The 165,468-nt window shown below is 52.5% G+C and carries 136 protein-coding genes, 2 rRNA genes and 3 pseudogenes; 59 read left to right on the top strand and 82 right to left on the bottom strand.

Going from position 1 to position 165,468, the window contains the following annotated elements:
* The 5 genes from ACL7TT_RS08070 to ACL7TT_RS08050 form a co-directional block, all read left to right on the top strand.
* Positions 1 to 82: ribosomal RNA gene (locus ACL7TT_RS08070) — 23S ribosomal RNA — on the top strand; the annotation flags it as partial.
* 207 nt (positions 83 to 289) lie between these two features.
* Positions 290 to 405, top strand: a 5S ribosomal RNA gene (gene rrf, locus ACL7TT_RS08065).
* 181 nt (positions 406 to 586) lie between these two features.
* Positions 587 to 1,750, top strand: a complete 1,164-nt coding sequence (locus ACL7TT_RS08060; protein WP_413394546.1) for a phosphoglycerate kinase — start codon at positions 587 to 589, stop codon at positions 1,748 to 1,750.
* 97 nt (positions 1,751 to 1,847) lie between these two features.
* A complete protein-coding gene (gene fba / locus ACL7TT_RS08055; RefSeq protein ID WP_299946957.1) occupies positions 1,848 to 2,912 on the top strand; it encodes a class II fructose-bisphosphate aldolase in 1,065 nt (354 codons plus the stop codon).
* A gap of 121 nt (positions 2,913 to 3,033) precedes the next feature.
* On the top strand, positions 3,034 to 4,014 hold the full coding sequence (locus tag ACL7TT_RS08050) for an alpha/beta hydrolase (RefSeq protein WP_413394534.1): 981 nt from the start codon (positions 3,034 to 3,036) through the stop codon (positions 4,012 to 4,014).
* Positions 4,015 to 4,440: 426 nt separating this feature from the next.
* Here the strand turns inward: ACL7TT_RS08050 and ACL7TT_RS08045 are convergent, their stop codons facing one another.
* The gene (locus tag ACL7TT_RS08045; protein WP_413394533.1) at positions 4,441 to 4,959 is read right to left on the bottom strand and encodes a macro domain-containing protein; all 519 of its coding nucleotides are present in this window, start codon (positions 4,957 to 4,959) and stop codon (positions 4,441 to 4,443) included.
* 235 nt (positions 4,960 to 5,194) lie between these two features.
* On the opposite strand from ACL7TT_RS08045, the gene ACL7TT_RS08040 reads away from it, so the two are divergent.
* A complete protein-coding gene (locus tag ACL7TT_RS08040) occupies positions 5,195 to 6,223 on the top strand; it encodes a GGDEF domain-containing protein (protein ID WP_299946963.1) in 1,029 nt (342 codons plus the stop codon).
* A gap of 12 nt (positions 6,224 to 6,235) precedes the next feature.
* On the opposite strand, the gene ACL7TT_RS08035 is transcribed toward ACL7TT_RS08040, so the two are convergent.
* The 12 genes from ACL7TT_RS08035 to ACL7TT_RS07980 all read right to left on the bottom strand — a co-directional run bounded on the left by ACL7TT_RS08035 (position 6,236) and on the right by ACL7TT_RS07980 (position 19,158).
* Positions 6,236 to 7,006 (bottom strand): VIT1/CCC1 transporter family protein, encoded by a 771-nt coding sequence (locus ACL7TT_RS08035; protein WP_413394532.1) that lies wholly within the window; start codon positions 7,004 to 7,006, stop codon positions 6,236 to 6,238.
* A 337-nt stretch (positions 7,007 to 7,343) separates the two neighbouring features.
* The gene (locus ACL7TT_RS08030) at positions 7,344 to 8,111 is read right to left on the bottom strand and encodes a hypothetical protein (protein ID WP_413394530.1); all 768 of its coding nucleotides are present in this window, start codon (positions 8,109 to 8,111) and stop codon (positions 7,344 to 7,346) included.
* 5 nt (positions 8,112 to 8,116) lie between these two features.
* The gene (locus ACL7TT_RS08025) at positions 8,117 to 8,707 is read right to left on the bottom strand and encodes a hypothetical protein (protein ID WP_413394528.1); all 591 of its coding nucleotides are present in this window, start codon (positions 8,705 to 8,707) and stop codon (positions 8,117 to 8,119) included.
* A 137-nt stretch (positions 8,708 to 8,844) separates the two neighbouring features.
* Complete coding sequence (locus tag ACL7TT_RS08020; RefSeq protein WP_413394527.1) at positions 8,845 to 10,737, bottom strand: DUF885 domain-containing protein; 1,893 nt, start codon at positions 10,735 to 10,737, stop codon at positions 8,845 to 8,847.
* 612 nt (positions 10,738 to 11,349) lie between these two features.
* Complete coding sequence (locus ACL7TT_RS08015) at positions 11,350 to 12,759, bottom strand: M20/M25/M40 family metallo-hydrolase (protein ID WP_413394525.1); 1,410 nt, start codon at positions 12,757 to 12,759, stop codon at positions 11,350 to 11,352.
* Positions 12,760 to 12,789: 30 nt separating this feature from the next.
* Entirely contained in the window at positions 12,790 to 13,140 is a 351-nt protein-coding gene (locus ACL7TT_RS08010) for a hypothetical protein (RefSeq protein ID WP_299946978.1), read from the bottom strand.
* Between the two features lie 3 nt (positions 13,141 to 13,143).
* Entirely contained in the window at positions 13,144 to 13,911 is a 768-nt protein-coding gene (locus ACL7TT_RS08005; protein ID WP_413394523.1) for a TSUP family transporter, read from the bottom strand.
* Positions 13,895 to 14,527: a 1-acyl-sn-glycerol-3-phosphate acyltransferase gene (locus ACL7TT_RS08000; protein ID WP_413394521.1), complete on the bottom strand. Its 633-nt coding sequence runs from the start codon at positions 14,525 to 14,527 to the stop codon at positions 13,895 to 13,897. The genes ACL7TT_RS08005 and ACL7TT_RS08000 overlap by 17 nt, the downstream gene beginning before the upstream one ends.
* A 66-nt stretch (positions 14,528 to 14,593) precedes the next feature.
* Positions 14,594 to 16,174 (bottom strand): peptide chain release factor 3, encoded by a 1,581-nt coding sequence (locus ACL7TT_RS07995; RefSeq protein ID WP_413394519.1) that lies wholly within the window; start codon positions 16,172 to 16,174, stop codon positions 14,594 to 14,596.
* An 885-nt stretch (positions 16,175 to 17,059) separates the two neighbouring features.
* Positions 17,060 to 18,223, bottom strand: a complete 1,164-nt coding sequence (locus ACL7TT_RS07990) for a metallophosphoesterase (RefSeq protein ID WP_413394517.1) — start codon at positions 18,221 to 18,223, stop codon at positions 17,060 to 17,062.
* A gap of 24 nt (positions 18,224 to 18,247) precedes the next feature.
* Entirely contained in the window at positions 18,248 to 18,796 is a 549-nt protein-coding gene (locus ACL7TT_RS07985; protein ID WP_413394515.1) for an HAAS signaling domain-containing protein, read from the bottom strand.
* A gap of 11 nt (positions 18,797 to 18,807) precedes the next feature.
* Positions 18,808 to 19,158 (bottom strand): PadR family transcriptional regulator, encoded by a 351-nt coding sequence (locus tag ACL7TT_RS07980; RefSeq protein ID WP_413394513.1) that lies wholly within the window; start codon positions 19,156 to 19,158, stop codon positions 18,808 to 18,810.
* Positions 19,159 to 20,212: 1,054 nt separating this feature from the next.
* Between ACL7TT_RS07980 and ACL7TT_RS07975 the strand changes: the two genes are divergently transcribed.
* On the top strand, positions 20,213 to 20,563 hold the full coding sequence (locus ACL7TT_RS07975; protein WP_413394511.1) for a hypothetical protein: 351 nt from the start codon (positions 20,213 to 20,215) through the stop codon (positions 20,561 to 20,563).
* A 691-nt stretch (positions 20,564 to 21,254) separates the two neighbouring features.
* Here ACL7TT_RS07975 and ACL7TT_RS07970 read toward each other — a convergent pair.
* The 4 genes from ACL7TT_RS07970 to ACL7TT_RS07955 all read right to left on the bottom strand — a co-directional run bounded on the left by ACL7TT_RS07970 (position 21,255) and on the right by ACL7TT_RS07955 (position 24,524).
* Positions 21,255 to 22,667, bottom strand: coding sequence for an energy transducer TonB (locus ACL7TT_RS07970; protein ID WP_413394509.1), 1,413 nt, complete (start codon positions 22,665 to 22,667; stop codon positions 21,255 to 21,257).
* A gap of 470 nt (positions 22,668 to 23,137) precedes the next feature.
* Positions 23,138 to 23,437 carry a hypothetical protein gene (locus ACL7TT_RS07965; protein WP_413394507.1) on the bottom strand — a complete coding sequence of 100 codons (300 nt, stop codon included), beginning with the start codon at positions 23,435 to 23,437 and terminating at the stop codon, positions 23,138 to 23,140.
* 221 nt (positions 23,438 to 23,658) lie between these two features.
* Positions 23,659 to 23,895, bottom strand: coding sequence for a DUF3014 domain-containing protein (locus ACL7TT_RS07960; protein WP_413394505.1), 237 nt, complete (start codon positions 23,893 to 23,895; stop codon positions 23,659 to 23,661).
* Between the two features lie 128 nt (positions 23,896 to 24,023).
* A complete protein-coding gene (locus ACL7TT_RS07955) occupies positions 24,024 to 24,524 on the bottom strand; it encodes a hypothetical protein (RefSeq protein WP_413394503.1) in 501 nt (166 codons plus the stop codon).
* A 480-nt stretch (positions 24,525 to 25,004) separates the two neighbouring features.
* Here ACL7TT_RS07955 and ACL7TT_RS07950 point away from each other — a divergent pair, with 480 nt between their 5' ends.
* A complete protein-coding gene (locus ACL7TT_RS07950) occupies positions 25,005 to 26,066 on the top strand; it encodes a DUF3500 domain-containing protein (RefSeq protein ID WP_413394501.1) in 1,062 nt (353 codons plus the stop codon).
* Between the two features lie 166 nt (positions 26,067 to 26,232).
* Here the strand turns inward: ACL7TT_RS07950 and ACL7TT_RS07945 are convergent, their stop codons facing one another.
* A complete protein-coding gene (locus tag ACL7TT_RS07945; protein WP_413394499.1) occupies positions 26,233 to 27,084 on the bottom strand; it encodes a universal stress protein in 852 nt (283 codons plus the stop codon).
* Between the two features lie 310 nt (positions 27,085 to 27,394).
* On the opposite strand from ACL7TT_RS07945, the pseudogene ACL7TT_RS07940 reads away from it, so the two are divergent.
* From ACL7TT_RS07940 to ACL7TT_RS07920, 5 genes and pseudogenes are all read left to right on the top strand, one after another.
* Positions 27,395 to 27,660: pseudogene (locus tag ACL7TT_RS07940) on the top strand (IS3 family transposase); the annotation flags it as partial.
* Positions 27,661 to 27,739: 79 nt separating this feature from the next.
* The gene (locus ACL7TT_RS07935) at positions 27,740 to 28,063 is read left to right on the top strand and encodes a hypothetical protein (RefSeq protein WP_413394497.1); all 324 of its coding nucleotides are present in this window, start codon (positions 27,740 to 27,742) and stop codon (positions 28,061 to 28,063) included.
* 409 nt (positions 28,064 to 28,472) lie between these two features.
* Positions 28,473 to 28,766: a hypothetical protein gene (locus ACL7TT_RS07930; protein WP_413394495.1), complete on the top strand. Its 294-nt coding sequence runs from the start codon at positions 28,473 to 28,475 to the stop codon at positions 28,764 to 28,766.
* Positions 28,767 to 28,913: 147 nt separating this feature from the next.
* Positions 28,914 to 29,303 carry an alpha/beta hydrolase-fold protein gene (locus ACL7TT_RS07925; protein ID WP_413394493.1) on the top strand — a complete coding sequence of 130 codons (390 nt, stop codon included), beginning with the start codon at positions 28,914 to 28,916 and terminating at the stop codon, positions 29,301 to 29,303.
* A complete protein-coding gene (locus tag ACL7TT_RS07920) occupies positions 29,282 to 29,758 on the top strand; it encodes an alpha/beta hydrolase (RefSeq protein WP_413394543.1) in 477 nt (158 codons plus the stop codon). Before ACL7TT_RS07925 ends, ACL7TT_RS07920 begins: the two co-directional genes overlap by 22 nt.
* Before the next feature lie 363 nt (positions 29,759 to 30,121).
* Here ACL7TT_RS07920 and ACL7TT_RS07915 read toward each other — a convergent pair whose 3' ends face one another.
* On the bottom strand, positions 30,122 to 31,009 hold the full coding sequence (locus ACL7TT_RS07915; protein WP_413394492.1) for an alpha/beta fold hydrolase: 888 nt from the start codon (positions 31,007 to 31,009) through the stop codon (positions 30,122 to 30,124).
* Between the two features lie 495 nt (positions 31,010 to 31,504).
* Between ACL7TT_RS07915 and ACL7TT_RS07910 the strand changes: the two genes are divergently transcribed.
* Genes ACL7TT_RS07910 through ACL7TT_RS07900 form a run of 3 tightly spaced genes read left to right on the top strand, consistent with a single transcriptional unit; the run spans position 31,505 to position 33,556 of the window.
* Positions 31,505 to 31,714, top strand: a complete 210-nt coding sequence (locus tag ACL7TT_RS07910) for a hypothetical protein (protein WP_413394491.1) — start codon at positions 31,505 to 31,507, stop codon at positions 31,712 to 31,714.
* Positions 31,715 to 31,731: 17 nt separating this feature from the next.
* Positions 31,732 to 32,937, top strand: a complete 1,206-nt coding sequence (locus ACL7TT_RS07905) for an IS256 family transposase (protein WP_413394489.1) — start codon at positions 31,732 to 31,734, stop codon at positions 32,935 to 32,937.
* Positions 32,909 to 33,556 carry a DUF1295 domain-containing protein gene (locus tag ACL7TT_RS07900; protein WP_413394541.1) on the top strand — a complete coding sequence of 216 codons (648 nt, stop codon included), beginning with the start codon at positions 32,909 to 32,911 and terminating at the stop codon, positions 33,554 to 33,556. Before ACL7TT_RS07905 ends, ACL7TT_RS07900 begins: the two co-directional genes overlap by 29 nt.
* 343 nt (positions 33,557 to 33,899) lie before the next feature.
* On the opposite strand, the gene ACL7TT_RS07895 is transcribed toward ACL7TT_RS07900, so the two are convergent.
* From ACL7TT_RS07895 to ACL7TT_RS07850, 10 genes are all read right to left on the bottom strand, one after another.
* Positions 33,900 to 34,619: an aspartate/glutamate racemase family protein gene (locus ACL7TT_RS07895; protein ID WP_413394488.1), complete on the bottom strand. Its 720-nt coding sequence runs from the start codon at positions 34,617 to 34,619 to the stop codon at positions 33,900 to 33,902.
* Between the two features lie 171 nt (positions 34,620 to 34,790).
* Positions 34,791 to 35,162, bottom strand: a complete 372-nt coding sequence (locus tag ACL7TT_RS07890; RefSeq protein ID WP_413394486.1) for a hypothetical protein — start codon at positions 35,160 to 35,162, stop codon at positions 34,791 to 34,793.
* A 578-nt stretch (positions 35,163 to 35,740) separates the two neighbouring features.
* The gene (locus tag ACL7TT_RS07885) at positions 35,741 to 36,163 is read right to left on the bottom strand and encodes a PaaI family thioesterase (protein WP_413394484.1); all 423 of its coding nucleotides are present in this window, start codon (positions 36,161 to 36,163) and stop codon (positions 35,741 to 35,743) included.
* Positions 36,164 to 36,423: 260 nt separating this feature from the next.
* A complete protein-coding gene (gene lepB, locus ACL7TT_RS07880) occupies positions 36,424 to 37,092 on the bottom strand; it encodes a signal peptidase I (protein ID WP_413394482.1) in 669 nt (222 codons plus the stop codon).
* Positions 37,093 to 38,077: 985 nt separating this feature from the next.
* Positions 38,078 to 38,941 carry an alpha/beta hydrolase gene (locus ACL7TT_RS07875; RefSeq protein ID WP_413394480.1) on the bottom strand — a complete coding sequence of 288 codons (864 nt, stop codon included), beginning with the start codon at positions 38,939 to 38,941 and terminating at the stop codon, positions 38,078 to 38,080.
* Between the two features lie 160 nt (positions 38,942 to 39,101).
* Positions 39,102 to 39,500: an ACT domain-containing protein gene (locus ACL7TT_RS07870; protein ID WP_413394478.1), complete on the bottom strand. Its 399-nt coding sequence runs from the start codon at positions 39,498 to 39,500 to the stop codon at positions 39,102 to 39,104.
* Positions 39,501 to 40,406: 906 nt separating this feature from the next.
* Positions 40,407 to 40,733: a hypothetical protein gene (locus tag ACL7TT_RS07865; protein WP_413394476.1), complete on the bottom strand. Its 327-nt coding sequence runs from the start codon at positions 40,731 to 40,733 to the stop codon at positions 40,407 to 40,409.
* A 51-nt stretch (positions 40,734 to 40,784) separates the two neighbouring features.
* The gene (locus tag ACL7TT_RS07860; RefSeq protein ID WP_413394474.1) at positions 40,785 to 41,087 is read right to left on the bottom strand and encodes a glycine-rich domain-containing protein; all 303 of its coding nucleotides are present in this window, start codon (positions 41,085 to 41,087) and stop codon (positions 40,785 to 40,787) included.
* Between the two features lie 149 nt (positions 41,088 to 41,236).
* A complete protein-coding gene (locus ACL7TT_RS07855) occupies positions 41,237 to 41,623 on the bottom strand; it encodes a RidA family protein (protein ID WP_413394472.1) in 387 nt (128 codons plus the stop codon).
* Between the two features lie 173 nt (positions 41,624 to 41,796).
* Positions 41,797 to 42,459, bottom strand: coding sequence for a class I SAM-dependent methyltransferase (locus ACL7TT_RS07850; RefSeq protein ID WP_413394470.1), 663 nt, complete (start codon positions 42,457 to 42,459; stop codon positions 41,797 to 41,799).
* Between the two features lie 188 nt (positions 42,460 to 42,647).
* Between ACL7TT_RS07850 and ACL7TT_RS07845 the strand changes: the two genes are divergently transcribed.
* Complete coding sequence (locus ACL7TT_RS07845) at positions 42,648 to 44,339, top strand: alpha amylase C-terminal domain-containing protein (protein WP_413394468.1); 1,692 nt, start codon at positions 42,648 to 42,650, stop codon at positions 44,337 to 44,339.
* Positions 44,340 to 44,427: 88 nt separating this feature from the next.
* On the opposite strand, the gene ACL7TT_RS07840 is transcribed toward ACL7TT_RS07845, so the two are convergent.
* Together ACL7TT_RS07840 and ACL7TT_RS07835 are read right to left on the bottom strand one after the other, a co-directional pair.
* Complete coding sequence (locus ACL7TT_RS07840; RefSeq protein WP_413394466.1) at positions 44,428 to 46,344, bottom strand: alpha-amylase family glycosyl hydrolase; 1,917 nt, start codon at positions 46,342 to 46,344, stop codon at positions 44,428 to 44,430.
* Positions 46,345 to 46,408: 64 nt separating this feature from the next.
* Positions 46,409 to 48,850, bottom strand: coding sequence for a glycoside hydrolase family 31 protein (locus ACL7TT_RS07835; RefSeq protein WP_413394464.1), 2,442 nt, complete (start codon positions 48,848 to 48,850; stop codon positions 46,409 to 46,411).
* A gap of 189 nt (positions 48,851 to 49,039) precedes the next feature.
* Here ACL7TT_RS07835 and ACL7TT_RS07830 point away from each other — a divergent pair, with 189 nt between their 5' ends.
* Positions 49,040 to 50,557 carry an MFS transporter gene (locus ACL7TT_RS07830; RefSeq protein WP_413394462.1) on the top strand — a complete coding sequence of 506 codons (1,518 nt, stop codon included), beginning with the start codon at positions 49,040 to 49,042 and terminating at the stop codon, positions 50,555 to 50,557.
* 236 nt (positions 50,558 to 50,793) lie between these two features.
* Entirely contained in the window at positions 50,794 to 52,206 is a 1,413-nt protein-coding gene (locus ACL7TT_RS07825; RefSeq protein ID WP_299947828.1) for an alanine/glycine:cation symporter family protein, read from the top strand.
* Between the two features lie 134 nt (positions 52,207 to 52,340).
* Here ACL7TT_RS07825 and ACL7TT_RS07820 read toward each other — a convergent pair whose 3' ends face one another.
* Entirely contained in the window at positions 52,341 to 53,009 is a 669-nt protein-coding gene (locus tag ACL7TT_RS07820; RefSeq protein ID WP_413394460.1) for a L,D-transpeptidase family protein, read from the bottom strand.
* 343 nt (positions 53,010 to 53,352) lie between these two features.
* On the opposite strand from ACL7TT_RS07820, the pseudogene ACL7TT_RS07815 reads away from it, so the two are divergent.
* A pseudogene (locus ACL7TT_RS07815) lies at positions 53,353 to 53,518 on the top strand (IS5/IS1182 family transposase); the annotation flags it as partial.
* Between the two features lie 763 nt (positions 53,519 to 54,281).
* Here the strand turns inward: ACL7TT_RS07815 and ACL7TT_RS07810 are convergent.
* The 3 genes from ACL7TT_RS07810 to ACL7TT_RS07800 all read right to left on the bottom strand — a co-directional run bounded on the left by ACL7TT_RS07810 (position 54,282) and on the right by ACL7TT_RS07800 (position 57,906).
* Positions 54,282 to 55,370: an IS630 family transposase gene (locus ACL7TT_RS07810; RefSeq protein WP_413394458.1), complete on the bottom strand. Its 1,089-nt coding sequence runs from the start codon at positions 55,368 to 55,370 to the stop codon at positions 54,282 to 54,284.
* A gap of 68 nt (positions 55,371 to 55,438) precedes the next feature.
* On the bottom strand, positions 55,439 to 56,788 hold the full coding sequence (locus tag ACL7TT_RS07805; RefSeq protein ID WP_413394456.1) for a serine hydrolase domain-containing protein: 1,350 nt from the start codon (positions 56,786 to 56,788) through the stop codon (positions 55,439 to 55,441).
* 665 nt (positions 56,789 to 57,453) lie between these two features.
* A complete protein-coding gene (locus ACL7TT_RS07800) occupies positions 57,454 to 57,906 on the bottom strand; it encodes a helix-turn-helix domain-containing protein (protein WP_413394454.1) in 453 nt (150 codons plus the stop codon).
* Positions 57,907 to 57,982: 76 nt separating this feature from the next.
* Here ACL7TT_RS07800 and ACL7TT_RS07795 point away from each other — a divergent pair, with 76 nt between their 5' ends.
* The 3 genes from ACL7TT_RS07795 to ACL7TT_RS07785 all read left to right on the top strand — a co-directional run bounded on the left by ACL7TT_RS07795 (position 57,983) and on the right by ACL7TT_RS07785 (position 61,190).
* Positions 57,983 to 59,437 carry an MFS transporter gene (locus ACL7TT_RS07795; protein WP_413394452.1) on the top strand — a complete coding sequence of 485 codons (1,455 nt, stop codon included), beginning with the start codon at positions 57,983 to 57,985 and terminating at the stop codon, positions 59,435 to 59,437.
* 293 nt (positions 59,438 to 59,730) lie between these two features.
* On the top strand, positions 59,731 to 60,261 hold the full coding sequence (locus ACL7TT_RS07790) for a hypothetical protein (protein WP_299942037.1): 531 nt from the start codon (positions 59,731 to 59,733) through the stop codon (positions 60,259 to 60,261).
* Between the two features lie 107 nt (positions 60,262 to 60,368).
* Positions 60,369 to 61,190, top strand: coding sequence for an alpha/beta hydrolase (locus tag ACL7TT_RS07785; protein WP_413394450.1), 822 nt, complete (start codon positions 60,369 to 60,371; stop codon positions 61,188 to 61,190).
* Positions 61,191 to 61,268: 78 nt separating this feature from the next.
* On the opposite strand, the gene ACL7TT_RS07780 is transcribed toward ACL7TT_RS07785, so the two are convergent.
* The 4 genes from ACL7TT_RS07780 to malT all read right to left on the bottom strand — a co-directional run bounded on the left by ACL7TT_RS07780 (position 61,269) and on the right by malT (position 69,618).
* On the bottom strand, positions 61,269 to 62,141 hold the full coding sequence (locus ACL7TT_RS07780; protein ID WP_413394448.1) for a polyphosphate kinase 2 family protein: 873 nt from the start codon (positions 62,139 to 62,141) through the stop codon (positions 61,269 to 61,271).
* A gap of 50 nt (positions 62,142 to 62,191) precedes the next feature.
* Entirely contained in the window at positions 62,192 to 64,729 is a 2,538-nt protein-coding gene (locus ACL7TT_RS07775; RefSeq protein WP_413394446.1) for a plasma-membrane proton-efflux P-type ATPase, read from the bottom strand.
* A 359-nt stretch (positions 64,730 to 65,088) separates the two neighbouring features.
* The gene (locus tag ACL7TT_RS07770; protein ID WP_413394444.1) at positions 65,089 to 66,744 is read right to left on the bottom strand and encodes an alpha-amylase family glycosyl hydrolase; all 1,656 of its coding nucleotides are present in this window, start codon (positions 66,742 to 66,744) and stop codon (positions 65,089 to 65,091) included.
* Positions 66,745 to 66,903: 159 nt separating this feature from the next.
* Positions 66,904 to 69,618: an HTH-type transcriptional regulator MalT gene (malT, locus tag ACL7TT_RS07765; RefSeq protein ID WP_413394442.1), complete on the bottom strand. Its 2,715-nt coding sequence runs from the start codon at positions 69,616 to 69,618 to the stop codon at positions 66,904 to 66,906.
* Positions 69,619 to 70,007: 389 nt separating this feature from the next.
* On the opposite strand from malT, the gene ACL7TT_RS07760 reads away from it, so the two are divergent.
* The 8 genes from ACL7TT_RS07760 (at position 70,008) to ACL7TT_RS07725 (ending at position 75,376) form a co-directional block, all read left to right on the top strand.
* Positions 70,008 to 70,901: a hypothetical protein gene (locus ACL7TT_RS07760; protein WP_413394440.1), complete on the top strand. Its 894-nt coding sequence runs from the start codon at positions 70,008 to 70,010 to the stop codon at positions 70,899 to 70,901.
* 44 nt (positions 70,902 to 70,945) lie between these two features.
* On the top strand, positions 70,946 to 71,596 hold the full coding sequence (locus ACL7TT_RS07755; protein ID WP_299942052.1) for an MBL fold metallo-hydrolase: 651 nt from the start codon (positions 70,946 to 70,948) through the stop codon (positions 71,594 to 71,596).
* Between the two features lie 45 nt (positions 71,597 to 71,641).
* Positions 71,642 to 72,253 carry a DUF2799 domain-containing protein gene (locus ACL7TT_RS07750; RefSeq protein ID WP_413394438.1) on the top strand — a complete coding sequence of 204 codons (612 nt, stop codon included), beginning with the start codon at positions 71,642 to 71,644 and terminating at the stop codon, positions 72,251 to 72,253.
* 86 nt (positions 72,254 to 72,339) lie between these two features.
* A complete protein-coding gene (locus ACL7TT_RS07745; RefSeq protein WP_299942056.1) occupies positions 72,340 to 72,771 on the top strand; it encodes a hotdog fold thioesterase in 432 nt (143 codons plus the stop codon).
* Positions 72,772 to 72,801: 30 nt separating this feature from the next.
* Positions 72,802 to 73,509 (top strand): M48 family metallopeptidase, encoded by a 708-nt coding sequence (locus tag ACL7TT_RS07740; protein ID WP_413394436.1) that lies wholly within the window; start codon positions 72,802 to 72,804, stop codon positions 73,507 to 73,509.
* Positions 73,510 to 73,619: 110 nt separating this feature from the next.
* The gene (locus tag ACL7TT_RS07735; protein WP_299942060.1) at positions 73,620 to 73,988 is read left to right on the top strand and encodes a DUF2750 domain-containing protein; all 369 of its coding nucleotides are present in this window, start codon (positions 73,620 to 73,622) and stop codon (positions 73,986 to 73,988) included.
* 61 nt (positions 73,989 to 74,049) lie between these two features.
* Positions 74,050 to 74,433 (top strand): VOC family protein, encoded by a 384-nt coding sequence (locus ACL7TT_RS07730; protein WP_413394434.1) that lies wholly within the window; start codon positions 74,050 to 74,052, stop codon positions 74,431 to 74,433.
* 13 nt (positions 74,434 to 74,446) lie between these two features.
* Positions 74,447 to 75,376, top strand: a complete 930-nt coding sequence (locus ACL7TT_RS07725) for an SDR family oxidoreductase (protein ID WP_299942064.1) — start codon at positions 74,447 to 74,449, stop codon at positions 75,374 to 75,376.
* A gap of 62 nt (positions 75,377 to 75,438) precedes the next feature.
* Here ACL7TT_RS07725 and mnmH read toward each other — a convergent pair whose 3' ends face one another.
* Positions 75,439 to 76,536 (bottom strand): tRNA 2-selenouridine(34) synthase MnmH, encoded by a 1,098-nt coding sequence (mnmH, locus tag ACL7TT_RS07720; protein WP_413394431.1) that lies wholly within the window; start codon positions 76,534 to 76,536, stop codon positions 75,439 to 75,441.
* Between the two features lie 551 nt (positions 76,537 to 77,087).
* Between mnmH and ACL7TT_RS07715 the strand changes: the two genes are divergently transcribed.
* Positions 77,088 to 78,929, top strand: coding sequence for an SLC13 family permease (locus tag ACL7TT_RS07715; RefSeq protein WP_413394430.1), 1,842 nt, complete (start codon positions 77,088 to 77,090; stop codon positions 78,927 to 78,929).
* Between the two features lie 49 nt (positions 78,930 to 78,978).
* Here the strand turns inward: ACL7TT_RS07715 and ACL7TT_RS07710 are convergent, their stop codons facing one another.
* Positions 78,979 to 79,434: a CBS domain-containing protein gene (locus ACL7TT_RS07710; RefSeq protein WP_413394428.1), complete on the bottom strand. Its 456-nt coding sequence runs from the start codon at positions 79,432 to 79,434 to the stop codon at positions 78,979 to 78,981.
* A 638-nt stretch (positions 79,435 to 80,072) separates the two neighbouring features.
* Here ACL7TT_RS07710 and ACL7TT_RS07705 point away from each other — a divergent pair.
* The gene (locus ACL7TT_RS07705) at positions 80,073 to 80,549 is read left to right on the top strand and encodes a hypothetical protein (protein WP_413394426.1); all 477 of its coding nucleotides are present in this window, start codon (positions 80,073 to 80,075) and stop codon (positions 80,547 to 80,549) included.
* Between the two features lie 540 nt (positions 80,550 to 81,089).
* On the opposite strand, the gene ACL7TT_RS07700 is transcribed toward ACL7TT_RS07705, so the two are convergent.
* Positions 81,090 to 81,437 carry a transposase gene (locus ACL7TT_RS07700; RefSeq protein ID WP_413394424.1) on the bottom strand — a complete coding sequence of 116 codons (348 nt, stop codon included), beginning with the start codon at positions 81,435 to 81,437 and terminating at the stop codon, positions 81,090 to 81,092.
* Here ACL7TT_RS07700 and ACL7TT_RS07695 point away from each other — a divergent pair.
* Positions 81,411 to 81,677, top strand: coding sequence for a hypothetical protein (locus ACL7TT_RS07695; RefSeq protein WP_413394547.1), 267 nt, complete (start codon positions 81,411 to 81,413; stop codon positions 81,675 to 81,677). The two genes, ACL7TT_RS07700 and ACL7TT_RS07695, sit on opposite strands and share 27 nt — an antisense overlap.
* 230 nt (positions 81,678 to 81,907) lie before the next feature.
* A complete protein-coding gene (locus ACL7TT_RS07690) occupies positions 81,908 to 84,115 on the top strand; it encodes a S9 family peptidase (RefSeq protein ID WP_413394422.1) in 2,208 nt (735 codons plus the stop codon).
* A 263-nt stretch (positions 84,116 to 84,378) separates the two neighbouring features.
* On the opposite strand, the gene katG is transcribed toward ACL7TT_RS07690, so the two are convergent.
* From katG to ACL7TT_RS07655, 7 genes are all read right to left on the bottom strand, one after another.
* Positions 84,379 to 86,661, bottom strand: a complete 2,283-nt coding sequence (gene katG / locus ACL7TT_RS07685) for a catalase/peroxidase HPI (RefSeq protein WP_413394539.1) — start codon at positions 86,659 to 86,661, stop codon at positions 84,379 to 84,381.
* A gap of 329 nt (positions 86,662 to 86,990) precedes the next feature.
* Positions 86,991 to 87,593, bottom strand: coding sequence for a glutathione S-transferase N-terminal domain-containing protein (locus ACL7TT_RS07680; protein ID WP_299947716.1), 603 nt, complete (start codon positions 87,591 to 87,593; stop codon positions 86,991 to 86,993).
* An 84-nt stretch (positions 87,594 to 87,677) separates the two neighbouring features.
* On the bottom strand, positions 87,678 to 87,929 hold the full coding sequence (locus tag ACL7TT_RS07675; protein ID WP_299947714.1) for a YdcH family protein: 252 nt from the start codon (positions 87,927 to 87,929) through the stop codon (positions 87,678 to 87,680).
* Between the two features lie 476 nt (positions 87,930 to 88,405).
* Positions 88,406 to 89,098: a TetR/AcrR family transcriptional regulator gene (locus tag ACL7TT_RS07670; RefSeq protein WP_299942598.1), complete on the bottom strand. Its 693-nt coding sequence runs from the start codon at positions 89,096 to 89,098 to the stop codon at positions 88,406 to 88,408.
* 207 nt (positions 89,099 to 89,305) lie between these two features.
* Positions 89,306 to 90,325 carry a cytochrome d ubiquinol oxidase subunit II gene (gene cydB, locus ACL7TT_RS07665; protein WP_299942596.1) on the bottom strand — a complete coding sequence of 340 codons (1,020 nt, stop codon included), beginning with the start codon at positions 90,323 to 90,325 and terminating at the stop codon, positions 89,306 to 89,308.
* The gene (locus tag ACL7TT_RS07660) at positions 90,322 to 91,713 is read right to left on the bottom strand and encodes a cytochrome ubiquinol oxidase subunit I (RefSeq protein ID WP_413394419.1); all 1,392 of its coding nucleotides are present in this window, start codon (positions 91,711 to 91,713) and stop codon (positions 90,322 to 90,324) included. The genes cydB and ACL7TT_RS07660 overlap by 4 nt, the downstream gene beginning before the upstream one ends.
* A gap of 230 nt (positions 91,714 to 91,943) precedes the next feature.
* Entirely contained in the window at positions 91,944 to 92,516 is a 573-nt protein-coding gene (locus ACL7TT_RS07655) for a GbsR/MarR family transcriptional regulator (protein WP_299942592.1), read from the bottom strand.
* A 434-nt stretch (positions 92,517 to 92,950) separates the two neighbouring features.
* Between ACL7TT_RS07655 and ACL7TT_RS07650 the strand changes: the two genes are divergently transcribed.
* Both ACL7TT_RS07650 and ACL7TT_RS07645 read left to right on the top strand, forming a co-directional pair.
* On the top strand, positions 92,951 to 94,261 hold the full coding sequence (locus ACL7TT_RS07650) for a parallel beta-helix domain-containing protein (protein ID WP_299942590.1): 1,311 nt from the start codon (positions 92,951 to 92,953) through the stop codon (positions 94,259 to 94,261).
* Positions 94,254 to 95,408 (top strand): SO2930 family diheme c-type cytochrome, encoded by a 1,155-nt coding sequence (locus ACL7TT_RS07645; RefSeq protein ID WP_413394417.1) that lies wholly within the window; start codon positions 94,254 to 94,256, stop codon positions 95,406 to 95,408. The genes ACL7TT_RS07650 and ACL7TT_RS07645 overlap by 8 nt, the downstream gene beginning before the upstream one ends.
* Positions 95,409 to 95,509: 101 nt before the next feature.
* On the opposite strand, the gene ACL7TT_RS07640 is transcribed toward ACL7TT_RS07645, so the two are convergent.
* The 7 genes from ACL7TT_RS07640 to rsxA all read right to left on the bottom strand — a co-directional run bounded on the left by ACL7TT_RS07640 (position 95,510) and on the right by rsxA (position 102,415).
* Entirely contained in the window at positions 95,510 to 96,217 is a 708-nt protein-coding gene (locus ACL7TT_RS07640) for a TetR/AcrR family transcriptional regulator (protein WP_413394415.1), read from the bottom strand.
* 385 nt (positions 96,218 to 96,602) lie between these two features.
* Positions 96,603 to 97,316, bottom strand: coding sequence for an electron transport complex subunit E (locus ACL7TT_RS07635; RefSeq protein WP_299942584.1), 714 nt, complete (start codon positions 97,314 to 97,316; stop codon positions 96,603 to 96,605).
* Entirely contained in the window at positions 97,316 to 98,020 is a 705-nt protein-coding gene (gene rsxG / locus ACL7TT_RS07630) for an electron transport complex subunit RsxG (RefSeq protein WP_299942582.1), read from the bottom strand. The genes ACL7TT_RS07635 and rsxG overlap by 1 nt, the downstream gene beginning before the upstream one ends.
* The gene (locus ACL7TT_RS07625) at positions 98,020 to 99,072 is read right to left on the bottom strand and encodes an RnfABCDGE type electron transport complex subunit D (RefSeq protein WP_413394413.1); all 1,053 of its coding nucleotides are present in this window, start codon (positions 99,070 to 99,072) and stop codon (positions 98,020 to 98,022) included. The genes rsxG and ACL7TT_RS07625 overlap by 1 nt, the downstream gene beginning before the upstream one ends.
* Positions 99,072 to 101,099: an electron transport complex subunit RsxC gene (gene rsxC / locus ACL7TT_RS07620; RefSeq protein WP_413394538.1), complete on the bottom strand. Its 2,028-nt coding sequence runs from the start codon at positions 101,097 to 101,099 to the stop codon at positions 99,072 to 99,074. The genes ACL7TT_RS07625 and rsxC overlap by 1 nt, the downstream gene beginning before the upstream one ends.
* Before the next feature lie 116 nt (positions 101,100 to 101,215).
* Complete coding sequence (rsxB, locus tag ACL7TT_RS07615; protein ID WP_299942576.1) at positions 101,216 to 101,830, bottom strand: electron transport complex subunit RsxB; 615 nt, start codon at positions 101,828 to 101,830, stop codon at positions 101,216 to 101,218.
* A gap of 9 nt (positions 101,831 to 101,839) precedes the next feature.
* Positions 101,840 to 102,415 (bottom strand): electron transport complex subunit RsxA, encoded by a 576-nt coding sequence (gene rsxA / locus ACL7TT_RS07610; RefSeq protein ID WP_299942574.1) that lies wholly within the window; start codon positions 102,413 to 102,415, stop codon positions 101,840 to 101,842.
* A gap of 120 nt (positions 102,416 to 102,535) precedes the next feature.
* Between rsxA and ACL7TT_RS07605 the strand changes: the two genes are divergently transcribed.
* The 3 genes from ACL7TT_RS07605 to ACL7TT_RS07595 all read left to right on the top strand — a co-directional run bounded on the left by ACL7TT_RS07605 (position 102,536) and on the right by ACL7TT_RS07595 (position 105,932).
* Positions 102,536 to 102,727 (top strand): hypothetical protein, encoded by a 192-nt coding sequence (locus tag ACL7TT_RS07605; protein WP_299942573.1) that lies wholly within the window; start codon positions 102,536 to 102,538, stop codon positions 102,725 to 102,727.
* Positions 102,728 to 103,525: 798 nt separating this feature from the next.
* A complete protein-coding gene (locus ACL7TT_RS07600) occupies positions 103,526 to 104,203 on the top strand; it encodes a hypothetical protein (protein ID WP_299942571.1) in 678 nt (225 codons plus the stop codon).
* Between the two features lie 748 nt (positions 104,204 to 104,951).
* Complete coding sequence (locus tag ACL7TT_RS07595) at positions 104,952 to 105,932, top strand: quinone oxidoreductase family protein (RefSeq protein WP_299942569.1); 981 nt, start codon at positions 104,952 to 104,954, stop codon at positions 105,930 to 105,932.
* Positions 105,933 to 106,112: 180 nt separating this feature from the next.
* Here ACL7TT_RS07595 and mnhG read toward each other — a convergent pair whose 3' ends face one another.
* Genes mnhG through mbhE form a run of 7 tightly spaced genes read right to left on the bottom strand, consistent with a single transcriptional unit; the run spans position 106,113 to position 111,855 of the window.
* Positions 106,113 to 106,457 carry a monovalent cation/H(+) antiporter subunit G gene (gene mnhG / locus ACL7TT_RS07590; protein WP_413394410.1) on the bottom strand — a complete coding sequence of 115 codons (345 nt, stop codon included), beginning with the start codon at positions 106,455 to 106,457 and terminating at the stop codon, positions 106,113 to 106,115.
* A gap of 22 nt (positions 106,458 to 106,479) precedes the next feature.
* Positions 106,480 to 106,782: a monovalent cation/H+ antiporter complex subunit F gene (locus ACL7TT_RS07585; RefSeq protein WP_413394408.1), complete on the bottom strand. Its 303-nt coding sequence runs from the start codon at positions 106,780 to 106,782 to the stop codon at positions 106,480 to 106,482.
* A complete protein-coding gene (locus tag ACL7TT_RS07580) occupies positions 106,782 to 107,255 on the bottom strand; it encodes a Na+/H+ antiporter subunit E (protein WP_299942563.1) in 474 nt (157 codons plus the stop codon). The genes ACL7TT_RS07585 and ACL7TT_RS07580 overlap by 1 nt, the downstream gene beginning before the upstream one ends.
* 2 nt (positions 107,256 to 107,257) lie before the next feature.
* Positions 107,258 to 108,781 (bottom strand): Na+/H+ antiporter subunit D, encoded by a 1,524-nt coding sequence (locus tag ACL7TT_RS07575; protein ID WP_413394406.1) that lies wholly within the window; start codon positions 108,779 to 108,781, stop codon positions 107,258 to 107,260.
* Complete coding sequence (locus ACL7TT_RS07570) at positions 108,778 to 109,152, bottom strand: Na+/H+ antiporter subunit C (protein ID WP_413394405.1); 375 nt, start codon at positions 109,150 to 109,152, stop codon at positions 108,778 to 108,780. The genes ACL7TT_RS07575 and ACL7TT_RS07570 overlap by 4 nt, the downstream gene beginning before the upstream one ends.
* A 1-nt stretch (position 109,153) precedes the next feature.
* Positions 109,154 to 109,573, bottom strand: a complete 420-nt coding sequence (locus ACL7TT_RS07565) for a Na+/H+ antiporter subunit B (protein ID WP_299942557.1) — start codon at positions 109,571 to 109,573, stop codon at positions 109,154 to 109,156.
* The gene (gene mbhE / locus ACL7TT_RS07560; protein WP_413394402.1) at positions 109,570 to 111,855 is read right to left on the bottom strand and encodes a hydrogen gas-evolving membrane-bound hydrogenase subunit E; all 2,286 of its coding nucleotides are present in this window, start codon (positions 111,853 to 111,855) and stop codon (positions 109,570 to 109,572) included. Before mbhE ends, ACL7TT_RS07565 begins: the two co-directional genes overlap by 4 nt.
* A 1,422-nt stretch (positions 111,856 to 113,277) precedes the next feature.
* Here mbhE and ACL7TT_RS07555 point away from each other — a divergent pair.
* Genes ACL7TT_RS07555 through ACL7TT_RS07535 form a run of 5 tightly spaced genes read left to right on the top strand, consistent with a single transcriptional unit; the run spans position 113,278 to position 123,385 of the window.
* Positions 113,278 to 116,847, top strand: coding sequence for a DUF4132 domain-containing protein (locus ACL7TT_RS07555; RefSeq protein ID WP_413394400.1), 3,570 nt, complete (start codon positions 113,278 to 113,280; stop codon positions 116,845 to 116,847).
* On the top strand, positions 116,844 to 117,959 hold the full coding sequence (locus ACL7TT_RS07550) for an ATP-binding protein (protein WP_413394398.1): 1,116 nt from the start codon (positions 116,844 to 116,846) through the stop codon (positions 117,957 to 117,959). Before ACL7TT_RS07555 ends, ACL7TT_RS07550 begins: the two co-directional genes overlap by 4 nt.
* A gap of 4 nt (positions 117,960 to 117,963) precedes the next feature.
* On the top strand, positions 117,964 to 120,336 hold the full coding sequence (locus tag ACL7TT_RS07545; RefSeq protein WP_413394397.1) for a DUF5682 family protein: 2,373 nt from the start codon (positions 117,964 to 117,966) through the stop codon (positions 120,334 to 120,336).
* Entirely contained in the window at positions 120,336 to 121,460 is a 1,125-nt protein-coding gene (locus ACL7TT_RS07540) for a VWA domain-containing protein (protein ID WP_299942547.1), read from the top strand. The genes ACL7TT_RS07545 and ACL7TT_RS07540 overlap by 1 nt, the downstream gene beginning before the upstream one ends.
* Complete coding sequence (locus tag ACL7TT_RS07535) at positions 121,457 to 123,385, top strand: hypothetical protein (RefSeq protein ID WP_413394395.1); 1,929 nt, start codon at positions 121,457 to 121,459, stop codon at positions 123,383 to 123,385. Before ACL7TT_RS07540 ends, ACL7TT_RS07535 begins: the two co-directional genes overlap by 4 nt.
* A gap of 32 nt (positions 123,386 to 123,417) precedes the next feature.
* On the opposite strand, the gene trmA is transcribed toward ACL7TT_RS07535, so the two are convergent.
* Positions 123,418 to 124,071 (bottom strand): tRNA (uridine(54)-C5)-methyltransferase TrmA, encoded by a 654-nt coding sequence (gene trmA / locus ACL7TT_RS07530; protein WP_459564487.1) that lies wholly within the window; start codon positions 124,069 to 124,071, stop codon positions 123,418 to 123,420.
* Positions 124,072 to 124,375: 304 nt separating this feature from the next.
* Between trmA and ACL7TT_RS07525 the strand changes: the two genes are divergently transcribed.
* From ACL7TT_RS07525 to ACL7TT_RS07515, 3 genes are all read left to right on the top strand, one after another.
* Positions 124,376 to 126,472 carry an ATP-binding protein gene (locus ACL7TT_RS07525; protein ID WP_413394391.1) on the top strand — a complete coding sequence of 699 codons (2,097 nt, stop codon included), beginning with the start codon at positions 124,376 to 124,378 and terminating at the stop codon, positions 126,470 to 126,472.
* Positions 126,453 to 127,163: a response regulator transcription factor gene (locus ACL7TT_RS07520; RefSeq protein ID WP_413394389.1), complete on the top strand. Its 711-nt coding sequence runs from the start codon at positions 126,453 to 126,455 to the stop codon at positions 127,161 to 127,163. The genes ACL7TT_RS07525 and ACL7TT_RS07520 overlap by 20 nt, the downstream gene beginning before the upstream one ends.
* A 406-nt stretch (positions 127,164 to 127,569) precedes the next feature.
* On the top strand, positions 127,570 to 129,987 hold the full coding sequence (locus ACL7TT_RS07515) for a hypothetical protein (protein WP_413394388.1): 2,418 nt from the start codon (positions 127,570 to 127,572) through the stop codon (positions 129,985 to 129,987).
* Between the two features lie 154 nt (positions 129,988 to 130,141).
* Here the strand turns inward: ACL7TT_RS07515 and ACL7TT_RS07510 are convergent.
* From ACL7TT_RS07510 to ACL7TT_RS07450, 13 genes and pseudogenes are all read right to left on the bottom strand, one after another.
* Positions 130,142 to 130,363: pseudogene (locus tag ACL7TT_RS07510) on the bottom strand (integrase core domain-containing protein); the annotation flags it as partial.
* A 392-nt stretch (positions 130,364 to 130,755) separates the two neighbouring features.
* Positions 130,756 to 132,879, bottom strand: a complete 2,124-nt coding sequence (locus ACL7TT_RS07505; protein WP_413394386.1) for a di-heme oxidoredictase family protein — start codon at positions 132,877 to 132,879, stop codon at positions 130,756 to 130,758.
* An 831-nt stretch (positions 132,880 to 133,710) separates the two neighbouring features.
* Positions 133,711 to 133,899 carry a carbon storage regulator CsrA gene (gene csrA / locus ACL7TT_RS07500; RefSeq protein WP_413394384.1) on the bottom strand — a complete coding sequence of 63 codons (189 nt, stop codon included), beginning with the start codon at positions 133,897 to 133,899 and terminating at the stop codon, positions 133,711 to 133,713.
* Between the two features lie 831 nt (positions 133,900 to 134,730).
* The gene (locus tag ACL7TT_RS07495) at positions 134,731 to 135,024 is read right to left on the bottom strand and encodes a hypothetical protein (protein WP_413394382.1); all 294 of its coding nucleotides are present in this window, start codon (positions 135,022 to 135,024) and stop codon (positions 134,731 to 134,733) included.
* Positions 135,021 to 135,509 carry a hypothetical protein gene (locus tag ACL7TT_RS07490; RefSeq protein WP_299942535.1) on the bottom strand — a complete coding sequence of 163 codons (489 nt, stop codon included), beginning with the start codon at positions 135,507 to 135,509 and terminating at the stop codon, positions 135,021 to 135,023. The genes ACL7TT_RS07495 and ACL7TT_RS07490 overlap by 4 nt, the downstream gene beginning before the upstream one ends.
* 86 nt (positions 135,510 to 135,595) lie before the next feature.
* Positions 135,596 to 136,591 carry a restriction endonuclease gene (locus ACL7TT_RS07485; protein ID WP_413394380.1) on the bottom strand — a complete coding sequence of 332 codons (996 nt, stop codon included), beginning with the start codon at positions 136,589 to 136,591 and terminating at the stop codon, positions 135,596 to 135,598.
* Positions 136,592 to 136,639: 48 nt separating this feature from the next.
* Complete coding sequence (locus ACL7TT_RS07480; protein WP_413394378.1) at positions 136,640 to 138,010, bottom strand: restriction endonuclease subunit S; 1,371 nt, start codon at positions 138,008 to 138,010, stop codon at positions 136,640 to 136,642.
* 2 nt (positions 138,011 to 138,012) lie between these two features.
* A complete protein-coding gene (locus ACL7TT_RS07475; RefSeq protein WP_413394376.1) occupies positions 138,013 to 139,545 on the bottom strand; it encodes a class I SAM-dependent DNA methyltransferase in 1,533 nt (510 codons plus the stop codon).
* A 28-nt stretch (positions 139,546 to 139,573) separates the two neighbouring features.
* Positions 139,574 to 140,677: a Fic family protein gene (locus tag ACL7TT_RS07470; protein ID WP_413394374.1), complete on the bottom strand. Its 1,104-nt coding sequence runs from the start codon at positions 140,675 to 140,677 to the stop codon at positions 139,574 to 139,576.
* A gap of 263 nt (positions 140,678 to 140,940) precedes the next feature.
* The gene (gene hsdR, locus ACL7TT_RS07465; RefSeq protein WP_413394372.1) at positions 140,941 to 144,465 is read right to left on the bottom strand and encodes a type I restriction-modification system endonuclease; all 3,525 of its coding nucleotides are present in this window, start codon (positions 144,463 to 144,465) and stop codon (positions 140,941 to 140,943) included.
* 437 nt (positions 144,466 to 144,902) lie between these two features.
* Entirely contained in the window at positions 144,903 to 145,175 is a 273-nt protein-coding gene (locus ACL7TT_RS07460) for a hypothetical protein (protein WP_413394370.1), read from the bottom strand.
* Positions 145,176 to 145,184: 9 nt separating this feature from the next.
* Positions 145,185 to 145,580, bottom strand: a complete 396-nt coding sequence (locus ACL7TT_RS07455; protein ID WP_413394368.1) for a type II toxin-antitoxin system YafO family toxin — start codon at positions 145,578 to 145,580, stop codon at positions 145,185 to 145,187.
* A gap of 5 nt (positions 145,581 to 145,585) precedes the next feature.
* Positions 145,586 to 145,891, bottom strand: coding sequence for a hypothetical protein (locus ACL7TT_RS07450; protein ID WP_413394366.1), 306 nt, complete (start codon positions 145,889 to 145,891; stop codon positions 145,586 to 145,588).
* 1,648 nt (positions 145,892 to 147,539) lie between these two features.
* On the opposite strand from ACL7TT_RS07450, the gene ACL7TT_RS07445 reads away from it, so the two are divergent.
* The 3 genes from ACL7TT_RS07445 (at position 147,540) to ACL7TT_RS07435 (ending at position 150,228) form a co-directional block, all read left to right on the top strand.
* Positions 147,540 to 149,039, top strand: coding sequence for a M4 family metallopeptidase (locus ACL7TT_RS07445; protein ID WP_413394365.1), 1,500 nt, complete (start codon positions 147,540 to 147,542; stop codon positions 149,037 to 149,039).
* Positions 149,040 to 149,196: 157 nt separating this feature from the next.
* The gene (locus tag ACL7TT_RS07440) at positions 149,197 to 149,454 is read left to right on the top strand and encodes a transposase (protein WP_413394536.1); all 258 of its coding nucleotides are present in this window, start codon (positions 149,197 to 149,199) and stop codon (positions 149,452 to 149,454) included.
* A 207-nt stretch (positions 149,455 to 149,661) separates the two neighbouring features.
* On the top strand, positions 149,662 to 150,228 hold the full coding sequence (locus ACL7TT_RS07435; protein WP_413394363.1) for a hypothetical protein: 567 nt from the start codon (positions 149,662 to 149,664) through the stop codon (positions 150,226 to 150,228).
* Positions 150,229 to 150,488: 260 nt separating this feature from the next.
* On the opposite strand, the gene ACL7TT_RS07430 is transcribed toward ACL7TT_RS07435, so the two are convergent.
* Positions 150,489 to 151,103 carry a hypothetical protein gene (locus tag ACL7TT_RS07430; protein WP_413394361.1) on the bottom strand — a complete coding sequence of 205 codons (615 nt, stop codon included), beginning with the start codon at positions 151,101 to 151,103 and terminating at the stop codon, positions 150,489 to 150,491.
* Positions 151,104 to 151,524: 421 nt separating this feature from the next.
* A complete protein-coding gene (locus ACL7TT_RS07425) occupies positions 151,525 to 152,241 on the bottom strand; it encodes a DUF2306 domain-containing protein (RefSeq protein WP_413394359.1) in 717 nt (238 codons plus the stop codon).
* A 189-nt stretch (positions 152,242 to 152,430) separates the two neighbouring features.
* Between ACL7TT_RS07425 and ACL7TT_RS07420 the strand changes: the two genes are divergently transcribed.
* The 3 genes from ACL7TT_RS07420 (at position 152,431) to ACL7TT_RS07410 (ending at position 155,213) form a co-directional block, all read left to right on the top strand.
* Positions 152,431 to 153,651 carry a helix-turn-helix domain-containing protein gene (locus ACL7TT_RS07420; RefSeq protein WP_413394357.1) on the top strand — a complete coding sequence of 407 codons (1,221 nt, stop codon included), beginning with the start codon at positions 152,431 to 152,433 and terminating at the stop codon, positions 153,649 to 153,651.
* Positions 153,652 to 154,078: 427 nt separating this feature from the next.
* Positions 154,079 to 154,210: a hypothetical protein gene (locus ACL7TT_RS07415; RefSeq protein ID WP_299942516.1), complete on the top strand. Its 132-nt coding sequence runs from the start codon at positions 154,079 to 154,081 to the stop codon at positions 154,208 to 154,210.
* A 226-nt stretch (positions 154,211 to 154,436) separates the two neighbouring features.
* Positions 154,437 to 155,213, top strand: a complete 777-nt coding sequence (locus tag ACL7TT_RS07410) for an SIMPL domain-containing protein (RefSeq protein WP_413394355.1) — start codon at positions 154,437 to 154,439, stop codon at positions 155,211 to 155,213.
* Between the two features lie 506 nt (positions 155,214 to 155,719).
* Here the strand turns inward: ACL7TT_RS07410 and ACL7TT_RS07405 are convergent.
* The gene (locus ACL7TT_RS07405) at positions 155,720 to 155,926 is read right to left on the bottom strand and encodes a cold-shock protein (protein WP_299942512.1); all 207 of its coding nucleotides are present in this window, start codon (positions 155,924 to 155,926) and stop codon (positions 155,720 to 155,722) included.
* A gap of 592 nt (positions 155,927 to 156,518) precedes the next feature.
* Here ACL7TT_RS07405 and ACL7TT_RS07400 point away from each other — a divergent pair.
* Together ACL7TT_RS07400 and ACL7TT_RS07395 are read left to right on the top strand one after the other, a co-directional pair.
* Positions 156,519 to 156,929 carry a thioredoxin family protein gene (locus ACL7TT_RS07400; protein ID WP_413394353.1) on the top strand — a complete coding sequence of 137 codons (411 nt, stop codon included), beginning with the start codon at positions 156,519 to 156,521 and terminating at the stop codon, positions 156,927 to 156,929.
* Positions 156,922 to 157,623, top strand: coding sequence for a cytochrome c biogenesis CcdA family protein (locus ACL7TT_RS07395; RefSeq protein ID WP_413394351.1), 702 nt, complete (start codon positions 156,922 to 156,924; stop codon positions 157,621 to 157,623). The genes ACL7TT_RS07400 and ACL7TT_RS07395 overlap by 8 nt, the downstream gene beginning before the upstream one ends.
* Before the next feature lie 90 nt (positions 157,624 to 157,713).
* Here the strand turns inward: ACL7TT_RS07395 and ACL7TT_RS07390 are convergent, their stop codons facing one another.
* Together ACL7TT_RS07390 and ACL7TT_RS07385 are read right to left on the bottom strand one after the other, a co-directional pair.
* Positions 157,714 to 160,929, bottom strand: a complete 3,216-nt coding sequence (locus ACL7TT_RS07390) for a gluzincin family metallopeptidase (protein ID WP_413394349.1) — start codon at positions 160,927 to 160,929, stop codon at positions 157,714 to 157,716.
* Positions 160,929 to 161,798: an ATP-binding cassette domain-containing protein gene (locus ACL7TT_RS07385; protein ID WP_413394347.1), complete on the bottom strand. Its 870-nt coding sequence runs from the start codon at positions 161,796 to 161,798 to the stop codon at positions 160,929 to 160,931. Before ACL7TT_RS07385 ends, ACL7TT_RS07390 begins: the two co-directional genes overlap by 1 nt.
* Positions 161,799 to 162,012: 214 nt before the next feature.
* Between ACL7TT_RS07385 and ACL7TT_RS07380 the strand changes: the two genes are divergently transcribed.
* The 3 genes from ACL7TT_RS07380 to ACL7TT_RS07370 all read left to right on the top strand — a co-directional run bounded on the left by ACL7TT_RS07380 (position 162,013) and on the right by ACL7TT_RS07370 (position 165,317).
* Positions 162,013 to 163,530, top strand: coding sequence for a sensor histidine kinase (locus ACL7TT_RS07380; protein WP_413394345.1), 1,518 nt, complete (start codon positions 162,013 to 162,015; stop codon positions 163,528 to 163,530).
* Positions 163,527 to 164,216: a LytR/AlgR family response regulator transcription factor gene (locus ACL7TT_RS07375; protein WP_413394343.1), complete on the top strand. Its 690-nt coding sequence runs from the start codon at positions 163,527 to 163,529 to the stop codon at positions 164,214 to 164,216. The genes ACL7TT_RS07380 and ACL7TT_RS07375 overlap by 4 nt, the downstream gene beginning before the upstream one ends.
* Positions 164,217 to 164,852: 636 nt before the next feature.
* Positions 164,853 to 165,317, top strand: coding sequence for a DUF3224 domain-containing protein (locus tag ACL7TT_RS07370; protein ID WP_413394341.1), 465 nt, complete (start codon positions 164,853 to 164,855; stop codon positions 165,315 to 165,317).
* Positions 165,318 to 165,468 lie beyond the last annotated feature (151 nt).

The raw sequence follows: 165,468 nt of genomic DNA, 5'->3' as shown, positions 1-165,468 counted from the left end.
ACTACCACGTTGATAGGCTGGGTGTGGAAGCGCTGTGAGGCGTTGAGCTAACCAGTACTAATTGCCCGTGCGGCTTGACCATACAACAGAGATGGTTACTAACGGCTAGTGAAGCTAGTGGATTGTGGAGAGAAAGACACACAATATGCGACTTGCGGTGTATTACTACAGAGTGTTTTACCGAATTATTTGGGGTTATCGCCGGTCAACAAACTGACCGAGGCAAACAGTGATAACGTGGCAGGCAGAGCCCAGGCTCTTAAGACCAACGCCAACCCAAGCCAGTTTGCCTGACGAACATAGAGTTGTGGAACCACCTGATCCCTTGCCGAACTCAGAAGTGAAACGCAGCATCGCCGATGGTAGTGTGGGGTCTCCCCATGTGAGAGTAGGTCATTGTCAGGCTTCTATTACAAAGCCCTGATCCCTCGCGGTCAGGGCTTTTTTTATACAGCCAATCTTATACAACCAGTCAATAAAGGCCGCTGAAACGGCTTTTTCTTTATTCTCCTATCGGCATCGACAGAGGGCAATTGATATACTCCGCGCCCGTATTTTCAGTAAATCAAGTAGAGAGGACTGGCGAATAGTGTTCAAGCTGATGACAGACCTGGATTTGGCAGGTAAGCGGGTACTCATTCGTGAGGACCTGAATGTCCCGCTGAAAGGGGGGCAGGTCACTTCTGATGCGCGTATCCGTGCAGCGATTCCCACGATTCAGGCTGCTATCAATGCTGGCGCCGAGGTAGTGTTGATGTCCCACCTGGGACGTCCGATCGAAGGGGAATACGCCGAGGAGTTCTCTCTGGCCCCGGTTGCCAGGTGTCTGGGCGAGTTGCTGGCTCGCGAAGTGACGCTGGTGAAGGCGTGGCGCAATGGTGTGGAGTTAGCCGCTGGCGAGGTGGCTCTGCTGGAAAATGTGCGCTTCAATGTGGGTGAGAAAAAAGATGATGAGGCCCTGGCTAAGGCCTATGCCCGGCTGTGCGATATCTTTGTCATGGACGCCTTTGGTACTGCCCACCGCGCCCAGGCATCTACCCATGGTGTAGCCAAGTATGCCCCGGTAGCCTGTGCCGGCCCCCTCTTGGCTGCGGAGCTGGAAGCTCTACAAAAAGCGCTGGCGGAGCCGGCGCGCCCGCTGGTGGCGATCGTTGGCGGTGCCAAAGTTTCCACCAAACTGACTGTTTTGGAAAGCCTGGCTGACAAAGTAGACCAGCTGATCGTAGGCGGCGGTATCGCCAACACCTTCCTTGCCGCCAGCGGCAAGCCGGTGGGTAAATCCCTGTGCGAACACGACCTGGTGGATACTGCTAGGGGATTGATGCAGAAGTGCAATATCCCCCTGCCTGTGGATGTGGTGACCGGGAAGGCGCTGAGCGAGGGCGCCACAGCGGTGACCAAGTCAGCCGATACAGTGGCTGAAGACGATATGATCTTTGATATAGGCCCCCAGTCCTCCGAGCAGCTGGCGGGGATTCTAAAAAGTGCCAGGACCATTATTTGGAACGGCCCTGTGGGGGTTTTCGAGTTCGACCAGTTTGGTGTCGGCACAGAGCATTTGTCCCAGGCGATCGCCGCCTGTGATGCGTTCTCCATCGCAGGTGGTGGTGATACCCTGGCAGCTGTGGACAAATACGGCATTGCCGATAAGGTATCCTATATCTCCACTGGCGGTGGGGCCTTCCTTGAGTATGTAGAGGGCCGGAAACTGCCGGCGGTAGCCATGCTGGAGTCTCGTGCGAACGATTGAGACACCACATCGAATAACGCCTCACCTGTCAACGTTTACTGGCAGTTGGTAAAAGCAAAATTACAGATACGACGAAGAGACGAGAAAGGAATTGATTATGGCTCTTATCAGCCTGCGCCAGTTGCTGGACCACGCCGCAGAACACGGCTATGGGGTGCCCGCATTTAATGTGAACAATCTGGAACAGATGCGCGCGATCATGGAAGCGGCCAGGGAGACCGATTCCCCCGTCATCGTGCAGGCTTCTGCCGGAGCGCGTAAATACGCCGGAGCGCCCTTTCTGCGCCACTTGATCCTTGCCGCCATTGAGGAATTTCCGGAAATCCCGGTGGTGATGCATCAGGACCACGGCACCAGTCCAGCAGTGTGTCAGCGCTCGATCCAGCTGGGTTTCAGTTCTGTGATGATGGACGGCTCGCTGCAGGAAGACGGCAAGACGCCAGCTTCCTATACGTACAATGTCGATGTAACCCGCTGCGCAGTGGATATGGCGCACGCCTGCGGTGTTTCCGTTGAAGGGGAGCTGGGCTGTCTGGGCTCTCTGGAAACCGGTATGGCGGGAGAGGAGGATGGTGTCGGCGCCGAGGGTAAGCTGTCCCACGACCAGTTGCTGACAGACCCGGAAGAGGCAGCGGATTTCGTACAGAAAACCAGGGTCGATGCCCTGGCAATCGCTTGCGGTACCAGCCATGGCGCCTATAAGTTCACCCGCCCGCCCACCGGCGATATCCTTGCCATCGGTCGTATCAGGGAGATCCACGCCCGTATACCCGGCACCCACCTGGTGATGCATGGTTCTTCTTCGGTACCTCAGGAGTGGTTGGCAGTGATCAACGAGTTTGGGGGGGAAATTCCCGAAACCTACGGTGTGCCTGTGGAGCAGATCTGCGAGGGCATCAAGCACGGTGTGCGCAAGGTCAACATCGATACCGATCTGCGTTTGGCCTCTACCGGCGCTATTCGCCGTTTCCTGGCACAGAATCCCTCCGAATTCGACCCGCGCAAATTTTACAAAGCCACCCTGCAGGCGATGAGGGAGATCTGTGTGGCCCGCTACGAAGCTTTTGGCAGCGCCGGCCAGGCCAGCCGGATTCGCCCCGTTAGCCTCGACACCATGAGTGAGCGATACGCTGCCGGTGAGCTGGAACCCGCAATTAAGTGAGCGGTTACTTGCGCTAAAATTCACAAGGGCGGTTCCCGCAACCGCCCTAATCCCTCCAAAATGTTTATTATCCTGCCACACCGTCACTTCCCCACTGGCAAAATGCAGTACCATTGATCTAATGGATAGCTTGCACGATATCAGTAGTTTCGAAAGCAGCCCGGTGATCAAGCGCCCGGACTACTCGGCATTGCGCCGGAAGTTACCACAACTCGATTTCAATAGTGATGCAGTCCCGCTAATAACGGAGTTGCAGGACTATCGAAATTTCTATGACTTGCACTTCCCGCTCGCCCACACAACCGGGGTCGGCACCTTCATCGCTGCGGGCTTTGAATTGGTGTCACAATACTGGCTGGTGGAAAATCCCCGTGGCACTCTGTTTATTTGTCACGGATACTTTGATCACACCGGTATCTATGGCCCGGCAATTCGCTTTGGCCTGGAACGCAACCTGAACGTGGTGATTTTCGATTTCCCGGGTCACGGCCTCTCCAGCGGGGAGCGGGTAGCCATTCAGACCTTCCTGCAGTACCGCCAGGTATTTGATCGCCTTCTCTCTATTGCCAGCGACAAGCTGCCAGGGCCCTGGCATGGTATGGGACAGAGTACCGGGGGTGCAGCGTTAATGGCCCACCTGCAATACAGCCGCTGGCAGCCACTGGATAAGATATTCCTGCTTGCACCACTGGTACGCCCGGCAAATTGGCACCTGGTCAAGTGGAAGTACTACCTGGGGCGCCTGTTTATCAGCGAGCCCAGCCGTGAGTTCAATATCAATACCCACGATGCAGAATTCTCCCGGCGCCAGGCGCTGCGCGACCCACTGCAGTCCCAGATAATCTCCATGTGCTGGCTCGGTGCCATGGTGGACTGGATAAAAACCTTCCCCAAAACCGCACGAAATCCCCGCAAGATGCTGGTTGTGCAGGGCACCGGTGATGGTACCGTGGATTGGCGCTACGATATGCGTGCGATCCGCGACCGCTTTCCCCATTGCCACAGGGTATTGATTCGCGGTGCCCGCCACCAGATGATCAATGAAACCCAGCCCTATCGGCACCAGATACTGGCGGCGATGGACGACTGGCTGAATCGCTGAAGCAGTCTACACCAGACAGATAGCGTTTTCTCTCGGCGATGGTGAACCGTGATAAGGAAATTGGGGCGATGGGGTGAGTTGGTTTGGTCCCTGGTGGTCGCACAATAAAGATGCATTGATTATTTTACACCGGCCTGCAATCTACTCGGCAGCGATATTTTTCGAGGCCTCCATGGAGAATCCGGGCGTCTCACGCGTGTAAATGTGGCACGGAGAAACCGGCTTGTCATTGTTGCTGTGCGGTTTGCTGGAAAAAAGTCGGTGGTGGCACCGAACTTCATCCGGGTGAGCTACCTCACTCCGATCATTCTTTTGTTGCCTGGCAATTTGGACGCCTGCAGGGAGAATATAGTGGGCTTCTGCAGCAGGATTGCCATCGGCAGGGATCTTTTCAACAAGCGGTTACATTCTCAGACGAAAAAATTCTCACACTGAAAAAAACTGTTGCTCAACCTGCTGCCATTCTCCCAATGCGGCTGGTGTGTGCAGGCAGATAGTGATTTGCTCAAAACTCCCGGTGCATTCCGTCAGCACCGCCAGCGCCTGATGGGCTGCAATTGTATGGGGAAAACGATTGGTGCCGGCCCCTAAAGCGGGAAAGAGGAGATTTTTTAGGCCTTTTTGTTCTGCAAGCACCAGCACGCTTTCGTAGCAACGTCGCAATTGTTGCAGTGCCTGTGCGCCCCATTGGTCGCCGCTGCTCCACTGGGGTGTCACGGTGTGCAGTAGATAGTCTACCCCCAGCCGGTAGGCTCGGGTGAGACGCGCCTCACCTACGGCACATTCGGGCTGAAGTTGGCACTGTGTTACCAATTCCGCACCACTGCGCGCATAAATCTGTGCGGAAAGACCCCGCCCACAAATCAGGTGTTTGTGCGCTGGGCATACGAGTGCATCCCCATGCAGTGTCAGAATATCACCCCAGGTCAGTACAATTGGTATCACGGTGTCCCATTTCCAAGTTTTCGATTACTGATACTTTAGCTTGCGACTTTGGTTGCTGAAAGAATGCCCCTATACTCAGCACTGCTGCACTCCGGCGGCAGATTTCTTCCCCTGGAGTAATGCGCGGCACTGGGCTGCAGGGTTGGGGAACACTGCGGCCTGTATGACAACAGAGATAATTATGCATTCAGGGTATAATAAACAGAATCCTGCGCTTTGTACGTCGGTGGAGGAGATGCGGCAAATAGACCTGCGCCGCCGCATCCTGGCTTCATCTTATATGTTGCTATTCGCCATGGCGGTAACAGGTGCCATGGCCGTGATTGCCCTATCCGTAACAGAAATACTGCAGGCGATGACACTGTCGGCGGTTGCAGTGATAATCCTGTGTACTTACGTCATCATCAATTTGTCAGGCCCCAGTGAGAAGACGCCGCTTCTGGTTGGGGGCCTGCTTTTGGTTCTTTACTTTTATCTGTTATTAACCGGTGGTGTGAACAACACCGGCCTGATGTGGGCTGTTATGCTGGTTCCCGGTTTTATCAACCTGTACGGCTACAAAAACGGCACCGTTGCCCTTTTGGGCATCGGTATTGCCACCGCGTCTGTGCTTTTCTACCCTGAGTTTCCCGGTTTTACTGCTAACTACGACACTGCCTATCGCGCGCGCTTTATCGCAGTATTCGGTGCCCTCACAGCGCTGACCGCGCTCCTCGATAGCAGTCGTCACCGGACTCAGCAGCTGCTGGAACAATTGACTGGGGAGCTGGAGAAAAACGCTTCCACAGATGCTCTAACCGGGCTTGCCAACCGTCGTGAAGCCTATCGCGCCATCCACGATCTGGAGCGCCGCAGTCGGGATCTGCACAGCAAATATGTGATCCTGATTGGCGACCTCGACAATTTCAAGTTGATCAACGATACCTACGGGCATGCTTTCGGTGATCGTATCCTGCAGGATGTTGCCAAGATTCTCAGGGACAACACCCGTACGGGAGATATTGTCGTTCGCTGGGGCGGTGAGGAATTCCTGCTCTTACTGCCCAACTCGGATGTCCGTGGTGGCAGCCTGCTGGCGGAGAAGTTGCGCCACAGGGTGGAGATTTTAAGCCGCCGTTACGTACAGCCGGTGAGAGTCTCCATCAGTTTTGGGGTCGTGGAAGGCAATAGCCGCGGTAGCCCCCACAATCAGCTGCTTGCGGAAGCAGACAAACGTATGTATCGCGCGAAAAACAGTGGCCGTAACAAGGTGGTGGCGGCCTGACAGTGATGGCCATCAACCGATAAAGCTGCGCAGGCAAAAGCCGATACCGAGGGCGAGTGCGGCCGCAGCCCCGCCAAAAATCAGTGTTTTGATCCCGGAGGCCAGTACTTGGCGGGAAAACACCAAGCCCTTACACAGGCCAATGGCAAAGAAAGTGCAAGCAGCCAAAGCCGTGCTGCTGTAGAACTGCTCAGTCGTGCTCAGTGGCTGAATAAGATAGGGCAGCAGTGGTATGGCGCCCACACCAATAAACGCGGCAAAGGTCGCCAGTGCAGCCCCGAGGGGCCTGCGTGCACAACGGCTGATACCGTATTCCTCCGCCAGCATGGTCTCTATCCAGAGCTTGCGGTTGGCGGTAATGGTAGCGACGATTTGTTCCAGTATTTCTCCGTGAAATCCTTTGCGGTGAAAGATCTGGCGGATTTCCTCCCGCTCCCCCTCAGGTACCAGTGCAATATGCTGGCGTTCGGTGCGGGTTGCCGCTTCCAACTGTTCCCGATCCACGCTGACGGCTTCGTAGTTGCTCACTGCCATGCTAAAGCCATCGGCAATCAGGTTGGCAAAGCCCATCACCAGCACCACCGCTTCGGAAAAGCCGGCACCGAATGCGCCGGCTACAATGGCGAAGGTGGTGACACAGCCGTCGATAGCCCCCAGAACAAAATCGGAAACTTGCTGTGACTTGGGTTCGCGGTGCAAGCGCGCCTCAATACGTTCCGGGCGGTGTTCTTCAAGCAGGGCGTGTCGGGCTGCTTTGTTCGGGTCCCCTTTTTTCCCTTCCATTTCAAGGGATCTCCCTGTGGGGCCTATCCCCGCGTCGCTAGACAGGTGTTTACATATCACAGTCGGGTCACGGTAGGCTGTGGCTAGATTCTAGATCAAAGCCCGGCACCGGGTGCCATTGCGCAGCGATTGTTGTCGCGCGCATCCGGGTGGGGGAAACCGACTGTGCCGGTCTGGGAAGCTGACGCTGAACCGGATACCAACCGTTTTGGCTTGGCCCGGCAATGTAGGCCGGTGGCAATTTCCGGTTGAGCCGCTGGCGGTGCGCATCCTGCAGGCATGTATCCCCATGGACCGGGCAACGCTTTTTATCGCTTTGCAATACACGCCACACGTATTAACGCACGATAAAGCTGCTCCTATCGACACCGGTATTGCCGGTCTTTGGGTCATAGGCGTAGACCAGGATTTCGTAGACACCGGGTACCTCGGTGGAAAAAGGGGCACTGAATATATTCATGGTGTCGCGTAATTTTAACGGCACTGTGGTAAACGTTTTTCCATCTTTCTGTACAAGCGCCACCACTTCAATCTTGCTGCCATCCCAGAGGCCGCCCTTGGTAATCGAGCAGCCGCACATCATTACCACGTTGGCGCGGATCTCATAAGGGCTCTTGTCGAGGCCCGTGTACAGGTGCGTTTGCGGGCTGAGCAGGTCTACCACCATACCCGGTATTTCCACGACCAACCCATCGCCACTGATGGGTTTACCGGGCACCAGCCAGGTTTGGGTTTGCGCTACCACGCGGGCCTGTTTTTTAATGTATGGGGCCAGGATTTCAATAGTCACAAACACCGGTTCGCTGATATCCAGCGCAGCGGTGAAGTGTGCTGCTCCGGTGGCAATCGGCAGATAGCGCTCCCGCGGGGTTTTCATAATCTTGCCGGTATCCCCAGTGCTGCCCTGGGTCAGTCCCTTGGCGAGAATCTCATTAGTATCCGCCGCGCGAATAATGACCATGGCACCCCCAATAGAGGAACCAATAAATTTGGCATCCCTGGCCTTGGCGCGCACGGTGATTTCCGTAGGTATTGTCTCTGCCCACAGGGGCGTGGCAATAAACTGCACGGCGAGGATACAGAATAAAATAGCCAGTTTTTTCATTTTAACTACCCTATTGATGGTTTTGTTAGTGCGGCGTAGGCTCCCAAAAACACCATCCCCCAAATCACTGCCCCGAACAGCAACCACAGAAAATTCAGTAGGGTAAACTTCGCGTTGGATTCACCAAGCCTGTCTCCACAGGCAAGATTGGCTGCTTTTTGTGCGGAAAACAACGGGAGGGCCATTATTGGCATCAGTGCCAAGCTGATAAAGTCAAAAATTGAAACCTCACTGGTGAGAACCGAAAGCCCGTCACTGATATAGCTGGCCAGGGCAACCACGATATAAGTAACGGCCATTAATATCGGATGCCATTGATAGCTGAGTTTGGCCTCCTCAATTCGACTTTGTATGGTGGTGAATAGGGGGTAGGTAAAAAAGATTGAAAATATAGCTCGTAAGACCGGTAGCATTTTTTCACCACTGGTCAGTTTGTACTCTTTCCAATGACGATAAAACCAGTAAATGGAGTATATGCCGCAAGTGCCAAAATAAAGTATCAGAAATTTGGTTTTTGAAACAACATAAAACTCTGCTTCGCCGGTAGAATCCTTGCCCAGGTCGGCCTCAGGCGCATTGTAAATATTGGTATCCACACTATCCCCCTCACTACAAAAAAATCCGGGCAAAATGCACTTTTAAACCCGTAATTACAAGACGTAATTCACATCCGAATACGCAATAAAAAAGCCGGACATTGTCCGGCTTTTGGGTCAGCTGTAAACACCACCAATCAAGCGCCCTTAACAGAATTCACCCAACTGGCCACACGGCTCTCCAGTACCGGTATCGGCACGGCACCACCGCCCAACACGGTATCGTGGAAACCGCGGAAATCGAACTTATCGCCCAGTTGCTCCTCGGCCTGCTTGCGCAGCGCCTGGATTTTCAGCATACCGATCTTGTAGGCGGTGGCCTGTCCCGGCCACACCAGGTAACGACGCACTTCAGAGCGCACGGCGGTTTCCGGGATCGCGGAATTTTCCAGGAAGTATTCCACTGCCTGCTCTTCACGCCAGCCCTTGGCGTGCATACCGGTATCCACCACCAGGCGAATGGCACGCCACATCTCGGCCGTCAGATGGCCGAACAAATTGTAAGGGTCTGCATAGGCCCCCATTTCTTTGGCCAGCTTCTCGGAATACAGTGCCCAGCCCTCTGAGTAGACGGTAAAGTGCGCCTGGGTGCGAAACTGCGGGATACCCTCCAGTTCTTGCGCAATGGAGATTTGCATATGGTGGCCGGGATTGCCCTCGTGGTAGGCCACGGTTTCCATATCGGTGGTGGAGTAAGCGCTCATGTCGGACAGGTGCGCGTAGTAGATACCTGGGCGGGTGCCATCCGGAGTACCTGGATAATAGTGCTGGGCACCGCCGTCCTGCTCGCGAAAGGACTCGACACGCTTCACCACCAGCTCCGCCTTGGGCAGCAATCCGAAGTACTCGGGCAGCTTGGTGCTGATATTGTCGAGGAAAGCCTTCGAGTCATCCAGGTAGCTCTGGCGGCCCTTGTCTGTGTTCGGATAGTAGAACTGTCCGTCCTCGCGGATAAAGGTAAAGAACTCCTGCAGGCTACCTTCGAAGCCCACCTGCTCCTTGATGGTTTCCATTTCTCCCCGAATACGCGCCACTTCTTCAAGGCCGATATTGTGGATCTCATCGGCGGTCAGTTCGGTGGTGGTGGTATTGGCCAGGCGCTGGTTATAGAAAGCCGAGCCGTTCGGCAGGCTGCTGGCGCCCTGGGGTTCTACGGATGCCTTCTGCATATCTTTCTTAAGCCAGGCGATCAGAGTTTTGTAGGCGGGCAGGAATTCGGTTTCCAGGGCCTTGCGGGCGTCTGCGGTGAGCTTGTCAGCCTGTTGTTGGTTGATCTTATCCGCTTCCAGCAACGTGGCAATTTTGCCCTTAGCTCCGGCCCACAGGGGGGCATCGTCGCCACCTTTGAAGGGGGCGCCGTCAATCAGCTTGCTGGATTGCTCGATAGCGCCCTCAAAGGCAAAACGCGGTGGACGGATGCCCGCCCTGGAGGACTGCTCGGCGCGCTCGCGCAGCTGGTTAATGGCGCGGGAGATACCACCGATACGGGCAATATAGGCCTGCATATCCTCGATAGTGTCCACCTTGTGGAAATTCAGCAGAAAGTTGGGTAGCTGTGACTGGGAACCACCCATTTGCTCGAAAATGTAACCATGGCGTCGGAAGGGCTCGGCTGCCTTGGCCTGTTCAAACTGGTAGCGCCAGATATCGTAGGAATTTTTCCCTTCCTGGGTCAGTTTGTTGTAGTTGAAATTCTTCTTCAGCTCGGCAACGGTCTTCTCCATCCAGGCCAGCTGGCGCGCCTCTGCGGCCTCGCTCATATCGTCGATCTGGTCGTACTGCTGCTTGCGCCCGAGGTAGGATAGTTGCATGGGGCTGAACTGTAGCTGCTCTTCATAACGTGCATCCAGCCACTTGGTCAGGCGGTGTGTTTCCGCCTCAGCCTCCAAGGTGACAGGCACCTCTGCAAGGGTGCTCTGGGCCTTGTTGGCCAGGGTGGCTGCTTCTGTGCTCTTATCGGCCTGACAGCCTGTGAGGACGGCGACAGCCAACAGACCCGGAATCAAAGGATTGTTCAGCTTAATCGGCATTTTTCTATCTCGGTCAATCGTTGTATAAATAAACGCCTCTAACTTTGACACGAAATCCCTGGAGTGTCGACTCGCGTGCTCTCAAAGGCCATTTCTGTGCGTTGAGCCGTGGGGTCATCCAATTGGCAGAGCCCTCTTGGCAGGGTGTGGTGTCTGCTGATTACTGCCAATGGGGTAGTGCCCTGCCAGTGGTGTTTTTTACGATTTGTGGTCTCCACGCATATAGGGGGTGGGGGTTCCTGGCGCCCTGTACCGGGCCTTCCACCAGTTTCCTCCGGAAGGAAGGAGGAGGGGGCGGCAAAGGGGTGTTTGTGGTGCAGAGATTCTGCAAAGGGACACTTGGAGTGCTGCTTTTTTACACGCTCGGGCTACAGGCACGGCATATCGGCTACTGGCGAGGGATATACCAGAGTTATACACAGCTCTATCCATGGTTTCTGTTAGTAACAAGTTTGTAATGACAGAGTGCAGGTGAGCGGCCTGTGGACAGCGCATTTGCAGAGGAAAAGTGTCAATCGGTGAAGGAGGCCTTCCCATGGGGGCAGTGGAAAGCCCCAGCAGTGGGGGCTTTCGGTGTGGGCATAGCTTAGCCTTCCTGGCTTGATTCCGGACCTAGTCCGTATTAGTGGGGATGCGGCCCAGGTCGCCTTCCATTTCTGCAGCCAGGAAAGAAATCACGACCCAGGCTGCGACATTCTGGCGAAGGTTTTCAGGGTCAACCTTGTCCAGCGTGTCATTGGGGGTATGGTGGTAGTCGAAGTAGTCTGTACCGTCCTGGTATAGGCCGAAGGCAGGTACACCCTCGGCGACGAATACACTGCTATCCGGACCTCCGGAAGAGGCGTTATTGCCGCGTTCAATGCCGAGGGGCGCGAGCAACTGCATCATTTGGTCGGCGATATCAAATTTGTTCTCCGGCAGGCGGGTGTCAAAACGCCAGATTTTCCCGGCGCCGAAATCGGATTCGGATACGGCGATAATATTGTCCAGCTCATGGCGGTGGGCATCGACATATTGTTTGGCACCCACCAAGCCTATCTCTTCGGCGCCAAACAGAATCACGCGCAGCGTGCGGCGTGGGCGATCTGGCAGTTCCGCGATGAGCCTGGCTGTCTCCAGGACAATAGCAACGCCGGCGCCATCGTCGAGGGCGCCAGTGCCCTCGTCCCAGGAGTCGAGGTGGGCGCCGATGACCATGACTTCTTCGGGCTGCTTGCGGCCGGTGATCTCTCCGATCACGTTAAATGAAGGGCCATCGGCGAGGCGTGTGTTGTCGACATCAAGTTTGACCACTACGGGCTTGCCGCGCCCGAGCATGGCCTCGAGCAAATTGGCATCCGGAGCCGAGAGCGCCAAAGCGGGCACCGGGTTTTCAATATCTTTGATTGCCATCATGCCGGTGTGGGCAAAGCGGTCAGAGTCAGTTCCTACAGAGCGCAAAAGCAGCGCTGCGGCGCCCTTTGTGGCCGCTGCACGCATTCCCCTACTGCGTCCCTGGACTGCGGGGCCATAGCCTTCACCGGTGCGGGCCTTTTCCATGCGCTTGTTGACAAAGGCTATCCTGCCTTTCACTTGCTCCGATGGGGCCTTTAGCAGCGCTTCCACATCGGCAAACTCGACGATCTCAGCACTCAGTCCACCCTCGGGTGTGGCGACACCGTACCCCAGGGAGGTTACCACCAGTGGCTGCGGGTAGGGTGCGATGACTTCGGCATGTGCGTGACCGCGTACCCAGCGCGGCACCTCGACCTGTTCGGTATACACCCGATCGAAACCCAACGCCTTCATTTTTTTCTGGGCCCAGGCAACCGCGCGGCGGTCACCTTCGGTTCCGGCACGGCGTGGGCCGACTTCCACAGTCAGTGACTCCACAATGCTGTAGGCATCGGAGGATTCCAGGGCGCGGTCGCGCAGCACTTCGGCAACCGAGAGGTCCTCACGGGGCAGCGGCTTGGCCTGGGCGGCACTGAAGACCATGGCGGCTATTAAGCTCCCGGTTAGGGGCAACAGTCGTTTAAACATATGTTTATCCTTGGTTAACGTTTACTGGGTTCAGGATTTTGGCTGTCGGCCAACTGTTTCAGTGAGCAGTTGGCGTCGCACCTCGCGCAGCTGCCTGATACCGGCCTGGGTAAATAAATAGGGGGAGCCATCGTCGTATTCTCGCTCTTCAATCTTCAGGCACTCAAGGCGCAATTGTTCCAGCTTGGGATCGTGGCGCATAGGGCAGGCGACCAGAGCGCGCCATTCACTCTCACTGGCCTGCCCGGAAATCACATCTTCAAGCCCCTTGATAAAACTATCCCTATCCATGCGGAATCTTGGCGTGCGCAGGTGCATCAACGTCCAGACGACAATAACAAATGCGCTAAGTGACAGTAATAGCGTTAGAAATACGCTCACTTCTTACGCCTCCAATAATAATTTTACCGCGACAGCAACTGTGGCGAGAATAAGGATAGGTTTGATCAACCGGGTGCCCCGTGAAATCACCAGGCTTGAGCCGATACGCGCACCAAAAAACTGGGCAACAGACATACTGATTGCCAGCCACAGTAAAAGGTGGCCGCCCAGCATAAACATGATCATAGAGGTGGTATTGGTTGCCAAAACCAGGGGCTTGGTGGATGCTGTGGCTTTACGCATGTTGTAGCCGAGGAGTGCGGCGAAGGCCAGGGCATAAATAGAGCCCATACCGGGGCCAAAGAAGCCGCCGTAAAAGCCTACCCCGCCACCCACGGAGAGGTTAAATACACCTGTGCCCATTCTGGGTTTGGAATCGAAATCGGATATCCGTGGGGAGAGTGTAAAGTAGAGTGCGATTGCAATCAGCAGAACCGGCAAAAGGATCTGCAGGTCTTCGCCACCCAGTTGGGTAACGGTCCAGGTGCCAGCCATCGAACCAAAAATTGCAGCAATCAGGCCGGGCCACAGAGGCTTTAATTGCAGTTGCCCTTTTTGCAGGAAATTGACCGTCGATGAAAGTGTGCCGAAGACGCTTTGAAACTTGTTGGTACCGAGGGCATCCAGTGGAGGGATGCCGGCCCACAAGAGTGTGGGCAGGGTAATAATGCCACCACCACCAGCGATGGCACTCACAAAACCCGCGGCAAAGGCTACCGCGGTTAAAATCAGGTAGGTGCTTGTGGGTATATTGCTACTGAGTTCTATCACGGGAGGATTCACTGCCCTTCAGGGCACTGGTCTGCTTATTGCGGTGATGTCCCTGGTATTTACTGAAGCGAAGCTGAATTTCCCTCATATCTTGTTCCAGGTCTCCCGTAGGCCGGTACAGGGAGTCCAGGCAAAGGCGTCTTCGGGGGAAATCCCAGGCAACCAGGAAAATGGGCACATCGGCTGCGTAGGCAATGCGCAAAAACCCGTTCTTCCACTTGGTGACTTTTTCGCGTGTGCCCTCTGGTGTGATACCAACCCACATCTTTTCATTGTCGCGAAACCGGGATGCGACCTGCTGCGCGATACCGCCGGCTGCGGCGCGGTCGGTGGGTACACCGCCGAGCCACACAAAGAATCCCTTTAAGGGAAAGAAAAAGGCTTCCCTCTTCATCAACCAGGAAATCCTTATCCGGTAGGCCATAATAAACGGCATGGCCACGACAAAGTCCCAGTTGGAAGTGTGCGGGGCCAGTGCCACCATCACTTTTTTTTCCGGTGGAAAGGTGCCTTCCAGGCGCCAGCCCATCAGCCGGATCAGCAGCCTGCCAATGGCAGCGGTGAGGCGGTTGCCAAGACGCGGTATCTCTGCCGGTAACTCTTTGTGCTGACTCATTTATGATCTCTCACTCTACTGCCTGGATATCCGCAGCTGAATCTGGGCAGGAATACATACATGAAATTAGTGTTCTCGGGTGGCATAAAAACGGATATCCGGATAGCGTTCCTCAGCCAGTTGCAAGTTTACCCGGGTCGGTGCCAGATAAGTGAGGTGCCCACTCCCATCCATGGCGAGATTGGTGCTCGCTTTGCGCCTGAAATGTTCCATTTCCCTGGGGCTCTCGCTTTCCACCCAGCGGGCCGTGGCTACATTGACGTTTTCATAAATGGCTTCGACCTTGTACTCATCCTTAAGGCGGTAAGCCACCACCTCAAACTGGAGAACACCTACCGCGCCGACGATAATGTCGTTACTCTCCTGCGGGAAAAATACCTGTGTCGAGCCCTCTTCGGAAAGCTGTTGTAAACCCTTTTGCAACTGCTTGAGCTTCAGTGGATCTTTCAGGCGGATTCGGCGAAACAGTTCCGGGGCAAAATTGGGAATACCGGTAAATTTGAGGAGTTCCCCCTCTGTAAAGGTATCGCCAATCTGTATGGTACCGTGGTTGTGCAGGCCGATAATATCCCCGGCAATGGCTTCCTCCACGTGAGAGCGGTCTCCGGCCATAAAAGTAACGGCATCGGCAATTTTGACCTCTTTACCGATACGCACATGTTTTATCTTCATGCCGCGGTTGTAAGTGCCGGAGCACACACGCATAAAGGCGACACGATCGCGGTGTTTTGGGTCCATATTCGCTTGGATTTTAAAGACAAATCCCGAGAATTTTTCCTCGCTAGGCACCACCTGGCGCTCGCGGGTTTCCCGCGGTTGTGGACCGGGTGCCCATTCGACAAAGCCGTCCAGCATTTCACGCACGCCGAAGTTGCCCAGTGCGGTGCCGAAAAATACCGGGGTGAGTTCACCATCCAGATAGGCTTTCAGGTCAAACTGGTGCGTGGCACCGCGCACCAGTTCGATTTCCTCGCGGATATCCTCTGCGTACTCACCCAGCAGGGTAGAGGCCTCTGTGGTATCAAGCCCCTTGATCCGGACATCGTCCGAAATGGTGTGTCCCTGGCCCTGGGTGAATACATGAATTGTGTCGGTGTAGAGGTTGTAGACCCCTTTAAAGTTTTTACCGGAGGCAAGCGGCCAGTTTATCGGCGCGGCCCGAATGTCGAGTACCCTCTCAATCTCGTCCATGACCTCAATAGGGTCGCGGATATCCCGGTCCAGTTTATTGATAAAGGAAAGGATCGGGGTGGTGCGCAGCCGACACACGTTCATCAGCTTAATGGTACGGTCTTCGACACCTTTAGCCCCGTCGATTACCATCAGTGCGGAATCCACCGCGGTGAGTACCCGGTAGGTATCCTCGGAGAAGTCCTCGTGCCCTGGAGTATCCAGCAGGTTTACGGTGCGATTCCTGTAGGGAAACTGCATCACCGAAGAGGTGACAGAGATGCCCCTTTCCCGCTCCATGGACATCCAGTCAGAGCGTGCGTGCGGTCCTTTCTTGCCCTTGACCGAGCCAGCCAGTTGTATCGCATTCCCGAACAATAACAGCTTTTCGGTCACGGTGGTTTTGCCGGCGTCCGGGTGGGATATGATAGCAAAAGTTCTACGTTGTTGAATTTTATGGAAAAAATCAGAATTCATGGTATTAAAACTTCGATTATGTACACAATAGTGTACATATGTGGAGACTTTCTTAGGCGGAACTAGCAAAGCAAAAGCCTAGTATTGTACCAAGCTCGAATGCCACATGCCCAACTCCCTTCTCAAATAGTGCTCCGAAATACTCTACTAGAAAAAAATATATAAAAATCAATGAGTTATAAGAACCCCTGAATGAAAGGAGGCAGAGGAATTGGAGGGTGTAGGAAAGTTGACCGCTCAGGTAACCTCCGCCCAGCCCTCAGGGGCAAACAATTGCGGGAAGCCATACCCGCAGGCATGCGAAGGCCCGGGTGATGACAGTTTCTGCCGCCCTCAGGTAGTGGATGTGGCGGTTTTTTCGTGGGCACGAGTTTCCCGTTCTGATGCGGAAAATAGCGGGCAAGGTCTATAAAGATCAATGAAGTTCAAAAAGTGACAAGCTCTATAGCACCACTTTGGACCATCCGCGTTTTGTCTGGTTGCAAAGCGTTGGCTGGCTGGCATCTCAGCCAGAAGAGGGAGGCGGTATTTATTGGGGTGTCCATTCCACTTGGCTGTCACTGGGAGAATCCGGTACAGCGCGTTTCGTGCTCCCCGCATACTTGAGGGACCGGTTCTTGCTTTATCAATGAGAACCCTACACTGCAGGCGCTCAGAGTGGAGTGACAGACCCGATTTTGAATTGGCGCTAGAAACTGCCCCGGAGATAGTGATAAATATACGCGGCCCTACTCATCCGCCTATCATTTTCAAGAGCTAATCATAGACAACACTTTCCTTGTCCAAATAAATTAAAGTGAGCCCGATTGTATTGATAAATCCATAAACGAACTTAGCCAAAGCCAGGACTTGAAAGCAATACCGGCAATATAAATTGTATTTTCCTTAAATGTCTTTCAATTCACCATTTTCCAGCAATCTGAAGTATTGCCCGTTTTTGATTAGCAGGCCTTCACTTTTCCGAAATGGAAAACTGAATAAATAGTCTTTTGGATGTTTCACATCAATTGCAAGAACCTTGTTGTTATATAAGGCATTGACTTTGCTTTGCAATGTATGCCCGACTACCACAGCTTTGGCCTCTATCGCTTTTAAGCCCTGCTCAACCTCAAGTTGTGATAAATCATCTTTAAAGTATCCTCGATACCATGCGGGTCCGGTTGTGCTGGATCGTAAAAAAGATTCTTTTGTTTCAAGAGTTGGTGTGTAATAGAGTTTTCTATAACCTTCACGGACGATATGATTGATATCGGGCAAAGAAAGGCCGAATTCGGTTATCTTGGGATGAATACCGCCATGGGTGAAGGCAACATTATTAATAACTTCAAGAACATTTTTAGAAGCCAACCAGCGGCCTAAAAATGCATTGTCATCAAATAGTTGATATTGTTGCTTGCCAAGCATACCAGCAATATAAAAATATTTTTTATGCGCTGATTGATAGTTTCCTTGAAGGGTTTTTATCTCATGATTTCCTATGATGAAGTGTACTTTCCCACCGGCTCTCTTAGCAGATTGTTCCAGTTTATAGATCCCCCAAAGAACTTGAGTTGTCGAGGCGCCACGGTCAATAAAATCGCCCACCAGTACAAGGTGACCTTGATCAAAAGTCCAATTAAGTTGTGTGTCTGCTATCCCGTGAATAACTAGAAAATCTCGAAAGGCACTAAAACCACTTTCGATATCAGATAGGGCTATTATGGATGCATCATCATTATAATTTGTATCTGGTGTGGTGATTTCAGGGTCAATAGTGACATTAAACGTGCTGTTATCTAATGGAAATGGAACGGTAATAATTAACTTTTCATCTTCAGAATGGTAACCTGTATCTACATAATATCCATCATCCTTATTACCCTTTAATATATTGGTAACCAGTGTTTTATTTTCATAAAATACATGTACTTCACCATCCAATTTATAGGCAAGCTTATCTTCGGATAAATGGGCATCCGCGCCAATAAACAACCCAAATGCAACTACACCTGTCATCAATATTATAAAGGTAATCCCGAAGTGCTTTAAATTAGTAAAAATTATAGACATTACTTACCCCTTGGAGTTACTATTTTAAATATGCCTTTTCAATATACGGCAAATTTTGTAAGTTAAATATAATATTCCAGTACCAATCATTGCGGAGATAAGAGCTAACCATATAGCTGGTATTTCCTGTGCTGAGTAATCAGACTGGTTAAATGAAACTACTAAACTGTTGCCATGTTCAGCATACCAGACACCAAAGAGTGAAGGGGTGATTATCTTCAGCATTGCGGACACAACCAGGATAAAACCAATTCCAAATCCAATCGTGTAGACTAAATAGTAGAAACTCCTGCTAACCCCTTTCTTAAATTTTAATAAGGGCTTTAAGCCTTTTGGTGGTGCAACGCCTATCGTAATATGTTCAATATATCCTGCTGCCAATTCCCTTGGCGTGCCTAACTTTGCCAAAATTGATTTAATTTCTGTGTTCTCTGAACTTTCTCGTAAGGAGAGAGCTTCATAGATATGACTTTCAATTTCTTGAACCACTTCCAGAGCCTGAACCTCACTGATTCTGGATAAGTAAATCTCCAGTTCGGACAGGTAGTTATGAATTAATTTGCTTCTTGCCATGTTATTACCTTTTATTCTTCAATTTTGCATTGATTAAAAAGTTGATTGATGTCTTTTACGGACTTCTGCCACCTGGCCTTGAGCCCATCAAGTTTATCTTTTCCTACTTCAGATAGCCGATAGTATTTTCTTGGCCTGGATTCACCCTCCTGTAACCAATAACTTTCGACAACACCCTCTCGCTTTAAACGGTCAAGTAGCGGGTACAAAGTTCCTTCCGTAATTTTCATTGTTTCGAATTGATGAAGGTTTTGAAGAAGTCGAAGGCCGAACTGAGCTTTTTGACCAAGCAAAGCCAAGATCACCATTTCGAGCGTACCTTTTCGGAATTGCACATCCCATTTATGTTCAAAAGGCTCCAAATTGCACTCCTTATATGTATAACAGAGTAACTATGTACTACATAGGTCGATTTGTAGTGCACTGTGAATAAAATTGCAAGGAAATTTTGAGTTATTTGGCGTTATGAGCCCGGTATGGACAAAAATGCAGCACTGCCTGCCTTGCCCTAAGAAGAGCGGACAAACGGGGTATCTGCAGGTAGAAAACCGGCAGATACGGCCACAGTGAAATCGAAGAGCACATGGGTATCCACTACGGGGCTGCCTGGCTACAGGTAAAAGTATCAGGAGGACGATACAGATGTGTTGCACGCCAAGCCGCGCAGTCGCCAGAATGGCTCTGGTCGATGGTTGATACCAGCGCAAGGAGCATTGACCCAGAAGCGCCTGAACGACAAGATGCCCGACCCGCGCTATGTTCTGCGACCCACGCGCTCATTCAGAGACTGATCTGACAAGAAACCGGTTTGAAATTGGCGGTGCCGTGTGGCAATACCTTAAACGCTGAGATCAGTGGTGCAAAAACCCAGAAGGCCAGCGAATGCGTCCTGACCGGTAGAGATGCGGCAACAACTGAGTGAGAAAGACCTGCAATTCACGCTAAGCGGAGGCAGAAAATATACCCAACTCGCGAAGCCGCCCTCAGAGACACCTTTGCTGGCATTGAAAATTTTCACACCACCCCACAGCGATCTGGTTCAAAGATCAACTGTCCTCGGTAGAATGCGAAAGCGGTTTCAAAAATTGGCGGGTGAGTCTAATAAATGAAAAGTGATTCGGATGGTACAGCAAGAATTGACCGTTGACTCTTAGGGTATGGCCAAGCGGCCATTTTCCATATGGCACCTTAGTACACAAAGCGGATGACCGCTTGAGCCGAGTTTTACCCGATACTGATGCCAGCTTGCTTCTGAAAAATGAATAAGGATAATAGCGGCCATAGTGGTGACAAGTTAAATCTAATATAGTGGGCATAGAACCTAACCAGCATGCCAGAAGAGCTGTCAAATTTCTTAGTACTTTGCCAACTTCTGGGTGTCTTTATACTGTAGCAAATACGTACGGGATAACCTTCGTGAAAAATAGCTTTATTGTAGGCATATTTAGCCTTTTAGCGGGATGTGCTTCGGTACAAAAAGAAACCCTGGAGTTACCTACTGCAAAACCTCCGCAACTGTGGTCTCACCATAAAGCATTAGATATCCATGTGGGTGCTTGTGCTTTAAAAGGGTTAAGTGCGCTTAAAGCTCTCGGCTTTACTCAAGTCGTCAAAAATGAAAACTACATATATGGTAACTTTCATAACAATAGCGTGGCAGTAAAGTGTGTGTCAAGAGGCGTGGCCTCGTTTGTTTATTTAGCAGTGGCAGGGCCTAATAAAGAAATTGTCGAAAAACTGCGTAATGAAGTTGCCTGGAAAATGTAGATATCTTAGCAGATAATCAAAGGCGTATATTTTTCAGATATTGACTGAATGAACAGAAGGATAGCTCTGCGAAACCAATATTTTTTATATTCATACTCTCCGTATTTTGCGTTTCATGTGCTACAGTAAAAACTGTGGATACGGAGAATAACCAAGTAGATGTTAGTCGCAGGGGTTACAAGAATCTCTGCGAGGAAATTCCCAGGATTTACAGCAGAGCGTGCTACAATTTCTGTTTGATGAATAATGAACCAAGTAGAATGGTAAATACTGGAGCAATGATAAATGACGTTCCATTAATGGCGGTTGATACCGTATTCCCGGTGGCGGCAGGTACCATTGTTTTACCGTATGCAATATTTGCACGAGAAAAAAGGCAATATCACAGTAAATTGACCATATGGAATAAGTTCCAGACACAAGCCGTGTAGCTTACAGTAAACATCTAATCAGCACCGGGGTGCCAGGCTCTGCTGCTAAATACAAACAAACCCTCGCTCCCTGGTCGCCAAGTGCAAATTCGCTGCGCGATACAAGTGCATCACACGCCATTACTATTGTTCACCGCCATGTGCTCAATACCCTCGGCCATGGTGGGGCGCTTTCAAAGTTTCCATCTTGCTGGAGTGACCCATTTCACACAGAAAGCCGGGCGCAACCATAAACGCCTGTTCAAGCTTTTGTACAGAAATCAATAGTATGCCCCTCTATAGGTCTTATTTTGGGTATACAGGCTCAGCCGTTCCGATATAAGCGGAATATCCCAATCAAGTTTATTGGCCATTTTTTGTGCTTTTTTCTGCCATTTTAGTGCATCCTTGAATTTTCCAGATTCCGCGTAGGCTGCAGCCCTGGTTTCCATTATTCTCACTTCATCAAAGTAGTTATCAGCTTTGGAATCAAGTAAATTCAGGGCTTCTTCTCCATTTCTCAGCACATCAAAGTTGGAGGTTGAAAGTTCCCAGGCCAGCAATAACTTGGCAGTATAGTCTTCAGATTGTGTTGAATTTCTTAACCAGCTTATTGAAGCTCGTGATTTCTCAAAAGAAATATCGCTACTTGAAAGTGCGGATCGAGCAAGGGCATTTTGTGCCAGTGAATAGCCGCCAATCGCAGCGGCATTAATCCACTTATAGCCGTTGGCTATGTCAATCTCGCACCCCCTGCCTTCAAGCATATTCCGGCCGATTTCATATTGAGCGTGGGGAAGGCCACTTTTGGCAGATTTTGTAAACCATGAATTGGCGGTTTTATATTGCAAGTCCACTTTCTTCAAGTAGGATCTAAAATGTCGGAATGTATTGAGACGAGAAGCATAAAGGTACTGCGCTACTGCATCTCCAGCATTTGCTGCTTCTTCAAGTTTATTTAACTCTCTGGTAAGTTTTTTGGTGTTCGCAGCATCGTTTCCCCTATCATTTTCTATAGTAAAAATAAATTTAGTTCTATGGCCGTAAATAGGTTTTTCATCTGTTGATGCCGTATATATAGCTCGCTTTAAGGCCTTTACAGTTGCTTTCGTGAAGTTTTTATTTGTGGACTTGGTTGTAATGATATCGCGAGGGTAGCCTTCAGGAGATATGGTAAACTCCGTATGAACAACTCCCATTTGACCAGACCTTATTTCAGAAATCGGATATCTTGTAGTGATTTTTTTAGCGGGTTTGACTTCTGGGGCGCAGTCTTCATCGCTAAGGGGCTTGGGAAAAATGTTGCCGTTAATTGAGGCAATATTATATATAGGGTCCAGTTCTGAAAAAAGCTTATTGGCTTCTTCTTTCTGAGAATCATTTAAATTATTAAATATTGATTTTGAGGTTCGTGTAAAGACCGCATCCTGGAGTCCATTATTGGCGATTTGCATTAATACATAGGCTTTTACGGGATCTTTTACCACAGACTCTTCTCGGTAATACATCACTCCAAGATTAAACAGGGAAGACCTGTCTCCGATAGCGGCAAGTGCTTCAAAGGCGGTTTTTGCCTCGTCAAATTCCCCGGCGCTATAGATTTCCATGGCTTTGTCAAAGTTCGCTTGGCTTGAAGTCGAGAAAACGATAAATTGAGCTAGTATAAATGCAAGAATTTTTGTAATTTTAAACACTTTGTAGAAATTTCCGTAGTTTTTTGTGATTTACATTGAGGGAAAATTAACGCGAATATTATGATTTTTTTTGCAGAAAATGTCCAAAATTTCGATTTTGGGGCAGATTCAAATCGAAAAATTCAATTTTAGTTTGTACATTTGTGCTGGTTTCGGGGATCCTAATACTTACCTTTCAAAATCCGAGAACAATCTGTTAATTGTAAAACCTATATATACCCAGTTCAATCAATAGTGATCACCATTCCAAAGTGCGTCTTCTTCACTGGCAAAACTGAAAAGGAGTCGCAGCGGTTTGTTGGGAGGCGAAAGGGTCTAAATTGAACAGCAGGATGTGGTCAACGCTGATTATACAGCCAATGAGTCTCTGAGGGGCCGGCGGGTAACGGATGGAATTAGACCAATCGCCATCTCTCAACGATACTATTGACATGGAAACTGATGCAATTGTCAGGAATGTAAAGTTTTTATTATTTGTTGATTAGGGGTTTAATCAGATTTTTCATCTCTTTGCTGTTGTTGCGCTGGTCAGAAGCCTTTCCCTTGGCCCAGAACTGATAGTGCAGCGCTTTGTCCAGTTTATCGAATTGTGCCATATATTCCGACATATCACCCTGGTTCACATGATCGGATTTGGATTGAAAGACGAATTCCACCGAGAGACTGTCCTCATGGATTTCAGCTGTACGGGAAAAAGTGAACCAGGGGTTGTCAATCTCGGTGCTGCCCAACGCTTCCTGCCAGAGCAATTCACCACGAATATTGGCCACAGCACGCTATAAGCCAACAACTGGACTGGAGAGGGTGCGATCACGCCGTGTACAGTTGAGTGGTGGATAGCTCCGGCAGGGGCCGCGTTCAATCGCGCTGTGGGGGGGCTGCTCGATGCCTGGTAGTGGTTGCACGGGGAGCAGCTGTCACCAGCCGCCAAACAGGTTTTTCATAATCGGTCTGGTAACTGGGGTGGGAATAACAGGGGCCCTGTCCGGGTTTACGGATTGGATTGTGGCTGTTGAACCGGCACCGCCTCCAGGTTTTCCCTCAGCTCTTTGAGCTTCTCTTTTGCCCGTATGGCATTTTCCGGCCCCATACGGATCATCAGTTTCTGCACACCGGGCAGTTTTTCCAGTTTGGGATCGGCAAACTTGTAATATACCGACGGGCGCACGAGTTGGATGGGGCCCTCAATTTCCGGTGCCGCGAGCACCTTGTCAATGGCTTCCAGCACCACCTGATGGAAAGTTTTATTGCGAAACCCAGTTCACCATAGGCCTGTGCCAGACGCGGGTACCAGTACTGGTAAAGACTCACCGCAGTTTCCGTATTCATCAGGGCGAACAGGCGTACAGGCTGATCCTAGCGGCGGTAGTTGCTTGGTGACAGCTGGTAACCCTCCGCTGAGGAGCCGGTAACCAGAATAGGGCCCCGGATGCTCTTGAGGGGCCGGGGCTTGTCAATCAGCGTACCGCGGGAACCGGCATTGATCGCGGCTACCCACTTGCGAATCACTTCACTCGGAACCAGCCAGCGGGACAGGGCATTGTCTGGGGCCAGGCCCATCAGATCCTGATAGGCAGCCTTGTCACTGTTGTTGAGCGGGGGTGGTGGCTTCCTACCTGGTTCTTCAGCCGGTTTTTCGGCTGGTGCGGGTTCCAGAGGCTTGGGCACAGGGGGCTGTTCTTCCGGTTGCGCCAGGGTTTCTGGCTCGGGCGCTGTCTCGGGCTCCTCAATGATTTTCGTCGCGGGAATTTCTTTTTTCTTTTCGTCGCCGGTCCAGAGCCAATAAGCTGCCGCGGCGACGATGATCACCACTATAATTCCGATGATCCACCCTTGCCTAGATTGCTGTTCCGACATTCCCTGCCCCCTTTTTGTTGCGATCAGAATGTTCAGGTTGGACCACGACAAAGCCTACGGTTGCCGTGCCCACCGAACTTAAGCGCGGGTGTGAGCGTGTCTGTGCTATTGGAATCGGTTAGGCAAATTGTGGACAGCCAATAGGAAGCAGGGCAGTGCAGAAATTCCCCGCTCCTAGTAGCCCCATGGGCGCAACTGTCTGCAAATAAAAGGATCGGTGGTGAGGATTACTGAGGAATCTCTCGGTGCGTTTCAATCTTTGGCTATCCCGCGTTGCGAAAATCAGGGGGAATAACGCGGTAGCGTCACGAACTGGCAGAGAGATGATGGCTGGGAGTTTGGTGGGTGACGGGAGTGTTTGCAATATACTGCTGCTTTGCTGATCGCAGTGCCTTCCTGGTTGAGTGAATCCTTGTGGCAAGGGCTTTTTACGGTAAACTCACGCAGAAAAACGTCTGTTATTCAGCAGGGAGGCTTTACATGAAATGCACTGTAATCCTGGTTCTCGCACTGGTACTGGCCGATTCGGTCGCCGCGCACAAGGCACCGACACACAAACACGCCCAACTGATCCCGATCCCGGCCTATCGCCAACCTTATGGGGAGGCGGGCGCGCAAGCTTCACGGCAAGCCGCCAAAGCTTTCCTGGCGACCTTTGATGAAGCGACCAGGGACCAGTTCATGTTTACGCTGAACGCCGCAGAGCGCGCCGGCTGGTCTAACCTGCCTGCTGGCATTGTTGATCGCACAGGCATTGCTGTTGCCGAACTCTCGGATGTACAACGCGGTCTTTTGTTTGATTTCCTGGCTTCGTCCCTGAGTGAGGAGGGCTATCGGAAAGTTATGGATATCATGGCTGCGGAAGCTTTCCTGAGCAACGACCGCCGCGCTAGGCGCCTGAAGTGGGACCCGCAGAACTATTGGATATCCTTCTACGGGACCCCGTCTACGGATACGCCTTGGGGATGGCAATATGGCGGTCACCATCTGGTGCTGAATATTTCGGTTGAAAACAACAGGGTTGAAACTATGTCGCCCAGCTTCGTAGGCACAGAGCCTGCGGTCTTTTCCCTGAACGGTGTTGACTATGTATCCATGGTCGACATGCATCGTGCCGGATACGCGGTCTATTCGGCCCTCGATGCCGAACAGAGAGCGGTGGCTGATGCAGAGCGTGTTCCGCGGGATGTTCAAACCGGGCCGGGCAAGGATGGTGCTATCCCACCGGTGATCGGCATTAGTGCCTCCAAATTGCGCAATGAACAGAGGGCCCTGATGCTTTCGGCAATTCGAAAATGGGTTGCAATTCAGCCATCGGAGAATGCCGTGCCCCGAATGGCTCAGATTGAAAGTGAACTCGACCAGACACATTTTGCCTGGATTGGCGATAGCACCCTCAATACGCCCGCCTATATGCGTATCCAAGGCCCGACATTGATCATCGAATTACTCTCCACCGGGGGCAATGTTGGTGAAAATGCCAGCGGTAAAGGCCACTACCATTCTATTTACCGCAACCCCGCGATGGAGTATGGCGGTTAGGTGCTGGAATCTGTACGCCAGCGAATAGTACAAGGCCGTCCAACGAGGGTATCCTGGTCTGGGTTGCCTGGCGCATCTGGGCCGAAAGGCCACTCACTGTAGTATGCAGCGGCAGGATTTCTTCCGCTGTAACCGGTCAATGAAAATCCCACTGCGCCAGGGCCAGTCAGTCGGTTTTCATCTCCGTAGTGGTGAACTGGTTGCACACCATCACATCCACATCTAACTGGCCAATCACGCGTTCTGCGGTATTGCCACGCAGCAGTGAGCCCGTACCACCGTACTGGTTCATGGTACCCATTACCACTAGGTCCGCATCGATCTCACGGGCCACGGCCTCCACCACATCACTGGTATATCCCCGCTTCACATGAATGCGATCGGTGGGTACGCCGGTCTTGTCGGCGAGCTTGGCCAGGGCGCCGCGGTCCGGGTAGAGCATGGAGTCCAGATAGGCGTTGACCAAATGTAGTTCCGCTTCGTAGTGGCCGGCGATAAAGGTGGCGCGTTCGCTGATCTGGCGATTCAACTGGCGATGTTCCAGGGTTTTGGCCTGGTAGTTCACTGTGGCCAGTACCACTTTGCGTGCTTCCTTGGCGCCGGGGCGGATCAGAACCACCGGGCAGCGCGCGGTCTTGAGTACCCGCCATTTGGATTCGGCGAAAGTGAAGCGACGGCTGCTCTTGGCATGCACAGGGAGGTAGATCATTTCTGCATTGCAGCGCTTGGCTTCCTGTACGATTGCGGCCTGCCAGTCACTGGACCAACACACCATGAGCTCGCAGGTGAGCCCGGCGGCGGCAATCGGTTCACGAATCTGTTCACGGAACCAGGACTCGTCGCGGAAGAGATGGTCGTTGACTGCACGGGTATCGACGGCTTCACCATCGACCGCGACAAAGACTGCCAGGCGCGGTTGGGGATTGCGCCCCCGCGCGGTGGTCAGCGCCCGCTCCAGCGCCACGTGCTTCTCATCATTGGGGTCCACCACCACGAATAGGGTGCTCTGCTGTTCCATCTTTCCTCCTGGGCATAAAGGGTTAGTGGCCCTCTGCGTGAGACAGTGAGCCTTTGGGCTTGAATGTATCACGGGGTGCAGGTGGCGCGGAAAGTTTGCTAGTAATAATTGTAGTTTTACGCGCCAAATCACCATGTGCAGGCGCATAGTGGGGCATTGAAGCGGCATTGTATAGAGGTGTTGTATAGAGGTGTTGTATAGAGGTGTTGTATAGAGATAGGGCAAGCCCATACACTGGCAGCTAGCAGGCGGTCACCGCGGAGGAAAACGGCACTTGATCTGGCCCGGAGCCTCTCTGAAAAGCGCCTGTCAGTATCTGTCGATTCGATATACTGAGTGGCTTAGTAAGGCGAGCTTCCAGGCGTCAGCGTCGGCGACTCCTACGACAGCGCACTGGTAGAAACCAGCAACGGCTTATTCAAGGCGGAGGTCATCCACAGAACAGGCCCCTGGAAAGGGCTGGATGAGGTTGAACGCGCACCCTTGACCTGGGTCGAGTGGTTTAGCCATCGCCGCATTCTCGAGCCGATTGGTGATATGCCTCCAGCCGGATACGAAAACCTGTATTATCAGTAAGCCGAGTCTGCCCAAGCGGCATGACTCAAATCAAATTGCCCCCGGCAAACCCGGGGGGATTCACACATCGAGTAATTTTATGAATATCGATATTGATCATTTAAATGAAGCTGAGCTTGTGGAGCTCAACCACAGGATTGTGGAGAGGCTTAAATTCCTTGATTCCATGCATACACATAAAGAAATGATGCAGTTTAACCCCGGAGAGCAGGTTAGTTTTGAACCGCCCGGCAGAGGCAAACAGATTGGTACACTCGTTAAGTTCAATAAAAAAACAGTTACTGTTATTACTGAGTCTGGCCAAAAGTGGAACGTGTCGCCTCACTTGCTCAGGAAAATTAAAGACGTGTCGTCAAAAGAAAGCAAGTCAAGCAATGTCGTTAAACTATTAAGTAAAGACTAGTTGCATAGCAAAACGCTACACACGTCTTCGGTGCTGTCGCATCTCTGCGGATGAGCTTGGCGTTGTGCAGTAAAACCAGGTTGATTTTGTGGGCAAATAAGTGTTTTCACAAGTATTTATAATATTTTTGGGGTTGTTTCTAGCAGCTCTCAGTATTCCAGTCAAAGAATATTTGGATATGGCTATCGGATTATCTATAGCGGTTGCATCAGCATATACCTTATACAACCTAATAGCAGGGAAAGCATAATGTATATTTTTACTTTTAACTTAAATAATAATTCTGATATTGCATAACAAGCCAATGTTTTCATTGTGAAAATCCCGGTTCGGGCAACCTAAGCTGTATTCTTCCTGCTCAAAAATCAGCGGTAGTTTTCAAAAAAACGAGCACACCCAACTCAACGACATGATGGAAAAATTAATAATATCCCTGTTAGCTATTTTATCGGTATCCGTTATTAATGCCGCAGCGCTAAGTGCCAGTGAAGAAAAGACCGTAAGGCAAGAGCACCCTACCGAACACCTTTATAAGTTATGGATTGATTATAAAAGAGATGAGCAATTCTTTGCCAGATTTTATGACTCGCTATCGATTAAGCATATTATTGAGAGAGAAAAATTAACCCTAAAAAGTGACTTTCACTTATTTTTCAAAAGGTGGCCAGCACACCAATTATATTTTACAGTCTGGGGAGCCTGATTTTTTTTGGCTGAGATTTAAAAAATTGGCGATAGCCATTACTATTTTTGTGCCCAGAAGATTTCGAGTGATGCCTGGTTTGGTTGCGGTATAAATGAATTTAAGTGAGTAAGTATTACAGGGAGAAACGGTCTCAATAAAACTTTCATGGAACACATTTATGATGGTGCAGTTATTGGCCCTGACACACCAATATCACCATTTATTCAAGCAGCACAAAACGTTCCTAGAAGGCAGTTCCGGGAAGTGACTTTGAACAGCAAATATATGGATGAGGAACGTAAGCTGCTTGTCTATATACCTACTGCATACAATAATACTGAGGCGCACAACCTGATCGTTCAACTCGATGGGCAAAATTATTCACGAAATCCAGATTATGGAAAGGTTTGGCAGGGGTGGACGCCTACGCCAACAATTTTAGACAATGTGATTTACGCAGGAGAGGTTTTCCCAACCGTTGCCGTTATGGTTTTGAATCAGGGGCGTCGATCTGAGGATATGCCCAGTGAAAAATTCACCGACTTTATAGCGTAGAAGTTATTCTCTGGGTAAGAAAGAATTATAATATTGCTGGTTCCGAAAATGTGGTTATCTCAGGTCGCTCTCGCGCAGCATTTGCAGCACTAAGATATTTGAATGTTATTGGTGGGATGCTTTCTCAGTCTGGTTCATTTTATTCTACGTCAGAAGAAAAGGAAAATTGTCCTATATATACTGAATTTGATGGAAGATTACTTACAGAATACAAAAAAACCCCGAAACATCCAATTAACCTATATTTGAATGTGGGTTTATATGAGATTGGGTTGGGGCGTGTGGGCGTTAATCGACAATTCAAGGACACCCTTGAGCTTAAAGGGTATAAGCTGAATTACAAGGAATACAAAGGAGGGCATTCCCATCTGAATTGGCGGCATACATTGTCAAATGAATTAATATATTTTTTTGGGGATACAAAAAATAGCAATGCATTGCAGCGCACAAGCTGATAAATATGAGTGGTAGACACCATGGTCATAAAAGGAAAATAACAGCCAGAACAGTTAATGGTTGAGATATTTAGTGGTATTGTGTATCTGCTATTTTTCCTATTTATATTGATTTGATAATTGTGGGCTCTATAGCGTATCAGCCATGGCTTTCCAATTCGCTATATTGGCTGGTTGCTGGCCTTGGCCATTGTCCATCCCCATAATCATCCATAGGGCTGTTTTTTTCATAGCGAGTAAACAGGTCTGGGGCCATGAAATTGATGTTTAATTATCTTGTACACAGGAAAGTTCATTATCTGCTGTATTTTATTTAGGCAATTGCTTTAAATGTCGATATTGTAGAGCACGGACTATGATATGCTACTTACCATTAATGCTTGAAAGGAACTTATCAAGGGCCATATTGAATTCCTTGGGCCTCTCCCAGAACATCATGTGCTTACCCATATAAACAACAGAGGCAGATGGGGTGTTGGCTTTAATCCACTTATCCGCCACCTCCTTCATTTCATTCCGCACGATATACAATAAAGGTACTTTGCCCTCAAGTGCGATAAGATCCTCGCTGTAGTCGAGATAAAATCCCGTGGCATTTGTAATTGAAGCGACACTACTCGATGTATGGCTGGCGATTCTTGATATCCAGGCAACATTCTCTGGCGTCGGATTTTCAAGCATCCATTTGCTAAATTCTGAGATAACGTTATCGCGATCCTCAATGATGCCTTCGGTAAACCACCTCGAATAGCCGTCGGAATCATCGTTAAGGTACCAGATCCATTCGTCACGCGTAGCACCTGTTATATCCGGACCCGTGTCAATCATGATCATGGCTTTGAGTTTATCAGTGCCGAACTGATTCAAATACGCCAGTTGCTCCGTTACCCCATAGGACCAGCCTGCTAGAATCACATTTTTCAAGTCTAGCTTTTCAATCAGTTGGGCTAGATCACGTGCGTGTTGTTGGTAGGTGTGGCCTTCAACGGGTTTTGATGATTTGCCCTGGCCTCTAGGGTCATACGCCAGTGCGCGGTATTTTTTTGATCCTTTAAAGTGGGCGAGTTGATGTTCGAAAACCTCTGTTGACATCATCCAACCAGGAATAAAAATAATAGTGGTGTCGCCGTTGCCTGCTTGTTCGTAGTGTAAGGTGATATTTTCATCTATCTTGACTTCCTCTGAAGCTACACCACCAGTAAACAGACTTAAGCCTGCAACTATTACCATTGAAAGGTATAGTATTCTCATCGTCACTCCCAGCTTTTCCGAGATAGATGGCATCGTTACCACCAAATACAGAGGATAGTTTACCGAACAAAAGCACACAAGTCATCATGACCGCTATTATTCTGATAGCTGATCCACTGGCAATTCCGTTTCAAACCATTAAATATACATAAAAATCAGTTGTTTGTGCGTATATTCTATAGCTACCCAAAACAAAAAACTTCACTGTCACCATGAATCCAGAATTTGTTATATTTTTTAACCGATGGGTTTCAATGAAAACAGGGCGAGAGCCACTGCCAAATAGGTCGAGGGCGTATATAAACAGGTTCCCTTGTTGAGCTATTGTCAGGACCTGGAGGGTAAACTCGTCAACCTTTAACTGCAGTAGCACGACACAGGTATATGAATAATACCTCGAAGATACAGATCTTTTTTGGTAGATTTCAGCTCCAATACGAAACTGCTGCATGCCTAATGAAACAGCAACAACTCAACTCAATAAGGAAATAGATCATGTCAGTAACCATCTGGCTTTTGATCTCGAATACAGTACTTTTCATATTACTGGGTGTCTTTTCTGCAATTCGCACATCTGACACACGCTGGCCGTTTATTTTTGGTTTTTTCTCGATTTTACCGGCGACGGCAATTTTGGCATGGTATGGCGAGGGCGTTGGCTGGCGAGGTAGTGTTCAGAATTCTGTGTCATTTCTTTATCATTAGCAAAAAAGAGATAACCTATGACCAAACCTACTTTCGATATGGATGCTGCTGTCAAGGCGCTGCGTGAGGGCAAAGACCTCAGCGGCAAAGATGGCATCCTAACGCCTCTGATCAAACAGCTTACCGAAGCAGCCATGAGTGCGGAGCTGGAGGAGCACCTCGCTGGCGAGGACAGGCCCAACCGAAAAAATGGCCATACATCCAAGACCATGAAAAGCCCGACGGGCAGCTTCGAGCTGCAGACACCGCGGGACCGCGCCGGCACCTTCGAGCCACAGATCGTCAAGAAGCATCAAACCCAGCTTACCGACGAGCTGGAGCGCAAGATTATTGCCCTGTTTGCCCTGGGCAACAGCTATCAGGACATCCGCACACACATTGCCGAAATCTACGGTATGGAACTCTCCAACGGTACCATCAACACCGTTACTGACAAGCTGCTGCCTGAACTTCAGGCATGGCGTGAACGCGATCTGGAGGCGGTTTATCCTATCGTCTGGCTTGACGCTATCCACTACAAAATCAAGGAAAATGGCCGTTATACCAGCAAGGCCATTTACACCATTCTTGGCCTGAACATCGAAGGCAAGAAAGAGTTGTTGGGCCTCTACCTGTCTGACCAGGAGGGCGCGCACCACTGGCTGAGCGTTCTGACTGATCTCTACAATCGTGGAATCAAAGACATCCTGATTGCCTGTATAGACGGCCTGCAGGGCTTTCCTGAGGCCATTGAAAGCATCTACCCCAAGACCGAGATTCAGCACTGTATCATCCACCAGATTCGCAACTCGATGAAGTACGTGGCCTCGAAGAACCAGAAGGCCTTTATGGCCGACCTCAAGTGCGTCTACAAGGCGACAACGCTCAATGCTGCCGAGAACGCCTTGGACGAGTTGGAGGCCAAGTGGAGAGACAAATATCCGGTGGTGATCAAGTCCTGGCGAGCCAAGTGGCCCACCCTGTCGACGTACTTCAAGTATCCGGAATACGTGCGTACGCCGATTTACACTACTAACGCCGTTGAGGCTGTACACCGCCAGTTCCGCAAGCTAACTAAAACCAAGGGCGGCTTTGCTAATGAGAACAGCTTACTCAAACTGCTTTACGCCGGTATACTGAAAGCCTCCGAGCGCTGGACGCACCCAATCCAGAACTGGAACTTGACGCTGTCACAGCTGACGATCCACTTCCCGGATCGCCTGGAGAAATATATCAGCCTATGAGGCTACTTGGCTGACACAGAGTTTTGAACACCCTCGCTGGCGACGTATATTGATCACTGGTCTCGTGACGATTTACGTTGCGCGTATGCTCTACACACTTTTCGCCTGGTTTGGCGCCACAGGCGCCAAAAGATTAAAAGATCAGGCATCCAAATCAGCGATCTTGGTGTTGCCTTTTTTCCTCGTGCCCATTTTTAGTTGGATTCACCCGCTTCCTTTTTTCGCAGCCATGGACCGCACTGGGAATTTCGATGTATTTGACGCGACAGCGCTTACTTTATACGCTGTAGGGACCGTGTTTCATTTCGGCGCAGATTTACAAAAATGGCGTTATCGCCTGGATCCCGCAAACAAGGGAAACTTGTTGCAGAGAGGGTTTTGGGGGATGTCACGGCATCCCAATTACTTCGGTGATTTCATCATCTATCTATCGTTTGCACTGATTTCAGTTTGGCCTTGGGAGGTGATATCTCCGGTAACCAATTTTCTTCAATACTTCTTTGATGCAATACCCAAAAATGAGAAAGAGGCACAAACACGATATGGTGAAACCTGGAAAGTTTACGTAGACACGACGCCCACCTTTCTACCCCTTCGGTTTTACAGAAAGAGTTTCTAGAGATTTCACAGGGCTAACGTAATGCAATTGGTTAATGAATACCTAGTGCAGAAGATTATGACTCTTTTCCGGTAGATTCTCTGTAATCTCCCAAGAAGCCATCGAGTGCCGAATATAATAAGTTTGGGGATATGCACAGACCTGCTGTCTGCATACTGAAGTTGCCGCAGTGATAGTAAAACAGAGCTTATGATCCAGTGCTTTTTATGTATACGTAAATACTGCCTTCATAATCAAGTGAGGGTAATAAAAATTCTGCTAATATTTCCGTAATGACTTATAAGTTATCACTATTATTTTGGGTATTGTTTCCTGAGTCAAGTCAAGGGCCGGCACTCCTCCTTTAATCTAACCGATCATATTCTTTTAAATGTTGTATTGCAAGTTCAACCGCTTTTTTCGCATGAATTTGTGTTGTGTCGTATAACGGGACATTTGTATGTCTCTGTTGAATCAGGAGTGCTATCTCGGTACAGCCAAGGATAACAGCTTCTGCTCCCTGATTTCGAAGCTGGTCAATGATTTTGAGGTAGCTTCGGCGTGATGCGTTGCTGATTTTTCCCAGACACAACTCAGAGTAAATTACTTCATGAATTAGATTTCTGGATTCCTTACCGGGAATTATAACCTCAATACCATATTTTTCAGTTATGCGGTTTTTGTAAAATGTATGCTCCATAGTAAAGCGAGTGCCTATGATGCCCACCCGTTTTACCTGTTCATTAACCAACTTTTCTGCGGTTGCATCGGCAATATGAAGCAAAGGTATGTAAACAGATTTCTCTACGGTTTCTGCAACTTTATGCATTGTATTCGTACATAGCAAGAAAAAATCAGCACCAGCCGTTTCTACAGATTTAGCTGCTGCAGCTAAAATATGTGCGGTTTTTTCCCGGTTCTCTTGTTGCTGTAGTTTCTCAATCTCGGCAAAATCAACGCTGTATAAGCATATTTTTGCAGAATGCAAACCCCCAAGAGCGTTTTTGATGCCTTCATTAATTTCTCGATAGTATTTTGAGGTTGATTCCCAACTCATACCGCCGATAAGTCCTATAGTTTTCATACTTAATTGCTCTGGAAAACAAATAATAGATAAAATAGGAAACCTAAAGCCGTATGTCTTCTTGATCCGATTACATTATCAGGGCACCCTGTGCAGATTCAGGAAGTTTGTTGGTGTCTGCATTCTGTGCTAACACCAACTCTATTGAACAGCAGTAATCCTTAGCCATTACTAGCGGGACTCTTGAATAGATCTGTAAGCTGTGCCAACCATTGAAATACAATTTGGACAGCCGGTATTATAGGACTGTCCTACCCCAAAAGATGGGTTTGCACCAAGCTTTTGATGCGCGATAACCACAATTTCTGCGCCAAGTTCAGCGGCTTTATTTTTTAGCTCTATCCGGCACTGTTTAATATTTGTTGTGGAAGACTTGGCATTAAAGCCAAATTTGCAATCAATATCTCCAACAGATTGATAATGCTTTAAGTCAGAAATAGAAATTTGCTGTATAATTTGTACCTTACTGCCCGCTTCTGAAAGTTTAATGTTGGCACATGAAATCAAGAGAAGGCAAGAGGCAAAAATAAAGATTGTTTTCATAAATACCCTATAATTGAACAATTTATTAAATCTGTAAAGCTTAACTAAAAATTCCAGTTATGGCAATGTACAAAAGGAAAAACAAAGTGTGCTTTGCAGGCAGAAAATCAGATTAACATAACACGTCGACCTAAATAGACTAAGTGTTTAGGAATCTTTTGGTGTCAGCATAAATAAATTTATGAAAATAGACATATATACTGATAGTATTCAAGATATTCTCTTTTTAAATTAATGCTACTTGTTGGGTGGGAATTTATTATAGTAAGTACTAACTTTATTTAATTTTACAGATATTCTATTATAGAATTAGCTTTCTCTTACTACCGGGTCGGAAGGAAAGAATACCCCTCCCCCAGGACGCGCTGTGAATACATCCCTGTACGCTTGTAATCGGCCTCCATGCCTCATGCGGTCCTGGGAGAGGGGGTATTCTTTCCTCCTGCTTTGCTACTAAGAGTCAGAGCCACATTAATTTTTCACTGAAGGTTGATGAGTGCTATTTATATAGTACCGTTATTGTTTAGACCGCGGTTTACAGAATGAGGGCGCACATTGAATCTGTCTTTTATAACCGGTTAGCGCGGAATCTGACGTATTACGGCTGTCGCGCTCGCTTTGGCCACCAATTTGCCGTTTTGTTTCAGCTCACTTTCTAAGAAGCATACGTTTTTTCCCTTGGAAACTACCCGGCCATATCCAACCAGTTTACCTATCTTGGCGGATGCAATAAACTGAGTAGTAAGATCAAGTGTAGGTGCGAATTCATCTTCCCTCAGGGTGACGGCGAGTGCGGGGCCCATTGTGTCATCAAGCATTGCCACCAAGAATCCGCCTTGAATATTCCCAACCGGGTTTGTGAATGCAGACTTTCCTTCAAATTCTATTACTATGCTGCCCAACTCTGCAGAAATTTCGATTATCTGAGCGCCCAGTGTCACCGCAGCACTGGGCATGGGATGCTCTCCGTTCTGTATTTTCCTGAATAGATTTTCACGCATGGTCTGTCCTTATAAAGTGAATAGTAACGGTACCGACGCTCCTTGATGAATTCGATAGCTTGTGTTTATTTATGATAAATGGTCTGGCGTATAAACAGACTTCATATTTGGGAAAAATACGAAAGGGGGCGTCAAAGGCCCAAATAAAGCCTTGATTACAACCCAGAACGCAACATGGGTTTTTCTATCCCTGGCTACTGAAAAAAAGATGCCCGTGCAAATTGCAAAGAATATCGATAATACATATAGGGTGTTCATCACTATAGATTTTGTGGTCTGTCGAGGCGCATAAAAAATCTGTTTATGCGGGGAATATAGAAATTATCGTAGTTGAGCGATAGTACAACACTTCTGGATCTGCCGATGATCTCTTGACGTGGAACAAAGCCGATCACCCTGAAGTCTGCACTGTTATCTCTATTGTCACCAAGCACCAGATAGTGATCGGCCGGAACGTCAACTGATTGAAAATCGGATAATGGAGAGCTGCGTTTATCGATGCGAATGAGATGCTCAACACCCAATAAATTTTCCAGTTTGTCGACAGTCAAATTGACAGAAGCGACTATTTTATAATCCAGATGTTTACCATTGATGATTAATTGATTATCTCTTAATCCAATAGTATCGCCAGGGATACCGATGACACGTTTGACCAATCTGTTCCCGGAGGCCTTTGACTCAAAAATGATGATATCACCTCTGGCGGGGTCAGATAGTTTCCAAAGGGAGATGTTGGTAAAAGGCACTCGGACATCGTAAACCAATTTATTGACAAGAATTCTGTCGCCTTCGATGATCGTTGGCTTCATTGAGCCGGTTGGTACTGCATTCCAATCCGCACAAGCGCTCCGAAAAGTAAACATTAAGGCGAGTAAGAGTAGCAGCGCTTTATTTTCGGTCCACGTTTTCAAGATCCAACCGTTCATTTCTTGTATCCTTAATCCACAGATAATTGGCCAGAGAGCTGGAAACACGGACCGGAGTGCAGTTCTCCAGCCCTAAATGGGATTGTACCTTGCCGTTTGTAGGCTCGGAGCAAATCCTCCCAAATCCGTATGTGGCACTAAAGTTCTTTTTATAGACTGTGGCATAAGACTTGTCACTCCTTACAAGTGTGCCCAAATGCTACCCCAGCCCTAGGCTTATAGATCTGCGTTGCATACCAGTATACGGTAGGCTTGGCCAAGATCAATACCCCACCTGCATGTATCGAAAAGTGCAGATGCTCAAGGGCATCTATATAAGTTAAGTTTTCCTTTATTTTATCGCCTTGGAGCCCCCATTATTCGGTGCTTACGGGCACCAAAAAAGTAATTTTTAGAGGTGCCCTCAAATTACAGGTACAATATGCTCCTCACCGGTGGGCAGAGGTGAAAATCGCACGCTAGTTTCCTATTAGTTTGTACGTCGGTTGCTATTGGTTTTTGTCATCTTGTCTGCATTATTAATCTGAGACGTTTTCATGCAATAAGACAAGAAATAAATTGAATTAGAATAAATCCTTAAATTTTATTTTCTAATACTCGTTAGTTTATTGACAGCTTATCTGGTTATTTTTCAGCCTTAGTGTATAGCCAGATTAAAATGGAAACCAATTTTTTGCCGAGTGGTGCCAGTCGTATGGGATCGTTAATATCATCAGAGTACTCCTCTAGTCAAAATTTTGTAATACATTTAATGTAGCTAAAAAGTTGGACTCAAAATCAAATAGTTCGTGATATGGGAAGCAGCAGTCACAGCCCTATTTAGGATAACGCTGTCACAAGTTTGGGTATAAAATTCCATTTGATGCTAAGAATAATCCAATGAGGAGTTGTTAAAAGAATACTGAAGGTGTGCTTGTGAGCTAAAACTTGCAGTCCAGCACATATCTTGGCATAGATAAAAGGGCTGATACTTTGCTTGATACGATCATCCACTTTCGCAACAGGTTAACTTTTCAATAAATTGCTTATAACCTTTGACGGCTTCATCTTTTTTCATTGTTTTCCCATGATTGGTATTTTCTATGAAGATTAGCCTCTTTATTGGGCTGCCAGATACATCGTATAATTGTTGTGAAAATTCCATAGGGGTAATGGAATCATTTTCTCCAACTAAAAATAGCAAAGGATTTTTATAGTTTTTAATTAGATCAATATTGTTAATTTCTTTAAGTTCTTTTGATAGTTTCACAGTATAAAATAATTTGGCCCAGCCTGGCACCAAGTTATTAACCAGTTCAGGTAAAGAGCTTATTGCGCTATCAAGAATTAGGGCATCAAGCTCTCGCTCATAAGCTACGTAGCTTGCGAGCAAAGATCCCATTGATAACCCATGAACGGCTATGGGGATTCCCTGGGGAAGCTCCACATTAGCAAAATCAAAAACACTTAGGGCATCCTTCTGTAAATTTAGTATAGTTAATTTATTCATTCCTTCACTAGCGCCTACCCCACGATAATCAAACCAAACTATATTAGCGGACAATAAAGCAAAATGATTTAAAATATCATGAGATTTGTTGATTTTCATTCCATTACCGCTAAAAAACACGATGTTGATTCGTGCATCTTTGTGTAATAGCTTAATGCCTTTCAGAAGTGCACCATCTTGTGTTGTAAGAGTAACCCCGGATAAGTTAATTGGCGGAGAGTGGCTTTTTAAATTTATGGAAATTTTATTTAAATCGATATGTTTCTCGATTGTTTTATCTTGATAAATAAAAGAACTTGCAGTGATATTTGCAGTGCAGCCAGACAACAAAGCCACTAAAATTATCATATATTCTTTCATGCGTGCGACACTCCGTATTCATAATTCGACAATTGATGAGAGAGAAAAAATTCTACTGTCGTTGTATCTCGATATATACTCAGCTATATGTCCATGATCAGTTTGGAGTGGATGCCAGTATGTTGTTGAATCTAATAACATAGAGGCGTACTTATTTTGATCATTGTACAAATTCACTGAGCGCTCTCATTGCTTTTTTTGCCAATGCACTTTGGATAAAAATATGGTCATGGTAATAGCCGGCAACTACATTGGCACTGATACCGTGCTCAGTCAGCTTCATTGAAAATGCTGCGGTTAACCCAATAACATCAAGACTCGAATGAACATTTAATGTGATTTTCTTAAATAAAGATGCATAGCTAAGGCCCTTTTCATCTGCCTTGTACTTGGGGATAATCAGTGTCAACCCCTCAGATTCTTTAATTGCAGCTACAGGTGCTAAATCCGTATGATCCCCGTATTGCGAACGTTGGAAAGTACAGAACACAAACTCATCTTCCGCGAGTTGTGGGGACATCGATGCCAGGAGTTTTTTTATATCTTTCTCACCCTTCATGGTCCACCTAGGATATATAAATTGATTGCTATTTCAGAGTGCCGGCAAGTGGCAGAAATTCATGATTGCAGGCTTATGTTTCTTTGACTTTACAAGGCGTTTAAAAGCCGCTGTTTCTTTGATATAAAATCCCGCGCTATGAAGAGTTGGGTACTTTCCTGGGTAAATAATAAAAGAGTGGTGCCGACTAAATGAAATAGCATCTTGCTTGATTGGGTGTGGAAGTCAGTTTTACGTAAATTTTTCAATAGCCTATACCTGTCAGAAGTGCTGAAAATAATAAACCGAGAGCACCGAAATAAATCAGCTAACGAAATTCTGGAAAAATGCGACTCCGAAGAAGCCGTCAGAAACTGAAACTGCTGCTATGGATGTATTTGCTTGTGTCAGTCACTTCATGGAATAAGATAACTTGGCAGAATCAATCAAAACTTAGATTACTAAGGGTGGTATTGCCAAAGCGTCGGCATGCGCATGTCCAGCGCGCAAACTGCATTTCATCCAAATCAACGCCCTTGATACTTAAGCCAGTACACCGTGAGGAAGAATGCTCGGCAGGGTTATGCCTCCATACATGATGGTTGGAATACTGGGCAGTATTATACCAGATGCGAATTTAGCCTCCCGGGGTAATTACACGAATCAATCCTCGTTATTTTACTTAAAGCTGGACGTTGATCGCTGTTATATTGATAAAAGCAGTTGGTATTGTACGTGCTAATTTTTAGGATGCAAATTGGTACGTGTACTATATTTAATTGCCGAGAGTCAACAGGTGACTTTATCTTGCACAAGAGTGCCAACTAAAAAATGTGACCAAGCAATGACTCAGTCACAATCATTAAATGACAGTATCTCGGTAGGCTTTAATAGAATCGATCACCCTTGCTCTAGGCAGACAACCTGTTAGTCTCCTCCACAGCCACCGCTGCAGGTTCCGCTATCTCCACCAGTACTGTCGAAGAAGTTACCACCTGATCCCGGCGCGCCGAATGATCCGACGCATCCGCCAGTGCAACCGATATCCCCCGCGCAATAGCCGTTGCCGTCAGCTCGTGATTTAGCGCTGCCACAGTTGATGTCGTAGGTGAAGCCGTCCTTAATCTTTAGCCGTTCGTCGAGTGCGAATAGCAGGGGTAATCGGTTGGGTTTTTTGGGATTGATATTTCCCTTGGCGCAGGCTAGGCGCCAGGCGCGCTTGATACCCTCCTGAGCCAGTATCTGTGTGTGCATCCCTTCAGCAGGGGTATGGTGCAGGAAACGGCCCTGAGCCTTGCGACAGAACTATTTATAGGCGCGGGTAAAGAGGATGAACTCATGCCAGGCAACATCTACTACCTGCGATGGCATCGCCACTATGCGCTTACCGGCTTGATTGCAAATATAAAAATAATTTCGTAGCCCCTTGAGCACCTGATCGAGATCCCTTTTTGTAAGGTGTGGGTAACGCTCTTGTACTTTGCGCCCGATAGCCGGATGGAATTCGAATTGTTCGATAAATTTGAGCTGCCGCGTCTTGTACCCTCGGTATAGCCCATATATTGGCAATGCGATTGCCACCGCATAGCCCAGTAACTCCAACTGCATGGCGTTTTCCTGATTTTAAATTCGGAAGATTCAATATTATTTTATTGGCTTTTCTGCCTGTCCTCATGTGCTCAAGCCCTGGCTGACCAGGCTGCGCTTGCGGTATCTGTTCTCTGGATAAAGTTGAGGTTAGGCCCTCCTTCACCAGATTATACCTCAGCCACAACAGCGTCAATTTCTGTTTCTACCAGCCATTCGGGATTGATAAAGCCTTTGACCTCTACAAAAGTACAGGCCGGTCTTATATCAGAAAACAGCTCACCGTGAGCAGCTGCTGCCTGCTCCCAGGCTTGAATATCTGTGAGCATAATCCTTGTTCTGATGATATCCTGCGCAGAGCCTCCAGCTTCTTCAATTGCTTTTATGGAAAGATTCAGACAGTATCTGGTTTGCTTATAAAGATCACCAATAAATACTGTTTTTCCATTTTCTAATGGCGCTGTACCAGCAACAGCAATTTGATTACCAATTTTACAGGCACGTGAAAAACCAATTGTATTTTCCAAGTGAGACCCTGAGCTCACTAACTTTCTCATAGGCTTTATTCCAATTAAAATATAATATCGCCATTGATATTGCTTTGGTATTTTTTACAAAGTCTATTTCGCCATGTGTCATGGATAAATACAGCAGTGCCCATACTGTGCGGCATTGCGACTTCAATGGCTTGATCCGCGAAGCAGCGCAGGAGGGGGGAGTGTGTAAAATTTCACCGTCTATTTTTGGCACTGAATAGTGCTACACAGCCTCGTATCTCAATGGAGTGTTCATTGAACCTGTTGGCAAGATACGATTCCAGATCTCCCTTGCAATCTTCCGCGTTGGAAAAGATGCCCTTCTTGTTGTAGATCGCCATGAGCTTTTTCGCCATGGCATTTTTGTGAACTCCCTTCGATAGGATCGTAGAGCCGAATACGGCGCCGGAATCTGAAAGTAGGGTACAGACATGGTCCAGAGCAGAGAGTTTTTCTGTCAGCTTTCCGGGCAGGCAGTGGAACAAGTAATTCAGGGAAATGGTATCAAACTTGCCAGTTGCAATGTTGATTTCATCAAGCACGTTACAGTGAAACTGGAGTGGCCTGTACCGTGCAACGCGGGTACTAGCAACCTCCAGGCTGTTCTGGTTTAAATCCATTAACCCCAGCCTGGCCTCATTGGAGGGGAAGCGGCATTTGTTCAGGAAATAACCGGTGCCGACCCCTACATCCAGGTGATTTGAACTAATATGCTTGTTGAAATGCGCCAGAAGAAAGGGCGTAGGGCACTGCCAGATAAAGCGATTGGATAAGCCCAAGACCCAAAGATCATATAGCCTCAGAACCGCTTTGGAATAAACCGCTTGCCCCTGTTCAATTTCTTTGGCAATGGCCATAGTGACCCTCTTGTTTAGACAAGCCATCCAATGCCTGGATTTGGCCCTGCCGGATTGCTGCTGCAGTGGTGCGTAATTGCTGGAAAGCCTGATATGGCGCAGGATATCAAAAGGGGTATGCCAGGCAAACCGGTTCTTTCTCAGCTATAAAGGGTAACAGTGAAAGATAAGAAAATAGAAAAATAAAAATGCAAAATAAGACGCCCCTGAAAAGCTGGCTGGTTGGTGCGGGGCTGGTATTCGGCACCCTGTCCGCTCCCCACACCAGCGCTGGTACCGCCTTTGTACACCTGTTCGAGTGGCCTTGGAACGATATTGCCAGGGAGTGCGAGCACTTCCTCGGGCCCAAGGGTTTTGATGCGGTACAGATCTCGCCACCCAATGAGCATATCAGCCACTCCACCTGGTGGGCGCGCTATCAGCCGGTCACCTACACCAGGCTGGCCAGCCGCAGTGGCACCGCGGAGGCACTGCAGAGCATGATCAGTCGCTGCCACGGGGCGGGGGTGAAAGTGTATGCGGATGTAGTGATCAACCACACTGCGGCCTGGAACGGTGGGGGCATCGGTTGGGGCGGGACCCCTTGGGCCCTGCTGGATCACCCGGAGTTTTCCTTCTGGGACTACCACCCAGATTGCCCCATCGATAACTACAGCGATGCCAATACGGTGTGGCATTGTCGCCTGAGCGGCCTGCCGGACCTGAATACCGGTTCCAGCTATGTGCAGGGCCAACTGGCGGCCTACCTGACGAAGCTGAGAGACCTGGGTGTGGACGGCTTCCGCGTGGATGCGGTCAAGCATATGTCCCCCGGTGATCTAGAGACCATACTGAGCCAGGCTGGCAATCCCTGGATTTTCTCCGAAGTGATCGGTGCGGTGGGGGAGGCCACTGAAATCCAACCGGTCAATTATACCTTCCTCGGTCGTGTAACCGAGTTTCAATACGGTACCGATGTGGCCGGCAACTTCAACGGGCAAATCAAATATCTGGCCAGTATTGGTGAAAGCTGGGGGCTGTTGCCCTCCGGCGATGCGGTGAACTTTATCGATAATCACGACCGGGAGCGCGGCCACGGTGGTGGCGGTAACCTCACCTATCGCGACGGCGCCAGGTACAATCTGGCCAACGTCTTCATGCTGGCGCACCCCTATGGCTATCCGAAGGTGATGTCCGGCTATCACTTTACCGATACCGATGCCGGCCCCCCCGGCAATGGCCCCAACCACTGTAACAATGGCGCGTGGGTGTGCCAGCACCGCTGGGGCAATATTGCCAATATGGTGGGGTTTCGCAATGATGTGCATGGCACCGGCATGAACAACTGGTGGGATAACGGCAATAACCAGATTGCCTTTGGCCGCGGCAACAAGGGCTATGTGGTGATCAATAATGAGGGCGGGGCTCTGCATGAGACTCTCTATACCGGCCTGCCCGCAGGGCACTACTGCAACGTACTTACGGGCGAGAGCGCGTGCAGCGGCGCCGTGATTGCTGTGGATGGCAATGGCTACGGCACTTTCCGTGTTGCGCCCAATACCGCCGCGGCGATTTACGCCGGCCGCATGGCCACGCCCTGTGACGATTGTTACGGACAGAATTTTCCCAGCCTGTACTTTCGCGGCACAGTCAATAACTGGGGCGCCGAGGCCATGGAATTGGTGGCGGATAACCTCTGGGAGATCCAGGTACGCTTTGATGGCCGGCCCCTGCAGCGCTTTAAATTCGATATCAGGGCGGATTGGAGCGAGAATTACGGGGATAATGAGCGTGATGGTATTCTGGATCGAAATGGGGCGGATATCGATACCAATGTGCGCGGCAACTACCGGGTGCGGGTGAATGACCAGAGTATGACTTACCGCCTTGTTGCGCTTTAGGCGCAGTTTGCTCCGGGGCTGATCCAAACATCACTGCGGTTTTCCCGCCCGAGTGAATGGATCAGTGATGCTTGCTCAATCAACCCGGTTATAGCGTCGGGTTGACTGCCTCTACTTTCCCATTCTCCAATTGGAAAATATGGCTCTCATAGGGCGCTAGCTCCAGGGCGATAAGCCCCGTCTTTTCCCCGACAAACAAGTCTACACTCCGGCCGCTAATCTGGCCCAGCAGGCGATAATGGCCCTGACTCAAGTGCCACTGTTGCAGCAGTGCTTCTGGAATCTGCAAACCGAACGTTGCAGCCGTATCGCCGAAGTTGGCCACCACCAGCAGTTTCTCCCCACCGTGCCATCGCGCAAAGGCAAATTGTTTGTCGCCATAGCCGGGGCTGTGTGCGCGGTTGTAGCCGTGCAGGTCCGCATACTGTCCGCGCAGGGCGCTGCTGGCGGTGGAGAAGTTCAGAAGGCGCTGGTAGAAAGTCCGCAGTGCCCTTTCCGCATCTGTGAGCTGCGCTGTATCGAAATTGCCGTTATTGTTCCAGCGGCGCACACTGGGGATCGACCAGTAATCAAAAATGGTGGTGCGGCTGGCCTTGCCGAAGCCTGCATCGCCGCTTGCCGGTTCCCCCAGTTCCTGACCGAAATAGACTAATGTGGGGGCGGGGGAGAGGGTGGTGGAAACCAGCATGGCCGGTTTGCCCGCTTCGGCGCTATCGGCAAATCTCCCGCTGGCGATACGCTGTTCATCATGGTTCTCCATAAAGCGCAGCAGATGGGCGGAGATGTCCTGCAGGTCCGCTTGGATTTCCGCGATCTTGTCGGTGCTGCCCGTTCCCTGCAAGACTGCGCGGATGGCATCGTAGGTGCCGACTTTATCGTAGAGAAAATCCATTTTGCCCAGGTACAGGTAATCGCGGTAGCGCGCCGGGGTATAGATTTCTGCAAGCAACAGGGCGTCGGGTTTGCGCATTTTAATCGAGGTGTTCAGGTAGCTCCAGAATTCTACTGGCACCATGCCGGCCATATCGTAGCGGAATCCGTCCACGCCAAAATCCAGCCAGTAGTGGGCGATATCGCGGAACTTTTTCCAGGTGTCCGGCACTTCCTGGCCCGTCCAGAACTGGGCGTGGGCACGGTAGTCGCGCCCGGCATATTCTGCCGGCAGCTCGGGAAAATGCGTGCTGCCGTCCGGGCGCACGCCAAAATTGATCTTGACCGTCTCGTACCAGTCGTCAAACGCAGGTTGTGCGCTGCGCGCACCGTTGCCGGTCCACTTGGCCGGGCTTTCTGAAAACAGTCCGTCCACAAGGGGATTGGTTTCGCCATTGAGGGGTCGGTAGCCGTTTTCGGCAACCGGCACGCGGAAATCTTTGCCCACCACGTAATAGAAATTGTTATTGCGCGCGTAGGTGACCCGGGTATTGTCGTCGGCACCGAAGTCGCGTATTCCCTGGGGCTTGTGCAAAGACTGGTAGGCGCGGGCGACGTGGTTGGGCACTATATCGATCATCACCTTGAGGCCAGCCGCGTGGCTGCGCTCCACCAGCGCGCGGAATTCCTGCAAACGCGTTGCGGGATTGTCAGCGAGATCCGGGTTTACGCTGTAGTAATCCTTAATGGCATAGGGGGAGCCGGCACGACCTTTGACCACGTCCGGGTCGTCATTATTGATGCCGAATGTCGTGTAGTCGCCCACCAGGGCGTGGTGCAGGACTCCGGTATACCAGATATGGGTGGCGCCGAGCGCGTGAATTTCCTCCAGTGCTTTGGGGGTAAAGTCGGAAAACTTGCCCACGCCGTTTTCTGCAATGGTGCCCCAGGGTTTATTGGTGTTATTGGTGTTGCCAAAAAGACGCGGCAGCACTTGGTAGATGATCGCTTTTTCCTGAGCGTCCTCCAGAGTGGGGGGTGTCTGTTCCGGAGCGCTTTTGTGTCCGCAGCCCGCGGCACCCAGCAGGGCAGCGGCGAGCAGCTTGGCAATCAATGGGGAATAGGATGTTTTCATCTTGCCCTGATTTCTGTTGGGTAAATGGTTTTTTCGGTTGCTGGTCAATTCACCTTTGCCCGGGTTATGGATTTTTTACCGTCAACGTCAGCGGCGCCCTGTGCCAATCAAATTTTACCAGCAGTTGCTGTGCGCGCTTGTGGTACCAGGCTCCGCGCTCCGCTTGGTTAAAGGCTTTTTCACTCAGAAGGCGTGGCAGAGCTTCTCCGCCAACTTCCAGTGTCGCCGGAACCGCTTGCCAGTTATGGATTTTCAGGGTGATTGTGCGGGATTCCGGCATCCCCGCGTAGCCGCCACCCTCGCGTTTAAAGGAAAAACTGAGGCCCCGGGTATTTCTGTGTGCGGAAAAATGCAGTTTTTCATATTTGCCCAGAGCAAAAGCGTTAGCGGTCTTGCCGTCATCTTCATAGATATAGCTGCTGGAAGCTGGAGCGGATTTGTGGGCGTAGTAATCCAGGGTCAGGGTTTTACTGGTGTAGTCACGGCTGGTGTTGATATCCCCGATAGTGGGAATAAAAGCCCCCGCCCGCACCAGCACCGGAATGGTTTCCAGGTCCACTGGCACCAGGGCCTGATCGCCGGTATAGCGGGTGTCATTCCAATAATCAAACCAGGTGCCGCCGGGGAGTTTCACCGCAACTGTATCCACACCGGCTTCGACAACCGGGGCCACCAGGAAATCATTGCCCCACAGGTAGGTATGCTTAACGTCGAGCAGGGACAAGTCGCTTTCGTTTTCAAAAAACAGCGGGCGCATCAGCGGCAGGCCTGTCTGGCTGTTTTCGAAGGCAAGGGTGTAATTGTAAGGCAGCAGGCGATAGCGCAGTTTGACGTATTCACGCAGGATATTGCGGGTGCGGCGGTCGTGGAACACCGGCTCCGAGGCGATATGTTCCTGGGCGTGGGGGCGGTATACCGGCTGGAATACGCCATATTGCAGCCAGCGGATATAGAGTTCGCGGTCAAATTTGTCACCGCCGGCAAAACCACCCAGATCCGAATGGGTGTAGCCGAATCCAAGCAGGCCCATGCCCAGAGCCAATTCCACCTGCGGTTGCAGGCCGCCCCACTCCCGCGCCACATCGCCGGTCCAGGGGATCATGCCGTAGCGCTGGGAGCCGGCAAAGCCGGCGCGCATCATGATAAAGGGACGGCGCTCGGGGTATTTTGCCGTTTGTCGCTCGTACAGCAGTTGTGCCCAGGTGTGACCAAAGGCGTTGTGGATTTCATCCGCCATGCCGATAGCGTGTACGGTGTCGGCGGGGTGTACTTCCGGCTCGCCCAGATCGCCCCACCAGCCGGAAACCCCCTGGTCCAGCAGGCCGTCATAGATATTCCAGAACCAGTCGCGGCCATCTTTGGAGAAGACATCGATGAGGCCGGTATTGCCAAAATAGAAATCAAAACGCTTGGGGCCGCCGGCCAGGTTTTTCGCCAGGGCATTGCCGGCCACCGCTTCCTGCCAGCGCGCAGAGGTGGACAGGACAAAGGGCTCGGTGACCAGGATGGTGTTGATACCCCGCTCATTCAGCTCGGCCATCATTTTTTCCGGCGCGGGGAAGGCTTTTTTGTCCCAGGCCAGGTTGCCCATATGGCCCTTGATGTCGGCGCCGAACCAGTAGAGGTCGAGCACCACCGCATCCAGGGGGAAGTCCTCTTCGGTGAATTTGTCCACAGTCGCGCGCACTTCTTCCTCACTGTGGTAGCCAAAACGCGAGGCGAAGTTGCCCAGGGCCCAGCGCGGCGGCAAGGGTTGTCTGCCGGTGACATTCACGTAGTTTTCCACAAGCTGTGGATAAGTCTCGCCAGCTACCACGATATAGGCGGTGCGCCCGGCGACAGCTTCAAATTGCAGAATGTCCTGTTCACTGGCACCCAGGTCGAGGGTGCCAGTGGCGGTGTTGTCGAACAGCAGCAGATACTTGTTGCTGGATACCACGGCCGGCAGGGAGAAATACATCTGGGGGGATTCCGTGGTGTAGCCGTAGTGGGCGCGGTTATACAGCGGCAGGCGCTGGCCACGGCGGTCCATGCCCAGTACCCGCTCCCCGCCACCGAGCAGTTTCTCGCCGGGTGCCAGCGCAAAACGAAATCCGCGCAGGGTGTCGCTGGCGAAAAAGCCGCTCTCCTCACTTAAGAGCCGCTCTTGCCCGCGCAGGTACTCAATATGAAATGGCGACTTGTGAATGACCGCGTTCAGGCTACCGACGCGATAGCTGAATTTGCCCTCGTCTTCGCTCAGGATTGCCTCTGGCCCACTCTTTTTGCCGGAAGCGATGGCGAAAGAGGGCAGTTGCTTCAGGCCATCGCGGCGGTAGTGGATTTCCAGGGCGGAGGGCCCCACCGGGGTAAGAGTGACCTCGCCATCGGTGATCTGGATGGTCAGCGCATTGTCGCTCTCAAAGTGACCTTGATAGCTTCTTAGTTCCTGGGCATGGGCCTGGATAAACAGACAGAGCGTGGCGGCGAGGGCGAGAAAGCGCTGGTGTGAGAATATTGCGGTCATCGAGCGGAACTTCAGTTAATGGTTTAGCGGTCATTTTTGGTGCCAGTCTCCTGTGGGGGTACACTGAGCCCAAGCCTATGCTAGTGCGCTGTTTGGAGCCCGCATCCTCCCCGGTGGGGGGGGAGGGAATCTCCCCGGGGCTCGTGCCAGAATGGCAAAATAAGCATAACGAGAGTTGCGGTGATTCCTATGACCCCATCAGCGAGCAGCGCCTGCGCGCCGCAAGTTCAGCAACCGCGCCTGCCGTTCTGGCAGGTGTGGAATCTCAGCCTTGGTTTCCTCGGGGTGCAGTTCGGTTTTTCCCTGCAAAACGCCAATGCCAGCCGCATACTCTCGGATCTGGGCGCGGACCTGCACGCCCTGTCCCTGTTCTGGATAGTGGCGCCGCTGATGGGGTTGATAGTACAGCCGCTTGTTGGCTCCGCCTCGGATCATACCTGGAACCGCTTTGGCCGCCGCAATCCCTATATTTTGTTTGGCGCTGTTGCCGCGGCGCTGGGGATGGTGTTTATGCCCAATGCCGGCATTGTGGTTGCCCTGGTGGCGCCGATCCTGTTCGGCGCTGTGATGCTGGCGCTGATGGATGCCGCCTTCAATGTCACCATGCAGCCGTTTAGGGCCCTGGTGGCGGATATGGTGCCTTCCCAGCAGCGCACCCTGGGCTATTCGATCCAGTCGCTGTTGATCAATATCGGTGCGATCCTGGGCTCTATGCTGCCCTTTATTCTGACCAATGTGATCGGCCTGGAAAACACTTCGCGTGGCGGTGCAGTGGCGCCCTCGGTTATCTGGGCCTTCTATATCGGCGCTACGGTACTGCTCGGCAGTGTGCTCTGGACAGTAGTGCGTACCAGAGAGTACCCGCCGAGCCAGTATAACGCCTACAAGGGTATTGATGCCGGGCAACTGCAACAGGAAGGGGAGCAGCGGCGGTCCTTGGGGCAGCGCCTGGGGGGCTTTTGCCAGCTCCTGATCAGGATGCCGCGTACCATGCGGCAATTGGCCCTGGTGCAGTTCTTCTCCTGGTTTGCCCTGTTTATCATGTGGGTCTACACCATGCCAGCCATTACCCAGCATGTGTGGGGTGTCGAGGCTAAGTGGTTCGATCCCGGTTATCTGAAAACGGTTGGTGAGATCCCCGCACATATCGCTGCGGCGAAAGGGGCAGCCGGTGACTGGGTAGGGATTATCTTCGCCGCTTATTCACTGTTTGCCGCCCTCTTTTCCCTGATTTTGACCCGGGTGGCGCAGACCCTGGGGCGCAAGCTGACTTATTCTTTGTCCCTGGCATTGGGGGGCCTGGGCTATATCGGCTTCCTGTTATGCCAGGGTGGCGCACCCACGCAGGTGGACCTGCTTATCACTCAGGTCACGGTGCCCAGCGGAGCCCTCGGCCTGCTATTGCCAATGGCGGGGGTGGGTATTGCCTGGGCAGCAATCCTGGCTATGCCCTATGCGATCCTCTCCGACTCCCTGCCGGCCAGTAAAACCGGTGTTTATATGGGTATCTTTAATTTCACCATCGCCGCACCACAAATTGTCTCTGCGCTGGTTGCCGGCCTGGTCCTGAAAACAGTGTTTCAGAACCAGGCGATTTATATCATCGTGTTGGCCGGTGTGAGCATGCTGCTCGCGGCTCTGTCTGTATTTTTTGTACGGGAGCCACAGCCAGTGACGAAGGTGCTGGAGATAAGTACTGCGAACTGAAAAGACTGGTCAAGTAGGCATTCAAGTGGGTTTTTCGTGACTTGTGTCATTTTCCCCTTGGAAAATACGGGCGCAACGGCTGCGGATTGCCCCTGTTTCAGGAGTCCACTAAACAGCAGCGAGCTCCTTGGCCGCGCTGTTTTTGTTCGCCGGCGTTTTTACATAACCGGGGTTTTTTGACAGGGAGACACAGATCTACATAGACTGCCTTGAACCAAGATACCCAACTACACCCTATGTCTTTTTTCAATGCGCTCGATTCTGCCTTGCAGGCCTTTGCCAGTTTTGTCTGGGGCCCGCCACTATTGGGACTCCTGCTCGGCGGTGGCCTGGCCCTGCTGGTGTATTCCCGTGGCCGCCCTTACCGGCACCTGGGCCACAGTATTGGGTTGCTGAGTGGCCGCTACGACGATCCCGGTGATCCCGGCCAGGTTTCCCATAGCCAGGCCCTGTCCACTGCGCTCTCCGGCACTCTTGGGCTTGGCAATATTGCCGGTGTGGCGATTGCCATTACCATGGGCGGACCTGGCGCTATTTTCTGGATGTGGGCCACCGCCCTGGTGGGGGTGGCGACCAAATTCTATACCGCCACCCTGGCAGTGATGTTCCGCGGCCGTGATGCGCATGGTGAATTGCAGGGGGGGCCCATGTATGTCATCCGCGAAGGACTGGGCCGGCGCTGGATGCCCTTGGGCGTGCTATTCGCGCTGGCGGGGTTGTGCGGTATGTTGCCGGTATTCCAGTCCAACCAGACTACCCAGCTGTTGCGCGAGTCATTTGCCGAGCCCCTGGGCTGGATCGCGCCGGGCGGATCGTTGGTATTCGATTTTGCCATCGGCCTTTTGCTGGCTATCGCCTCTGCCTTTGTAATTGCCGGGCGTATACAGCGCATCGGTAAATTCTCAGTGCATATAGTGCCCGGCATGGTGTTGTTTTACCTGGCGTTGACCCTGATTGTGATCGCCAGCTTCTGGGAGCAGGTGCCAACGGCTTTTGCCCTGATTTTCAGCGATGCCTTTAGTGGCCAGGCAGTTGCGGGCGGTGCCCTGGGCACAGTGATTACCATCGGCGTGAGCCGGGGTGCCTTCTCCAATGAAGCGGGGATCGGCACCGAGTCACTGGCCCACGGCGCGGCCAAAACCCGGGAACCGGTTCGCGAGGGGGTTGTCGCCATGCTGGGGCCCATCGTGGACACCCTGGTGGTGTGTACCTGCACGGCTCTGGTGATTTTGCTCACCGGGGTCTGGCAGCAGGGCGAAGGGGTGGCTGGTGTAACCCTGACCGCCCAGGCATTTGCACAGGTTTTCGGCCAGTCCGGCCCCATCCTGCTGCTGCTGATGGTGCTGCCCCTGGCCTTCAGTACTATTGTCACTTGCTGGTATTACGGTATGAAGTGCTATGTATTTTTGTTTCGCGGGCGCTGGCAGAACCTGTACACAGCGCTGTATTTGATGCTGATTGTGCTCGGTGCGGTGGCCTCCCTGAGTGCGGTAAACAGTATCATTATCGGCATGTATGCCGTAATGGCCATTCCCACAATGCTATCTACACTGTTGCTGGCAAAGCATGTCAACCGTGCGGCCCACGATTACTTTACCCGCCCGGGCGCCGTGCAACGGGCACGCAGCGAAGATCTCGCTCCCCAATAACATCCACCATAAAAAAGGCGGACCATATGGTCCGCGCCTTTTAGCAGTATTGACAGTGATTGGCCGGTCCGGCTTACGCGCCGGATTACCTATCTGTCAGCCACACAGTTTGCCGGGCTGATAACCACCTAAGCCTAACGGACAACGGAAACCCGAGTACCGACTCTGGCATGGCGATAGAAAACCTTCGCCATATGCCAGGGCAGGCGAATACAGCCGTGGGAGTCCGGATAGCCCGGTACCCGACCGGCATGCATGGTGACGGGGCCGTTAATGCGCATCATATAGTCCATGGAGGCGCCGCGAAAAACAGAACCCCGGGGTCTGCGGTGGCGGCGCACATCGACGTTGCTGCGCATCACGTAGCCACGGCGGCTTATATAGTGCCCGTACAGGTTGGAGCGGTGGCTGTATTTTTTCTCGGAAATACGGAAGTTGCCTGTGGGTGTCCTGAAACCGGCTTTGCCGGTGGAGACTGGAGACATGCCTGCCAGGCGCCTGCCCTTGTAAAAATAAGCCATCTGATCACTGAGGTCGATCACAATCCGGGACGCGCCCGATACATGGGGCCGAAACCACATATGGCCTCCATAGGTCGAGTGGGCCTGCCTGGCGCCGTGGCGCAGATAGGGATTGGAATAGTCGATAGCGGATACCAGCGGGCTCAGAACCATCGATCCGATCAGCAGCAGGGCTGCGACCAGGGATGAGTTTTTCAGCCGGGAAGACCGACATTTCTGTCGGAGCGATCGATAGCCTTGCAGTAAAGACCGGTTTTTTTGCAGCGAAGGTTGGCTATGCATTACACACCTCTCTATTGCCAGTGGGCTGTGTAAACAACAGCGGATTGCAAACAGTACCGTTGTCAGGCCGGGCGCAGGACGACACTCCCGCTTATGCCGGAATCTGCCAACAGTCAGTGATTCCCCAATGCAGATTGCCGTTATACCCGGCATCACCCGCGGGATGGGTTAGCAGCGGTTTTGCCACTGCAGGTCCAGTCGATATTAGGGTGGTGCTTTTAGGGCGGTCACATCAAAAAGAAATAAGTGCGAAATTGGTTAGAGACTAATTGATAGACGCAAGCGGAGAACGCAATAAGAGAAATGGTGCGGGACGATTATCGTGACAACTTCGTTGACAAACACCATCAGTGTAATTCCGCATGTGGCTCAAAATACCAAGCGCCGCGGTGGCTCCGCCATTGACGGACGCACGAATCGGCACAGCGGGTATCAAGCGAGCATGAAGGTACCCAAGCGAATTGAGGAGGGTTTCGGTCGGTTGGGGAAAACCATTGGGCTGATTCGCCAAGTAAAAGTCCGCGGTTTAGCGTGGGTCAAGAAGTTATTTCCCCTCACCTTTGTCGGCAGGAATCTAACCCAAATAAACTATTTACAAGGGGGGTAGATCAATGGACGGAGAAACAGAAAAAATAGCGTTAAGGGGGCGTCTATTCAGCCAAAAGCCGATTAAAAATCCATTAAAATAGAAAAGCGGACTTCTCTCAATTATTTTGGCTTGCTAGAAAATGTTACGAAATAATATTTCCGGATTTCAATCGTCTGTTAGAGGTGCCATTTTTATTGAAAGCTAACTCCCCCGAAGCTCTCGTTTCGCTTGGGCCGAAAATTTTTCAATAGTGAGTCATTTAGAATGAAGTTACTACCGGGTCGGAAGCAAAGAATACCCTCCTCTCGGGGGCGCGCTAGGAATACCTCCCTGTACGCCCGTAACGACGTCCATGCCTCATACAGTCCCGAGATAAGGGTATTCTTCCCTTCCCCCTTGTTAATAGGAGTTGCTCTATACTGTGCCATTTGCACACCCGAATACATAAAACTCCCTGACACAAATGCTTTGTAATCGAGCGATTGCAGAGTATCAAAAACTATTGATTTTTATCTTTTGAATGTATCTTAATTTTGTTGGGTTTTAAAAAAATGAAAATATCAAACTTAATTTTCTGCCTGGAGGGAAATAAGACTGAAGAATTTTAACGATCAAAAAAGTTTAAGGGTAACAGGCCATGTTGCCATTATCCTAAAATAAACTAGTGTGGTGTATTAAACTATTTACTGAAATGCAAGGGCCTGCCTAGCCCTTCCTACCTTCGCCAAAATTTCATCGACTGATTTTGTCCATACAAATGGCTTTGGAGCCTTGTTATGTGCATCGATAAACCCTGTGATAGCCTCCTCCAATTCTTTTACTGAAGTGAACACGCCGCGGCGTAATTGCTTTTCCGTAAGAAGCCCAAAGAATCGCTCTACCAAATTGAGCCATGATGAGCTTGTTGGAATAAAGTGCAAATGGACACGCTTATTGCGTTTGAGCCAGTTTTTCACTTTCTCGTGCTTATGGGTTGCATAATTGTCCACAATTAAATGAAGCTCTAAGTCTTTGGATGTTTGCTTTTCAACAGTCTTTAGAAAAGCTAAGAATTCCTGATGCCGATGTCGTTTTTTGCACTGACCAATAACTTCCCCGGTTAAGGTGTTGAGCGCCGCAAAGAGAGTACTGGTTCCATTACGCTTGTAGTCGTGGGTCATGGTCCCACAACGTCCTGGTTTTATCGGCAATCCCGGTTGAGTACGATCCAAAGCTTGAATGGAGCTTTTTTCATCTACGCAAAAAATAACGGCATTTTCCGGTGGCGACAAATACAAACCAACAACATCCTGAAGCTTCTCTTCGAAGTTTGAATCATTACTCACCTTGAAGTATTTGGTTAGATGGGGCTTTAATCCTACCTCTCGCCAAACTCTATTAACGAAGGAATGATTAATTCCCAGTACCTTGGCGAGCCCTCTGGTTGTCCAATGGGTACTACCCTTTGGTCTATCTTGGGTAGTCATATTGATAATTTTGGAGCGCAGCTTAGCTTGCTCTACAGAATCCTTTCCTCCATGGTTACTTCCTCGCGGGAGATCTTTTTCTATACCTAGAAGGCCCTTATCTGCAAAGCGATTGCGCCATCGCCCAACTTTGTTAACATCAATATTCAGCTCTTTGGCAATTTTGTAGTTAGGGGTATTCTGGCTGGCCAGCAATAAAATCTTTGAACGCTCAACAAGCCTCACCGATGTCTTGCGGTTTTTTACGTATTTTTCCAGCTGCTTTCTATCTTTATCTGACAGTGTAATTTTGACCTGAGCGGGCATCTGACTAACTCCAGTTTGTAGGGAGAGCGCTCAAGAGTATATATCAGCAGTCAATTTAATACACTGCACTAGCGCTTAACAGCAACCTCTGGAGTGTCTGATAAATCACGATAAAGTTTCATTACTTGCTTACCCTCTGCATTTTTATCAATGCTAAAATAACTTAAACTGCCATCATAAAAAAAGCTATTTCCCGACATGGAATAAACTAGCCGCTTATGATCATCGCCTCGTTGAGAATAAACCTTGCCATTTTCAACAAATATCTTTCTCACATCACCATTGGCTAACGTGTATTCCCCCATCATTGGAGCCAATTGTTGCTCATTTAATGTAACCGCTTCAAATTTAGGTAAGGGAATATCAAGGGCTTTTGCAGCCAATAAGTTAGCAATAAAATGAGGGTTACCTGCATCAGTATTAAATAAAACAGAAATATAAAGGTCTTCTTGAGGCAGATAAAAGGCATTGGTGGCAAAACCATGAATACCACCACCATGACCAATAGCATCATACTTATTTAGCTTAAATAGCCCTAAGCCAAAACCATATTGGGCAAAACTACCATCGTTTAACTGTGTTGGCGCAATCATTTTTTGATAGCTCTCTTTAGAAACCAACTTGCCAGAGCGTAAGGCTTTATACCAAATATTCAGATCACCCACCGTTGACAACAAAGAGCCCGCAGCATGCGGCCACATCATATCAACATAGCCTGAATTCACCACACCATGCTCAGACATTGAATAACCACTGGCACGATTAGCAATAATTTGTCGGCCACCATATTGACTATGTTTCATCCCTAGCTTGGCAAAAATATCCTGCTCAATAAAGTCTTGATAGTTTTTGCCGCTCGCCTGCTCAATCACTTTGCCCAATAAAACATAACCGGTATTAGAATAACGGTTAGCCTCACCTGTTTTAAACTTCATCGGATGTTTAGAAAAACGAACTAACATCTTGTCGAGGGTCGTTGAATTTTTTAGCTCGTGTTCAAATAAATCACGATCTTCAGTGTAATTAGCAATACCTGAAGTATGGTTTAGCAAATGCTTAACGGTAACCTTGTTGCCCTCAGTGGGAAAGTCAGGAGCATACTTATGAATATCATCATCTAATGATAACTTTCCTTGCTCAGCCAACATCATAATAGCCGCAGCAGTAAACTGTTTGGTAATAGAACCTAAGCGAAATATCGAATCTTTATTTAACGGCACCTGTAGCTCAATATTGGCCATGCCGCGAGCACTTTCATATAGAATTTTATCCTCTTTAGTTACTATAACCGCAGCGCCCGGACCTTCTTGCTTAATATATTTTGTTAGTATCTGATCAAAATCTTTTACAGATGCCGCCTGAGCTTGTGCTAATGGCATTACAATTAAAGCCACTAATACTATTTTTAAGCTTTTCATGATTTTCCCTCTCCCTTTAACCTCATAATATTAATGAGGGGTATAGAAATTATAAACCCCCTACTTATCTTTGATCCGAAGTATTCTACTCGAAATTCCTGAGGTCGTTTACCGTTCAAACTCCAAATTTTAAGGGCGCCTCTTTAAATACACATATAACTGAAAACCTCTATCTGAGAAAAGTTGGACCGATTTTACCAGAAATCAGGTGAGTTTTAGAGGTGCCCCTTTAACCATAAATGAGTACCAATTTTCCGAAAGAATATTCACGCTAGCCAGCCCTGCTCGCAAGAGTCACGAATACCATGTAATTGAATGTGCTGTGTGGATGTTAATAGTTGTAGTCGTGCCTACAAACTAGTCTATTTTCTCCAGAGTTTCCCAGCCTTTGGAACCTGTGCTGACTGAAACGCACTTGGTTAAGCCGCCGATCAAGACTCTCAAAAAGTACTTCTGGGTAAACTTGTCTGGTACATTGTTCCTAATGAGTTTCGTAAATTTTCCTGATCCAGCGGACAGGGAAAATAACGTCCGCAATCACTTATACAGCGATGGGTGAGCGACGTTCCGGGTTGGTTTATTGGCGATGTTGTGCGCTGAATTACGAAGAATTAAGCATAATGGTGGTTCTCATTGTAACTGCTTAAAAAACATCCGACAAGCACTCAGCGCCGCTTGCCCGGTATCACGGGTTTGCCTTTGCGCTCTTCCTTGTGTTGTAACTTGGCGGCTTTCTTGATCAGGTTCTGGAAATTGGGGCACTCCAGCTGATTTTCCTCGGGGCAGTTGGCCACATGCCGGAGACCGTCGCGCATGGCTTGCAGGCGGTGTATGGTCTTGTCCAATACGTCCGCCTTGCTCAGCAGTTGTTCCCGGTCGATATCGGGCTTGTCGCTATAGGTAAACATGGCTGCCAACTCGCCCAGTGAAAAACCGGCGTAGCGGCCCAGGGAGATCAGTGAGAGTTGCTCTACAACACTGGCCGGAAATACCCTCGTGATTCCACGCCTGCGGATGGACTTGATCAGGCCCTTTTCCTCATAATAACGCAGTGTTGAGGCGGGCAGTCCCGAGCGTTTCGATACCTCGCCGATATCCATTTCCTGTGGACCATCCATTGATATTGACCTCAAGTTGACTTGAAGTTGTATCCTAGTTTTCCCCGCAGTCAATAGCAAGGTGAATCTACAACTGATGTTTGCTGTCAAGAAGTTGATCAAAACCTCCAATGACCCCATATCCAGGGCGCCATCCGCCGGAGGCATTCTCACGGCACTGTGCCTGGCAACGCTGCTCAATGCCCTGGCAGTCAGCAGTGTCAATATTGCTCTGCCGGAGCTGGTAGCCGGTTTCGGGACGACTTATGGCCGGGCCCAATGGATTATTATTGCCTTTGTGATGTTGCTTACGGCAACCCTGGCCATTGCCGGACAGGCCAGTGACCGGATCGGGCGAAAGACAATCTTTGTCCATGGAATGGTAATATTTACCCTGTCCACGTTCCTCTGTGGGATATCGGCTCATATCTGGATGCTGGTATTCTTTCGGGCCCTGCAAGGCATTGGAGCGGCGATGTTTGTCGCCGTCTCCATGGCGATTGCCAGTGACACTTTTTCCAAGTCCCGGGTGGGGATGGCGGTAGGCCTACTGGGCAGTGTATCGGCAGTTGGCACAGGCATGGGGCCTGTACTGGGTGGTTTTTTGCTGGAAATTGCCAACTGGCAGGCGGTGTTTCTGGTGAAGGTGCCGCTAGGGATTGCCATTTATTGGCTGGCAAAAAGATATCTGCCCGATGATGCAGATGCCAAGTCTGGGAAAACCACTATGGGCCCCTTCAATATCCTGTCGGTCATTAGTATTTTTTCTGCAATTTTTTTCTATACCCTGTCGATAAAACCCCTGAATGACAGCTACGGTGCAGTCAATATACTCGCGATGGCGATCTCCGCGCTTTCTCTGGTGGCCCTGTTATTCGCAAAGCGCCGACTATCCCGCAGGGCACCATCCCCTTCTCCCAGCTTGGGTGGTCACGAGCTTTACACTAATCTGGCCAGCAATGGGCTTGTTGGCGCCTCGGTCATGAGTTCCCTGGTTGTCGGTCCTTTTTATTTGACCCTGGCTCTGGGTCTCAGCTTTTATCAGGCCGGTTTGGTGATGTCTGCGGGGTCATTTGCCGTGGCCCTATGTTCGAATATTGCGGGGCGCCTGGTAGATCGATTCAAATCCCGTAGTGTGGTTCTTATGGGGCTCGGTTTTCTGGCACTGGGGGCATTGGGAATGGCACGCTTGGATGCCAGTGAGGGCGTGCTGGGCTATCTGGCCTGTTCAATCGCCATGGCAATCGGTTACGGCACTTACCTGTCTTCAAACAATACGTTCACAATGAACAGTGCCGCTGAAGAAGTACGCGGGAGTGTTTCCGGCCTGCTAAACCTGTCGAGAAACCTGGGTCTGCTCACCGGTGCCTCCCTGATGAGTGTGGTGTTTGCCGGAGCTTCACAACTGTCTTATATGCATACTGCCGATACAGACCTGGTCGTGGCCGGACTGCATAAAGTGTATGATCTGACACTGCTATTACTGGTGACTGCACTGATTGCACAGGCGGTGGTTATCCTTTTCGGGCGTAATAAAAAAAGGGTTGGTTGAGTCTGCCCGCAGTGGTGCCTGCCTCTCTTATAATAAGCGCCCGATCGCCAATCATCCCTTTCTGGGCCGCTATAGGTTCTGCCCGGGGCTGTTAATTCCAGCTGCACAAGCAGGGCAAAAAAAATCTGGACCGATTCTATTGACCTCAAGTGAACTTTAAGTTGTATCTTGTTATTCCTGAGGCGGTAGAAGCCTGGTAGCACCGGAGGGTGGTATCCGGGTTGTCGCGGGGCCAGGGGTTCTGGCTCCGACGCTATCGCCTGTTTGAATGTTGATAAAGCAGGAGAAAGACGATGTCAGAAAATGCCCTCGATAGTGGTATTGCAGGTCTGTGTAAATCCTGGACCGGTTTGAATTCGGATACCATTATCCAATGTCGAGCCGTACTCGCACGGCTGGCGGCCAGCTCACGTTCCGAATCCTGGCTGGCCGAGCTGCACGAGAGAAAGGCACCTACGGCGGAGCTGTACCGGGACCCGGAGCGGGGATTTATACTACTGGCCCATGTAGAGACGCAGGGCCTGTACCGCAACCCGCACAACCACGGTGATGGCTGGGTATTTTATGCCCTGCAACACGGTGCGGTGGAAATGTCTACCTACGGCCAATTCAAGGAGCAGGTCAACGGGGAGGGTCTTGTCAGCCGCGGGGCCTATACCATGAAAGCGGGAGACTGCAGTGCTTTTCTACCGGGCGATATTCACGATACACTTTGCCTATCCGAGTACTCATTAATGTTTCGCCTGACCAGCTGTGATTTCTCAGTGGAGAAGCGCGCTGGTCGGTTACAACAATTTAAGCCGGTTACAAGAGCACACGTTTAGAAATTTCCAATCATCACCCCGGCTACCCTACGGGTAGGCGGTTTGATACCGGTAGAAGTTTGTGCTTTTGAACAGGTGTTTTTTTGACCTGAATTAGGGGTGCCATTATGCAAAAACTGCTTCTTTTGATATTTTTTATGGCGCTTGGCTCATCGGTGTGGGCAGGCGAGGTTGAACGTTCTCCATTATCAATCGGGGAGGCACTGCGTTTCTCATCCAAAATATTGAATGAAGATCGCACTTTAAATATCTATCTGCCGCCCGGTTATCACAAGGATCAGAGTAAACGGTATCCGGTGATCTATCTCCTGGATGGATCCATGGAAGAGGATTTCATACATATAGCGGGTTTGGTACAGTTTGGTTCTTTTTCCTGGATCAATATGTTGCCGGAGAGTATCCTCGTCGGTGTTGGGAATGTGGACCGAAAACGAGATTTTACCTTCACCTCTAAGGTGCTCAGGGATAAAAAGGAGTTTCCATCCTCTGGTGGCTCGGGCAAGTTTATAGCGTCGCTGATGAAAGAGATGCAGCCCCTTGTAGAACGCAATTACAGGGTAAGTGGACAAACAACCCTGATTGGCCAGTCGCTCGGTGGCCTGTTGGCCACAGAGATCCTTGTCAAGCATACCAATCTGTTTGATCACTATATTATTGTCAGTCCCAGCCTGTGGTGGGATGGTGAATCCCTGCTTGAGCTGATTCCTGCGGGCTGTTGTGCTGCCAAATCCATTTATGTTGGTGTGGGCAAGGAGGGGGCGGTGATGGAGCGGCTAGCCAGAGAGTTGCACGATAAGTTAGACCCGGATAACAAAACAGAGACGGTGCACTTTGGCTATTTTAAGCAACTCGATCACGGAAATACATTGCACTTGGCGGTTTATGACGCATTTGGAAAAATATTTTCCAATCAAGCCCCTCAAGAGTAAAGCAGGCAGTTTTAGATTGTATCCTTAACGGCAAAGGCTGTGGTATCAAGCACCATCCATTGGGGTGCTGGCAGGGTTCTATTGATTTTTTTGGGGGGCTTTAATCAGGCCCTCCTTTATATCCTGCGCATCCAGTGCATGGTATTTCTTTATGATTGCTTTGATATCCACCTTGGGCTTCGGAAAACGCATGTTGAGCGATTCCATAGCTTCGGTAACGATAGCGGCCACGGCCAGGTTGCGAAACCATTTGTGATTGGCAGGAATAACAAACCAGGGCGCATAGGGTGTGCTGCATTTACTCAGTGCATCCTCAAAGGCCCGCGTGTAGCTATCCCAATAAGCGGCTTCGGTGTAGTCACTTTCACTGATTTTCCACTGCTTTGTGGGGTCATCGATACGCTGTTTAAATCGTTTCAACTGCTCATCGGCATCAATGTGCAGAAAGAATTTTAGAATCAGGGTCTGGTGGTCGGATAAAAGTTTCTCAAAATGGTTGATATGGCCGTATCGCTTTGACCAGATACTTTCCGGCACCATGTCGTGAACCCTCTGAATAAGCACATCCTCATAGTGGGAGCGGTTAAAAATGGCAATGTGTCCACGGGCTGGAACAACTTTGTGGCAGCGCCACAGAAAGTCATGGGCCAGTTCCTCCTGCGAGGGTTGCTTGAAACTGGTCACCGTACAACCCTGAGGATTCATGGCGCCCAGGACATGGTTGATGGTGCCATCCTTGCCGGCAGCGTCCCGCCCCTGAAGGCATATCAGCAGAGCGCGTTTGCCCTCTGCATGCATGAGATACTGCAGGGAGCGAATTTTCTCATCCAGCCTTTGGATGACCGGCATGGCCTTTTCGCGGTCACTGTAGCAGTCTGTAAAACCGGGATCAATTTTATCCAGTTTAATCCTGCTGCCGGGTTTTACCCGAAAGGATTCAAAGCAGTTCATAACGTTTCCCTTTTGATGAGCGGTATGGATAAGAGGCACGGGGCGGATGGCTAAATATCCCGGAGGTGCCGGTAAATCCCTTTTTTCACCAGATCCAAAACGAACATCCACACAATCATATAGAGCCATACCAGTCCGATCACTGCCCATGGGATTGCCGGTACCAGCCAGCCAAAGCCACACATTAGTACGGTGAGGGCCTGGGTACCCACAATGGCGACAAGCAATTTTACAGCGGGCAATGGTTTTGCAAAAAAAGCAGCACGGGAGCGAACAATGAATAGCAGCAAATGTCCACCGGCAACAATCTGCAGAAAAAGCACTGTCTGGATTTGCGCTTTGTTGAGCGGTATCCAGGACTGCCAGTGACTGTTCTGCAACCACTCCATACCGATCAATAACAGCCCCAGGGTTTGTGCGATGGAAAACAAGCCGATAATGGTTGCGCCAAGCAATAAATGGTGCATATTCCAGTGCACGGGGTTTTTGGGCAGCAGGGTGTTGTCGTAGGCAATGGTCATAATGGGAATATCATCCAGCAGGGCCACCAGCACAATCATGATCGGGGTCAGTGGGGGAAAGCCGAAGAGTATTGTGGCAAAAACCACAACCACCATAATATCCAGGGTCATGGATACACGGAAAAGCACATAGTTGATAATGCGTTCAAAAATTTTTCGGGCCTCGTCGATGGCATCGATCACTGTAGAGAGGCCTGGGGCGGTCAGGATAATGGCCGCGGCGGCACGGGCCGCATCCGTGGCGCCACTGACGGCAATGCCGCAGTCGGCCTGTTTTAGGGCGGGCGCGTCATTGACGCCGTCTCCTGTCATGGCCACCTGGTGACCGCGCCCCTGTAGTGCTTTGACAATGGCGTATTTATGTTCGGGGAATACCCTGCCAAAACCATCCGCGTGTTCCACACAGTCGACCACTTGCTTCGGCAGGTGATCCATATTTTTTGTGTGGGCAAAAACGGCTCCGGCAGAAAAAATATTTTGACCAATCCCCACCTGCGCTGCGATTTCTTTGCCGATGGCAACATCGTCACCAGTGATCATTTTTACCTGAAGGCCGTGATCCCGGGCGCGGCTGATGGTTTGCTTCGAGTCCTCCCGGGGTGGGTCCTCCAGGGGTAGAATGCCCAGGAAAGACCAGTGTTCGCCATCGTCACTGCTTGCCACACCCAGCGCGCGCAGGCCGCGGGAGGCGAGTTTCTGGACACAGGCCGTGGCCTTTCCGGCCCTGTCGCCACTGAGCTTACATAGGGTTATTACGGCCTGGGGCGCGCCCTTGCAAAAGAACAGGCTGTTTCCGTTTTGATCAGTTACGCGGGCTTGAGCGTATTTGGTTACCGGGTCGAAGGGGGTGAATTCCTGCAACCGGTAGTTGCTGAGCGGGCGCTTGTCTACAAGACCGGCGACAATGGCCCGGTCTATCGGGTCGGTGGAACCGGCTTCAGAGGCAATGGCAGCCGCGAGAATCAGGGAGGCCTCGTCTTTTGCGGCAAATAACTGGGGGCTGTGCAGGCTCAGTTGGTTTTTTGTCAGGGTGCCGGTTTTATCAGAGCACAGTATGTCTACCCCGGCCAGTTCCTCAATGGATTCCAGGCGCGAGACGATGGCTTTCTTGCGCGACAGCGCCAGGGCGCCCAGGGCGTTGGTGACGGTAATCACCGAGGGCATGGCCACGGGAATGGAGGCGATCAACAGCACCAACACCGTGCGCAGGATATTGATAAGGTCAGACCAGTGCCAGCCCGCCGCCAACACAACATCCCGGTACAGCAGGGTACCCACCAGTAGCAGGGCCAGCAGCAGGCACAATACGATCAGGAAGTCGCCGATACGGGTGACGGCTTTTTGCGCATGGGAAACGCCCTGGCCGGCACTGGCGACCAGCTTGGCGGTGCGCCCAAAAAATGTATTTGCACCGGTGCCGATGGCAACCGCGATCATTTCCCCACGCTTGGCAATACTGCTGGAATAGCCGATATCGCCCACTGTTTTGTCGACCGGCAAGGACTCTCCGGTGAGGGCAGCCTGATCAATACTGATGGACTTGCCGCCGATAAAACGCACATCGGCAGGTACGATCTGCCCCAGCTTGATACGCACAATATCGCCGGGCACCACGGTGGAGGCGGGCAGGGTTTTGTACTCCCCATCGCGCAAGATCTCCGCCTCTGGTGCCATGCTGGCTTTGAGGGCGGCGAGGGCGCTGGAGGCTTTATATTCCTGCCAAAAGCCCACCGCTGCATTGTAGAGCAGGAGCCCCACAATAATGGCGAAGTCCGGCCAGTGACCGATCAGGGCAGACAGCACAGCGGCGGCCTCAATCATCCAGGGGATGGGTCCCCAGAAAAAACGCAGTAGCTTTAAAAGGGCGCTTTTTTCTTTTTCCCGGATTGTATTGGGCCCGAATCGCTGGAGTCTCGCTTCTGCGTCAGGTTGCGTCAGTCCTTTGGGGGAGGTGTTGAGCGCGGTGAAAACGGCACTGGGTTCCGCAGTCTGCAAATCCACTTGGGCACCGCCAGATAGAGCGGCAGTGGTTTTGCTGTGGATGTGGGCGGAGCCCGGTTGAGGCACGTGTAGATTCCCGCTGGTGGTTAGGTCTATGGGTGGCTGGCAGCAATGACCGTCCTGTTGATCGTCGCCGCTTCAACGCTTAAATCTAGCAGTTTGCGCCAGACGGAATGTTGTAAACAATGCCGACAAATCTGTGCCTAAGCCCATCCGGATACCCGCAAGAGAAATTGTCTGGCCGTTGTGTGAAAGCACTGCGGGAATAAAAAAAGCCGGCCCAGGGCCGGCGAGAGGGCAGACGTCGAGAGGATAAGCTGACGTTGCAGAGACAGAGAAAAATAAACACGCAATACCAGGGAACCCCGGTATCGCTTGTATAGAGGTTGAAGATCGCCACTGTCTATTGCCTGCCGGGGCAAGACCTAGGGGCTTTCAGTGTCGGTTTCCCCGCGCAGAACACAGGCCCCGGCGGGCATCAGGGTCAGGACACCCGCACGGCGGGCACTGCTGAACAGGCTCGGGGTAATATCCTCGGCGCTGGCAAATGCCACTGGCAGCATAAAGGTCTCGGGGGTTGTGCCCAGGTTCAGGGCAACCAGGTACGCCGTGTGCGCCGTGCGCCGCACGAATACCAGCAGGTCGTTGTCCGTAGGCACCACTTCCTGCTCTGCCGTGGCCAGGGCTTGCGGCAACTGGCGGTGCCACTGGATCAGGGTGCGGAATTGGTTGAGCATGGCGTGCTGGTTGTCCTGCTGCTCACTGGTCGCGCGCAGGCGATGCTCGTCGGGGATTGGCAGCCAGGGCTTGCGGGTGGAAAAGCCGGCATATTGGTCGCCCCCATCTACCCAGGGCATTGGCGTGCGGCATCCGTCACGCCCCTTGAATTCCGGCCACAGGTTGATGCCGTAGGGGTCAACCAGGTCTTCAAAGGCGATATCCGCTTCGGGCAGGCCCAGCTCTTCGCCCTGGTACAGGCACACACTGCCGCGCAGTGTCAATTGCATCAGCAAGAACAGCGGGGCCCGCGCCTGGGCCAGTTCGCTGCCCAGGCCCCGGTTCCAGCGGGACATGGAGCGGGGTACATCGTGATTGCCAACAGACCAGCAGGGCCAGCCCTTTTCGATGACCTCGCGGTTTTTTTCCAGGGTGTCGCGCAGGAATTGGGCGCTGCAGTCCTCGGTCAGCAGATCGAAGGAATAGGCCATATTCAGGCGATTGTGCGTGGTGTATTCAGCCATGATCCTGTGGGTGTTGTCATCGCCCACTTCGCCCATGGTCACGGTTCCGGGGTATTGATCCATCAACTGGCGTATGCGTTGCAGGAAGACCCGGTTCTCCGGTTGAGACTTGTCATTTATGTGCCATTGGTAATCGTAGTGATTAACCGGCGGCAGCCCCTGCTCGTCGAGTTTGAGCGGGCGCGCCGGGTTGTCGTCGAGGGCCTGTTGGTGGAAGATAAAATTCACCGCGTCGAGGCGGAATCCGTCCACACCACGATCCAGCCAGAATCGCATATCGGACAGCAGTTGCTCCTGTACTGCGCGGTTGTGCACGTTGAGATCAGGTTGCTCTTTGAGAAAATTGGCCAGGTAGTATTGGCGGCGGCGGGTGCACCAGTGCCAGGAACCACCGCCGAAAACCGAGACCCAGTTATTGGGCGGGTTGCCGTCTGGTTTCGGGTCCGCCCATACGTACCAGTCGGCCCTGGGGTTGTCGCGGCTGGAACAGCTCTCCTGGAACCAGGGGTGCTGGTCTGAGGTGTGGCTCAGGATCTGGTCGATAATGATTTTCAGGCCGCGCTGGTGCGCCGCATCGATCAGTTGGTCAAAATCCTCCAGACTGCCGAAGATCGGGTCCACATCGCGGTAGTTTGCCACATCATAGCCAAAATCCACCATGGGTGACTGAAAAAAGGGGGAGATCCAGATGGCATCCACGCCGAGAGATTTCACGTAATCCAGTTTTTGCGTGATACCCGGGATATCGCCGATACCATCCCCATTGGCATCGCAAAAACTGCGTGGGTAGATCTGGTAAATAACACTGTTGCGCCACCATTCGGTGTTGTTGCCGGCCATCGATTACTGCCTTGTTTCATTATTCGAAGCGTGGGACAGGCCCACCCTGATAAGGATGGCATGAGTATGGGGGAGCGAGTGGTGGGCTTCCTCCTCCCTGTGGAGGGGGGAGAGGGGATGGCGGCGGACCCCTCGCTGTGCGGGGAACCGCCTCCTTGGCTAGAGGCGATCCTGTACCGAGCGCAGCATTCGCTCGGCCAGGGCGATGGCTTCCTGGCGGTCTTTTACATCCAGCTTCTGGTAGAGGCTGCGAATGTGGGTCTTGATGGTGCTGGGGGCCACCTTGAAATGGCGTGCGATACGCTCATTGGACAGGCCCGAGTGAATGGCGTTGAGTACCTGCCACTCTCGCGGTGTCAGTGGGGAGTGGCGCAGAAAATCCGGCACCGCATCGCTGGCAAGAATCTCGCGAATAATGGTGTCGTCGAGCTCGATTCGAATCCCGCCATCCAGTTCCGGTTGTTGCTGGGCTATACGAATCAACGCCTGGGCCTGGTCGGTTTCCGCTTCCTCCAGACCGCTTTCCAGGGCGGTTTTGAGGATCACGATCAAGGGTTTGCCGATCTGCAGGAAGCTCGCGCGGAAGTCCCGTCCTGCCGCCAGTTGCAGCGCTTCGGTGATCGCTGTCACGGCTTCCCCGCGCTGCCCGCGCAGCCACAATAGGTGCGATTCCAGTACCCGGTTGCGCAGGCGGTCAGTCGTTAGCCCGCACGCGCCTGCCACCTGTTGCAGGCGGCCCAGAAGCCGGCAGGCATCGGACCAGCAGTGCAGTTCGATCAGAGCGCGCACATGATTGCGTCCGTGGCACTGTTCAAAATGGTTGCAGGGTTTGTCCACCACCGGTGTCGCCTGCTCCAGCCAGGCGGCGATGGCCTGCTGGTTGCCGAGGGCGCGCCAGGTACGAATACGGGTGGCATCGGCGTTGGCTATCCAGTCCCGATGGTAGCGCTCATCTGAGAGCAGGCCCTCAATGCGGTCGAGCCACTCCAGGGATTCTTCTTTCTCCCCGCGCGCCTGGGCGATTTTCAGCAATAGGGTGTACTCCGGCAGCAGCCAGTGCTCACCCACTTTACGATTGATCTGCATACCGCGACGAGCGGACTGCTCGGCCCCTTCCAGGTCGCCGCGCTCCCACTGCAGCTGGCCGCGCAGGCGGCAGACAAACTCGGAGATGGGCAGGGTGGACAAGTGATTTTTCTGCACCAGGTGATGCACCTTCTTCTGCAGGGAAGCAGCCTTGTTCAACAGCCCCTGGGCGAAAGCGATCTCGGCTTGCTGACAGATGGCCCAAGCGGCACTGGGGATATCCCGCTCGGCGATGGCAAGGGCCTCGACTTCCTGCATATGGGTGTTGGCCTGATCCAGGGCGCCCAGGCAAAAGCTGGTTTCGCCGGTAACCAGCAATGCCGAGATGCGTTCACCGGATTGCTCACGATGCAGCAGCGCCAGGGCTGCCTCGGCGTACTCCTTGGCTTGCAGTGTCTGACCCCGGGCAATGGCAACCTGGGCGCGCATGGTGGCAAAAGCGCCTTCGTACTGGTGCCACTGCTGCGGGTCCTGACGCTGCAGCCGGCTCTCGGCGGCGGCCAGTTTCTTTTCGCACAAGTCGTATTCAAAGTTTTCCCACGCCATTTTCGCGGAGAGCAGGGTGAAGCGGGCGTTCTGTTCAAGCACCCCGGTCCCCAGCCATTCCAGGCACTCGCGCAGGAGCGGGGACTGGCCACTGCGCAGCAGCTGCTCACCTTGCGCGCCGAGTAGCTGGAGCAGCCGCTCCCGGTGCTCGCCGGCGAGGGCGTGGCGCAGGGCCTCCACCGGTTGGCCCAGCGCCTGCCAGGTGTCACAGGCGGTACTGTGCAGCTGCAGCAGCAGGTCGCGGTCGCTGAGCTGGCGCTGTAAAAAGCGCGCGAATACCGGATGAAAGCGAAACCATTGGCGGCTGGAATCCTGGGCCTGCAGGAATAGGCCGCGCTGTGCTGCCGCCTCCAGCAGTTGCTGGCCGTCAGCGCGGCCGCTCAGGCGCTCTGCCAAGCGGGCATTGACGCGGGTGAGAATCGAGGTGCGGGCGAGCAGGTCGCGCATCCGTGGCTCCAGGCGCTCCAGCACCTCCTCGGCGAGGTAGTCGAGGATATGGCTGTGGCCCCGTTCCAGCTCCCCCAGGTAGCGCTCCACTTCGGCGCGATTGCGCACCGAAAGGGTGAACAGCTGTACCGCCGGTGGCCAGCCCTCGCTCAGTTGGTGCAATTGGGCAGCGCAGTCGGCCTCGAGCGTAAACGGCAGGCGCTGCTCCAGCAGGCGCGCAATCTCCTCAGTGTTGAGGGCCAGTTCATTGCTGCCCAACTCCAGCAACCGCCCCTGCACGCGCAGAGTGGCGAGGCCCAGGGGCGGTTGGCTGCGACTGGCGAGCACTACGCCAACGCCGGCGGGAGCGTGGCGCAGTAAAAACCGGGTTGTGTCGTGTATCGCCTGGTTGTCGATCTGGTGATAGTCGTCCAGCACAATACGCAGCTCGCTGGGGAGGCCGCGCAGTTCCGCGAGCAGGTGACTGACAATGGCAGCCGGGTCCGGGCACTGGGGGGCCTGTAGCAGGCGGTGGGTCCGGGGTACGCCATTGCCGGTAGCGCGGTGCACACTCTCCACCAGGTAGCGGCAGAACTGGTTCGGTGCATTGTCGCTGGTATCCAGGGCGTACCAGGCTACCGGGTTGTCCTGGGTCGAGGCCCAAGCAGTGATCAGGGTGGTCTTACCATAGCCTGCAGGCGCGGTTACCAGCAGCAGCTGGTCGCTGTGGCAGCCCTTGAGTAACGACAGCAGGCGCGGGCGGGCCAGGGTGTGCTCGGGGCAGTCCGGCAGGCTGTACTTGGAGGTTAATAACATCGCTGCAGGCAGGATTGTTGAGAATGTCTGATTTTTATACAGGGGTATTATGCACCAGTAGAGCGCTATTGTGACAGCGTTGAAATAAACGCAAGAATCCCATGGGGTTGGCGAACTTAGTTCGAATAATGGTGGCGTGGGCTTTGCTTTGGGCAGTATATTACCCGTGGGATCGGATCAGTCACACGGACCTCTGGCCCGCGGCTGCTGGAGGCACCGACCTCCGCCGCCACAGCCCTGCGAGTAAACGGACCCCATGGATTGCCTTTGGGCACTGCCGCTGATACACACGTAACAAATCGTATGGGGCGGATCCCGATTGGATCGTGGGGTAAGGGCGCAAGGTGGTTTTGACACCACGTCAATAACAATAATAAAAAGAGGCAAAAATGGCCGAAATTGTTGTCCTGGCCGCCGCCGGTATGGGGGCTGTCCACAGAGACTTTGCAAAGCCGCTTTTCTCCGCGCTCCAGAGTGCGCTCGGTGATGACTGGCCGCGCCTGCACTGCGACTCACTGCCTGGTGTGGAGGCGATTCACAACAATATCGAGCGGGTGTTCGAGAGTATGCAAAAGCGCGATTTGGACGGTCTGCGTGCACGCAAGTTTCTGCTCTATGGCATGGCCCAGAGCGCGGCACAGCTGGAAGATATCCAGCAGCGCGATGGCATTTACGAGCGGGGCCAGAGCGCGATTTATGCCGCACTGCAGCGGGCTGCCGCCATCGCCGGAGACAGGGCCCCGGTGGTACTGTTGAGCCACTCGGTGGGATGCATCACCCTCTCCAACTACCTGTGGGATGCCCAACGGTCCAGTGTGAACCATGGTATCTGGCGCGATGGGGCCCCCAGCGGTGTGCGCAGAGGCTCTTCCCGCGAGCGCTTTTTACGCCTGAAGACACTCAGTCACTGGTACACCCTGGGGGCTACCAATCCCCTGTGGTGTTCGGGCAAAGCGCGCGAGCAGATTCAGGCAGTGACGTCAAATTCCCGCGGCTACCTTTTTCGCTGGAAAAATTTCTACCACCCGGACGACCTGTTTGGCTGGCCCCTGAAACCCCTTAGCCCCACCTACAAGCAGGCGGTGTACCGGGATTATGAGACGAACCCGCTCAGTGATCACCGTGCCAGCGGGGCGGGCCCCCAAGTACTGCCGCCAGAGGATTACTGGTGTAGCGAGTGGGTGCAGGAAGAGTTGATCGGGGATCTGCGCGCACTGCTCAAAAGTGGGAATCAGGGGGCTTCGGTACATACGGAGCGATCTCGCGAGGCACTCGCGGTATAATTCGGGACACCTGTAACAGCCCCCAAAAAGGTTGGGTTTTGTCTATGTCGCTGCAATTTCACTCGATTCCGGTTACCCCCTTCCAGCAGAACTGTACACTGCTTTGGTGTGAGAACAGCAAGCGCGCTGCGGTGGTGGACCCCGGTGGCGACCTCGACAAGATCCGCACCTTCGTGCACAAGCACGGTCTGAGCTTGGAGAAAATTCTCTTGACCCACGGTCACCTGGACCATGTGGGCGGCACAGCGGCCCTGTCCAGGCAACTTCAGCTTCCCATTGAGGGGCCGCACAGGGGGGACCAGTTCTGGATTGAGCAGCTACCGGTACAAGCGCAGATGTTCGGTTTCCCCCCGGTGGAGGTGTTCACCCCGGATCGCTGGCTGGCGCAGGGCGATACAGTGCAGGTCGGCGACCAGCAGTTGGAAGTGTTGCACTGCCCCGGCCACACTCCCGGCCATGTGGTATTTTTCCACCGCTCCAGTCAGCTGGCCCTGGTCGGTGATGTGTTGTTTGCCGGTTCCATTGGGCGCACCGATTTTCCTCAGGGTGACCACGACACCCTGATTCGCTCGATTACCGAGCGCCTCTGGCCCTTGGGAGACGAAGTGCGCTTTGTGCCCGGCCATGGCCCCATGTCCACCTTTGGGCAGGAGCGCCGGACCAACCCGTTTGTTGCCGACAAACGCTTCGGCTGATTGGCTGCAATGGGAGAACAATAATCACCGACGGAGGTCGGCGCCATGTCTGCAAAATTGCGTGTATCCCTGCTGTTTATCACCTGTGTCGTTAGTGGCTGTGCAGTGGTTTCCGAAGAGGCCTGCCACGCCGGGCTCTGGTATGAGCGCGGCTTACAGGACGGGGCCCGGGGGCGTACCCAGTCGCTGGTGTACGAGATCGCACGAGAATGCCAGAACTATGGGGTACACGCGGACAGCGAGGCCTGGCTGCGCGGGCACGAGGAGGGGGTGGAGCAGTTCTGTACTGCGGAGAACGGTTTTTATCAGGGGCGCCGGGGCCATCAGTATGCGGGTGTGTGTATCGGGCCCACCGCCGACCTGTTTCTGGACAATTACCAGCGCGGCCTCGCTGAGTATCGTGTAGAGCAGCGGCATCGCAAGCTGCACTGGCGCCGAGATGCGCTGGAGCGGGAGCTGCACCTGGTACACCGTGCCCTGGATAGGGCGGACAGCGACAGGCAGCGGCGTGCCCTGTATTTTCAGCGCAGCCGGTTGTCATGGGCGTTGCGTTCACTGGATATGGAATTGCACCGCTACGGACTTTTCGGACCCGGTGATGTCACACCCGGTTTTTATCCCCCCGTTTTCTTTTCATCCGGACTTTTTTACTGGTAAATGCCGAGGGTAGACGGGGTGTCGAATCACGGCAGTGTCCAGCCGGGTTTTGTACGCGGTCAACAATTTTGGAGAGCGTTATTTCGATGGCAATTTGGCAGAGTAAACCCACACTGGAAGTGTTAAACCAGGGTATTGCATCCTGTATGCCCGGATACCTCGGCATACATGTCACAGAAATCGGTGATGACTATCTTGAGGGCAGGCTGCCGGTGGATCACCGTACGCGCCAGCCGTTTGGCATTTTGCACGGTGGCGCCAGTGTCGTGCTGGCAGAAACCCTGGGTTCCGTGGGGGCCAATCTGATTGTGGATACGGAGCAGTTTTACTGCGTCGGCCAGGAAATTAATGCCAACCATCTGCGCCCGGTGCCGGACGGGGAGGTGACCGGCCGTGCAAGCCCCGTGCATTTGGGGCGTACCAGCCAGGTCTGGGAAATCCTGATTCATGCGCCCAATGGCAAGCTAAGCTGTATTTCGCGTCTCACTATAGCCGTGGTAGCCCGTGGCGATCGCTAGACCCGGCGAAGCCCTGCAGGAGTGGCAGTGGTGACCGGGACAAAAGAATTTTTGTTTGAGGATATTCCCTACCGCCTGGTGCGTTCCCCGCGACGCAAACGACTGGGACTGGTGCTGGCGCAGTCCAGTATCGAGGTACGCATTCCTGAGCGCTGCGCCGCGCGCCATGGGCACCAGTTCCTGCAGGATAATATCCAGTGGGTGCGCGCCCAGTTGCTCGCCGCCAATCAGCGCGCGGCTCAGGTACCTGAATATACTTACGCTTTTGGCGGGTGCTTTCCCTGGCTGGGCAGGTCCTTGCCTCTCGAGCGGGCCGCGAATGCCCAAAATGCCGGTATCGGAGCGGAATCCATCCGCCTTTACACCCGCAAGCGTTTGCCAGACCCGGATCAACTTCAGGCTGCCCTGCAGCGCCTGTACCAGCGGGAGGCGCTGGCCCTGTTGACGGGCAAGTCCCGGTATCTGGCAGATCAATTAACATTACAGTTTTCCTCGGTGCGAGTGCGCCGCACCAGAAGCAAGTGGGGGCATTGCAGTATCCGCGGCGAACTGCAATACAACTGGCTGGTGTGCCTGGCACCGGAGCCAGTAGTGGACTATCTGGTGGCTCACGAAGTGTGTCACTTGCGCCACCACAACCACAGTCGCGCTTTCTGGCAACTGGTGCAGAGCGTGTGTCCGCGCTTCAAGGTGTTGCGCCGCTGGTTGCGCGACAATGGTCACCGTCTCACGGTATAGGCACCGCCATTGTTGGCAGTGGAAAATTCTACAGAACCACTGCCCGATCGCGCTTTGGCCCCCCGCAAAATTCACGTAGACTGCAGGCAGGTCCACGAAGCGAAGATCCTATGCAAAGCGAACCCTTAAGCGATAATTTTGACGATAACTGCGCGCGTTTTTTGCCTGAGGCCACCGATCAGGGCTGTGTCTGGGCACTGCAGGGGGGAGAGGGGTTTGCGCTCTGCGAGTCGATGAAACGCCCACAGACCGGAGTAATCCCCTTTTGGTCGCAGCGGGTTTTTGCCGAGGTGCACTGTGCGGACGACTGGGTCGACTATGAGGTAGTCGCCATTGACCTGGAGGAATTTATCGACGACTGGCTCACCGGAATGCATGAGGATGTGTTGTTGGTGGGCCTGAATTGGAACGCCGAACTGGAGGGGGTGGAGCTGGAACCACTCGATCTGCTTGAGCAGCTGGAGCAGGCGCTGCAGTAATGCAGTAAGTTGTGCCAGAGCACCCCACCGCTGGATAAAAACCACTTGATAGGGGTCTCAGATGGGGCAGATTCTCGGCCTCCACACAGTGATCTATGGCGTTGCGGATATTGCCGAGGCCAGGGCCTGGTATTCGCAACTGTTGGGGCAGCAACCCGCTGTTGATAGCAATGGCTATGTGGGTTTTCGTGTGGGTGATTGTGAGTTGGGCCTGAACCCGGATGCGCGCAGCGCAATCAGTCGCGCGGATGGCGTTATCGCCTACTGGGCAGTTTTGGATATAGCTGCGCAGGTTGAGCTTCTCGGAGCCATGGGCGCGCGACAGCACAGCGATGTGGTGGATGTCGGTAAGGGCGTGCTGATGGCGAGTTTTCTCGATCCCTTCGGCAATATTGTTGGGTTGATTGAGCAGCCGCGGACACATCCGGAGGTGTCGGACCAGTAAATGGAGCAACCCCTTGAACAAACCGCCAGTATCCAGCTTTCGCACTTCCGACCAGTGTTTTGCCGCGGAGAGCCTCGCGCAAATCGGGCGCGGCTACGTGGTCCCGGACAGGGTCGCCCTGATTACCGGTTGTTCCAGTGGTATCGGACGCGAACTCGCCCTGGCGCTGCACCGCCGCGGCACAATTGTGATTGCCACTGCGCGGCGGCCGGAGAGTCTGCAGGAGCTTGCGGATATGGGCATCGCTACCGAGGCTTTGAATGTAAACTCCCAGGCGGATATCAACCGTGTGGTTTACGCGCTCAAGACGGCCTACGGACGCCTGGATATACTGATTAACAACGCCGGCTACGGCCAGATGGGCCCTTTGCTCGAACTGGATACCCGCGCCCTGGAAAATCAGTTTCGCACCAACGTCTTTGCACCGCTCGCGCTGGCGCGTGCCTGTGTGCCGCTGATGCGCACCGGGCGCGGTGGCATTGTGTGCAATATCGGCTCGGTTTCCGGGATTTTGGCAACCCCGTTTTCCGGTGCCTACTGTGCCTCCAAGGCAGCTCTGCACTCGCTCACAGAAGTGCTTCGCCTCGAGCTGAAACCCTTTGGTATTCACGTCATGACGGTGCAACCGGGGGCCATTGTCTCGGAGTTTGGCCGCCATGCGGAAGTATCACTGCGCGGCCTGCTGCTTCCGGATTCGCTGTATAAGCGCGAGGAGGAAACGGTGCGGGCCCGCGCCCAGGAATCACAACAGAACGCAACTTTGGCCAGCGCCCTAGCGCGCAGGCTGGTGCGTGAGCTGCTGCGCAAACGCCCGCGCGCACTGGTACGCATCGGTAACAGAAGCCGTCTGCTACCCTGGATGGCGCGCTGGCTGCCTAGCAGCTTGCGGGACCGGATATTACTGCGGCGCTTTAGGTTAAACCGGTTGTCACACAGAGCTTAAAGCCGTTCTTTTTTGGGAATATCCCTGCCAGTACACGCTTTTGAGCGGAGCAATCTGAAGCCTTATGCGCGTAAAGAGGCCCCTGTATTTGCCAACCAGGCGTTCACTTCCGCGAGCGTGCCACGAAACAGAGGTGCGCTTTCGCGCTTTTTCATCAGGTAGTCGTATTGGCCGTCGTAGTACTCTTTTAGCAGTGCCATGACCAATGGAACATAGGCCGCGCTGCTACCGCTCTGTGCAAGCGCGCAGTTGGCCTCGGCCAGCTGCGCATCCAGTTGCTGATAACGAAGCCCGCCCAGGCGCTTGCGGATTTTGCCGAGACTGCTGCGCAATGCCTCTCCCAGGGCCGCGGCGGCAGAGGTCCCCATGTCACCAATGTGCGGCACTGCTTTTTGAACATAGTCACGCACAATCCGTTTAGCACGGTTTTCCAGCGGCTCCTCCACCAATACCCATGGCGCTGCTTTCATAGCGTTTTGTAACACCGGTGGCAGGGCGCAGCATCCGATCAGGCGGCTTTCGTCCTCTATAAATACCGCTCCGGGATTTTGTGCCAGTTTGAGCAAATCGATGCTGATCCGGTTTTCAAAATCGATCTGTGCCGGCTGTTTGTGTCCGGTGTGACCAAAGCTGGAACCGCGATGTCGGGCAATGCCTTCCAGGTCCAGAGCGCGGCCGGCACTTTGGATCAGCTCGGTCTTGCCACTGCCGGTGTGACCGGAGATAACGACAAAGGGCAGCCGCTTACTCTGTTTCTCAAGCTCAGCAAGCAGGTAGTTACGCATGGCCTTATAGCCGCCTTCTACCAATGGGTAGCGGATACCCTCTGCGCGCAACAGAGTCTGAGTGGTGCGCGAGCGCAGTCCACCGCGAAAACAGTACAGATAGCCCTGGGGATGCCGCTGCACAAAATCGCTCCAGTTGGCCAGACGCGCCTGTACCACCTCCCTGGTGGCCAGTTGCCAGCCCAGGTTGATGGCGGCCTGCTGCCCGTTCAGGCTGTACTCGGTGCCGATCAGCTCGCGTTGGTGGTCGTTCAGCAGGGGGTGGTTTTCCGCGCAGGGGAAGGCACCGTGCGAGAATTCCACCGACGCGCGGACATCGAGTAATGGAATATCATTGAGGAAAAGGCATGCGTAGTGCGCGGTGTTTTGCCGCAAAAGGGTTCTCCCGATGAGTCTGCTGGGTGAACGAAACACAGACCCCCGCATGGGGGCCTGCTCGGAGCGCTATTATCAACCGGGCAATCGGACAGGTCACGCAATATGGCTTTGCTTGCAGGGCCATTACCGGGGCTATTCGATGATTTCCCCCGCTTTTGTGGCCCCCGGTGCTGGAGAGCGCTTGTGACCGGTCACTGACTAGCAAGGCTGGAGGGAAGAATACCCCACTGCCAGGATCGTATGAGATATGGATGCCGATTACGAGCCTACAGGGATGTCTTCACAGTGCGTCCTGGGAGAGGGGTATTCTTTCCAACCGACCCGGTAGTAAGTGTCCTGCCCCGGGGATTAAAGAAGCGCTGAAGACCTTCTGGCCTCGGGCAGCGCCCTGAAGAGACCATTGCAAGTGCCGATAGCCTTTGAGGCGTGCTTACCGCAATGCCAATTGTTCTGGCGTAAAACTGCTCTCCTTGGGTTTTTTTCCAGTGTACTCTGAAATGGTTACCGGGGGATATTATCCGGCTGCTGTTCGCAGGACATCCCAATCCATGACGCTTGACCAGTTGTTGATCCTCAGCATCCTTGCGGTGACCATTGCACTGTTTATCCGTGGTCCCTGGCGACACGACATGGTGGCACTGGCAGCGCTGCTGGCCTGTGTGTTTACCGGCCTGATTCCCCCGCAAAAAGCCTTCAGCGGTTTTGGTCACCCCGCTGTAGTCACCGTGGCCTGTGCACTGATTTTAAGCCGCGGCCTGCAAAATACCGGAGCCATGGATGCTCTGGCACAACGGGTGGTACCGAGGAGCGGTAACACCACTGTGGCGATGTTGCTGCTCACGAGCCTCGGTGCATTTTTGTCCGGATTTATGAGCAATGTGGGTGCACTGGCGCTGTTGATGCCCGTAGCTGCGGAAATGGCAGAAAAGCAAAAGCTGGCGCCGGGTAAAATATTGATGCCACTGTCATTTGCCACCATTTTGGGTGGTATGACCACATTGATCGGCACGCCACCGAACCTGATGGTAGCGGGTTTTCGCGCGAATGCCGGCGCTGGCAGCTACGGTATGTTTGATTTCACCCCGGTGGGACTGGTAGTGGCCCTGGTGGGTGTGGCATTTATCGGCCTGGTTGGCTGGCGCCTGGTGCCGGCGCGTGGCCAGGCCGGTGCAACCAGTTTTGATACCGGCACCTACCTGACCGAGGCACTGGTAGGTGAAAAAAGTGCCGCCGCCGGCAGGACCCTGGGTGAGATTGGCAGGATGCTCGGTGCCGAGGATGCCCAGGTAGTGGGTATTGTACACAACGATGCCCGTATATCACCGGCCGCCCCCTGGCACCGGGTACTGAGCGGGGATATTTTGCTGATTGAGGCGGAGCCTGAATCTCTCGCCACCTGTTTGTCCAGCCTGGGTCTGAAAATGACAGGGGAGCCGGACAGTGAAAGGGAGGTACCGCGGCAAGGGGAAAGCTCACCTGCGGGCAATGTACGGGAAAAAGGCGGAGGCAAAAGAAAATACGCCTATCACAATGAAGAGATGCAGTTGTGCGAACTGGTTGTGATGCCCGACTCTCCCCTGGTGGGTCGCGCCATTCAGTTTCTACACCTTCCCGCCCGCTATCAGATGCACCTGCTGGCATTGTCACGTCGGGGGCGCCGCTCCGTGCGCAGGGTGCACTCCACGCCGCTGCTGGCGGGAGATGCACTGCTGATGCTGGGAGCCGAAGACAATCTGATCAGTTTTGCCCGGGAGCAGAGCTGTGTTCCTCTGGCGCAGAGAGATATCAGCATTCCAAACAAGGAGAAAGCCGCCATTGCACTAATTGCCATGGCACTGGCGGTGGCTGGCGCCGCCTTTGGCCTGATTCCTGCGGCCATCTCGTTTGCGACCTGTGTGCTGGCCTTTATGGCCCTGAAGGTCGTGCCTCTGCGCAATATCTACGGAGCCCTGGACGGTTCGGTGATCGTTCTGTTGGGGACCCTGATCGCTGTGGCAGAAGTGATGGAGTCCACCGGTGCGGCAGACCTTATCGCTGAGGTGTTGCTGAATAATCTGGCCCAGGGCAGCGCGGTGCTGGCGCTGGCGCTGATTTTGATTATTACCATGACGTTGTCGGACTTTATGAACAATGTGGCTACTGCAGCGATGATGTGTTCCATAGCCCTCAGTACTGCAGAACAACTGTTGGTGAACCCGGACAGCTTTCTGATGGCGGTGGCCGTTGGCGCTTCCTGTGCTTTTCTCACCCCGGTGGGGCACCAGAACAACACCCTGATCCTGGGGCCGGGTGGTTTTGATTTCGGCGATTACTGGCGAATGGGGTTGCCATTGGAGATACTGGTGGTGGCAATCGGTATTCCCATGCTGCTGTGGATCTGGCCCCTGTGAGGCGCCGGGTGCTGTCAAGGGGGGTAGGCCCGGCGGCCAGGGGCTGGATTCAAGCAATGGAGTCGTCCACCGGCTGGGCAAGCTCCGCCAAATACCTGCTGCAGAAACGCAGCACATCCGTCACTGTGACAATGCCTACCAGCTCTCCCTCGCGCATCACCAGCACCGAACCGATACCCGTGTCGGCCATGGCCAGCAGGATCTTGTCCAGGGGATCGTGGATATCTGCAACAAAAGGTCTCCGTGCACAGAGGTCGTGAACGTAGAGCTGCTGCTCCTCCAGACGGTGTCCGGGGGCATGGGCTCTTTCGATATCCCCTTTGGAGATGACGGTTTCCAGTTCGCCCGAGCGGGTTACCGGCAAGTGGCGCACCCCGTGTTCATCCATCATTGCCACGGCTTCCTCGACCGTGGCTTCCATATCGATATGGTAGGGAAAAGGGGTCATCAGTGCTGCCAGAGTGGGCATATGGTGGGAGTGGTGGGAGTGGTGGGAACTGGACATGGCTAAGTGTGATTATCCAATTGTTTTTGGCAATAAGTGCTGGGTATGGCAAAGGTCAGGTTGATTATTTGCAATTGGTGACTGCTGCTACAATATAGCCAATTCAAGCACGGATGAATATCCCTTATCGAGGGAGATAAGCCCGCCTTTATTACTTTTTAGTCCCCATAGGGATGAAGATTGGTATTATATTCAGTTAGTGGGTGGTAAAGAGTTGATATTTGCCAGCGAAACATTATTATTCGCGGCCCCGACCGAAAACTATAGTAATCGTCAGCGATTCGGGCATGTTGACTGATTCGGTTGGTTTTTAATATTGATTCAACACAAACAGGTGTCGGCGGACGTTTTTGCAATACTGGTAATGCAGCCTGGTTGCACTGGTCTTTCAAGGATGGTTATTTAATGTTCGCCGGATGTCGGATATATCCAGCGCTGGGTTCCACCAGTGCTGCGGTATCTGCTTTTGGTTTGGGCCAATGCGCAAGTTGCCGAAAATAATACCGCTATATCGCCTCTCGCCTGGCAGCAGTGTTGTTGAATGACTTTTATATTTCGGATACCCGGAACCCGATTCTGTGCCGTTTAACGACACAGAAATACCCTTGTTTTTAATAACCGTAGTTGAGGTTTATTGGATGTTTCAGCAATACGAACAGCTTGAACAACAAATCGCCGAACACCAGGCGAAAATTGAAGAACTGCAGGAGCAAATGGCTCAGGCAGAGCGCATAAAAGAGGGCGTTATTGCCTTTGATAAGGCGCTGGTTAACCTGGCCGCCGAATATCGGATGGAAGAAGAGGACTTTTTTGCAGCGCGTGGCGATCTGGTCGTTGAATGGCTGGTTTCCCAGTTGAATGACGAGAACGCACCGGACTATATTCAGACCTTGAAGTCCCGCGTCGCCCGTCACCTGAAGAGAGAAGGGGGCGCGCCCCGCCGCGGCCGCCGCGTGGCGTCGGCAAGCAAAACTGCCGAGCCCAAACTGGAAACCGGCCACTACCGCAACCCCTACACCGGCGCCACTGTAGAAAAGAAAAAGCGCAATCCAAAAGCCCTGAATCAGTGGATTGATGAATACGAACTGGACACCGTAAGGGAATGGAAGATTTAATCCGGATGTGATTGCTGCCTCGGTACCGGTTGGCCGGTACCGGGTATTTTTCGTCGCTTTTCTTTTTATGACATTTTTAAGTTTTGGATAACTATTTTTGTTTTCCAAGGCGTATAGGCTTATTTTCTTACCATCTTCTGCAAAACTGTGTGTCGTTTTTTTGACAGGGCGTATTTTTCTGTATGTATTTCCGGGCTACGCGGGCTAATGTACTATCAACCGCTGTTGGCGTCGTAGCTTATCTGAGGACTGGATCCTTCCCCAGCTTGTCATTGCATTCGCTTTTCAGGTAAATCGATAAAACTATGTATGTGATATCTATACGGGTGTACCTATTGGGCCATGCGGTTAATTCTGTAACGATTGCTTTGCGCACTTCATCGAGGCGAGGATTTGGCTGTCAGGTTTTGTCTATTTAAAGTGCTTTGCACTTTCAGCGTTATGCGCCTTGATAAAGTGTTCCAGTTCTGACCTCAGCTCTGAAACACTGGTGAACACTCCCCGGTACTACGCTCCGCGCTCCAGTTGAGCAAATCACGCCTATACCGCATTCAACCAAGACGAACTGGCAGGGGTAAACTGGAAGTGGATACGCGGACGCGATTCCACCCAATCACGAACGGCTTTCGTTTTGTGCGCACTGAGATTGTCCAAAATAATATGGAAATCTTTATTTGGATTCGTGCGTCGGTTGACCAGCATCAAAAATGACAGGAACTCCTTGCTATTTGTCCTGTTCGCCACCTTTCCAATCACTTTCCCGGTCAACGTGTTGAAGGAAGTAAACAAGCCGGTCGTACCATGCCTCTTGTAATCATGCGTCCGACAACCAATCCGGCTCGGATTTAGAGGAAGACCTGGTTGCGTTCGTTCCTGACGGTGAATCAATCTGGGTTTGCCGCTGGGTATTTACTTGTGCAGCGTATAAGAGAGGTCATTTGTTCATTCTTCCCTGGATTTTCTGAATCCCAAGGAAGATCGGGTCACTGTCAATGCTACTTAAGCAGAGCCGGTACCTTAAAACTGATGAAAGCAGCAGGATTGATTGCCAGTCATCCCGGAGGTGCTACACATTCTCTTTTACAGGGTGACTTTTTAGAAATCGATGCCTTGCTGAGTGATTTGTAGTATTGTTCATCTACCAGTCTAATTGGGCTTTTAGAACCTACTGGTTTGGTGCCGGGTGACCTTGTCTGTGTCGCAAGCGACCGCGCCAGCTGGTAAAGCAATTTCCTATATTGCACTGACCCCGCGCTCTACCCGGTTGTCGGGGTATTGATTAATCCCGCTCTTAGTACTGGCAGTGTCAATTCACTGGACAGGCGGGTTGGTGAGTCCTTCAAATAAAGAGTTGCCCTATGAAACGAATATTGCTTGCACTGATCGGTATTGTCTTTGCGGAAGTTGGTTCTGCAGAGCCGCTCACTATAGAGCGATTGTTCTCCGACCCCGCTTTGAAAGGGTCTGTGCCCCGTGCGTTGGAGTATTCGCCCGATGGTCGTCGCGTGACCTTTTTAAAAGGGCGTGAAGAAGACTACAACCGCCACGATTTGTGGGAATACAACATTGCCGACCGTCAATCCCGCATCCTGGTGAATTCCGATAGTCTGCACAGTGGCGCTGAGACCCTGTCCGATGAGGAAAAGGCCAGGAGGGAACGGCAGCGGCTCTATGGAAGCGGTATTATGAGATACAGTTGGTCTGAAGATGGCAAGTCTCTGCTGTTTCCCCTTGCCGGAGATATTTACTATTACGAACTCAGAACCGGGTCCGCGCGACGGCTGACCGAAACGAAAGCTTTCGAGACCGATGTGCATGTTTCTCCCCTGGGGCGACAGGTCTCTTTTATTCGCGAACAGGATATTTTCGTTGTTGACCTGGCAAGTGGTGTAGAGCGCCCCTTGACCACCGATGGCGAAGGGCCGATCAAAAATGGCATGGCGGAATTCGTTGCTCAGGAGGAAATGGGTCGTATGACCGGCTACTGGTGGTCCCCGGATGATCGCTATATCGCCTTCCTGCAAGTGGATGAGTCGCCGGTGGATGAAATAACCCGCAGCGAGATTTATGCAGATCGAATCGATATGATCCGCCAGCGCTATCCAGCTGCGGGCCGCGCCAATGTAAAAATCCGCCTGGGGGTGATAGAAGTAAAGTCCGGCAAAACCCGTTGGATTAACCTTGGTGAAGCACAGGATATTTATATCCCCCGGGTGGAATGGGCGCGGGAGGATTTGCTGAGTTTCCAATGGCAGTCCCGCGATCAGCAGAAACTGGAACTGCGCTTATTCGATCTGAAAAGTGGGACTACCCGCCGCCTGCTGACGGAGTCCAGTGATACCTGGGTTAACCTGAGCGACGATTTGTATTTTCTGGAAGATAGCGATCAATTTATCTGGTCCTCCGAGAGAGATGGATACAGGCATCTCTACCTGTATACCCTGGCGGGCAAGCTGCTTAAGCAGTTAACCTCAGGAGACTGGGTGGTAGATGCGCTGGAAGCTGTAGACGAAAAAACCGGAATGGTTTATTTCACAGGACGCAAGGATACTGTGTTAGAGCGGCATCTCTACGCAGTGCCATTACAGGGCAAGGGGGGTATTCAGCGTTTATCCAAACGCCCAGGTATGCACAGCATTAAGTTTGCTGAGGATGCCTCGGGTTATATCGATACATTCTCAAGCGTGGATATCCCCCCCCAGGTTAGTCTGCACCGAACCGGTGGCGAGCGGATCACCTGGTTGGAGGAAAATGCGGTTGTCAAAGGGCATCCTTTACATCCATACAGGAACGACTGGATCACTCCTGAGTTCGGCAGTATCCAAGCACCCCAAGGGCATCAACTGCATTATCGCCTTTACAAGCCCGCGGACTTTGACGCGGGTAAACGTTACCCGGTTGTGATTTATGTGTATGGCGGCCCCCATGCGCAGGTGGTGAGTAACAGCTGGGATAGGGAGTTTAATCAATATATGGCCCAGCAGGGTTATATTGTGTTTTCCTTGGACAACCGCGGCTCTGCCAATCGAGGTACCGCCTTTGAAAATCCCATATTCAGGAATATGGGCGGCCCCGAGGTGGAAGACCAAATGACCGGAGTAAGGTTTCTGCGCTCGCTGCCCTTTGTGGATAGGAGCAATATTGGCATTTATGGCCACAGCTATGGCGGCTATATGGCCTTAATGAGCCTGTTTAAAGCAGGAAATATTTTAAAAGCGGGGGTTTCCGGTGCGCCGGTGACAGACTGGTCCCTCTACGATACCCATTACACGGAGCGCTATATGGGCAATCCGGTTTCTGACGGGGATGCCTACCGGGCCTCTTCGGTTTTCCCCTATGTGGAGGGTTTGCAAGGGGACCTGCTGATCTACCACGGTATGGCGGATGACAATGTGCTGTTCACCAATACCACGCGGCTGATCAAGCAATTGCAGGATAATGGTCAGCAGTTTGAGTTGATGACCTATCCGGGTAAAAAGCACAGTTTACGTGGCAAAAAGACTCGAATTCACCAGTATACTATGATCAAGGATTTCTTTGATCGCCACCTTAGAAGTGGTAGCTGAGTTCTGTTTACCGACAGCCCGAGATTTTCTGGGGACCTCAAAATATTGGTGCAACCCTGTGAAAACCCCGCTGCTTTAATTGTGTGTGCCTGCCTTTGGCAGGCCGCCCTGCCCAGGCAATCGGTTTTGATACCGGATTGATCGTACTCAATAAAAAAACCGGGCGCGAACGCCCGGTTTTTTTCCCGGAAGTTTTTTCGAACCCAACAAATTTTCCCACCACCGCAAATTTATCCCGGCTGGGCTCATGCAAAGCCTTCTAATCACGTACCGTCTTGATCGAAACGATCCAGATTCATGACCTTGGTCCAGGCACTCACAAAATCCTTAACGAACTTTTCCTGGGCATCATTGGAGGCATACACCTCGGCGACAGCTCTCAACTCGGAGTTTGAGCCAAAGATCAGGTCTACGGAGGTTGCGCGCCACCTGGCTTTGCCGGTCTTGCGGTCATTTCCCTCATAGATCCCTTTCGATTTCTCTGATTTTGACCACTCAGTGGACATATCCAGCAGGTTGACGAAAAAATCGTTGGTTAAAGTCCCGGGACGATCAGTAAAGACACCATAGGGTGTTTGCTTGGTATTGGCGTTGAGGGTGCGCATGCCACCGATAAGCACTGTCATTTCGGGCACGCTCAGGGTGAGGAGGCTTGCGCGGTCCACCAGCAATTCTGTCGGGGTTCTGCCGTTACCCGCACCGAAATAATTGCGGAAACCATCGGCGCTTGGTTCGAGCATGGCCATGGACTTTACGTCTGTCTGTTGTTGGGATGCGTCTGCCCGACCCGCTGTAAAGGGCACCGGAACCTGATGTCCGCCTTCCTCCGCGGCTTTTTCCACGGCTGCCGATCCACCAAGGACGATGATATCGGCGAGGGATACCTTTTTTCCGCCGGATTGCGCATCATTAAAATCCTGTTGGATCTCTTCCAGCTTTGCCAGTACCTTGGCCAGTTCATCGGGGTCATTAACTGGCCAGTCCTTTTGTGGTGCCAGGCGAATACGCGCCCCATTTGCTCCACCGCGCAGGTCCGAGCCGCGAAAGGTGGCGGCTGAGCCCCAGGCGGTTCTCACCAGTTCCGGTATGGTCAGTTCCGAATCGAGGATCTTGGATTTAAGCTGGGCAATATCTTCGTCATTGATGAGTGGGTGGTCCACTTTGGGTACCGGGTCCTGCCAAATAAGATCCTCGTCCGGCACTTCAATGCCGAGATACCGTGCGCGGGGGCCCATATCGCGGTGGGTCAATTTGAACCAGGCTCTGGCAAAGGCGCGCTGAAACTCTTCCGGGTTGTTCTGGAAGCGCTTGGCGATTTTTTTGTAACTCGGGTCCAGCTTCAGCGACAGGTCTGTTGTAAACATCATGGGCGGATGGCGCTTGTTTTTATCGAAAGCATCCGGTACCAGATTGGCTGCACTGGGGTCGTCGGGCATCCACTGAATCGCTCCCGCGGGGCTTTTTGTTTTTACCCAGTTGAAGTTAAACAGGTTGTTCAGATATTGCTGGCTCCAGTTAATTGGCGCGGCCGACCATACACCTTCCAGGCCGGCGGTCATAGTGTCATCCGCATTGCCTTTACCACATTTGTTTTTCCAACCGAATCCCTGCTGCTCTATGGGTGCGGCTGCGGGCTCGGGGCCCAGGCAATCTGCCTTGACCGCGCCATGGGCCTTGCCGAAGGTATGACCACCGGCGATCAGTGCTACTGTTTCCTCATCGTTCATGGCCATACGGCCGAAAGTATCGCGGATATCCTTGGCGGCCGCGATTGGGTCTGGATTGCCATTGGGGCCTTCGGGGTTCACGTAAATGAGGCCCATCTGCACGGCCGACAGAGGCTTTTCCAGTTCGCGATCCCCCGTGTAGCGCTCGTCCGCAAGCCAGATGGTTTCTGGGCCCCAGTAGACCAGGTCCGGCTCCCAATCATCTTCCCGACCACCGGCAAACCCGAAAGTCTTGAAGCCCATGGATTCCAGGGAGACATTGCCGGTGAGGATCATCAGGTCGCCCCAGGACAGTTTGCGGCCGTATTTTTGCTTGACCGGCCAGAGGAGTCGCCGCGCCTTATCCAGGCTGGCATTATCCGGCCAGCTGTTGAGGGGCTCGAATCGCTGCTGCGCACCGCGGGCGCCACCGCGACCGTCTCCGATTCGGTAGGTACCTGCGCTGTGCCAGGCCATGCGGATCATAAATGGACCGTAGTGGCCGAAATCGGCCGGCCACCAGTCCTGGGAAGTCTTTAACAGCACCTCGATATCATTCTTTACCGCTTTGAGGTCGAGGGTCTTGAATGCCTCAGCATAATCAAATTCATCGCCCATGGGGTTGGATTTAGGGGAGTGCTGGCGCAGGGGTCTGAGATCGAGTTGATCGGGCCACCAAAACAGGTTTGACTTTGGTTGTCCCTGGACGGGACCTTCACGGGTTACGGGAGCAGTCACAACTTCCTCCTCAGTGGCAGCGAAGCTTGCTGGCGCCAGTATGAATAGATTGATTAATAAAACGACATAAAGGGAATTTATTTTTATTAACACCGGAATCATCTCCATCAAAAAAGAAATGCAGACCTCAACTCTTTACTATATAAGGTTTTTCTGTTGTTGTTGAAATAAATAATCTGCTGGGTATTTTTTACTATTGTAGACTTGTCGGATTTTTCATTTCCGCAAGGGCTTCAGCTTCCAGCTCAGGGGTTGCCCGGACTCTTTGAAAACCCAGTTAACCACTACCACTGCAGAGACAAATCCATCCGCAAAGGGTTCGATCATAGTGGCGTCTCTAATGTGCTCGAGCTAACAGGGGTGGCTATGTCAATTGAGTGAAATATTTCCTGGCAGGATTGTAATACCCGGCAAGCATGAAAAGGCTGGAACTATTCGTGCAGGGTGTTGGCGCTAAAGCTTTCAAGCGTTTCCAGAGTCTTGGAAAAAACAGCTAATTGCGGCCGTTCACTGCGCCAGTCAAAATCCTCGTGCCGGAAGTCCAGGTAGGAAAGTGCAGAGCCAAGACTGATATGAAGCAGGCTGAGTGCGTTGGGGAACTGGGCAACCTTGGATTCGAAAAAATTCAGGGTGCGATCAATTGCGCGATTATAGCGTTGCCACCAAAAATCCGAGACCAGCCCCTCTCGCTCGCGTATTTTTTCCACCTGCCGTAGTACCAGTACCTCCATAAGTCCGGAGCTGGCGCTACAAAATGTTTTCAGGTCCCAGTCCTCGTCCAGGGCCTTGCTTAAACGGCCGTCGCCCAGCTGTTTGTCCAGATAGGCGCAGATGACTTCGCTGTCCATGATGGTGGTTCCATTGTCCAGGCTCAGACAGGGTACCTTGCCGAGAGGATTGCTGGAGGTTAACTCTTCGCGATTGTGAAATGGGTGGGCAAAGTGTTCTGTGACACAAGACTGTAGCTTGTGTTCATGGATGACGATACGGACGTTGCGGGCAAAAGGTGAGGAATAAGTCAAATAGAGTTGCATAGCGCTACCCACCTGGTCTGATTGTCCTTCCCGCTGAGTGTGCAAAATGGTGCAGGCAATGTCCAGAAAATAGTCTGCGCTAATCTAGTGATGCGTAATAGTGCCAATGATACGGTTATACAGATGTTGTTTGAGGTAAGCTCGCTGCTTTTTGAGACTGGCATAGTGATCGTCGTCAGTGCCGATGCCGCTTTCCTGAAGACCTCGAATCTGTTTGTCCAATCTTCGGTAAAGGTCGTTTTCCAGTTTGAATTTCACGTCTTCGGTTAGCAGTTGCCTGATAATATCGGCATACTCGGGAAAATCCAGCAAAAGTTCGTGTGAGGCTATGGACATAAGAGAACCTCCACTTGGCTCGGTTAGAGTTGTACTGCCTATTCTAGTTTAGGTCTGTGCAGTCACAAACTGCCTGTTCCCGAAGAATATGGCAAAGAACCGACTCTCAAAGAGGTCCGCCATGACTTGGTTGGCAGTCTCCGTTGCAATACTGGGCTACTGTGTAAACTTATGTGTGTCTCAAGGGCCTGCGCGGTGGTGATTCGGCAGTCAGTTTGGACTCGGAGCCGAGAGCTTGCTCTAGGGATAGTGTGGATAGGAAACAGGCTGTAGATTGATGAGGGCAATGGATTGAGCCTGATGGGCAGTAAAATAATTGGGGTGCAAATAGAAAACTGTGTAAACAGCACCGCTAAACTGGGTGCTTGAAGACATAGGGTGATATAAGGGAAAAATAAACCCGATAATAGAAATTTTCGGGCTTATTGTCGGGTTCTCCACCCGACGTTTGTTGAGCAAGTTCTTGCCTGAATTCCTCAGGCCATTGCTTCCATCGGGGCAAAGCGCAACTGGCGCCGCTGCAATAGTTCGCCCAGATACAGCTTAAGGTAGGCAGCTGCCGCCCGCTTTCCTTCGGCCGCAGCTTCGTTGGTAATTCGTCCGAAGCGCGAGTAAGCCTGGGAGCAGAATGCATCATTGATGTTGATCGCGCACATAAAGCGGTCACGCCAGTCCTGTGATGGCGGCAATTCGAACTCGCGAGATAAATTTTTGATCAGGGTATCGGCAAGGCGCCAGTTATTTTCCATCTGCAGTTGGCGCAGTGCCCAGCTGGACTGCGGACCGTAGTGCACCTTTAATGCAGAAATATTCTCCTCATAGTAGTTGCGTACCAGGTCGCATAGTTGATAGAGCATATCCTGCCAGCTTTCCGTGGGTAGAAAATCTGAGTACTCCAGTACCAAATCGCCAAAAGATTTGTAGTGACGTTCGGCCAATGCGGTGAGACTGGCATCTACACTGGGGAAAAAATGGTAAACAGAGGCAGCGGGAACCCCGGCCACCTGACTCAGGTTGGCCAGACTGATATCAGTAGAATCCTGGTCAGAGATGAGCGTTTCCAGCGCATCGAGGAGTTTTTCGTACTTCTCGCGGCCATTTTTACGTTGTGGCTTGCGCGGACTGGCAGTATCGCGTCGGCTAATAGCGCGTCGGTCAATTTGATTCAAGTTGTATTCCCCCCTTAGACAAGCGCAAACCAGTACCTGTTAAAATTGCGCTTTACTTCCTTGTAAAAAATTGTCGTCTGGAACTGATCATTATCATCGTACCAATTTCGAAGAGCAAGAGAATTTTGTTAGATTTGTGGGTTAGTTCCGCGTTAAAAGAATTAATTCGATTAATTGCGGTAGATGTTATCAATAGAATTTATTCTGCTAATGATAGCGCAAATCTGTTGCCTTGCCACGAAACACCCGATATGAAAACACGGTGTACACAAGAATTATCGGTATCACAATCACTGCACCCACCAATATAAACTGGAGTGAGGCATTGGCACTGGCTGCCTGCCAAATGTTTATTTCTCCCGGCACTATGTCAGGATAAAAGCTGAATGCCAATCCGATAAAGCACATCAGGAAAATAAGCACCACCGTAGCGAATGGCAGTGCGCTGTGCCTGTCATTGGTTTTGGGGATTCGTGCGAGTAAAAAGTCATTGAAAATAAACGCCAGAAAACACAGGGTTGGGACCAGCAGAACAAACATGACCAGTGGGTAAGTGAACCAACGGTCGAAGACACTGGGGTTGACCAGGGGGTTGATGGCCGAGACAGCAATGACCCCCACCAGTGTCGCGCGCCCCGCCCGGCGTGCCCATCGCGTTGCGCGTTTCTGCAGGTCTGACTCGGCTTTCAGGATCAGCCACGCCGACCCCATGTAGCTATAGGCGGCAGTCACACCCAGGGCGCTGAGCGCGGAGAAAAACTGTGCCTCCCAGCCCGGCCTGAATCCCATTACGTACAGGCCCAGCATATAGCCCTGGGCGAGGCTGGTGGTGAGAGAGCCTGCCTTGAAGGTTCTGTCCCAGGCCAGCTTGTGGTTCACCGCGGCCTTTGTGCGAAAGTCGAAAGCGACTCCGCGCATAATCAGCCCTATGAGCATAATGGCAGCAGGTAGATAGAGGTGCATGAGCACCTGGTTATAGGCAATGGGAAAGGCGATCAGCAGCAGGCCAATGGCCAATACCAGCCAGGTTTCGTTGGCATCCCAGAAGGGCCCGATAGAGGCGATCATAAGATCCCGCTGCTGCTCTTCCTGTTCGCCCAGGGGTAGGAGAATACCCACGCCCAGGTCATAACCGTCGAGAACTGCGTAGATGAAAACTGCCAGGCCCATCAAGCCGATGAAGATAACGGGTAACCAATAGGTGGCTGCAGAGGCGCTCTCGCTCATTGGGAGTCTCCCCCGGGATGCTTTTGGGTTGAATCGGGCAGATTGGTCAGACTTCCTCCCGCGAGGGGTTCGGCGGTTTCAAACTCCTCCACTTTGACGGATTTCAGCGCCATGACTTTTAATGTGTGTATGTAGGCGAAAAGTAAAATGGCGTAGACGATGAGATAAAGGGTCAGGGAGAGGCCGACGTGGGCGGGCGGAATCTGGGTCACAGCATCAGCGGTTTTCAATACACCCGTAACCAGCCAGGGCTGGCGGCCAATTTCAGTAACATACCAGCCAGCAAGAGTGGCCACCCAGCCGGAGAAAGTCATTGCTACCAGGGTTTTCAGCGCCCAGCGGGGTAGCGATTTGCGTCGCAATAAAAGATAGCAGCTTCCCCAGGCCACGACCAGCATCAGCAGGCCCATGCCAACCATAATCCGAAAGGCGAAAAATACCGGGGCTACCGGTGGGTGATCACCGGAAAACTCTTCGATACCTTTTACCTCCCCGTTCAGGTCATGAGTAAGGATCAGGCTGGCCATCTTGGGAATGGCAATCTCGAAATGATTGGTTTTTTCCTTGCCATCGGGAATGGCGAAGAGCACAAGAGGGGCCCCGTTTTCCGTTTTCCAGGCGCCTTCCATGGCCGCTATTTTTTGCGGCTGATGCTCAAGCGTATTCTGGCCGTGTAAATCCCCCACAAACATTTGCACAGGGATAAATACTGCTGCCAGTATCAGGCCGGTCTTCAGGGCCAGGCGCGGAGCTCGCTTGGGATCTCCCTTCAGAATACGGTAGGCGGAGATGCCGGCGACAAAGAAGGCTGTGGTCAACCCGGAGGCCAGCAGCATATGTGTAAGGCGATAGGGGAAGGAGGCGTTAAAAATAATGTCCATCCAGCTTTCAGGATAAGCGACGCCATCGCGCATCTCAAAGCCGGCGGGGGTCTGCATCCAGGAGTTGAGGGCTATGATCCAAAAGGCCGAAAGCGTGGTGCCAACAGCCACAACAAAAGCGGAGAATGTATGGACTTTACTGGGAACGCGTTTGATGCCAAACAGCATAATACCGAGGAAAGTGGCTTCCAGGAAAAAGGCGGTAAGCACTTCATAACCCAGAAGCGGCCCGGCGATATTCCCCACTTGCGCCATATAGCCCGGCCAATTGGTGCCGAACTGAAAAGACATAGTGATACCGCTGACTACCCCAAGGGCAAAGGTCAGGGCAAATACCTTGACCCAGAAACGATAGGCGCGCATCCAGACAGGGTTATTGGTCTGGTCGTAGCGCAGTTTGAAAAAAACAATGATCCAGGCGAGTGCGATACTGATTGTGGGAAAGAGGATATGAAAGCTGATATTGGTGGCGAACTGTATTCTGGAGAGGATCAAAGTGTCTAACATGGAAACCTCTGCTGGTCGGACATAGTGTTAACCGGATAACCAAACGGCTCTACCCGAGCTACTCGGTTGTTGTCCAAAAACATCTCCGGGGTGGCGTTTCCCCCATACTGTTCTTGGGCTTGTATATTGGTGCAGGATCGGCAGTATTTCTATTTACCACACCCGAATAAAACCCGCTCAAGATTGCCTGTATTGCGCCAAAGCCTGAAGGTGCGATGGCCTTCTTGGATTCAGGGAAGGCGCTTTTGGTTGGAGCTTGGCACACCCCCACTCATTTTGCTTCTGAATTCCAGCAGTTTGCTAATGCCGGAGCCCAACTTCATCAATTTAAGCAGGTCCTTGTGCTCTAGCTTGCTCAAGGTGTTGGCAAATTTCTCCAGTAACTCCAGTAGGCTGTAGACCTCCTGAATTTTCTCCTGAGCCTGGTCTTCCTGTTTGTCTTGGGGCTCGCTGAGCAATAGCTGGCGCAGCAAGCTCAGGGTGGGGTCCAACTCGCGCTTGCGGCGCTCTTCAAACACTGTGCGGGCCAGATCCCAGATGGAGCCGGCGGTGGTGAAATAGTCTCTGCGGTCCCCTGGTTGGTGGTGCAGTTCCACCAGGCGCCAGGCCTGTAATTCCTTGAGGCCCATGCTGACATTGCTGCGGCTGATTTTGAGGGCCGCGGCCAATTGTTCGGCATTGAGAGGGGTGGGATGGATGGTGAGCAGGGCAAATAGTTGGCCGACGGTACGGTTAAACCCCCAGCGGCTGCCCATCTCACCGAAATGCAGAACAAAGGCTTGAGTTTGACTGGGAAGTTTCATTTTCTTAATTTCAGAAATTTCTGAAAATTATAAACATAAATTGATCTGCGTCAATAGCGCATTGAAATTTTGCCATTGAGGCAGGGGGTCAGAGCGGGGGGTGGATCGGTCAAAAATTGTAAGACCCGGCAGCCAAAAACAGGGTGCCGGGTTTTTACGGTGCGGGGAATTGGTGCCGCCAGCCGAGATGATTTTCCGAAAACCAGTTTGTTTCGTACTGCTGCGAGGGTATTTCAGGATTGGCAATGAAACGGGTTATGGAATCCCTGATGGGCAGGCAAGTGGACAATCGTGTCTTGAAGCGGGAATAAGGGTTGGATACTATCAACAGGCTTGCATATGGTTGTTATTTTACGGGATTTAATTGGTACAAGCGTACTCATTGATGCCTGATCCAAACGACTACAGACAATAATCCGAATAAAGGAAGAAGCATGAAAACCTTGTCTTACATGGGAGCGATTGTGGCGGTGGTATTTGCCTCAGCGTGCTCTCAAGGTGATAAAACAGATCGGGCGAATGTGGTTGATGCCACAGTGGCCTACGATTTTCAAAAACAACTGCTCAGTCAGCTCATTTCAGCAAAGCCTGGGGATGTTGTGCAGATTCCCGAGGGAAAATTCCAGCTCAATCGCAGTCTTTCCCTGAATATCGACGGAGTGACCATCCGCGGCGCAGGAATGGATAAATCGATTCTGTCGTTTAAAAATCAGATACAGGGAGCTGAAGGGTTACTGGTTAATGCCAGTAATTTCATCATTGAGGATCTGGCCATTGAAGACACCATTGGCGATGCACTCAAGGTCAATGAAGGTGAAAATATCATTATTCGCAATGTTCGTGTCGAGTGGACCAATGGTCCCGCGACGGAAAACGGCGCTTATGGTATTTATCCGGTGCAGACCAAAAATACACTGGTCGAAGGCTCTGTTGCGATTGGCGCATCGGATGCGGGAATCTACGTGGGACAATCGCGCAATGTGATTGTGCGCAATAACCGCGCTGAATTTAACGTGGCAGGCATAGAGATAGAAAATACCATTGGTGCGGATGTGTATGGCAATGTGGCGACAAACAACACCGGAGGTATTCTGGTTTTCAATATGCCAAATCTGCCACAGCCTGGCCACAGTACCCGCGTATACAACAATAAAATTTTTAAAAACAATACGGAGAATTTTGGTCACGAGGGCACACCTGTAGCAGCGGTTCCCGCCGGGTCTGGTGTGGTTATTAATTCAAATGACAAGGTTGAGATATTCAATAACGAGATAGCCGATAACGATACCGCCAACATTGTGGTTAGTAGTTATTTCACCTCTGGCTACTATAGCGATAAATCTACGCAAAAGGACTTCGATCCCTACCCTGAAGGTATTTATATCTACAACAATCATTTTGTTGGTGGCGGAACTTCCCCCGATCGTCTGGAGTTGAAAGCACTTAAACTGACCAAATTTGGATTGAACGGCAGTCTTCCGGATGTGCTCTGGGACGGTGTCATTAACTCGGAAAAATTAGTCAATGGAAAGTTACCTGATGACTTGAGACTCTGTATGGACAATGGCGATGCGGGTATCGTCAATGTGGATTTCATTAACGATTATAAGAATATCTCCACGGATATTGCGCCCCACAAGTGCCACCTTAGTAAACTGCCCCAGGTTATGCTGGATTTTGACCAGCCGGACACGAAGCAAGAGGGTGAAGACCATTTGGCAGTAATAGAGGGTGCAAATGAGTAGTTGGGTATTGCGGGGAAGCATTGTAGCTTTACTGCTGGCCGCGGTGCTGTCTGGTGTGAGCGGCTGTGAAAAACCGCGGTCGCAAGTTGCGGTCTTTGGTGTCGATGCCATACCGGCGCATCTTAGTGACTGGCACCTGATTGAGGTTGTTGACGGTGTTTTAACGCCCAACGCCGGGGTGGTGCCTTACGATCTGAATACCGGGCTCTTTACCGACTATGCGCATAAGTTGCGCACGGTTTGGATGCCGGCCGGAACCTCCGCGATATACGACAAGGAGCAATTCGAGTACCCGGTCGGTACTATTTTGAGTAAAACTTTCTACTACCCAAAGGGAGGGGATGGCGCCGTACTGCGCACAGACAACTTTGCCGATGATTATGCACCGGGCCGGGCTGGAGAGGCGCTGGACATGGCGCGGGTACGCCTGATGGAAACCCGCCTGTTGGTCAGGCGTGAGGATGGCTGGCAGGCTCTTCCCTATGTGTGGAATGCGGCCCAGACCGAGGCGGTTTTGGAGATTGCCGGCGAAGTCAGCCGTTTGCATTTGAAAGCGGTGGGGGGAGAAACTTCTGCATTTAACTATGTTGTGCCCGATGCAAACCAGTGTGCTGGGTGTCATGCAGACAATTTTACCGGCAGGGAGATTTCGCCACTGGGCCCCAGGGCAAGGCATCTGAACAAGCGCTATCCCTATCGCGGTGGTACTGAGAATCAGTTGGTGTATTGGCAGAAGATTGGCTATCTCAGTGGGCTGCCAGAACTTGACAGCCTCCCCAGCCTGGCCAGCTTCTCCGATGCCGATTTACCCCTGGAGGCGCGGGCGCGTGCCTACCTGGATATCAATTGCGGCCACTGTCATAACCCGGCTGGTGCGGCAGATACCTCCGGGCTGATGCTGAATCACAGCGAGACAGACTGGCGCAGGCTGGGCTTGTGCAAACCACCTGTGGCGGCGGGCACAGGTAGTGGTGAACGTTTGTTTGCCATAGTGCCGGGGGAACCGGACAGCTCAATTCTCAATTTTCGTGTCGAATCTGCCGATCCGGGCGCTATGATGCCGGAACTGGGGCGCAGTCTTGTACATGAAGAGGGGGCAGAGCTGTTGCGTCAGTGGGTGGCGGCCTTGCCGGGGACCTGTTTATAAGCCTGCGCAGGAAGTTTCCCTTCTGCAGGCTGCTCAAAGAGCGGAGGCCGAAGCAGTGCCTGAGTGGCAATGCTTTTCGGCCCGCTGCACTTGAACGGGAATCAACCGTAAGCTGCGGCCTCGACAACCGGAACGACGGTGGGAATCAGGCCGCGGACCATCATGGTGACTGTGCGTTCGAGCAGAGGGGAATCGAGGGCTATGGCATCGCTCAGGATCTCGTATTCCAGCTTTAGAATGGTGCCATGCACAATTTGGGCTGCGGCTTCGGGGTCTGCGAGCCCCAGTAGATGGAAAAATTCCTGAATCAGGGTTTCTTTTGCATGATTTGACATATGCACTGCACGGGTCAACTGCTCATTGCGCAGCGCTTCATTGCGAAATGCCAGTTCAATCAAGCGCTCGTCCTTACTCTTCGCCTGGCTGCGTATATGGATAAGAATAAAGCGTGTCAGTTGCTGGACCAGCAATTTGTGGCTGCTATGGGATAGGCGTTCCTGTGCGGAGAGGCTGCGCGCAGCGCTGAAACTTTCTTCCTGCAGTTGGCGCGTACTCTCCAGCCCCTGCTCGACAAAATACGTAAACGCATCGCTGATAAGATCGTTGAGGTCTTTGAAATAATAGGTAGTGGCAGCCAGGGGGACATTGGCCTCGCGGGCTACCGCACGGTGTCGGATTCCGCGAATCCCCTCTTTCACGATCAGTCGCAGCGTGGCCTCGAGGATGGCTTTGCGGCGCACACGGCTGTCCGCTCTCTGGGCGCGGCGCCCGTGGTAGACCAGATCCGACTTCCCATTGTCTAAAGTCATAGTATTGTCCCTCTTCTTATTTTATTGGCATCGACAGCAAGCTCAAGTTGATTGATCGCTCCATTCTAGCCAAACGAATTTTAAAAAGAGACAATAAAAAGATTACATTCAATTACACGGAAACTACGCCTTTTAAACGTTTTTCGCGCCTAAAAAGAGAACAAGGACACGTTACGCTGTGCAGATACGAGCCGGGTTTTGTCACAGTTTGCCCGTTCAATTTTTTTTGCCATCAATACAGGTCACAGCCCCGTACCACGGTATGCTTATCCGCTGGCGGCGGGACTTGAAAGCTTGAAATACAGGGGGATACAGGTATTTAGCGGGCAGCTATCTGGCCTGTAATGAAACAATCTGAGTAGCTGCCTTGGGCAGTAAGCGGATATTATACAATCCTGCCGGTGACCCTTACGCGCTTGGAGCCGGGCACAATTTTAACTTTCTGGCTGCGGTGTTTCTCAATGCCTGTGTCTATGGCATTTTTTGCTGCAATCAGCAGGCCGGTCACAAGGAAAGCGCCTGGAGGGAGTACTGCGACCAGCGCGCCGGGATAGTGGCTTCCCAGTACCGTGATACGCCAGTCCTTTGCTATGGGGCCCAGTAAAAGATCCATATTGGAAAACAGGGTGCCCTGACCCAGGATTTCCCGCACCGCACCTACCGTGATCAAGACCGCAGTAAAGCCGATACCCATCATGAAGCCGTCCACCAAAGAAGGCAGTGCCGAATTCTTGCTGGCGAAGGCGTCGGCGCGACCCAGAATAGCACAATTGGTGACGATCAGCGGTATAAAAATCCCGAGCATCAGGTAGAGTTCATAGGTGTAGGCCTGCATCAAGAGTTCGACGCAGGTGACGAAAGTGGCGATGATCATCACCGATGCAGGCAGTCGCACTGTGTCCGGCATCTGTCGGCGCACCAGGGATACAGCCAGGTTCGAGCTGGTGAGCACGCCGGTGGTTGCCAGGCCGAGGCCGATGGCGTTCACCACAGAGCCGGTCACAGCCAGAAGCGGGCAGAGCCCCAGCAATTGCACCAGTGCCGGATTGTTCTTCCACAGGCCATTGCGGGTGATTTCTCCGTAGGCGGGCGTTGCCATCAATTTTGATCCTTTTCAGTTTCGGCCCCATTTGTTTTATCCCCGTCGGGGTTTTCCACTTCCACCGCACGTTTGGAAATAGGGGCATTGAAAATCTGTTCGTGGTAGCGGGCAACAAACTCAAGCACCTGGCGCACCTCGTTAACCACCGCGCGTGGCGTGATAGTGGCGCCCGTGAACTGGTCGAAGACACCGCCGTCTTTCTGCACCTTCCACTGATTGGCCGGCGGGTTCTTCAGAGACAAGCCGTCGAACTGCAGTATCCAGTCGCTTTTTTTCAATTCTACCTTGTCTCCAAGTCCGGGAGTTTCCCTGTGGCTGGTCACCCTGACCCCGGCGATGGTCCCGTCGCGGTTGACACCCACCAGCAACTTGATGGGGCCGGAATAGCCGTTCGGCGCTACTGCGGGGACAATCACAGCAGAAATACGCCCACTCCCCCCTCGCGCCAGATTGATATCGCCACCCTGGGTGAGGCCCAACCGGCTCCAATAGGTCCTGGGAATGGGGTAGGTATCCACCAGCAGGTCATTGCTGTGCCGGTCCAGCGGGATGATTTCCAGCAGCGCTTTGGCGGATGCCTTGCGAATAGCACGCTCAATGGATGCGTGCGTGGTGATCTGGGTAATCGCCAGGGCGCCGGCGCAAACCAGGGCAAACAGGGTCAGGACAGCAGCGTTGGTGGCCATGGATTGTTTAAGCATCAGCGCTCCTCCAGGTCGGTGGCGCTGCGCGGCCGCTTGTGGCCATAGGTGCGGGGCAGGGTGTAGTTATCGATCGTGGGCGCGGCGAAATTCATCAGCAGCACGGCAAAGGCCAGCGCATCCGGGTAGCTGCCCCAGGCGCGGATAATATAGGTGAACAGGCCCACGCCGGCACCGAAGATCAGGCGCCCCTTATTGCTGGTAGCGCCACTGACCGGATCGGTAATGATAAAGAAGGCGCCGAACATGGTGGCACCGGAAAACAGGTGCAACAGTGGCGACCCCTCTGACAGAGAGCTGCCACTGTCATAGAACAGCAGTGAGAGCAGTGCCAGCGTGGCGAGCATGGCCACCGGCGCATGCCAGGTGATCACACGGCGAAACAGCAGGAACAGGCCACCGAGCAGGAAGCCAAAGCTGATGGTTTCCCAGCCAACCCCGGCAAAAGTACCCCTGCTGAATACCGGTTCTATTTCATACAATTGCGACAGCAGAACGGATTCATTGAGGCGCACGATTTCCAGCGGTGTGGCGCGGGTAAAGCCATCGATGTTATAGCTGCCGAATACCAGGGAGACAGCTTCGCTGATACTCGGTGCGCCGCCAATAACCTCCGCGGCCCCAACCCAGCGGGTCATATCCACCGGAAAGCTGATCAGCAGCACGACATAGCCGACCATAGCGGGGTTAAAGGGGTTGTAGCCCATACCGCCATACAGATGCTTGGACAGGACTATCGCCACGGCGCTGCCCACCACCGGCAGCCACCAGGCGCAATAGGAGGGCAGGGCGATGCCCAGCAGCAGGGCCGTGACAAAGGCGCTGTAATCGCGCAGGTAAAAAGCGGCCGGCCGGCCGCGCAATTTCATCACCGCGGCCTCACACAACAGGGCAGTGACGACGCACAGCGCGATATTGATCAACACGCCGATACCGAAGTAGATGACCATGGCGAGTACACCGGGTGCGGTGGCGGCGGCCACCTGCAGCATAACCTTGGCGGTGTTATCCCCGGAACGGGCGTGTGGAGATGTCGCGCGCATCAGGGACATCACGGCTCTCCATTCTGTGCGGATTGTTGTTCACGCATCTTGTCTTCCAACTTTTTCTGCAGCTTATCCAGGGCGGCCTGAAAGGCTTCCAGGTTTGTATCATGGTTATCGCGGGCTTTTTGCAGGCGCACCTCTGCTTTGTCGATACGGTTGCGCAGGGCCTCAATATCCGCCGCAAGTTTCTCGGCGCTGCTCATCTTCTCGCGTGTTTCGGCGGCGGCCCGGGCTTTGGCAATGGCGCGCACAGCAGCATTGATCTCCTTATCCACCGGCTCGAGCGCGGGGTCGCGATCAGCGCGGCGCCTGGCCAGGGTGAGCTTGTGCCGGGCTTCCTGCAGTTTCAGCTCCGCCGCTTTGAGTTGCGCTGCCAACTGGCTGCGCTGGTTTTCGCTGGCGGCCGCAAGCTTGCCGCTCAGGCGCTCCACGCGACTCTCAGCACTGGTTGCCGAACGCTCTGCGCGGGCGAGCAGTTGTTTCGGGTCCTCCTGGCGCGCTTTGACCCGTGCCAGGGCGGCGGCCACCATATCCGCTTGCGGTTTGCCCGTTTTGATCGCCTCGGATTCGGGGTTTTGCGTCCGCTGCTCGCGTGCTAGCTCGGCAGCCTTGCGCCGGGCCTCGCGCTTGGCTTCTTTTTCTTTTTCCGCCTTCTCCAGGCGCAGTTTGCGAAACTCGAAGCGGTCCCGGGCGTGGTCAGATTTTTCCCTCTCTGCATCGGCCTGGCGGATAGCGCCCTTGGCGGCGCGGTAATACTGCACCAGTGGAATACTACTGGGGCAGACATAGGAACAGACGCCGCACTCGATACAATCGAACAGGTTGTACGCCTGTAGTTTCTCCTGATCATCGGCACGAGCGTACCAATACAATTGTTGTGGCAGCAGTGATGCCGGACAGGCCTCGGAGCAAAAACCGCAGCGTATGCAGGCCTGGGCTACCGGAGCAGGGGGCAGTTCTTCACGAGTTGGCACCAGCAGACAGTTGGTGGTCTTGATCACAGGCGCGCGCTCATCGTCGATGGTGTACCCCATCATGGGGCCGCCGATAATCACTTTCTGCATCAACCCGCGGTGGATACCATGGTGTTTGAGGATATGGCGGATGGGGGTGCCGATGGGCACCTCGATGTTGCGCTGCCGCTCAAGGGCCCTGCCGACAACGGTGGTCACCCGGCTGATGAGTGGCTCGCCGAAGCGCACAGCGCGATAGACGGCCCGCGCTGTGCCCACGTTCTGACACACAATACCCACATTGGCTGGCAGCCCCTGGTTGGGCACCTCGCGGCCGGTGAGAATCTGGATTAACTGCTTCTCCCCGCCAGAGGGGTATTTGGTGGGGAATACCACAATATCAAAACGCGTACCTCTGACGGCCTCGCGCATAGCCGCGATGGCCTCGGGCTTATTGTCCTCAATGCCAATCAGTACCCGCTCGGGCGTATCGAGGATATAGGAGAGTATTGTTACCCCGGCGATAATCTCCTCTGCCTGTTCGCGCATCAGCATATCATCGGCGGTGATATAGGGTTCGCATTCGGTGCCGTTGATAATCAGGGTATCGATTTCCGTGCCGCCATGGGGGTCCAGCTTCACCGCGGTAGGGAAGCCCGCCCCTCCCATGCCGGCAATACCGCAATCGCGAATCTTATCCAGCAGCGCCACCGGCGACAGCTGGGTAAAATCCTCACAGGGCTCCAGCTCGCACCAGCGCTCCTCGCCGTCGCTGCGAATTACAATACTGTCTTCCGCCAGCCCCGAGGGATGGGGCACGGCACAGGGTTCTATTGCAACAACTTTGCCGGAGCTGGGTGCATGCACAGAACAGCTTACCAGGCCGTCGGCTTCGGCGATCTTCTGGCCTTTCAGTACATCATCACCGAGTTTGACCAGTGGCAGAGCACTGGCGCCACTGTGTTGCAGCAAGGGGACCACCAGATCCTCGGCCAGGGGAATCCTGCCGATGGGCTCGCCAGTACTCTGATCCTTGTTTCCGGCGGGGTGCACCCCCCCGGGAAAATCATTGGGCCGCAGTTCCCGCGCCTTTTCGTTGGCGATCCGTTGTGCCTCGCGGGCGGTGCGCCGCTCCTCCACCGCCTGGCGCCGCCGAGCCTGTTCCTGTCGAGCGTTCTGGGTTTCCTTATCGGGGCTCAAGTTGTACCTCCCCTGTTTGCTTTCCGGGTGTCGCGGCGGTCGGTGGTGATCAGCTGGATGTCGCTCCGGGGTTTCTGAGGGTGCCAATGCTGCAGGAGGGTTTCCACGGGTACCATATCGATACAGTCCACCGGGCAGGGCTCCACGCAGAGATCACAGCCGGTGCATTCGTCGGAGATAACCGTGTGCATAAACTTGGCCGCGCCGGCAATAGCATCCACCGGGCAGGCCTGAATGCACTTGGTACAGCCAATACACTCCGCCTCGCGAATAAAAGCGACTTTCTTTACGTCCTCGACGCCGTGTTCGGCGTCCAGGGCCATGGGTTCCATGTCCAGCAAATTGGCCAGTGCATTGATCGTGGATTGGCCGCCGGGTGGGCACTTGTTGATAGCGTCGCCGTGGACTATGGCTTCGGCATAGGGGCGGCAACCGGGATAACCGCACTGGCCGCACTGGGTTTGCGGTAGAAGGGCATCCACCTGCTCTACCAGAGGGTCGCCCTCCACTTTGAAGCGTACCGCGGCAAACCCCAGCAATGCACCGAATGCCAGCGCCATGCCACCGAGTACCAGCAGGGGGTAGGAGAGTTCGGAGATCCAGTCTAGCATCGTGCAACCCTATACCAGACCGCTAAAGCCCATAAAGGCCAGGGACATCAAACCGGCGGTCACCATACCAATCGCAGCGCCGCGAAATGGCAGGGGCACATCAGCCGCAAAGAGCCGCTCGCGCATGGAGGAGAACAAAATCAGGACCAAAGAGAAGCCCACGGCGGCACCAAAACCGTACAGGGTGGACTGCATAAACGTATGGGCTTTCATGGTATTTTGCAGTGCAACCCCCAGTACAGCACAGTTGGTGGTAATCAGCGGCAGGAAAACCCCAAGTACCCGGTACATCAGTGGGCTGGTTTTCTCGATAAACAGGCGCGCAAACTGCACCACGACGGCGATGACCAGAATGAAGGAGATGGTGCGCAGATACGTGATTCCGAAGGGCTCGAGTAAATAGGTGTTCACCAGATAAGCGCTGATAGAGGCCAGCGTGAGTACAAAGGTGGTGGCGCCAGCCATCCCCACTGCTGTCTCCAGTTTATTGGAAACGCCCATAAAGGGGCACAGGCCGAGAAACTGCACCAACACGTAGTTATTGACCAGGATGGTGCTGAGCAGGATGACGGCGAATTCGGTCATAACAAGTCCGGTTGAAGCCCTGGGGCAAAACAGCGCGAGCGACCGGGGAGTAGCCTGCAGCGCCTGGATAAGACTGGCACTGGGCTTGGGGCTCCAACGAATGTGCGCCGGGCAGGTATTATGGGTGAGACGCTGGGGGCCTTCAACTCGGTGGCTTGTGTTCTGGCGCCGGAGGCTATCAGGGCGGGTGCAGGGAAAGCCCGGTTGGACAATATGCTCGCCATCCCCGGCAAATCCGACCAGGGGCTCCTGGAGGATGTAAGGCAGGTCTCTATGCATGAATGTGCCATCGATAGCAATCCGGACCGTTGATCTTCAACCAATACAATGATCATGAGGTCGCGTGGCTTATAGATCACGGATGCTGGCAACCACTGCAGGAATAACTTCTCCGCCAGGCGCGGGTCTGGATGTAGACCAATCCAATCGGTGGTGATTGTCTGTTTCTATTGGGCTGGGATTTCAGCCGGTTCATCAAAGTGACAGTGAAGAAATTTTGCCTGTCAGGTGCTTTCGCAAACTGCACTCGTATGGTGATCACAGAGTCTTGGGGGAGTGACCGGGTAGCTGCGATAACCGCCAACTTTCAAGTGGCCTGCTAGGGTCTGTTCACACGAATTAAAGTATCGACAATTGGTGCAAAGTGAATGAAGAATGTGAAGAAAAGTGGCAAGAGTTTCTGTTTAAAGGTTTGGTTCACTTTGATCGTATAGGAGTTACTAGTAAAGCAGGAGGGAAGAATACCCCTCTGCCAGGATCGTATGAGGCATGGATGCCGATTACGAGCGTACAAGGATGTATTCACAGCGTGTCCTGGGAGAGGGGTATTCTTTCCTTCCCACCCGGTAGTAAGGCGCACACTGAAGCAGATAATTGAATCAGCAACTTCTTAAGCCCGGAGCCCAGAATTTCTGCGCGATAGGCTTTTTCTGATTAGCAAGAGGGCCGATCATAACCAATCTCCAGAAAATTGGCTAACAGAATACAAACTTCAAGAAGAGGCATCTTGATCAATTTTAGTTATTGAGTAAAACAAATGGCAATCTTCTGCTGGAAAATCTTTGGAGCCCTAAGTTGGTATTTTCCAGGGAAGCATTTTAAAATAAAAAGGTGAAGGCCAAAGATTCCAAGGCTTCCGAAAAGTACTTTTCTCGTCACCAACAAAAGCCGTTAATTCTTATGTCCGAATACACCGTTTACACCGCTATACATACAGACAACATTGGTGCGTTGCGCGCCGAACTTGACAAGCTGGGAGCGACCAGCATCCTGCTATCCGACCCCGCCCACCCATTGGCAAAAAGTGATGATATCGTTAATCGATGGCAAGATTTGCCCCACCAGCAAAGATGGCTGATTCTTGTTACCAAAAAGGCATGCGATACCGGTTTGCTGGAAAATATTACGCATTCGATTGACCTGATGATTCACGAACACTCGGATCTCTGGTGGATCTCCTTCAACACGAATGGTAACAAGTATACGTTATTGTTTTCCGATAAGCCCTGGGGCGATCTATGTGCCGTCGACCCGAATGATGACTGGCAAAGTATTGAACGAGCCAGCAATATATCGGAGGGCGACCTGCAAATGATGGAAGACGTTTTCCAATTAAAGCGGCAGACCTTTCAGGGTTTTCTCAAAATGGGACAGGGCATGGTATGGCAATTTCTGGAAGCGACCGGCTTGCCTGCGTTGGAAATGTTTTGTGACTACAGCTGTTATCATCCTGCCGTAGGTGAAAGCCGGTGTATGTTGTGGGATGAATATACTCAGCTGGCAGGTTGATTTTCCGTCTGCGTTCGCCAGCTATAAATCACATCAGAGATGGGGCAGGCTTGACTGGAACTTACTTACTGCGATGAAGGCGATTGTAGGGTCTGAGTCGAATGGCGCTGTGTGAAGCGTGGTTAGGGATTCGGGGGGCAGCCTCAAGTGAAAAATGATAGCCATAAGTAAAAATTTGAATTAGGTGCCTTCGTATCGAATTATCCTATTCGGACAATTGGAGCAGCCTGTTTGCAATAACGATGACATCGTCAAACAGTTAACCGCATAGCGAAAAACTCGGGGGGTTGCCCCCGAGCTGCATAGCGCACGTTGGCGAAAGCCGTTTGGGGCATCAGTCAATTGGTGTGGTGCCAGATTTCGGACCAATACTCTCAAGATTGTCGGCTTTCGCAACATTGAAACCCGGTTACGGATGGCAAAGCCAACGTTGTATCGTTTTCTTTAAACTTGAATAGATCAATCAGGGTCTATTTTCTAATAGCTGTTCTTTATTTGCGGGAATAGATTAATGCCTGGTTGTGAATCTTGTCGGTTTGAGCGTATCGATCGGGGAAGGCGTTATCATCAATGACGGCAGTAAACCTGGGATGATTGATAATAATGAAAATTTTTTGAATTAGCCGGCAGGCTAATCTATTACTGAGTGCCAATCAATCACACAGAGTGTTTTACACTCCAGTTTGTACCTAACAGATAGGGTTTCGTCAATAAACACTATCCACAGTTGTCTATTGGGAGAGGGTCAATGGTTCATGCAATTCAGGTTGAAAAAACGGGTAAACCATCCGTTCTTACACCCGTGGATATCGACCTGCCAGAGCTGCAAGTGCACGAAGTACGGATACGTCACAATGCGATCGGTATTAATTTCATTGACACTTACTATCGATCCGGTCTCTATCCCGCACCAGAGGGTTTGCCCTTTATTCCCGGCAGTGAGGGCGCGGGTGTCATAATCGCACTGGGTGAGGCAGTCAGTAATTTTTCTGTGGGAGACCGCGTGGCTTACGCTGGCTCTTTGGGGGCATACAGCGAGGAGCGCAATATTCCTGCCAGTGTGCTTGTTAGAATCCCTGAAAGTGTAAGCGATGAGCAGGCCGCAGCCTTAATGCTGAAAGGTATGACTGCAAGATATCTGCTGCGTGAAACCTATAAGGTCACTGCAGAGACGACATTGCTGTGCCATGCAGCGGCGGGCGGGGTTGGGCTGATTGTTGGGCAATGGGCCAGGGCTCTGGGGGCCAGGGTAATCGGAACCGTAGGCTCCACAGAAAAAATGGATCTGGCACGCGCCAATGGCTATGAGTATGTGATTAACTACCGGGAGGAGGACTGGGTTGCGCGGGTTTGTGAAATTACCCATGGGCGTGGCTGTGATGTTGTGTATGATAGTGTCGGTAAGGATACATTTCCGGCATCGCTCGATTGTATTCGCCCGCGCGGTTTATGGTGTTCATTTGGCCAGTCTTCGGGACCTATTGCAGATTTCAGCATGAGTCTGTTATCTCAGAAGGGGTCCCTGTTTGCGACCCGACCCACCTTGTTTGATTACACAGCAGAACGTTGGGAACTTGAAAAGACGGTGGAGGATTTATTTACGGCTGTAGCCAATGGTATTGTCAAAGTCCAGATCAATCAGCGCTATCCCCTAAAAGAGGCTGTAAAAGCCCATGCTGACCTTGAAGCCCGTAAAACTACAGGTGCCTCAGTTCTTGTCCCTGACTAGTAAAGCAGGAGGGAAGAATACCCCTCTCCCAGGATCGTATGAGGCATGGATGCCGATTGCGAGCGTACAAGGATGTATTCACAGTGTGTCCTGGGAGTGGTTCTCGGTTTATTGTTAATCCAGAATGAAACTGGATGTCTCATAATGCATTCGATTGCTTTTGTTGAAATATCGGTGCGGTTACAGGAGTTCTTTTTTTGGATTTTTAAATCGAGGTTTGGCAAAACTACCGCGCCACATGGGAGTGCCAACTCGGAAAGCTGCGCGGGCGATCATATGTACCCCTATGGGAACCGTGAGCAGTAAAAATAAGATGGCTGCCACAGCGCGCGCTGTTACCTGGGTGTCCTGAAACAGAGTGGCAACCCCGGCCAGGAGTAAGCCGCAGCAGAGGGTAGCGGCTTTACCGGAGGTGCTCATGCGGGTATAGAAATCCGGCATACGCAACAGGCCCAGGGCAGCACTGAATCCAAAGAAACTGCCTATTAATATCAGCGCTGCGATAAATAATTCATCTAAAACCACTTTTACCTCCTTCCTCTTTAGGTTAGAGCTTTTTGCCGCTTTTTTCGATAAATCGGGCAAAGGCCACACTGACCAAAAAAGCCACCAGGGCCAGCGCAATGGCCGCGTCCAGGTATACGGGTTGTCCCGAGGCGATGGCCAAAAGTGCACAATAAGCCACAGCGAGAATATTGAGGACATCCAGGGCAACAACCCGATCTGCCAGTGTGGGCCCCAGGGCGATACGCAGAAAACACATTACCAGGGCCAATAACAGCATCAGGGAAGATATGTTGATCGCCAGCATTATAATTGAGGAGTGAATGTCGACGGTGGTTATCGGCATCAGGAGATGGCCTCCCTGACACGTCTTTCAAAGCCGAGGCGAATTTCCTGGCGAAAACGGTCTGGATTATCCACAAACATGGTGTGCACAATGAGTGCTGAGTTGTCCGGAGCTATATCCAGTACCATAGTGCCCGGTGTCAGTGAAATTAAATTAATCAGTACAAAAATCTGGTTGCGTTCATGAATTTCCAGCGGAATTCGTACAATGATCGGACGACTTTTTAGTATTGGCGAGAAAACCTCCCAGGCAGCGCGCAGACTTGAGAGGACAAGCTCTTGTAAAAAAAATATGCAGAGGCGGGAAAAGTTTTGCAAGCGTTTAAAATATATACTGCCTCCGGGCAGCTCTGGGGATATCCGCAGCGCCAGGTAGCCGAGAAGAAAACCAAATGACAAATTAACCAGGGTCGCGTTGCCGGTGAGGGCAGCCCAGCTGATTGCGAGTAAAAGATTAAGTAGAAATATACGCATACTCAGCGGTTTCCCATAGATTGGATGGATTCCGGCTTCAATACAGCATCCAGGTAATCCTTGGGTTCAAGCAATTCACTCGCAGTCGCCAGCGCATAATTGATAAGTGGCTCTGGCAGCAAGCCAAGGCCGAGAGTAACCAGCGCGAGAAAGGCCACCGGCAATAAGCACTGTAGCCGTTCTGGCAAGGATAGCGTATACAGATCGCTGCAATCCCCTGTAGGGTCAGGCTTCCAAAATGCCTCTGCCCAGATTTTACTCATGGAATACAGAGTGAGTACCCCGGTAATTAAAATCACTGCAGCAACCAGGTAAGCGGTCTGATCGAGACTGGCCTTCAATAATAGTAGTTTGGCCCAGAAGCCGGATAGGGGCGGGAAACCCGAGAGGCTGAACGCAGCGATAAAGAAAAAGATGGATAGTAATGGGCTGGCCTTGTAGATTCCACCGATTTCACTCAATTCAAAACTGCCACTGAGGCGCTGAACGGTACCGCTGATCAGAAACAGATTCGTCTTCGCGACGATGTTGTGCACAATATAAAAAACCGATCCAGCCAGGGCTAATGGGGAGTTGAGTGCCAGCCCCAAAACCAGAAAACCGATTTGACTGATAATATGAAAAGCGAGAATTTTACGGAATTCGTACTGCGCCGCGGCCCCCAAAACCCCGGTGAGCATAGTGAGCAGTGCCGTACCCAGCAGAATATTGTGGGTAAACCCCGGATCATTGGGAAAGATCAGGGTAAAGGTGCGAATCAATGTATAGACCCCGACCTTGGTGAGAAGCCCGGCAAAAACCGCAGTAACGGCCACAGGCGGGGTATGGTAGGAGGCAGGCAACCAGAAAAACAGGGGGAATATCGCCGCCTTGATACCAAAAGCGGCAATAAAAAGAACTGCCAGCGCTGAAACGGCTACCGGATTATTCACAGCCGCGAGTGAAATATGTAGCTGCGCCATATTCAGTGTGCCGGTCAGCCCGTATATCAGGCCAATGGAAGTCAGCATCAACAGTGTGGAGATCAGATTCAGCGCCACATATTTGATGCCGCCATCCAGCTGTATGCGCTCCCCCCCCAGCACCAGTAACGCGAAAGAGGCAATCAGCATCACCTCGAACCAGACATACAGATTAAACAGGTCGCCGGTAACAAAGCTGCCACAAACACCTGCCAGCAGCAACTGAAAAAAGCTATGAAATCCGAGCGTTACCCTGTTTTTATCGATATCCGAAAGTGCAAACAGCGAGACACAGAGCCCTACGATGGCACTGATCAATAGCATGATGGCGCTCAGGCGGTCTGCCACCAAAGTAATACCGAAGGGCGCTTCCCAGTCCCCCATTTGTGCTGCTATAGGCCCATTTTGTTCCACCACTAAAATAATTGTGACTGCGACAATGAGCAGTATTGTGCATCCCAGTACCGACAGTACACCGCAGAGATGGTGTCGAGCGCGCGCAGAGAAAGTGGCGAGCGCTGTCCCTATGGGGATTAAAAAAGGCAGAGCGAGTAACCAGCTCAAGGGGATGCTTTCCTTTTTATTCTCCTTGGTTCTGCAATGCGCATGGTGTCCACATCCAGTGTCCCCAGTACTTTATAGGCCTGTGCAATAAGTGCCAGGGTGAACGCGAGCAGGCCGAATCCGATAACAATCGCAGTGAGGATCAAGGCTTGCGGTAAGGGGTTGGCCACGGGCATAGGCGCTACCTCCAGTCCCTCGGGAATCAGCGCCGGCGAAGCTCGGGTCAACCTGCCTGTAATAAAAATAGCCAGATTGGCGGCATTGCTGATCATCACCAGGCCAAACAGGTAGTGTAGTAAATCCCGCGCCAGCATCAGATAAACCCCGGTAGCTATCAGAATACCAACCACAATTGCGAGTGGGCCTTCCAAATCATTTGACCTCTTCCAGAGCAAAAATCAGTGTCAGTACTGAGCCAAACACCACCAGATAAACACCAATGTCAAAAATCAGCACATTGCTGATACTGATACCGCCAGTATTTTTATGACCTGTCAATTGTAACCATTGGCCAGAAAAAGGAGCACCTTCGAAAAAAACAGCCAGTACACCGGAAAACGCCGCTATCAATACACCCGTTGCCGCCAGGTTACCGGGAGGGATTCGCAATGCGCTTTGTGCAGCCTCCATGCCCCAGGCCATGGCGAAGAGTGCGAATGCCGATGCGGCGATGAGACCCGCGATAAAACCGCCACCGGGATGATTGTGCCCCCGCAGCAGCATGTACACCGAAAATACCAGAAGCAATGCCACTAGCACCCGGGTTGCGCTTTGAAGTACCAGGGAGTTCACTGCTTCCCTCGCCGTAATCGATGACCCAGCAAGGTGACTGCGGCTATAGCCGCGGTGAATACAACAATAATTTCACCGAAAGTATCCAGTGCACGGAAATCCACCAATATGACGTTTACGATATTGCGGCCATGGGCTTGGGGCACGGAAGCCTCTTTAAAAAAATTGCTGGCAGGGCTGTCAAAGGGTGTTTGCAATACCACCAGGATAGTGAGGGTTACCAGCAGGCCGAGCAGGGCACCCAGAGCTGCATCCCGCGAACGAAAACGAATTTTGCGCCCAGGACTGAACACCGGCAGGCGCGGCAGTATGGCCGCCACCAATACTAAAAATAAAGTCTCTACAAGCAGCTGGGTAATGGCCACATCCGGTGCACCAAAAAACAGATAAATCAGGGCAATGCCCACACCGAGAGCCCCAAGGGCGCAGATGGCAATCAGCGGCTTGCGTGCGGCCCCTGCCATCAAAGCGCCTCCCACCGTCAACAGTATGGCCGCCCACTCCTTCAGGTTCAGGTGTGGCCATTCGAACACCAGGGAATACTGCCCGGTGCGTATGAGCGCATAAGTGAGGACGAGGGATATGGTGAAAAAAATGACAGTCAGGTAATGGCGCATAACGCCATCTTGTAAAAGATTGGTTTGTAGAGCGGCAATAAGCCGCAATTTTTCCAGGGATTTATCCCAAAGCTGATCGGCATTTGTCGGGGCGTGGCTGAAATCCCAACTCAGCCAATTGCGCAGCCTGGACAACCCCAAATACATGGCGGTACCCAGTCCAAATGTCAGAATGCTCATGAGCAGGGGAATATTGAGGCCATGCCAGAGTTTCAACTCGATGGTTTCAGAAGTACCGAGAATTGCGGTCACTGCGGGTGTGATCAGCTCATCGTTAACCAGCTCTGGGACCAGACCAAAGGTCAGCCCTAAGCCACCGAGTATCAGTGGGCTTATCCACAACCCGGCGGGTGCCTCCTGTACATTGGGGTAAACATGATTCGGTCGGCCTAAAAAAGGTTTGAGAGCCACCATACCGGCAACCGTCACCGTGACAGCATTGGCAAATATTGCCGCCGTGGCAACCAGTGCAGGTTCGGATGCCACGGCCAGGGCACCTTCATATTTCAGTTCCTTGCCGATAAATCCGAGAAAGGGGGGGAAACCCGCCATCGACAGAGCCGCTGCCAGGGCGATAACAAAAGTGATCTGCATCGACTGGCCAAGACCGCCCAGTTTATTGATATCCCGTGTGCCCGCCTGTTTATCGATAATCCCCACCACCATAAACAAGGCAGCTTTGTACAGGGAGTGTACAAATAGGAAAGTGATCGCCGCGGCGATCACTATGGTGGCGTCTGAGCCCAGAAACATCGTCAAGGTACCAAGGGCGATGACAGTGGTGTAGGCCAGGGCGAGTTTTAGGTCGGTCTGTCGCAAAGCAGCAACCGCCGCCACCGTGGCTGTAGCGGCCCCTGTGCAGGTTAAGGTCCATTCCCAGATATCGGTTTGCCCCATCACCGGGTGCAGGCGTGCCAAAAGGTATATGCCCGCCTTTACCATGGTAGCCGAATGCAGATAGGCACTCACCGGTGTAGGGGCCGCCATCGCATTGGGCAGCCAAAAGTGAAACGGTAACTGAGCGGATTTGGAGAAGGCGCCGATTAATAGGAGTATCAGGATGGCGAAATACAGCGGACTGGCCCGGACGGCTTCTCCAGAAGCCAATACCTGCGTCATTTCATAGCTACCCGCCACTGAGCCGAGCAGTAGCAATCCCACCAACAGGCAGAGTCCGCCCAAACTGGTCACCAGTAATGCCTGCAAGGCTGACCGGCGCGCAACAGCACTGGTATGGTTAAAACCGATCAACAGGTAGCTGGCGACAGAGGTGACTTCCCAAAAGACAAAGAGAGTAATAAGGTCGCCAGCCAGCACTAAGCCCAGCATCCCAACAATGAATAAGTAGAGATATAAAAAGAAACGACGCAATTGTGGGTGTCCGTGTAAAAACGCCACCGCGTAGATGGCCACGAAGGCACCAATTGCACTGATCAGAAGGGCAAAAAGCAGGCTCAGGGCATCGATATAAAAGCGAAAAGCGATGCCCAGGTCTGCTATCCAGACAAAGCCGAAAGAGATTGTCCGGCCAGCCGCGATATCCGGCATATAGAGTAGAAGCAATAGTGCTAGCAATGCCGGCGGTAGGGCCGTTAGTAAGGTGAGGTGCCTCCCCAGCTTCGCCTGTTCGTTATCGCGATTTTCTCCGCCTCCAGCTGTACCCATGAACCCGTTCTCAGTTGCCATGCCCTAGTTTAGGGGGGAATTGGCAGGGGAGCAGGTCAGGAAATGGGTGTTGCGCCACTCGAATGGGGTCTTACCGGGGAGGGGGCTCAAAAGGGCATTTGCAAAGTGGGCTTAAATGCCAGGATTGCCGGAAGCTGCTGTATGATGCATGATCGGCAAAGACGTAAGACCTTCTATACCGAAAATGCATACTCAATCAGGAACGCATTCTACGCTTCTAACAAAGTTTCCGAGAGGGCTTGACCGCCTCGATGTGATTTGAATAAAAATGTATTGAATGCAGAGTATGTAAAGGATACTGCGGTAGAGTGTACATGAGGTGAAATGATGACTGGCCCATCGGGCAATTTTCATTATCGAGAGCATTTGCGCACACCGGCCCGCCCTGCATACGCCGCAGTACACGCGTCATTAGCATTCCTATCTATAGGTCCTGGGAAGAGTCTAGGCTTCCTCCCTGCTTTTTAAAATATACAATAATTGTAGTTTGACAGTGCCTGGTGGTTGACTGGAATAGAGTATTCCGGCTTGGTTTATTTTTTGCGGCTGGACAAAATTCTGGCTACTGTTCTAGCCTGGCAATCAATTGTTCAGGGCTGCTCCAGGAGCATGGCATATCGTTTGTAATCCTTAGGTTCTATTTTCGGTTGCTGGATTGCCGGGGTGGTTGAACAATTGCATCCAGTGAATACGCCGTATGCTGTGTGTCGGGTACGGTTGTCGGCTTCATTTTACTGCTAAGTCAGAGTGGCTATGTGCACGTCTAGCCTCCGTCATGGACTAACAACATGCTGCTGCACCAGGCGTTTTTCCTGGCGAATGGGGCGCGATTGAGGGGGGTGGGCATTTACCCATTCTGGATTACCCCGAAATAGCCAAGCTTCAATGCACTTCAAGTATGCTGCTATCTGGTTACCATTCTTGCCAAGGGATAGAAATCTGTATATAAATACAGTTTTGGTAGACCCATAAAGTAATCTGCCATGGCCCGCAACAGGGCACAGCCTCAGAGGGGCATCAGTTTGACTCAGTGCATCGAAGAATATGATACCGAAACAGTGCTTTGTTGCACGCTGTAATTGGCGCTTGTCAAGCGGCATTTTCCCGCACCACTATGGGCATAATAGGCACTGTGAATCCGTTCACCCCCAGGCTGAATCTAAGCAATCAGGTCAAAATATGCCCAAACAACCTGGGGCAGAAATGCAATACCGATGTATTCGAAGGTATCACTTGTCAGTCCTTATCCCCCAACTTGTTTTTGCCTCTATCCAGATGCCGTCAGGACAGTTAAGACCACTAAAAATTGGCTTGACCCCCTAGGTACTCGGATGCAGATATAACATTTTTTTCAGTTACGGCGAAACCGCAACACTTCTAGATCACATTGGAGATTGAAGCATGAACAAACCTGGTTCCCCCAGTCTATTGTCGCGTTTGCTTGGGCGAAACACAGGTAACTCCTCGCCCTTTGCCGCTATATTTTCCCATTTGGATCAAATTGAAAAGGGCTTGTCGGGTAAACTGGCCACCTATATCGAGACAGGGGAGGGCCGGACTGTTCTGGCAACCTTGCAGGCGAATGAACCCGCGGTTGATAAGATTGTGCGGACTCTGTCTTCAGGTGATTACAGTGCGTGCTATGCCAGGAGCAAGCAAGAAAATACTCTTTTGTTTCAGTTTCCTGGTAATCCGGAGGGTTTGGCACGGTATATTGAAGCCCTGTATTGGGGCTGTGAGTCCAAGGGGAAATATTATGTTTATGGCTTTGAGGACGCAAAGATACCCCCGCTGGTTGTGGAAATAATTGGTCGGTTTAACCAAGACTTTCAGCCAGGCAGCAACGCGATTGAGTCAACCACACACAAGGACCTGGTTGCGGCCACGCATCAGCTTGGCGGGTGTCCGGCACACCTGGTGGTTGCCATTGCCTTTGGCCATCTGAATATTACTTGCCAAGATGTATTGCTGGAGCAGTATTTGATGGAAGGTGATCCCGCCGGGGTTATTGAAGGGTTCATGTTGATAGACACTTCCAAGCGTGTGAGTGCTATGCCAAAGCTACTCAACTATACGTCGGCCACCAATCCTGCCTATCTGGATTTTCTCTTTAGGCAAATGGCTGCGGGCTCAGCCAGGCTGCGCGAGGCAGCACGGGTGGCTTTGGCCAGGCATGACCCGGATTTGGTGCAGAGCATGGCCACAGATGGGTTGACCAGCAGTAAAGCTGCTGTGCGCAAGACGATGGTGCAAGTGTTGGGTAGCCTCGGTGGTGAAAGTGCGCTTGCGGTGTTAAAAAAACATCGAGAAGAGGAAAAAACACAAAGTGTTTTGGCGCTCATTGACCAGATGGTGGCGATTGCGCCGGCTCATGAAAATCTGGATTTGGACAAAGGGGCTTACCTGGCTGTCGATGGCACCAGGGTGGACATTCCACCTATGCTTGAACTGACAGATGATGGTGCGCCAGTGCTGACGGCCGAGGATCTGGCAGAGCTGAAACAGCGTGAGCAGGAAGATTATGACACCAAGTTGAAACGGTATCGGGAGCGTGGCGAGAGGACCTGGATAGAGAAGCCCACTCACCTGAAACGGGCGCAGGTCGTGTTTGATTTGTTTACGGGAAAGATCCCCCTCAAACCCCATGGGCCGAACAGCCCGCAGGATTTGCCGACGCATTTTATGGACCTGCGGCTTTTCGCCGATTGGTTGCAGTCCGCACTGGGCAGAATACCCTCTCTGCGGGCGCTCAGAATATGCTTCGCTTATGACCAGGATTTCACTGCGGTCTTTCGCGGCTCCGGTTGGCCTCCGCATCGCGATCGGGCAGCCTGGCTTACTGAAGCCATGGCAGAAGGTGTGTTCGATCTACGCCACCTGGTTAAAGAAGCCGCTGCGTTGAATGTTGTTATCAAAAATCACCGGGCCGAGATTGTGGAATTGTCGCCGGCAGGTTTGATTGAGAGTTACTGTGCGGACACTTCTTATGGCCTGTCCTGGGCCACATCAACGGCTGGAATACACGGCGCCTGGTTGTTATTTGCCGAGCATCTGGAGTTGATCGCCAGCTTTTTGCCACCGGTGAATACGAATGCCTACCAAAATGAAAAGGCTTTGGCGCTTTTAAAACAGCTTCCCAAACTTCCGAAATCTTTACTTCAAAATATTTTGTTTGCCGCCATTGGCGAAAGTCGCTCTGTGCGTGAGATGGCCCAAGAGCTGCTTAAAGATGCGCCCGACGTGGACGAAACCCTGATTGCGACGCTGGTTGACAAGCGCCAGACAATTCGGGGCAACGCCGCGCGGTTCCTGGCTGGCCGTGGCACAAAAACTGCTGTGCCGGGGTTGGCCAGGCGGCTGAAGACCGAAAAGTCTGACTTTGCCCGCGCCGAAATGATTTCCGCCATTGTCCGGCTTGGAGGCGACACAGCACCGTATCTGGGGCGGGAAGCGCTGCTGGCCGAAGCCGAAAAGCTGGTTGCCAAATTGCCCCTGGGTAAATTGGACTGGCTGGTGCAATCCCAGGCGCCGGCGCTCACCTGGGCGGACGGCAAGCCGGTGCCACCGGTGCTTATGGATGCGTGGTTGCGGCTGGCTCTTAAGCTGAAAGCCCCCGGAGGCAGCCCACTGTTTGATTTGTATTTGGATCAGATGAACCAGGGCGATGTGGCGTTGTTTGCAGAATGGTTGCTGAGCCACTGGATCGCCTGTGATACCGAGGTTGGTTCCAAGGCCGCTGCCAGCAAAGGCATCCTGGCACTGGCCCATCGCGCGCCGCCAGTAAAACTTGGGGCGATGATTGCGGCTTATCTTAAAGACCACGGCGCGCGGCTATCCCAGGCCAAAGCTTTGCTGGAGGTACTGCTGAAATCCGGATCACCTGAGGCGGTGCAGTTGCTGGTGGCGGTCTCAACCCGCTTTAAGCAACGCAGCATTCAGGAATTTGCCCAGGACTGTGTCCTTAAGCTGGCGGAGGCGCGCGGCTGGAGTGAGGATGAGCTGGCCGACCGCTCGGTGCCCTCCGGCGGGTTTGAACAAGACGGCACCATGACCTTGGCAGTGGGTGACAGTGGCAAGCGCTATACCGCGCAACTCGATTCCAGTTTAAAAGTGCAAGTTTTCAACCCCGATGGGCGCGAGGTCAAGGGCCTGCCGGCAGGCAAGGACGCCCAGACCAAAGAGGCCAAGAAGATGCTTAGCCAGGCCAAAAAGACCATCAAAACCGTGACCAGCCAACAAGCTGCGCGGCTTTATGACGGGATGCTGGGAAGCCGCAACTGGCCGATTGATGCCTGGCGCAATGACCTGAATACCCACCCGATCCTCAATCGCCTGACCGAGCGGGCCATTTGGCGCGGGCTGGATGATGCCGGCGAGATGAAAACCAGCTTCCGGCCGACGCCCGAGGGGGACTTTTTTGATGCTGAGGGTGAAGATGCAGACCTGACGGGGGTGGTGACAGTGGACCTGATGCACAGTGCCCTGATCGACGAGCCGTTAAGGGCTGCTTGGGCGCAGCATCTGGAGGACTTTGAGATCACCCCCTTATTTCCCCAGATATCGCGCTCGCTGCAGGTGCTGAGTGAAGCACAAAAGAGTGGGACCGAACTGACGGACCGCAAAGGCTGGCTGATGGAAGCGCTGCGTCTGCGCTCGGCGGCCACAAAACTCGGCTATGACCGCGGCCCGGTTGAGGATGCGGCATCGTTCGACACCTACCAAAAGGCATTTCGCAACCTGGGCATTACCGCACAGCTTCATTTCACCGGCAGCTATGTGCCCGAGGAAAATATCCCCGTGGCGATTATCGATATGCAATTTATCCGTGACGGGGATAATTACGTTAATTCTGCACTGCAACTGGGCCAGGTACCGCCACTGCTACTGTCAGAAGTTTGGAATGATCTACACGAGATTGCTGCCTACGGGGCCTTTGATGCCGAATGGGAGCAAAAGGGCCTGTATTCATGAGTGACCACACAAAAGCCGTCCTGCGCCCGGCTGCAGAGACTGTTTATGCCGATCAGCTGGCAGCGCTGGCCACTGACGATAGCGGGCCCCGGCCTGACGGTTGGCAGCGCACGCCGCGCGCCGTGCGCCGTTTTATTATTGGCGACAAGGCGCTGGGTATCGACGCCAAATTTGTAAACGATGACGCCCTTGTGGATCGCTGCATCGTATCGCTGATGGGCCGTCAGGGGCTGATGCTGGTGGGGGAACCGGGGACGGCGAAATCGCTGCTGTCGGAACTGCTGGCAGCGGCGATTTCGGGGCGCTCAACAGCGGTGATCCAGGGCTCGGCCGGAATTATCGAGGATCATTTGCGCTATGGCTGGAACTACGCACTGCTGCTGGCCGAGGGGCCGAGCCCCGGGGCGATGGTGCCCTCGCCGGTACTCTCGGCGATGCAGGCAGGCCATATTGTGCGCGTGGAGGAGTTAACCCGCTGCGCACCCGAGGTGCAGGACGTGCTGATTTCGCTGATGTCGGAAAAGACCATCACCGTGCCCGAGTTGGGCAGTGAATATGAGCTGCGGGCAAAGCCCGGCTTCAACGTGATTGGCACTGCGAACCTGCGGGATCGCGGTGTGCACGATATGTCCTCGGCTCTAAAACGGCGATTCAATTTTGAGACCGTGCACCCCATTGCCGACGCCGGATATGAAAAGGCACTGGTCGCGCGGCAACTCAAAGAACGAATGGCTGAACATCCCCAGGCCACACTGCCAGACAGCGACGTGCTGGACTTACTGGTGACCGTCTTTCGCGATCTGCGTCTGGGCAGACTGGAGGATGGCACCATGGTGGCTTCGCCCAAGGCGGTGATGTCCACCGCTGAAATCGTGAACCTTGCCCATGCGGCCACGCTGGACGCCACCTATCTGGATGGCGGTACGGTGGCAGGTGGGCACATAGCCCGGCAGTTGCCAGGCGTCGTGTTCAAAGATGTGGTGGAAGATGCGCGTAAATTGCGCAGCTACATCGATTTAGTGGCCCGCGACAGAGCCAATAAATCCACGGTGTGGAGGGATTTCTTTCATGCCGCCCAACAAGCCCTGGCGCGTATTGAAATAGGTGATTAAACCTGTGGCTGATACTCCGCTCATTACCCGCGCCGAGGCTGAGGCGGCACTGTTTGACACACGCGGTGGCAACTGTTTTTTTGCACCTATCCGGCACCACTCGCCCGCGTGCGCCTGGATGTTGCGGGCCATGCTCGACGACTGCCGGCCCGAGGTGATCCTGATTGAGGCCCCGTGCGATCTGGCCTGTCATCTACCGCATTTAACCGCCCCGGATACGATACCACCGGTCGCGATTGCCACTCTGGGGGCTCGCAACGGGCAAGAGGCGCGGGCGGTGCGTTATTTCCCATTCTCGGAGCACTCCCCCGAGTTTGTGGCGATTACCCATGCCAAACAAATCGGGGCTGAGATACGGTTTATAGACCTGCCCGCAGGCACCCGGCTTGAAGGGGAAGCGGAGGCGCCTGTATTTCAGTCAGAAGCGCCTTTTGACAGCGCTACATTTATTCGCGCCACTTGCACCAAGCTCGGCCTGCGCGATGGGGCCGAGTTGTGGGACCACCTGTTTGAAACGCGTCTGGGGCAGCGCGACTGGCGCGGCTTCTTCGCCGATGTCTACGCCTATTGCCTGGCCCTGCGTAAAACGACAGCGCCGGAGCTTATCACCAGCGACGACACCCTGCCGCGCGAGGCCGAGATGCGTGCCCATATCGCCCTGGCCGAGGGCAAGCGAATCCTGGTGTTGACGGGCGGATTTCACACCCCGGCTTTGATAGAGAAGGGAGAGGAAACCCCCTGCAAAGCACCGGAGGTGGAAAGCTACCTGATCAGTTATGGTGAGGAGGCCCTGGATGCCCTGTCGGGCTACAGCGCCGGGTTGCGCTATCCGGGCTGGTATGCGGGCTTGTGGCAGGCGGCCTGCGCGGCGGGAGGCCCGCCGGATTGGTCCGCCCATGCCCTGGAAGTAGGCACCGGGTTTGCCGGTTTGATGGCCCGGGAAAAACGCCGGGTAGCCCTGCCGCAGTTGGTTGAAATGCTCGCTATGGCTGAAGGTCTGGCGCATTTAAAAGGCCGCCACGCGGTGCTTTTGCCGGATCTGTTCGACGGCATGCGCAGCGCGCTGGTGAAAACGGCATTCGGTCCGGGAGAGCCCTTTTCGGAGCGTCTTCATCACTATCTTCGAGGCACCAAGCTGGGACAAGCGCCGCAATCGGCCGGCCAGCCCCCCATTGTTGCAGACGCCAGGGCGAGGGCCGAAGGCGCGCGGGTGAATATATCGGACAGTGTGAAACGGACTAAAAAACTGGATATCCGGCGCAAGGCGGCGCACAGCAGGGCATCCCGGTTCTTTCACCAGATGGGGCTGTTAAACGCGGGTTTTGCCGATCTGAAAACCGGCCCTGATTTCGTCACCGGTAACCGCATCGACCTGTTGTTTGAGGAGTGGGTCGTGGGCTGGTCACCGTTCGTTGAAGGGGCGCTGATCGACGCGGCACGACTTGGGGCGACTGTGCCTGAGGCGGCGGCAAACCATTTGGCCGAGCGACGCGCGGCCCTGTATGAGGCTGGCCGGGGCAATGATCTGGGCGCGCATCTGGCATTGTTATTACTGGGTCTGAGTGCCGGGCTGGGTTCGGGACTGGTTGGCCTGAGGGCCGAACTGCAGGAAGCCGTCACGGTCTCGGCGGACTTTGATGGGCTGGTGCAGATCCTTTTTAAACTGCAGGCGGTTAGCATTCCCGGCGACCCGTTATTTGACCAGGAACTGCCGGATCTTTCCGGGCTGCTGGGTGCGGCGTTTGAGCGCATAGTGTATCTGGTGGATGACTTGTCACAGACACCGGAAGAGGCACTGCCAGCGCGGATAAAGGCACTTGAGACTGTCGCGAGTGTACTGCGCGGGCCCCATGCCCAACGCTTGGATGGGGATCGATTCAGCAATGCTTTGGCACAGCTTTTAGAACAACAGGGCTGCCGGGCAATGCTTGCGGGGGCGGTGGCGGGGTTGCTGGTGCGCGCGGGTCTGCGCGCACCGGAAGTGTTGGCAACGCGGTTGCAAGGCGCCCTGCTTGGGATTGGCGGCGCCGCTGAAGAGCGGGTGGCGGTGTTGAGGGGCCTGTTGATGACCGCGCCGATGTTGCTTTGGCAAAACCAGCGGGTACTGGAGGCGGCAAATGCAGCGATTACGAGCCTGGACGAGGAGGCTTTTATTGCCGCACTCCCCGCGCTCAGACACTGTTTGACACAACTGAATCCTCATGAAACCGACCGTCTCGCAGAGGAACTGGCGACACTATTGGGGGTGCAGCCGGGCAGTATGACAGGCGCGACAAGTCGTTTTAGTGAAGCAGAGACCACCCGTGCATTAATGATTGACAGCGCCATGGGCGCTCTGCTGGAGGCCGATGGACTCACCCATTGGCAGTGCAACTGATGCGCAGTCCACAGGAGAAGTGGCGGTTGCTTCTGGGAAAATACGCCCAGCAGCGGTTTGGCGACTGTCTCTCCAGCGCGGACAGGCGGCGGGACGCCGCGTTGGATTACCTCTATTCGCGGGAATATCAGCAGCGCGGTATCAAACCCGCCAGCGTGGGCGGCGGCGCAGGCTCGCTGGAACCGACGCAGCTGCACGCGCTGGATTGGCTGGCGGAGGTGAGAGACTTATTTCCCAATACGGTGTTTGAGGTGCTGCAAACTGAGGCAATAGAGCGCTATCAATTGGCGGATTTGCTCAAAGACCCACAGGTTTGGGCGCATCTGGCGCCGGACGCCAGCTTGTTGCGCACACTGTTAACCTACCAGGACCGCGCCGACCCCGCCATGCAGGCCGAGCTGCGGCGTGTGGCCAAAAAAATTATTGACGAGATTTTGCAGCGGCTGCGGGCCAAGGTGGTGCGCGCGATGAGTGGACGGCGTAACAGGCACCAGCGCTCGCCCATGCAGGCCTCGGCAAATTTCGATGCGCGCGCCACGGTGCGGGCCAATCTTGAGACCTGGGACGGCGAGCGCAAACGCTTGCTCGCTGACCAGCTGGTGTTTATGAGCCGTCAAAAGCGGCACCTGGATTGGACCATTGTGCTGTGCGTTGACCAGTCCGGCTCAATGACAGAGAGCCTGATCTTCTCAGCCCTGATGGCCGCGGTTTTGACTGGCCTGCCGGGGATCAAGGTCAAGATGGTGCTTTTTGATACCTCGGTTGTCGATGTCACGCACCAGCTGGATGACCCGCTTGCACTGCTGCTATCGGTGCAGCTTGGGGGGGGGACCGATATCGGCAAAGCGCTCAGCTATTGTGAAACTTTGCTTGAGCAACCGAGCCGCACGATACTGGCCCTGGTGTCGGATTTCTATGAAGGTGCGGGGCCCAGGCCCTTGCTCGCCAGTGTTGCGCGACTGAATGAGGCGCGTGTTCGGATGTTGGGCATTGCGGCACTGGATGAGAGTGGGCGGGCGGATTTTAACCGCCATATCGCTGAACAACTGGCGGCACTGGGGATGCAGGTTGGCGCTATGACGCCGGAAAATTTCGCCGACTGGCTGGCAGAGGTGGTGAAGTGAGCGCGCTTGCGAATTTAGTGGCCGCTTATGACGAAGCGGCGCTTGTGGCGGTTTTGTCCAAGGGTGCGGTGATCCGGGCCCGCAGGGAGGTGGCCGCAGGCAAGGTTTCCATTCAACAGCTAGACGGGAATACCGCCAGCGTTGATGTGGATGGCGTAACGCTGACGCTGGATGGCAAGGAACTGGCTGCCGCGCGCTGTGCTTGCCCTGCGGTGGGATTGTGCCGCCATATTGCCGCCGCGGTTTTACATCTCCGCGAAGCAGCACCGGCAGCGCCAACTGAGCTTCTCCCGCCAGCCGCGATCCTCACCCTCGAAGGCGTGGAAAAATTTGCCGGTAAAGACTGGTCCCACGCCCTGGCGATGACCGATGCCCCTGTCAGCATTGCTGCTGATTCCAGTACTCTGGTCAGTTTTGTGGAAACCCATGAGGTTGTCACCTTTCCCGCCGGGTTGGCCTTGAACAAAGCCCTCTATAAAGGGCCGAATGCCGCGCGAAAAAAGCGCGCCATCGCGGCAGCGGCACTCATACTGCTGCGCAATAAGGGCCAGGCTTTGCCGGAGCGGGTGATTGATGAGGCTAAGGCCGTCAGTGTTGAGGTGTTGGAAGCCGCTGTGCAGGCATTAGCCCAGGCAGCGCAGGCACTGTCTTCGGGCACGGTGGCGCTGGCGCGGGATCGATTGTTCTCACTGGCGATCTCTACCCGTGCAGAAGCTGTGCCGCGTTTGTCGGCTGAGCTGCGCGCACTGTCGCAGCGATTGGACCCCGAACGGTTGCGCCGTGCCGAGGAAAAACCGGTGGATTTGTTCTACGCCATGGCGCGAACCTTTGCCTTAACCGAAGCGTTGCGGGTCACTCCATCAGACCCGGCATTGATCGGCGTTTTGGCGCGTCACTTCTCGCCCTCGGGGAGGCGGCGGCTCGCCTTTCTTGGCGCCGAGCATTGGCGCACAGCCTCCGGTGCGCGAGGTTTGACAAACGTATTCCTAAATCTCGAAACGGGGCGGACACATCGCGCAGTCGAGGCGCGGGGCGCCGGGACAGATTTGCGGTTTCGGCCCCAAGACGCTTGGGGTTTGCCACTCTGGTCGCTGGCTTCACCTGCAAGAATGGCCGGGAAAGAGATCCTGTTGGAGGACGCCGCCTGCGCCCCTGACGGCAATTTTGGGTTGACCCAACAGGCGGTGTTCGGGCCGGGGGAGGTTTCCCTTGATCGGCTGGAAATAACGGGTGCCGTGGTCGGGGACTGGGGCCAATTACCGGAGCGCATCGGCGAGGACCTGGGGCGCGGTTTGCGCCAGCGGGCTGGGGAGATGTTCACAATCCTGAAGCCTCACACGATCGAAGTGCCCAGCTTTGATCCGCTTCAGCAGCGCCTGGTCTGGACCTGGCAGGATGCACAAGAGCAAGACATTGTATTGGATTTGCCCCCGGATACAGCCTCTGGCATGGATGCCATCACCTCGGTATTGGGGCGGGTTGTTGCGGGGCTGGTAGCGCTTTCCCCGCAGAGCAACGGGGGCAGCGGGCGGGTGATCGCGCTATACCTTTCGGGCCAGGACGGCGGCTGGCGCTCGCTACAATTCGAGCGGCTTCCGGAACTCAGCGGTTTGCGTGGTGTGATGGAACGGTTCAAGGCGCGCGCAGTGCCCCGATCTGTAAGTACGCTGGGGGCAATGCACCCATTAAGCTTATTCTTCGAACGTATGACTGAGGCGGTTTTGGCCAGCCTGAGTGGTGCCAGGATTTCGAATCGACTGCGTGAGGATGCCCGAGCCTTAGGCCAGACGCACGTCTTGTCGATGCTGGAACAGATGGATGCCGCCTCAACCACGGCCCCCAAGCCGGCGACTGCTCTGCGCCTGGCTTACCTTTTGTCAGAGGGTGCCCGATTATCAGACCGCAGCATGTGTGCCGAGGGTTGAAGGTAAAGACTGAATTTTAATGAAAGAGATGGCTACTTGCGCACCAGTAGAAGGCCGGTTTCAGTATGGTCAGTGTAGGGGAATTGGTCGAACAGAGCAAAGCGCTTGATGCGGTGTGTTTGGCTTAGCAGCTCTAGGTTCTCCAGTTGAGTTTCCGGGTTACAGGAAATATAAAGGATTTGTGGGAAACGGGCCACCATTGCACAGGTATCCTTATCCAGGCCAGCGCGTGGAGGGTCCACCAGTACGGTATCAAAGTTATAGCTGTCCAGATCGATATCTGCGAGACGGCGAAAGGGGCGAACCTTGTCTATGGCCTGTGTAAACTCTTCGCTTGATAGACGCACAATATTGAGGTTGAGGACACTGTTTATGCGAATATTTTCCTGGGCGGAATTCACTGAGACTTTAGATATTTCGGTGGCCAATACTTTCTGGAAGTTTTCGCTCAAGGGAATGCTGAGGTTGCCATTACCACAATACAGTTCCAGTAGGTCGCTAACGCTATTACCACAGGCATTTTTGGCCCACTGAATCATCGCGCGGCAGATCTCACCGTTGGGCTGGGTAAAACTACCTTCCACCTGTTTATACTGGTATTTTTTGCCGTCGATCTCCAGTAACTCGGTCACAAAGTCCCGCTCCAGCACGACCTTTTGTTTACGCGAGAGGCCCATGATGGAGATGGGAATAGTTCCGGTTCTAGACTGGTAAATTCTCGATAAGCTTCACTCTGGCGCTGGGCCTTCCGGTGTAGCTGGTCTTGATACTCTTTGGTGTTAACGCGGTGCAGTGCCGTATTAGAATACAGTAGTCTCAATACGACAGCGGTGTAAAAGGCTCAAGTCATTCAGTCTTTCTATTAGGTTGGTTCTGTAGTAGCGTACTCCCCGGTTTCTACAGGACACCTGGCACTCTTTCATCACTATAACTCTCCAACAAAACTTTAACCAAACTCGGACGCACCTGCTTGATCGACTGATGTTGGTCATGGCTGTCTGCTACATTCCGGGTATGGTGATTATGAGCGTCCGCACCTATGAAGTCGGGTGGACCCCCAACAACACCGTCAGGCTCGTCTTATACTGCTTCTTTTTACTGTTGATTTTCTATCGAAAACGCATCCCTTACCTTGCCCGGGCGAGCCTCTTCGTGGGCCTGTGGTGGTTAGCTTCAGCTATTGGCTTCTTTCTATCAGGCCCGCAAACTGACGCCAAAAGTGTACTCATTCTGATCACCATGATAGCCATGTTGTTGTTGCCGGTGCAGGTGGGGCTTTTTCTCATTGTGCTAACAGCACTGACCATTGGGGCGGTCGGCGTCGCTGTGGTTGGTTGGGGGTGGAGCTTCCCCATCGACTTTGAGACTTTCATCCAGCAACCGAGCACCTGGGTGCTGAGCGCCTATAACCTAAGCATACTCGCGGGCATCGCCGCCTACACCGTATGGAAGATGATCGACACTTTGCGCCGTACCCTGGAGCAAAGCCGGCAGCGGGCAGAACAGCTGCAAACTGCACGGGAGACGGCTGAAGCGGCAAACCAGGCTAAGAGTGTCTTCCTAGCCAACCTAAGTCACGAACTGCGTACTCCATTGAATGCCATTCTCGGTTTTTCGCAATTGTTGACCGCCGCACCCGATCTGCAACCGCGTTACCAACGCCATGTCAAGGCGATTCAAGAGGGGGGGGAACATCTGCTGGTACTGATCAATGACCTTCTCGACCTGGTACGCATCGAAAACGGCCGCGTGGAGCTGCAATTGACGGCATGGGAGCCCAAGCAGCTGTTTCCAGATTTAATCCGCCTGTTTCAGTTGCGCGCTGATAACAAGAAGCTCTCCCTCAATCTGGTGATACCAACCACCCTGCCTGCAGCGCTCGTTTGCGATATTCGCCTGCTGCGCCAGGTGCTGATCAATCTGCTGGGAAATGCGATAAAGTTCACCGACCACGGCGGCGTGTCGCTGGAGGTAACCTATAGCGATGGCCTGCTTACCCTTTCGGTTACCGATACAGGGCCGGGGGTTGCCGCCGATGAATCTGAGAGGATCTTCGAGCGATTCCATCAAGTACACACTCAAGGCGGGGTGGAAGAGGGCTTGGGATTGGGCTTGAGTATCAGTCATCGGCTGGTAGAGATAATGGGGGGAACACTCGATGTGAAGAGCCGGGTCGGCGAGGGGAGTACCTTCCGATTCAGTATTCCCGTCCAGCTGGAAGCACAGCACCAGAATATTAACCGCTCTACCCCGGTTGCCCCCGCTACTGGCAAGGTCCCCAGAATCCTCGTGGTGGACGACGTCAAACCCAATCGCACCTTATTGGTAGAGTTGCTCAGCCCATTGGGAATTCTGGTGGATCAGGCTGAGAGCAGCGAGCGCTGCCTGGAGCGGGTGGACAATCATCCGCCGGATCTGATCATCATGGATCAGCGCATGCCCGGGTTGGATGGTTTGGAGACGGTGGCCATTTTGAGAGGGAGAGGACTCCAGGCACCCGTTGTTATGATCAGTGCCTCCAGCTTTGCAGCCGACCGAGAGGCGAGTCTACAGGCTGGTTGCCAGGCTTTCCTGCCCAAACCTTTCGAGTTGACACAACTCTTGGAGATCCTAGTGGATCTGGATATCATGGTGGCCGAGGCTGAACCTTGTGTTGCTGTTACACAGAGCGAACAACTCCCCAACGTGGCAGATGTAGTACCCTTGGTCGATCAGGCCCAACTTGACGGCCACTGTCGCGCCCTGCCACCGTCGACCTTTAGAGCGGTATTGGAAGAGTTTGAGCAACACAGTGCCACCTATCATGTTGCTTTGGTCGAAGCCCTGAGCCAAAACAGGCCAAAGGCGATAACGCACAGCGCTCATCGTCTCGCTGGCGTGGCGGCCATGCTGGGGCTGAAAGCCCTGCATCTTGCTTGCGATCGAATTGAGGCTGAAGCCACCACCATGAGCGAATTGCAAGCGCGACAGGCTGCGGTTGAGCTTTCGGAGCTATACCAGACTACCATCCAAAGTTTGCGGGATTATGTGATCGATATCCCCGGCGACGACATTGAGAAGCGTGATCATGCGGATATTATTGGTTGAGGATGAGCCGGTGAACCGCTCGTTGATTGTTGAGTATCTCAACAGCCAGGAACATCAGGTCGATGCCGTGGGCACTGGTGAAGAAGCCCGGCAAATCTTTTTCTCACGCAAGCCCGACATCGTATTGTTGGATATTCTGCTACCGGATTGCGACGGACTCGCACTGATCGATACGTTCCGGCGGTCCAATCCCAGGGTTGGTATCATCATGATCTCGAAAAAGTCTACCCCCGTGGACCGCGTGGTTGGCTTGGAAATGGGGGCAGACGATTATCTACCCAAACCCTTTGAGCTGCCGGAACTTTCAGCACGGATCAAGGCTTTAAAACGCAGAGATCGCCTGCTTTTGACTGAAGAGAGCGGATACTACCAATTCAATCATGCCAGCCTGGATTTTGGGGCACGATCTATCCGCTACGCGGATGGAACCAGTGTAGCCTTGAGTGACGGGGAGTATCGTGTGTTGGCGGCATTAACCCGGGCATCCGGTAAAGTCGTACCGCGCGATCGTCTGCTCAACATCCTGCGGACCGATGGTGAAATTGGCTCGACCCGCAGTCTGGATGTCATCATCAGCCGCTTGCGGACCAAGCTGAAACATAAACAAGAGCAGCAGGTGATTATCACAGTGCACAGGGTTGGTTACCGCATTGTCGAAACAAACCGCGAGCCTTTGTTGGAAAATAGCTGATAGCAAAACGCGCTCTCTTGCAAGACCACTCCCCCCAAAACGCCGATTACTCGGTCCACATCCGGCTAACCCGCCTGCCACCTTAAGTCACTCTCTGCGAAAAAGCACCCTGCGGCGAAAACACCGTTGAACACCTCACAACACTGCGTAAGAAACCCCCTTACGCAGCCAGTCATACGCATTAACAATTCATTAAGAATTGAACGTAAGACTCATTTAGGAACAAACGTTAAAGTTCTGAACCATCGAATTTGAACCAGAAGCCAGGCCCCAACTTTCAGGGCCTGTATCTATGCCAACTTTGACGAAACCCGGATTTAGCAAAACGATGTCTGCGACCCGTTGAACGACATCGACAGGGAGTCCGCCCAGCTGTATTCACAACCTGACTAAAAAGGAAAACAGAATGTCATATCAGGAATCCTCTATATATCATCTCCCAGATACACCAAACGCAAATAACACAGGTGCAACTGCGGTATTTGACGGTAGCCTCTACTATCTGGGTAACATGAACGGTAATCATGCCATCTCTGAATCAAAGGGTGCTTTGGTAGACCTGAAGTCCGGTGATTTCGGCTCATTGACTCAATCGAGAGAATGGCAAATCAAGACAATCAAAACCACAAAGGGCACCTCTTTTTACACGAGACATGCGATCTCAGCCGTTGTGTCGGAACTTTACCTGTATTTGCTTTGGATCGACAATGCAGACAATCAGACTCTTAAGCTGTCACGTAAATCAAAAGCTGAAGCTATCGATGGTTTTCAAGGAACAGGAGAGTGGTGCGAGCCCATATCGTTTAAGTACGGGAAAGATACCCCAGACATGCTCCGATCCTGCTGCATCACCAGGCTCCCGAATCAATCTTTACTGATTGGTTGGCAAGAGCAGGATGGCAAGACCATGCGGTTTTCCGAAGTGGACATCGAACAGCAATTGAACGATGGTGCTCAAGAGCTAACTTTGAGCAACCCTTATACGATGACGGGCGGAGAAAATGAACAGAAATCAACGCTTGGCAGTCAAGTCACCGCATGTGGTTTCCTTTGTCTCGGAAAAACCTATGTCGCTACCGGGCAGCATGAAGACAACGTAGCTTGGATCACTATTTTTGAGCACAAGGGTGAAGAGCTCTCTGATGGTGACTCTGCCGTTATCAATCTTGACGGAGGCTTGCGAGGCGTTTATGCAGCGGTAGACCCTATAGGAAACCCCAGATTCTATTATTGTCGTAGCAATGATAAAGATGTGGTATTTCGCAAGTTAATTCTGAATGATCCCGAAACTAATGGTGATCTCAGTAACATTGTCGGCACCTTGACACCTGAGACATTGGTATGGAATAACCCTCACTCCTCTCAAAAGATGCCTTTAGCTTCATTCATCGTCGGCAGTCCCTATAAAGAAGTCGATGGTAAGAGGCAGAGTGTACCGGAAAATAGTCCGGCATTAGAAAGTTCAGATAAAGACGAATACTATTATGACATCTACGAGAACATCTTCGTGGTCGATGATCACATTAAGGGGAAGTACTCAACCTATGGATCGCTTCGCCGCACGGACGCTGCTGAAATCTATAACATCTCAGATACGACAGGGACCTATGGAAAAAGCCAATACAATATTTCTTCTTTAGTCGTTCGCGCACTCTTTGATTCCCCGATGCCATTTCCACAGTCCAACACTATGGATGCCCCTGACGCCGACTATGCACGTCGCTCTCACGGTTCCATTCATTACCTCAGTGAAAAAACCAGCTCTCGAGAAGTTCAGCACGCGGTGATGGGAGAGATGGGAGTCCATTTTCTGGCTAAAACGACAAAGGGTATCGGTCCATATATTGACCTTCAAGCCGGCTTTGGTCTATCGGGTAAATGGTCAGAGGCGGTGAGCAATCAAGCCCTGGATGAAATCATCCATACAACACAGACGGATTATGAGGGCAAAGTGGTTCCGGACGGCACGGTATTTTGCTATGGCACTGTGATGGTCCGAAACGACGTTCACATGCTTGATAATAATGGCAAGCTGGATACAAACTCGCCTTCGATTGTATCCATTGTGCCGCGCTATACACAGGCGGTCGATCTCGACTTTACGAGTTATTATGTGACACCTGGTGACTTAACCTCGTATACCGAGAACGCGATCAATGAAACAATGAAACAGTTGGAAGATCAGTTGAATGAGCGCATAGACGCGCGAAATCAGGCGATCGCGAATGGTGAGTATGACCCCAACCAAAAAGGCGGGCCTATGGCTGGCATTCTACCTCCGGGTATGGATGAATGGCCATATGCACCATGGGGAAGTGACTATGTCGGAAAAGTTCTCCGGCCTAACCAGGTGGCTCCCAAAAATGCCAACATTGCATGGACAGAAGCGTCTGAACAGGTGAAAACTTACACCGGCAAAACGACCAAGGGAACCGAATTTGGCTGGGATGTCTATGCCAAAATTACAGCTGGCGCGTCCGGAGGAGAAGAGATTACTTTTAATGGCGTGGGTGAAGGTGGGTATGTCGAGTTTACTGGATCAATTGGTGCCAAATATGAGGGCAGCGTCAACACGGTCGATGTCAGAGGTCAGGTTCTTCAGGTGGATCCACTTGACGTACCAGCGCCGATACAAGACGACGATGTTAGTGAATACGGCTTTCAAGTCATGATACTCAAGCCCAGCAAACAGTGGGTGGATGAATTGTGGGTTTTCTGCGATGACCCCGAACTCCAGGCGAAAATCAACACCAATTCCAAGCCGTTTCGCGTTGCCTACCTACTCTCCTACGGTCAGTGTAAGAATGGAAAAAGTATCACTTAGTAAGGTAAATAGAGACCCTTCTCTCGGTTTCGCAGATCGAAGACGATGCGAAGGGTCTTAGGTTCCATTTAACAACCATATCAACTGAACTGTAGTAGTTTAGGCTTGATCTGACAGTGACCGGTTTTTCTGACGGTGGTCTGTCAGGTCAGGTTCAGTTCACGAACTTTTTCATCCAGATCTTTTTGCCATCTTCAAGCGTTTGTGCAGGCGTACGGCCACAGCACTTCTTGCCTTGGTGGGTTCGTTCATTATTGTAATAATTGAGCCATTCGTCCAGATCCATCTGTAGCTCCTCCAACGAGCCATAAATCTTGCGTCGTAGTGACGGCTGATAAAACTCCTGCAGAATAGTCTTGTGAAATCGCTCACACAGATGAATGCCGCCTCAACCACGGCCCCCAAGCCGGCAACTGCTCTGCGCCTGGCTTACCTTTTATCAGAGGGTGCCCGATTGTCTTAAAGATTTCCTGAAAGCCGCCAAACAACGCCCCCCAATGCGCTACTGGTATTGCTTGCCAGATAAACACGACCATTGACTGCGCATTGCTCCAATCTTCACCAAATACCCCATCGGTTTTTTTATCTTATACCCTCAGCCAATGCGGTATGGCTTCCCTCCTGCTTTACTGGTCTATGAGAGCGGGTAATCCCCGCACGCACGCGCACGGGGATTGACGGGTAACAGGATTTATCACGCTAGGATAGGAGCCCGTAAATTATAAAAATACACCCATGGTAACGCAGAATCTCAAAGCTCGATGGTGATTACTCACTGCCCTCATCAGGAATTTGAAACAGGGCCCCCAGGTTAATAGATCCGTGTTCAGCGGGATCTTGAGGGTTGTTGGTGCCAGGGTTTCCGGGGTTTAGATTCGATGCCGTATCGTCGGGAGGAAACAGGACCAATGTTTGCAGGAATTCTCTCAGCTGAGCCTGCTCATCATCACTCAACGCAACGTAGGCGTTTCGGGATTGCGCCGCTTCACCGCCGTGGCGCCGGATAACCTGATCGAGATTGATGCTGCGTCCATCGTGTCCATAGGGACTGCTCGAACCAACCCCCCATAGGGGCTCGGTCATAAAGTGTGTTACCAGGGTGCCGTCGTACTCACGCTCATGAAAGGCGGGCCCCAGGTCATGGCGTTTTAAATCCGAAAAGAAGTTTTTGACTACAAACGGCTCCTCTTTGGGTAGCAACAACGGATAGGTATCCCCATCATCGACCGCGATAAAACGCGTTGAGGCAGTGGCAAATAAATCGTTGAAGATAGCGTTGAAAGGGTCGTACTGGGTTTCCACATCGGCGACCCGTCGATCGGCATTGATCGTAAGTTGTTCCACATGACAACCGGTACAACCAATAGTCTCCATTAATTCATATCCAAACTGTGACCGACTGGTAAGCCTGTATTGACCCGGCTTAAAATAATTCAGTAAATAAAATTCCAAATGATCAATCAGTGCGGCGTCAATCTCATTGGTTTTGCCATCACCGTCGGGATCGTCGCTGATACTGCATGTTGGTGGCCGTTCAAAGGTGTCCTGATCGGGATCGAAGTGGAACCCCGCGGGGCTCACCAATGCCTGAGGGTTATTGCTATCAGTAACAGCACACAGGATGGGGTCCACGGCCTGTAAGCCCATTTCATCCTTAAAGGCACCGATGGCAAACTCGCGAATAGTGACGGTGCCACCTTGGGCAAAGAAAGGACGAATGCGCAAATCTTCGTTAACCCCCTGTACATCGCTGGTATCCAGGCTGCCATCAGAAAAAGCGGTGATCGTGCCGAAATCGACCCCTTTTGCCAGCAGATTTTTGATCACAGTACCTGGACCCTGGCCGGGTATTGAGACAGTCGCGCGCCCATAGCTGATAAATGTGATTTCATCATTGGCGGTTTTTTTGTTATTGAACCCCCCCAATACCACCGTGTGGTGTCCCGCCGACAGATTTCGGGTCAGCGTGGTGGTTTGTATGCCGGTACTCATGTCTCCGCCACCGTTCCCGTTCCCCCTCAGTGTTGCAAGTACCGTCTCCTGTCCATCAATGGCAATAATTGCGCTGGAAATTTCGTCGCTTTCATATTCCGAGGTTTGGATAACGCGAAAATCGAAATCAAAAGTGACCTCCGCAGCCTGGGTCAGGGTAAAACTGGTTTGCCAGCCCCCAGACATTTCTGTAATGCTCAGGTTATCAATACCACCCAAAGTGGTCACAGCGCGGATATCGCCACTATCGCTGATCAGTTGTCCGGAGCTATAGGCGGGTTGATTGGTGCCGAAAGGGTCTTCTACAAACTGAAACTCTCCAGATCCCGCTTCAAAATCCTCCTCTATAAAAATCTGCCCGGGGATGCCGTTCATGGCTTCATCTATTGCATTGGCCCTGGTGGCACGCAATTCAGATGTCATTTCATCGCCGAGTTGTTCAACAAGCCCCAGGCCAAACAGGTGGGGTGCATCCCGGCTGTCGGGTCTGGTTGCAACATCACCGCCAAAACCGGCTGCGCCTCTGGGTCTGCCATGGCAGGCGGCACAACTATCGGTTAACCCCGCACCCAACGCACGCATTGCGGTTACATCGCCGCTGGATGATGCATTGACCCGCGGCCCCAGGCCTTCGGTCATGGAAAATTTACGCTGGAAAAGCTGACGCCCCCGCCGTATTGAACGGGCGGGGTCACGCTTGATCAAATAGATTGACGAGCCGGGGATGTTGTCGGCGCCTTGACCGGTTCCGATCTGTTGTAGTAATGATTTTTCTATAGTGCCACCGGGCGCATTGATAGCGTTGTTTTGATTCACCAATGTTTTATCGAGCAGTTGAGCAAATGTGAGTGGGGTAAATGCTGTACATAAAAGTAACAGTACCAATTGTTTGATACGCATATCAAAATTCTCCTCAATCCATTAAGGCAACGCGTCGGCTGTTAGCGATCACGCGCTTATATATGACTAAGGTACGGCTGTATCCTTAATACAGCGGAGTTGGAATTCCTGTATGCATCGCTAATTGCGGGCCTATTGAATGATGTGTTTTTGTTGCATGAGTTGGTATCAATAGCTTTTATTATCTAAGTAATTCTCAAATCTCCTGCCATCAACAGGAAGTACCTGACGCCTACCGCGATACGGTACAGTGGCGGCAATAAAGAGAATAAAGTGAAATTGACAACCCCTCTTACCCCAACCGGTACCGGTATTCAAGAGGAAGGGTTCCCTTTGGGCGCAGGATTTAACGTTTATTCCGGGAGATGAGCACTCTTTCCCCTTGATCCGCTAGTAACAACGCGCTTTTTGGAGGCACTGGCCGGATTTTAGAAAATAATGTGTGGTTATGGCCCTGCGTACCTATTTACCCTTACCCTTTCCCCTCGACGGCGAGCATTTCTACCGGGTGCGCCCTCCGTGCCACCCGTCCTTGCCAAAGGGGGGTTGTGTGTTGATCCGAATGGCTGCACCGTCAGTTGCCTTGGTCTGATCACACAGAGGCGTCTGCGAGCGGCTTTTTCGCAGAGAGCAAGTATGCGTTCTCCCGTACACCGATGTCTTTTATCAAAGAAGGCGGCGATAAGGCTGTTATTTGTAGCGGTAGCCTATTCAGTAACAGACCATTGGACCCATCCTGACACTATCTGTTTGCAAAAGGGCAGCCGACTGCAGGGAGGATAAGCGATTGATAGCCCGCTGAATAACTGGGCTATGGGTATAACCCGCCGCTCAACCACTTCCATCGCCCAGCGCCCGCTCTTTTTGGATGCGCACATACACTTCTTCCCGGTGCACCGGCAGGGATTTGGGGGCCTTGATGCCCACCCTGACCTGGTTACCGCTAATACCCAATACGGTGACGGAGACATTGGTCCCAATTCTGAGGTTCTCGCCGGGCCGGCGTTTTACAACCAACATAAGCCTTTCCTTCCGGGTTGCAAATCCCGGGATGACTTTTCGTGATGGGAATACCTGGAAAGTAACGATGGAAGGCAAGACGGGGCGGGGCGCGGGAACGGTAGACGCAACAGCAGAACAGGCGGACGCAACGCTCCCAAGGCCTGGGGAACCGCGCCAGGCTCTTGAAGGTATTCCGCTTTATTGAAGACGAGCGGGTTTCTAGCGTATTATGCATATAGCCATTTTGATATCTATCTTATCAATTTGGTTAGCTGGCCCCTGGTGTGCTAGCACCTTGGGTCAGCGCCTTTTCCGTATTCTTAGGTCACGCTACCGTTCTCCTGATAAAGGAAGGGATCTGCTGGACATTGCCTGGGCCGTTTGGGTTTTTTATTGTTGATTGACAGAAACCTGCCCAATTACGGCCCATAATGGCGAGTAAGCCTTTGAATCTTACGCCGCTTTACCCCTAAAGAAAACCGATTACAATCCAATAAGATTATTTTGGTGCCTATATTTCTAATGCCTGCGTTTAATACCTGCGTTTGGAAAAAGCGTAATGGCCTATTAGAAAGTGCAAGTTACCTGCCGTCACAGTTGCGTTGAGCGGGGGTGCCCATGGGGAAGGTGCGGTGTTTGTTCTCTGCATCGATGCGAGGTCGGGGCAGATCACAACGCTTATTATGGCTGAGGAATCAGTCGGTTCTTACCAGTGAACGCATTCTCTGTTTTTGACACTGGATTTCTTTGCAGGCCGACAATAGTATTTTCCCCAGATACACTTGTTGGCGTGAATGGGCGCAGGGAGCCCATCCGATAAGCGCCTAAGCTAAGCCCGGTATTGGGCGTTTACGCCTTGTCAATTTCCTCCTCCCACTGCTGCCCATAGCCCGCGTTTTCCAGGTAACCGCCAAGGGTGTTATACAGCTTCTCAGTCCAGTATTCAGCGCTGCCATCACAGGGGATTTCCACGGCTTGGGTGGATTTTTCGATCATGGCCCAGAAGAATTGACTCAGATGCGTGGCCTCCTCTGCAGAGGTGACGGTACCGCGCTGGATAATCTCTGTTGCCTTGGTATCTTGCAGCAGTTCGGCAAAATATTGTGCGACGATTTTCTCTTCAGGATATCGATACTCGATCATAGTGTGAACCCCGCGTCTTTAATGACCGACATCCGGTCCGCGATCCAATATAATTTTTCTACCAACTGGTGTACCAGCATTTTATCGGTAACCGTCAGAAAGTGATGTCCTTTCTTCCTGTTATCCGGCACAAAGGCCAAACCCGGCGGAATGTCCGCCGCCTCCAACACCCAGTAAACCTGTACCGCCGTACCAGGATTACGCTTTTGCAGCATTTTGTGCAGGCCCTTTAGGTGCTGCCAGTTGGAAGAAAAGGATAGCCCCATCTGGGAGTGTGGTAATACCCATTGGAAGTCGGGAGATAGGCACCAATCTTTTACTCTGAGTCCCTGTACCAGCTTTTCCCCGGCAGGTACCGTTTGCGGGTCATACACGGTGGGATGATTTGTTCCCACAGTAGGTCGGGCAACGAACCCCTGAAATGTTTTAATGATTTCCCGAAGGTCCTCCAGGGTTCTAAACTGGTGGACGTATTGCTTAGCCATTGCTTCCCTCTGCCTGCTAATTCACTTTCCCTTTTTGATGCTTTATTGAAAGTTAGCCCTCTTTTAAAATCAAGCTAAAAGTAACGTTAATCCACCGGCCAATAAATCCGCACCAGGGGTACCAGTGCCCGGCCTTCCAGATCGAAGTTATCGTAGTGGCTGACAATCAAATCCGCCAGGTCATCCAGGTCGACTAACGTGAGGGGGAAAGTGGAGCGGTCGGCCTCGTAGCGGGCCTCACGGCTAAAGCCACCGGTGCTCACAAACAGGCCGGAATCCCCCTCCCGCAGGGTGCCGATAAAGCCGCGTATGGCGGGGGCGCCCATGGCGCCGTCGCGATGCTTGACTTCCGCCTTGATGCGCGGCTGGGTCAGGCCCAGGCCATCCGGTGAAGCGATCACATCCACACCGCGATCCGGGCCCTTGGGGGAGACCTTGGCGTTAAAGCCCATCGCGCGCAAAATCGCCGCGACCAGTTCTTCCATTTCCTCGGGCAGTAATGCGGCAATCTTGTCTTTAATCAATTCATGGCTCTGAGCCACGGTTTCATCTTTGAGTTGTGCAGTCTCGGTTTCTGCGACTTCGTCTTCTTGCGGCGTTACCGTGCGGCCTTCGAAGATGGTTAAAAAGGCTTCAATCGTCTCCTGGCTCAGGGAGAAGAGGGTGAGGGTAGAGCCTAGGGAGTTTTTCGCTTTCTGGGGTAGCTGGTCGCGGCTGACCTTGCCCAGCCATTCCACCCGGCGCAGGTTGGGGTAATCGCCGACGGTGCCCGGCTGATACTGATATTCCCCTTGATCGACCCCCAGCAGGTAGTTGCGGGTCTCGGGGTTGTAGCTGACAATATAATCGCCGGCGGCAATCTGATCGCGAAATTTCAGGATCATGGCCACTACATTGGCGGTAGCCGCAGGTTTATCATTGCCATAAACCTTGATGTATTCGGCCCGCAAGCGCTCGGTGCTTGTGTACTGAGTAAAATCCCCCAGTTGCGATGAGCCAAACGCGGCAACGCCCTTTTCCTCGAAGTCTTCACTGTAAATACCCCCGCGCCCGGCGCGGATCATCCATGCGTTTTTTTGCATTGGCTATCCCTATTATCTCATTATGGTCTAGTGCGCCTGCCGGGGTTGTCAGGCGGGTGCGGTCTTGCGGCGTTTGCGCGGGGTTGCTTTGGCCCCGGCGCGCTGAGTCCGGATCCGCTCCAGCAGGGCGGCGGCGCTGTTATCGCCGCTGATCAATTCCGGGTTGTCGCGGCGCCACTGCTCGGTCAGCTCGCCTCTAAAGGCCTTGGCGAGGATTGACTGGCTTAACTGCTCGACTTTGGTTAGGGCGCTATTGATCTGTTGTTCGATTTTGTCGGCGTAGGTGAAAAGTTCTTCTACTCGGTGGGCGATTTCTTCTTGCTCTTCGTATGGTGGTAAAGCGACGCTTATATCTCTTACTTTTTTTAGATTTAAATTTGGTTGCGTTCCCCCAGCGGCTACATTCCTTATTTCTTCGTAGTTTTCTTGCAATCTAATTTTTATAAATTTTTTGTTTATATGTCTTTTATTTAGGATAATGGCAGCGCAAGCTTGGTTGCAAGTTGCGGGGATTTTTGTTTCTGTAACTTGACCTCGTGTTTTCCCCTCTCCGTACATTGCCAAAAGGAGTGTTCCTTCAGGAAAAATTTTGAGGGTGCATTCTTGAATTGCTATGGAGGTGACAAACTGATCTGCCTTGTGAGTAAAAAGGTTTCCGGTGCTGGCGCTAGTTAGCCATGGGGTGTCGCCATTTTCCCAATACCTTACATTAGTACGTTTGGGAGTTTTTCCTGTTGCAACTTCGGCAATTGCGCCAATAGTAGTGGGTTTCCACTCATCAATTTCTTTGCCGTTAAGGTTTCTCCACTCCTCCGTCAACTTACCACTAACCGCCGCCGCCAATACCGACTGACGAAAGCGTTTTAAGATCTGCGGAAGTCGTTGCAGGCGGGCTTTGCTGCGCTCCACCTGGGCCAGTAAGCGGTCGAGTTTTTCGGCGATTGCTTTTTGTTCGGGTAGTGGGGGGATAGGGATTAAGAAAGTTGCAACTTTCTTGGGTTGCGCACGAGTTAGAGATCCTCCTACTCCTGTGACATCCGCACACAATTTACCTCTAAACTCTTCAGACTGAAAGTAGCGAACTAGGTACTTTGAAAATAAAAGAGGTTGACGAATGGTAATCCATTCTGAAGAGGCTATTTGCCTGTAGTTATTTTTCTCACTGACCACCCATACTCGATTGATTCGAGGATTTATTTTACAAATTAATACATCATTTGGGAGAACAGTTTGCTTACTTGATCCTATTGCTGAACCTTGGGGTAGCTCAGGGTGCCCTTCCGGAAAGATGGGCACGCTATATAATTCGAAGGTCTCGTCAGGATATTTGTTGGGTTGAATACTATTAGATTCGTGTTTATTGATTTCACTTATAGATGCAGTAGACCAAGTGTCTGGTAGGGTATTGGTAATGATCATATTTATTCTTCAGCCCCCAACTCCCGGATCAACCCATCCATCTCCCCCAGCGCCTGTACCAGCTCCCTCATCGCCTCACCCGCCAAAACCGCCGGCTCCGGCAGCGCACTGGCATCCACACTATCGGCATCCTTAAGCCAACTGATATCCAGGGAATCACCTTTTTGTTCGGCGATCCAGTCGCGGGAGAAGCGTCGCCAGCGGCTGTTTTCCAGGGTCTGCCCGGCGTCCTCGGCACAAAAGGACCAGTCGCCCTCGTGGCGCTTGCTGGTGCCGTCGGGCTTGTTGCCGTAACACTTTTCAAACGGTTTTAAATGCTCCTCTCTAAACGGATTGCGCTTGCCGAAGCTGGGCATATTGGTGCGCAGGTCGTAGACCCAGGTGTGCTGGGTACTGTTTTCCTCCTGGTAAGGGTCCTTGGCGCTGCCGCGATTAAAAAACAGCACATTGGTCTTAACCCCGGCGGCATAAAAAATGCCGGTGGGCAGGCGCAAAAGGGTGTGCAGGTTGCATTTGTGCAGCAGGTCTCGGCGGATCTCGGTGCCCACGCCCGCTTCAAACAACACGTTATCCGGCAGTACCACGGCGGCGCAGCCACCGGGTTTGAGGGTGCGGTAGATATGCTGCACAAAGGCGAGCTGTTTGTTGCTGGTTTTGTAGGTGAGGTCGTCGCGGCTAATGCTGGCCTCGCCGCCCTTGGCAGTGCCAAAGGGCGGGTTGGCCAGCACAATATCCACAGGCTCCAAGCCGGCGCCGGCCTGGCCGAGGGCATTGCCCAGATGTACCACGCCCTCGGCATCGCCCTCCATGCCGTGCAGCAGGCAGTTCATCAGGGCCAGGCGGCGGGTGCCGGGCACCAGTTCGATGCCGATAAAGGCTTGGTTTTTCTGGAAGCGCTGGGCCCTGGCGTCCAGGTCGAAGAGATCGTCGCTGTGGTCCTTAATATAGCGATCGGCGGCGATCAAAAAGCCGCCGGTGCCGGCGGCGGGGTCCTGAATCACTTCGCCGGCCTGGGGTTTCACGCAGCGCACCATGGCATTGATGAGGGCGCGGGGGGTGAAGTACTGGCCAGCGCCGGATTTGGTTTCGGTGGCGTTTTTTTGCAACAGCCCTTCGTAGAGGTCGCCGAGGCCGTCTCTCTGGGCGCTGAACCAGTCGATCTGGTCCAGGGTTTTGATCATCTGCTCCAGATGGCGCGGTTCGCGCAGGCGGGTCTGGGCGTCGGCGTAGATGGCGCTGATGAGTGGGTCTTCGTGCACGGGTTTGCCGGCGGCATCGGTGCCGGTGGAGAGGGTGAGCAGCAGGCGCTTGTAGTCGTTCAACAGGTTGATGCCGGACTGGCGGTTGAGGTCGCTCCAGCGGCAGCCTTCGGGCAGCGGGTGTTTTTTCAGGGCGCCGCTCTCGGTGTTTTCGTGCACCATCTTGATAAACAGCAGCAGCACCAGCTCGGTGACATAGTCGGAGTAGTTGATACCGTCGTCGCGCAGTACGTCGCAGAGATTCCAGAGTTTTTGCACTATGTGATTGTTGGTCATGGGGTTTAAATGTCCTGTTGGCTGGGGCCTAGGTGGCGCCCTGACAAATAGTGAGTAGCTGGGGAAAGGCGTAAATAGCGGGCGCACGGCCCTGGCCCTGGCGCAATACCGTGAGTGGGCCGCGCCCCTGGCTGAGTTGGCGCAACAGCCCCTGCAGGGTCTGCTTGTTGATGCGGTTGCGGCGGGCAAAATCGCTGGCATTAAAAATCGGGCGGTCGAAGATACCGTCTAACAGTTGCGGGCTGTGCTGGGTGTGGGTGATCTCGCGGATCTGGGTTTTGGTCTCTTCGTACAGGGCCAGAATGCGCCGCACCTGCAGCAGGTTGGTGTGGGCCTGCTGGGTAATGGCGTGCAGGAAAAACTGAATCCAGCCGCACCAGTCGCCCTGGCGGGAAATATTGGCGAGCCGCTGGTAGTACTCCTGGCGGTGGGATTCGAGGGTGGCGGAGAGGTAGAACATGGGGCTCGACAGCCGCTGGCGGGCGTAGAGAAACAGGGGGATCAGCAGGCGGCCAATACGCCCGTTGCCGTCTGTAAAGGGGTGCAGCAGTTCAAACTGGGCGTGTACTATGGCGGTCTGCGCCAGGACATCGAAGTCTTGCTGCTGCAGGTAGTGCTGCCACTGTTGCAGGTGATCCGGCAGTTGCAGGGGATTGGGGGGCACAAAGGTGGCCTGCTCAATGGGGCAGCCGGCGCGGCCTATCCAGTTTTGTTGCTTGCGAAAGTGCCCGGGGGATTTGTCTTGGCCGCGCACACTGTCGAGCAGAATTGCATGTAACTGACGCAACAGGCTCAGGCTGATGGAGCCCCCACCCTGCAGGTGTTGCTGGGACAACAACAGGGCTTTGCGGTAGTTGTGGATCTCCTGGATATCGGCACTTTTGCGCCCATCGAAGTGCTGGCCGGCTTCCTGCTCCAACACTTCTTCCACGGTGGCCTGGGTGCCTTCAATCTTTGAGGACAGCACCGCCTCCTGCTGGGTGAGGGGCGACAACAGGACCGCGGGATTGACGATGCCCTGCAACAGGCCGCTGTACTCTGCGAGCTTGGCGTTGGCTTCACCCACTGGGGTGATCAGCCGGGCATAGTCCAGCTGTGCCAGGGGCAGGGTATCCGGAATATAGGGTTTCATCGTGGCTCTGGGTGCGGTTTTCCTATTCTTAAGGCGCAAAAGACTGGGGGGACTATAGCAATGCGCATTCTGCTTGTGTATCAAATATCAAGAAATTTGATATGAAAGTGGGTTTGTGTGGGATGGCTCATCAATAAACGCACTTATGTATCAAAAAACTGAAAATTTAATATGAAAATAGGCACATCCACTGAGAGCGCCTATTCCAGCTGGGCGATGACCCTGCGGGTTTGCAGGTGCTTCACGGGCTGATTTAACCTGGGTTAGGCGGGCACCGTTTTTGTTGATGACCAGATTGTCATATTCAGTTCCTCCAGTACCCTATCCAGCTGGCCGCCCAGCACCTTGTCCAGCTGACGCGCGCCGCCCTGGAAGGCGGGCAGCTTGTTGATGGTGTCCCGGTCGATAATCACTTCGTGGGTCAGCTGCTTGGCCAGGCGTTCCAGCCAGCGGCGCTGGGCGGTGTTCCAGTGGTGCCTGGCGTAGATTTTTTCCATGGCGGCGGCGACCCGCTGGGCAAAGGGCAACAGGGCTTCGCCGAGAGCGGCGCGGCGGATATGGCCGATAATACTGGCGGCGATATCCCGGTTGGTCTGGTGGCGCACGGCGGTCTGCAACTTGGCTTCGGCGTAGCCATGGTGATCAAGCAGCAGTTTGATTTCCTTGAGCTGCTCGCGGGTGAGATCGCGGGGGCGCCTGACCACCACGGCAATGGCGGCGGACTGGTTGATCTGCGTACTGATAAAGCGGTTAAAGCTTTCCAGGTAGTCCTCCGGTTTACTGTACTCGCCGTAGCCCTGGGTGCGCTGTTCAATGTGATCGGCGTGGTGGGAGAGGATCGGATTGCGCGCGCTGCCGAGCAGGCTTTTCACCGCGTCTATCTGTTGCAGTAAACCACTGTGCTGGCGAATAAATTCGGCGGCTTTTGTGGGGCCCAGGCTGTGCAGGTGGGTGTGCAGGGATTTCGGCGCAACGCCCCAGCTCTGCGTCAGTGCATTCAATTTTTTCCGCATGGCCGGGCGCTTTTCCGCACTGGTTTCTGCTTTGCGCAGTACCCGCATCAGTTTTTGGCTGAGCTGGCTCAATACCACATGGGCCTGGCTGGGCATACCGGGTTCGCCGGGGCTGTCTAAAGCGCGTTGTAGCTGTTCCGGGTCTGTCAGCTCCCCCGCCAGTTGTTCGATGGTGATATTGGGATCTTTCACCAGGGGCTGCATGGTATTGACTGGCTGCAACGCCGCGTAAATATCCACGGGGTCGTAGAGTCGAAACACGGTTTTGCCGATTTTATCGCAACGGCGGGTGGCGCGGCCAATCATCTGCTCATAGAGAATGCGCGAGCGCACCCGGCGCATAAACACCAGATTACAGATCCTGCGTACGTCGATGCCGGTGGTGAGCAGGTCCACGGTAATGGCGATATTGGGATAGCGCTCGTTTTTGTACTGGGAGATCAATTGATCCTGATTGGGGCTCTGGCCGGTAATCTTGGCCACGGCGGCCTGGTTATAGTCATCGCCGTAGAGGGTTTTAAAGGCGGCATCCAGCAGGCGTTTGACGGTGTCGGCGTGGCGATCGGTAGCGCAGAAAATCAGGGTTTTCTCACCGCCAGCGAGGTCCAGTTCCTGCACCAGCTGTTCACAGATGACCCGGTTAAAATTCTCGTTGATGACGCGGCGATTAAAATCCTCCACGGCAAAGTGCAGCTCGTCTTCCAACTCGGTAATGTCCACTGCACCGGTTTGGGTGTCCACCGATTCCACGCTACTGCCCTGCGCAAATTGAATGCCATTTTTGCTGAGCAGGGTTTGGTAGCGGATGGGGGGTTCGTGATCGATCAGCCAGTCGTCCGCCACGGCTTCGCGGTAGGAGTAGGTGTATACCGGCTTGCCGAAAATATCACAGGTGTGCTTGGCGGGGGTGGCGGTGAGGCCCACTTTTACCGCATCGAAGTAATCGAGTACACGGCGGTAGCTGGAAAGATATTGGCTGCTGTCGCGGGTGGCGATTTCACCTTCGGTCATTTCCTGGTCGAGGGTGTAACCGCGGTGGGCCTCGTCGACAATAATGCAGTCGAATTGCCCGACCGTGGGGGGTGTCTCGCTGGCAAATACCCGCTGCACCATGGCTTGCACTGTGGCTACCTGGATACGGGTTTCCGCTTCTGCCGCCCTATCGCCCAGTTGGGCCAGGTTATAAATTTTACTGATGGATTGATTTTGCTCCAGCAGTGCTTCGCTAAAGGTGACCTGGGCCTGTGTGCCGAGGGCGGTGCGGTCCACCAAAAACAAAATACGCTTAAAACGTTCGGCTTTGAGCAGGCGGTACATCAGCCCGAGCGCGGTGCGGGTTTTGCCGGTACCGGTGGCCATTGCCAGCAGGACTTGCCGCTGGCCCGCGGCCAGGGCGGATTCCGTTGCGAGAATGGCCTTCTCCTGATAGTCGCGCAGTTTGAGGTAGCCGAAGGGTTCTTTTTTCAGGCGTTCCTCGGCTGCTTGTCGGCTGCGCTGGAGTTGGTCTAGGAGGTCGTCCGGGCTGTGGAAGCAGGAGAGTGCACAGGCGAGATTGCTTGGCTCGCGTACATCCCGGAACCAGGTGCCGGACAGCTCTGCAATCTGGGGCAGGTAGGGGCGCCCATTGCAGGAGTAGACAAAAGGCACCTGGTAGTGGCCACTGTGGTTGTCTGGCCAGGCGATAGTGCGGCCGGCTGCTGCCCAGGCGCTTTGCAGGGGGGCTTGGATTTTTAGGCTGCGGCTGTAACCTTCTGCCTGGGGAATCTTGCCGGCGACATTGATATTTTCCCTTTTCGCCTCCACCACCGCGATCGGCATCAGGCCGGCAAACAGCACATAGTCTGCGCGGCCCTTTTGTACCGGCCACTCGGCGATGGCTTTGTTTCTCCCTTTCTCTGGCCGCGTGCCTTTTGCGTAAGTCAGCGCCAGGGTGTCCACCGCCCAGCCGGCATCCGTTAGCTGCTGGTCAATCAGGATGCGGGTCAGGTCTTCATTAAGAACAATTTTCTGGGTGGCGGCTTTGGTTTGTTGGCTCGCTTTTTGCCGTTGGTCGGCTTGCGCCCTGGCTTCGCGCTGGGCCAGTTGCTGTTGCAGGACCTGGATTTTTTCTTCGTAGGCCCGCCTGTTCTGTTGCAGCGCCTGTTCGTGCGCCGAGGCCTGGGCGGCATTCGCGCGGGATTCCTTGTCCATGGCCAGTGCCAGGGCTTCGTATTCGTCTTTCTCCTGAGCGGTCAGTTCATTGAGCCGCTGGCTGGAATCCAGTTGCACATTGGCTTCTTTGAGTTGGAAGCGGAGTTGTTCAATTTCGCTGTGTAGTCCGCGCAGCTCTGTGCTGGGATCGGCAGGGGCGACAAAGGGGCCGGGTTTAAACGGGGTGTCGCTCTGCCCAAAAGCGCGATGAAACCAGACCGCCAAGGAGCGCGCTACGCGCAAGCCATCTATGGCTTCCTTGTGCCTGGTGTTGAACTGGTGTGTGGCCCGGTTGCCCTCCACACGCAGGGTGCGAAACAGCTCGCGCACAACCGGCTCAAAATTAAGCTCCCGCGCCAGTCTCTCCAGCAACTTTTGCTGGCTGGTTTGTTCATCGAATTCTACCCCACTGATGGCGGCAATATGCTGGGCCATGGCCTCTCCCAGCTGGCGCAGTTTGATCAGGGTGGTATTGGGGTCACTGGAGAAGCTGCGCTCTGCGGCGGCGGCCAACTGGACAAACAGTGCATCGTGCTTGGCAAGAAAGCCGAAGTTTACGGACTGGCTGGGTTCAACTGCTGACACATTCCCTCCAATGGCTGATTCAGCGGGTATTGGGAGGGCTAAGGCTCCCTGCCTCTGGGTTTGGCGCTTACCGCGGTTAGTTTTTTATCTTTATGCGACTGGAGATACTACCGGAAACGGGCGGTTTGTTTAACCGGTTCTGGGGGATCAGGGGTTTTCCAGGCTGGTTGATCGCCGCTACAACAGGGCTGATTAACATTGTGCCCGCGGTTGCTGGCCACATGCACGATGCTACTAGCAGGTTGTTGAAAAAGGCATCCTGCCTTTTTCAAAACACGAAAAGCGAAAAATGTGATTTTCACTTTTCTTCCAAAATCAACGACTTAGGCTTCGCCGATTTTGCCGAAATATCCATATTTCGGTACCAGGCGCCGAAATTCTTCGAATTTCAACAGCCTGCTAGGCATTGCGGGCCAACTTTTCCAGGGCCCGTTTCCCTAGGCCTCTGCCCAAGGGTCAGAACCGGATTCAGAACCCGCTGTTGACTGCTTCTTGTGCTCAGCAGGCCATTGTATGGAAAGTTGATTCTTGAATTCATGCAGCTCCATAAAGGCAACAACTTCCTTGCCGCTGTCGATATCCCATGAACTCTCGTTCCAGTTGATAAACTCAAAGCTGCCCGCGCTCTCTCCATATTTGACAGCGGCAAAGTACATTCCGGAAAGTTCGGGTACTCCGTACCGCCAGTTGAGAATAATTTCTACATTCATGTTAGGGCCTTAAAATTTATTTCTGAAGTTATCCGCTATCTCTGCCAAATCCAAAAGATACTGAGGATTATGGGTATAGGTTTCATGCGCATTTTCTAAAAAACCGAGCAGAAGAAAGTGGTTTTTATGAATATAGCCTTCGCAATAGATCAGCGCTGTATTACTGGTTTTTTCGTAGATGACACGCTTTAAATGCCATTTCCCTGAAGTTTTATCTTTGATATGAATATGGCGCATTCCAGCTTCCTTCACAGAAAACGGAAAATCATAGGTGGTATCCCTGCCAAATGTTGGATGCGGCCTTCCTGTTCTCTTATACTCTTTAAATCTGTTCACAAGCAGAGAGAGCTTTTCTTCAGGGCAGCTATCCTTAAATTGTGTGCTTATAAAAACCTTAACATCCATGTGGGTTACTCCACTTCAATAAATTCCGTGCGGGCATTATTTCTTTGCTTTTCAGAAAGAGATTTTTTGGTCTTTTCTATTGATTCCTTAATGTCGGAAGGGTGAAACTCTGAGCTTTCGGGTCTGCCTTTCTTGAGTTTCTGCTTCTTTACGATCACCGGATTTTCCATATTTCCCCCTGTGATGGTGATTAGAAGATAACGCCTGATTCGGCTAATGGCCTGGTGAGTCAAGTTGGCTTGCTGCACACCCAGCATGGGGATACAGTAGGGTGGTGAAAATCTACTACTAGCAGGAAGATCACCATCCATAGCGACTTATCACGATATTAGATGTTAACTATTCGAAAATGGCAAGGGTCACATCGTGAGATTTGGTCTGGGGGAGGCCGCATGGGCAGGGAAGCAGGGAGCGGGCCAAGAAGGCCACCTGAGAGTAGTTGCCTTTTTATAGCTGGTGGTGGAATCAGGCGTGGGTCCAGTTTCCTCAATCCCAACCACTGGAGTCGGAGCTTGATATCAGCAGGTTGTGTCATGCTTAGGTCGACTCAGTTACCAGGGTGGAGCGACGATAGGGCAGCTTGCGGCCCAATCAGAAAAGTGAGTATTTACTACTTTCTTGAGTGCTCTTCAGAAATGCTTGTGCAGGGCACGGAGTTTCATCAGCTGCCTGACTCAGCAGGGAGTTATTCTGGCAGTCTGGAATCCGCTTGAGCAGTGTGGATGCTGGCTATGATTGGCTCCATTGGCTGGCATTGGCAGATAAGCCACCGCCAGTACAGCCTGCGGTACTTATAAGTAAAGCAGGAGGGAAGAATACCCCTCTGCCAGGAACGTATGAGGCATGGATGCCGATTACGAGCGTACAAGGATGTATTCACAGCGTGTCCTGGGAGAGGGGTCTTCTTTCCTTCCGACCCGGTAGTGGGGGGAGAAATGGCATTTGCGTGGGTAACCGTTTGTCCCGGTGAAACTGTCTGGTGGACTGTTTGAAACCCCAGTCATAATAAGACCTTCCCCGGTTCCCGTATCGATTGCAGTGAACAATGTTGGTTGAAATGTGGTTGTTTTCAGTATCGTGATATCTTTGCATATACTCGGCGGGCTTCCAGTCCTGAGGTGCCACACGCGGAAAGACAAACAAAGCCAGGAGCAGTTATGAAAACTTATTACCGTGTCGATAGAGAAGGATACTCTTTGATCGTGGCCGCATAAGACTTGGCGGTTGATAACAAGCGTGGAGGGATATTTTCACAGTATCTCTTGAACGGAGCGTATTATTCTATTCCGTCTTTTTAGTATATCGTTGCGCTAATATTTGTTTTTATTCCATCAATAGGATCTTCATCGGCAGAACTCACAGGTAATCCCGATGAGCTGAGAAGATTGCTTTATCCCAAGGAAAAAATGATAACTTTGTATGAAAAGCCAAAAAGAAAGCCTATACCGATAAAGCCACGATCAGTTTGATTATTACAACAGAAAACAAGCAGCTTTCTGTTGCCATCACAGAAAATGCCCGCTTAAGGGCCTCCAGCACGAATCCCTGATGGAAGCCGGTATATCCGGCGATAGTATCAAAAGTGCCAAATTCTCCACCTGTCCACAGTACGGGTGGCTCGGGAAAAAGCCCAATAGCTATAGCGTGGTGAATCGTATGGCGGTTACCATTACGGATGAATCCCAGCTAAGGGTGATGGCCGTATTCATAACTTTCTCGATATCGTTGACTGGCTCACGCCTGCAATCTCTGTTTGTATAAAAGCGCTTTTCTTGAGTGCCTCAATCTGGCATCTTTGTTTATAGGTCAGTTGCTTGTCGTGTCTCATTGCCTATCTCTTGTGGGAGAAAAAGTGCGAAGCCTGCGGGCAACTGACCGCCTCTTCGAGCAGTATTAAGCTATGCAGATACAAGTTGAATCTAGGGATTTATATAAAAAGTTATAAAGGAAAAACTGGTAATGAAGCATCTAATAGGCGTTATCTGTACTTTAGCCATGGCAATGAGTGCCGAGGCTGCCGAGCGTATCCCCGTCATCCCGGATATGCTCCTACCACAGGCTCTGACAGCGGTTGCAGGGCCTGATATGGCGCTTGTGAAAGTGAATGAGCGCACTCTCGGAAATGGCACAACCGTCGCCCGCTACCAACAGACCCACAGGGGTATTGCTGTTTGGGGCCGGACGATAACCAGCTCTAGCCAGGGCCTGATGACTGAAGTCCATAACCATGTTGTCACCGGGCTTGAGCTCGAAGTCCCCAATGTACGCGCAGGCATCAATGCCAGCAATGCTGTTAGGCGTGCTATGAGCCATCAGGTAGCCATGCGAGCCCAGCAAGGGATGATCCAGGGCGCACGCTCACTTCCTGCCATCAAGCTCGGCGCACAGAACCAGGAACAAGAGCTGTATGTCTACATCAATGAGCAGGATGAAGCGCGCTTGGCTTATCTGGTGAACTGGGTGGAGTACGGAGAAGCGCCAACCCGTCCGTTCTACTTTATTGACGCCATGACCGGTGAAGTGATCAAGCACTGGGACGGCCTGGCTTTCCGGGATGGCTTCGGCCCCGGCGGCAATGAAAAGACCGGGCGCTATGAATATGGTATCGATTTCCCTGCGATGGAAGTAACCAGCAACTGCCACATGGATACGGAGAACGTTGAAACTGTAAACATGAATCACTCCACTAGTGACGGCAACGTTTTCTACTTTTTCAAGTGCTTTAACACACATCCAGCCCGCAATTCCTACAAGCAAATCAACGGCGCCTATTCTCCGCTGAATGATGCCCATTTCTTTGGCAATGTTGTCTTCGATATGTTCGACGACTGGTATGATACTTCACCGCTGACCCAGAAGTTGCGCCTGCGGGTACACTTCAGCAAAAACTATGAAGGCGCCTTCTGGGATGGCAGGCAGATGACCTTTGGCGACGGTCTTACCACCTACTACCCACTGGTCAGCCTGGATGTTATTGCACATGAAGCCAGCCATGGCTTTACCGAGCAAAATTCAAACCTCATCTATCTAGACCAGCCGGGGGGGATCAACGAATCTTTCTCTGATATTGCCGGCGAGGCTGCAGAGTATTTCTTAACAGGCAGCAATGACTGGCTGGCTGGCGAGCAGATTAAAAAAGGCAATGGCGCCCTGCGTTACTTTCAAAACCCCACTGCCGACGGCTACTCTATCGATCATGCCAGTAACTATCGGAGTGGCATGAATGTGCACAACAGCTCCGGTGTCTTCAACCGGGCTTTTTACCTGCTGGCCAACACGCCTGGCTGGAATACTCGCACAGCGTTTGATGCTTTTGTGCTCGCCAACCAGATGTATTGGAACCCAGTGACCGGATATAACCAGGGTGCCTGTGGCGTAATCTCTGCGGCAGGGGACTTGGGGTACAATACGGCAGACGTGATTGCCAGCTTCAATAGGGTGGGCGCTACCTGTCCATAGTGGCCCCATTTATCGAACCCGGACTTTGCACGACTTCAGAGTCAAAACGGCGGAAAGTCTTATCATTACGGGTGTTTAACACCGTTGAATAAGAAATTCCGCCGTGCCAAAATGCTATCGGGCTGAACTCAGTGTTTCATCCCTTTCCCGCCGCTAAATCACCGTAGATTCCACGGGTGGTAATTTGACCTCCAATGCCGGCCTGCTACTTGTGAGAGAGTGCGACCAGCGCCTGGGCTTGGCTCGCCCCATTGCAGAGGTTGTCCATGATCCGCGAGACCCTGCCCGGGTTGAACACAGCACTGAACAACGGGTGCCACTGAGAATGCTGGCAAAGCCGCTTTGTTATTTAAGGGCAGAGGTTTTGCTGTTTGTATTACCAGGTGCGGGTTTGCATTTTTTGTGCGCTTTATGACTGGATGCCGATGAGGTCTTTATTTGGCGGATTGGTGCAGTGATTTTTTGCAGGGGGTGGCTATAAAGTACCTGCGTACAGTTTGAGCACTTGAGTTTTTGGGGTTTATCCCACTGATGGAAGAAGTTGTACAGTGATGTGGATAGGTTCGTGAAGGTCTGCCTGTTATACTTGCCAGGACCTGTGTTGGAGTGTAAGGGGGAATTGATGAGGGTGCTCTTAGCGGCTGTGTTGGCCGTGCTGACTGCTGCCGGAGGTGCTTTGGCTTTTGCAGGTGAGGGTGAAGGTGAGACTGTCACTGTTGTCACACCCGAGGGCTATAAGGTGGCATCCACCAGGCGGGAGAAGGGGCTGATCGTTCATCAGATGATTCCGGAAGGGGAGACCCTTGACAACTGGCAGGAAATGCTGATCGTGCAGATTTTCCCTTTTGGCGGAGTCGAGATGTCTGAATACGAGGCATTTTACAGGCAGCGTAAGCTTCCCATGTGCGATGAAACCAGTACCACGCTTGTGCAAAAGGGGCGGGAAAATGGCTATGATTTTGCGCTGTTTAATACCTCCTGCAGCACTGCACCCGCTGCCAGGCGCGAGACGGTGCTGATCAAGGCGATACTCGGGAATGACAGGACCTTCGTTGTCGCGAAGACCTGGCGCTTCGCAGCAGGCGAGGCGGAAATGGCTACCTGGACCCACTATCTGGAAGGGGTGTCCCTGTGTGACAGTCGTATTGCCGGGGTGGAGTGTCCAGAAAACGGAATGGGTGGCGGCTAACGGGTCCCGTGTGCGTTGTTGCGGAAAGCGGGTTCAGCCTACTCGCCCCTGCCCGCCATACTCAATACGGATTCTACGGCGTTTTATAGCCGAAATGTTGGCAGGTTTTGGTACACTTTCGTCACGGCGATTCTTTTTTGTGTTTTTGTGTCGCGCTTGGATTTTAAGGAAAAGAACCGCCATTCTGATTTCGGTGAAATCTTCGGACTAGCCAGGTGATGCGCTTCAGATTGGAGCCTAAGCCAGTAACACTACGCGTGTTACGGGTAATCACTTTTAATGATTTTGCCATTTTCTATCTCAACGTATTCACCGTGTTCTTCATCCCAGGCGCACCGAAATTCGAATATGGGGCCATGCTGCCGGGTTGGTATCACGATGCTTTCAAGGCACAGTAAGCGGGTGATAAATGCTTTCTGGGTAAAGTGCTTTTTCTCAAGCAATTCTGCCGTCTGGAGTGCATAGTTGTAATGCTTACCCTCTGCATGGGAGCCGCCATCCCCGAAAGTATAGTGTATAAAAAAGTCAAGCAGCTTTTCTTCATAAGAGGCCGCATTCTGGACTAAATCCATCAGACTTGAGGCGTCAAGCAGATCCTCTTTTTTAGCCCGGTAATCATGATAGACTGAAATAATTGGTGTGTGGGGGAGCGGCTTTTCAAAGCGGTGAAGATGTTCGGAATTATCTAAGCCATACTCAGTATATTCTGGACTTTCAGTATCTTCAAAATTTTCAGGATTGCCCAGGTCATAATATTGCTTCCAGCTTTTGCAAATAAAATTCTCTATTTTCGCTTCATTATCCAAGTCTTTTCTGATTGCGGCATCCAGTTTCATAAAGAAATCGGGATCAGTTGTCAATAATGTTTCATTCATTGGTTTTTCCTATACAAAATCGGAAGACACCGGTACTGTGGGCCGATTGCCATGATCTGCTTCACGCGGGTAAACTGCATGATAACAAATTGGTTTCCTGGAGGCAGTAGCGCGAAGGCAGAGCAAAGGAGGTATGTGTTGTATGCTCCAGTAAAAGTGGAGGCTCTTAGGTAGACTCTGTTAAGGAGCTTGGGAACCGTCCGGTTGAGATGGATTTGGGTGATCATGCATAGTGCCTGGAAGCCCTCACGTCGGGTGGTGCGGTCTATTTTTTGAGCAAAATAGCGTGCTAAACCTGAAGCCTGTACATTGTTTTAAACAAAAGGGCAGGCTTCCTGAGCGCTGATCAAACAGCAAAGGCTTCACGCAACCGCCCGAGCCGCTCTGTTACTGCATAAGAAGGAATTGTACCTAAGCCTTTTCAATAAGATTGCTCAGACAAAGTCGGAGCATTTGGTTGAGAAACGCCCTTTTGCCAAGTAATGACTTCCACGATGGCTAAATTAATCGCCATAGCAATGAGTCGGTCATAATTATGATGAAAAGTCAGTAAGATTTCATAAATTCCCTCCCACGGGCTAAACACAAGGTGTAATAAGGCACCAGTAAACAGTGGTGTGACTGCTGCTAAAGAAAGTGCTACGGCACGTATCATCCATTTTTTATGCAGTGCAATACGCTTTTTTTTCACATGCACAATGGCAACACAAAAAGCGGTGCAAATAGCTGTACTCATAATGAGCAACAAAACAAAACGCCCGCCCAGCTCATGTGGTGAAAGCATCCAGTGCATCCACACCCCTGACACAGCCATAATACAGCCCGAGGTAACAGCCAGTTGCCCGCTTACTTTATGCCATACCGGTCGACGCACTCTAAAGCGAGGTGAAAACTGCCAAGGCATAGTCAAAAAGAATAATGCGCCAGACGTTGCATGCGTTAGTATCGCCGCAGGTGTGGCAAAGTACTGTGCATTGATGACATCCGACACCCCCGCCACAGCACCGCTGCCAAGCAGGACCAAAGCCAGGATAAACATTGCAGGGATACCAGGTATGGCAGCTATCAGTAATAACCCGGCCACTACGGGCCAGTTGAACTTAATAACCTGTTTAGTATGCTGAGTTTGTGCTGTCACTGGTTACTCTCTTTTCCGTTTGATGAAGCTTGAGCACAGTATGTGGCAAGCCTGAAAAGACATCGTCCAACCTTATTGGCAAGGACCATTTTCGCCTGAATAGCGCATTCAAAAAGCACCATAAATTCAAGAAAGGACTTGTAAAATAAACTTATTTCAAATATAAAAACAAACCCAAGGAGCCCACTGATGAGTGACCAGCCGATTCTCTTTTCTCTCAATATTGCGACGCTTTGCATCATCCTTTTTAGCACTCATCAACTGGTTTTGCGTGCACGTAGCAGACAAGTGTACTGGCCACTGGCACTGTGCTTAATGTCTATTGGTATGGTCATTAGCATGCCTTCAATTCAGCGGCTGATACCGCAGTTTCAAGTGACCAGCTTGATACTTTCATTGCCTGCACTACTGTTGATTGCCCCTTGCTTATGGCTGTTTACCAAGGGGCTGACCAGCCACATACCATGGCAACTTAAACCAAAGGACGGTAAGCATTTAGCGCCCGCAGCTTTTGGTTGTTTGATTGCTTTGGTCGCGCTTTGCTTACCAGTGCAGTACTTAAATGCGATATTAGTCACAGAAGAGCTCAGTGCTGTTGAACAAGCACCCAGTCTTGTTCGCAATACCCTCTATGGCTTGCTGATCTGTGCGTTTCTGAGTGTGTTAGGCTGGGTATTGCAGTCTACTTGGTACGCCTACAAAATCGTCGTGAGGCTACGAGTTTATCGTGCTCAACTTCAGGATGTATTTGCCTCTACCGAACAAAAAGAACTGCGTTGGTTGAACTGGCTACTGATAGTAGTGGGCGGAGTTTGGATGTTTACCGCGTTCAACTTAGTGCTCGACAACCTTTTCAGTCCAATACACTTTGATGCTCGGCTTTATGCTTTGATGATTTTTATGGTGATCTATAGCCTCGCACTTTGGGGGCTAAGACAAAAACCAGGTTTTGCAGAGCTTTATGCCGCATCGCCCCCTGCCGACAGCAACTCTATCGAACTAAAATCCATCAGTGGAGGATCGGATAACGCCGAACAAAAATACCAACGCAGTGCTTTGAGCGCGACACAAGCGACTAAAATTGCAGAAAAAATAGAGCTTGCCATGAAGAGTGATCACCTCTACCTTGATGCAGATTTATCACTCCCAAAACTCGCTGCACATATCCACACTTCACAAAACTATATATCACAAACGTTAAACGAAACGTTGGGCATGCGTTTTTTCGACTACGTAAATCAGTATCGAGTATCAGCAGCTAAGGTACAGCTAAGAGAAGCGGACTCCACGATACTTGAGGTAGCCATGGCAGTTGGCTACAATTCAAAATCGGCATTTTATGCTGCGTTTAAGAAGCACGCCAAAATTACGCCTAGCCAATATAAAAAGCAATATCAACCAGCCAAATAGTAAAGCAGGCGGGTATGTTTTATTTGAGCCAACAGTGTTAAAAAATGCCCATCCCCTTTTGGCAAATGGTCGACTAAGATTAATTATTGATTAGATTTCAAAAAAGTGGATAGCTTTTCAAGTAAACCAATAACATTCCAAGAAAATTGGAAAAATGCGGATACACTCAATTTGTGATCACCCCGGAAGACACGCTCAGGAGGTCAGAACAACAGTGGGCAGCCCTGCGCGCGCAGTGATTTGGTGGAGGGGCAGGATGCGGGTTGAGTTCCCCAAGCATCTGCCACTGGGGTCCGAGTCCGGTTCCTGTAGGTTATTGCGGGTTTAGGCCAACCCAGTCAGGCCCTTAAAGCCAGCGGATCACCAGCAGCCAGTGTTGCACCAGTGGTTTGGTGCTGTGCATAGCCCGGGCAGGATCTCGCGAATCATGAATAACATCGACCAGGGCGTGGGACAAGACCAGGTGGCAGTCACACACTTGCAGGAATATCGGGCCGGTATTGGAGGTCAATCCACCGCCAGTACAACCTGTGGGTCTTATACCGTGGGTGTGGGGTGAGAAATAGCATTTGGGCGGGTAACCGTTTGTCGCGGTTCAAGCTTGATGCTAGGTTGTTTTGAGCGCCAGTCATAGTACGACCTTCCCCGGTTCCCGTATCGGTTGCAGTGAACAACCCTGATTGAAGTGCGGCTTTTTTCATTATCGTGATATCTTTGCATCTACTCAGCAGACCTCCAATTCTGAGATTCTACATTCGGAAAAACCAGTAAAATCAGGAGCAGTTATGAAAACTTATATCATTGCGATACTACTTATTTTTATTCCAACAGCAGGATTTTCATCGGCAGAACTCACAGGTAATCCCGATGAGCTGAGAAGGCTTCTTCATCCAAAAGAAAAAGTGATAACTTTATATGCAAACGCCAAAAAGAAAGCCTATACCGATAAGGCAACCGTGAGTTTGATTGTCACAACAGAAGATAAGCTCCTTTCTGTTGCCATCACAGAAAATGCCGACTTAAGGGCCTCCATCTCCGAATCCCTGATTAAGGCTGGCATATCCGGTGATAGTATAAAAAGCGCTAAATTCTCCACCTCTCCCCAGTATGGTTGGCTCGGGAAAAAACCCAGTAGCTATAGCGTTGTGAATCGTATGGCTGTCAGCATTACTGATGAATCACAGCTAAGAGATATTGCGGCTGTTGCCGATGAAAAACAAGAAGTCGAATTTTCGGACACATTGTTTGAGCATACAAAAAAAGAAGCGTTCGAAATGCAGGTAACCGAGTTGGCACTTCAAAAAATATTAGACAAAAAAACGTTTTTTGAAGCCAACCTTGGCATGCAACTGACGCCAGTTGACATTAGGCTATTTGACGTTGAGGAGGAGGCCACACCTGGAGCAATGCTGCTGGAAGAGGTGGTCGTAACGGCCAGCAGGATTGGCAGTGCCAAACAAGCGGGTGGGGCTAGCTATACCAGGGAAAGTTCCTTTGATGAAATTGAATATGAAGCCGGTATTTCAATTGATTTTATCGTAGATAATGCTGCCAACCATTAATCTGGCTATTGGTGGATTAATCAGGAGGTATAACGCAGTACTGCCCATGAAGATGGGATGGCGATAGTCGAGGGAAATCAAGCAGTGATACGTAATATGGGCTGGGTTTTCTTGGCTGGCGTTTAAATATACTGAAATGCGGTGTTTGATCTCCGGGTTGGTGGAGGCACAATTTTCAGAGTTTCGGTATTTTATCCCTCTCTCTGGGGGCTGATTCGGATGTGGCATCAATTATCAGGCCCAGTGGGATATTATTTTAGCGGCTTGTGATTCATCTGAGTATTGCGGAAGCGGGTTGCCAGCAGGAAAATCTTGTTTACGCACTGGAGGCCAAAGCGATTGACTAATGAGCTGTTCCTTCCGGCCCGGTAGTCTGTGTCAAATATCGGGAAATATACTATTAGCCCGGGAGAGCCTGGGCTGGTGTCGGGTGGCTCATATCAAGCCCAGCAAATACTGGGCTTTCGCATTGAGGCGACGTTTACTCTTCGGTCGTCTCTTGGCTATTACAGTGGCACGACCTTGTTTGCGCAAGGACCTTTCTGGCCTTGTCCAACTTCGAATTCAACCTTTTGGCCATCGGCCAATGTTGCGTATCCACCGCCCGCTTGAATTTCTGAATGATGAACAAACAAATCTTTACTACCGTCATCCGGTGTAATGAAGCCGAAGCCTTTGTCGGCATTGAACCACTTAACGGTACCTTTTCTCATTCTCTCTGCTCTTGATTGTTGCTAAAAGGCCAATTATACCCGAATTCACCGGCTATAAATATACCTGCGAGGTATCGTGGCGAGGCAATTGAGTGAGCGTTTTTTGAGCAATAAGTTCGCTTTTAAGTCTGTTTGTTAGCACAAGGAAGTGGTAAAGACGGCGATCATGTGAATATCGAGCGGTTTTTGGGCTTATTGGGGAAGGGAGGGGTCTCAGGGGGTGCTTAACGCAAATTTCATGCCAAACCTGTCTTGCGTGCTTACCACAGGTGGGATTTCCAGGTGGCTGGCGATCTGGTTACCGGGCTGAGTCACTTTTACTGGTCCATCATGGCGTCCTGCCTAACTGAATTAACCGTGCCTCTTTTCAGCCGTTCGCTACCTGCCACAGCTCAGCTTAACAGCAGCATTCAGCTACCGCTCTGCAGGCTCGAATCTGGCGCAGAGAGCACCCACAACATGGCAGTTTTGTCTGCTATGAAATTTCCAGCCAGGATATGTAATGGTTTGCTGTGAATGGCGACTAAGTTAGTGATGTAACCGATGACGGTTGAGTGGTGCCCCGCCCCTTTATATTGAGGATATGATTGGTATGAAAGTTCTCCACTGGTTTCTTCCCACCCTATTTGTCACTTCACTACTGCTAGTCGTACCCCAGGTATCAGCGGGGGAGGCATTTTCCAAAGCGCGCTTCACGGAACTGCAGCTTGCCAAGCAGCCGGTTTTGATTGATGTGCGAGCAGACTGGTGTCCTACCTGCAAAAAGCAAAAGCAGATTCTCACGCAGTTCCAGAAGGAGAATCCCCAGTGCGGTTTGACAATTCTGGAGGTGAATTTTGACGAACAGAAAGAATGGGTCAAGCATTTCCGCGCGCCTCGGCAGTCGACCTTGCTGCTTTACCGGGGGGCGGAGCAGGTTTGGTTCAGCGTTGCTGAAACACGCCCCGATGTCATTCGCCAGAATATCTTTAATTCCGTGAAGGCCTGCGCCAAGCATGTTTGAGTTCAGTGCGATTCCGCTGGCCCTGCTTGCGGGTACGCTTAGTATTCTCTCGCCCTGTGTCTGGCCCCTGGTGCCAATGGTGGTTGGCGCCTCTAGCAGTGCCGGGCGCTGGGGCCCTTATGCGCTTGCCACAGGGCTCAGTCTGTCGTTCGCTCTGGCAGGCACAGTGCTGAGTTTCCTGTTGGTCTCCCTGGGATTGGACCCCGAGCTGTTTCGCTATATTGCAGCGATTCTGCTTATTGTTGTTGCTCTTGTGCTATTGATCAAGCCACTTTCCGATTGGTTGACATTGCGCCTATCGAAGATCACAGCCGGTGCGGGCATTGCCGGTGACGGTGCCTGGGCGGGGCAATTTGGTATTGGCTTTCTCACGGGAATGATCTGGCTGCCCTGTGTTGGTCCCACTCTGGGGGCTGCTATTGCGCTCGCTTCCATGGGGCAGCAATTGGGTCAGTCGTTTATGGTGATGTTCTCTTTCGGGGTGGGTACTGGCGCAGCACTGCTTATCGCCGGAGGCCTGTCACGGAAAATCTACAGTCGCCTCTCGCCGTCGATTGGGATATTTGCACTCGGCGGCAAGGTGGTACTCGGTATCATACTGTTGCTGCTTGGCATCATGGTACTGAGTGGATTTGACAAAGTACTGGAGACTTGGGCATTGAATTGGATGCCCGAGTGGACGCTGAGCCTGTAACAGCCCCTCATCTTAGGCCGAAGTTCAAAACCGCTGGTTTGGCAGTTTTGAATTCGGCAGTCGCGGAATCAATCTACTCTGTGGGCATGGTTACGGTTGTTCTGTTGCCAGTTCACTCAGCCACTGAGCTACGGGCACGGGGCGGGTAAACAGGGTTTCGATCAATTCGCGCTGGGCGGGGGCCTGGCGCACAAGGGCATTGACAAAATCCACAGAGCTGGCGGGTGGGGCAGGGTAGCCATGCTTTTTGTTCAGCTCGCCAAGGGCGGCGAGGATAGGGGTATCACCCACGGTCTGGCGCAGCCGGGCAAAGGCCAGGGTAGCGCGGGCATACTGATCATGGGGGGAGTCGGCGCTGACCAGGCTGAGCAGGGCTTGGCGGTTATGGCCCTCGGCAGTTTCATAACGTGCGCGCTCATAGGCGATCAGTGCCAACATGGCAGCCTTGCCCCGATAACGCTCCAGCATCACCAGCTCTACGTACTTGGCCAGGGATTCCACCAAAAAGGCGCTGTCTTGCGCAATACCATTGCCAAACCAATGACCGAACCATTGGTGCGCGGTTTCATGCACGGCGCGCCGATAGGCCTGGCTGTAGGGCAATTCCGTATTCTGCAAGGCGCGAAAGCCGACCCCACTGCCGATAAGCAATAATTGCGGCAGGGCGTAGCCGGTGGGTCCTATATCCGGCTTTTCTACCAGGGTCAGGGTATGGCCGTTATAGGGGCCAATATGTGTGGATAAAAAACTGACTGTTTGCGCCATGGCATCCAGCGTCATTTTCACATTGGTCTGGTGTTGCGGCAAATAGGCCACTTGTAATTTTGCCCCGTCCAAGTGCCGGGTGCTCAGTTTCAATGGCGCGGCGATAAATCCCTGCAGGTTGCGCACCGGCTGCTGGGTGACGAACCGGCGGAACTGGCGCTTATCCTGCTGCCAGCTTTCCACCAGCTCGCCCTGGGTAAAACTCTGATAACCCAGGGGGGTGGAGATCTGAGTTTCCATTAGCGACCAGTCGTAGCCATCCTTGTTTTTATCCCTTGAGGCCAGGGCCTGTTCCACAGACTGCTGCGGTTTTTCCGGCAGATCAAATTGGCGGCGCAAGTCCTCGCTGTCAAGTTCGCGTATTGGCAGATAGCCGATAACCGGGAAATAGGGAATAGCGCGCAGATAGCTGAAATCTTCAGTGAGTATCTTATGCGTGGGCAGCGGCTGATAACCGTTTTGTACCAGCACCAGGCTGAAATCCAGACTCAGGGATTGCCCCGGGTGCAGTGGCGTTGCCAATTGATATACCCGCTGGCCCAGCGTGCGGTTGTATTCCAATTCGGCTTTTGCATCCAGGCTGATATGGTTTAACGGGGTTTGCCAGTATTCACCGATCAACAGGGTTCGTACAGCCTGGGCGTGCGGGTTTTCCAAATGATATTGCCCACTAACCCGCACTTGGCGCTGCTTGGGAAAGAAATCCACCCGGGTGTTGACCCGGGCAATTACCGGCATGGGCAGCTCGGCAAAAGACCGATAACCTTTTTCGTAGTCAGCCAGCATGGCGGCGCGGCTGTCCGGGTCCAAGTTGCGACCATTGGCATCTAGGCCGGTCTGGATGTCTGTCCCTTGCTGCACCAGCAAGCTGGCCAGTGCGGCAAGGCCCAGCAAGGCCGGAATGTTTCGCCAGTGAACGCCGTTTTTTCGGCCCTGCCGGTTTGCCAGAATGGCGGTGAGCAGCAGCAGTGCTGCCAGCAGCCACCAGAACAGGGTAAAGGCCCGGAAACCGTCCAGATTGGCACTATAGCCAATATACCCATTTGCAGGCATCAGCGGTGTTGCAAACGGGTGCAGCAAAGGGTGATGCAGACCCAGCAGGTCGGCAAGGGGGGTAAAGCGCAGGATCAACAGCAGAAAACAGAGTAACAGTGCAGCGAGCCGGTTCTGTATAACCGCCTGAATGGCCACAAACACCGTCCCCAGGGCTGCCAGTGGCAGTCCCGCGTAGAGGATAAAACGCCCGTAGTCACCCAGCCCGATGGGGCTTTGTTTCAGCCATTGGCACACTATGGATGCCAGGGCGGTCAGCAGCAAAAATGCCAGGAGCAGGGTGAGCAGGCTGACCACTCTGGCCGGGAGCACGGCAGATGGGGAGAGGGGCAGGGCATGAAGAATACCCGTGAAATGCAACCGTTGATCGCGCCGGGTAAGCCAATCACTGAAATACAGCAGCAGCATTGAGCCAAACAGTGGCACCAGATCCCACATAAAACGGTTGATGGCATCCAGACTTAGCCCGGCCAGCAGTGCGCCTGGCTCTGCCTGGTTGAGAGACGGGTAAGTTTCACCAAGGACCACAAAACACCAGACCAGGCCCAGTAGCCACACCATCGGGCGCTTAAAAGCTTGCGCACATTGCAGGCGCGCCAGGGCTGTAAACTGTACAAAACCCTGTGGTTTAACTGCAGTAAAGGCAAACACGGCTGGCGTGCGCGCGCGCTGTTGGGCTGGACGCTGTGATGCGGGTTTTGCCCGAGACGCGAAACAGCGCCCGGCCAGGTGAAAAGCGGTAAAGGCTATGGTGAAGGCGGCAAGCAATACCAGTATCCTGTTTGCCCCAAGCAGGATCAAATCAGGCTGTTTGGCCATCAGCACCGAAAGACCAAACCAATCCAGGTACCCCATCGTGTTTAACAACCAGGGGGTGGGCGTTTGGGAACTCGCCATCAGCGGCGAGCCGCTGGCACTGGCCAGCAGCATATAACTGATAAACCACAACAAGCCGCCCAGATAAACCAACAGCGGCGATGGGCTTAGGTTGCGCAGCAGCCAGAAGACTGACACAAACAACAATACTGCCGGTATACCGATCAGCAGTTGCAAGCCCTGTAATTTTAATCCCGCAATCAGCAGGCCAAGTGTATTCGGCAGCTTTTCGGCGCTGCTGATCAGGCCAGCTTGCACACCAAGCGCTGCCAGTATGCCAAGCAGGATCAGTACCAGACAGAGGCCGGTGGCCTGAATGGCCTGCTGCCTGGCCTGAGATAGCGGAGTCGCCAGGGTTAGCTCGTACATCTGATGGCCAGTGGCGCGATACAGGGCGAAACCGGCCAGCAGGCAGGTTGCCCAGGGCAGCGCCATCATGCACAGGGCCCCCACCAGATGTAGCAGGTGTGGATCACTGAACAGTTCTGCCTGGCGAATGTGGATGCCCCGACCGACAAAAAATCCGAACAGCCCCGCCAATGGTGCCAGTATCCAGCAAAGCGGTTGACGCAGGATAAGTTGCACCTCGTTGATAATGCGCGCGCCAGCCATCAGGCGATCTCTCCCGTGTGCTTTTGCAGAGTCAGAAAATAGCTGTCCTGCAGGCTGGGCGGAACGGGTTCAAATTCCGCAGCCGGGCACTGCTCGCTGAAAAGGCGCACCACCGGCCTGCCATAGTGCAGGCGCTGGCTAAGCAGTTGCGTATTGCAGGGCAAGGGGTCTTTGGGCGGACCCTGCCAGATCTTCCCGTCCAGGTTGCTAAATAAGGCGCGGGTATGACCGCTGGCGACAATCGCACCGCCGAGCAATAGGGCGGTGTGCCCGGCCAAATGCTCGATATCTTCAACAATGTGGGTGGAGAACAGCACCAGGCGTGTTTGGGCAATATCGTGCAATAGTTGGTGCAGGCGCAATCGTTCGGCCGGGTCCAGTCCTTCGGTGGGTTCATCGAAAATCAGAATCTGCGGGTTGCCCAAAAGGGCCTGGGCTACGCCGAAGCGCTGCAGCAGTCCACCGGAAAAATGGCTCGGCTGCCGGCTTGCATGTCCGGTGAGGTTAGTCAGCGCCAACACCTGATCAATCTGTCGGCGGCGCTGTGGTTTGTCTTTCACGCCTTTCAGCATCGCCAGGTGCTCGAGCAGGGCGTAGCAGGAAATATGCGGGTAGACACCGAAGTGCTGGGGCAGGTAACCCAGCCGGCTGCGCAACAGATGCGGTTCTTGACCCACATCCCGCCCTTCAAACAGGATATGGCCGCTGTCCGGCGCCTGTATGGTGGCAATAGTGCGCATCAGGCTGGACTTGCCCGCCCCGTTGGGACCGAGCAGGCCCAGCATGCCTGTGCCCAACTGCAGCGAGATATTTTTAAGGGCCTGGGTGCCATCCCGGTAGGTTTTGTGGATATTGTGGAGCTGTAGCATCACTTCATTCCGCGGCTTTTTTATCAGGCTAAATCTCGCCGTATACGGCATAAAGGCTTTGATGATGAAGCGGATGATTTTTGTGACATAATGGATTCAGCAGGGTAAATTGTCGTTTATCAGTAAAAACGACGGGTTTGTCATGATTTGACTGACAGGCCCTGACAGCCAGCCAAAAATTGGCATTTACGCTTTGCGAGCAGGTTTCCCCAGCATGGCGAGATTGGTCAGTTTCCCCGCGCGCCGGCAAGCCCTGTTGCCACTGTTGCCAGTATTGGTAGCGGTCTTGGCGGAAACGGTAATCCGCCTGCACCGCGAAACACTACAAAACCAAAGTTATTACTTCGGCGTTCACGATGTTTGGAGGCTCTATTGGTCGCCGGCACTGCAACTGCTGGTGGAGAGCCTGCCGCTGTTGATTGCGCAGTTTCTCATGCCGTCTTTATCTGGCTGGCGGCGTTACCTGTATTGGTTATTGGGATTTGTTGCCTATCCGGCTTGCAGCCTGGCGGTGCAGGAAAGGCTGCCGGGAAATGGGGAATTGATGCTGGGTGGACCGTTTTGGAGCTTGGCAGCGGGGCTGTCGCTGATGTATTGGTTGCACCAGGCCTACCAGCGAGCACCGGGCACCCGTAGCGGGCCATCCTGGTGGCGCAATCTGCTGTCGCTGGATGCGGCCCTGCTGCTGTGTCTTGGGGGTTGGGTCATGCTGATGAGCGGTATCTTTGTGTATAACCCTGACCCCATGCACAACCAGCCGTTGGAACCCAGATTCGATATTGGCCAGATGCTCAGGCAATGGCCGCTGAGTCTGTATTACCTGTGGCAATTTTCGCTGATGGCATTGGTGGTGTTTACCTACTATTGGGTCAATCGTTATTTGCTGGTCCGAAAGGTGTTGGCGGGCCAGGGCATCTATTTATTTTTGCTATGCAGTGCTGGCTGGTTGTTATTGTCTTATCCGCTGTTCGGCGCTCTGGTATTGCAATTGCCCTTGAATATTGCCGAACTGAGCCTGTTGCCCTCGGAAAACCATAACCCCTTCGATACCCTGAATCTGCTTGTGGCGACCATTATCTGGGCGGTCAGTTTGCCTTTGATTCTGGCCTTTGAACGCCAGCAAAGCGCCCGTGAACTGGCCGAACTCACCCGGGAACAGGCCCGGGCTGAGCTTAAAATGCTGCAACAGCAGGTTAACCCGCACTTTTTGTTCAATACCCTAAACAGTCTGTATGCCCTGTGCCTGGCACAATCGGCCCAGGCCGCGCCTATGGTGTTGAAACTGTCTGACCTGCTGCGTTATGTGGTTTACCAGGGGCAAAAACCCAGAGTGTCGCTGGAGGATGATTTGGTCTATTTGCAAAACTACCTGGAGTTACAGCAGGTGCGGACAGGGCGTCGCTGCCGAATCGAAACGGATTTCCAGGTGCCTGATGGCAAGTGGCAGATTGCCCCTTTGCTGTTGATTATGCTGGTGGAAAATGCCTTTAAGCATGGAGCGGAAGTCAGCCAGGACGAGTGCCATATCCGGCTCTCCCTGCGGATGCAAGACACTGAGCTGGTGTTTGAATGCAGTAACAGTCTGCCCGGGCAGACTGCCAACCAGGATTTGGGCGGCATAGGCCTGGCAAACCTGAAGCGCCGCCTGCAATTAAGTTACCCGCAGCGCTTTACCTTGCTAAGCGAAGCACAGGGGCAGCATTGGCACGCCCGGCTTAGGTTACAACTGTGAACACCCTGATCATTGACGATGAACCCCTGGCCCATGAAGTGCTGCTGCACCATAGTCGCGCCCACGCCGATATTGAAATAGTGGGGCAGTGTTATAACGCCGCCGAAGCCCTGGCTTTTCTGGCCAAACTGCCGGTGGATCTGATCCTGCTGGATATTCATATGCCGGTGCTGTCTGGTCTGGATATGCTGAAGGTACTGCTTGGCCGGCCACAGGTGGTCCTGTGCACTGCCTACCAGGAGTATGCGCTGGAAGGCTTTGAATTGGATGCGACCGATTATCTGCTGAAACCCGTCAGTGCCGAGCGCTTTGCCCAGGCACTGGATAAGGTGCGACGCCGCGCTGGAGAAACGGCAATACCCGTGGAGCCGGTCGCGTCGAGCCATATTGTGATTCGGGTGGATAGGGCGTATCGCAAAATCGAACTGGACAAGGTGCAGTGCTTTGAAGCCTACGGCAATTACGTCAAGGTCTGGCTGGAGGATACTTGCCTGCTAACCGCTGCCACCCTTAAATATTTTGCCGAAACCCTGCCCAGCGACCGGTTTATACAGGTGCATAAATCCTTTTTGGTGAATAAGGACAAGGTAGTTGCACAGGACAGGGAAAAAGTCAGGTTGGCGGGCGAAAAGCTGGTGAAGATTGGTAATGCTTTCCGGCGGAATCTTGTGGGACTATGGCAATAGTGTCTTGTTCTCCTGCAAACAGACGGCTCAAATCAACAGGGAAACCAGGTAGAGAGTGCCGCGATTCAATCTGGAGCGAGTTTATTCACCAGGTACACCGCTTTGTGTTGCGCATTTGGTGCCCGACCTGCAATCTCTCAACCCTTGTGAACATAAGGAGCCTCTATTTTGGGCACTGTTGGCGATACATTCGTCAGTATTGTGTTGCCGGGGGCTGGATAAGAGATAGCTATTTTTGAAAAACACAACCAGCATGGCACACAATCGTATACGCCTGGGCTGGCGACTGTTGGAAACGAGTGGGCAGTGTTCGCTGATGCCACGATATTGACCTTTCTGAATACGGCTACCAGACACCGGGACAGGCCCGGTTAAGCGGATTGGTTTTTTGTTGGAGTGTTGTATGGATAGAGATACAGCCTGTAGCCAGAAGGCCCAACAGGACAAGCCATTGGCTGAAGCAATGTGTCAAATTGCCAAGGCAGAGACAGGGGTATTCTTTTTGTCGCAAAAAAGGACATTATGGTATTGAAAAACAAGCTGTATATATTTACAGTATTCAGCTCTGTGGTCTGATCTGATGAATGTGCCGGTGTATTGCGTGATGGACACTCTATATAATCCAGGAAGCTCTGTATGAGAAGACTGAAAGCGAGCCTACTATTGTTACTCTCGATACAATTTGGTTTCAGTGCATTTGCCAGCGATTTTAAAAGTAAGGAGCAGGTTATGTCAGCGTCAGGAGAATTTGAGATCCAACTGGACCCCCAAAAAGAGGATACTGTCCCGGCAGGGAGGATGATTCTCTCAAAAAAATATACAGGTGGGCTTGTTGGTAACGGTGCCGGGCAAATGCTGAGCAAAAGAACGGATGGTGGTATTGCGGTATATACAGCCATTGAGGAATTTAATGGCAGTCTGGATGGACAGAATGGGTCCTTTACCCTTGTCCACAATGGGTATATGTCTGGAGAGACGCAACGATTAGAGATTAATATTCTTCAAGGCTCCGGGAAAGGCGCATTGAAAAATATCTCGGGTTCTATGCAAATAATTCGGGAAAAAGATCAACATAATTATGTGCTCACCTATCAGTTGTAATGCATATGCTAGTGCAGTGTATTAAATTGACCGCTGATATATAATCTTGAGCGCTCTCCCTACAAACAGGAGTTAGTCAGATGCCCGCTCAGGTCAAAATTACACTGTCAGATAAAGATAGAAAGCAGCTGGAAAAATACGTAAAAAGCCG

This window comes from Microbulbifer jejuensis, from assembly GCF_047289955.1.
Lineage (GTDB): Bacteria > Pseudomonadota > Gammaproteobacteria > Pseudomonadales > Cellvibrionaceae > Microbulbifer.
The sequence above is the reverse complement of the archived record's forward strand: the minus strand, read 5'-3'. Positions and strand labels throughout refer to the sequence as shown.

Coding starts and splice junctions, on each gene's coding strand:
- fba (WP_299946957.1), top strand. CDS start 1,848: ATGGCTCTTATCAGCCTGCGCCAGTTGCTGGACCACGCCGCAGAACAC.
- ACL7TT_RS08050 (WP_413394534.1), top strand. CDS start 3,034: ATGGATAGCTTGCACGATATCAGTAGTTTCGAAAGCAGCCCGGTGATC.
- ACL7TT_RS08040 (WP_299946963.1), top strand. CDS start 5,195: ATGCGGCAAATAGACCTGCGCCGCCGCATCCTGGCTTCATCTTATATG.
- ACL7TT_RS08035 (WP_413394532.1), bottom strand. CDS start 7,006: ATGGAAGGGAAAAAAGGGGACCCGAACAAAGCAGCCCGACACGCCCTG.
- ACL7TT_RS08030 (WP_413394530.1), bottom strand. CDS start 8,111: ATGAAAAAACTGGCTATTTTATTCTGTATCCTCGCCGTGCAGTTTATT.
- ACL7TT_RS08020 (WP_413394527.1), bottom strand. CDS start 10,737: ATGCCGATTAAGCTGAACAATCCTTTGATTCCGGGTCTGTTGGCTGTC.
- ACL7TT_RS08015 (WP_413394525.1), bottom strand. CDS start 12,759: ATGTTTAAACGACTGTTGCCCCTAACCGGGAGCTTAATAGCCGCCATG.
- ACL7TT_RS08000 (WP_413394521.1), bottom strand. CDS start 14,527: ATGAGTCAGCACAAAGAGTTACCGGCAGAGATACCGCGTCTTGGCAAC.
- ACL7TT_RS07995 (WP_413394519.1), bottom strand. CDS start 16,174: ATGAATTCTGATTTTTTCCATAAAATTCAACAACGTAGAACTTTTGCT.
- ACL7TT_RS07990 (WP_413394517.1), bottom strand. CDS start 18,223: ATGTCTATAATTTTTACTAATTTAAAGCACTTCGGGATTACCTTTATA.
- ACL7TT_RS07985 (WP_413394515.1), bottom strand. CDS start 18,796: ATGGCAAGAAGCAAATTAATTCATAACTACCTGTCCGAACTGGAGATT.
- ACL7TT_RS07955 (WP_413394503.1), bottom strand. CDS start 24,524: ATGTCGGAACAGCAATCTAGGCAAGGGTGGATCATCGGAATTATAGTG.
- ACL7TT_RS07950 (WP_413394501.1), top strand. CDS start 25,005: ATGAAATGCACTGTAATCCTGGTTCTCGCACTGGTACTGGCCGATTCG.
- ACL7TT_RS07945 (WP_413394499.1), bottom strand. CDS start 27,084: ATGGAACAGCAGAGCACCCTATTCGTGGTGGTGGACCCCAATGATGAG.
- ACL7TT_RS07935 (WP_413394497.1), top strand. CDS start 27,740: ATGAATATCGATATTGATCATTTAAATGAAGCTGAGCTTGTGGAGCTC.
- ACL7TT_RS07930 (WP_413394495.1), top strand. CDS start 28,473: ATGATGGAAAAATTAATAATATCCCTGTTAGCTATTTTATCGGTATCC.
- ACL7TT_RS07925 (WP_413394493.1), top strand. CDS start 28,914: ATGGAACACATTTATGATGGTGCAGTTATTGGCCCTGACACACCAATA.
- ACL7TT_RS07915 (WP_413394492.1), bottom strand. CDS start 31,009: ATGAGAATACTATACCTTTCAATGGTAATAGTTGCAGGCTTAAGTCTG.
- ACL7TT_RS07910 (WP_413394491.1), top strand. CDS start 31,505: ATGTCAGTAACCATCTGGCTTTTGATCTCGAATACAGTACTTTTCATA.
- ACL7TT_RS07905 (WP_413394489.1), top strand. CDS start 31,732: ATGACCAAACCTACTTTCGATATGGATGCTGCTGTCAAGGCGCTGCGT.
- ACL7TT_RS07895 (WP_413394488.1), bottom strand. CDS start 34,619: ATGAAAACTATAGGACTTATCGGCGGTATGAGTTGGGAATCAACCTCA.
- ACL7TT_RS07890 (WP_413394486.1), bottom strand. CDS start 35,162: ATGAAAACAATCTTTATTTTTGCCTCTTGCCTTCTCTTGATTTCATGT.
- ACL7TT_RS07885 (WP_413394484.1), bottom strand. CDS start 36,163: ATGCGTGAAAATCTATTCAGGAAAATACAGAACGGAGAGCATCCCATG.
- lepB (WP_413394482.1), bottom strand. CDS start 37,092: ATGAACGGTTGGATCTTGAAAACGTGGACCGAAAATAAAGCGCTGCTA.
- ACL7TT_RS07875 (WP_413394480.1), bottom strand. CDS start 38,941: ATGAAAGAATATATGATAATTTTAGTGGCTTTGTTGTCTGGCTGCACT.
- ACL7TT_RS07870 (WP_413394478.1), bottom strand. CDS start 39,500: ATGAAGGGTGAGAAAGATATAAAAAAACTCCTGGCATCGATGTCCCCA.
- ACL7TT_RS07865 (WP_413394476.1), bottom strand. CDS start 40,733: ATGCACACACAGATACTGGCTCAGGAGGGTATCAAGCGCGCCTGGCGC.
- ACL7TT_RS07860 (WP_413394474.1), bottom strand. CDS start 41,087: ATGCAGTTGGAGTTACTGGGCTATGCGGTGGCAATCGCATTGCCAATA.
- ACL7TT_RS07855 (WP_413394472.1), bottom strand. CDS start 41,623: ATGAGAAAGTTAGTGAGCTCAGGGTCTCACTTGGAAAATACAATTGGT.
- ACL7TT_RS07850 (WP_413394470.1), bottom strand. CDS start 42,459: ATGGCCATTGCCAAAGAAATTGAACAGGGGCAAGCGGTTTATTCCAAA.
- ACL7TT_RS07845 (WP_413394468.1), top strand. CDS start 42,648: ATGCAAAATAAGACGCCCCTGAAAAGCTGGCTGGTTGGTGCGGGGCTG.
- ACL7TT_RS07840 (WP_413394466.1), bottom strand. CDS start 46,344: ATGAAAACATCCTATTCCCCATTGATTGCCAAGCTGCTCGCCGCTGCC.
- ACL7TT_RS07835 (WP_413394464.1), bottom strand. CDS start 48,850: ATGACCGCAATATTCTCACACCAGCGCTTTCTCGCCCTCGCCGCCACG.
- ACL7TT_RS07830 (WP_413394462.1), top strand. CDS start 49,040: ATGACCCCATCAGCGAGCAGCGCCTGCGCGCCGCAAGTTCAGCAACCG.
- ACL7TT_RS07825 (WP_299947828.1), top strand. CDS start 50,794: ATGTCTTTTTTCAATGCGCTCGATTCTGCCTTGCAGGCCTTTGCCAGT.
- ACL7TT_RS07820 (WP_413394460.1), bottom strand. CDS start 53,009: ATGCATAGCCAACCTTCGCTGCAAAAAAACCGGTCTTTACTGCAAGGC.
- ACL7TT_RS07810 (WP_413394458.1), bottom strand. CDS start 55,370: ATGCCCGCTCAGGTCAAAATTACACTGTCAGATAAAGATAGAAAGCAG.
- ACL7TT_RS07805 (WP_413394456.1), bottom strand. CDS start 56,788: ATGAAAAGCTTAAAAATAGTATTAGTGGCTTTAATTGTAATGCCATTA.
- ACL7TT_RS07800 (WP_413394454.1), bottom strand. CDS start 57,906: ATGGATGGTCCACAGGAAATGGATATCGGCGAGGTATCGAAACGCTCG.
- ACL7TT_RS07795 (WP_413394452.1), top strand. CDS start 57,983: ATGTTTGCTGTCAAGAAGTTGATCAAAACCTCCAATGACCCCATATCC.
- ACL7TT_RS07790 (WP_299942037.1), top strand. CDS start 59,731: ATGTCAGAAAATGCCCTCGATAGTGGTATTGCAGGTCTGTGTAAATCC.
- ACL7TT_RS07785 (WP_413394450.1), top strand. CDS start 60,369: ATGCAAAAACTGCTTCTTTTGATATTTTTTATGGCGCTTGGCTCATCG.
- ACL7TT_RS07780 (WP_413394448.1), bottom strand. CDS start 62,141: ATGAACTGCTTTGAATCCTTTCGGGTAAAACCCGGCAGCAGGATTAAA.
- ACL7TT_RS07770 (WP_413394444.1), bottom strand. CDS start 66,744: ATGGCCGGCAACAACACCGAATGGTGGCGCAACAGTGTTATTTACCAG.
- malT (WP_413394442.1), bottom strand. CDS start 69,618: ATGTTATTAACCTCCAAGTACAGCCTGCCGGACTGCCCCGAGCACACC.
- ACL7TT_RS07760 (WP_413394440.1), top strand. CDS start 70,008: ATGGCCGAAATTGTTGTCCTGGCCGCCGCCGGTATGGGGGCTGTCCAC.
- ACL7TT_RS07755 (WP_299942052.1), top strand. CDS start 70,946: ATGTCGCTGCAATTTCACTCGATTCCGGTTACCCCCTTCCAGCAGAAC.
- ACL7TT_RS07750 (WP_413394438.1), top strand. CDS start 71,642: ATGTCTGCAAAATTGCGTGTATCCCTGCTGTTTATCACCTGTGTCGTT.
- ACL7TT_RS07745 (WP_299942056.1), top strand. CDS start 72,340: ATGGCAATTTGGCAGAGTAAACCCACACTGGAAGTGTTAAACCAGGGT.
- ACL7TT_RS07735 (WP_299942060.1), top strand. CDS start 73,620: ATGCAAAGCGAACCCTTAAGCGATAATTTTGACGATAACTGCGCGCGT.
- ACL7TT_RS07730 (WP_413394434.1), top strand. CDS start 74,050: ATGGGGCAGATTCTCGGCCTCCACACAGTGATCTATGGCGTTGCGGAT.
- ACL7TT_RS07715 (WP_413394430.1), top strand. CDS start 77,088: ATGACGCTTGACCAGTTGTTGATCCTCAGCATCCTTGCGGTGACCATT.
- ACL7TT_RS07710 (WP_413394428.1), bottom strand. CDS start 79,434: ATGTCCAGTTCCCACCACTCCCACCACTCCCACCATATGCCCACTCTG.
- ACL7TT_RS07705 (WP_413394426.1), top strand. CDS start 80,073: ATGTTTCAGCAATACGAACAGCTTGAACAACAAATCGCCGAACACCAG.
- ACL7TT_RS07690 (WP_413394422.1), top strand. CDS start 81,908: ATGAAACGAATATTGCTTGCACTGATCGGTATTGTCTTTGCGGAAGTT.
- katG (WP_413394539.1), bottom strand. CDS start 86,661: ATGATTCCGGTGTTAATAAAAATAAATTCCCTTTATGTCGTTTTATTA.
- ACL7TT_RS07680 (WP_299947716.1), bottom strand. CDS start 87,593: ATGCAACTCTATTTGACTTATTCCTCACCTTTTGCCCGCAACGTCCGT.
- ACL7TT_RS07675 (WP_299947714.1), bottom strand. CDS start 87,929: ATGTCCATAGCCTCACACGAACTTTTGCTGGATTTTCCCGAGTATGCC.
- cydB (WP_299942596.1), bottom strand. CDS start 90,325: ATGAGCGAGAGCGCCTCTGCAGCCACCTATTGGTTACCCGTTATCTTC.
- ACL7TT_RS07660 (WP_413394419.1), bottom strand. CDS start 91,713: ATGTTAGACACTTTGATCCTCTCCAGAATACAGTTCGCCACCAATATC.
- ACL7TT_RS07655 (WP_299942592.1), bottom strand. CDS start 92,516: ATGAAACTTCCCAGTCAAACTCAAGCCTTTGTTCTGCATTTCGGTGAG.
- ACL7TT_RS07650 (WP_299942590.1), top strand. CDS start 92,951: ATGAAAACCTTGTCTTACATGGGAGCGATTGTGGCGGTGGTATTTGCC.
- ACL7TT_RS07645 (WP_413394417.1), top strand. CDS start 94,254: ATGAGTAGTTGGGTATTGCGGGGAAGCATTGTAGCTTTACTGCTGGCC.
- ACL7TT_RS07640 (WP_413394415.1), bottom strand. CDS start 96,217: ATGACTTTAGACAATGGGAAGTCGGATCTGGTCTACCACGGGCGCCGC.
- ACL7TT_RS07635 (WP_299942584.1), bottom strand. CDS start 97,316: ATGGCAACGCCCGCCTACGGAGAAATCACCCGCAATGGCCTGTGGAAG.
- rsxG (WP_299942582.1), bottom strand. CDS start 98,020: ATGCTTAAACAATCCATGGCCACCAACGCTGCTGTCCTGACCCTGTTT.
- ACL7TT_RS07625 (WP_413394413.1), bottom strand. CDS start 99,072: ATGTCCCTGATGCGCGCGACATCTCCACACGCCCGTTCCGGGGATAAC.
- rsxB (WP_299942576.1), bottom strand. CDS start 101,830: ATGCTAGACTGGATCTCCGAACTCTCCTACCCCCTGCTGGTACTCGGT.
- rsxA (WP_299942574.1), bottom strand. CDS start 102,415: ATGACCGAATTCGCCGTCATCCTGCTCAGCACCATCCTGGTCAATAAC.
- ACL7TT_RS07605 (WP_299942573.1), top strand. CDS start 102,536: ATGGGTGAGACGCTGGGGGCCTTCAACTCGGTGGCTTGTGTTCTGGCG.
- ACL7TT_RS07595 (WP_299942569.1), top strand. CDS start 104,952: ATGGTTCATGCAATTCAGGTTGAAAAAACGGGTAAACCATCCGTTCTT.
- ACL7TT_RS07585 (WP_413394408.1), bottom strand. CDS start 106,782: ATGCCGATAACCACCGTCGACATTCACTCCTCAATTATAATGCTGGCG.
- ACL7TT_RS07580 (WP_299942563.1), bottom strand. CDS start 107,255: ATGCGTATATTTCTACTTAATCTTTTACTCGCAATCAGCTGGGCTGCC.
- mbhE (WP_413394402.1), bottom strand. CDS start 111,855: ATGGGTACAGCTGGAGGCGGAGAAAATCGCGATAACGAACAGGCGAAG.
- ACL7TT_RS07555 (WP_413394400.1), top strand. CDS start 113,278: ATGAACAAACCTGGTTCCCCCAGTCTATTGTCGCGTTTGCTTGGGCGA.
- ACL7TT_RS07550 (WP_413394398.1), top strand. CDS start 116,844: ATGAGTGACCACACAAAAGCCGTCCTGCGCCCGGCTGCAGAGACTGTT.
- ACL7TT_RS07540 (WP_299942547.1), top strand. CDS start 120,336: ATGCGCAGTCCACAGGAGAAGTGGCGGTTGCTTCTGGGAAAATACGCC.
- ACL7TT_RS07525 (WP_413394391.1), top strand. CDS start 124,376: ATGGCTGTCTGCTACATTCCGGGTATGGTGATTATGAGCGTCCGCACC.
- ACL7TT_RS07520 (WP_413394389.1), top strand. CDS start 126,453: ATGCGGATATTATTGGTTGAGGATGAGCCGGTGAACCGCTCGTTGATT.
- ACL7TT_RS07515 (WP_413394388.1), top strand. CDS start 127,570: ATGTCATATCAGGAATCCTCTATATATCATCTCCCAGATACACCAAAC.
- ACL7TT_RS07505 (WP_413394386.1), bottom strand. CDS start 132,879: ATGCGTATCAAACAATTGGTACTGTTACTTTTATGTACAGCATTTACC.
- csrA (WP_413394384.1), bottom strand. CDS start 133,899: ATGTTGGTTGTAAAACGCCGGCCCGGCGAGAACCTCAGAATTGGGACC.
- ACL7TT_RS07495 (WP_413394382.1), bottom strand. CDS start 135,024: ATGATCGAGTATCGATATCCTGAAGAGAAAATCGTCGCACAATATTTT.
- ACL7TT_RS07490 (WP_299942535.1), bottom strand. CDS start 135,509: ATGGCTAAGCAATACGTCCACCAGTTTAGAACCCTGGAGGACCTTCGG.
- ACL7TT_RS07485 (WP_413394380.1), bottom strand. CDS start 136,591: ATGCAAAAAAACGCATGGATGATCCGCGCCGGGCGCGGGGGTATTTAC.
- ACL7TT_RS07480 (WP_413394378.1), bottom strand. CDS start 138,010: ATGATCATTACCAATACCCTACCAGACACTTGGTCTACTGCATCTATA.
- ACL7TT_RS07475 (WP_413394376.1), bottom strand. CDS start 139,545: ATGACCAACAATCACATAGTGCAAAAACTCTGGAATCTCTGCGACGTA.
- ACL7TT_RS07470 (WP_413394374.1), bottom strand. CDS start 140,677: ATGAAACCCTATATTCCGGATACCCTGCCCCTGGCACAGCTGGACTAT.
- ACL7TT_RS07460 (WP_413394370.1), bottom strand. CDS start 145,175: ATGAATGTAGAAATTATTCTCAACTGGCGGTACGGAGTACCCGAACTT.
- ACL7TT_RS07455 (WP_413394368.1), bottom strand. CDS start 145,580: ATGGATGTTAAGGTTTTTATAAGCACACAATTTAAGGATAGCTGCCCT.
- ACL7TT_RS07450 (WP_413394366.1), bottom strand. CDS start 145,891: ATGGATGGTGATCTTCCTGCTAGTAGTAGATTTTCACCACCCTACTGT.
- ACL7TT_RS07445 (WP_413394365.1), top strand. CDS start 147,540: ATGAAGCATCTAATAGGCGTTATCTGTACTTTAGCCATGGCAATGAGT.
- ACL7TT_RS07435 (WP_413394363.1), top strand. CDS start 149,662: ATGAGGGTGCTCTTAGCGGCTGTGTTGGCCGTGCTGACTGCTGCCGGA.
- ACL7TT_RS07430 (WP_413394361.1), bottom strand. CDS start 151,103: ATGAATGAAACATTATTGACAACTGATCCCGATTTCTTTATGAAACTG.
- ACL7TT_RS07420 (WP_413394357.1), top strand. CDS start 152,431: ATGAGTGACCAGCCGATTCTCTTTTCTCTCAATATTGCGACGCTTTGC.
- ACL7TT_RS07415 (WP_299942516.1), top strand. CDS start 154,079: ATGAATAACATCGACCAGGGCGTGGGACAAGACCAGGTGGCAGTCACA.
- ACL7TT_RS07410 (WP_413394355.1), top strand. CDS start 154,437: ATGAAAACTTATATCATTGCGATACTACTTATTTTTATTCCAACAGCA.
- ACL7TT_RS07405 (WP_299942512.1), bottom strand. CDS start 155,926: ATGAGAAAAGGTACCGTTAAGTGGTTCAATGCCGACAAAGGCTTCGGC.
- ACL7TT_RS07400 (WP_413394353.1), top strand. CDS start 156,519: ATGAAAGTTCTCCACTGGTTTCTTCCCACCCTATTTGTCACTTCACTA.
- ACL7TT_RS07395 (WP_413394351.1), top strand. CDS start 156,922: ATGTTTGAGTTCAGTGCGATTCCGCTGGCCCTGCTTGCGGGTACGCTT.
- ACL7TT_RS07390 (WP_413394349.1), bottom strand. CDS start 160,929: ATGGCTGGCGCGCGCATTATCAACGAGGTGCAACTTATCCTGCGTCAA.
- ACL7TT_RS07385 (WP_413394347.1), bottom strand. CDS start 161,798: ATGCTACAGCTCCACAATATCCACAAAACCTACCGGGATGGCACCCAG.
- ACL7TT_RS07380 (WP_413394345.1), top strand. CDS start 162,013: ATGGCGAGATTGGTCAGTTTCCCCGCGCGCCGGCAAGCCCTGTTGCCA.
- ACL7TT_RS07370 (WP_413394341.1), top strand. CDS start 164,853: ATGAGAAGACTGAAAGCGAGCCTACTATTGTTACTCTCGATACAATTT.